Here is a 174,642-nt window from a genome sequence, read left to right on the forward strand (position 1 = left end):
AAACAAGAAAATATCCTTGGAATCTATGATTCCTAAGAATATTTTCTTGAATAACTATTTGTAAAAATTAGTTATTCAACAACCTAATACTATTAGATTGTTAATAACTACTTCATTTTTTTCATTTAGCTATATGTAAATATATTTTTACATCTAATTCTAAACAATATATAAATTCAAATTTTTAAACAATCATATTTTTAAAAAATTTTTTCATAATTTCTATAACTTTTTTTATATCATCGGGATATATTTCTCCAATGTTCGCTATTCTAAATGTATTTTCTAATGATACTTTTCCAGGATAAATTGTATAACCATTCTTATATAATTCATCATGAAGCTTATCAAACTCATATTCTTCATTTTTGGGTTCTATTATAGTTGTTAGTAACATTGAAGAATCTTCTTCTGAAACAAGTTTTTCTAAGCCAATGTCTTTAAGCCCCATCCACAATACTTTGCAGCACTCAACATACCTATTATATCTCTTTTCTATTGTTTCCTTCTTAGTTTCTATTATAGCTTGTTTTAGCGCATATATTACTTGAACAGGTGGCGTAAATCTCATTTGATAATTATCTACAAAGTATGAATATTGATTATATAAATTAAGATACAAATTTCTCGGCTTAATTTCTTTAGTTTTTTCCAATGCTTTTATATTTGCTATTACAAAGCTTATTCCAGCCATGCCTTGTATACACTTATTTGAACTTGATGCTAAATACTTAATGTTCATATCATCCATATTAATAGGAATACCTGCAAAAGAACTCATAGCATCAACTATCATGTCTATTGAATATTTTTTACAAATCGTCCCTATATTTTTAACGTCATTTAATAATCCTGTTGTTGTTTCATGGTGAATTACCGCTAAGTGACTTATTTCACCACTATAATTCTTAATAGCTTTTTCCAGCTCAATTAAATCTATCGCTTTAATCGGCGAACTTTTATACTCTATAAAATTTAAATTATATATTTTTGCGATTTCAACCATTCTGTTTCCATATGCACCATTATTTATTATCAATATAGTTTTTTCGCCGACCACCGAACTAATCATAGCTTCAACTGCTGCTGTTCCTGATCCTCCAAATAATACAGTTGTATAATTCTCATTATCTCCTACAAAATTTGTAAGCTCCTTTGATACAAACTCCATAACCTTTCCAAATTCTGATTCTCTAGGACAAATATCTGGAACAACTTGTGCATATTTTACACTATTCGTAGTAGTAGCTGGTCCCGGATTAAGCAATACGTTTCTTTTAACCTCCACATCTAAACCTTCTTTCAAAATTCATTTTTTTGTACTTCTTTCAAATAAAATACATCTTGAGAAACTCATATATAATAAACTATCTCATATGCAAACTACTAATTTATAGACTAGTTCTCAAAAACTTCTCAAAAGCTTCTTTATTTTCAATTGGTGTATTTTGAGGTCTTCCTAAATCATCCCTAGCACCTGGTTTTACTTTAATCTCTAAAAACGAACTTTCTTTACTATTTATTATTTCATCTAAATACTTTAGTAAGCCTTTTTTAGTGCTACAAGAATTACATATCTTATAACCACATGCCATCGCTAATCCTACTGTATCTAATTTTAATCCAACTGTTTCCTGGCCACCAACTGAATCATGAGCTCCATTATTTATTAGTATATGCTTGAAATTCTTAGGCTCTTGATTTCCTATTATAGCCATTCCTCCAAGATGCATAATCATTGCACCATCTCCATCAATACAATATATATCTTTATCTTTCTTATTTAATGCAATTCCTAATGCTATCTGAGAAGCATGTCCCATAGAACCTACAGTTAAAAAATCCTTACTATGATTTTCTTTTCGTTTTTCTCTTAATTCATATAGTTCCCTTGATGCCATACCAGTTGTTGATACTATTATTGATTCCTCTCCAATCTTTGAAAGTAGAATTTCAATTGCCTCTTCTCTAGTCATATCAAAATCTAATATATTAATATTTTTAAGTGTATAGTCAGCAAAAGTTCCTTTTTTTATAACTAAAGCATACGGTTCTTTATTTTTTTCCATATACTCATTAGCTTTCTTTACTTTTCTTTTCATTTCATTATTATCTACTTTTTCTTCTAGAACTTCATAAGCAATCCCCATAGTGTCTAGCAGTTCAAGCGTAATTAATCCTTGTTTTTTATGCTGAGGTTCATCTTTTTTATCAGGCTCACCTCTCCATCCAATTAATAAAAGCATTGGTATACTATAAACCAACTTATCTGCAAGAGATACAAGTGGATTTAAAGCATTTCCAATTCCTGAATTTTGCATATATACAAGACCACATTTCCCAGTAGCCAAATAATATCCTGCTGCTAATGCTACCGCATTTCCTTCATTTGCTGATACTATATTTTTATTATCAGATACATTATCTTTAATATACGCGCAAAATGATTTTAATAGAGAATCTGGAACACCTGTAAAAAAATCAATTTCATTTGCCGCTAACTCTTCATAAAAACTTTTAACTTCAATCATCTTAGTTACTCCTAGACATATTATTACATACCACCTGGTATCAAAGTAAGTATTTCTTTAATTGGCATACAATTTTCTGATGCCTCTTTAGATCTTTCATTTTCCAAAATGCTTTTTGCAGTGTTTACCATGGCTGGATAAGCACTCCTTATCAAATGATTTGCATAAATCACTACATTAACACCCAATTCAGCCAGTTCATCCTCCTTCATAAAATTATATGATGTTGGAACTACTATAAGCGGAACCTTATTTTCAAATTCATTATATCTTCTGCAGAATTCAATTATTTCATTACCATCTTTTTCTTTGCTATGAATCATTATTCCATCGGTTCCTGCTTCTATGTAAGCTCTTGCTCTTTTTATTGCATCATCCATTCCAGCCTTAGCAATCAAACTCTCAATTCTTGAAATTATCATAAAATCTCCAGTTACCCTTGCTTCTCTCCCTTTTCTTATTTTTTCACTAAAATGTTCAATGCTATCTTGAGTTTGCTCAACATCTGTTCCAAATAAAGAGTTTTTCTTAAGGCCAGTTTTATCCTCTATTATTATAGCTGAAACTCCTAATCTCTCCAAAGTTTTTACTGTATATACAAAATGCTCAATTTGTCCCCCTGTATCTCCATCTACAATTATTGGCTTTGTAGTTACTTCTAAAATATCATTAATAGTATTTAATCTAGATGTTAAATCAACTAATTCTATATCTGGTTTTCCTTTTGCAGTCGAATCACATAATGAACTTATCCACATTCCATCAAACTCTTTAACTTTTCCTTCTTTTTCAATTTTGGTTTTTTCAACAATAAGACCGGTTAATCCGTTATGTGCTTCCAATATCTTAACAATTTTTTTTGAATAAATGAGATTTTTTAATTTCTTCATTCTCATTTGTGGCGTAATGCCTATTCCCATTATAGTTTCTTCAAGTTTAGCTATAGAAACGCCTTGTGTATAAGGAATTTCTATTAGTCTTCCTCCCCAAGCAGTAATTGTTTCTATTACATTTTCTCTCAATTTGCTTTGAAAATCTGTTTTCCAATCATCTCCATGAACTACATAATCCGGTTTAATTTTTAATATATTAGGGACTTGATCTAACGTATTTTGAGGTATAACCTCTACAACTCCCTTAATATTCTCAACAATTTTTTTTCTTTCTTCATAGCTCATTATTGGATGTCTATAATAATCCGAAATAACTTCGTCAGTATGTAGCCCAACTATTACTTCTCCCAACATTCTCGCCTCTTCAATTATATTAAGATGACCATAATGGACTATATCAGCACTCATTGCAACATAAACTCTTTTATTCATAAAATTACCACTTTTCCTCTCCCTTATTTATCAATTGAGGTAATATAATATTTTCTATTCTTTTAAGATGATTTGAATCATCTATTTCTCCCCAAATTAAGTTATCAATTTTAAAATAGCCAATATCTCTTCTTCTTGCCACATCAAAAATAGCATCCTCATAATGATATTGATTAATAGTACTTTTTTTATATTCAGTTATCATTTCATTAAATAATTCATTTGATATCTTGGATACCCCTACTAGTTCTCCATAAACATTACCCAGTTCATTTCTATTCTTTGATATCTTAAATAAATTATCATCCTTTACTTCAATATAGCATTCATCACCAGAATTAGTTGCACCACTAATTAAAATGCAATCCTTTTTTGAAAAATTAATAACAGCTTCTAATGCTCTTTTTTCATATATTATATCACTTTCTAATAAGATAAAATCTTCATGAATCTCATTTTCTAAAACAGCTAAAGAAGACATGCTTCCCTTAATTTTATAGTAATCACTTTTAATGGTTATTATTTCAATATCATTATCCTTAAGCTGATCATAAAACTCATTTAAATGTCCAGTTACTATATATATTTTTTTTATTCCTTGATTTTTCAATTTAAAAATCGTTCTATGAATTAATGTTTTACCATTCACTTCCAGAAAGCCTTTTGGTATTCTATTGTTGGTAATACCTTCTAACCTTGTCCCCATTCCTGCTGCTAATATTACAGCAATTTGTATTTGCATTTTCATTACTTCTCCTATTTGTATTTTGATTCACTAAATTTAATCCCACAATATTTTTCCAGGTTTGTATTTAGGTTCAATCTTAAATTTCACAAACGATTCATTTTTATTTCCCCTAATATAGAAATCAATTAAATCTAAAATATATTTGCAACTATCTCCTGATAATGAAAACAATTCACTTCTATGCTTTTCAATATCAATGGATTTATTTTCACTAAACAAAATGTTAGTTACGTTTTTCAACATATCAATTTTTTTGCACTTATATACATAATCAAAAGGTGCACTTGCATATCTACTAGGAACGCAATCTGGAATTAACCAATCTTCAATAGCTATACTTGGTATTCCAAACATTAATGCTTCTGCCATAACACTAGATTCATCTGATACCACTAAATCACTTATCGCTAATGCAGTGAATATACTTTCTTCAGGTTCAATATAAAATAAATTATCATATTTTCCTTCATGAAGCCTTCTCATTCGTTCTATATTATCTATTACAAATTGATACTCTTTAGGCCATGCATTTTGTTTTATTAATAAATTTACTTCTAATGACCTTAAGCTTTCTATAAACTCATCTTCTTTATTATCATTTTCCCAAGATGGAGCATACAATATAGTTCTATCATATTTAAGATTTAACTTTTCTTTTAATTTATCAGCATTTCTTTTAATATCTTTGTCAACAACATAATCCGATTTAGGGTATCCAAGTTCATAAACCCCATGCCTTGGCCACGCACTAATATCAAATGAAGAATCTTGCCATAATTCCGTCCATACTTTTCCTGGTAAAATACCTATATCAAACTTATTCCACTTTTCTATTTCCCATATATCAGGCCATCTCAGATGTCCTTGACTAAGATCATGTAGTAGTATTAATGAAAATTTAGAATTTTCGGGTTGTAACACGTGGGCATGCTGGCAGTAAACCCCAATCTCAGCTTTCTCATTCAAATTATTTGTCATTTTCACTTTATACCCTCTTTTTTCCGCCTCATTATATAAAGGTATTAAGTTAAAATATTCTCCCCTATCAGAATAAAAAAAACTTATTTCATTATTTATATTATTCATTATTATCACGTCTTTCTGCAAGTAATGCATTTAATATATCATTTTTTATATCTAAGGATTTATTAAATATACCTGTTTTAATATCATGGTATTTATAATTATAATATATTGAATTCAAACATTTTTCTTCCATTTCACATAACAAAGTATATCTTTCTTTACTGAAGTTGGTATATATTTTTTTCATAATACTTATAGCAAATTCCTCCAACGAATATATTGGAATATATGGATTCATATCAATATAAATATTTTTTATAGCTCTAAACATAACAAAGTCTTCACTTATATATCCTTTAAAATTAAATTTCTTGTCAATGTAAATCCATTTATCATCTTTTTCAATAATATTATTAAAGGCAAAATCAAATGCTTCTGCTTTCACAATTCTATAGCCATCTTCATCATTTCTTTCTGTTGAATATTGATTTACTATTTCTTCTTTTAATCTTCTGCATAGTATTTCAAAAGAATGGAGATTATCTCTCTTTAATATAGATTTGTACACATCTATTATTACATTCTTTCCTTTTATAATCTTGCTGTCTTGAAGTTTAAAATCTAAATTATCATCACTATAATAACTTTGTCCTTTTCCAATAACCTTTTTTTCAACATAATATTCATTATCTTTTTTAATAAAATCCGAATAATGATGAAGTTCATTTTTTATACGATTATTTGAATATTTTCTAATTAAATATTTAGTTTCTAAGTCAACATTCTCCTGTTTTGAACAAACTACTAAAAAAGAATTTGACATATCAAATAATAATCCTGCTTGATTTAACGAGTTCAACGTAAGTGGTTCCATCATTAGATATTCTCTTTGACCAGAATACTGAAGAGAATTTCCCCTATTAATAGCCCCAACATCAAAATTTTCAATATCTTTATCTTCCTTTATTACGCATTGAGGTAATTTATAATCTGGAAATGGGAAATAAAATTTAACATTATTAAATCCTGATTCTTTAAGCATATTAGTTAATTCTTTTTTACTGAATGTTATTGGTGATTTTTCTGGATATCCATTTATCCCTGAGAAAAGCCTTCCATTATGATCTTCAGCACAACCTGCGAAATACTTTTCTCCCATTTTATTTTCTATTGCTAGTACAAAAATACCTTTCTCTGATAAATTATTATTTATTTTTTCTAGCATTTTTTTACAAACGTTTTCCGGCTCCTCCTTAGAATAAAACGGTAAATATTCTAATACTCCTAATAATGTTATCATATCATAATTATTTTCCGGGAAATTTTCGTTATTTAAATCATCTACAAACACTTTTACATTTTCATTTTTCTTATTTCTTTCTCTAAGAGCTTTCGCTCTACTTATACTACCTTCTATACAATGAACATTTTCAAATATATCTGCTAACCAATTTGTAGATGCCCCCATGCCTGCACCTAACTCAAGAGCCTTTCCTTTCTCTGTAATTAATTCTTCTATCGAGTGTAACAGATTAGTTCTTACTTGTGTAAGATGATATTCACTTGCCCAATCTTTTATATATTTTCCTAACTCAACTGGATATGACGAAATGCACTCTTCTCTCTTAAATACCTCATAAATATAATTTTCACTACCATCACTATAATCAACATAATTATAATTTCTTCCTACAAATACTTTATAATCAGCATTATATTTATACTTAGAATTATACTTAATTTCTATATTATTATTTTTTAATGCTTTTTCATATTCTTTACAAAACCATTTATATGTATCATCTAAATATGTCCACGGTAAAATTTTCTCAATATTTTCATATATTTTAAGAATGTCTTGTATTATATTGCATTGACATAATTCAATACACAAATTAATATATTCATTTATTTCTTCTTTAAGTAAAGACGGAATAAACTTTTTTCTTTTATTTATTATAAATTCATTTTCTATTACTCCTATATTATTAAAAACAATTGCATTTACAATAAATTTAAATTTATATAATAACTCATATGAATTATTAACTACACTATTTTTATTTAATGCACTTTTTTTAAATAACATAGTTGATAAATTACCAAACAAATTTTCATTTTCATTAACACAAAATTTTAGAAACTCTTTCCCATCAAAAACACAATTACTAGCTTTATTATACTTTTTCAAAATATTATCGCTTAAAACATTATTATTTTCATCTCTTTTTTTTCTTTGACAAAACAAAACATCTATTGAATTATGTTGAATCATATAATTTAACATATACTCTATTTTATTATTTATGCAATAATCGTCGTTTTCTAAAAATGTAATATAATTGCCAGAACAACTATTTATTACATCAATAAGACCAGCATACTTATCTTCTTCATTTCTCCATTTATAATTAATTACATTTGGTATATAACATTCATTTTCATTTATACTAATCATTTCAATCTTACTATAACTTTGGTTATTTATAAATGATTGTATAGTTTCATCTGAACAATCAACTGCAATTACAGATACTTTAGGATAGAATTGTTCTTGATACTCATTTATAAACAACTTTCTTTCCATATCATAATTATTAGTACTAACTATACCACAATCATGTAATACCCAAGGAGTTACTTGTTGTGGTATCGCAATTATGTATCCTCTTTTTTCAAACTCAATACATTGAGACAAATCATAAAAATGCCATCCTTTAAATTTGCTTTCATTCCACGGAATATCATATTGAGTAACCATGATTAATCCGTCAATTGCGTCTACCTCTTCAAATCTTGAATTAACATCTTTAAATTTAAGTTCATTCATAATACTATTGCTATTTTCAAAAACTTTACCATATTTATCATTTGATTCCCACCATATTCCGCTAAGTGGTATGCTCTTTGCTCCTACAACTCCGAGCATACCTACCTTGTCATTTCTTTCAAAAATAACCAATATATCTAATATAAAATTTTTATTTACAATTAATGTATCTTGATGTAAATAAACTTTAATTTTAGCATTACTACTATTCATTGCTTGATTATATCCTGATGTCATGCTTTTAGCATTCCTTACTGCTATTTTTTCTTTAGTAATTCCATCCGGTATGTATAAACTATCAATATATTTAATACATTCCTCATATCTTTCTTCATCATTTACGCATGTTATAAAGGCTATACTATTTTCCATACAACTCTATTCTCCAATCATTTCTTTTAATTCTTCAATGTTATTATTGGTTGTTTCTAATTTATTTAAGTATTCTATCGCTAATTCTTTTTCTCCAATAATATTTAATACATACGCAATATTATAATTAGTATCTAAATCTTGTGGTGAAATTTCGTACGCTTTGGTTAATAATGGAATTACCTTATCTAACAATTCATTTTCAAAGCATTTAATAGCTATTAAATTTAGCATATCTATTTTATTTATTATATCTTTATCTATAACATCCAATATAATATTTTCATCAATTAAATTCGATTTTAAATACTGAATAATATCTTCTATACTTTTTTCCACATCAATTTCAAATTCTATTCTTCTAATTAAAAGTGAACATCTTCTTTTATTTTTTTCATTTTGATCACATTTCTTTTTAACTCTTATCAAATATTGATACGTCTCAAATTCGTCTTTAATAGACATATCACTTAGTTTGCTTATTTCTTCAATAAATTTCCTATCTTCATCATTAATGTATCCTTTCATTGATCCAACAGAAATATTTTCGTATCCACAATCACAAAATATTTTTACTATTTCATTTTTAGTAAACAACTTCATATTAGTTCTATTTAGCAATTCATCTCCTTCATAGCTCGTGCTTCCATTAATTAATCCCTTAATTAATGAATAATTGTTTGCATTTAATATACTTACTAATATATATCCATCAGATTTCAAATATCTTTTCATAACTTTCAAAACATGTTCTAGATTATAACTTTGTTCAAATACATCTGAAAATATTATGTAATCAAAATATTCATCTTCATAATTTATTTTATCTTCTTTTATTTTTTCAGCAGAAATTTGTGCATTTTTTCTTGCTAATATTGAAGCATTTTCGTTAAATTCTATTCCATATAAATTGCTATTAGGATATTTATCCTTAATAGCCAACAATGTAGCTCCTGTTCCACATCCTATTTGAAGTATATTTATAGGCTCATTATATTTTTTATCCATTAGCCCTATTAGATCATAACGTATACTATTATAGTGCTCACTTCTAAATCCCCACTTTTCCATAAATTTATCAGAGTTTATTTTTAATATATCTGTATATTTTTCTGAATTTTCTTTAAAACTGATACTTCCAAAATGATGAATGTAACTATCTTTACATAAAAGTAACTTATAACCTTCCATTATTATTCTCAAACTAATATCATCATCTTCAAAGTTTCCAGGAGTAAATCTCTCATCAAGCAATCCAACTTTATCCAAAACGCATCTCTTAATAAGCAAAGCAAAACCAACTAATTTAATTCTCTCTTCGTAAGAATTTTCGTTTGTTATATTGTTTTTCAATGAAAAATTTATATATCCATCAAAATCGTCATAGCATTCATTAATTTGTTGATAATATGAAACACTGTTACTTATAGATCCAGTTGCTCCTATTTCTTCACTTGAATACAATCCCATTCTTAAATTAAATATCGAATTAGGCATAATAACAGTATCATTATTCAAAAGAAAAATGTCATTATCTCTTTTAGCAACTCCAATCCCCTGATTGCAACCAATCGGAAAACCTTTATTCTCTTCATTCAATATATATTTTATTCCTTCTTGCTCTTTTATCCATTCTGCTGTTCCATCTGTAGAATTATTATCTACTATAATAATTTCACAATTATCATACCCATTATATTTTTTAATACTATTTATACAAACTTTCGTATATTCTAGATTATTATAAGTTAAAATAACAATTGAATAATTTTTTACTGTAATATTTACATTAGCTTTCAAATTATTTATTGCATCTATTATTATTTTTGCATTTTCTTCACTACTTGAACAAGTTAATGCATGTTCATAACACAAATATGCCCTATTATATTCCTTTTTCATTTCATAAATATTACCCATGGTAAAATATAAATCACTATTAAATATATTCACTTCAAGTCCAGATTTAATACAATTAATTGCTTTCCCATAATCGCCACTATACATATTTATTATAGCTTCCATACTTGCTATTTCATCGTCATATCCAATATTATTTTTATACAATTCTATTGCTTCATTTGCATCTTCTACTAGACCCTCTTCTATGTATTTTTGAATTTGAACTTTTATTTCTTCACTATTCATCCCAATTGCTCCTTGCTGATTAATACATCTCATATTTTTTCTTGATTTTCCAATCGGCATTGCTCTAAAAACATTTTCTTATTCTTATAACGTAAATTATGCTGATATACTTTTGCTAATTATATTATTCCATTCTCTTAATAACGGTAAAACTTTTTCATCTAATACCTTATATCCTTCATCTATACTGCCTTCATTAAAAAATATTATCAATTCACTTTTATATTCATCCATTGTTCTTTCATCCATATTTTTCTTTTGAACATCTTTGGTTAATCTAGCAATTTCAATAATCCATTCTATTCCTTCAACTATATGTGAAAGCAAATTATTTGCTTCTTCCTCTCTGTCTTCTTTTATATAATTAAAATACATATCAATACCATTTATTAATTTTAATATATAATTATCCGCTGTTTGTAGTCCTTCAAGTTGTTGTTCAATAAACGTTTTTTCCATTTTAATCCCTCACTATATATTATTTATTAGTTTAATAACTTCATCATCTGGTCCATTTAATACCAATTCTTCTAAACATTCTTTCGCTTCTTTATCTTTATTTAATAATCTTAATAATTTATATTTTAAATTCATTAGATTAAAATCAAATTTCACTAATGCTAACGCCTCCTCAATAGTATCATTTGCTTCATTAAATTTCTTTTCATCTATAAGATAATTTATGTTTCTTATTAATTCTGGTAAAAATTCTTTAAAACTCGTATTAACTTCTATGGTTTTATCTTCTATTATTATTTTTATATAATCAATAAATCTTTTATCTATATGTAATATTTCTTTTAATCTCCTAATATATTGAATAGTATCTATAAATCTATAACTTAATGCGTTCTTTAATTCTATAATAAACCTTTCTTCATCTGTAAGTACCCATAATTTTTTTTCTATGGTTTCTCTATTGTAATTTTTTACAATAGAAAAATACTTTTCATATATAAAACTTAAGAACACATTCTTCTTTTGGTCATTTGGAAGATTTCCTCCAAGCATAAGTGCTTTTAACATTACTGCTTTTAAATTATAATCTAGCATTTCAGAATTATATTTTCTTAATTCTTTTAATAATATTTCATTAAAATCATAGTAAGTGTTGCATAAATTTATCATTATATTTTCCAATGCGTCTTTCCCATATTTGCACAAAAATTTTATTTCACTCATATCATATTTAAGTAAATAATAAACATATATTGAGTATGGCTTTTTATCTTCTTCAATTATTTTTTTTATTTGATTTACTTGATTTTCATTTAAATTATTATTTTCTTTATAATACTTTATCAAGCTCACTATTTTATATATAGTGCCTTGCGTATTTCTAGTCAAAATATCTTCAAGCTCATCCATTGATAATTCTGTTTGAATGTATAATAATATATTTTCATAGTTATACTTATTAAGAAACTCTTCCACGACAAATATTTCATCCCATAGTTTACCTTCTACAATTATTCTAAGAATAAAATGTGCTTTATTCTCTAATAATTCTTTATTACTAACCTTCAGCAAGGTAACTAATGCTTTTTTATAGTTTTTTTCTTTAAAATAACAAACAGCTAAATTATATATAATCGTATCTTTATATTCTCTTGTAAGTATGCTTAATGTGTTGGTTATTTGTATGTTATTTTCACACAATTCTTTATGGCAATACAAATATTTTTTATATGCTTCTATAGCTTCATCATACCTATTTAAATTGAAGCATGCCGTTCCTAAATAAAAATAAAAATCCAAAAAATTATCGCAATGTTTTAAAGCTTCTTTTGCTTTAAGTATGAGTTCCTCGTAATTTTTCATGTTATATAAAAGATGACAATATCTATTTAGAACATATATATACGTTCCAATATCGCTTTTAGCTTTATCATATGCTATTTTTACATATTTCATAGCCTCACTTACATCCTTATGCATTGCATAAGACGTAGAAATTTGAAACAATATATATATATTCATGCTTTCAGAATTTTTTTTATTCTCAAGTTGCTTAAAAAGCAATTCCAAATTTCTTTTAAATTTATATTCCATTAAATCATAATCATTATTATCATATCCGTAATGTACAACTCTTATATTAGTATATAAAATCGGCAACTCATGTTTAGGTTGTTCATGTATAATCCCTTCATATTTAACTGTATTATTTTTAAACAGCCTAATTAATGTTGTTATAAATCCATTATTTATAGAATTCTCTATATCCTTATTAAAATTAGCTATTTGAATGTATGCAGATTTATATCCATTAATTTTATTACTATTAAGCAATTTTCCTAAAGTTTCAACATCATATAGATATTCATCTGCATCAAGTACTAACACCCATTCTCCTGTGCAATACTCAAGCGATATATTTCTCATATCAGCAAAATTATTATTCCATTTATGAAAATAAACTTTATCTGTATATTTTTTAGCTATATCTATGGTTTTATCTTCAGAACCTGTATCTACAATAATTATTTCAGTATTTATATATTTATTTAATTCTTTTAAAGGCTTTAATGTTCTCTCTAAATTCTTCTCTTCATTCTTAACTATCATTGCAATACTAAGCTTCATAATTTTCGCTCCTAAATTAAATTTAATCTTATAGTTTTTTATCGACCTTTATTCAAATTACTTGAGATAAATATGTCAATTAATAGTTTTTAGTGCTATTTAGAGCAAAATAAAAAGAAGTCATAAAATGACTTCTTTTTATTTTCATTAAGTATTATCTTAATAAGTTTAATACACCTTGAGGTGCTTGGTTAGCTTGTGATAACATAGATTGAGCAGCTTGTTGTAAGATGTTATTCTTACTGAAGTTCATCATTTCCTTAGCCATATCTACGTCTCTAACTCTTGATTCTGCAGCTTGTAAGTTTTCAGATGCATTATCTAAGTTAGATATAGTATGTTCTAATCTGTTTTGGTATGCTCCAAGTTTTGATCTTTGAGTTGAAACATCTTTAATAGCTTTGTTAATTCTATCAATAGATGTTCTAGCAAAAGTATTACTTGATACATTTATAGATGCTGCAGAAATTCCTAAAGAAGCAGAATCCATCTTATTAATTTTGATTTCTAATGCTAAATCTGTTGAACTGTTAGAACCTATTTGAAGTACAGCACCTGAAACTCCACCACCACTTAAAGAACCATCTAAAAGATTCTTTTCATTGAATTGAGTTGTTTTAGCAATTCTATCAACTTCAGTTTGTAATGAATTTAATTCATCTTTTATTGCACTTCTATCAACTGTAACGTTAGTATCGTTAGCAGCTTGTACAGCTAATTCTCTCATTCTTTGAAGAATTGAGTGAGTTTCATTTAAAGAACCTTCAGCTGTTTGGATTAATGAGATACCATCTTGAGCATTTCTTGAAGCTTGATCAAGACCTCTGATTTGAGCTCTCATCTTTTCAGAAATTGAAAGACCAGCAGCGTCATCTCCAGCTCTGTTTATTCTTAAACCTGAGCTTAATTTTTCCATTGATTTTGCAGCATTTCCTGTGTTGATTCCCATATTTCTATGAGCATTCATTGCGTTAAGATTGTGATTAATTATCATTTTATATTCCTCCTTGATTTTACGCCTACACTTCCATGTGTACTGGCAGTTTTTTATTTTTAAAAGTCTTTTCAGACTATTAAAGCTAGATTAACTGTTAACATTTAACTTGCTCTACTTCTTTTTTCGATATGTGTACGGAATACTTTATACCTTTTATAAAACTTTTTTTATATTTCTTTACTCAAGTAGACAGATCTTGAATTTATATTATTATACGATTTATTTGCTTCTTTTCTCTTACCAATTCTTGTCATTTCACTTTTCACATCATTCATGCTTTTTTCAAGTTTCAATTTCATGTCTTCATCAATTTTAAATAAATCATATTTTTCATACAATTCCTTTAGAACTACCTTATCTTCGCTTTTTATTGTTATTTCTTCTAATATCACACTACGTTTTTCAAATTCACCGTCTAGCTGCTCCACAAGATCATCGTCTAATATTCGCATAATATTTAGTGAAATTTCCCTATATTCTTGAAATAATTCTTCTAAACTCATAAATAAGCCTCATATTCTTTTATTTTTAGCCCATTTGGGATTGGAATTTAGACATTTGACTATTCATATTATTCATTGCTTTTTCTAATGCAGCAAACTTTTTATAATATCTGTCTTGTGCATCATTTAATTTATCTGTAAGAGTCGTAATAGACCTTACTTTTCCATATATTTGGTCAGGTAATGTATTTTTACTTGAATATCCTGTGATACTAAAATCATATTGTTTATTTGCATATATGTTCAAAATACCTTTAACTGTTGATGTTCCATCTTTACCTACTCCTGGATCTCCTGCATAATTTCTTATTATATTATCCATTCTTGTAAAAATACCATCTTCATAGTACTTTTTAGAGCCAACATATTTATTCTCAACCCCATTTGAATCAGTTCCTAGCTTTGCACCAGATTTCCCAATAAACATTTTTGTAAAATCTTCTATATGGTTAGATATAACATCTTTTAATTTTGCTTCATCTTTTATTTGAATTTTGCCTAAATCTGAAATATCTGAAGAAGTATCTATTCCTATTGAATTAGTAGCCAAACTTCCTACACGTAAAGGATTCTTATTTATATCAGCTTGATCATATACGCTTGTACCATTATCCTCAAACTTAGTAAATACGGTATCACTAAAAGCTGATTTCAAATCGCCTAAAATGTTTTGTAAATTTTCATCATTCTTAAGCAAACCTTGTTTAGCTTTAGTTTCCCAGTTTTTGATATCATCGTCCTTCATATCTTTCTTTTGCTCATCTGTTAATGGCTTAACACTAAATTGCTTCTTTTCTGTAAGTTTTCCTTGAATTTTATCAATTAAATTATTATAATCATCTTTAAATTTTTTAAGATTGTCAACAATTGCATCTACATTGTTTTTTGTTACAGTTACATTAGAAACCCCTGTACTCTTTAGATTATATGCTACACCATTAGCTGTGAACTGATTACTAGTTTGTGAAATAGGTTCTGTTCTTCCATCCGGATAAGTTAGTTTAAATGCTGCATTTTGACCTTTTACTTCTGAATATGATCCGCTTAATCCTAAATCAGTTATAGAACCAGTACCTGTTAAATTACTTGGAGTAATTTCTAATGCCAATGTAGATGTATCACCTGATTTATTTGAAAAAACAAATTTATGTGAAAGATCATCAAATGAAGCTGTTACTCCTTTTGCTTTAATATTGCTATCACTATTAATAGCATTTACAATATCTTGTACTGTTTTGCCAGAAACATCTGAAATATTTACATCTGTTGATGTAGCCGCTTTATCAATTGTAAATTCAAATTTAAGACTTCCACCTGTAATACCCACATCTGACAATTTAGTGTTAGAACTAACTCCTGTTTTTGAGACTCCTTGCAACAATGCTGGCTGTGCTAATGTTGTTACATCTATTTTGTAGTTCCCATCCTGTGCTGTTGAAGAAGCTGTAAATCCAACCGTACTTTCATTACTATTCGTGACTTTTGTGGGATTAAATGTACTACTTCCTAAAATATATTTACTTGAAGTTTGATCAAAATAATCCTGCAACCCTTTGACATCTTTTATGATATCCCTATACATATCTTGTTTCCATTGTGCTATTTGTTGTTCTTGATTTGTCTTATCAATTTTATTTTGAATATTTGCTGTCATAGCTTTTACCATTGAATCTGTATCCATACCACTTGCCATACCAGTTATTCTCATGGTATTAGTTGCTCTTGTGACTGACATATTTAACACCTCTTTCTTTTACATTATTATTTTTCTATATTATTGACCTTTTCTAGCCTTTTTTTCTGCTGCATACCAAATATCTCTAACATCTTCAATAAGTGGCATGACTTCATCCATTATTGCTACGTCTTTCTTCATATTAGCTTCAAACAATTTTTCATTTATAAATCTATATACAGCAAACATATTTTCTGCCCATTTCCCTGCACTTGTATCCAATGTTGCCATAAGTTCTATAAATATATCCTCAGTTTTCACCACATTTTCATGAGCCTTTTTTATATCTTTATCTAGCATAGCTTGTCTTGCTATCTTTGCAAATTTTACTGCTCCGTCTACTAACATTAATAATAACTGCTCTTTAGATGCATAATTAACACTATTGTTTTTATAGACATTGTAACCGTTAGCGTACATAAGTTTCCTCCTATTTTTTTACATCCAATTTTATTCCTCTGTAATTTTCTTCATCTAGAACTTGTTCTTTTTGAACTTCTATTTCCATTACATTTTCTTCGTACTTCACACCATCTATTGTATAGAATCTTTTATCCTCTTGATTTTTAGTATTCTTTTTATTTTCACCTTTATTTTTATTCTCGTCCTCTTTAAGATCTTTCTTTATAGATACTTTTTTATTTTCATGAATTTTATCACTTTTTATTTGTTCTTGCATCCTTTTTCTTATGTCTGTATCTATTTTATTCAATCTATATTCCATACAAATCTGCTCCTTAAAATCAAGCTTTTTTATCTATTAAACCAACTTGCTTACACATACTTGCAATCATATCTAATATTTTTTCTGATGGTATCTCCATTATTACATCTTTAGTATTATCATCTACTATTTTTATCATAACAACCTTTAAATCTTTATGCACACTATATTCTGCATGTACTGGTTCATCTTCTAAAAAGTTATTTAATTTTTTTAAAGCTTTATCTAATTCCTCTTTACTTGCATTTTTCGTTTTACTATTTTTATATTCATCATTGTATTTTGCTTTTTCTAATGTATCACTCTTTTTATTAGTTGTCTCTTGAACATTATCTATTCTATAAGAAATACTATTGTTTGTTTGCAATACTGGATTAACTTCCATTAAATTAACCTCCCTTATATTTACAATCATAAATACTAATATTATTTTTTTATATTTTTGAGATATTCTAAATTCACCTTCATGGCTTCTTTATTTTCATTTTTTATTTCTTCGTAAAGTTCTTTTCTTAATATAGTAACATCTTTCGGTGCATCTATTCCAAGCTTTACACTTCCATCTTCCAATTTTGATATAGTTATTTCTATATCATCTCCAATCATAAAAGATTGACCTTTTTTTCTAGTTATAATGAGCACTTCTTAATCACTCCTTTAGTAAAGGATGTTTTACTTTATATTTTGAATCATCAATTACAATTTGCTCTCCCAAATTCAATTTCGTATTTATTACTATAGGAGCTTTCAAATTTGTAGTTATTCTTTTAGGATCAGAATCTAATGTTACTGTTGTTAACAATAATACATCTATCTCATTATCTATCTTTAATCTTTTTTGTATTTCTTTTGACAAATTCACTTCATACTCATTACAAACTTCAAATGGAGATGTTAATATTAACCCCACTTCATCATCTTCTAATGCTTGAAGCAATTTGAATGGCTGATATTCTTCTAATTCCACAAGTATAAATTTCTCTATATTATCAAATCCTAAAATACCTTTCTTTAAAATGATGATATCTTTTTCGTCATATTCTAGTTTGCCATGTATCTTTGAAATAAATACCATACTTTTATCTCCTATCTTATATAATCCATTAATGTTGTAGGTAATATTTTACCACTCACTTGAAGTGATGCCATATAAACCGTCTGCATTATTGAATAATTCATCATTGTTTCAGTAAAATCAATATCTTCTGTTTTTGATAATATATCTTTCATATTTAGGTTTTCATCTTCATTCTTAGATTGTGCATCTTCCATTCTATTAGTCATGGCACCTACTTCTGATCTTTTTTCAAGTAAGTTTTGAATTATTGAATCTACTTGACCTAAAAGAGGACCTGTCAGCATTTGTTGCCCTGGTGTTCCCGAAAAAGATGTTGGATTAGTTGCTGGATCATCAAGATTTTTTATGATTCCATTTAAAATATCCGAAACATTTTGGGAATTTCCACTTTTATCTTTATACTCCAATATATCTACAGCTGTTTTGTTGTAATCTATCAAAACACCTTGGGATACTTCAACATTTAATGGTGAATTAATCTGATCATAAGCCACCTTACCTGTTCCAGTAGTAGTATCTGCAATTGCCGCTCCATTTTTATCTGCATATTTTATTGTTCCGTCTGTATCAACCACAACTGGTTTAGATGTACTTTTAGTCCCTCCAAATATATAAGCTCCATCAAAATTAGTATTTAATATTTGAGCTAATTGATTAACTTTTTCTTTCATTTCATCCTGAATTGCTTTTCTTTCATTTGGCCCATAACCTCCATCACCTGCAGTTAGTAAAAGTGTTCTTATTCTTCCAAAAACATTTCCTGCTTGATTAAGTGCTGTATCTGTAGTATCAAGCCAGTTAGAAATATCTTTTATATTTTCATTAAATTGTTTATTTGAATCTATTTCTGTATATAATTGCATAGTTCTAGATGCTTTATATGGGTCATCAGAGGGTCTATTTATTGCTTTACCAGATGCCAACTGAGATTGCAATGTTCTCATATTCGTTAAATTTCTATTAGCATTGGTAAGATAATTTCTTGATAACATAGCATTTGTTATTCTTCCCATTAAATTCACTCCTCGCTTTTCTTAATGTATTTTATCTCTTAAGTCCATTAATTACAACATCCAGCAATTCATTAACTGTTGAAATTACCTTTGCACTTGCTTGATATGCATGTTGAAATTGTATTAAATTTGTCATTTCTTCATCTAATGAAACACCAGACTCTGCTTGTCTTTGATCTTCTAAATCTTTCAATATAGAATCTCTTTCACTATTTGTTCTTCTCGTAGCTTCCTGTGATTGAGTACCCAACTTACTAATCATATCCTTATAATATTGATCTATTGTCTTTCCATCATTGCTCTGTGTTATATTTATACCATCTGTTAAGGCAGCTCCACTTTGTGAAAAGAAGTCATCTCTATCTAACATACTAACATCATCCAATACGTTGGATATATTAAACTTTTTACTTATAAGATCTGCAATTGCTTGCGCTCTTTCGCCACTTCTTTCTCCACTTTTAGTGCTATCTGCTTCACAATTCAACAATGAAACATCTTTTATAATATCAGGATTTACTGTTATGTTTTTTGCATTGATTCCATCATCAGTAGATGCTGTACTTGTTGATTTTGATGAATTTATAAACAACATTGAGTACTTCTTTCCGTTTGCTGCTGGCGCCCCTGAAGTAGTACTTCCTGTTTGTATAGCATTTACTGAATAAGCAATGGATGCTGCTATCTTATTTAAATCTTTCATATAATCTTTTATCATATTTTGTGCAGATTGATTTCCAGCAATCTCACCTTTTATATTTTTAGGATCAACACTATTTACTGCTGTAGTCCCATTCTTATTTACTTCATATATTTTAAATAGTTTTTTATTTATATCATCTGCTGATGCTGTAGTGATTGCGTTACCTGACGCATCCGAAACCACACCATCTTTGTCCCCTATCAATATTCTATTTTGCATTAAAGAATCAGCTAAACTTTTTGCATTACTTGAAGTTGTAGTAACTTCAATTTGTTTTGGTGCTAAACTTGTATTTCCTAAAGGATAATATTCTATTGTTATTTTACCAGTAGGCACTGGTGGTGTAGCTGTTGACATTTCAACTTCCGCACTCTTAATATATGATAATCTTGTATACTTATCATCTGCTGGATTGCTATTAACTAAGTTATTTATAACATTCCCTGTTGCTTGGAAACCTTCTGCTTTTAAATTTATCGCTTCTTTATCTGCTCTTTCTACAGTTATTCCAAACATTTTTGATACTTTATCAATCAGATTATCCCTTGTATCCATTAAATCATTAGGACTTTGACCTATTGCAGCTACACCTGTGATTTGCTTATTTAATTCTCTTATCTGTTCTAGATAACTATTAACATTTTTAACATTATCCTGTAACAGTTCCTGAGCATCTGTAACTTTTTTTTCTAATTGAGTATAGGTATGATTTAACACATCTGCAATTGCAGATGCTTTTTGAAGTGCAACTGTTCTAGCTGATGATTTTTCAGGCGTTTTGGCAACTTCATGAAATGCTGAGTAAAACTCACCAAATAATTTTTGTAACCCTGTATCTGAAGGTTCTCCAAAGACACCTTCAACCTCTGTTAAAAAATTACTTTCCACATTGTAATTTCCAAGCTTCCCATTTTCATTTCTAAATTGATAATCAATAAAGTAACTTCTTATTCTTTGTATAGTTGTTACTTGTGCTCCAGTACCAACTTGTCCTGGACCAGATGTATCAAATCTTGACATTCCTCCAAATGGTTTTGTTGTCTCTATTACAGCTCTTTGTCTTGAATAACCTTCTGTATTTGCATTTGCTATATTATGAGATGTAGTATTTATAGCACTTTGATGTACATTTAATCCTCTTTTAGCAACGTTAAACGTGTCAAATAATCCTGACATTTATTTTTCCTGCCTTCCAAAATTCCAACTTCCATGTATTTAAATTTTTACATCCTTGATATAATTCTTTATCTTGATAAATTACCATATGAATTATATGTTTTTATGTCCCTATTAGGGTTAATTATATTTATCATTTTATTATTAAAAATTATTTGTTTTTTCAAAAACAATTCATTGGTTTCTTTTTGAAGTAATACTTCATTTAATGTATTTTGTATTTTCTCATAAGTTTGTTCTAATTTACTATCATTTGTTTTAACAAAAATTTCTTTTATACTTACGTCACCTGTTAATTTTCTTCTTTGTACTTCTTCATTTGCAATTCTTTTCCCACATTCATTAATCTTATCAACTAATCCTTCTAAACCAAAAACATCTTTGCTCATTATCATTTTATATTGAGTTTCTAACAATTCTAAAAGTTGGCTTAAATCCCTTTCTTGGTCCTGCATTAATTTAATAAGTTCATCTTTCATAACTATGCATTACTCTCCTTCATAGCATTCAATAAACTTTGAGCTGTTAATCTCGCATCAACCTTATATGTTCCGCTACTTATTTTATTTTTTATATCTGCAACTTTTTGTGCATTTCCAACTACTTCTCTTGAAGAATAAGATTTAAGACTTTTCCCAATATCTGAGATTTCTATCCTATCTACTTCTTTAGTTTTATCGACTTTACCTATAGCTTTATTCCTACTTGAATTATATGGATTAACGTATTGAGGTCTATTTATTCCATTAATACTCATGCTTCATCTCTCCATTCCTTACTCTACTATTATACTTATCGGACTTTTCCTCTATAAGTTTATAGAAAAAGTCTATAAAAATATAAAACCATTTTTTTGTTTTAAAACTTCTTTTACAAAATTCTAACCTTTTCAAATAAAAAAAATATAATACCTTTCTTAAATCTAATCTAAAAAAACGTTTCCTTCTGCTGAATATAGAAAGATACTTACATAATAATCTTATCGTCTAAAAATAATCAAAAAGTCCACGATGCAATAAGCTTTTCATCTTCACCTAATACGTATTCTCCTTCCTTAAAAGAAACACTTTCCTCTTCTCCCATTTCTTCTTCATCCGTCATTTCAATCACATATTCTTTCTTTGTTGCTGTCCTTTTATTTTTCTTTTTTTCAAAACATATAGGTATGCTATTCTGTAATATATTTTCATTAATTTCTCCATTCAGATTTTTTTCTTTATTATTTTGACTAAGATCATTTTCCAAATCATTTTTATACTCATTTATCATGTGAGTATTTTCATTTCCAACTACACTATTTTCAAATACTTTATCTTTATTTTCCTCTTCTGTTTTTTCCATTTCCTTATTAGGAATTTGCTCAGTAATAATTCCAGCACCTGTTGCTTTTATATTTTTTCCAATCACTTCTCTATCTTCTAATTTCACCTTTTTCTCCACCTTAATATTTTGATGTTTTACAAAACTCTTTACTCTATAAACATTGTCTTCTGAAACCTCAATCATTTTTAATTCTATCAATAAATCTAAAGCTGTTTTAACTAATGCAGTATCTCTATTAAACTCTATCGCTAGAGTTTCTATTGTATATGGAATATCTCTTGCCATATATAAATAACCTTCACAGTCAGCCTTTCCAGCTAATATAATACTTCTAGCAAAAAAATAATGAATAAAATCTCTTTCTGGTCTTTGATCTATTATTTTAGTTTTTGTATCGTCGTAAATGTCTAATTTAAATTTTACATATCTTCTTTCTCTCATACTTCCATCATACTCCTTCAAATAATTATAGTAGATTGCTCTTTATCTAGGTCATAAGTTCCTTATTGCAGCATAGCTGCTTTATTTATAGGTGCATATCTTCTTTCTCTCATACTTCCATCATACCCTTTCATTATTTAATTTTTTATCTATATGGTATATATGGTAAATATATGTTTTTATAAACACTATTACATAAAATAAAGAAATTTTTTTCTATCAAAATACTACATTATTCTATTCTATGTAGATTTTTATGAAAAACATAAAAGCTTAGTGCTAAAAACACTAAGCTAATTCTATAAATTTAATACCGTTATTTCTAAGTATTTCTTCAACATGATCCTGTTGTTTTAAAACCCATCGATTAACATCCGCCAAATTATTTCCATTTGTATTTCTTATATATTCAATATATTTTTGACTAATCTTATCTAAAAATTTTTTATCTAATTTATCATAAAATACAAATTTTACATTTAACCTCTTTAATTCACGCACTATAAATCTTAACTTGCTTTCTAAAGTTTCTCCATACCCTAACGAGCACTCTAAGTCATCTCTATATTTTGATGACGCAAATAGAGATAAACCATTATCATATAATCTATAAAATTGTAAAATTTCATTTGACTTATAAAATGAAAAATTAGTATAGTTACGATCCATTTGTCTTGTAATTACATCAAATAATCCCATTCTTAATACATCGATCTTTGTTTTATTCGGACTAGGAATTTTCACAAAAGCTTTATAGAAATCCTCAAAACTACCTTGCTCTAACCCTATTAATATATTGGCTGGAATTAAATCTTTTGTTTCATCTATAATTGAAAAGCATAATCCATTAGGTAGCATACCCGCTGGTGAACATTCAATCCCCAATCTCATTGCTATTTCATAAGTTAATTCTTCTGCAATATTATCATAGGAATTATTTTGCAATCTTTCTTTAACTACACATAAATTCCCCTTTAGTCTTGCTAAATCTTTATTGCATGCACCATCAATATTTAATTTAGTCTTTGTTGCATTTAATTTTATTGAATCAAAATTATGATTTATTATTTTTCCATCATCAATCATTATTGATGCCCATGGTGAAAATTCTTCATAATCTTCATCTTCACTAAATGCAAGCCATAATTTATCCTTAACATTTACTGCTCTAGTTCTTACAAATATTTCCCAATACAAATCTTCATAATCTTCGGTAAGATCAAGTGATGCTATAAATGAATTAAAACCAACTTGACTCACTGGTCTTATTCTGCTTTTTATCCACTTCTCAACTTCATCTTTATTCATTATATTCTTATTTCTTCTATCGAAAAACAAATCTAAATTTATGATTTCCATAGTTCTATTATCTATATCAATTTCAGATACTATTTTGTCATAATATTTTAAGTAGTAATATCTGCTCATTGCTATCACCTCATTTAATTTTTATTCATATATATTCAAAATATCCTACTATCTTCTAAAACATACATAGGATCAACAGTGTGATATACCTTATAATTTCTGAGTAAATGTTCAATTCCAACTGTTCCAAATATTTTAGCAATTTCTTTTCCTGACAAATTAGCTCTATTGCTCCAAGCTTGAAGACAATATCCTAACCAATACATTCTTTCTTTTTCATATTCTATTTCATCTTCTACATAAACTCTGCTCTTAACTTTATTTTCTTCCATGAATTCTTCAAAATAATAATATTGGCTTTGGGAATACCACTGTGGCTTGAATATTTCTATTCCTTCTTTATATTCACTATTTAAAGCTTTTAATGTAAAATCTATTTCATCCATACTATATTCTACTGCTAATTGAAAGAATTTTGCTAAATGTCTACAAGCCATTGTCTGCTCATTCATCTAAATCTTCTCCCCCTAATTCATCTAGTTCACTTCTCTTTTAGTTTTATTATTTCTAATTATTGCTTTTATTATATATCATATATATAGAAAAACAAAGCACACCATTGTGCCAATGAATTAAATACAATAAAAAAACCCCCTTACGGGAGTTCTTTATTGCATTCTTTTTATTCTTTCGACGCTGCTTACTATATTAGTTATTCTTATTCCAAAGTTTTCATCAACAACAACAACTTCTCCAAGTGCTATTTGTTTTCCATTAACTAATATTTCAACTGGCTCTTCAGCAAGCTTATCTAATTCTATTAATGAACCTGTTCCTAAATTTAAAATATCTTGAATGCTCTTTTTCGTTCTTCCAAGCACTACTGATATGTCTAAAGGAACATCAAGAATTAAATCTATATTCTTGATTGGTGGAACACTGCTTTGAGGCATTAATTGATCAAATGCCGCTGTATGAACCTCCACAGGCTGTTGCATCCTTTGCATTGGCTGTTCATAATAAGCCGGTTGTTGTTGATATTGCATTGGCTGCTGATACTGTGGTTCTGGTTGATATTGCATTGGTTGTTGATATTGTTGTTGTTCCATTCTAGATGGTTCAGGTGTTTGATTTATTTCTTTATTAGAAATTGGCTGCGCTTTTTCACCTTGAGACTGAGCTGGTGCTTCAACCTTATCTTCACCTGTCATTATTGCCACAATATTCTTAGCCGTTTCGATTGGGAATATTTGCATAATATTACTATCCACAATATCTCCAATAGTCATTCTAAACGAAACTCTAACTATAGGTTGATCTTCTGGTATTGCATCCGAAATTGGTATTGCTCCATCTTCTACTATTTTTGATGAAGGTGGTGATATATCTACTTTTCTACCAAACATAGTCGCCATTGATGTTGCAGCAGATCCTATCATTTGGTTCATAGCTTCTGATACTGCACTAATTTCTATTTCAGATATTTCATGAGAATCATTTACATTTCCATCTCCACCCATCATAAGGTTAGAAATAACTAATCCATCTGAAATTTTTATAATTAATATATTTCTGCCTATTATACCAGCAACATATTCAATATCTAAAACAATATTAGGTGTCTCAAAACTTTCTTTTATTTCCCTTAATGTTGTTACCGTAACCACTGGTGTAGTTATGTTAACTTGTTGATTTATAAGCTGATATAATGCTGTTGATGCTGACCCCATTGATATATTTCCAATTTCTCCTAACAGGTCTTTATCAAGATCAGTTATAAGCTCTGCATTGTTATTATCATCAGCTGATGAATTCTGACTTTCACTAGCTGATGCATCTTTACTATCACCAGATGATAAATCTTCACCTGACAATAATGCATTTATCTCTTCTTGTGATAAAAAATTATTGCTCATACCCATTCACTTCCTTATCTGTTATATCCAAAATAACAACACCCATTTTCTTTCCTGCTATACCTGGTTTAGCATAGTAGCATTCTTCATTACCTACATACACTTTTACTGGGGATGAACTCTTAGTGTCAAGTTTAATTACATCACCTACTGTTAATTTTAAGAAATCATCTACTGTCAAGCTAGCCTGTCCGAGTTCAGCTATAACTTCAACATCAACTTTATTAATGCCTTTTTCCAGCTTTTCTCTAGATTCCGCTAGCAAACTTTCATCATCACTTCTAAATGCATACTGTACTACTAATTTATCCAATATCTTTTCAACACTTAAATAAGGAAGACACATATTAATAAATGTACTTTTCTTATTCATTTCTACAGAGAATGTTATCAATGCTACTGGATCATTTGGTGCCATTGTTTGATTTACTGCTGGATTTGTTTCAATTGTTTCAACTTCTGGCTCTACATCTAATATAGAATCCCAAGCCAGCTTTAAATTATTAATCATTCCAGTTGTTACTTGTTTCATTATGTTTTTATCTATATCTGTAAATTCTTTTGTTTCTACTTTTCTATCTCCTTTTCCACCAAGTAACACATCTATTACCTGAAGTGAAAACTGAGGATTTGTCTCAAACAATATTGTACCTGTTAAAGGAGGCATTTTAAATATTGTCATAATCGTAGGGTTTTGCACAGAATGAATAAATTCCTCATAAGTTATCTGCTCTACAGTTTCTATCTTTACTTTAACATTTTGTCTTGTTTGACCAGTTAAATAATTGGAAATGATTCTCGCATAATTATCATGAATCAATTCAAGAGTCCTTATATGCTCTTTAGAGAATTTTTGAGGACTTCTAAAATCATAGAGCTTAACCTTATGTTTTTCCTCATCTTTACCAACTTCCTCTGATTCAATTTCCCCTGTAGATAAAGCAGATAATAAGGCATCTATTTCACTTTGCGATAAGACATCTGCCATTATTATTCCCTCATTTCAATAATTAATTTAACAACTTATCTATATCTATTATCGTAAGAAGCTTCTCATCATAATTTAATATACCTTTAACATATGGCTGAACCTTATTAGATTCTTTATCCACTTTTTGTATAGTTTTTTCATCAATATCCAAAACTTCTTCAACTTCATCTACCGATATTCCTATTTCCTCATCTTCAACCGTTAAAATTATAATATTATTTTGTTCTTTTCCTGAGTTTACATCTAATAATAAATTTATGTCAACAAGAGATTTAATACTACCACGTAAATTTATCAAACCTTTTATATAGCTTGGAGCTTTAGGCACTTTTGTAATTCCCATAGTATCATTTATACTTTGAACTCTATCTGTTTCTACAGCAAAATGTTCTTCTCCCAATTTGAATACTACTATTTGCATCTTCTTAACCTCCCCTTTTTTTCAGTTAACACTTATCAGTTTACAGTCAACAGTTAATGATTAAATTCCTTCGGAATTTATTAAAACGTAACTTTATGTGATTTAATAATTTTTTTCTTAACTTAATATCTTAACAGTTAACTGTTAATTTCAAACTGTTAACTGTTAATTGTTAACTGTTAACTGACTATTATCCTACTACTTTTTTTATAGCTTCTAAAACTCTATCTGCTTGGAATGGTTTTACTATAAAATCCTTAGCACCTGCTCTTATTGCATCCATAACCATTGATTGTTGTCCCATTGCTGAACACATAATCACTTTAGCCTCTGGGTCAAATGCTTTAATTTGTTTAACAGCCTCAATACCATCCATATCAGGCATTGTAATATCCATCGTAACTACATCTGGTTTTTCTTTTTTATACATGTCCACAGCTACTAGTCCATTATTTGCTTCTCCAACTATTTCAAAATCATTTTTTTCCAAAATATCCTTTATCATCATTCTCATAAATGCTGCATCGTCTACGATTAAAACTTTAGCCATATAAATTTACCTCCAAAAATTTAATTTATTCCTATAGATTTCAATATTTTTTCAAGTGAACCAGGCATAGGTATATAATAAAAATGCCCGCCTATGTTTTCTTCTGTATCATCATCTAAAAATACAGTTTCAATATCTAATATATATTCGTCATATTGATTAGATTCTATAAATGTAGTTGTGAGTATTGCGCCTAACATATCATATGAAGTAGCTGGCACTGATGGTAAAATAGCAAGATTAGTTAATTGAGCTATAGAATTCATGTACGCTGCTGATATTATATTACCTATTTCACACAATACAGAACTGCCCATTTCACTTTCAGGAGACTGTTTACTTCCAGCTAATTTTTTTATTATATTCTCAGCTATATCATTTTCAAATACAAGCAGAATATTTCCTGCAATATCTCCAAGTACTCTTACGACAGTTCCTGCAACTTCTGTTTCACCATTTTCTTCTACTATATCTTCTAATCTTACCACATTTACTGCTGGCACTGTCATATCTACTTTTTTTCCAATCATCATGGAAAGAGCAGTTGCTGCATTTCCAGCCCCTATGTTAGAGACTTCTTTAAGTGCATCTAATTGTAAAGCGCTTAAATTAGAATACTCCACTTATAACCCTCCTTAAACTTTGTTCTAAAGCATTTACTTTATAATAATGCTCCAACATCTAATATTAGTGTTACTAATCCATTACCTAAGATAGTTGCACCAATGTATTGATCTAAATTCTTTAATGTCTTTCCTAAAGGCTTGATTACTATTTCTTGTTGTCCAAGTAATGAATCTACTAATAATCCTATTGTTTTGTCCCCTACGTTTACTATTATAACAAATTTCTTATCAGTTACGCTAGCCTCAATGTCTAAAGTTTCATTTAATCTAACTAATGGAATTACTTCATCTCTATATATGATTACTTCTTTTCCATTACTTTTCTTTATCTTTTCCTCTTTATAATCTATTACTCTATCTATAAAGCCTAGGGATATAGCTAGGGTTTCCTCTCCAACTTTTACAAGTAAAGCTTGTATTATTTGTAATGTTAATGGAAGCTTAATTACAAATGTTGAACCTTTTCCTTCTTCACTATATAAATCTACAGTTCCGCCAAGTGCTGCAATTTTTGTTTTAACAACATCCATTCCAACGCCTCTGCCAGAAATATCAGTTACAACTTCATTAGTACTGAAACCTTGTGCAAAAATAAGGTTTCTAATATCATTATCTGACATACCTTCTGTGTTGATACCTTTTTGTTCAGCTTTTGCTTTAACTCTTTCAACATTAATACCGGCACCATCATCAATTACCTTTATTAATGCTTTTGTTCCTTCTTGATATGCAACTAATTTAACTGTTCCAACTGGTGATTTTCCTTGAGCTATTCTCTTTTCTGCTGATTCTATACCATGATCTGCTGCATTTCTTAATAAATGTATTAATGGTTCGCCAATTTCATCTATAACTGTTCTATCAAGTTCTGTATCTGCACCTTCTATTATGAAGTTAATTTCTTTATTTAATTCTACTGATACATCTCTTATCATTCTTGGGAATCTATTAAATACTGTATCTAAAGGAAGCATTCTGATTTTCATAACTAAATCTTGAAGATCAGATGTAGTTCTTCCAACTTGTTCTAAAGTTTCATTCAATTCTTGTGATTTATGAGATACGACTATTTGTTCTAATCTTGTTCTATAAATAACAAGCTCAGAAACCATATTCATTAAATTATCTATTCTTTCTAAATCAACTCTTACTGATTGATGCGCTTTCTTAACTTCTTTCTTTTGAGTTGTTTTCTTTTCAGTAGTTTTTTTGGTATCTACATTTTTTTCTACTGGTTGATCTTGTTTCTCAACTTTTGGTTCTTCCTTAATTTCTACTGTCTTAACTTCTTCGACTTTTTCTTCTTGTGTCTTTGGTGCTATATCAATATTTTCAAATTCTATTAATGAACCTTCAACTTTTGCAACTTCTGAAATACCATTTACTACTGCAATAATTTCATCTAAAGTATTTTTAGTTACCAATATGAACTTTAATTCAAAATCAAATTCTTCATTTTCAATATCTTGAGTTGATGGTTCTGATTTTAAAATTTCACCATGTTCTTCAAGATCCTTAACAATTAAAAAAGCTCTTGCTGATTTTAATAGTGTATTTTCACTTAAAGTTACTTTTAGTTCTAAAGAATTATATCCTTTTTCCTTTGCTTGTTTTATTACTGATGTGTCATATTGATTTAAATCCAAATTTAATATGTCACTAGAAAGCATCTCTGCATCTTTAGCTTCAATATTGGCTTCATTTTGATTCCCACTATTTTTAATATTAGCCAACGCTTTAATAACATCGTCTATATCAATTTTTTCATCTGAGCCTTCTTGTACATTGTCTACCATTCTTTCTAATGTATCAAGACAGTCAAATAGGACAGTTACTACATTTTGAGTTACTTTTAATTCCCCTTCTCTAAACTCAGCTAATACATCCTCCATTTTATGTGTAAGTTCTGCAATATCAGTAAATCCCATTGTTGCTGCCATCCCTTTTATTGTATGAGCAACTCTAAATATTGAATTTACCTTATCTGTATCATCTGGGTTTTGTTCTAATTCTAATAATGACTCATTTAATGTTTGTAAATTATCCAATGATTCCTCTAAAAACATTGACATATATTGAGATGTATCCATCTTAATTCCTCCTTTATATTTTTTTATAAATAAAGGTTGATGCTTTTTCAAAGCCATAATCTCTATAATTATAGATGCTTTCCGTAGCTCCTACAAATAAAAGCCCACCTTTTTTTAATGAATTACTGAATTTTTTATAAATTTCTTGTTTTATGTCATTATTAAAGTAGATGACAACATTTCGGCATACAATTAAATCAAACCCACTATCATAATTATCTAAAATCAAATCATGCTTTTTAAAAGTAACCATACTCTTAATTTTAGAGTCTATATAATATTTATCGTCCTTTACAGAAAAATATTTACTTAAATCTGAATTATTTACACCTTTCATCTCGTTTTGAGTATATTCTCCAACTTTTGCCCTTGAAAGTATAGTGTCATCTATGTCTGTAGCAATTATATTGTGGCGCCCATTCGGTGCTATTCTATCCAATATTATTCCTATTGTATATGGTTCACAACCAATAGAGCAAGCTGCACTCCATATTTTTAAATTAGAATTCTTAGGTAATAATTCTAATTTTATTTGTTTTTCTAAATCAACATATAATTCAGGATTTCTAAAGAATTCTGTAACATTTATTGTTATGAAATCTAAAAACTTTTGTCTTTGCTCTGGATTTATTTTTATTGCCTTTGAATATTCATCTAGTGATTTTATACCAACTCTAGTCATTAAACTATTTATTCTTCTATTAAGTTGTTCAGGTTTATATGCAGATAAATTTATTCCTAATTCCTTATGAACCCATTTATGAAATTCATTAAAATCCATTCTTCCTCCTATGCTCCTTTAACTATTTTTATTATATTTCCTGCTATTTCATTAAGTGGTGATACTAAATCAACTTTTCCTGTCTCAAATGCAGCTTTTGGCATTCCATAAATTGTGCATGTAGATTTATCTTCTGATATTGTAATTCCACCACTATCTTTAATATTAATAGTTCCATCTGCTCCATCTCTCCCCATTCCAGTTAAGATTGCAGATACTAAATTCCCACCATAAATTTTTACAGCTGAGTTAAATAACTTATCAACTGCGGGTCTAACTCCCCATATAGGCGGTTCTTCGTTTAATCTAATCACATTGTTTGTTCCAACAGTCATATGCTTGCCGCCTTTAGCTATATATATTGTGTCCTTGTCTATTTTCATTCCTTCAGCAGCTTCAACAACCTTCATTTCACAAGCTTTATCTAATCTTTCTGAAAATACTTTAGTAAAACCCTCTGGCATATGTTGAACTACAAAAACCGGCACGCCTAAATTTCCTGGTAGTTTAGTTAATACTTCTTGAAGTGCCTTTGGTCCCCCTGTGGAAGCTCCAATAACTACTGCTTCAATTCTTTTATTTCTTGGTATTACTAATGAACTACTCACACTTTTTTCCCTTGCTGTAAATGTATTACTAGTTGTAACGTTACTTTTTACTTTAAAACTACCACTATCAACATTATTCATTTTTCTTTTAGGCTTAATATTACTTGTTATACTTCTAATTTCTTCAATAAGATTTTCTTTTACTTTTAGTATATCTAGCGAAATACTGCCTGATGGTTTAGTAATAAAACTAATTGCGCCATTATCTAAACATTCTAAAGTTAATTCTGAGCCTTCTGTTGTTGAACTACTAACCATTAACACTGGATAGCTTTTATCTAACCTTTTTAATTCTTTAAGCGTTGCAAGTCCATCCAAGTCTTTCATATGTAAGTCCAATGTGATAAGGTCTGGATTGTACTGATCTACTTTTTCAACCAATTCTCTTCCATCTCTAAATTTTGCAATTACTTCAAAATCTTTTTCTGATTCTATCATATCTGATATAGCTTTTCTCATAAAAGCAGAATCATCTACAACTACAATTTTAATTTTATCCATCCATATCACATCCCTCTTTATAATTCGATTATTCCTTGCCCCACTACTTTAAGCACTACACTCCCATCACTAGCTTTAAGAATCATAGTTCTTCCTTTGTTGCCGCCTATTTCTTCAGCAGTAATTCGTATAGATTCATCTTTTAATGCTTTTTTTACTGCATCACTGTTCCTTTTCCCAATATCACTTATTATACTTTTATCTGAGAAATTAAACATTGATGCACCGCCAGCAATTTTTGCCACAAGATTCCTCTTACTACATCCTTGCTTCTCCATTTTTTCGATTAACATCGGAATTGCTAAATCTGCAAATTTCATAGGGTTTGTATTACTTTTAAACTGAGTACTATCAGGAAGCATTATATGCGCTAATCCTGCCACTTTTGTAGTCTTATCATACAAGGCTATTCCTATACAAGACCCTAATCCAATTGTCATAATTGAGCCAGGATCAAGTACAACATTTAGATCAGCTATTCCGACTTTTATTTCAGTACCTACCATTTTTACCCCCTAAAAAATATTTTCTTCATCCTCTGAAGTTAATATCTTTTCTAAGTCTAATAAAATAACTATATTTTTTTCTAACTTTATTAATCCAGCTATATATTTTCTATCTATTGTTGCTGTTATTGGTGGGGCAGTCTCCATTAAATCACTGCTTACATCTCTTACTTCATAAACATTTTCTACAATAATTCCAAATTTATTTTCATTTCTTTTTACAACTATTATCTTTCTATTCTCGTTTTCTTTATCTTCACCTAGGTTAAACTTTTTTGATAAACTTATTATTGGAAGTATACTTTGTTCATAATTTATTACTCCATTAACAAATATAGGTGCATCCGGAAGAACAGTAGGTTCCTGGTATCCCAAAATCCTTTCAACTTCTTTAATATCTGTTGCATAATGTTCACCATTAAGCCCAAATATTAACATCTTATTTTCATTACTTGCCATTATTTAAAACCCTCCTATAGTACAAACTTGTCAATTGTTATTTCACCAGTTTTATCTAAGTATGCTTCTACGTTTTTTGATGAAACCTCTAGCATTACCTGTTTTTCACCAAAGCAGAAGATTGTGTTATTGTATGCTATTTCAGCAGTAATACGCCCTTTTTTAGGAACCTTTAATATAGTACTTACACCTGCGCTGCTTCCTACTGTCTTTAATTTTATTTCATTTCCTGCTGATAGTGTTCCACCTCTGCATACTGCTTTATCTTTTAGAAATTCTATGTTATTCAGTGCCACTATATTAGATGTATACTCTCCCTTACCAGTTATAAAGACACTTCCTGATGCTTCAATTTCAGTGCCTTGGGCATATTCTATATATATATCAGCTGGAATTACTATTAAGTTTTCAATTTCTTCAATTTCTTCTTTAACCATTTCTTGGAAGTCAACTAATTCTTGAACTTCTTTTATTTTTAATGGCCCCATTCCAAGCATTTTGTTAATTATAAATGTAGTTATTTCACTTTGCTGAACGCCTTGGGACATATTATAATTTAAAATATTTCTTGACAATTTAGGTAGTGATTTAAATTTGTTTTCTATCAATATCTTAACAATTTCACCATATTGACGTGGGCCTAGCAAGTTATTTTTCTTCACTTGCTCTGCCGAAGCTCCCAAATCATGTATCATCTCTTTTAAATTTACCAAATTATCATAATATTGTCTTCTTTCTACATTTTCACATCCTGCTGTTACTGTTGAATTCAATACATTCCCACCAATTGTAATCTGTCCTCCTGCTCTTACAACTGCTGATTCTACATTTTTCCCAATGTGAAGTTCATTTCCAGCATTAACTTCCATCCCTTCACCAACAGCACCAACAACTTCTACATTTCCAACAAAATCTATATTTCCACTCTTCAAATCAACTTCTTCTACTTTGTATAATTTGTTCACTACAAATGTATTCGCCTTAAAAGCTGGTTTTCCTTCTGTTGTCGCTATAATAGTATTATTTTCGATTTTACACCCTTCTCCAACTTTAAAAGCAACTCTTTTAGCAGTTTTTCTTTTCAATTGCAATCCAAATATATCTTGTCCATCGCTACCAGGTTTTCCATGTATTATTTTACCTATTACATCCCCTACCTTGGCGTTAGCAATTAAAAATCTATTTCTGTAATCCACCTTTTCTTCTGTATCTACATAATGTAATTCTTCTGATTCTTTAAATAAAAGCTGAATTTCATCAGGTACATCATCTACAACAGGTACACCTTTAGCTATCAACCTATTAATCACTTCATGTTTTTCAGTTATTTCATCAATTTCTTCCTTTAGAATTCCATAACGAATACCCTTTTGAGCCAGAAGATCATTTATTTCCCCTTTAGTGTATTTAGGAGGATATTTATCTCCCACTTTTTTCTTTGTAAGGGTTAAATTTTTTCTATATCCCTGATCAACCAATTCATATATATGTATAGGTGTAGATTTTATATTAATATACGCTTCCATTTTGTCATTTGTAATCGATATATCCATACTTCTAATTGGTTCAATCTCATCGAATTTATATTCAATTTTATCCTTTGATGTCACAGGCGTTACTTCATTTGTCAATTGATCATTAATATATAAACTTACACCTGTACATGTCTTGATTGTAATAATTTCATCTTCATTTTCGGAGTCAGTTACTATTATTTTTCCCGCTTCAACTTTTGCCCCAAAAACATCATTTGTTTCTTCAATTTCTTTTTCTTCAACAAACTCTTTTACAGTTTGACTTTTATTAAGGTTATTTTCATTTTCAATTATTTCTATTTCTACTTTTTTTCTAAAAAATCCTTTATCTTCTTTAGTCACTCTATACTTCAGAGCTTCTTTAGAAATATTCAATTCAGAAGATGCTTTCTCAAGACATTCATCTACTGATGTTGCAGAAAATTTCAAACCCATAACTATCTCCTCCATAAAAAATACTTCTTAATATTAAGTATACCACAGCATAGTTTAATTTTATATCCATTATTTTAATAATTAATATAGTTTTACACAAAATAACAAGTATTATGAATTTTAATGACACTTTATATACTGATTAATTTCATCATCATATGCGTCCATTAATCTTCTGATAATTTCATTATTTATATTTAAATTAATATCATTTACTTGTTTTATTGGCAATACCTTTGGCGATGTTCCGGAAATAAACATTCCATCCAACTTATCTATATCTAAATATTTATATTGAATTTCTTCCACTTCAATTTTTAATTTTTTCGCCAAATCAATAACTTCTCCCCTTGTTATTCCAGGCAAAACTGCATCAACTGGTGATGTAAAAAGTTTATTTCCCTTGACCATAAATATATTTGATTTACTCCCTTCAGTTATAAATCCTTTAGAATCTACCAGTATTGCTTCATAAGCATTTTCGCCTATTATTTCCTTATTAACTTTTTCTCTAAAATCATTGTTTACTATTTTTGCATTTGGATTGTGCCTTTCGCCAAAATATAGTATTGTTTTCACACCATTTTCATACATTTCTTTTGTTGGATATGAGTGTTCTATGAAAAATATCTTCAACTCTTTTCTATGAACATCATAAGTTATCTTTATGTTTCCTAGCAACTTATCTTCATTCTTTATTAGCTTATAAATTTCACTGTTTATTTTATCATATGATAACGAAAACTCTTCGCCTATTAATTTAAAAGAATTCTCCATACGTCTAAAATGATTTTCTAAAAAAATAGCTTTACCTTCTATTACTCGTAATACTTCATATATTATCTTTTCACCCATTTATTTACCCCTTTCTTTTTATTCATTCATCTTAAGCTATATATTAACTCTAAATTTACTACTATATCTCAACACCATCCATCTATTTCCACTTAAGTATTTCTATATGATGATTTTTTTTATAATTAATCAAATAAGGCTTTCCAACTAAATCTAATAACGGTTTATCTGACAAAGAATCTGAAAACATATATGATTCTTTAAAATCAACTTCTATATTTTCATCTTTTAAAACTTCCTTTAATCTTATTACTTTTTCCTCACCTTTACAGTTTTTACCTTCCATTTTTCTTGTAAAAATTTCATTATTAAAACTAAATTTAGTACCTATAATTTTATCCACCTCTTTTATATTATAAAATTCCTTAATATAAAATTCTGGAGATGCAGAAATTAAATAAATATCATATCCTTCTTTTTTTAACTTTTTCATCATATTTAATGCATCTTCATATAATATAGTTTTCAATTTATCGCGATAAAATCCTTTAACAATTTTTTCTAAATCTTTCTCCTTCATTCCATCAATAAACTTCAAAAATTTTTCTTTTACCATTTTTTCATCATATAATTTCAACATATACATGATTCCACAAAATATAGCTCTTGGTAAAAAACGAATATTTTTTTTATCTATTTTTATTGTATATTTAAATAATTCCATTAATGTTTCTCTTTTAGTAATAGTATAGTCTATATCAAATATAGCTAGTTTTTTCACTTTTCAATAACCACCTTTTAATATTCAATTCTAAATTCTTATTATATATTAGCTTATACTACTCTTAATTTAATTAAGTATTTAGAATTAAATACTATTAATAAATAACACAACAATATAGACACCTAACATAAAACATAACAAAAGCAGATACTAAAGAGCTTCCTTTTATCAAGCATTTTAAACATTTTTCTCTTCACTCTCAAAACATACATCTCTTTTAACATTTTCACACTAGGTATCTATACATTTATTTTATTTTATTTAAAAATACTGAAATTCTATCTATTCCAGTTTCTATTATATCAATAGAAGTTGCATAAGATAATCTAATATATTCATCTAATCCAAATCCTGCTCCAGGTATTACTGCAACCTTTTCTTCTTCTAATAATACCTTTGAAAACTCTACTGAATTGTTAATAGTTTGATTTTTAAAAGTAGTATTTAAATACGCAGATATGTTCACCATTACATAAAATGCTCCACTTGGCTTTATAATTGAAATTTGATTTAACTTTTCTAATTTATAAATCATAAAGTTTCGTCTATTTTCAAACTCATTAACCATACTGTTTAACACATCTACAGGCCCAGTTAACGCTTCTATTGCTGCATATTGAGTAATTGAATTTACGTTGGATGTCATATGACTTTGAATACTGGTCATAAGCTTAGTTATTTGCTCACTTGCAGCAACATACCCCAATCTCCAGCCAGTCATCGCATATGTCTTCGAAAGCCCATTTATAACAATAGTTCTTTCATATGCATCATCATTTATTGACGCTATACTTATATGCTTTTCTCCATCATATATTAATTTCTCGTATATTTCGTCTGATATAATTAATAAATCATGCCTTTTAGCAAAATCAGCAATTTCCTCCAATTCCTCTATTGTATAAATTGTACCTGTTGGATTATTAGGGCTATTAATTATTATTGCTTTAGTATTACCTGTTGTAACCTTTTCTAAATCAGCTACTGTATATTTATAATTGTTTTCTTTACACGTTTTAACAACCACCGGTATTCCATCAGCTAACTTAACCAATTCAGGATAACTAACCCAATATGGCACTGGAATTAGCACTTCATCTCCTGGATTTAAAATAGCCATAAAAGCATTGGCCAGACATTGTTTTCCGCCATTTGAAATTGTTATTTGACTCGGTTTATAATCTAAATTATTATCTTTTTTAAACTTTTCACATATAGTTTTCTTTAATTCTAATATACCTCCTGCTGGAGTATATTTAGTTTTACCATCATGCATTGCTTTTATAGCTGCTTGAATTATATTTTCTGGCGTATTAAAATCAGGTTCCCCAGCACCAAAATTAACAACATCAATACCTTGACTTTTTAATTCATTTGCTTTAGCTGTAATAGCCAATGTAATAGATGAACTCATATTGCCCGCTTTTTTAGATAATTGCATTGCTTTATTCCCTCCAGTTAAACATAAAAATAACATATCTGATCAGTTATTTCGTAGATGCCTCAATTCAATTTGTATATTCCTGTCACATAATAAAAATATATCATTAATACATTAAATTGTAAATAACATTAATAAATGAATGATTAATAGTTCATTATAACAAATAAAGGACTTTAGTGTAAACACCAAAGTCCTTTATTTATTATTCTTCGCCCACCAATTCATCTTGATAGTAAGCTGATACTCTGTCAAATTCCTCTTCATCTGGAACTACAAGTTCTTCTCCATCAAGTCTAAAAAGATATACAGAATCTTCTTCTGGATTTTGAGCTAAGTAATATGATTTTTCTTCAAATTCAAATTCGTCGATAATAGGACACGTAACAACATTTCCATTTTCATCTTCTAAATCTATAACGAAGCTTTCGTCTTCATCTCCACATCCACAGCCACATTCATGGTCATGTCCGCCACAACATTCATGTTCATGATCATCATGATCGTGCCCACCACAACCACAAGTTCCTTCTTCACTATTACATCCGCATTTTTCTAAATCTTTTTCCATTCTTCTAACCTCCTTTAGGTTCTAGGCATCTATATGCCTATTTTAATTTTAACCTTTATCTAATAAAATTACAATGTAATTTTATTAGAAGAAAAAAGAAGCCACCGAGGTGACTTCTTTTTTCTTCGCGCAAATTTAGTTAATTATATTTTCTAAATACTATTGTTGATTAGCTAATTTCTTGTATCCTTCTAATCTTTCCATAGCATCTTGTTTAGTCTTTTCAAATAATGCTTCAGCTTGTTCTGGGAATGCTTTAGCTAATGAAGAGTATCTTACTTCTCCCATTAAGAATTCCTTGAAGTCTGCTGTTGGTTCTTTTGAATCTAATGAGAATGGATTCTTGCCAGCTTCTTTTAATTCTGGGTTGAATCTGTACATTTGCCAGTATCCACTAGCAGTAGCTCTCTTAGCTTCTTCTTGGCTATTACCCATACCAATTCTTAATCCGTGATTGATACATGGTGCATAACCGATTATTAATGATGGTCCTTTATAAGCTTCAGCTTCTGCGATTGCTTTAAGAACTTGGTTCTTATCAGCTCCCATATTAACTTGAGCTACATATACATAACCATAAGTCATAGCCATCATTCCAAGGTCTTTCTTCTTAGTCTTCTTACCAGATGCAGCAAATTTAGCTATTGCAGCAGTTGGAGTAGATTTAGAAGATTGTCCACCTGTATTTGAGTAAACTTCTGTATCAAATACAAATATATTTACGTCTTCTCCAGAAGCTAGTACATGGTCAACTCCACCGTATCCGATATCGTATGCCCAACCGTCTCCTCCGAAGATCCATTGTGATCTCTTAACGAAGTAGTCTTTTTCAGCTAACATTTCTTTAGCTAATTCAGTACCTGATTTTTCTAAAGCAGCAACTAATTTAGCAGCTCTATCTCTAGTTCCAGCACCTTCATTTAAGTTATCTAACCAGTCTTGTAATTCAGCTTTTGCTGGATCATTTGCAGCTATAGCAGCTTCAGCTTTTTCAGCTAATCTTTCTCTTATAGCATTAACACCTAAGAACATACCTAAACCATATTCAGCATTATCTTCAAATAATGAGTTAGCCCAAGCTGGTCCATGTCCTTCTTTGTTAGTTGTGTATGGTGTTGAAGGAGCTGATCCACCCCAGATTGATGAACATCCTGTTGCATTAGCAATCATCATTCTGTCACCAAATAATTGAGTTATAAGCTTAGCATATGGAGTTTCTCCACAACCTGCACAAGCTCCTGAGAACTCAAGTAATGGTTGTTCAAATTGGCTTCCTTTAACTGTATTTACACCCATTGGGTTCTTCTTAACTGAAATATCATGTACTAAGTAATCCCAAGCTGGAATATTTACATGTTGACTTTCTTGTGGTTGCATAACTAATGCTTTTCCTGGAGCAGGACATACTTGAGCACAGTTTCCACATCCACTACAATCTAATGGAGAAATTCCCATAGCGTAGAATAATGGTTCTTCTGTCTTTAACGCCTTAGCAGCAACTGCTTTAACTGATTCTGGAGCAGCATTCTTTTCTGCTTCTGTTAATAAGAATGGTCTTATTACAGCATGTGGACATACATATGAACATTGGTTACATTGAATACATTTTTCAGCATCCCATTCTGGAACATTTACAGCAATTCCTCTCTTTTCGAATGCTGCAGTACCTGGTTCAAATGTACCATCTTCCATTCCTACAAATGCAGATACTGGAAGAGCATCTCCTTCTTGTCTGTTCATTGGAATAACTATATCCTTAACAAACTTAGTCATATGTTTAACTTCTTCTTCTTTTTCATCTTGTGCAGTCTTCCAAGCTTCTGGAATATTAATTGCAACAATTGATTCAACACCTCTATCGATAGCTGCGTTGTTCATGTTAACAACTTTTTCACCCTTCTTACCATAAGAAGTTACAACTGACTCTTTTAAGTGTCTAATAGCATCTTCAACTGGAATAACATTAGCTAACTTGAAGAAAGCTGATTGCATTATCATGTTGATTCTTCCACCAAGGCCGATTTCTTGAGCAATACCTACAGCATTTAAAGTGTAGAACTTAATGTTGTTATTTGCTAAGAATCTCTTATATGAAGCAGGTAATTTTTCTTCTAATTCTTCTGGTGACCAGATAGTGTTTAATAAGAAAGTTGCTCCTGGCTTTAATCCATCAAGTACATTGTATTTGTGAACATATGATTGGTTAGAACATGAAACAAAGTCTGCTTTGTTAATTAAGTATGGTGACTTAATTGCTTTCTTACCAAATCTTAAGTGAGATACTGTAATTCCCCCTGATTTCTTTGAATCATAGAAGAAGTATGCTTGAGCGTACATATCAGTGTTATCTCCGATAATCTTGATCGCACTCTTGTTAGCTCCAACAGTACCGTCTGATCCTAATCCCCAGAACTTACAAGCTGTAGTTCCTTCTGGAGTTGCATCTATATCTTCAGTTACTTCTAATGAAGTATTTGTAACGTCATCATTGATTCCAATTGTAAATCCATTCTTTGGAGCATCTTGTGCTAAGTTAGCATAAACTGCTGCAATATGTCCTGGATTTGGATCTTTTGAACCCAAACCGAATCTACCACCAACAATAATTGGTGCATCTTGTGCTCCATAGAATGCATTTCTTACATCTAAGAATAATGGTTCTCCAGTTGATCCTGGTTCCTTAGTTCTATCTAAAACAGCAATTTTCTTAACTGTCTTTGGAATAGCTGCTAATAATCTTTCATTTGAGAAAGGTCTGAATAATCTTACTTTAACAACACCAACTTTTTGTCCGTTAGCATTTAAGTAATCTATAGTTTCTTCACAAACGTCAGTAGCTGAACCCATAGCTATAATAACTCTATCAGCATCTGGTGCTCCATAGTAATCGAAACAGTGATATTCTCTACCAGTTAATTTAGTAATTTCAGCCATGTAGCTTTCTACTGTTTCTGGTAATTCATTGTAGAATTTATTAACTGCTTCTCTTTCTTGGAAGTATACGTCAGCGTTTTGTGCAGTACCTCTAGTTACAGGATGATTTGGATTTAAAGCTCTAGCTCTGAAATCTGTAACTGCATCCCAGTCTAATATTTTAGCTAATTCATCATATTCTAAAACTTCAATTTTTTGTACTTCATGAGAAGTTCTGAATCCATCAAAGAAGTTTAAGAATGGAATTCTTGTTTTAATAGCAGTTAAATGAGCAACTGCTGCTAAATCCATAACTTCTTGAACTGAACCTTCTGCAAGCATTGCAAAACCAGTTTGTCTTGCTGCCATAACGTCTTGGTGATCTCCAAAGATGTTTAAAGCAGAAGTAGCTAATGCTCTAGCTGATACATGGAATACTCCTGGTAACATTTCACCAGCAATTTTGTACATGTTTGGTATCATTAATAATAAACCTTGTGAAGCTGTATAAGTTGTTGTTAAAGCTCCAGCTTGTAAAGATCCGTGAACTGCACCCGCTGCACCAGCTTCTGATTGCATTTCCATTACTTTAACAGGTTGTCCAAATATATTTTTTCTTCCTTGAGCTACCCATTCATCAACATGTTCTGCCATTGGTGATGATGGTGTGATTGGGTATATTGCAGAAACTTCTGTAAAAGCATAAGCTATATGAGCTGCTGCAGTATTACCATCCATAGTTTTCATTTTTCTCATCGCGTTTGACCCCTCTTTCTAATTTAAAACTTAAATTTAGAATAATTTAAATTTTTTATATAAGTAAGTCTAAAAGACCACCTAATAAACACACTTAATGATCAAGATCTAACATTTCTCCAAAATTGCACGCTTAAACAAATGTTATAAATAAAAAAAATACTTAAATATTCATAACATTTCATAAAATCTTATTTAACTAGTTCTTCACCTAATTTTCTAATAAGATCAGTTTGTATTTTTGTTGGAGAATCTTTAACTGCTAAATCTCCAATTACATTAAACCCATAAGATATCATTTCATCTTTCCATACTTTCATAAAAGTATCTTCTATCCATCCATAGGTTGCAAATAAAATGCAATTTTTATTTTCTTGTACTAAATCTTTTAATTGATCTAGAAAAGGTCTCATTTCTTGCTGTTCTATTTTAGTGGAATCTACCGCCGGGCTCCCAAATGCAATAGAATCTGCTTCTAAAACATCTTCAATAGTAGCATCTGCAACATGTTTTACTGTCACTTCTGCACCTTTTTCTCTGGCTCCATCTGCCATAACGTTTGCTAATGCCTCTATATTCCCACCACAGCTCCAATAAATGATTGACACTTTTTTCATTAGAATAGCACCTCATCTTCTCGTTAAATAATTAACTTACTTTTTTCACTAAAATGAACCTACCCTTTTATTATATCTCACATATTTTTTTTTGCAAGATTTGTTATGCAATTTGTATTATTTTAAATAATATTTATATATTGGGGCATTTATTTCTTTATACTGTCTAATATTATTTCTACAATGGATTCCACACCATTTTTTAGTTGACTTTTCGTCATATTGGTAATAAGCTCTTCCTTTTTATCTTTAAGTTCTAAAATTTTATTATACAATGATTCATCAGTTATTTCCTCTTCTTCAAGCATTAATGCATATCCTTCTTTTTTAAAGGATTTAGAATTTAAGATTTGATCTCCTCTGCTTGCTTTTTTAGAAAGTGGTATTAATAAAGTGGGCTTTTTTAAGGCAAGAAACTCAAATATAGAATTAGCCCCAGCCCTAGAAATGATATAATCTGCTGCTTTCATCAAATCTGGTAATTCTTCACTCACATATTCAAATTGTTTATATCCATTTTTATAATTAAGATTTTCATCTACATTTCCTTTACCACAAATGTGAATTATATTAAATAACTTTAAAAGCTTATCTGCATTTTTTCTTATTTCATCATTAATAATTTTTGAACCTAAACTACCACCCATAATAAATAAGATTTCTTTATCATCAATAAAATTACATATTTTTTTACCTTTGCTTTTATCACCTTCAAGTATCTCTTTTCGAATAGGACTTCCAGTAAGTACTCCTTTATTTCCTTTTACAAAATTTAAACTCTCACGAAAAGTTACACATAATTTATTGCAAAATGGCGCAGATAATTTATTGGCAAGTCCAGGTGTCATATCTGATTCATGAGCTACTACTGGTATATTTTTTATAGAAGCGGCTATAACAACTGGTACCGCAACAAATCCACCTTTAGAAAAAATTACATCAGGTTTTTCTTTTGATAATATAACCAGCGCCTCCGCAATTCCTTTTATTATTTTAAAAGGATCAGTAAAATTTTTCACATCAAAATATCTTCTTAATTTTCCACACGATATTCCGAAAAAAGGAATATTATTTTTTGTAATTATTTCTTTTTCAATACCATCATTACTTCCAATATATTTTATTTCAAAACCTTCTTCTTTTAATTTAGGAATTAATGCTAGGTTCGGAGTTACATGCCCTGCCGTTCCTCCACCTGTCATTATTATTTTATATTTAGCCACGAAAAAACACCCCTTTAAATTCTGTTAACACTTGCGAGTTCACAGTTAACAGTTGTGGTTGAAATTCCTTTTAGGAATTTCTTCTATATTTATTTTTTATTTTATTATCTGTAATTTTGAATTACAATTTGAATGCTAGTATTACCATTATATTCATTAATGCTTGGATAAAAGACCAAATCCAGCTTCACATCATTATAAACTCCATCATAAAGCTTTTGTAATTCTTCCTCACCATATTTATCATTTATCGCTTCTTCAAACTCATAAACATCACCAAAATATATCCCATCCAAAAAATTATCTGACTTTGTTTTAATTCTTAATTTTAATACATTATTATTCTTGCCAAGAATTGTTGCTTTTAATAAATTAATATTTTTTTCAGCAAATAGCGGTTTAGAATTTGCCTTTCCAAAAGGTTCTAAACGTTCCAAATCATTTATCAATTCATAATTTATTGAATCCAATGGTAAAACACAGTCAATTGTAACTTTTTTAAGCAAATTCTCTTCATTAAGGGTTGAATTTTCATTTAATCTTTTTCTAAATTCATTAATATTTTCTTCTTTTAATGAAAATCCTGCTGCCATAGGGTGGCCTCCATAATGTTCAAGTAAATCTTTGCATTTCACAAGACCTTCAAACATATTATATTCCTCTATTGATCGCCCTGATCCCTTTGCTCCGCTTTCTGATTTTGTAATTACTAAAGCTGGAACATTATATTTTTCTCTTATTCTTCCTGCAATTATACCAGCCAAACTTTCATGTACGTTAGGAATATATACAACAAATACTTTATCATTTATCATATTATTCTTTTCTATAATTTCTATAGCTTTTTCTAGGCCTTCCATAGTCATATCTTTTCTTTCTTCATTTAGCTTAACTAGTTCCTTTGCAAGTTTGTTAGCTTCATCTTCATCTGTTGAAAGTAAAAGCTCCAAACCTCTTTTAGCCGAATCAAGTCTTCCACAGGCATTAATACATGGTCCTATAATAAATCCCAAATGATATACTGATAAGTTTTTATCAGCCATCTCACATTCTCTTATTAACTCCTGTAGTCCTAAATTAGTAGTTTTGTTGATAAACTCCAAACCCTTTTTAACGAAAATTCTATTTTCATCAACTAAATCAACCACATCACATACTGTTGCAATTGCAAGAAACTCAATAAATTTATAACACTCTTTTTTGTCTCTTCCCATCTTTTCATAAAGAACTTCCACAAGCTTAAAAGCAACTCCTGCTCCACATAACTTTTCAAATTTGTATTCGCAATCCTCCTGTTTAGGATTGACAACCGCATCTGCATCTGGCTTTATAAATTTTCTATTGTTATTTTCATCTTCTATAAATGGTATGTCATGATGGTCTGTTATTATTACAGTGAGCCCCAGTTCCTTAGCATATTTTATTGGTTCAATGGCTGATATTCCATTATCACAGGTTAAAATTGTATCAACATTTTCTTGTTGAGCTTTTTCAATTATATTACTGTTTATCCCATATCCATCTTTTATTCTATCTGGTATTTCATAATCAACATTAGCTTTGCAAACTTTTAATGCAGAGAACAATATATATGTACTTATGACTCCATCAACATCGTAATCGCCAACAATCCTTATTTTTTTATCTGAATTTATCTTATCACAGATTATATCTACTGCTTTTTCTAAATCTTTCATAGCTTTAGGATTATGTAGTTTGTCAAATTCGGGGTTTATGTAGCTTTTTATCATTCCATCATTTAAAATATCTCTATTTACTATAAGTCTACTCATAAATTCAGTAATTCCATATTTTTGAGCCATTTTTTTATAATCAGCTTTTTTGTTTTTTATAAACCATCTTTCTGCCATCATTTCCTCCATTAAATCAGTTAAGAGTTAAAAGCGCAGAGTTAAGAGTTAAAGGAATAAACTCCTATGGAGTTTAAACAAAATAAATATTATTTAGAAAATTCCATGGGAATTTCATCTTTAACTCTTAACTCTTAATTCTTAACTCTTAACTGGATAAAGCATTCCTGATGAAATAGCTTTTGCTTGTTTCTCATATCCAAGCTTCTCTAAAAGCTTATATGAAAATGCCATAGCCGTTGCAGGTCCTCTGCTAGTAATTATATTCCCATCAACAACTACTGGCTCCTCTAAATATTCACAATTTGGAAGTTCATCTTCATATCCTGGATAAGAAGTTATTTTCTTCCCTTCTACTATATCTGCTTTTCCAAGTGTTATTGGTCCTGCACAAATTGCGCCAATTAATTTTCCTTCTCTGTTTTGTCTTTTTATAAGATTTATTACTCTTTCATCATCTCTTAAATTAGTTGCTCCTGGCATACCACCCGGAATAACTACTAAATCATATTCCATATTTTCTTCAAAAATTTTATCCGCTTCAACTGTAACATTGTGGCTTGATTTAACTTTTTTCTCCTTATTCATAGAGACCAAATCACATTCTATATCAGCTCTTCTCATAATATCTGATACCGTTAAAGCTTCTATTTCTTCAAATCCTTCTGCTAATAATACACATACCTTTTTCATAACAAATTCCTCCTTTAATATTCAAATACTTTTATTTATAAAATACCTTATTTAATTGTGATTAACACGTTTCAAGTTATGCTTTTCAATATTTTTACTAGCACTAATTTTTTATATCGTTGATAAGTCTGTACTGTGCTTATCAGCTTATTTTATAGGTCAAAAGTTCTTGGTTGTGCTTATTAAGTTCCTTATTGTGGCATAGCCACTCTTTTTATAGGTGTACATTATTTATTTCATCATCAAGAACTATCATCATTATGTTCGTTCCTCTTCCTGCTCTATTTTGCAATTTAATATCGTTTATTTTAACTACTGCTTTTTCTTTAGATTTAGAAGTTAATATTACCTCTAGATTATCTTCTACTAAAACTATGCTATTTCCTTCACCACTTACATAATTAGTATGATATTTCCCAAAAATCACTTCATCTTCATCCTTCAAGCTTATTCCCGTAACTCCTGATGCAATTTTCCCCATAGAATTAACATTTTCAACTGGAAATCTTATTGCCATACCTTTTTTAGTTATCATTACTAAATATCCAAGCTTCATCAAATTCATTTCTACTGATACTACTTCATCATCATCGAATTTAAATTTATGACATATCTGTTTATTATAATCACCTTCGAATTCTTTTAACTGAGTCTTTTTAACCATTCCCTTTTTAGTGAAGGTATATATTCCATTTTCTTCGTCAAAAACATCAATTGAAATTAAACTTACTATTTTTTCTCCTTTTTCAAGCTTTCCTATGAATACTTCAATTGGTATTTCTTCCTTAAGAACATTTTTCATTAAGAATACAGGTAATTTATATACATATCCTTTATTTGAGAAAATCAACAATTCTTTTAACGAATTAGTTTTTGTCTTTAAAGGATCATCTTTTATTCTTTCATAAGCCTTAAACTTACTCTTATCTGTAATTCCAAGGTTCAATTCAAAATATTCAATTTCCTCTATATCTTCAACTTCAATTATTTGATCTTCCTCAGAAAAGTTAAATAATTGAATAGGTAATATATTTCTAGAAGTATTTTCAAGCTGCGGCACATCAAGAGTAAATTCTAGTCCAAGCTTGCTCTTAACCCTTAAAAATTTATTCTCTTCTTCTACTTCTCTCATTGATACACTAATTAATTCATCATCTTCCTTTAGCTTTAATGCTTGAAGCTTTCCATATGCAGTTTGGAATTTATCAAGTGAGCTTAGCTTAATCCCACCGCGTTTAGTTATAAACCTAAATGCATTACTTGGATTGAAACTATCTATAGATACTGCTCCAACAATATTTTCATCGTCAAGATTTACGGTTTTTATTATTTCATCCAGCCTTTCACCTTTTTCTTTCCATTTCAGTTCTGGTATATTTATTCCCTTTGTTTGGTACATAAACCCTTTATCAGTAAAAATAAGTAGTGTATCTTTAGTATTCGAACTTATTAAATATTTTAAAGAATCCCCTTCTCTATATTCAATATCCTCTGGATTAGAATTGGATCTATTATAATTCTTTAAAGGTATTCTTTTAATGAAACCATCTTTTGATATTGTGATCATTACTTCTTCTACAACAATCAATTCTTCAATATCAATTTTACTTTCATTATCATCATGAATTATTTCAGTCCTTCTTTTGTTTCCATATTTATCACTAACTTCTTGAAGCTCACTTTTAACAACTTTTAAAAGTTCCTTTTCGTTTGATAAAATCTTTTCAAGTTTTTTAATTGTTTTTTCAAGCTGTGCATATTCTTTTTCAAATATTTCTATTTCAAGGCCTGTTAATCTATAAAGCATAAGTTCTAATATAGCTTGTGCTTGGGCTTCTGTAAATTCAAATTTATTTATCAAATTTTCTGATGCATCTTTTTTAGAATTTGAACTTCTAATAACTTTTATAACATCATCTAATATACTTATTGCTTTAATAAAACCTTCAACAATATGATGTCTTTTCTTTGCTACTTCAAGATCTTTTTGGGTTCTTTTGGTTATTATTTCTTTTTGGTGCTCAACATAATATTTAATTATAGCCTTCAAGCTCATAGTTTCTGGCTTTCCATTTGCTAATGCGACCATATTAAAGCTAATATTGCATTGTAAATCTGTTTTCTTAAATAAATATTTTAATATCTTATCTGCTGTATCTTCTTCTACATTCTTTTTTAATTCTATTACTGCTCTTATTCCATTTCTATCAGATTCATCTCTTATATCTGTTATTGCTTCAAGAGCTTTTGCATGTCTTTTATCACCTGTCATTTCGGATATTGTTTGAAGAATTCTAGATTTGTTTCTTCTATACGGAAATTCGGTTATTACTATTCCTAATCTTCCACTTTCTAATTTTTCAATATTAGTTTTAGCTCTATAAGCTACTTTTCCTTCTCCAGTTTCGTATGCTGATAGCATTGACTTCTCACCAATCAGAATTCCTCCTGTAGGCAGATCAGGTCCTTTTATATGCTCCATAAGTTCTGAAGTAGTTATTTCATTATTATCTATGTATGCCAATACTCCACTAGTCACTTCTTCTAAATTATGTGGAGGTATATTAGTTGCAAGACCAACAGCTATACCAAATGTACCATTTACCAATAAGTTTGGATATCTGCTTGGAAGTACTTTGGGCTCCATTTCACTATCAGAGTAATTAGGTACCATCTCTACAGTATCTTTATCAATATCTCTTAACATTTCCATGGAAATAGGTGACAACCTTGCTTCTGTATATCTCATTGCTGCTGCACTATCCCCATCTATTGATCCCCAGTTCCCATGTCCTTCTATTAGAGGCTCTCTTGTTGAAAAATCTTGAGCTAAAATTACCATGGATTCATATACAGATGTATCTCCATGTGGATGAAATTTACCTAAAATATCTCCAACAATTCTAGCTGATTTATAATATGGCCTATCAGGAAATGCTTTAAGGAGATAAGCCCCATATAGAATTCTTCTGTGTACAGGCTTCAAACCATCTCTAACATCAGGAAGAGCTCTATCTTTAGCTACTTCTATCGCATAAGGTAAAAAATTTTCAGGCATTGCTTCTTCCAAAAGAATACCCATTATATTATTATCTCTTGGTATGAGATTATCATTTTTCTTTGCCATAATTGCTCCCTTCGGTTCAGCTAACAATGTACAATTAACGGTAAATTATGAAAAACTACAGGCTTTCAAAAATATATAATCAATAAAAGCCTTTGACTTTTCATCCTTAACTGTTACTTGTTAACTGATTAAAATTCTCCGTATTTATATATATATTTCTTTCTTGGTTCTACAACATCTCCCATAAGTAATGAAACCATTTTTTCAGCTTTTGCAGCATCCTCGATATTTACTTGGAGAAGTGCTCTAGTTTCTGGGTTTAGTGTAGTATCCCATAATTGATCTGGGTTCATTTCTCCAAGTCCTTTATATCGTTGAATCAATGCACCTTTTCCAACTTCTTTTTTTGTCTTTTCTAATTCATCATCACTATAGGCATATTTTACTATGTTTTTTCCTTTTCCCTCTTTATATACTTTATACAAAGGTGGTTGTGCTAAATATAGATGTCCATTAGCAATCAACGGTCTCATATATCTATAAATATAAGTCATCCAAAGAGTTCTTATATGATATCCGTCAACATCAGCATCACTCATTATTATTATTTTATCGTATTTTAAATCTTCTTCTCTATAATTATCTAAAGTTCCAGTTCCAATTGCAGTATTAAAAATTTTCAATTCTTCAGAAGCTAATACATTTTCAAGTTTTTGTTTTTCCGTATTCATTATCTTACCTTTTGAAGGCATTATAGTTTGGAATCTTCTATCTCTAGCCTGTTTTGCAGAACCTCCTGCCGAATCTCCTTCCACTACAATAAATTCATTTACAGTTTTATCTTTTAATGTGCACACTGCAATCTTTCCCGCAAGTGGAGCTGTTCCCTTGCCAACCTTCTTTTTTTCTGCTTCATTTATCTTTTTAATCTTATCTCTTCTTTTAGCCGCTTCCAGCGCATTATTTATTATGCTTGTCGCAAGAGGCTTATTATCTTCAATCCATTCAGAAAACTTAGTATAAACCAAATCATTCATCATAGTATATGCTTCACTATTTCCAAGCTTAGTCTTTGTTTGACCTTCAAAGATAGGATTTGTAATTTTTATTCTTACAATAGCAGTCATACCTTCTCTTAAGTCGTCTCCTTCAAATTCCTTATCTTTTTCTTTTATTAAGCCAAGCTTTTTAGACCATTCTTTAAAAGCTCTTGTCATTCCAGTTTTAAAACCTGTCTCATGAGTTCCTGCTTCAGTTGTTGGAATATTATTCACATAACTTGCGATGTATTCAGTTGTTGAATCAGTAAATTGAATACATACTTCCCCATACATTTGAAGGCTTCCAACTGTTCTCTCACCATCAAAAATTATTGGGGTTTCATGAATTGTTGTTTTACTTTCATTTAAATAATTGATAAAGTCTAAAAGACCATTTTCAGAATAATACTCTTTAGTTATTTCTTGCCCTTTTCTCTTATCTATTAACTCTAAAGTTATACCTTTATTTTGAAAGGCTAATTCTTGTAACCTACTGTCTATTATGTCAAATTTAAAATCGGTTGTTGAAAAAACCTCATCGTCTGGTTTAAATGTAATCTTAGACCCAACCATGTCAGTCTTTCCTATTACCTTTAACGGTCCAATAGCTGTTCCAGGCATATTTCTTTTCAATTCTTTATCAAAACTATATTCAAATCTTTGTCTGTATATCTCTCCATTTTGATATACTTCAACTTCAAGCCATTTTGATAAAGCATTTACAACAGCTGCTCCAACACCATGAAGTCCTCCAGAAGTTTTGTAATTTTTATTATCAAATTTTCCTCCTGTATGCAATTCTGTAAATACCATTTCTACTCCAGATTTCTTTTTAATCGGATGAATCCCAGTTGGAATACCTCTTCCATTATCAATAACTGTAACACTTTTATCTTCATTTAAAATTATTGTTATTCTATTTCCAAATCCATTAGTTATTTCATCTATGGCATTATCAACTATTTCCCATATACAATGATGTAACCCCTTGCTTCCTGTAGACCCTATATACATTCCTGGTCTTATTCTTACAGGTTCTAATTTTTCTAGCGATGTTAAATCAGTTACATCATAAGTATTAGTATTTTTTAATTCCATAAAAAACCTCCATTGAACACCAGTTCTTATTTTTTCATAATTCTTTTACTCTATAAAATATACTTCCTTTCAAAGCTGTTGTCAAAACTAATTATTAATTCCTTATATAAATTACTATTTCCAAATACATAACTCCTTAAAACTAAAACTTTATTTTTTAATATCAAAAGAGTGTATTATCAAAATCAATAATACACTCTTAAAACCAAATTTAAAACTCTTAAATTATCTTATTATACATCGCATATTTCTATTTTTCTAACATGCTTTGTATGGCTCCATTCTTTGTTATTCTTATTTATAATACCTTGAATTGTAATTGGAACCCAAGTTAATGTATAAACTGAATATAACCAAAACCTAAAGAAAAATACTAATTCTTTCTTTCCTAGTAATAATCCAGTTAATAATAAGAAAGCTACATTGTATCCTATTCCTATAAAGAATGCAACGATCCAATTATCAATGTTAGCAGTTATTATAGGAATTGCAAAAACATTACTTGAATACAATACCATCATAATTAAAAATGGTTTTGTAATCTTTTTATCTAAAACCAATATAAATGGAGTAATTAAAAATTGAACAATTGCAAATAATTGATATCCAACTGGCCCAAGACCTAAATTATCAAATAAATAATTTATTATGAATATATTTAATCCACTACTATTTGCTTGTATTAATGTTAATAAAGCTGCAAGAGCTGTTAATAAAGTTACAAATGGTTGCAGCACATATAGAGAACAATCAAACATGAAAAATTTTCTTTTTAATATAGATTGTTTTAATAATTTAAAGAAATATCTTGAAGCAACATCTGCAAAACCTTGCATCCATCTTTTTCTTTGATTCCATGACTGTTTTAAAGTTAATGGTTTTTCATCATATATAATGGCATCATGTGCCCAGCCAACTTTTTCACCATTTAACACAAGCTTACATGTAAACTCTAAATCTTCAGTTAAGCATGTAGCACCCCAGCCTAATTTTTTTAATGTATTAGTTTCAATTACAAATCCAGTACCACCAATTTGACTTGAAAGGCCTAAATTAGACTTAGCTAATTGAAACATTCTATTTTGAGTCCAAAAACCTATAGAATAACTTGCTGCAATCCAAGAATCTCCAGGATTCTTGCTATCTATATACCCCTGTACAACTTTATATCCTTCTTGCATTTTAGAATTCATTTCTTTTAAAAAATCTTTATGTACAAGATTATCAGCATCAAATATTGCAACTCCATCATATTGTTTTTTCATATCAAATAACTTTGCAAACATCCATTCTAATGCATAACCTTTTCCTCTTTTGTCTTCTGCAAATCTTTCACATACATTAACACCATAGCTCTTAGCTATTTTAGCTGTGTCATCTGTGCAATTATCTGCAATGACAAATACGTCATACATGTCTTTTGGATAATCTAGCTTCAGCATACTTTCAATAAGACTTCCTATAACAACTTCCTCATTATGCGCTGCAATTAATAATGCAAACTTATTTTTAGGTTCATAGTTTTTCTTTTCTTTTCTTCTAAAAAGGCCAAAGAAAGCCAAAACCATGTAATAACATATTATTGCAAATACAAAAATTTGAAAGAAAGCTGTTATGGATAATATATAATTTCCCATTACATTCACTCCTAATATCTAATGGGAAACTATTCCCATCAATTATTTTAATATTTTCCTTCATAATATTCCTATCTAATAATATTTCAATAGAAATAAAAAATCAAGCATATATTCTTAAGATAAAATGAATATTTTAAGCTTCTATTTTATTTCGTGAAATTTTATAAATAATATATCCTATTGATATTCCGCCCAAAAGCCCCCCAATATGTCCAAAGTTATCGATATTTTTTATGTTTAATCCTATAAATAAATTTATTATTATTATTTGCAATAAACTAGATAGATATTTCTTTTCTATCCTATGCCGTTCTATAAGTGCAAATGCTAACAAGGCCCCCATCAAACCAAATATTCCACCTGATGCTCCTACTGATATACTGTATGGACTCATAAGGAAACTCATTAATGATGATGTTATGCAAGAAATAATATAAATAATGAAATACTTACCTTTACCATAAATTTGATTAATTTGAGGACCAATTATATATAAAGAATACATATTGCAGCCTATGTGAATAAAACCTGAATGTAAAAAGGCACAAGTTATTAATCTCCACACCTGACCTTGTTCTATAAGAGGATTATATTTAGCACCAAAGTCAACCAATATTTCATTTACTGTATTCCCACTCGTATAAATTTCATATTGGGTTAAAATAAATACTATTATATTTATCCCTATTATTCCCAACGTCAAAGCTTTATCCTTAAAAAAGTTATCATTTATATTAGTTTTTCTATAACTATCCATATTATTCTCAAATATATGTTTCAACGGTATACATCCATTATCACATTGGATAGTTTCATAATCCTCAGCATTTATTACAAGTTTGTTGGTAATTACAGATTCCTCTCCATAAGTATATTTTTTATTAGTCAAAATTATCATATTTAAAGAAAAAGACTTTCCTAAAGTTTTTATATATGAAAAAGCTTCTAGGTAATCTGAATCTTTTCTTTCTTCATTGGTTATTAAAACGCAATATATTCCTTCTCGCAATTCTTTAATTGCAAAAAATACTTCTTCATCATATAAATTACTATGATATTGTTTCATATAAAAATTTTCTCGATTAATTAAAATTTTATAAAAATCTTCTTTAAAATTTTTCATTTTATCTACCTATTAATTCTCTTATGCATTTTCAATCATATCTAACAATTCATTAAATCTTTTTATAGTAGCTTCAATTGGTTCGTTTGTTGTCATGTCAACGCCTGCATTTTTAAGAATGTTTATTGGATAATCACTGCCGCCTGATTTTAAGAAACCTTTATATTTTTCAACTGCATTTTCTTTTCCTTCTAAAATTGATTTTGAAAATGCAGATGCTGCTGCATATCCTGTTGCGTATTGATAAACATAAAAATCAGAATAGAAATGTGGAATTCTTGACCATTCTACATCTATTTCTTTATCTACTATCATTTCACTTCCAAAATATTTAACATTCAAATCATGCCAAACTTTATTGTAATCTTCTGCTGTTAATGGTACCCCTTGCTCTAATGTTTCATGTGTATATAGTTCAAACTCTGCAAACATTAATTGTCTAAATACTGTTGTTCTAATTTGTTCTAATTCTTGATTTATTAAATATAATTTTTTCTTTTCATCTTTTTCTTTTTCAATTAAATAATGAATAAGTAAAGATTCATTTGTTGTTGAAGCTACTTCTGCACAAAACAAAGTATAATTTGCATAATAATATGGCTGTTCTTTTCTTGAATAATATGAGTGAATTGAATGACCCATTTCATGTGCTAATGTAGATACATCATTTAATTCATTATTGTAATTTAAGAGTACATAAGGCATTGTGTCATATGCTCCCCATGAGTAAGCACCGCCTCTTTTCCCTTTGTTTTCATATATATCTATCCAGCCATCTTTTATTCCACTTTTAAAAATATCTAAATATTCTGTCCCAAGTGGCTTTAGTGCATCTAATACTATATTTACCCCTTCCTCAAATTCTATTTTTTCCTTAGGAAGTTCAATCACAGGAACATATAAATCGTACATATGAATTTCATCTAGCCCTAATAATTTTTTCTTTATTTTTACATATCTATGAAGCGAAGCTAAATTATCATTTATAACTTTTACTGCATTTTTATAAACCTCTACCGGAATATTATTAGGATTTAATGATGCTTCTAATGCACTATTATATTTTCTAACTCTACTATTAAAATTAAAAGTTTTAATTGATGCTGTTAAAGATGTTGCCAAAGTGTTTTTAAGCTTTTCATATTCTCCAAATAATTTTTGGAATGCATCTTTTCTAACTACTTTATTTTTACTCTTTATAAACGAAGAATAGTTTCCTTCTGTTAACTCAACTTCTTTTCCTTCTTCATCTTTTATTTTTCCAAATGTCATATCTGCATTAGTTAAGATATTATGAATAGCAGATGGTGCATCTAAACAATCAGAAGCAGCTGCCAACAATTCTTCCATTTCTTTTGATAAAATGTGAGGCTTTTCTTTTAATATATCTTTAATCAAAAATTCAAATTTCTTTAATCCTTCAATTCTATTCATTTCAGCTTCAATAAATTTATCTTCTAAACTTAAAATTTCAGGAACAAAGAAAGCTGTATAGCTTGCAAATTCGGCCATATATATATCGATTTTGCTCATAAGACTTTGATAGGTAGGATTTGAAGTATCTTCATCAGACTTCAAATGTGCATAAACGTATAAATTTTCAGCTTTTCTAGATATATCTTCATTTACTTGAAAATATTCTAAGATTACTTCTCCACTTGTTAATTTTCCTGAGTAATCTTTTAATTTTATAGCTTCATTTTTTAAACCTTCAAAATCTTTTTCCCACGCTTCTATACTTGGGTAGATCTTTTCTACTTTCCACTTAAATTCTTCCTTAATGTCTTCTCTTTTTTTCAATTCACTCATGTTAACACACCCTCTCTAATTCAGTTAACAATTTACAGTTAACAATTTTAGATGGAATCTCAAAGAAATTCCTTAAATTATATTTTCTTTTTTACTTGCCTTTGAATAGTTAAAATCAAAAACTTGTATTTGATTATACTAGCTTTGTTCTTAAACTCTTAACTAGTCTAAGTATTCTGCTTCTTTGCCTTTTATTGCTTCAAAAACTGTATTCATTTCTCTCTCTATTATTGCCACAACTTCTTGAATTTTTTCTTTCATTAAATCATATTCATCCTCATACTTAAATTTTATTATGTAAGTTGGATTATATTCCTCCAAATCTTCTTCTATTTCATAACCCCTTTCTGTAAATGCTTCATTATTGAACAAGTCATATATAGCTGAGTATTCCCATTCTTCTACATTTTTATTTGTATCAAAATACATATATACAATTTCATCTAATACATAAAGCTTTTTTACAAACAAAGCCCCTTCACTAACTTCAAAACTCCCTAATTCTCTTTTTATAAAACCAGTTTCTTTATCTTTTTCTATTAATACTAAACTTGAAAAATCCATAATGACACCATCCTATTTGTTTTTATTTAAATTTAAGCATTTAATTTTTAATCTACTTGAAAATTTATGCCTTATATAAAATTATATCAAAAAAGACATTTTATAACCATACAAATAATGGATAGATATAAAACGCCTTCCCTTATGCTTTATATATTAGAAATCAATCAAATAATAACACTTTTTACTTTACTTTGTCAGACAAATATAATTTAATTTCTTGTAAATATATGGTAATATTTTCTTGTAGTAAACTCAATATAAAAAACTAAAACTATATAATAAATACTGCCGCAACATAAAAATTTATAATGTCTTTTGAAGGAGTCTTAATTATGGTAAATAATATGCGCCTAAAGCCTGAAGCATTTGTATATAAAAAAAGAAGAAGGCTTGAAAGAAATATCTTATTAAAATCTAAAAGAAAAAAAATTCTCGGACTAATAATTTCATTAGGATTAATAACTATAACTTCATTTTTTTTAACTCACAACTTATACGTACGCAACAACTCTAAAGATCTGGGATTTTCCGTAGAATATAATTTAACTACTGGCTTTTCATCTGAAAATAAACTTCTTCGAGTTCAAGAAATGTCTTTAATTTATTTCGACGGTGATACTGCTATTATAGAAGCTTCAGGCCTTGCAAAAAGTCCACCTCATGAAAAAACTTCTATAAAAGCAAGTTTTAAAAAAGATGCTAATAAATGCTGGATATTTAAAACTTTTTTAAATTCTAATTAGAAAAATAAATTAGCAAAAGGCAATTGCTAAAAATAAAGTTCATGTCTCAAAATTTTATTTTTTGAAACATGAACTTTATCTTTTATTTAGTATTATTTAAATAAATATCCTGAGAATATAAGCATACCAAAACAAACAATATTGAAAGTTACAACTATTTGTATACAGTTAAACCACTTCTTCTTTTTATGTTCTTTATAATATTTTGATTTTCTTTGGTATATATCAGTTAAAACTAATGCTGTTCCTTGATATAATCCATATACTATATAATGAAGGGTTAACCCATGCCATAATCCCATAATAAACATAGTAATAATTTGAGCTACATTGGAAGCCATAAATCTACTTCTAAATCTCTTCTTTCTCATGGAATTTAAAACAAATCTAGAAAAAATATAATCACCAAACCATCTTGATAAGGATATATGCCATCTTGTCCAAAATTCCTTCATATCCTTACTTAAAAAAGGCTTATTAAAGTTTTCAGGGACCTTAATTCCAAAAATATAACTTGTCCCAACTGCAAATAAACTGTATCCTGCAAAGTCAAAGAATAAATACATTGTATATGCATACATGTAATTGATACTATTTAATACAGTTATATCTGTAGGTATTTTTAAAAGCCAATATGTATCAATAAAATACGCTAGTATAAATTTATATGCAACTCCCATAAATATTTTTTTTATTCCTAATAGCAAATAATCATTTATATATTCTTTTTGTTCTAATTTCCCATTAAGCTCCTCTTCAAATCTCTTCCATCTATCTATTGGTCCAGAACTTAAGGTTGGAAAAAATATAATAAAATATAGTAAAGCTATAAAATTAATTTTTTCAATTCTTCCATCATAAATTTCAATTATAATTTGAATTATCTTAAAGTTTAAATAAGATAAACCAATAAAACCAATATATGAAGCATAATGGGTTACTCCTGCTATCTTAGTTGAAATAACCGGTATCATAGATAAAAACAAAAACACCCAATATAAATATCTATTATCTGTCTTTTTTCTTATTTCTAAATACAAATACACTATAATAATTTCTAAAGCTAAAAATCCTATGAATAATTTTAGCCCTAATGAATTTCCCATTATTAATATAATCATTGCTAAAGATGATACTATTCCATAATACTTTCCATTAAACCCTTTTAATCTAAGTATTATTGCAGGAATAAATGTTAAAAATAAAATGTATAAATACAAATAGTCACCATATTGTGTCAATTTCATTTTATTGCCTCCAATAAATTTTCTCTTTCAATTTAGCAAACTAATACTTACATGTTTTCTTCAGAACTGATTATATATAAATGGTATTTCACTAAATGGTTCAAATACCAATATAAAAATTGCTGCCACAATAACAATGGTAGCTATTATAGAAAAAGCTATGTCTTTATTTTTCGTTATAATGTTTATAAAGTTCTTCTTCAACTTTAATCCATCCCTTCCATCCTAGATGCATTATGTCATACATAAAATATGGAGTATATTCTTCATCTTTTAAATTTAGTACTTTAAAGCCTTTTTCTTCTGCAATCTTCTGGGCTATATCATAAAAATTATCTCTAGTTTCTTTCGTCATTCCAGTATGATCATACCATCTTCCATTTGTAGGAATTAAAATTATATATGGCTTTACCCCTAAATCAATACATGTATCAAGATATAATTCATAGTCCTCAAATTCCTTAGATTTCATTAAATCAATATTTTTTTTAGAATCTTTATGGGCTTTAAGATTATCTTTTAAATATTTATTGTAAAAATTATCATCAACATAAAAATCATTGTTAGTTTCTTTTGTCTTTGCTTCTTCTTCTGCTTTTTTTTCTTCTTCACCCCAATTTATTTCCTTTAATTCCTCTTCTGGCTTTTTATCATTTAACAATTCCAATCTTCTATATAATAGGCCTTTATCTTTTAACTCCACCATCTTTTCTCTACATATAAAATACGGTGTAAATAACGCTTTGGCAATTTTATATACGAATCCATCATTTATATATAATTTAGAATAAATTTCTTCTGCTGCAAATTGTGTATTTCCCTCTAGCAAATCATTTACTCGTGTAGCATATTTTTTTTTATTTTTATCACTTATCTTTGGATTAGATAAATATTTATAAAACTGTATTGGTGCAAAATTAGCTTGAAAGTTTTTAGGCTCTATCCCACCTTCATCACAAAACCATTGAAGCGAAAGGAACAATGCTACTTTTGAATCTTTATTCCAATTACTTTCACTGCCTAAAAGTTCTGTGTGATTTATGGTTTGGAAGTATGCCCTTCCATTAGTGACAACCTTTTCCATTCCTTTAGCAGGAAATATTTTTGTTGGAAGCTGAGAAACTGGAACCACGAATTCAGAAGAACCTTGTAATGATAAATAATTATTTTTCATAAGATAATTGTTATATACAACTCCTCTATCTTTATACATACTTCCATATGCTATATTTATTTCTTGTAAATCTTTCTTTTCCAGCATTTCTTGCACATTTTTATCTAAAAAGCTATTTAAAAAAATTACTGTTATTATACCAACAATAATAGGAACTAATATACAAACAATTTTTCTTTTCATTTTATCCTCCATTAGTTTTAAGAGATAAATTCTACATAATTCTATTCAATTCTATAATAACTTAATCTGTAATTCAATATGGAGAAAGCTTTAAATTTCTTATTTTTTATATTTTAGAATTCTTTACGAAAGTTATTTTATAGTTTGACACTTGTTTATATTCTCTTATATATCTGATATTAATTTTCTTAATATAAAATTATACATACATTTCATTGCAAATCATTTGCAATAAAGTGTATAATATAATCATGTTTTAAGGAGTTGATTATTTGATTACTATAAAAAATTTATCCTTTTCATATACAAAAGGATCTGAATTATTGAAAAATATAAATTTAAATATTCCAAAAGGAGTATACTTATCTATTCTTGGTGAGAATGGAAGCTGCAAAAGTACATTAATAAAACTTATATTAGGCATATTAAAACCTGATTCTGGATCTATTACTTTAGCTACAAATAAAATCTCTTACGTTTCTCAAAGACTAGATAATTTTAATTCAGAATTTCCAATCACAGTTACTGAAGTATTATCTTGCCACGCTAAAACTATTGGTATAAAAAATTCAAAAAATATTCACGAAGCCTTACATAAAGTAAATATGTGTGAATTTGCTGATAATTTAATTGGCAATTTATCCGGTGGACAACAACAGAGAATTTTTATAGCAAGAGCATTAATAGGAAATCCTGATTTGATAATTTTAGATGAGCCTTCAACCGGAATCGACGAAAAGAGTCAAAATGAAATTTATCCTATACTGCAAAATTTAAATGCAGACTTTGGAAAAACTATTATTTCCGTTGAACACAACACTAAGGTTGCATTAAAATATTCAACACATATTTTAAAAATAGAAAATGGCGACTTAACTTTATATACAAAAGAAGATTTTATGAAGCATTTAGATGATGAAGAATCATTATCTAAAATAATATAGGTATTACAAGGAAGGTATAATATATGTTTGACTTAGGTTTTATGCAAAATGCATTTATTGCAGGTTTTATTGTTTCTATACTTTGTCCTTTTATAGGGCTTTTTATTGTGCTTAGACGTTATTCCATGATTGGAGACACATTATCTCATTCTTCCTTTGCTGGTGTTGCAATTGGACTTCTTATAGGTGTAAACCCTCTATTAACCGCATTTTTATTTACAAGTGTGTGCGCATTAGTTATAGAAGCACTTAGAACTTACTACAAAAAATATGCCGAACTGGTAATGTCAATTGTTTTAACCTTAAGTTTAGGTATAGCAATTATTTTAATAAGCAGTGGAAAAGCGTCAGCTAAGGTTGATTCATTTTTGTTTGGAAGTATTCTTACTGTAACTCAATCAGATATTTGGATGATTGCAATAGTAGGTGGAATCTGTTTATTAATTCTCTTATTTCTTTATAACAAGTTAATTTATGTGACTTTTGATGAAAATAGTGCTAAAACAGCAGGTATTAATGTAAAATTAGTAAATTATATTTTCACTTTACTTGTTGGTGCTACAATTTCTCTTTCAATAAGAGTAATGGGAATCCTTGTAGTTTCTTCTATAATTGTTGTCCCTGTAGCAACAGCTATGCAATTAAAAAAAGGCTTTAATAAAACTTTAATTTTTGCAATCATATTTGGATTCTTAGATGTTATGATTGGTCTTGTATTATCTTATTATATAAATAGTGCTCCAGGCGGAACTATTGCATTAACTTCAGTTATATTTTTATTATTAACTTTAGTCGTTACAAGATTCTTAAATTACGAAAACTAGCACTTATAAAAAGCAAAACCATTCTTAAAGTATAAACATCTATATTTTAAGAATGGTTTTTTACTCTAAATAACTCTGAACTCTGAACCCCGAGATCTTAACTGATCAAAGTATTCTTCTAATAATTCTATAAATTTAATCATATTCTCTGGATAAATTTGTCCAATATTTGCTATTCTAAAAGTGTCTTCAGAAGCTATTTTTCCAGGATAAATTGTAAATCCTCTATTATATAAATAATCATGTAACTCTTCAAATGAATATCCTTCTGCTTTGGGTTCAATGATTGAAGTTAATAGCTTAGAAGATGATTCTTCACAAACTAATTTCTTTAAATTAAGTTTATCTAATCCTTCCCAAAGAATTTTACAGCATTCTTTATATCTTTCATTTCTCTTTTCAATAGTTTCTTCTTTTGCTTCAATTATAGCTTGTTTTAGCCCGTATAATACTTGTACAGGTGGAGTGAATCTCATTTGGTAATTATCTTTAAAATATAAATATTGCTTATATAGGTTTAAATAAAGGTTCCTTGGTTTAATATTTTTAGTTTTCTCTAATGCTTCTTTATTTGCTATTACAAAACTTATTCCTGCCATTCCTTGTATGCATTTATTTGAACTAGAAGCTAAATATTCTATATTCATTTTGTACATATCAATTGGAATTCCTGCAAAAGAACTCATAGCATCAACAATCATTTCTATTTTATATTTTCTACAAAGTTCCCCTATTGCTTGAACATCATTTAGTATTCCTGTAGTTGTTTCATGATGAATTAAAGCTAAATGACTTATCCTTTTACCACCATTGTTTCCGTTTAAATTATAAGTTTTTATAAGTACCTCTAACTCATTTAAATTTATTTCTTCTATCCCTGAACTTTTATATTCTATGTAGTTCAAGCTATATATTTCAGCCATTTCACATATTCTTTTTCCATATGCTCCATTGTTAATTACAAGTAATATGTCTTCACCAACAACTGAACTTATCACTGCTTCAACAGCAGCCGTTCCTGATCCACCAAACAATACAGTTTTATAATTATCATTTGAACCAACAAAATTAGTAAGTTCTTTTGATATAAATTCCATAACATCTCCAAATTCCTTTTCTCTTGGACAGATATCAGGCACCACTTGTGCCATTTTCACTGTATCTGAAGTTGTTGCCGGTCCTGGATTTAGCAATATGTTTCTCTTAATTTCCATTTTCAACCCTCCATTATCAAAGTGACCTGTTTACTTATTTAAAAATTTCATAAAGGCTTCTTTATTTTCTATTGGTGTTGTTTTAGGTCTTCCTAAATCTTTTCTTCCGCCCTTTTTAACTTTAATTTCTAATAATATTGGTCCTTCTACTCCTGTTAATTCTTTTGATAGTTTTACCAACTCCTCTTTGGAAGTGCACGAATAACATTTTTTATATCCACATGCTTTAGCTATAGCTAGTGCATCAATTTTTAACCCTACTGTTTCCTGGCCCCCCACAGAATCATGTGCCCCATTATTTATTAATATATGTCTAAAATTGTTAGGTTTTTGATTTCCTATTATAGCTAATCCCCCAAGATGCATTAACAAAGCACCATCTCCATCTATACAATATACTTCTCTGTCCTTACTACTTAAGGCTATTCCCAAAGCAATTTGCGAAGCATGTCCCATAGATCCAACAGTTAAAAAATCTCTATTATGACCTTCTTCGTATTTATCTCTCAGTTCAAATAACTCTCTTGATGCCATTCCTGTAGTAGATACAATTACTTCTTCTCCACTCATATTATTAATTATTGTTTCTATTGCCTCTTCTCTTGTCATTTCAAAATTATTAACAATATTATTTTTTAATTTGTATTCTTCAAAAGTATCTTTTTTTACCACCAATGCATATGGTTCATTATTTACCTTCATATGCTTATAGGCTTTATTTATCATTGCTTTCATTTCATCATTAGTTGTATTTTGATCCAAAACTTGATACTTGATTTCCAAAAGATCTAAGGTTTCAATAGTAATTAATCCTTGTTTCTTATGTTGAGGTTCATCCTTTTTATCTGGTTCCCCCCTCCATCCAACTACTAAAAGCATAGGTATACTATAAACTAATTTATCTGCTAAAGATGCAAGAGGATTAATTGCATTTCCAATACCAGAGTTCTGCATATATACAAGTCCTATTTTCCCTGTTCCCAAATGATATCCAGCTGCTAAACCTATAGCATTCCCTTCATTGGCTGAAACTATATTCTTATCACAATTAACATTATCTTTAATAAAAGCACAAAATGATTTCAATAAGGAATCCGGCACTCCAGTAAAAAATTCTATATCGTTCTTCTGCAATTCATCATAAAAAGCTTTAACTTTAATCATCTATTTCAACTCCTACAAACTAAATTTCTCAACCCCATTAACCATTTCTCTATTTCTTTCAATATCTTTTTTCCACTTAATCATTACTTATTTAACGAAAATCCCCACAAATGAAAACCAAGCATCCATATTATAGAATTATCTCTGTGAGTTTTCTCCTAAACTATTAACCAATTTACATCCCATCAACTGCTAACTGTAAATTGTTAACTCTTAACTGACTTACATTCCTCCTGGTATTAAAGTAAGTATCTCCTTAATTGGCATACAATTCATAGATGCTTCCTTAGATCTTCCATACTCTAATATACTCTTTGCTGTATTTACCATAGCAGGATAAGCACTTCTTATTAAATGATTTGCATGTATAATTACACTTACACCAAGTTCCACCAGTTGTTCTTCTGTCATAAAGTTATACGAAGTTGGAACAACTACTAATGGAACTTTATTTTCAAATTCATTATATCTCCTGCAGAATTCAGTAATTTCTTTTCCATCCTTTTCTTTACTGTGAATCATTATTCCATCCGAACCTGCTTGAATATATGCTTTAGCCCTATTTATAGCATCTTCCATTCCAGCTCCCGCAATTAAACTTTCAATTCTCGAAATTATCATAAAATCACTTGTTACTCTTGCTTCTCTTCCAGCTCTTATCTTGTCACAGAAATGGTCAACATTATCTTGAGTCTGTTCTACTTCTGTTCCAAATAATGAATTTTTCTTAAGACCAGTTTTATCTTCAATAATAATTGCAGAAACCCCAAGTCTTTCTAAGGTTTTAACTGTATAAACAAAATGTTCAATTTGTCCACCGGTGTCTCCATCGACAATTATTGGTTTTGTTGTTACTTCCAAAATATCATTAATTGTATTTAGTCTTGAAGTTAAGTCAACTAATTCTATATCTGGCTTTCCCTTTGCAGTTGAATCGCATAAAGAACTAATCCACATGCCATCAAATTCTTTTATCTTTCCTTCTCTTTCCACTTTAGTTTTTTCAACGATAAGTCCAGTTAACCCATTATGAGCTTCAAGGATCCTAACTGGTTTTTTTGAATAAATTAATTCTTTAAGACTTTTCATCCTCATTTGAGGAGTAGTACCTATTTGCGCTAATTCTTCATCTAATTTTGAAATAGAAACTCCTTGGGTATAAGGTACCTCAATAAGCTTTCCATCCCATTCCTTTATTACTTCTATAACTTTTTCTCTAAGTTCCTTTTGAGAACCTTCTTTCCAATCATCCCCATGAAGTACATAGTCAGGCTTTAATTTTAGTAAATTTTCTACTTGATCTAAGCTCTCCTGAGGAATTACAGATATTACTCCTTTAATATTGCTTACTACCTCTTTTCTTTCTTCATACTTCATGATAGGATTTCTCCAGTAACCTCTTATAACTTCATCTGTATGTAATCCTACAATTATATCTCCAAACTTTCTTGCTTCATTTAATACATTTAGGTGACCTTGGTGTATTATATCTGCACTCATAGCAACATAAACTTTCTTCATCATTAACATCTCCTAATATAAATATTTTTTATTTAAATAAATTATAATTTTTCAAATTTAGTTCATTTTTTTATTTTTTTACCACTATGCTCATAAATTAAATTTTCTTATTTTATTTATTATTTATAAACTAATCGTTTCTTCTGCCATTCCTTCTAACTTAGGTAATACAATTTTTTTTATTCTTTCAAGATGACTTTTATCATCAATTTCTCCCCACACCAAATTTTCAACCTTTAAATATCCAACTCGTCTCTTCTTAGCAGCATCAAATATTGCATCTTCATAATCATATTTCTTTGCTTTTTTGTTTGAAATCTCAAAAAAATTCTTCTCGCTTCTATAGTCATTAATTCTAGAATTAAATTCTTTATATTGTCTTAGCATCTCTTTGTATAATTCAAGAGATATTTTTGATATTCCAACTAATTCTCCGTATACTTCATCAATTTCCTCTCGCTTCTTAGATATCTTATATAAATTATCTTCTCTAACTTCAACATAACATTCATCCCCTGAATTAGTCTGTCCACTTAATAAAATACAATCTTCTTTTTCATAATTAATAACTTTTATTAATCCATATACTTCATATATAAGATCACTCTCAAGTAATAAGAAATCTTCTTTCAATTCATCTTCTAATATAGACAATGATGTCATACTTCCAGTTGCTTTATATTTTCTATTTTTTCTTGTTTCAATGTAATTATTTTGTTTTGCTAATTCATCATAAAATTCATTCAAATGACCTGTTACTATATAAATTTTTTCAATTCCTAAACTTCTTAATTTTTCAATAGATCTTTCAACTAAACTTTTACCATTTATTTTTATAAGGCCTTTTGGTAATAAATCATTAGTTATATCCTGTAATCTTGATCCCATACCTGCTGCTAAAATCACAGCTGTTTTTATCTTTCCCATTAATTTTCATTCCCCTTTCCACTTACAAGTTAATTCCATGTATCACTAATTACTTATTATCTTTACTGCAATATTAATTTTAGGTTCATTTTTTGAACATAATTATATTACCATCTTTCATTGTTCAAAACAACATGTTCATGGAAAATTTTTTCAAAAAAATACTGTTCATATCATAAAAGATATGAACAGTATTTTTATTTATTTCATAAATAAGTTTACTAATATACCACCATACTGAGCTATTAATGGTGCAAATACTACTGAAACAATTGTCATTAATTTTATCAATATATTCATCGCTGGACCAGATGTATCTTTAAACGGATCTCCTACAGTATCTCCTACAACAGCTGCTTTATGAGGATCACTTCCTTTTCCACCATGGACGCCTGTTTCAATATATTTCTTAGCATTATCCCATGCACCACCTGCATTTGCCATCATTATTGCCATTAATACTCCTGTAACTACTCCACCACCTATTAATCCAGCTAAAGCTTCTGTTCCAAGCAACAATCCTGTAGCTAAAGGAACTACAATTGCTAATATTCCTGGAAAAATCATTTCATGTAATGCTGCATATGTTGAAATTTCAACACATTTTGAATAATCTGGCTTTTCTGTTCCTTGTAATATTCCCTTCTTTTCTCTAAACTGTCTTCTTACTTCCTCTACCATTTGGGTAGCCGCTTTGCCTACTGATTGCATTGTTAAAGCTGCAAAAAGAAATGGCAGCATACCTCCAAGTAATACTCCAACTAGAGTTAATGGATCAAGTAAATTTATTGTTTGTAGCTTTACTGATTGAGAGTAGGATGCAAATAGTGCTAAAGCTGTAAGTGCTGCTGATCCAATAGCAAATCCTTTACCTATAGCCGCTGTTGTATTTCCCACTGAATCAAGCTTATCTGTTATTTCTCTTACACTCTTATCTAGATCACACATTTCCGCAATACCGCCTGCATTATCTGCAATAGGACCATATGCATCAACTGCAACTGTTATAGCTGTTGTTGATAACATTCCTACTGCTGCAAGTGCTATACCATATAATCCAAGATTAGCATCTTTAGCACCTCCAATTGCAAAATAAGATATTATTATCCCAACAATTATTAATAATATTGGAGCAACAGTTGACTTCATTCCAACAGATAATCCAGCTATAATATTGGTAGCTGGTCCAGTCTTTGATTCATTCGAAATAAATTGAACTGATTTATACTCTGCAGAAGTATAAAATTCAGTAATTTTACCAATCAATAAGCCTACAACAAGTCCTGCTATTACTGGATAAAACATTTTTATTTCTCCAAGGAGAACTTGACATAATATAGATCCTGCTATAAGAACTACTCCCCCTGAAATAGCACTTCCACCATTTAAAGCTTTTTGAGGATTGTCCCCTTTATAAGCTCTTACGTATACTATACCCATCAGTGAACCTATAATACCAACTGCAGATAATGCTAAAGGAAATATTATTACATCATTCCCAAAATTTTTAGCAAGTACAGCTCCAAGTGTGATTGCTGAAATTATTGAGCCTACATATGACTCAAATAAATCTGCTCCCATACCTGCAACATCTCCAACATTATCTCCAACATTATCAGCAATAACTGCTGGATTTCTTGGATCATCTTCTGGTATACCAGCTTCAACCTTACCAACCAAATCAGCTCCTACATCGGCTGCTTTAGTGTAGATTCCACCTCCGACCCTTGCAAAAAGTGCAATTGAAGAAGCACCAAGTCCAAAACCTGTAATATATTCTGCATTTAAATCATATAAAATAGAAAAAATACCAAGTCCTATTACCCCTAATCCTGCTACACATAGCCCCATTACTGTCCCACCTGAAAATGCAACTGATAATGCATCTTTTATGCTATGCTTTGCACCTTCTGCTGTCCTTACATTAGCCTTAACAGCTATCCTCATTCCAATATATCCTGATAAAATCGAACATAAGGCTCCTGCTACAAATGCTATTGCTGTTTTAATATTTAAAAATATCATAATAGTCAATGCTACAACCACTATAAATAAAGTTAAATACGAATATTCTTTTTTTAGGAATGCCATTGCTCCTTCTTCAATGTAACCAGAGATTTCTTTCATTCTCTCGTTACCAGCATCCCTATTCAAAATATCCTTAATCAAAAAAGCAACCACACAAATAGCAATAATACCAGTTAGAATTGTAACATATAATAAATTCATACCCTCACCCCTCTTAAAAAATTTATAGGTTATAATATAAAAGATTAGGCTATTGTAAAAGTAGCATATAATTTTATCCTATATTTTTTCTAAACTAGTATAAGTAAAAGCTATCTTAGAATTTTCTACATAAATTTTTCATACTCAATTGTTTAGGATAAGCCTTCACCCTATACATATATTCAATAATTCATTATAAAATTCTTTTAATATATGCACAAAACACTCTAGTTTAAATCCTCTGTCAACAAGTTCAATTCACTTTATTAATCTCAAGAAAACGTTTACTTAAAATTAATAAAATTTCAACAAATTTTATTAATGGGTTTCACTAAAATTAAGATTGCAACTCAAAAGTTATTTTAACTCCATTCAACTTTAAACTTAATATTTATAACTAAACTTTCTTAACCTTTAAATTGTCCATAAGTTAATCTAGAAGCTATATTATAAAAAAGGCTACTTAAAATAAAGTAGCTCAGATTTATTATTTTATTAAATTTAACACAATTGTATTTATTGCAAAAAGTGCCATAAACAGAACTGTTAATCTTATAAGGATAGCTTCTTTTGTTCTTGATTTGTTTTTTGAAAAGAACGTATCATTTGTACTTCCTTGGATTAAACCACTTAATGCATCAGATTTACTAGGTTGCATGTAAATTGTTATAACTACACCTATTCCTAATAATACCTCTAAAACTAATAATATATTTTGCATAGGTAACACCTCCTATAATGATCAATAACATACAATTTAAATAATATCACATTTATTGATTCATTACAACTTTATGTAATATAAAATTCTTCTGAGCTTACTTGTATTATATCAAACTTTTAAAAAAAGTTATAGGGAATTTTCCCTATAACTTAAAATTTTATACATTTATCAATTTATATAGCATAAATTATGTTTATATTTTATTTTTTTATATTGAAGAACGCTTTTTTTCCTCTGTATTCAGCAACTTCATCTAATTGTTCTTCTATTCTTAATAATTGATTATATTTTGCAACCCTTTCAGATCTAGCTGGTGCACCAGTCTTTATTTGACCTGCATTTACAGCTACAACTAAATCAGCTATTGTAGTATCTTCTGTTTCTCCTGATCTATGAGATACAACTGCTGTATAACCTGCTCTATTAGCCATTTCAATTGCATTTAATGTTTCTGTTAGTGTACCTATTTGATTTAACTTAATTAAAATTGAATTTGCAACTCCAAGTTCTATTCCTTTTTCAAGTCTTTCAGTATTAGTAACAAATAAATCATCACCAACTAATTGAACTTTTTTGCCTAATCTTTCAGTTATTAGTTTCCAGCCTTCCCAATCTTCCTCTGCCATACCATCTTCTATTGAAATTATTGGATACCTATTAACCCAATCTTCAAAGAAATCAACCATTTCAGCTGAAGTTAATGTTCTTCCTTCATGTTCTAATACATATTTTCCATCTTTATAATATTCTGATGAAGCTGCATCAATAGCAATAAATATTTCTTCTCCAGCTTTATATCCAGCCTTTTCTACTGCTTCTATTATTACATCAAGCGCCTCTGCATTTGATTTTAAGTTTGGAGCAAATCCACCTTCATCACCAATACCAGTTGAATAGCCCTTATCATTTAATATTTTCTTTAAAGTATGATATACTTCTGCACACATTCTTAATGCTTCACTAAATGTAGGTGCCCCAGCAGGCATAATCATGAATTCTTGTAAATCTACAGAATTATCAGCATGAGATCCTCCATTTAAAATATTCATCATAGGTACTGGCAATACCTTTGCATTTATTCCTCCTATATATCTATATAAAGGCATATTTAGTGCATTTGCAGCCGCATTTGCAACTGCTAAAGATACTCCTAATATTGCATTAGCTCCTAATTTTGCTTTATTTTTAGTTCCATCTAATTCTATTAACATCTTATCTATATAAGTTTGATCAAATACATTTGTTCCTATTAATTCTTCTGCAATAGTGTCGTTAACATTTTGTACTGCTTTTAAAACACTTTTGCCCAAAAAATTATCTTTATCGCCATCCCTTAACTCTACGGCTTCATACATTCCAGTTGAAGCTCCTGATGGTACTGCTGCTCTTCCAACTGTTCCATCTTCTAAATAAACTTCTACCTCTACTGTAGGAAAACATCTTGAGTCTAAAATTTGTCTGGCTACTACGTCTACAATTTCTAAATAATCTTTCATTTAATTTTACCTCCTCATTTTCTTGTTGAGAATTATTATCAATATTATTATAATACATATTTTGCTAGTTGCAAAGCTTTTTTTCACTTACCATAATATTATTAGTAATTTAACAAAAAATATTCATTTTTTTTAATTTTCAGATTATTATATATGTTAAAATTTATAATTTTATAACATATATAATTAAAACATTTGCTTACTGCTCAAAAACGTCTATACATAAATAAAAAATCATGCACTAAAATATACTATTTCATAATGCATGACTCTAAAAACTTGTACTCACCTTATTATTTTTTTATGTTGTACTTATTATATATCTGATAATTTGGCTTTTTCGCAATATCTTTTAAATTTTAATTCCCAAATTACAGCTTTCTTAGAATCAATATTTTTTATTCCAGCAAAAAATCTTTCTAACTCACCTATTTTATTTAACCCCTTCATTAAATGCCTTGGATAATCAACATTTCTTGAATATGATTTTTTAGGGTCTATTACCATCAATTGTCCATTGCTTAATACATAAACGTCTTTGCATCTAATATCTAGTTTTTTGAATTTAAGCCTTTCAAATTCTAATAGCAATTCAAAAATCTTTTCAACTAACTCAAGGCTTAATCCATTATGCTTAACAAATTTGTCCAATCTCTTTCCTTCAACTAAATCTCTTACTACATACATTTTTCCCTTCTTATATAAGCGTGGAAAGTGCTTAGAGCCATTTGTTCTTGAAAGAATACTTCCTTCATCATTACAAACCTTTTTCTTTAAAAATATTTTAATTGCTTTTTTATCAGGCAATTCATAAACTATTCCATTATGCCCTTGACCTAAATAAACAGCCTCCCTAAACAATTTTTCTGTATTTTCATCAAAATCAACAGAATATGCGAAGTTTTTCTTCATATTATCAATCCTATATCTTTTTTATAAATATATTATTTTTCTATCTATTTTATGCAGTTTCATAAAATTCTACATCCAACCTATAATGTTTATTTAATATATTAATAATTTTATCCACTTAATATATCATTTAAACATTAGTTATTAACAAATTAATCTACTTTTTATATTAAATACTTCAACCTCTCGTAACAGATTTAATTACCAATATTTTAAATTAATAAAGTTAAGTAAATAAAAATATACTATTTTTATTTACTTAATAATGCAAAATATAAAACAGCCTGAAAATAATTTAAAATTATTTTCAGGCTGTAAATTTCCTAAGAATATTATTTAATTTAGAATTATTCGCTTACTATTAGATTTTCTCCTGTCATCTCAGCAGGAACTTCAAGTCCTAATTGAGTTAGCATAGTTGGAGCAATATCTGCAAGCTTTCCAGTCTTTAATTTTTTATTGTCAGTATGATTTGATACCCAAGCAAATGGTACCGGATGAGTAGTATGAGCTGTAAATGGATTTCCTGTTGAGAAATCTATCATAGTTTCAGCATTACCGTGGTCTGCAGTAATGAATAGACAACCATCCATTTCTAAAATTTTATCAGCAATCTTTCCTACACATTCATCAACGGCTTCAATTGCTTTAACAGCAGCTTCTACAACTCCTGTATGACCAACCATATCTGGATTAGCAAAATTTAAGATTATCATATCATATTTATCGCTGTCTAATCTACTTAATAACTCATCTGTTACTTCATATGCACTCATTTCTGGTTTTAAATCATAAGTTGCAACCTTTGGTGAAGGAATAACTTTTCTATCTTCGCCTGGATTTTCTTTTTCTACTCCACCATTAAAGAAGAAAGTAACATGCGCATATTTTTCTGTTTCAGCTATTCTTAATTGGTTTAAACCTTTGCTGCTTATATATTCACCAAGTGTATTATTTAAAGTTTGTGGACTATATGCGACATTAACACCTTCTAAAGTCTTATCATATTGAGTCATTGTTACAAAAGTTAAATCTAAAGTTTCTCTCTTAAATCCAGCAAATTCTTTATCATTAATAGCTCTAGTAATTTCCCTAGCTCTATCTGGTCTAAAGTTAAAGAATATAACTGAATCTCCATTTTTAATATTAGTAAGTGCATTACCATCTTTAGTAACTACTGTTGGCAATACAAATTCATCAGTCTTATTATCATGGTATGAGTTTTCAATTGCTTCTACTGCACTATTTGCTGTTTCACCTTTACCTAAAACTAATGCATTATATGCAAGTTCAACTCTTTCCCATCTGTTATCTCTATCCATAGCATAATACCTACCACTTACAGTTGCAATTTTACCTACTCCAACTTCAGCCATCATTGCTTCTGCTTTTTCTATGAATTCTTTTCCTGAAGAAGGTGGTACATCTCTTCCATCCATAAATGCATGAACAAATACATTTTGTACTCCTTCTTTTTTAGCAAATTCTAAAAGGCCTTTTAAATGATCTATGTGTGAGTGAACTCCACCATCAGATAATAATCCCATTAAATGAAGAGCTGCTCCGCTCTTTTTAGCATTATCCATTGCTTTCTTAAGAGCTTCATTCTCAAAAAAGTCTCCATCTGAAATTGCTTTTGTTATTCTTGTTAATTCTTGATATACTATTCTACCAGAACCAATATTTAAATGACCAACTTCTGAGTTACCCATTTGTCCTTCTGGCAATCCAACTGATAAACCACTTGCTTGTAGCTCTGTAGTTGGATATTTTTCAAATAATTTATCTAAATTTGGCTTCTTTGCTAAAGTAACAGCATTTCCTTCTGATTTTGGTGCATTTCCAAAACCATCTAATATCATTAACATAACAGGTTTCTTTGACATTTTTATACCTCCAAATACTTTTGTTAAAAGTTATATCTTTATTAATAATAATTTCTAAATTCCTAAATTAAATTTGTAAATTATATAGATACTTTAATTTAATAAAAATTGTACACATTTGTGACTATTTCTAATATAATTTGGATAATTATTATCTATCTAAATTATATTATTTTTTTTCATTTATTGCAACTTATAAACACTGTCAGATAAAGACATATCAAAAAAGAGGCTGTTGTTTAAAATGATAAAAAAATCATTATTCAACAGTCCCTTTAATATGTTTATTTTCTTAGTAATTAACTATTGCAGAAAAATCAGATGCAACTAAACTTGCTCCACCTACTAATGCTCCATCTATATCAGACATTTCCATTTGAGCTTTAATTGTGTTTGGTTTAACAGATCCACCGTATTGGATTCTAGTTTTTTCAGCTGATTCTGCTCCGTACATTTCAGCAACCATACCTCTTATAGCTTTAATTGTTTCATTAGCTTGTTCATCAGTAGCAGTTTTACCTGTTCCAATTGCCCAGATTGGTTCATAAGCAATAACAAGTTCTTCTACTTGAGCATTAGTTAATCCAGCTATATCAACTTTAATTTGAGCTTCTATAACTTGGTTAGTAGTTCCATTTTCTCTTTGTTCTAAAGATTCTCCACAGCAAAGGATTGGAGTAATATTATGTTCAAAAGCTTTTTTAACTTTCTTGTTTAAAGCTTCATCAGTTTCATTGAAGTATTCTCTTCTTTCACTGTGACCTAAAACAACATATTCAATTCCCATAGCTTCTAACATTGCTGGAGAAACTTCTCCTGTGAAAGCTCCACTTTCTTCAAAATGCATATTTTGTGCAGCTACTTTAATGTTTGATCCAGCTACTGCTTTCTTAACAGCATCTAAACATACAAAAGTAGGACACACAACTACGTCACAAGTAGCATCTTTAACTAATGGTTTTAATTCTTCTACCATTTTAACTGCTTCATCAACAGTTTTGTTCATTTTCCAGTTTCCTGCAATAATTGCTTTTCTCATCATATCCACCTCATAATTAAAATTTTAAGAAGAAGCTTTGGCCAAAAGCTTCTTCATTTTAGTGAAATTATTTTTCTCATACACAAGTAAATAATTTCTTTATTTAACTTTTAGTAATTACTAATTTACTTACATATCTGATCTAAAACTAATTTTATTAATATATGATATAAATTATCCTTATACTTTATATTAAAATTAGTTATTTAAAGCAGCAATTCCTGGTAATACTTTACCTTCTAAGAATTCTAATGATGCTCCACCACCAGTTGAGATGTGAGTCATCTTATCTCCAAATCCTAAAATATTAACAGCTGCAGCTGAATCTCCACCACCTATTATAGTAGTTGCATCTGCATCAGCCATAGCTTTAGCTACTGCTATTGTTCCTTTATTGTAGTTTTCGAATTCGAATACACCCATTGGTCCATTCCAAATTACAGTCTTAGCATCTTTAATAGCTTCAGCATATAAAACATCTGTCTTTGGTCCAATATCTAATCCCATGTTTCCAGCAGGAATATTTTGATCTTCTGTAACTGTTGCTTCAACATCTTTAAATTCAGCAGCAACTCTGTGATCTACTGGTAATAAGAATCTAACACCTTTTTCTTCAGCTTTAGCTATCATTTCTTTAGCATAGTCAAGTCTATCTTCTTCAACTAATGAAGTTCCAATTTCATATCCTTGAGCTTTTAAGAATGTATAAGCCATTCCACCACCAATGATGATAGTGTTAACTTTATCTAAAAGATTGTTAATAACAGCAATCTTATCAGAAACCTTAGCACCACCTAAGATAGCAACAAATGGTCTTTCTGGATTTTCAACAGCATTTCCTAAGAATTTTAATTCTTTTTGAATTAAATATCCGCATACAGCTGTATCTAAATAATCAGTTACACCAACTGTTGAACAGTGAGCCCTGTGAGCTGTTCCAAATGCATCATTAACAAATACATCAGCTAATGAAGCTAATTCTTTAGAGAATTCAGGAATGTTCTTTGATTCTTCTTTTCTACATCTAGTGTTTTCTAATAATACGATGTCTCCATCTTTCATTTCAGAAACAGCCTTTTTAGCGTTTTCACCAACAACTTCTTCATCTCTTGCAAAAACAACTTCTTTACCAAGCATTTCTGTTAATCTTACAGCAACTGGTGCTAATGATTTTGAAGCATCTTTTCCTAAATGTGAGCAAAGAATAACCTTTGCATTGTGTTCTACTAAATATTTTATAGTTGGAAGAGCTCCTACTAATCTGTTTTCATCAGTTATAACACCATCTTTTAATGGTACGTTAAAGTCACATCTAACTAAAACTTTTTTTCCGTTTACATCAATATCTTCAATTGTTTTCTTATTGAAATCCATTAAAATTCACCTCATAATTTATTTTTTCAAATATTTTAAAATAGTCTGGCTTTATAGCCTTATACTACAAAACCAGACTTATTCATTTCAACATAAATTTGCGCGTTATGTTTAAATTAGATCAATTCAAATTACTTTAAGTTAGCGAAGTATCCTAAAGTTCTGATTAATTGGTTAGTGTATGACATTTCGTTATCATACCAAGAAGCAACTTTAACTAATTGTTCTCCATTAACTTCCATAACCTTAGTTTGTGTAGCATCGAATAATGATCCGAAGCTGCTTCCGATAATATCACAAGAAACTATTGGATCTTCAGTGTATCCGAAAGATTCAGTTGCAGCAGCTTTCATAGCAGCATTAATTTCTTCTGCAGTTACTTTCTTGTCTAAAGTACAAACTAATTCAGTTAATGAACCAGTGATTGTTGGAACTCTTTGAGCTCCTCCATCTAATTTACCAGATAATTCTGGGATAACTAAACCGATAGCTTTAGCAGCACCAGTTGAGTTAGGGATGATTGAAGCTGCAGCAGCTCTAGCTCTTCTTAAGTCACCATTTCTGTGTGGAGCATCTAAAGTATTTTGGTCATTAGTGTAAGAGTGGATTGTAGTCATGAAACCTTTTGTTAATCCAAATTTATCACTTAATACTTTAGCAAATGGAGCTAAACAGTTAGTAGTACATGAAGCACCTGAAATAACTGTATCATCTGCCTTTAAGATGTCGTGGTTTACATTGTAAACTACTGTTGGAAGGTCATTTCCAGCTGGAGCTGAAATAACAACTTTCTTAGCACCTGCTTCGATATGAGCTGAAGCTTTTGCCTTTGAAGCAAAGAATCCAGTACATTCTAAAACGATATCTACGTTTAAAGCTCCCCATGGTAAGTTTGCTGGGTTAGAATCAGCAGTAACTTTGATTTCCTTTCCGTTTACTACGAAAGCTCCTTCTTTAACTTCGATTTCTCCATCGAATTTACCTTGAGCTGAATCATATTTGAATAAGTGAGCTAACATTTTAGCATCTGTTAAGTCATTGATTGCAACCACATTAAATTCAGGGTTGTTGATCATTAATCTTAAAGCTAATCTCCCTATTCTTCCAAAACCATTAATTGCTACGTTTACCATTTACAATTACCTCCTAATATGTTTTTCTTTTTTTATAAAAATAAATTTTACAAACAACTTTAATAACCGAATTTACTTTTCTAGTCTTTCTAGCATTCCATGAGCTGTTGCTTCATCTGTAACTAATATTCCATTTATGTCATTAAATTCAGTTGATATTATAGACTCAATTTTATTGTGCCCACCCGCTACTGCAATATGTGTTTTTATTTTTCTTGCTTCGTTAATTTTAATTCCAACAGCAGTAGTTTCAGAGATTATTTCTGAGTCTTTGTTAAAATAACATCCAAATGCTTCTCCAACAGCACCTTTATTAATTAAATTATCAATTTCAGCCTGAGGAACTCCTCTTTTCTTGGCCATTTGAACAGCATTACCTATACCATAAATCAAAATATCTGCTTTATGGATTGTATCAATTACTGCCTTAACAGCTTCTTCCTTAAGTAAAGTATCTAAAATATCTAAACTTAAGTTTTCAGAAATATGAAGCATTTTATATGTACCATTGAGTTTTTGAGCTAGTGTAGCTGCTAAAGTATTGGCCTGAGTTTCTACTTTCTTGCCCATACCACCTCTTGCTGGTACTACTTGGATTTTTGATAAATTTGTTATTTTAGGAAAAGCTTCTACAACCTCTTTTAAAGTACTTCCACCAGTTAAAGCTATAATAGAATTATCTTCTAAAACATCTTTTACATAATTGGCGCATGCTTTACCTAAATCCTTTAATACTAAAGGATTCTCTTCAATATCACCTGGGACTACGATTACCTTTTTCAAGTTAAGAAGAGTTTCTATTTTCTTTTCAACTTCGGAAAGACCTTTTATTTCGTGAATAAAATCATTTAATTTATATATAAGTTCTATTCCCTCACTTGTAACTGTCATTCCAGAAGCATTTATCTCAATCAATCCTTGATCCTTTAAAAAACCTATTTCTGTCCTTACTGTTCTTTCACCAGTATTAAGCATTTCAGCAAGAACTCTTCTCCCTATAGGTTGATTATGACAGATTGTTCTGAGTACGTTATACCTTTTTTCCAACGTATTTACAAGCTCAGGAACTATTTTTTTTTGCAACTCTAATATTTCCTGCAACTTAAACACTCCTTTGGTCACTAAACGTCCCATATCTTTTTATTATGTCCCACAGCTATTATTATAAAACACCTTTTAAAATTTTTAAACCCTTTAGGTAAATTTTTTTTATATTATTTCAAAAAAAACAAAAATAACCTAGTAAAATTAATTATTAGCAAACTTTTTTGTAATTCTATACAATAGATTATAACTCCAAATTTGCCACATAAAATTGATAATGCACAGATTATATTTAAACTTTTATCAGTTTCTTGATTTAATTTTCAAGACCATTTATTAAATTTATACTGCACATCATCAACTTTGTGTATTTATTCATTGTATTACAACCTTTTTCTCATAGAAGAAGACTTAATTCCTAATTCTTCTCTATATTTTGCAACTGTTCTACGAGAAATATTCATATTTTTTTCTGCTAATTTATCACTTATAACCTGATCTGAAAGTGGTTTCCCTTTATTTTCCTCACTTATTATTTTCTTTATCTCATTTTTAATTTTCACAGTTGCCATATCTTCATCACTTGAAGATACTCCACTTGCAAACAAATCTTTAATTTTTATAGTTCCAAAACTTGTTAGTACATATTTATCTTTAACTGCCCTGCTTACAGTAGATTCATGAACTTTGATTATTTCAGCTACCTCTTTTAAAGTTAATGGTTTTATATGCTGCTTTCCAAACTTAAAAAATTCTTTTTGCCTGTCTACTAAACATTCTAAAACCTTATATAAAGTATTTTTTCTCTGTTCTATAGATTTAATTAAAAACATTGCTTGATTAATTTTATCTTTAACATAAGCATTTGTTTCAGAATCATCATTATTTTTTAAAACATCCTTATATGTTTTATTTATCATAAGTTTAGGCAAAACTCCTTCATTCATTATAATAAAGAATTCACCATCTATATTTTTTATTTCAGCATCTGGAATTATATAATTAACTTCCTCACCAGTATAAAATCCTCTTGATGGCTTTGGTTCTAATTTTTTAATTAAATCACCATATCTTTGAGCTTCCCTTGGAGATATTCCAAGTGCTTTACCAACTGCCTCATATTTATTTTCTGCTATATTTTCTAAATGATTTAATATTATATTTTCTATTGTGTCATCTAAAATGTTTAATTTTATACTTTGTATTATTAAGCATTCCTTAATGTTTCTTGCACCTATTCCATAAGGTTCTAATGATTGAACTACTTTCAAAGCGTTTTCTACAACATCTTCTGGTAAATTTAGTTCATCTGATAATTCTTTTATTGAAATTTCTAGATACCCTCTATAATCTAGAGACTCAACTATATACTTACATATGCTTAAAGTATATTGGTCTATATTAATCTCAACTAATTGCTCTTGCAAATAATCTTTTAAAGATATTTTCTTTTCAATAAAATTTAGTGGTGAAGCGGTTTCATCACTTGAATAATTTGATTCTAATTTTTCTTTATAATTATCAGAATATAACTCTTCAATCATATTTTTATAATCATATTTATCACCAGCGCTAATTTCCTCGGTATTAGAAGTATCTTCATATGATTGTATTTCCTCATTTACTTCCAAAACCGGATTTTCCGAATATTCCTTATCAATATATTCTCTTAAATCATGAAGGGACATTTGCAAAAGCTTTATAGATTGTTGCATATTTTGAGTTAGTATGAGCCTTTGTTCCTGCGTCATATTCATGCTATAATCTAACTTCATAACTATCCTCCTGTACTTTTTGTATTTATTCATCGGTTAAACGTATTCATCAGTGTTATTTACCTACATAAATAAAATCGGAATTAATCAATTTTATATAAAATATTTTTTGATATACATAATTTATAAATCTTTATATATTAGTATACTCTGTAATATGTAATTATTGCAAGTCCACAACAAATATAAGCAATAGTTTTTAATATATTATTTCCCACCATAACCTATGCCTTACACCTAACCCAAATTACATATTTGTTCCTATACTTTTTTATTTGTATAAAAATATGCCTTAATATTTATAATAATTAATAAATATTAAAGCATGTCTTTATTTTATATCTTAATCAAAAAATTCCTTATCAATAATTAAAAAATTGTATATAGTTACATATTAACATAATATTATATTAATAATTCCTACTCACATATTATCATGTACTATTTTGTTAAAAATACAAGACCACAACATCCAGGACCTGAATGTATACTTACAGATGATCCAACTGGACATTCTACGTAATTAACATTATTAGTCTCTAGATACTCTTTAAGTGCTTCTTTAACTTCTATGTTGTGTACATTAATTAATATAACTGGAACTTCTTCGTCCAAAGAAACTGCTTCTAAATCACTGATAATTTTTTTAATTGCTTTTTTATTTCCTCTAATTTTATCTTTTACAGCCATAAGGCCATCTTTTATTTCAAGTACCAACTTTATTCCAAGCATGCTTCCAACTATTCCAGCAGTTTTAGAAATTCTACCACCTCTAACAAGATATTCTAATGATTCAAAATAAACTGAAAGCTTTATTTTGTCCTTCACAGTATTTAATACTTCTTCCATTTTCAAAATATCATAACCATCTTCTCTAAGCTTTGCTGCTTTCAAAACTAACATTCCAAGTGCAGCTGTAACATTTTGAGAATCAATTACAACTATATCTTCAGTCTCTAACATTTCTTTTGCAATACATGCTGATTGATATGTTCCACTCATTACCGAAGACATATGAATTGATATGATTTTATATCCTTCACTTAAATATTTTTTATATGCCTCAACAAATCTATTTGGTGTTACCTGAGCTGTAGTTGGCAATATATTTTCCTTTTCTATTCTTTCAAATACTTTATCTGAATTTATTTCAACTCCATCCAAATAGCTCTCTTCACCAAAATTTATTAATAGCGGTAAAACTACTACATCATATTTATCATATATTTCTTTGGATAAATCAGCAGTACTATCCGTTATGATTTTAATCTTTTCCATATATCTTCATTCCTCTTCATTTATTTCATATTAGGAAATCCTATTTGTCTTAAAGCTTCATAAGCGACTATTGCAACTGTATTTGATAAATTTAAACTTCTAGTACTTGTTTTTACCATAGGAACTCTAAGTCCGGTATGTTGATTATGAACTTCCTCTGGAACTCCGCTTGTTTCTCTTCCAAACATTATAAAATCTCCAGATTCAAATGAAATTTCATCAAAGTGTGTTCCACCATGTGTTGTTGCTAAATAGATTTTCTTATCACCATATTTTTTCATAAAATCTTCATAGCTTTCATGTATTTCTAGGTTCAAATCCTTCCAATAATCTAAGCCAGCTCTTTTCACCTGCTTTTCATTTATATCAAAACCCAATGGCTTTATTAAATGCAATTTACTATCTGTAAGAACGCAAGTTCTCGCAATATTCCCAGTATTTTGAGGGATTTCAGGGTTATATAATACTATATTTAAATTCAAAACTCCACCTTCTCCTATTTCATAAAAATTGTCTGCTTACATTCTAAAATTATACTATATGGTTCAGAACAAGTCAAAAATATTGACTCTTGAGTATAGTAAATATTTAATTGATTGGAAATTCAAAGCATATTTTCTTTAATTGATACTATAACCTTCTTAAAGAAAATATGCTTTTATGATATATATAATCATTTAATTTTTAGTTAAATTTATTCTTTATTGAACTGGTGATTGTTTTACTGGTGGCGGAGTAACTGCTGGTTTAGATGCTGCAGTAACTGGTGGCACTATTGTCGGAGTTTGCTCAGGCGTTGTAGTTGATGGTGTAGCAGATTGGGTTCCTTGTCTAACTATAATTCCAACACTTGCATAACTATCTGTTGCTACAATCTCTCTCTTTACTTCCACTCCATTTTCATACGTAATCTGATATGATCTTGCTTTATACCCTGTCATTCCATTCCCATCTTTTTCTTCTTTCCCTACTGGTAAAGTATTATCGGGTACTACTTTAGTTTCTGGAGGTATAGTTTCAAGTATTTCATTTGCCATATCATATGTTTTCCCATTTAATGCAGTAGGATCACCATATATTGTATAAGTAACAACCTTTCCTGCCGTTGTTCCTTTAATGTAAATTGGAAAATCATAAACATTTTTGAACTTATAATCTAAATATCCATATGAAACTGTTGCATCAAGACCTGGCTGTGCATAACCAACTACCATTGAATGGTTTGTTCTTTCTGCAGATCTTAAATTCGCCTTCATTGCTGCTCTATAAAGAGTTGTTGATACCTGACAAATTCCTCCGCCAATACCTGGTTCTACTTTATTTCCTACATATGTTCCTGCTTCTTGGTAACCTCTTTCTACTGTTCTAGGACCTACAACATCATTGAAACTAAAAGTCTCTCCTGGCATAATTATAGTGCCATCTAATGCTTTTGTTGCTATTTCTATGTTATTACATCTTCCTGGTGCTGATGTAGAATAATTTGTTGAAAAAGTACCCATTATTCCTTTAATTTTTGATAAAGCTTCTTTTGTAACTCTTGGCTTAGTTGTTTCTACATCTAATGTTAGTTTATTATCAGAATTAACATCACCATTTATATTTTCTTTAAGTTTTTGATCTAATGTTTCTAAATTTACTGTTTTTCCTTCTATTTCTGGCTTAATTGAAATATTATTTCCATTTATACTAATCGAAGCATCTTTTGCAGCTTGAGCAACCTCTTTTTGCAATTTCACCTCATATTCTTTTAACTTTTCTTCATTATAAGAAAAATCTAAGGGTATTATATTCTTATTATTCTCCCCATTTTTTATAGTCCTATACTTTTTAAAAGTTCCGTCATCTCTTCCAAAACTGTAAGCTTTTTCTACTGTTGTATCTATATCATATTTAGGCATTATATCTGAATAAATAAGTTCGTATTGCTTGTCCCCTATTGATATAGGTAATTTTTTCTTACCGATAGCATCAGTAAAGCTTTCAGCAAGCTTATTTGTAGCTTCTTCTTTAGTCATGCCTCCAAGATTTACATCTTGTACAGTTACCCCTGGATATATTTTATCATCCCACTCTTTAGTTATACCCTTTATTGATACTGAATATGCAATCATAGATGCAATAGTTATTACTATGAACGCTGATACAGCTAAAGTGATTTTCTTTCGTTTGTTAGCAGCTTTTCTAGCTGCTAGTTTTCTTTTTCCAGTACCTTTTTCCACTCGTTCTTCTCCTTTCAAAAAATTTTGTATTTCGGCAATCTAAAATTCTTATATATAGTATAATATTATTCCTTTTAGACACTATATTGATTATAATTTACATTATTCCTAAATTGTCATCAATATTTCCATTATATCATATTCCAACTATTATATGATACTACATTATATTATACAAAGTTGGAATATGATTTGAGTCCTATTTTTATAAATTTACTTTTGCTCGTGTTTTCGAAGTTTCTCCATCGTAATCAAAGGCTTCAATTGAAACTTCCACAGGTACATTCTTTGCTAATTTAATTTTATTTTTAGATATTAGATAATTTGTCGCATTTTCGTCTACTGTACCAACCCATTCTTTATTTAAAAATATATTATATCCTAATAAATCTGCATCTTTGTTTTTATTCCAAGATACATATATACTTCCGTCTTGGAATCTAGCTTCTAATCCAGTTACAACATCTGGTTGAGTAAGTAAATCTATGTTGTTTGGTCCCCAGTTTGCATCTACAGGATTTCCAACACCTTGAACTATTTGATCTTCACTATATTGCCAAATCCTCCACCTTGTCCATCCCCCAACATTAGGCGGAAATTTAGGATTAATAGGAATTTTGGTATACATAGCTATCCATAGCGGCATATCTTTTAGTGGATATCCACGCCCTGCTATATAAAAGTTATCGTATAGTTCTATAAAATTTGTACCTGTATAAATCATTAGCCTTCTTCGTGTTTTTCTTTCAAACCTTTTTCTAAATCTATCAATCCAGTCAATCAATACTCTTGTAGGTATTGATTTATCTAATGGTGCTTCTACATCTATAACTGGAAATAAATCTCCATAATCATTTTTCCCAAAACCTTGCTGCAATGCATCAATAAAATCATCACATTGTCTATCCGCATCAGTTAAATCATAGGATGGTAACGAAAAGTGATATGCTCCTACTGGAATTCCATAATTTCTGCTGGCTGCTGCAAATTCTACAAATTTTCTATCTAATCTAAATCTTCCTGTTGCAGAACCAGAAGCTCTTAAATACAAGAAATCTACTTTCGTTGCTAAAACATCAAATTGAACACTTTGAGTATACTCATTTATATCTACTCCAAAACGACTGTTAGGATTTTTGTCTTGCATATTTCCTCCAAATAAAAATACTTCTCTAATATAAATATTAAATTATATAAAAAAAAGTACCTATAATTAATAAATTAATTATAGGTTTAATTGTACATAAAAGCTTATATTGTCCCCTATTGATTCAGCCCATATCTTACCTTCATGTAATTCAACTATATTTTTAGAAATTGCAAGTCCAAGACCTGAACCACCTGTATTAGTATTTCTTGATTCATCCAATCTATAAAATCTATCAAATAGCTTTTCTGTTTTTTCTTTTGATAAATGATCTCCTTTATTTCTAAATACCACAATAGCAGTATTATCTTTTTCATATAATCCAATTAATATTTCACCTGGTTTATATGAGTATTTTATTGCATTAGTTATTAGATTTTCAAAGACTCTCAACATTTTTAATGTATCTATTACAACAGATATTTTCTCCGATTCGAATTTTTTATAAACCGTCAAATTATTTTCATCAAGCATTGGTGTTAATTCTTCTATTAATTGGGATAAAAATTCTGCTAAATTAATCTTAGTTTTATTTAGAGTAATTCCATTATTATTTAGCTTTGTATATTCAAATAAGTCTTCAATCAGTAGTTTCAATCTTTCTGCTTTACTAAAGGCTATATTTAAATATTCTTTCATTTCCTCTTCATCTTTATATCTATGCTGAATTACAAGCCCCAAATACCCCATTACAGAAGTTAAAGGCGTCCTTAGATCATGAGACACATTAGTTATTAAATCTGTCTTTGTTTTTTCTGCATCTCTTTCAGCATTAATTTTCTGCCCTATTTCTTTAGCCATATAATTTATATTATAAGCAATATTCTTAATTTCATCTGTTCCTTTTTCCTTAATTCTGTAATTTAGATTTCCACTTGCTATTATCTTAAGACCTGTTGCAATTTCATCTAAATATTTCATTTTACTATTAGTTATAACGACAAAGGAAACAATAAAAACTATAACAGTAAGAAGTAATGCTAAAGAAGAATTCGAAGTATTAACAACATTATATGTTATAGTTGCTTCAGGAATCTTGGAATATATTAAATAAATTCTCTCTTCTCCTATCTTTAACGGCATTATATAGTTTTTTTCCTTAGCAACACTAACTTTCTCATAGTCAGCATTTGTCATAGCACTTTTTAGTGCACTATATATATCTATATTTTCTTCAACAACATTTGAAGTCTTATATAATATTTTCCCATCCAAATCAGTTATATAACTTTTTTCACCATTTGATACACTGGATAAAATCTTTTGTATTTTATCTTTATCCTTTATTGACAAGTTTTTTTCTGATTCAATTTGCTTTGCTAAATCACCAGCTACTCTTTCACTTGAATCATAATCATACTTGATTTGTGGTTCATTATATTCTCGTTTTAAAATATTATTGGTAAAACTATAAAAGATAAATGATATCAGAAAGCATATTCCAATAACCATCATAAGTTCAAATCTAATACTCTTTTCAATTTTCTCTTTTACATAACTGACAAAATCCTCAATAAACATTAATATTGGCGAGCTAATTTTTTTACTTAAATTAACCTTATTTTTTCCGTTGTTACTTTTCAATTTTGTATCCTACCCCCCAAACTGTTTTTATAAATCTAGGATTTCTTGGATCCTCCTCTATTTTTTCTCTTATTTTTCTTATATGAACCATTACAGTATTATCTGAAGTCATGAATTCTTGATTCCAAACACTTTCATAAATATTTTCTATAGAAAAAACTTTCCCCCTACTTTTTGCAAGTAGTGATAAAATATCAAATTCAGTAGGTGTTAATTTTAACAAATTATCGCCCAAAGTAACTTCGTGAGTTTCCAAATTTATTGTCAAATCATCTATGTGTATTACATTATTATTTTCTTCTGATACTTCTGCTTTTTTTCCAAACTTATAAAATCTTCTAAGCTGAGATTTTACTCTTGCAACAAGTTCTAATGGATTAAATGGCTTTGTTAAATAATCATCTGCTCCCATATTAAGTCCTAAAATCTTATCAATATCTTCACTTTTAGCAGATAACATTATAATAGGCATTTCCTTCATTTCTCTTATTTTTAAACATGTTTCTATTCCATTTAGATTAGGCATCATTACATCTAAAATTATTAAATCTACTTCATTCTTTTGAATAATTTCAATAGATTCTAATCCATCACAAGCCTTTATAGTATTGTATCCATCACCTTTAAGATATATATCAACTAAATCTCTTATTTCCTTTTCATCATCAACAATTAAAATAGTTCCCTTTTCCAAAAAAGTCATCTCCTCTAAAATTTATTCTGATTAAATTCTACTATAAATTTATTTTAACTGAAATACCTTAATAAATTTACTAACAGTTCTTAATATTTTCTAAATTATATTACCAAGTATGTTTTACCTTATCTCTGAAAACTTAATCCACGTTTTCTTATTATATAAATCTTCAAAAATATAAGATTATAGAATAACCAATTCCATAATCTTATATACAATAAATCTAATTAAAAAATTCTGAAGTAAAAGTGAGAGTTCAAATTTTACGTTAGGAAACATGAACTTTCTATTTGGAATTTCTTCATTCAAATCATAATTTCTAACTTACAAATTATTAACTAATTGAAGCTTCTTCCCATTCTTCATAAAGTTTTTCTATATTTTCTTCAAGAGCTTTTATTTCCTTATTTACTCTTTCACTTTCCGCTGGATTGGAATAAATCTCTTCTCTGCAAAGATCCTCTTGCAATTTTTGAAGCATTTCTTCGCTTTTGCTTATCCTATTTTCTATTTCCTTAATTTCATTTTGTTTCGCTTTAGCTTCTTTATCTAAAGCTTTTTTCTTTTTCTTTTCTTCATTTAACTGAGTTTTAGTTTTTCCTGTTGCCAAACTTTCATAAGTTTCGAATCTTTGCGGATTCTTTTTCTTTTCCATATAATAAGTGTAATTACCTAGATATTCGCTTGCACCATCTTCCTGCAATTCTAATATTCTGTTAATCACTTTATTTAAAAAATATCTATCATGGGAAATTACGATCAAAGTACCATCATAGCTTAATATTGCTTCTTCAAGTGCTTCTCTTGATGGAATATCAAGATGATTTGTAGGTTCGTCTAAAAGAAGGAGATTTGATTGAGATAACATTAATTTCAATAAATTTATTCTGCACTTTTCTCCACCGCTAAGTTTATTTATTTCTTTGAAGACATCATCACCTCTAAATAAAAAAGACCCTAAATATCCTCTTAATTGACTTGTGGTTAATTCCGGAAAATCATCCCATACTTCATCCAATATTGTTTTATCTAAATTAAGATTTGATTGCTCTTGATCATAATATCCAACATTAACATTTACTCCAAGCACCTTTACACCAGAATCACTCTTGATTTTATCCATTATTATATTAAATAATGTTGTTTTACCACGCCCATTTTCACCTATTAATGCTATTTTTTCTCCCCTCTTTAAGTCAAAGGATAAATCAGAAAATAATTTTTTCTCTCCATAACTCTTAGCCAATTTTTCAATATGCAACACATCATATCCACTTTTAACTGATGCTTCAAATTTAATTTTAGATGCACTTTTTTCTTTATCAGGCGCATCTAAAATTTCAATTTTATCAAGTGCTTTCTCTCTACTTTCAGCCGCTTTTATACTTTTTTCTCTATTAAAAGATCTAAATTTTTCTATTATAGCTTCTTGCCTTTTTATCTCTGCTTGTTGAAGATTGTAAGCTTTTAATTTTGCTTCTTGATCTTTTTTCATTAGATCTAAAGCTTTAGTATAAAAAGCATTATAGCAATTCACATGTCCATTTATAACTTGAAAAGTAGCTGTTGTTACTGAATCTAAGAAAAATCTATCATGGGAAATTACTATTACAGTTCCTTTATAAGTTTTTAAATATTCTTCAAGCCATTCTATAGCTTCTAAATCCAAGTGGTTTGTAGGCTCATCAAGTAATAAAATATCAGGATTTAAAAGTAATAACTTACAAAGTGCAACTCTAGTTTTTTGACCTCCGCTTAATGTAGAAATTAATTTATTAAAATCCTCTTCTACAAAGCCAAGACCCTTAATTACACGTGATATTTCACCCTTGTAAGTATATCCGCCTCTGTTTTGATATAAATCCTGGGCTGTACCATAATCTTTTATGATCTTTTCATGATAAGCAGCATTATTTTCATCATAGGGTTCATTCATCTTTACTTCTAGCTCTAAAATCTTCTTTTCCAAATTTATAAGATCTTGAAATACAAGCAACATTTCATCATAAATAGTATTAGTTGATTCTAAGGCTAAGTGCTGAGCAAGATATCCTAAAGATTTATTTCTATCTATAAAAATTTCTCCATCATCTTGGGAAATTTCTTTTGAAAGTATCTTAAACAAGGTTGTTTTTCCTTCACCATTTGAACCAATTATTCCAACTTTGTCTCCCTCATTAATTGAAAATGTTATATCCTTTAAAATAGTATTTATTCCATAACTTTTACATATGTTTTTACAACTTAAGACTATCATTTTTTATCCTCCAGTAGTTTAACTGAAAACCCAAACATCATTTTTCAACATAAAGATATCCTTCTTTCATGTTTAAATAATATTTCTATCCCTTATTAATTTATCATGCACTAAAAAAGTTCAGTCTTACACTTAACAATTTCGTGATTATTTTTAATATACACATTTTTATATGTATGGATTCTCTGAAATTCTAAAATAATTATACTATTTAATATGGTTTATAGCAATTTAACCTTACCTATATAGTTCTGCACCTTTTTATTGCCTTTGAAGCTTTTGATTAAATAATAATTTTATTTAAAGTCACTAGCCTATTAATTATATGCTAATAGATAAAATTTGGATTATTTTTTATTTTGATTTATAATTAAATTATAGTATTATCAGGAGGAAAGAAATGATTTTAAATAATGATAAAATTAGTTTTGCCAAAAAGAAAAAACAACTAAAGGAAAAGGAATTATTTTCATCAGCCTTTGATTTGTTTCTTGAGCAAGGAATAGAAAAAACTTCAATTGACGATATTGCAAAAAATGCTGGTGTTGCAAAAGGCACTTTTTATTTATATTTTAGTGATAAATATGATATTTTAAATAAGTTAATTCTTCAAAAGAGCAATGAAATAATTAAAGAAGGTTTATTCAAGACAAACAGCTTAGGAAGCGAAGATTTTAAAGAAAGAACTTTATTTTTTATAGATTACATAATAAACTATTTAAAGGATAATGTATCACTATTAAAACTTATAAATAAAAATATATCTTGGGGGTTATACAGAAAAGCAATAATGACTCCTGCTGAATATGATGATGTAAAAAGAGTTTTAGATATATTCATAAAAAACTTAACTAATGAAGGTATGAAAAAAGAAGAAGCTGAAATGACTTTATTTATGATTATCGAACTTGTAGGAAGTATTTGTTTTACAACTATAATCTTAAAAGAACCTACTGACATAGACAGTATAAAACCAGTATTATTTAAAAAGATTTTAGCTATGATAACAGTTTAAAATATCTCAAAATATACTTTTTATTATAAATTAGCACCTAAAAGATTTTTATTTACACATTACTTAAAATCTCTTAGGTGCTTTATATTTTCATGTGCTTATTAATTATTATTCCAATATATAATATTATTTTTCTTGTTTCCCCTAAATAATATAAAACATAAATATATAGTACAAGTTTAATTAGGTAAGAATATAATTGCTGACTGATTCACACTAAATATGTTCTTAGAATAATATATATTGGAGGAGATGCATATGAAGATAAAAAATAAAAAGGACATCAAAGATCTATTTATTGGATTAGATGAAAAAGTTTTTACTTCTGATGGACACCGCGTAAATACAATAAACTTTGATAATGCTGCTACTACTCCGCCTATTAAGTCAAGTATTGAATATATAAAAAAATTAAGCAATACTTATGCATCCATAGGAAGGGGTACTGGCCAAAAAGCAGAAATTACAACTAATTTATATAAAGAATCCAAAATTTTTTTGATGAATTTTTTCAATATAAAGGATGTAGAAAAATACGTTGTTATTTATGTCAACAATACTACTGAAGGCATAAATAAATTAGCAAAAACTCTTATTAAAAAACAAGACGATATTGTTTTGACTTCAAGAATGGAGCATCACTCAAATGATTTACCCTGGAGAAACAGGGGAAAAGTAGAATATATTGATGTAGATGAAAATGGTAGACTAATAATAGAAGACTTAGAGAAAAAATTAAAAGAAAATTACGGTAAAATTAAATATGTATCTCTTACTGGAGCCTCTAATGTAACAGGTTATATAAATGACATTCATCTTATAGCAAGAATAGTTCATAAATATAACTGTAAATTAATTATAGATGGTGCACAGCTTGTACCTCACAGAAAAGTAGATATTAGTGGAAAATCAGAGGATGAACAAATAGATTTTTTAGTATTTTCATCTCATAAAATTTATTCTCCTTTTGGGGTTGGTGTAATAATAGGTTTAAAAGAAGATTTTATAGATGTTGATCCAGATTATTTTGGTGGTGGAACTGTTGATTTAGTACTTGATAATGAACTCACCTATCTTCCTCCACCTGAAAAAAATGAAGCTGGAACCCAAAATTTTTTAGGAGTAATGGCTTTGGTTAATTCTTTAAGAGTTATAAATGCTGTTGGATATGATTATATAGAAAAACATGAAAATATTCTTTTAACTCATATAATACAGGGATTAAAAAGCATTCCTAAAATAATTAATTATGGTGACGCTGAAAATTTTGAAGACAGATTAGGAATTACAACTTTCAATATAGAAAATATGTATCATCATGATGTTGCTCAAATTCTAGCAAATAAAAAAGGAATTTCTGTAAGACACGGTTGGTTTTGTGCTCATCCCTATTGCAGAAGACTTATGAATGCTACTGAAGCTGAAGCAAAAGAGTTTCTCACAAACCCTGAAAAAAAGATGTTAGGTATGGTAAGAGTAAGCTTTGCCTTGTATAATTCACTTGATGAGGTGAATATATTCTTAAATATTATAGAAGATATCTGTCTTGGTAAAATGAATTTGTAATTTATATTTCAGGCCTAACAATGGATAGGACAATATTATTTAATCATAATTTTATGGGATGTATATAATTTGAATATTTAATTCTTATTATATACATCCCATATTTTTATTTGAAAACATATTAGGCAATTTATTTATTGATTAATCAAATACTAATTTATACTCTTTAGTTAAATACTTTAAATTTAGGAAGATTTCCTTCAAAATTTAATTTTGGCATATCCTTTATTAATGGTTCGAAATAAGAATGAGCTTTTTCATTGACAAAATTACCTTCTGAATTAATCCATTCTGTAGGAAAATATCTTACATTATTAGCTACCTTATCTGCTTCAATTAAAGAATATTCAGCATCATAAGGCTCATTACATTTTCTAATAATACATACCATTTTCCCTGTTTCACCTTCTGCTGCATATCTTAAGGCCATTTTTCCTGCTTCGTATGCTTCTGTTAAATCTGTATCCGAAGCACAATGCATTGCACAACGTTGAAGAATTCCAAGTTCTAATGCTTTTACTCTAGTTGTAAATCCTTGTTCAAGAATTAGCATCCTTAAATAATTTGAAACCCCTCCTAATTGAGCATGTCCGAATGTATCTTGAGATACGCACTCAAACTCAGAGACAAATTTTCCTTCTTTATCTCTTATTCCTTCAGAGACTATTATGAAAACTTTATTTTGTTCTTCAAATTTTTCTTTAACATCTTTTAAAAACTTATCTTTATCAAATGTTGCTTCTGGAAGATATATAAAGTCAGCAACAGGTTTATTATCTAATTTCGCAATACATGCTGAAGCCGCAAGCCATCCAGTATCTCTTCCCATAGTTTCTAGGATGAATATACCATTATTAATATATACTGATGCATCTAAGTAAGTTTCTAGCGCTGTTGTTCCTATAAACTTTGCTGCACTTCCAAAACCAGGAGTATGATCAGTAAATTTTAAATCATTATCTATAGTTTTAGGAATTCCCATAAATGTTATATCTATATTATTATGTTTTGCATATCTAGAAAGCTTTGCAATAGTATCCATTGAATCATTTCCACCGACATAAAAAAATGTTTTTATATCATATTCTTTAAGAATACTTATTAGTTTTTCATATTCTTCACTACACGAATCTATATCTTTTAATTTATATCTGCAAGACCCTAGTCCTGAAGATGGTGTAAACCTAAAGTTGTTAATTTCTTCATCAGAAACTGATGATAAATCAATTATATTTTTATTTAATATTCCCTCAATCCCATTTAAACCACCATATACTTTTTCAAAAGTTTTTAGTTCTTTATTAGCATGTATTAATCCTACTACACTCGAATTAATAACTGATGTTGGACCACCAGATTGAGCTATTATACAATTAGACATGAAATTCCCTCCTTGTTTGCTACACTAAACTCATTAAATATGATATACTTTTTCTTATTAGTAATACACTATTTAATAATATACACTAAAAAAAGTATTTAATAAAGACTTTTTTTAATTTTTATGTGTATTAATAAAAACTTTTTTAATGTAGTATAACCCTCTTCTAACAGAAATATATTTTTATATACACAAATTTATTGTTTAGAGAGGTACTGAAATGAATATATATGATGTTGTAATAATAGGAATTGCACTAGCTATGGATGCCTTTGGAGTAACCTTGGGAATTGGAATAAATCCAATTCTTAATAAAAAACATAAGATAAAATTTATATTATCTTTTGCATTTTTTCAGTTTTTATTTACATATGCAGGAGGAATTTTAGGATATTTGTTTGATACCTACATTGCAAGTATATCTTCTATTGCTGGTGGAATTATTATTTCAATTGTGGGAATACTTATCATAATAGACAGCTTTAAAGAAAAAGAAAATGAAATTTTAATAAAAAACAGTACTTGTCTTATTCTTGGAATCTCAGTCAGCATAGATGCACTGGTAATTGGTTTTACCGTATTCCATGAAATTTCTTATAAATTATTGCTTTGCATTAATTCTATTTTAGTTGGGCTTATAACTCTATTTATCTGCACCTTAGGTTTTATTCTCTGTAAATATATAAAGAAGATAAAATTTGTAACTGAATACTCAAATTTTTTAGCTGGTTTTATTCTGATTTTTTTTGGTTTAAAAATGATATTTTTTTAATGAGCTTATGGATGTATGATATAATATACTTAATATTTAGTTGTTAGGGGATATAAAAATGGAACCAATAGAAATTCTTAAAGAAAAAAATATTAAAGTTACTAAAGGAAGAATTGAAATTTTAAATATATTAAAAAATTCTGAAACTAGTTTATCTGCCGAAAAAATCCATCAAATTTATAGATGTAATGACATAAATATTAATTTAAGTACTGTATACAGAACATTAGAATTATTTGAAGAAAAAGAGCTCATAGAAAAAATTACTCTTAATGATGGAGTATTTTCATATAAATTAAAAGGAAAAACACATAGACACCATTTAGAGTGTGACATCTGCCATAAGGAAGTTGAAATTCCATGCCCTATGCTTCAAATTCAGGAAATTGTTCAAAATTCAACAGGATTTACTTTGACAGATCATGACTTAGTCATGAAGGGAATATGTAAGGATTGCAAAAAGAAAAAATAGCTTTTTAAGCTAGACGTTAGACAAATATTAGTTCTAACGTTTTTTTCATAAATAAAGAATGACCTCTAATCAAAAATTTGAAAAGAGGTCATTCTTTATAATTAAATTTATTTTATTAATTTTAAATGATCTTGTATATAATATATACTGGAAAATACAGCCATAACTAGCTTAAACTTATCTAGTTAATTTCATAGAATCCTCTATTATCATATCTATCAATTTAGAAAAACTTATATTTAAAGCCGCTGCACTCTTAGGAATCAAACTATTTTTAGTCATTCCCGGAAGTGTATTAACTTCTAAGATATATGGTATTCCTTCCTCTGTAACTATCATATCAACTCTAGAGTAAACTTCACATTTCAAAGCCTTATAAGTTTCTAATGCCATATTCTCAACTTCTTCATGTAAAGTCTTTTCTAATTCTACTACAATTTCCTCTGCTCCCCCATCTTGATATTTTGAAGCAAAATCAAAGAATTCAGATTTAGGTTTTATTGCAATTACAGGTAGCATTTTATCTCCATAAACAGGACATGTTATTTCATCACCTTTTATAAATTTTTCTATCATAACTTCATTATCCCATTTAAAAGCTTCTTTAACACAACCTTCAATATCCTTTTCTTCTTTTACAATAAAAGTAGCAACACTTGATCCACCATGAGTTGGTTTAACTACAACTGGATATCCTAGCTCATTTATTTTGTTAAAATCTAACTTATCATCTTTTCTTAAATTAATCCAAGGAGCTGTCCTAATTCCTGCTGCCCCTAAAATAGATTTAGATACATCTTTGTCCATGCACATAGCACTACTTAGAGGACCACAGCCCGAATATGGTATTCCTAGTGTTTGAAGCACTGATTGAACAGTACCATCTTCACCAAATTGACCATGCAATGCTAAAAGAGCAAAATCTATTCCTTTAGTTTTTGTTATTATGTCTTCTTTTTTATCTATAACTACTGGTATTACCTCATATTTATTCTTATTTATATTTTCAATTATTGAATTTCCACTTTTTAATGATATTTCTCTTTCTGATGATATACCACCCATTATTACTCCAATTTTCATGAATAACCTCCAAATGCTTTATTAATTAATTCTATATTTATTTTAATAAATTTGACAACACATTAAAAGAACCACTAAGTATTCAAATAATCTTACCCGTGGTTCAATTAATTACTATTATTACTTACTATAGTTCTTCAAATTACTATTTCGTCTTATTTTCGTATTTACATAAATCATTTAATGGGCATACCCCACATTTAGGCTTTCTCGCAATACAGCATCTTCTTCCATGAAATATTAAAAGATGATGCATAAGCGTCCACTCTTTTTTAGGTAATTCTTTTTGAAGCTGCATTTCCACTTCTAGAACATTTTCCGAATTTGCAAGTCCTAGCCTGTTAGATACTCTAAATACATGGGTATCAACTGCAATAGAAGGAACATTGAAAGCATTAGATAAAACCACATTGGCTGTTTTTCTGCCTGCACCAGCAAGTGATACTATCCCCTCCATAGTTTGTGGTACTTCTCCATTGAATTTTTCCTTAAGCTGTCTAAACATAAGTATTAAGTTTTTCGATTTATTTCTATATAAACCAATTTGCTTTATTCTTTCCTCAAGTTGTTCATTTGTTATAGTTAAAAATGCATCTAAATCCGGATACTCTTTAAATAAATCTTTTGTAACCTCATTTACCTTTTTATCTGTTGTTTGTGCTGACAATATTGTAGCTATTAGTAATTGAAGAGGTGTTTCAAAATTCAATTCACACTTTGCATCAGGATATGCTTCTTTCAAAAGTTCTACAATTTTCTTTGTCTTAGCTTTCATCTCTTTTATTTGCTCCTTATTTATAAATTCCCCTATACTCTTCTGGCACCAGATTTGCTATTCTTCTCATTAATATGTTCATACACTTATTATCATATTCATGTCTATCTTCATCTTTATCCTTTACAGGAAATTCAATCTTATCTCCTATATTTATAACAATCTCTGCTGGATGCCATTTTTCAGCCCCCATATCTCCTTCCTTGCTTATAGGCAATAATATATCGGTTCCTGACATACCAATGGGGATTATTTCCGCCTTTGCCATTCTAGCAAATAATAATATCCCTTTTTTACCTTCTATCAATCCACCCGTTCTGCTTCTAGTTCCTTCTGGAAATATTAAAATATCCTCTCCACTCTTAAGAGCTTTTACAGCATTTGTAATTGCTTCCTTATCTGCTGAACCAGGTTTAATTGGTATATTTTTAACTATTTGAGTCCCTAGCCTAGTTATTGGATCATCTGATAATTTTACTCCTGCCATAAAAAAGGGATCACTTTTTTCTTTTAAAATTTTTGATAAAACCAATCCATCAGAATTACTCAAATGATTACATACAAATATTCTTGGTCTCTTAACATCATCAATTTTATCTATTCCATAAACTTTTATTTTTGCATACTTCCTCAAATAATTAGCAACTATTTTTTGAGCGATTTTTATAACAAACCCCTCAGGTAATCTTTTTATAATTGCTATTGCAATTGGTGATAACATATGCTTTTCCCAACCTTTCCAATAATAACTTTCTATGTTCTTACTATTCACTATTTCAAATTATATAAATTTCCTATTTTTATATAAAAACAATAAAATTGTATTTTCTTATAATATCAATATACATTATATATTTTTTCATATACCTATGCAAATTCTTCATATGCTTATATGCACTTAATATATAATTATTAATATTTATTCCCTATACATTGAAAAAGTATGAAAATTAACCACTATAGTGAAATTTTCATACTCATTTCTTAATAATTATAATGCATCTTGTAACTTTTCATCTAATAACTGAAATACAAATTTAAAATTTTTTGACTTAATAAAACTTCTATAATCAATACTACTGAACTCATCTTTACAAGCAAATAATAATACCTCATCCTTACAGCTTTAATATAACACTAAATAACCATATCATTGAATATTTTCTTTTTGCGACCTTTTATATCACTTATTTCAATTATAGTCGCTGCTTTTTGTGCCCTTACTATATTTTTAGCTGGACTTCCTACAGCTGTTGCTTTTGCTGGTACATTTTTTACAACTACAGCATTAGCTCCTATCTTAGCTCCTTCTCCCACAGTAATAGGCCCAAGCACCTTTGCTCCTGTTCCTATTAGCACATTATTTTCTATAGTAGGATGTCTTTTTCCTATATCCTTTCCTGTTCCTCCTAATGTTACTCCATGATATAACGTAACATTATCTCCAACTTCAGCAGTTTCTCCAATTACTACTCCCATTCCATGGTCAATAAATAACCCTTTTCCTATTTTAGCTCCTGGATGAATTTCAATTCCAGTGAAAAATCTAGATACTTGAGAAACTAACCTAGCTAAGAATAATCTCTTCTTCAAATAAAGAAAATGAGCTATTCTATATGCTATCATTGCATGTATACATGGGTATAGCAATAACACTTCTATTTTACTTGTAGCTGCTGGATCTTCATTTAAAATTCTTTGTAAATCATAATTTAATCTTTTAAACACAGCTTATTCTCCTTTTTAATAGTTTCAGTAGAATTCTTTTAATTAATTATTAATCATAAAGTCCCATTGATATATATTTTTCTCCTCCATCTGGAGCAACAGCTAATACTTTTTTACCTTTACCGAGTATTTTTGCTAATTGGATAGCGGCATATATTGCTGCTCCTGACGATATTCCAACTAATACTCCTTCAGTTTCACCAAAAGCTTTTGCTGTTTTGAAGGCATCTTCATCTTTTACTTTAATAATTTCATCTACATGTTCTTTTTCAAAAATTCCTGGAACAAACCCTGCTCCAATACCTTGAATTTTATGTCCCCCTGGATTTCCACCACTTAATACAGGTGAATTATATGGTTCAACAGCAACTGCTTTAATATTAGGGTTTTTCTTCTTTAAATTTTTAGATAAACCAATTACTGTCCCACCACTTCCAACTCCTGCAACAAATGCATCTAAATCTGGAATGTCTTTATATATTTCTTCTGCTGTTGTTTCATAATGCTTTTCTGGATTTGCTATATTTTCAAATTGTTGAGGAATAAAATATCCTTCCTGACTTCCTATTTCTGTTGCTTTCTCTATAGCACCTTTCATTCCTTTTGAACCATCTGTAAGAATAAGTTCTGCTCCATAAGCTTTAATTAAATCTCTTCTTTCTTTACTCATTGTTTCAGGCATAATAATAATAACTTTATATCCCTTTAATCTTCCTACAAGTGCAAGCCCTATTCCTGTATTTCCACTAGTTGGTTCTACTATTGTTATTCCAGGCTTTAATACACCTTCTTTTTCTGCTCTTTCTATCATTCCAAGTGCAGCTCTATCTTTAACACTTCCACCTAAATTAAATTTTTCAAGCTTCACATATACATCTGCCATATTTTCATCTTTGATTAAGTTGTTTACCTTTAAAATTGGTGTATTACCTATTAGTTCTAATCCTCCATTATAAATCATAATATTCTCCTCCTCAAAAATTTATACAATATTTTATTATTTTTTATTCTTAGTTTTAGTATTATTTTTATACTCCCTAAATATATCAGTTCTAATAAGCTAAATGATAATTATATACACATATATTTTTAATATTACATAATAGTTTAGAACTTAAAATATAACAAAAAAACTTCATCTTCTATAAAAATATAGAGACGAAGTAAAATTCGCGATCCCACTCTAATTGGACTAAAATATTAATCCCACTCAGTTAAGACACTAAAAATGTCCTATCACTATAACGGGTGAACCCGGAGAATCCTACTCATATTCAGACTTCAACTCCAAAGGGCACTTTACATAAATTACCGTTGAAAAGTTCCCAGCTTCCTTTTCTCTCTGTAAACATCCTTTATGCTACTTTCCTTTTTCACTGTTTTTAATTCCTAGTGTTTTAATAAGGTTTATAAAAATATTATATTCTATGTACATAAAAAAAGTCAACACTTTTTAGGAATTTTCCATAAAAAGTGTCGACTTTTTATCTTATGACTTAATTTTTCTTTTTCCAAAGAGGATATAAGAATTCATCAATTAAATCATGAATTATTACTATTCCAACTAATTTTTCCTCTTCATCTACTACTGGTACAGAATTCAAATCATATTTTGCTGCAACTTCAATAGCTTCATTTATTTTATCTTCATGTCTTACACGAGACACTACTTCATCCATAATTTCTTTTATTTTTACATTGGACTCATTTATCACCAAATCTCTTAATGAAACTAGACCCTTGATCTGTTCTTCTTCATTTGTTATATACACATAATGAATAACCTCTTCATCTGGCTTCATTTCCTTTAGCATATCAATGGTTTCTCCAACAGTAATATCTAAATTTACGGATATAAATTCTTTACTCATTATACTACCAACAGTTTCATCTTCATATTGTAGAAGTTCTTTAACTTCATCAGCATCTTCTTTTTCTAAATTTACTAATATCTTTTCTCTTTCATCTTCGTCTAAATCATCTAATAAGTCGGCAATTTCATCATTAGGCATATTTTCTAATACTTCTACAGCTTTACTGTCAGATAATTCTTTAATTATAGTACCTTTATATTCTGAATCTATTTCTTCTAAAGTATCAGCTGCTAAATCCTCATCTAAAGATTCTAAAACCTGTTTTCTATAAGTTGCATCAAGATTTTCTAATATATCTGCAAGATCAGCTGGATGCAAAGTTGATAACTTTTTATATGGTACAGCTAATTTTAAATTATTATCTACCATTTCTAAAGACTCAACATCATCCCATCTTAAAACTTTATCTTCTAATTCTTTTCTCATTATTTTATAAAAAAATTTCATAATTCCAGCTATTTTTAGTCTTCTATATCTAGCTAATGGGCCTGTTTCAACACCAATAACTCTATATTCTCCTGCTATTCTTGCAATTCTTAAATCATTAACCCTGACTACTTGTTTTCCATTTATATCAACAATTTTTTTATCTAATAAATTTTCAGAAAGTAAATAACTATATCGCATAGGAAGTATTTCTTTACTCCCTCTTGTTTTTATCTTAAACTTTCCTTCTTTATTTGTAAATTCTATATACCTAAATTCATAGTGAAATGTAACACCATCTCTCTTTAGTTTATACCCGATCACTCTAGGATAGCCACCTTCTGTCGTTACATAAACATCTCTTAAATACCCTAAAACATCTCCAAATTCATCATAGACTTTTTTGTCTAAAACGCTTGTGTATAGAAATATAGATAATCCCATCATAGCTACGTCCTCCTAATTTGCACAGAAAGGAAGTCTTTAAATGAAACACCTATTTCTAAAGATAAATAATGCGTTTACTTGAGCCTTTTGAGTTTTATAATTCTAGACAAAAGACTTTCCTTCTGAATATATTTAGTTTTTTCTATATTAAAGTTAATATTCTGAGGTCCATCCTCCATCTTGTACACCACCCTTATATCAATTATCAATTATCAATTAACAGTTAAAAATTAATTACTTTTTATTATATGATGTTGCTAATTTTTCAAAATCTTATAGTACTTAATAATTTGATATAAAATTTCTTTAGTTTTCTTCAATTATTAGTACCCCTACTTATTATATTACATAGTCGCAAAAAGGCAATAAATTTTTCCACATAGATATTGTTTGTAAACTAATTATTGTTATGTTAATATACTTTAAGAATAAACTTTGAACAAATTTAATGAAAGAATTGGAGTTAATAATATATGAAACTTTGCAAGGAATTTTTACCTATTAGTAAAGAGGACTTAAAAAAAAGAAATATAGAACAGTTAGATTTTATTATTGTTTCTGGTGATGCTTATGTAGATCACCCTTCTTTTGGAACTGCTATTATAGGTAGAACGCTTGAAGCTCAAGGCTTTACAGTTGGAATCATTGCTCAGCCAAACTGGCATGATTGCGAGGATTTTAAAAAGCTTGGTAAACCTAAATATGGATTTTTAGTTAATTCAGGAAATATCGATTCTATGGTAAACCATTATACAGCTGCAAAGAAAATACGACGTGAAGATTTATACTCTCCTGGTGGTGAAGCTGGGCACAGACCAGATAGAGCTCTTATAGTTTATTGTAACAGAATAAGAGAAGCATATAAGGATACAGCTATAGCAATTGGTGGAATAGAAGCCAGCCTTAGACGTTTTGCCCACTATGATTATTGGGATAACAAGGTAAGAAGAAGTATCCTTGTTGATTCCAAAGCAGACTTGTTAATGTATGGAATGGGCGAAAAAACTGTAATTCAAATAGCCGAATTATTAAGATATGGAGCAAGTATTAAGAATATTACTACTGTTAGAGGCACTTGTTATTTAACTAAAGATATATCTGATATAAAAAATGCTGTTACTGTTCCTTCATTTGAAGAAGTATCTACTGATAAAAAAGCTTATGGTAAAGCTTATGAATTAGAATATTATGAACAAGATTCTATAAACGGAAGAACAATAATCCAACAATATGGAGATAGATACTTAGTTCAAAACCCACCTCAAGATGATTTAACTCAAGCTGAAATGGATATGACATATGATTTACCTTATACAAGAACTTATCATCCAATATATGAAGCAAAGGGTGGAATACCAGCAATAACAGAAGTTGAATTTTCAATAACAAGCCATAGAGGCTGCTTTGGCTCATGCTCCTTCTGCGCCTTAACCTTCCATCAAGGAAGAGTTATTCAAAACAGAGGACAGGAATCAATTATTGAAGAAGCAAAACTACTAACAACGTTACCTAACTTTAAAGGATATATACACGATATTGGTGGCCCTACTGCAAACTTTAGACATAGAGCCTGCAAAAAACAAATAGAACATGGTACATGCAAAAATAAACAATGTATGTTCCCTGCCCCATGTAAAAATTTAATTATAGATCATACTGAATATCTTTCATTATTAAAGAATGTGAGAAAACTTCCTGGAATAAAAAAGGTATTTGTCCGTTCTGGAATTAGATATGACTATCTTATACATGATAAAAACGACTCTTTCTTTAAGGAATTATGCGAACACCATATTAGCGGTCAATTAAAAGTTGCTCCAGAACATGTTGTTCCAAAAGTATTGAACCAAATGGGTAAACCTACAAGAGATGTATATGATAAATTTGTTAATAAGTATTTTCAAATAAATGAAAAGATTGGGAAGAAACAATTTTTAGTTCCTTATCTAATGTCTTCTCATCCTGGTTCTGACTTAAATGCTGCAATAGAACTTGCTGAGTATATAAAGAAAATGGGATATACTCCAGAGCAGGTACAGGATTTCTACCCTACACCTGGTAGTCTTTCAACTACAATTTATTATACTGGCTTTAATCCTCTAACTGGAGAAGAAGTTTATGTACCAAAAACTCCAGAAGAAAAGGAAATGCAAAGAGCTTTGATTCAATTTGCAGTGCCAAAAAATCATCAAAAAGTAAAAAAAGCTTTAGTTAAAGCTCACAGAGAAGATTTAATAGGTAATGGAAAAGACTGCTTAATAGGGTTTACTCCTGGAAAACTCGGGTATCAAGGAAAGCATAAAAATACAACTAAAACATCTACTGATAATGCTAATAAGAATAGTAATAGAACTCCAAATAAAAAATCAGCATCCGGAAAAAATACTAATTCAAAAAATAATTTTAGCTCTGCTACTGAAAAAAATGCCACTGCTAAAAATAGTCGAAATACAAATAGCAAGAATTCATCTCGTAAGAATAATAATACAAAAAAAAGAGTTCATTAATGGAACAGCTGTCTTATAAACATCATTAATTATAAGACAGCTATTTCTATATAATCGGATTCTAATACGCATTATTGGCGCATATTCTGAAGAATATTTATTCTTTTATTCTGGATATTTTAACTAAGCTTGTTTAAATAATTCAATATCTTTTCTAAATTTTATTTATTGTTCTGCCTCCGCAATTAAAGGCAATATTATTGAAAAACTACTTCCTTCATTTTCTTTTGACTTCACCTTAATAAAACCATTTTGCATAGAAATTATTTCTCTAGATAAGTAAAGGCCTATTCCTACTCCTTCTTCATTATCAGCATTTTTCCCACGATAAAACCTCTTAAATATATTATTAATTTCTGTATCCTTAATTCCTCTTCCATTATCTCTAATTTCTATCATAGTAAACATCCCAAACCGTTTAGTTGTTACGACTATCTTTCCATTAGTATCTGCATATTTAATTCCATTTTCAATAATATTAAAAACTGCTTCAGTGGTCCATTTCTCATCAATAAAAATCTCAATATCTTCCTCCACAATCAATTCAAGCTCAATATTTTTGATCTTTGCCTTCCCATACACTTGTTTTATTGCTCCTAAGCAAATATCATCCAAACTACATTGTTTAGGCTTCAGTGCAATAATACCACTTTCTAGACGTGACATCTTTATCATGCTTTCCATTAGAAAATCTAACTTTTCCAGCTGATTATTTATTATTGAAATAAATTCTTCTCTTTCATCATTAGATATATCCTTACTTTTTAAAAACTCACAATACATTTTTAAATTAGCAAAGGGGGTTTTTAACTGATGGGAGATATCTGAAATCAATGACTGAATTTCACCTTTTTCTTTACTTAATCTATTATTTTGTGACTTTAAGATTCCTGCTAATTTTGTGGTTTGATTTTGAAGCTTAGATAATAAATCATCATTTAAGACTGAAAATACTTCTTCTTCATTTCCATCTATAATTGTATTTATTAACTCTGTAAGTTTTTCTAAAACTGAACTAATATATTTATTTGTGAAAAATATTAATCCATTAAAGATACCAATTACTATTATTGAAAAACCTATACTCAATTTATTAACATTATCATCTCGAATTCCATATGTACAATATAATATGAATGCTAAACAAACAGCATATAATAAAATTGAAAAATAAATTATCTGCTTTTCTAATTTGTTCATCTATCCTCACTCCACATATATCCTATTCCAAAAACAGTGATTACATATTCAGGATTTTTAATATCCTCTTCAATTTTCTGTCTCAGACGCTTAACTGTTACGCTTAAAGAATTGGCATCAATAAATTCTCCATTAATATCCCAAAGTTTTTCTAAAATAGTTTCTCTCTTTAATACTTTTCCACAATTCTTTACAAGTAACTTTAAAAGCTTGTACTCTTTGGGTGTTAATTTAATAATTTCACTTTCCTTGGTTACTTCCATTTTATCAAAATTTATTTTAATAGCTCCACTCTTATATACATTTTCTTCTTTTACTTCACTTCTTCTTAATACTGCACTAATTCTTTGCTTTAAAATTTCAATAGAAAAGGGTTTTGAGATATAATCATCACAGCCTGCTTGAAATCCATTTACTATATCCTGCTCTGTATCATTAGCTGTTAAAAATAAAATAGGTATATCTGAATTTTCACGTATATCTTTACACAAATCCACTCCACTTTTATCTGGCAAATTAATATCTAATATTATTAAATCGATTTTATTTTCCGCCAACACTTCAACAGCTTCTCTATTATTAAAAACTGACCTTACATCATATCCATTTTGCTTCATTGAAAATGTAAGGCCCTTATTTAGTATCTTATCATCTTCAACTATTAGTATTACTGCCATTTTATCACCACCATTTTCCAATAATTATATCATATAATATATGTACCAAAAATAACAAGCCAGCAGATAACCTATATTGTTTAATGCAAACATAGGGATTACATCATTGACTTGTTATTTAATTTCAATAACTATTTGAATTCTATTCTAATTCTCTAAGCCTTTCCACAACACTTTTCTTATTTGCTGACTTATAGGCAATCAAAGGTATGATCAAACCAATCAAAAGTAATATTGGTGCTGCAATTATAAGAGGAAACATTACAAAGTTATATTTACAAAACCACATCTGCTCAGCAATAGCAGAAACAACTCCAAGTGATATTATAGATCCTAAAATAAAACTTACTAAAATTGTAGCTGCTGCATAAAAAGCACCTTCAAAATAAAGCATATTTTTAAGTTGCTTAGTGGTCATTCCAATACTCTGTAGCATTGCAAATTCTCTTTGCCTTGAAATAATACTTGTTAATATTGCATTTATAAAATTAAGTATCCCTATAACTCCAATAACAATTGAAAGCGCTCCACCAACAAGTGTAAACATATTTTTGAACTTACTAAAACTCTCTACATAAACTTGTTTCGATTCATAACTCATATCAGATTCTATATTATCAGTATAATTCTTAATATATTGTTCAGCTTCTTTAAGTCTTTCTTTGTCAACATTATACATATACGCCATAGTTAATGGCTCTTTTATCATTTTACAGAATTCAGTTGATGGCAGAATCATTTGAGGATAAAATTCATTATTTTCACTCCACGAATACCTTACAGTCATTGGGTGTTTCACTCCCACCTTTGCAATTATTTCATACTGTTTAACATTGCCATCTCCAAAATTTAAATTTACTTTTTCCCCAACATCATATTTTGATCTTTCTACATGGAATATTCCACTATCACCTGACTCAACAGCTTCAAAAATATAATTCCCACTTTTAAGCTTTTCTTTATTAATATCTCCCTCTAATACTACCATTTGCGATATAGGAAAATCATCAGCTCCATATAATTGAACATGTCTGTCTTTATTATTATAGTTTATACTTTTTTCACCAAAAGAATAATACATTCTACCGCCATCTTTATAATAATCCAATGCTTTAATATTCTTAATTAAACTTTCTGATACTACTTCATTATTATTATGAAATTTAGCTTTAAAATAATTTGCATGACCAACAAGAAAATCTGAAACTACACATCTAGATACATATTTATTCATATCAAAACTATTAGTAAATGTATATACTGAATTGAGCAGTATGATACTTAAGGACATAGATGCGATTACTATAATAGTCTTTTTCTTATTTCTTAGAATATTGTAAAGTGCCATTTTATAAACTTTAGTTCCATCAATTGATTTTCTAATTTTCTTTCTACTCTTCATTGAAACTTCATTATACTTTGTAGCCTCAACTGGCGAAACCGATGCTGCAATCTTTCCAGGTTTTTTACAGCTTATATAAACTGTGATTAATGAAAAAATGGCTGCTCCTATAAAAATACTTGGATTAAATGAAATATACGCCTTTTTAAAGTTTGTTACACTCATAATTGATGGCATCAATAAATTACCCATTACAAAACCTAATACTAATCCAATTGGTATTCCTATAAAAGAAAGTAAGAAAGCTTGATTTCTAATGATTTTTTTTATCTGCCTTGGTGTTGTACCTATCGTTTTTAAAAGACCAAAGCTGTGAATATCTTTTATTACTGAAATTTGAAAAATGTTATAAATAATAAGATAACCTGTTAAAATTATTAATATACTTACAGCTAATATTGGTAATATTAGCTCGCTGTTAGAATTAGTAGACATATATGCCCAATTTATACCTGTTGCTATATAATTTTGTGCACCTTCTTCATTACTATATCCACTATCTTTTAATACTTTATCCACATTTTCTTCAATACCAATACTATTTTTAAACATTACATCAAGATTCATATGTCCTGAATCTTCTGATATAAACTCTTTATTATTCAAGTTAATATTAGCAAGTTCTTTATCAATAAAAGGTTTTGATACCCATATCATACTAAATTGACTTGCTTTATCACTTTCATAAAATCCCGAAAGCACTAATTCTTTTGAACGTTTCTCACCTTGAACACTATAGTCAAACTTTATAGTTTTCCCTAGTTCATGAGGTATTCCTAAGAGATCAAGTACTTTTGTACTTGTAGCTACTTCATTTTCCATTTGTGGCATTTTGCCTACAGTTGGATAACTAAAATACATTTTCGCCATCTTATCTGTTGCATAACGAACTTCTGTATGATGTTTTAAAAATTCTTTATTTTCTCCGTTGCTTACCATAATAGAGTATCCAAAATCCTTAATAAGTGGATGTACTTTTATCTTATTAAGCTCCTCCTCATTAAGATACTTGAAAGTTGCATGAGCAGAGCCACCACTTTGACGCATTGTTTCCTTTTCTAGTGATTCCTTTATTCCAATTCCTATAGTAAAAAGTGATGTAAAAAGAAGAGTTGTAAGAGCAATGGCAACAACAGCAAATATATTTCGCAATTTATTAGCTTTCATTGTTTTTATTGTTAATTTGCGAATAACAGCACCATTATTATTTTTGAAAAACATCATTACCATTACCTCCTCACAATTTGCCCATCTTCAATATGAATAATTCTATCTGTCATTTGAGCAATTTCTTCATTGTGAGTTATCATAACCATAGTCTGATTAAATTCTTTACTAGTAGTCTTTAAAAGTCCTATTACCTCTAAACTTGTCTTGCTATCTAAATTTCCAGTAGGCTCATCAGCTAAAATAATAGCTGGTTTAGTTGCTAGTGCTCTTGCTATAGCGACTCTTTGCTGTTGTCCTCCTGAAAGATTGCTTGGCATATTATTTAGTTTTTCTGATAGTCCTAAAGTTTTTATAATATTATTAACAAATTTTTCATCTACTTTATTTCCATCTAACTCAATTGGTAATACAATATTTTCATAAACATTTAATACAGGTACTAAATTATAATTTTGAAATACAAAACCAATATTTCTTCTTCTGAAAATCGTAAGCTCATCATCACTCATTGAAAAAATATCTTTATTTCTAACAAGCACCTTTCCACTAGTTGCCCTGTCAAGACCACCAAGCATATGAAGAAGGGTACTCTTACCACTTCCTGATGTTCCAACAATTCCAATAAACTCTCCATCATCTATTTCAAGATTTACATTATCAAGAGCTTTAACAACATTAGGCTCTGTGCCATAATACTTTTTTAGCTCTTTTGTTTCTAATATACTCATTAATAAATTCCTCCATCAAATAAAACTTTCCATAAGAATGCGAATCCCTCATTTTCTATCCACATATCAAACAATTCAAAAAAGACCGTAAATTAATTTACAGTCTTATTTTACCATTCACTTCTTACATTCTAGTGACATCAACTTTATTTATTTAATGAAGATACCTTAAATCCACTTAAAGCCCAGTTCATAAGTACAAGGAATATCAAATCTCCAATCACTGAATAAGGAAAAACTCTTATTCCACCTAATATAATAATTTCTTCAGTCATTACAATTAAAATTGATATTATTATAAACCTTATCCCTTTTTTATTAGCAAACGGCCTGTCTAATAATATTACATTTAAAATCAATAATACTCCAAGTAAAATTAATGAAAATAAAAATAATATCATTTCTTTATCTATGCCTAATATAAAACCATATAAATAGCTTACTTGAACAGTTACTTTAGAAGTTTCCATTATAAAAACATAAATTATTCCTGCTAAAAAAGCTATAATATAACTTCCACTAAATTTTAAAGTTTCTGCCCTTAAATAAACATAAGTCACAGCTAGTATCATTAGTGGAATTGATATATGATCTAAAAATATTATTGGTTTTAAATAATATATTATAGTACTATTTTCTAGTATACATAAAAAGAACAAGGCTATATGCCTTAACAAAAATAATGTAATTACTATAGTTAAGTATATTTTTATTTTTTTAGGTGAAACCTCCAAATTTCTCTTTATAATAAAAATAGACAAAAAAATAATAAGTAACAAAAATAAATAATATGCAAAATTCACAAATTACGCTCCCAAAAACATTTCTGTTACTTATATTTATTATAACTTATTTTATTTTATACCTAAAAGTTTAATTCCACCCTTAATACATTTAATTCTTAAAGGAAAATCAGGACCTCTTTCTCCATCTATATCTGTAACTATATCTTCTGAAGATTCAATCAATACGTCATCTGTTTTAAAATAAACAACCTTATCTGAATCTAAATGTTCTCCCTTAAGAAGTTTTATGAATAGTGGCAATAGCTCTATTATTGCTATGGCTTTGAACATAACTACGTCTAATTTACCATCAGTTACTTCTGCTTCTGTTGCTAAATTAAGGTTTCCTGCTGTCTGTCCATTAAATACTAAAAGTAAATACATTTCCCCTTCGTAATTACATTCTTTAGATGATATCTTTACTTGTAATTTTCTAAAGTTAGGTAATTCTTCAAGTCCCTTTAAGTAATAAGCTAATTTACCCATAGTATTTTTTAAATTTACATCTGTTTTTTGAGAAATATCCGTAAACAGTCCTGTACTTGCTACATTTATAAAATACTTATCATTAATTTTTCCTACATCAACTGCTACTGGTTTTGAATCTAAAATTTGTTTGCAAGCTTCTTCTATATCTGCTGGCATGTTGATAAACTTTCCAAAATCATTTGCAGTTCCAACTGGCAATATTCCTATTGGCAAATTAACATTTCTTTGCTTCATAGCATTTACTAAAGAATCTACGGTGCCATCACCGCCAGCTATTAATATATAACTATATGTTTCATCAATTATATCTAAAGCTTCTGCTAAATCTCTTCCTTTTTGAATTCTATACGGAACAATTGTTAAATTTGCTTCCTGATGTAATCTTATAACATTATCTAATTCATTTACGATATTATTTTCACCTGAGTATGGGTTGTATATGAATCTAACCTTTTTCATAAATTAACCTGCCTCCCCAAATTTAATATTATTTCAATTATACGATTATATCATTTTCCATATTTAATGTCGATAACATAATCTTAATTAAATCTTAAACTTAATTTATCCCTTATATTATTTGCATTTATATGCTATAATAATTCATTGTAAGTATTTTTTATAATTTTAGGAGTGATTTTATGAGGAAAAGCTGTATTCCTAATGTATTTACCTTTATTAATTTATCATGTGGAGTAATGTCCATATTATCGGTAATGAACGGAAAGTTTGCATATGCAGGAGCATTTATATTATTAGCAGGATTAGTAGACAGATATGATGGAAGAATAGCCCGTTATTTAAATGTTTCCAGTGACTTAGGTAAAGAATTAGATTCCTTAGCTGATTTGGTATCTTTTGGCGTAGCGCCATCTATATTAGTATATATATTATTTAAATTTCAATCCTTTGGACCATATGGATTGTTTGGTTTGGCTATTCTATTAACCTTTCCAATTTGTGGTGCATTTAGATTGGCTAGATTTAATACTGCACAATTTGATGGTTCTTTTACTGGTGTTCCAATAACAATAGTTGGATGCTTTATGGCCCTTTTTTCATTACTTACGCTTAATATAAGTGGGACAATGTCACCTTATATTGTTGCCCTTTTAATGATTTTAGGTTCATATTTGATGGTAAGTAAACTTAAATTGAAAAAAATATAAGGTGATAATTATAAAAAGCTCTGTCTATATAATGCTTTAAATGACAGAGCTTTTTTATTTTTAAATCTATAAATATTTGTGAACCCCTATACTTTAACATTCTCTCAACTCAGAATTTTGAAAATTCAACTCATTATCTATTTCTGTGAAAATTTTATCTTTTTCTGTACTTATTGTAATATAATCATTTTTTATCTTACAATATTTTAAATATGAGCCTTCACATTTATCCAATGTAATTATTAATTTATCTATTAATTCACCAAGTTGTTCAACTCTCTCTAAAGCATTTTTAACATCACTTTTCTTGGCAATATCAATATTATATAATTCTGATGCTCCCCCAATAAGCAGTCTATAAGCATCTACATAGTTTTTTAGCAATATACTTAAATTTGCTATATCCTCGTACTGCCTTTTAGCTAAATCATCAAATTTCATAACTAATCCTTTATTAAAATTCTTGTTACATTAAGTTTTAATTTTATAGTTTTAATCATCTTTACTACTAACTTTATATAGCTGATGTTTCACTTATAGCATATTCCTCATCTATATCATTTAATATGGTTTTTGTATGACCGTTATCATCATTTTCATTAGTTATATCATATTTATTATGTCCATATTCTTTGTATTTATTTTTCTCTTTACCATTCATATTTTCTAAATCCATTTTGGTAACATGCCAGTTATTCCCTATTGTTAATATATCCCTTTCATTTTCTGTTTCATTTCTTTCCTGCATCAAATCTTCATCAACAACAATTGGTACTATAAAATCTTCTGGATATTCAAAAATCATATATCTGCCCCCTACTTGCAATACCTGCTATCCAGCTTCTTAAAGTATGATCTTGGATATCTGCATAACGGACATCTCATTGGAGCTTCTTTTCCTTCATAAATATATCCACAGTTTAAGCACAACCATTCTTCTTCTCTATCAGACTTAAACATTTTTCCTTCCTTAAGCCTTTTAGCCATTTCTAAAAATCTCTCTTTATGATGGTCTTCTACTTCTTGAAGTTCTTTGTAAAAATCTGCAATTTCATCAAAACCTTCTTCTCTTGCTATCTCTTCAAATTCTTTATATATAACTTTACTTTCCTCTGACTCTCCTATTGCTGCTTCTATCAAATTATTTTTTGTGCTGCTTATTCTATCTAAAAATCTTCTATATACTTCTCTTGCATGAGCTTTTTCATTTCCAGCTGTTTCATCAAATATCTCCCCAACATACATGAAACCTTCTTCTCTTGCCTTATCAGCATAAAAGGAATATTTATTTCTGGCTCTCGACTCTCCTGCAAATGTTTTAAATAAATTTTTTTCAGTCTTGCTGCCTTTTAAGTTCATCATGATCTCCAAAATATTATTTTCTTACATAAACAAAATATTCATTTTGCTTAATTTTTGTTACCCCTTAACAAATTTATAGATAATGGTGATCATCAAAATTATCTATTATGAAAAATGAGCTTTAAATTTATAATTGCAGCATTGATGCTCTTTTATAAAAATAATATTTAGCTAAATTAAGTCACTGTTATCTTTTTATCTTGATTGCATATTAATATTACGTCCTGTTTATCGTTGGATTTAGTAATCAATTTAACATCATGTCCCCAAAGTTCTTGAACATACTTTAAAGTTTCTTTAGCATAAGAAATATCCAAAGCTCTACCATCAAAAATATTTTCTAATGTCAAAGTATAATTTTTCTTATTTAGATCTATAACCCTAATACATGGTATATTTCCCATACCAGCCGTATAAGAAAGTGTATCCCTTATAACTTTCCAGCCATCTTCATCTGCTATTTCCTCAATAATAGTATCAAAAGTCCTTATATTATATTGAAATAAATTTAATTCATTACATAATTCTTGTGTTAAGTAACGCCTTAAGAATGATGAATCTCTCTCCACTTCTCTAACTTCAAATATTTTTTCTTTTCCATATCTTTTTTCGATATCCTCAAATATTTTGAAACCAATATAATAAGGATTTAAACCACCTATAGCTGGAGCTATAACATCATTATGTCTTTTTAAAAATTCAAAATGAAGTTCCTGTGGCAGTTCTAACTGTTTTAAAATATTATAATGTGTATAACTTGCCCACCCTTCATTCATTATTTTTGTTTCAATTTGAGGAATAAAATATTCTGTTTCTCTTTTAACTATTTTTAATATAGTTTTTTGCCATTCCTCTAACTGCCCATACTCTATAATAAAACCAATAAGATCATCTACAGGTTCTAATGGGGTTTTCTCTAAGTCTGGTAATTTTATTTCTTCATGAAAATCTAAAATACCTCTTTTCTCTTTTTTCTTTTCATATTCTTTTAATATATCTTCTTTAATCTCATTATTTGATAATTCTTTAACTCCAATATTTCTTTTAGATTGAAATCTTATAGCGTGACCAGCATCTAATATTCTTTCTACTTCGCTATATCCTATACTTGGATCATCAATACATTCTCTTATTATTTTTGCATCTAAATTAAACATTTCTAAAGTATATTTGGCATTAGTCCCTTCCTTAAACAGTCTGTTATTTTTAAAAAAATCATTGTGTCCATATACATGAGCCATTGTTAGTATTTGAAGAAGCAAAGTGTTATCCTTCATTAAATATGCTAGACATGGATCTGAATTAATTACCATTTCATAAGGAAGACCTGTTAGATTTAAAGAATATAATGTTTTATTCTTTTCATAAGCTTTTCCAAAACTCCAGTGCGGATATCTTGAGGGCATTCCAACATAAGCTTCATAACCTATCATTTCATTAAAACCTATAATTTCAAATTCCTGAGGATAAAAATCCAATCCATATTCAATAACTTTTTTTTCAACTTTTTCATTCCAACTTTCAATTTCTCTAAGACTATAATTCAATTTTCTAGGCCTCCTTTGCAACAAATTCGAAAGTAAAACTATTCAGGTGGAACTTTACATTCCACCTGAAAATAGCTACTTATCCTTTTGCTAAATACCTGCTAATCTTAAAATAAGCTAGCTTTAAGCAATAAATATTTATGTGCCTAATTCCTTCCTAAGCATTGTTTTAAGAGCTTCCCATAAATCCTTCTTTTCTTTTATGATTACAGGTACAAACTTTTCATTAGTTATTTCTTTTTTAAATTTATGGTACATTGTTGTTGTGTATGTCGATGGTAAAAGCTCTGCGTAACCAAACATATTACTAACTTCGCATATATTTTTAACAGCAATAACAGCTTTTTCATTATCTTCTGACCAATTATCTCCATCGCTAGCATATATACTATATATATTCCATGCTGCTGGCGGATATTTTTCTTCAATTAGATTTAATGCCTCATTAATTCCACTTGATATATAGGTACCGCCTGATTCTGATTTATGAAAAAATTCATATTCATCTACACGTTTCGCCACTGTAGTATGATATATAAATTCGAAAGCAATATTGTTGTATTTCCTCTTTAAAAAACTAGCTAAGACAAAGAAATATGATCTTGCTAAATATTTCTTTGTTATATCCATTGAACCCGAAGCATCCATAATAAATAGCATAACCGCATTACTATCCTTCTTAGGCTTCATCTTAACCCTATAGTATTTTAAATCTTCCTCTCTAAAAGGGAACCTATCTAAATTTTCTTCACTTTCAAGTTCCCTTAAAGCTCTTTTCTTTCCTTGCTTTCTTGCAATCTTAGACATAACTGTTTTTTTCTTTGCAAGTCTTGGCCTTATTCCATAGGACTGATAGCCTCTTTTTTTTCCACTTGTTTCAGTAATTATTTCAGAATATTTCTTTTCATCTAAATTAGGTAAATTCAAATCTTCTGAAATATAATCCATTAATTCTTCAAGAGTGATTTCTGTTTCATAAACGTCATCACCTTCATCATTTCCAGCCCCTTGATTTCCTTTAGCCAGCTTTTTATTTCCATTCCCTAATTTTTCTCCTCTTTTTTCATCTCCAACACCACTTGCAACGCCCTTTGAGTTTTTTCCATAAATAAATTGATATTCCTTTATTCCTTTGATTGGAATCTTAAATTTTTTATTCTTGCTTTCACCTACAATACTTTCTTCTGATAGTATATCTCCCAGGTTTTCTTTAATTGATTTTTCTACAAGCTGCCTATGCCTTCTTCTATCTTCTATGGACCTATCGTGATCTACTTGATTTTTAGTGTAATCCCTAAATATTGCCATAAATTATTCTAATCTCTCCATAAATTATTTGCTGCATATTTCAAGATCACATCACAGCAATGAGAACAGTATCCATTTCTTCTCATCTCTTCTACCATAGAATCATATTTTTCAGCTTGTTCTTTATCTCTAACTTTAGATCTAGTTATAATTCTTGATAAATCTTTAACTGAAACCGTTAATTTCTTTTCTATAGCTTCCTTTAAAGGCTCATAGGAAGTATAGTCTAATTGTCCACCATTTCTAACTATATAAAACATATATGATGTAACATCTGATCTAAATCCCTTAGACGATGCAGCATAAACTCCTATTTGTTCTTCTATACTTCGCATGAAATCTTCATCAGGATTTAATTCTTCTCCTGTAGAGACATCTTTTATCTTACTCTTATTCACATAAGCCTCTGCATTGTCTATATAATTGTTAAACAAACTTTCTGCTTGTTCTCTAAACGAGTGTATAAAGGCTTTTGTGATTTCTCTTTCAAGAATTTTATTATATTCTTTTCTAATATTATCTTGAATAAACGCTAAATACCTCTTCTTATCATCTGCTGCAATATCAAGTTCCTTAACTGATCTAATCATACTTTCCATTATGCTTAATGGATTTATACAATCATATCCTGATTCAGAAAGTGCATTATCAATAGTTTTAATAATAAATCTCGTACTAATTCCCTTCATACCTTCATATTGACCTGCTTCTTCACGAAGTTCTCCAATATCAATCTTCTTTGTTGTTCCCTTCTCAACAATTTCTTCTCCATTGTAAATTTTTAGCTTAGTCATAGCATCTGCCTTTGCTGAAGGTGTAAGTCTTGAAAGTATTGCAAACATTGCTGCAATTTCGATAGTGTGCGGCGCTATATGTGCTTTAAAATTACTCTTCTTCAATATTTTTTCATATATTTTTACTTCTTCATCAAGCTCTAAACAATAAGGAACTTCTACCTTCACTATTCTATCTAATATAGCTTCATTAGTATGATCTGACTTAAATTTATTCCATTCAGCTTCATTTGAATGAGCAGCTATTACTCCATCAAAATAAATCATAGAGCCTTTACCTGGTGATGGTATAGATTTTTCCTGAGTTGCAGTAATTATTGTATGAAGATATTCAACATCATTTTTAAATACTTCTATAAATTCAACAAGTCCACGGTTACCAACATTAAATGCACCATTTAGTGAAAATATTCTTGGATCATCCTCTGAATATAAATCCATCTTAGATATATCAATTGATCCTGTTAAGATTGAAGTATCTTGATTATTGGGATCAACTGGTGGTACAACTCCAATCCCTTTTCTTGATCTAATAGAAAATTCCACTTGTTCAACTGGGAAATCTTCATAAATTCCCTTAAGTTCATGATTGAGTCGATATTTACATACAGGGCATAAATCACCTTCAATCTGAACATCAAGCATTTCTTCAAATTTAGGTCTTAAATGCCTTGGGATAAGATGAAGCGGTTCTTCATGCATTGGGCAGCCCTTTAATGCAAACACTGGTTCACAATCCACTAATGCAGACTTTAAACTTTCAACTATAGAAGATTTACCGGCTCCAACAGGTCCTACAAGATATAATACCTGCCTTGCTTCTTCCCCCTTCATTGCTGCTGATTTAAAGTAACTTACAAGCTTCATAATAACTTTATCAATACCATAAAATTCATCCCTAAAAAATCCATATTTTCTTATTGTGTCATTACCATAAATTTTACGAACCCTTGGATTCTCTTCTGCCTTTAGTTCTTCTACACCTTTACTAATTATCATTTCATATATTCTTTTATGTGCAAGTTTAACAGCCTCTGGATTCTCCTTAACAATATTTAAATAATCTAAGAAGCTTCCTTCAAATTTTTGGGTGTTACACTTTTCTCTATCTGTTTCTATAAATTCTCTAAAGTTCATACTCATAAACACTCCTCCTCCCTTATACCTAAAATATATTCAATTACGCAAAGGCATTATGACTACTTTTTTCAAATAGTTATTATCATTCAATTAAATATTTGAAAATAAAAAAAGATTATAGAATTTTTTATCATCCTATAATCTTCATTATTTTCTCTATTAAAAATTTATACCATCTGCCCACTTTAATGTTTCTAAGTAAATTTCAGGAATACTATTCATATCTACATTTACTTCCTTAGCGTATTCTCCAGCATCTTCCCAATTACCTTTTCCATAGCTTATTGATAATTTTAAAATTAAATTAATTATATTTCCTTCTTTAATCAATCCATCCTTTACTTCCTCTGAAATATATAAATCTTTAATAATTATTTCCATAGGAGAATTTAAAATAGCATCCATAACTGAAAATAATCCTACTATATAAGCAGAAAATGATTTTTCATGATAATTATAAGTATTGCATATTAATTCACAAAAACGAGCTCTTTGTAAAGATATTTTTATCAATTCATTAGCATTTTCTTCTTTTAAATCGTTTAACAACACAACATAAAGCCATTTTACAATTTCTTTTTTCCCTAAAAATGCAATTGCATATTTTATAGAAGTCATATCACTTTTCATGCAGTATGCAGATGACTTTAATATTTTTGTTAACTTATAAGATAATCCTACATCCTTAAGTATTAGTGCTTCTAATTTTGAAAACTCAAAATCCTTTTGATTAATTAATCTAAAAATTTCTAAGGCTGTGTGCTTATTAGAAGGAATACTTTTAGCTGACATAATAACTGGTTTGCTAAAGTAATATCCTTGAAAATATGAATAACCTAAAGTAAGTGCCTCGTTATATTCTTCCATGGTTTCAACTTTCTCAGCTAAAAACTTTATATTCTTATTTATTTTTAATAAATCAAATATCTTCTTACGTTCAATTCCTTTGCTTATTATAAAATCAACTTTAATAATATCTATTAATTTTACTAATTCCGTATATTTTTTATCAAATACGAAATCATCTAAAGCTAAAATAAAACCTCTTGCTTTAAGTTTTTTACAAGCATTTATGACTTCCTTTGTCGGTTCTATGGTCTCTAAAATTTCTATTACTACATCATTATTTGGAAGTATTGTAGCTATCTCTTCTTTTATTAGCTTTTCTGTAAAATTTATAAATACCTTTTTGTCATCGCTAACAGATTTAAAATCAAACTCGTAAAATGAATTTGCTATAACCTTCAGTGTCGCTTTATCCCCATCAACACTATTATAAACATTCTCATGGCCATTTCTAAATAAAAGCTCATAAGCTATGACATTTTTATTCCTATCAAAAATAGGCTGCCTAGCCAAAAAAATATGCATAATGTTTTCCCCTCTCTATAATAACCCTTTATATTAATAAAAATATTTAATACTTCTATTTAATATTATACTTTAATATATGCTAATTCAACATATTTTTTATATTTCGGCACAATTTTCCATCACATTTCTTCAATAATTTTAAAAAATTATATCTAATTTAAAATAATTATTGTTCTCATAAACAAAAAATAAAGTATAGAATTAAACATAATAATTTCTCAAATCTTTTTCACTTTAAAAGTTATATTTAAAATTAATAAAGGATATCCATAAATTATCATATGGATATCCTTTGTTAATTTTAATCAAAAGTTTTTGGTGTAAATTCTGAATCTTTGGCTTTAGGTTCACCGAAGACAGCTTTAACACTTTCAGCTTGTGGATTGTGGTTTAATGTCTTATGTTTATTGGTATGTTTTCTTTTCATACTATTATCCATTAATCTCACCTGCCTATAAATAACTCCTAATTATTATTTGCTTTTTAATATTTTTTATACTTAGCTATCCTTGAAACTAATTTTTTATAATTTCGGATATCTCATCTACTGAAGCACCTATTGTAAATATAATATCTTCATCAATACGAAGCTTACTTTCATTTTCATTTATTTTTATTGGATTTTGCTTTAATTTACTTGATAATACTTCTTTATATCTAGTACTTGATATATCAATATTAAATTTTTTATTTTGAGAACCAGTTAATTTTACTACAAATCCATCTTCATTAGCTTCTGAAGTAACCTTTATATCTATAATATTATCTTTTTTACAGCATCCTCCATTTCCCTTATTAGTTGGTGCTTTTGATACAGTTGCCACCCCTGTAATTGTCATCCAGCCCCCACTTAATTCTGCTTTAATCAATACATTTAATTTATACTTTGCTTCAATTTTTCTTAAAACTTCGCCTAGTTCATAAATATCTAATTCTAATCTCATCTTTCTTCTCCTAAACATATATTTTTTTAAAATTATATACATATTGCAATATAAACTAACATATCTAATAACTAATTTTCAAGAAATTCCGTAGAAATTTTATCATTCATTGCTAACTGCTAATTGCAACATATATAATATGAAGCTTAACAAAATTATTAAATAAATAAAAGAGAATATTAAAAATTGATTAATATTAATCAATTTTAATACCCTCTTCTTTTTTAAAAATGATCCTTTTCTTTATGTGGAGGTGCACCTATTTTCTTGCCATCTATTATTCCTAAGTCTGCATTGTTTTTAGGATCTATTTTTCTGCGCTCTGCATTAGATTTTGGCCTGTCTTTTATTCTATTTTTATTATTATCCATTTATATCACCTCGTTTATTAGAATTTGCATTTTTAAATTAATTTATACTAATTATTATGTTAAACCCTTGTACAAAATTCTATAAAAAAAATTGAAAACAGTGTTTTACTTCATTTACATCAACCTGTTTCCAATTCTAATACTTATAATATTCCTAAAATATCAAATTCCTTAATCTTCCTATATTCTGGTGCAACATCAAAAATCATTTCATACATATATCTTACAGCTGTTTTTAGATCAAAGTCACCCTCTTTAAAAGTCCATGTAACAGCTAAAGAATGAGTTAATTGCTTTAAAAATATAACTAATACTTCTGGATCAGTTTTATTTAAAAATTCCCCATTTGCCTGTCCTTTTTTTATAATTTCACATTGAACCTTAAGCATTTCCCTCTTCTCTTCACTAATTCTAAAGGTTCCCACATCTTCTTTTAAATTTTTTATAAATAATTGTTTTACTATGCTTACTCCAGAGTTTTCAATAAAGTCTAAAAAATTTTTATTCAAAATCCAAATCTGTTCTACACAAGATTCCGCTGTTAAAATAGTGGTAAGATCATATGATGTTAATTTAGTAGGTATCTTATAATAATCTTTTAATAATTCATCCTTTGATTTGAAATAATAGTAAAAAGTATGCTTATTAATGCCACTAGCAGCACAAATTTCATTTAATGTAACTTTTTCAAATGTTTTTTCATTAAATAATTTGAGTGCAACTTCACGTATACGCTTCTTAGTCGAATTTTCATAATTCATCATATTTCACCTCCAATTTCACAAGTGGATTTTCCTAAGTTAATTACGAGTTTATTAATATTTCAAAATATATATGTTGCAATATTAATTCTACATTATTAATTGAAGAAATCCTTTAAGGAAAAGTGAGAATCCAAATTTTATATTTGGTGTCTCGAACTTTCTCTGTGAGCTTCAACAATAATTGTTAATTGCAATATATATATAATATTTTATTTACCTGAAATATCAGTCTTCATTATAGTTTTACTACCTATAATACTTCATGTATATAGTATCAGCAACTTTAGTAACTGTCAACTTTTTATTATATTATGGTAATATTATTTTATATCCTTATTTACAACTTTATGATACCGTGGTATCATAAATATCATATATTAGTTGTGCGAGGTGATTTTATTATATGACACGATTGCTAAAGTACGTTGAACCTTATATGGCAATGATTATTACTGCAATTATTTTACTGTTTGGACAAGCAATTTGTGATCTTTCCTTACCAGATTACATGTCTGATATTGTGAATAAAGGAATAACGAATGGTGATTCAGCATACATAATTAAATTAGGTTTTAAGATGCTCGGTATTTCCTTAATAAGTGCTTTTCTTAGTATAATAGTTGGATTTATTGCATCCAAAGTAGCTGCAGGAATGAGCCAAGCTCTGAGAATTGACTTATTTGAAAAGGTTGAAGATTTCTCCAATGCTGAATTTGATAAATTTTCTACATCCTCTCTTATTACAAGGACAACAAATGATGTTACTCAAATTCAAACTTTAATAGTTATGCTTATACGAATAATATTTTATGCACCTATTATGGGTATTGGTGGTTTTGTTCATGCACTTGCTAACAGTAAATCTATGTCTTGGATTGTAGCCCTTTCAATTATAAGTCTTTTAGGTCTTATATTTACCATGTTTACATTTGTAATGCCAAAATTTAAAGTTGTTCAAGGTTTAATTGATAAGCTTAATCTAGTAGTACGTGAAAATCTTGATGGCATGCTTGTTATTAGAGCTTTTAACACTCAAAAATTTGAAGAAAATAGATTCGACAAAGCAAATAAGGAGCTTACAGATACTAATCTTTATATAAATAGAGCTACATCTGGAATGATGCCTGCAATGATGCTTATAATGAATTTAATTACTGTATTAATTGTATGGGTTGGATCAAATCAAGTTTCTGCTTTTAAGATGGATGTTGGAGAAATGATGGCATATATGCAATATGTTATGCAAATAATAATGGCATTTTTAATGATGGCAATGATGTTTATTATGATTCCAAGAGCTTCTGTTTCCGCTAATCGTATAGCAGATGTACTTGAAACAGAACCTTCTGTTAAGAATACTCCATCTTTAAATAGTAATTTAAAGATTACAAGTGGAGTAATCGAATTTAAAAACGTATATTTCAGTTATCCTGGTGCTGAAGATGATGTGCTTCATAATATAAACTTTATTGCAAAGCCAGCGCAAACAACTGCTTTTATTGGATCAACTGGAAGCGGTAAAACTTCATTGATAAATCTAATTCCAAGATTTTATGATGCAACAAAAGGCGAAGTTTTAATAGATGGAATAAATGTTAATGATTTAGATATTCATGATTTAAGAAACAGCCTTGGTTATGTTCCTCAAAAAGGAATCCTATTTTCTGGAACTATTCAAAGTAATATTGCTTATGGAGGTAATGATTCAACGGAAGATGATATTATAAGATCCGCACGAATTGCACAAGCCATGGAATTTATAGAATCAAAACCCGAAAAATTTGAAACGTCTATCTCTCAAGGTGGAACTAATGTATCTGGAGGACAAAAGCAACGTTTATCTATTGCTCGTGCACTTGTGAAAAAACCTCAAATTTGTATTTTTGATGATAGTTTTTCCGCATTAGATTTTAAAACTGATGCTGCACTTAGAAAAGCACTAAAGGATGAAACAGGTTCTAGCACAGTTTTATTAGTAGCTCAAAGAATAAGCACAATTATGAATGCTGATCAAATAATAGTTTTAGATAAAGGGCATATTGTCGGATGTGGAACCCATGAAGAACTCATGAATAATTGTGAAGTTTATCAAGAAATCGCTCTATCTCAGCTAAGTAAGGAGGAGTTAAAATGAGTGAAAAAAAATCAACTCCTGCTAGAGGTCCTATGGGAATGGGCCCAAGAAATGGTGGTATGGGAAGTGGTGGCGAAAAAGCTAAGAATTTTAAAGCAACAATGTTAACTTTATTTGAGTATATGCATGAATTCAAATTTCAAATATTTATAGTTATAATATTTGCTATATTTTCAGCTACCTTTTCAATCATTGGCCCAAAAATCCTCGGTAAAGCTACTACCAAACTCTTTGAAGGGCTAATTGCTTATATGACAGGCACTAATCTCTTAACAGATTTTAAATATATAAGAAACTGCATTATATTATTGGTTGTTTTGTATATTATTTCAGCTATTTTTTCATATACTCAGGCCTATATAATGTCTGGTATATCAATGAAAATAACATATAGGTTTAGAAAAGATATTTCAGAAAAAATAAATAGAATGCCTTTAAAATATTTTGATACAAGAACCCATGGAGAAGTATTATCACGAATAACTAATGACGTTGATACACTGAGTCAAACTTTAAATCAAAGCTTAACCCAATTAATAACTTCTGCTGTAACTGTTGTTGGTATTCTTATTATGATGCTTAGCATAAGTCCTACTTTAACACTGGTAGCATTTTTAACTCTTCCTCTATCTATGGGACTCATAATTGGAGTTGTTAAAAAATCTCAAGGATATTTCAAAACCCAGCAAAAATATATAGGACATATGAATGGGCATATTGAAGAAATATATTCTGGTCATAATGTTGTTCAAGTATTTAATGGTGAAAAAGAAGCAATTTTAAAATTCAAAGGACTAAATGAAGAATTATATGATTCTGCTTGGAAATCTCAATTCCTTTCTGGAATGATGATGCCTATTATGACTTTTGTAGGAAATATAGGTTATGTTTTGGTTTGTATTCTAGGCGGATATTTAGCTGTAAAAAAAGTTATTGAAGTTGGAGATGTTCAAGCATTTATTCAATATATGCGTTCATTTAATCAGCCTATAGCTCAATTAGCTAACATTTCAAATACTCTTCAATCTACAGCAGCAGCTGCTGAACGTGTATTTGAATTTTTAAATGAAGCTGAAGAAACTCCTGAAAGTAAAAACCCAGTAGTCTTAGACAAAGTAATTGGTAATGTAGAATTCAAAAATGTACACTTTGGTTATACTGAAGATAAAGTAATCATAAATGATTTTTCATGCAAAATTGAATCTGGTCAAAAAGTAGCTATTGTTGGTCCTACTGGTGGCGGAAAGTCTACAATAATAAAACTATTAATGAGATTTTATGATATTAATTCTGGAAGCATTTTAATTGATGGGAATGACATTAATGATTTTACTAGAAATGATTTAAGAAGTATGTTTGGAATGGTACTACAGGATACTTGGCTTTATAATGCTAGTATTTATGACAATATTAAATACGGAAACTTTGATGCAACTCATGAGCAAGTATTAGAAGCCTCAAAAGCAGCTCATTGTGATGAATTTATTCGTGCACTACCAGATGGATATAATTTGCTTTTAAATGAAGAAGCAAGTAATATTTCTCAAGGTCAAAAGCAGCTTTTAACTATTGCACGTACGATTTTATCAAATCCAAAAATACTTATCCTTGATGAAGCCACAAGTTCTGTTGATACAAGAACAGAAGTGCTTATACAAAAAGCTATGGATCACCTTATGTCAAATAGAACTAGCTTTGTAATTGCACATAGATTATCTACTATCAGAGATGCTGATGTAATTCTAGTCCTTAAGGATGGAGATATAATAGAACAAGGTAATCACGAAACTTTACTAAAAGCTAATGGCTTCTATGCTGGTCTTTATAAGAGTCAATTTGAAAACAATAATGAAGATGATATTTAATAAAAGGTTAGGAGATGTGAGTTATGGAAAAGTCAAAAGAAATATCTTCAAAGGAAATAACTTCTGAAGAAGAATCTGTAAAAGATAAAAGAAAAAAGAAATTCAAAAAATTATTCTCAAAGAAAATACTTTATCCTGTACTTATTGTAATTGTAATCTTAGGCTGCAGCATAGGATATTATTTTTATAATACTACTGTTAATTATTTTACTACTGACAATGCTAAAGTAACTGCTAAAATGTATTCAATTACTCCAGTAACAGCTGGGAAAATTTTAGAGTGGAATGTTCACGCTGGTGATTTAGTAAAAAAAGATGAAGTTCTTGGAAGACAAGAAGTACTTCCTTATATTACTTCACCTATTGATGGAACTATTGTTAAAACAGATGTAATAAAAAATCAATCAGTTGCTGTTACCTCTCAACTTGCAGTTATAGCTGATACTTCTAATATGTATATAGGTGTTAATGTAGAAGAAACTGACATAATGAAAATAAAAGTTGGACAAGAAGTCAAAGTTGACATAGATGCCTATCCTGATAAAACCTTTAAAGGTAAGGTTACTGAAATAGATAATGCTACTCAAACTTATTTTTCCAATTCTGCTACTAGTCTTTCAACAAGTGGTACTTACACAAAAGTTACACAGTTAATACCTGTAAAAGTAACTATTGAAAATAAAGACAATCTTCCTATGACACTTGGTATGAATGCTGTTGTAAAAATAAAAGTAAAGTAAATCTATTAAATTACGAAAGGAAATGAAATATATGAAAAAGATAATTTCAGGTACTTTATGTGTTGCATTAGTAAGTACGTTATTAATAAGTTGTAGTAGTAATTCAGATATAGCAAATGTTACAGTTACAAATGTAAAAACCTCAAGCTCAATCAGTGATAATACTTACACTGGAAATGTAATTTCAGCTGAAAAAGCTTCTATAATCCCTAGTGTTTCTGGAAAAGTTCAAACTGTAAATGTTGAAGTTGGGCAAAAGGTAGAAAAAGGTGACACTTTATTTACTATTGATAATACAGAACTAACATATAAATTCAATCAAGCTCAAGCTAACTATGATGCTTCAGCAGCAGCTTATGATAAAATGGCTGGCGGCTCAGCTAAACAAACTCAAAATGATGCTGCAACAGCTTTAGAAAAAGCTAAAAATGAACTTAATGATGCTCAAAGTCAATTTGATAATAATACTGCAATAGCCTCTGCTCAAAACGCTTATAATGATGCAAAAGCAAATTATGACCGTACAAAAGCTTTATATGAAGCTGACGCTGCAACAAAAGTAAATTTAGATGATGCTAAAAGCAAATTAGATACAACTTCTGCTGCGTTGGATATGGCAAAACAAAATGCTCAAACTAGGCTTAATAACGCAAAAGCTAGTTATTCCGCTGCCAGTGAAAATGCATCACTTACTAATTCAATAATAAATCCAGATAATATAGCTTCAGCAAAAGCTCAAATGGACAGTGCTAAAGCAGCTTTAGATATAGCAAAGCATCAGCTTGATAGCTCTATTGTTACTGCTCCTATTACCGGAAAAGTAAGTGCTAAAAATATATCTGTTGGTGAAATAACGCCAGCCCAAACGCCATCAATTATTTTAGAAAATGAAAATTTAATAAATGTATTAATTAAAGTTACTGAAACAAATATAAATGATGTAACTGTAGGAATGTCAGCAAAAGTATCTGTACCATCTACAGGCTTATTTTATGATGGCATGATTTCAACAATATGTCCTTCTGCTGATCAAAAAACAGGTATGTTTGATGTTCAAATTACAATTAATACTCCAGATGATAAATTAAAAACAGGAATGGTTACAAATGTATCCTTAATTAATCAAAATGAAAATAATACTTTATTAATACCAAAAGAATCTGTATTTGAGGAAGATGGTGCTTCTTATATATATGTTATTAACGGTGATAAATTATCCAAACGTGCTGTAACACTTGGACAACCTAAGAATCAATATATAGAAATTAAAGATGGTGCTTCTAAGGATGACCAAATTGTTGTTCAAGGCAGCTCAAATATGAAGGATAATGGAAAATTTAATATTGTGAAAAATAACTAACTTATTTTAAAATTATCAAAAGAAGTCTAACCTTTTAAATTAGACTTCTTTTGTGTTTTTAGCATATAGCAAATTTTGAAACAAGCTCTTTTAAATGTTCAGTGCTTTCTTTTAGACTTTTAGTTTCTATTCTAACTTTTAAAATATAAATGAGACTTTAATTAAATTTAAATAAATAAAATTAAAGTCTCATTTTATATTTCATTTTCATTACAACTTGTTTATAATGCTTGCATTATAAGCTGCACCAAATCCGTTATCAATATTTACTACACTTACTCCACTTGCACAACTGTTAAGCATAGATAATAAAGCTGAAAGTCCTCCAAAGTTTGCACCATATCCAACACTTGTAGGAATTCCTATTACAGGTTTATCAACTAAACCTCCTACAACACTGGCTAAAGCTCCTTCCATACCTGCAGCTACAATTACAACTTTTGCTCCTCTAATAACTTCAAGTTTAGAAAAAAGTCTATGTATTCCTGCCACACCTACATCTGTTATTTTTTCTACTCTATTTCCTAATATTTTTGCAGTTTCATAAGCTTCTTCTACTACAGGTAAATCAGAAGTTCCTGCTGAAACAATTGCAATATAACTTTCTGTAAGATCCTGTTCCTTTTTCTTAATTGTTATAGTTCTTCCAAGCTTATTATATTCTGCTTCTTCACATATTTCTTTCACAGCATTATACATTTCTTCAGTTGCTCTTGTTCCTAAAATATTGTTATCCTTTGTGAGCATGAATTCAACTATTTCCTTAACCTGCTCTACAGTCTTTCCTTCACAATATATAACTTCAGGATATCCAACTCTTAGTTCTCTATGATTATCTATCATTGCAAAACCTAAATCTTTAAATGGGAGATCTTCTAAGTTTTTAAGCGCTTCATCTATATTTACTTTATTATTTTTAACTGCTTCTAATAAGTTTTTAATTTCTTCTCTATTCATTACCTCTAATCACCCCTTTATAATGAATGATGAATAATTATTCATTTTTACTCATTATACTTTCATTAAAGCTACCAACTCTGTAACCTTGTAAATCCATTGTTACATATTTAAAGCCACATTCTTTTATTTTTTCTGCAATAGTATCTAAAAGTTCCTCGTTAAATAATTTATTTCTATCATTTCTATTTACTTCAACTCTTGCCAAATCTCCATGGCATCTTACTCTAACAGCTCTAAAACCTATGCTCATCATAAATCTTTCTGCCTTTTCAATTCTTTCAAAAGCTTCTACCTTTAATTCATCCCCATAAGGAATTCTTGTTAAAAGACATGCATATGGAGGCTTATCCCAAGTATTAAGTCCTAGTTCTTTAGAAAATGTTCTTATTTCTGCCTTAGTTAACTTACATTCAAGCAATGGACTTTTAACTTCTAATTCCTTTAAAGCTCTAAGACCTGGTCTATAATCCTTAATGTCATCAAAATTAGTTCCATCAATTACGCAATCATAGCCTTGTTCCTTAGCTACATTTAGTATCATGGTGAATACTGCTGTTTTACAAAGATAACATCTATCTTCTGGATTATATTTTATTGTTTCAATAATAGGAGCTTCTATAATTTCATGATTAACTCCTAATTCTTTGACTAACTCTTTTGCTTCTGCTATTTCCCATTTAGGAATATATGGTGACATAATAGTTACTGCTTTTACATTATCACCAAGAGCTTCTTTAGCTACTCTAAGTAAAAAAGTGCTGTCTACTCCTCCTGAAAATGCTAGAACTACCTTTCCTAAACCCTTAAGATAACTTATTAATTCGTTATATTTATCATTATTTATCATTATCTAACCCTACCTTTCATATAACTTCCTATTTATCCTCTATACTTGAAATGTTCTTGTAAACTTCTTTATAAATACTATCCAAAGTTATATTTTTTTCTTTTGCTACAGCCTTACATTCTTCATATTCAGGCTTATATTTAACTAATTTTCCTTTATAATAAGATTTCTTAATTGTAATATTCCCGTATTCAGTTTGTACCTTAGAAAATTCTCTATTAAGCATTATTTTCTCTACTTTATACTTTCTAACCCCAATTGAAGTTGTTTCCTTAAAAATCACCTCTAGCACATCTTGTTCAAGCTTTTCAGTTATTAAAATGCTTAATTTAACTCCTGGTCTTCCTTTCTTCATAAATATAGCTGTTTTATATACATCCAAGGCCCCTGCTTCAAAAAGCTTTTCTTCTATATATTCGTAAAACTCTGGATTCATATCATCTATATTAGTTTCTAAAATATATTGATCTTCTACCTTTTCTAATGGGGTTTCTTCACCTAAGTAAACCCTCAAAACATTAGGAATTTCTAAATCTCTATGTCCTATTCCATAAGCTGTTTTATTTATTATAAAGTCAATTTTAGATGTAAACTCCTTAACATTTGCTGCAAGTATAGCTGCTCCTGTAGGTGTGGTTGTTTCAAATTGCACTATTCCAGTATTTATTGGTATATTTTTTAATATTTCAACTGTTGCTGGTGCTGGAACTGGCATAAGCCCATGTGCACATTTAACAAATCCTCCTCCTACTTGAACTGAAGAGGCCTTTATTTTATCAACCTTTAAATAATCTAAACAAATTGCAGCTCCTACCATATCTACAATAGAATCGATAGCTCCTACTTCATGAAAATGTACTTCATATAAAGACTTTCCATGTACCTTTGCTTCTGCCTCTGCTACCTTCATAAACATATGTAAACTCATTTTTTTGACTTTCTCATTTAATTCACTTGAATTTATTATATTTTCAATATCCTTTAAATTCCTATGGTGATGTTCATGATTACTATGGTTTTCTTCATGTGAATGATTATGCTCATGATTATTATGTTCTACCTCTAAATTTACGTGAGCATGATTATGCTGGTGGTTATGATTATCAGAAATGTTATGTACATGGTCATGATTTATGTCACCAGAATTATGGTGAATATGGTCATGTTCATGATTGTGTTTAAGTAACATAACATCCACTCGCGTCCCTGTAATTCCATGCTTTACAGCCTTTTCAATTTTTATTTCATACTCAGAATCCAATTTAAGCTTCGAAATTTCTTCTAATAAATATTCCTTTGGCACTCCTAAATCTAATAATGCCGCCAAATTCATATCACCGCTTATTCCACAAAAACAATCATAATATAATATTTTCAACTCAATCACACTCCTCTTATATTTTTATATGATATTGTATTCTCTTAAAAAACCTTCATCTCTTATAACCTTATCATATGCATCATCTCTTATTATTTTATGATCCTCTGAAAAAACAATAGCTCTATTAAAAACGCCTTCAATGTATTCAAAATCATGAGTAGCACAAATTATAGTTTTCCCGCTATTATTTAAATCAATAAATAAATTTCTCAAGAATCTTTTTCCTTTAGGATCAATTCCATTCATTGGCTCATCTAAAGTTACAATCTCTGGATTCATAGCTATTACACTTGCAATTGCTACCCTTTTTTTCTCCCCTCCACTTAAATTATAAGGGTGCTCATCTTTTAATTTTTCTATATTTAGGAGGCTTAGACAGTCATTAACTCGTTCATTAACCTCATCTTCTGATAGCTCCATCTGCATAAGTCCAAAAGCTATTTCTTCAAATACTGTTGGACAAAAAAGTTGAGCATCTGAATTTTGAAATATAAAACCTAATTTCTTATGAAATAATTTTAGGTTTTTATTATCTTTTAAATATTCTTCATTAACTTCAATGTTATTAAAAGTATATTTTCCTTTGCTAGGGAAAACAATAGCATTTAGAAGCTTTAAAAAAGTTGATTTTCCGCTTCCATTTGGACCTATTATTGCTATTGATTCACCTTGATTTATTTGAACATTTACATTATCAAGTGCTGTTTTATTTTTATAAGTAAATGAAATATTTTCCAATTTTATCATTAGGCTTTCTCCTTAATTTTGCAAACATTACTTTATTTTTTACCTTGGTTATTACTAATTGCTAGTTTAAATATGTCAAAATAAATATACTCACTAGCAATAAATTAACAGTTATATAACCATAATCTATTTTTGCAAGCTTAAAATTTACTTTTGTAGTATATTCTCCTGTAAATCCCCTGCATTCCATAGCTTGAGACATTTCTTCACTCATTTTATAAGACTTTATAAATAAACTTCCAATAATCCCTGTAAGTGAATTATACTTATTTGAAGTTTTACCTACTGACCTAAGTCTTAATGCATATAAAAGATTAATAGAATGTTCACCTAGCAACACAATGTATTTTATAGTTATATCCATAATCCATATAAATATATCTGGTACATATAATAGTTTTAGTGATTTACTAACATCGTTCCATTTAGTGTTATGAGCTAGTAAATTCATCATCATTATAGTTATAAATATTTTTTGGAAAAGCAATAAACTATTATATATATTCCCATAAACCATTGCTGGTATTAACGCTATCAAACTTATAATAGGAAAGATGATACTTTTAATAAAAATCCTTTTTCTTGATTTCTTTTCCATAAGAAAAAGATTTCCTAAAACATAAATGTTCATTATGAGTAAATAAATACAACTTCTTGATATAGATATTAATATTACACTTAATATTGTAATCAACACTTTTAAAGTTGGATTTAATAAGTATATTAATTTATCTTGATTTTTGTTTTGCCTAATAATTGAGATTATCTTTATAAATGAAAAAATACTTTTTTCTATATATAAATTTTTTTCTTCTTTCGGAGTATAATTGTCTTTTTCTGAAAGCCATTTTGGGATCATTTATTCTCCTTTTGTTTGTCTTCTAAAATTTATTTTTGATAAAATTTTAAAAATAATTAATATAATTAATACTCCAAGTGCTGCAGATACAATATATCCAATGTATTCAGTAATATTTCCTAAGCTATAATCTGGAATTAAAGAATTGAATTGAAATCCATTCTCCATTCCTTTAGGTACAAAGCCTATTAATTCTTGAATTTCTTCAGTTCCCCATTCTCCCCAAGCAGTGCCGCTTGCTAATAACCCTAAAGGAGTAGCTAAAATAAGAATTCCTATAATTGCGTATAAAGGCTTCATCTTTTTAGTTTTTCCTTTATATATTATTTCAGGTGATGCCTTTTTTATATAGCTGTATGCTCCTAATGTTATTATTCCTTCTAAAAAACCAACAACTAATAAATGTGGTATTATCATAGCTGGTACTGATATTGCTAAACCATATGGGCTATATAATGGAAGCCCTGATGCATCTTTAAAAAGTAATGGTTGTATTCCAAACTCTATAGCTGCAAATAATGCCGCCGCATTTACAGAAATATAACCACCTATAAATGCTCCCAAATGCTCTCCTATCTTATTAGGAACAAGTTTCTTTAAAAGTTTAAATATATAATAGGCAGTATATGGCATAATAAAGGCCATATTAAAGCAATTTACACCTATTGCTAATATTCCTCCATCTCCAAAAAACAAAGCTTGAATTACAAGTGCTATTGTTACTGCAAAAACAGCTGAATATGGTCCTAAAAGAATTGCTATAAGACTAGCTCCAATAGCATGTCCTGTTGTTCCTCCTGGAAGAGGCACATTAAACATCATAGTTAAAAAAGAAAAAGCTGCTGCTACTCCAAGAAGTGGCATCTTCTGCCTTGTTATTTCCTTTTTGATATTTGTACTGGCCCTTTTCCACACAGGCACCATAACTGCACCAAAAGCAGCACAGGTTGATGGGCTTAAATAATTATCTGGTATATGCATAATAAATATCTCCTTTTGTAATTTTCAGTTATAAAACTTAATTTACTTCTTATTAGTAATATTTATAACCTAATATACATAGGAGTCTCAAAATCAAAATTTCCTACAATTCATTGCTTTTATATATTTAGAGAATTGTAATAAAAATTTCTTTTGAGATCTCCTATTAGAATTTCTTTAATATGAGTTAAGCAAATAATGCTGTAACCTTTTTTAATTCTTCACGTATTTTAATAGCTTGAGGACAATGCTTTTCACATTTACCACATTCTACACATTTATCTGCTTTCTCTTGAGGTGCTAAATTGTATATTCCTTTAAGTTGTTTTTCTGTTTCAGGTGTAACAAATAAACTATATTCATTATAACACGAAAAATTCCTTGGAATATTTACCCCTGCTGGACATGGCATGCAATACTCACATGCAGTACAATTAACCTTTATTCTATCATTAAATACATTTTTTACTTCATTTAATATTTCTAATTCTTTTTCTGTTAAAGAGTTAGGTGCAGCATCACTTGCAGTCTTTAAATTTTCAGTAACATTATCCATTATATTCATACCACTTAGTACTACTGATACTTCTGGATGATTCCATACCCATCTTAAAGCCCATTCAGCAGGAGATTTTTTAATTTCTGCCTTATCAAAAGTATCCATAACTTCTTTTGGAAGATTTCTTACTATCTTTCCTCCTCTAAGAGGTTCCATAATTACAACTCCTAAACCTCTATCTGCTGCATATTTTAAGCCTTCTGTTCCAGCTTGAAAATTTTCATCTAAATAATTATATTGAATTTGGCAGAATGACCAATCATAATAATCCACAATTTCTTTAAATACTTCTAATTTGTCGTGGAAAGAAAAGCCTGCATATTTTATTCTTCCATCTTTTATTGCTGAATCTAAAAATTCATCTATTCCTAATTTCTTTAAATTTGCCCAAGTACCAGCGCCTAGAGCATGTACTAAATAAAAATCTATATGATCTGTTTGAAGACGTTCTAATTGTTCATTTAAATATTTATCCATATCTTCTCTAGTTTTTATTGCCCAGCTTGGAAGCTTTGTAGCTAATTTAACCTTTTCTCTGTATCCATCCTTTAAAGCTCTTCCTACAAATGGCTCGCTTTCTCCACCATTACCCATTCCAGTACCATGATAAGGATATGCAGTGTCTATGTAGTTAACACCTTCATCAATTGCATGACGAATCATTTTTGTAGCCTTTTCTTCATCGATTTTAGTAGTATCTCCATCAATAATTGGCAATCTCATACATCCAAATCCTAAAGCTGAAACCTTTTCATTTGTTTTTCCAAATGTTCTGTATAACAAAATAACTCCCCCTTGATATAATATTTATTTATTTAATATATATAAGATCTAAGAAAATAAAATTTTTAGATCTATTAACTGTTGAAAAAGAAAAGTTCCTTATTGCAGCAAAGCTGCTCTTTATATAAGTGTACATCTTAGAGTGGACTCTAAGTCAATACTTTTTTCCTAAAATAAAAAAGTAAGTTCGTGATTTCACAGTTAAATTAACTATTAACTTAGTATTAAACTGTTCTTTATAAAATAACTTGCAGGTAAATTAAACGTACTTATTAATTTACCTGCAGTTATTTATATTACAATCTATGTAAAATCCACTTTGTTCCTCTGAGTCTATGCAAATATAAAGTTCCCCTAACGAGCCAATCTACATACATACCAATCCATATTCCAAGTATGCCCACTTTAAATACTATTCCTATTATATAACCAAAACCTATTCTAAATATCCACATACCAATAAAAGCTGTCATCATTGTATATCTTGTATCACCTGCTCCTTTAAGTCCAGAAGAAAGCACAAAAGAAATAGCCCATACAAGCAATGCTATACTATTGCTTCTAATTAACAATCCAGTAAGCCTTATTACTTCTGGTACATTAGTATAAAGGCTTGCTACCCACTCTGCAATTGGAACAAATATTATTCCAATTGAAACTAAACAAACTGTTGTAAACTTAACTAAATAGATTAAAGTACTTTTAGCTCCTTTGATATCGTTTCTTCCAACATATTGGCCTACTAAAGCTGTAGCCGCTAAACAAAGGGCATTTCCAGGAACATTAATAATTTGGCATATAGACATCCCAATAGCATTAGCAGCAATTGAAGCAGTTCCCATAGTTACTATAAATATTTGAACTATTAATTTTCCTGAATTAAAAATTACTTGCTCCATTCCTGCTGGAATTCCTATATTAAATATATTTTTTTGAATCCTCATATCAAATTTAAATGGATATAATTTTCTAATTTTTATTATTTTACTTCCTCTAAATAAAATTATCATTATAAGTATGGCACCAATCAATCTTGCTATTGCTATAGCTATTGCTGCCCCCATTATTCCAAAGGATGGTATGTAAAGTGAATTAACTCCATATATTAATATGTATCCTAAGATAATATTTATTACATTCATAATTATTGAAATATACATAGGCGTTTTTGTATCTCCAGCTCCCCTAAGTATACCATTTGCTATTTGCTCAATTGCAACAAATGGATATGTAAGTAAGGTAAATTCTATATATAATTTTGCATTGGATTTAACCAATTCTTCTGCTGATCCATATAAAATGTTAATTAACGGCACCCGAAAAATCCATAAAAATAATGATATTATTACTGAAAGTATAAATCCTGATACTATAGCTTGTTTTGCCGTTTCATTAGCCTGTCTAGGCTGTTCTTTTCCAATTTGTTGAGCAACGACTACAGTTGCACCTACAGACAAAGCTGCAAAAAATGATATAAAGAGCATATTTATTGAATCTACCATTCCAATAGCTGAAACCGCCTGTGCTCCTATATGACCTGCCATCATTGTATTACAAACTCCAAGAAGCATGACAAAAGTCTGCTCCACCATTATTGGTATTGCAAGCTTTAAAACATTTTTTCTTATTAACATCCTATTTCCTTCTTCCTCTAGTTATACTAGATATTAATCTATATTATAATTTAAATATTTATCATTGTTCACGTTAACAAATCATCATACTTGTCCTATTACTATTTTCATCCTAAAGTAAACTCTGAGTCAACAGTTTTTTGCAATTTGTAATATAAATTTACAAATTCCATCACTTAGAGTATACTCTAATATGTAAATCACATTTGTACTTTACAATTATTAAGGAGGATACCCATATGGGATATAGTATTGCTGAAGTAGCTGAAAAAACTAATTTAACTCCACATACTCTAAGATATTATGAGAAAGAAGGGCTTCTTCCCTTCGTAGATAGAAGTGGTACTGGAAACAGAGATTTTAAAGAGAAAGATCTAGAATGGTTAGAGCTTATTTGCTGTCTGAAAAATACAGGTATGTCAATTAAGCAAATCAAAGAAGTTATAACTTTATGTCTTAAAGGCGATGATACTCTCGAAATCCGAAGAGAAATATTTATCCGTCATCGAGAAGAAGTTTTAAATCAAATTTCAGAATTACATAAAAATCTCGATAAGATTAATTGCAAGATTAATTATTATGATTCTATTTGCAGCAAAAATATAAAATAAATCAAATAGAAAAATGTCCAAATATAAGATAACTTCTTATATTTGGACATTTTTATCGTAATCTTTATCCTGTAGTCTTAAATGCATATAAAAATCAAATCACACTTTATTGTATAAATTTATTTTCCATGCAAACTCACACTTTCTATTTTTTCTTTGGTTCTTTGTATTCAACACCTTTAGTATCAACTGTTATTGATGTAATAATAACATCTTTTTTAGGTGCATCATTCGGATCAGTTTCTACACTTTGAATCTTGTCTAATACTTCTAATCCTGAAATAACTTTACCAAATGCTGCGTATTCTCCATCTAAATTTGGAACATCTCCTGCCATTATAAAAAACTGACTTCCCGCACTATTAGGATTTTGAGTTCTAGCCATTGAAATTACTCCCTTTGTATGTTTTAAGCTATTAGCAAAACCATTTGATGTAAATTCACCTTCAATAGAATATCCAGGTCCTCCTGTACCAGTACCTTTAGGATCTCCACCTTGAATCATAAATCCTTTAATTATTCTATGAAATTTCAAGTTATTATAAAAACCTTTATTAGTTAATGAAATAAAATTGTTAACTGTATTGGGCGCAATTTCTGGATATAATTCAACTTCCATAGTACCATATCCTTCTACGTTTATAGTTACTACAGGTAGATTTTTATTTCCGTTTGTTGGATTAGTATTGCTATTTTCTACTTTAGGAGTAGTTTCACTTGTTTTATCCACTTTACCTTTAGCGTTACTACATCCTGTTAATAAAAGCATTCCCATTAACATTGTCATTAAAAATAAACTTAAATATTTTTTTATATGTAAAAAACTTGATTTTTGTATGTATAAAGTTTTTGGTTTTTGTATGTGTAAAGATTCTATTTTTTGTATGTGCATATTTTTCTCCTTAATTTTTATATTTTTGCTTTTATAGTATATCACATTTTCTTATATTAAATTAGTAATATTCATATAAATTTAATATTTAAATACTTACTCAAAAGTATTATTACCGAAATCCTCTTTAATATAACTTAATTTAAGTAATTAGAAATACTTATAATAAAATCAAAATATAGGTTGCACTTTGTTTTATACATTTATAAAATATTTAATATTTTTATAAATTAATATTGTAAAACGTATTCATAAACTGGTATAATTATATATATATTTAAAAATATTTATATTTATATAAAACAAATCATACTATTGTTATTCTCTTATTTTTAAACACCAATTATAATTAAACCTTTTCACTAATGTATTATTTTGTATTTAGGTTTTTATTAAATGTTAACAGAAGGAGTGATTCCATATGTCCAAAAAATTATCACTAAAAATAAAAGAACATGCAAGTGAAAGAAAACCTCTTCACTTAAATAAGGAAAAAATGTCTTTTGAAGAAATTACTTCCAAACTTCAAAGTAACAAAACTTTAAAAAAATTATTTTTGTTTATTGAAAACGAATCAATAGAAAAAAAAATTTCTAATTCTTTTAAATTTATAATAATATTAATGGCTGTAGCAATGATTTGCTCTATGATATCGATTATTTCAATGGCTTCAAGAACTAATAAATTATATGCTTCCCCTTATACTGTTTCAAAAACCATTTCTAATATTAAATACAATTTAAAAGATTTAGACGATAATCTTTATAAAGCTATTGCAACAACAGAAAGCTCAAAAAGAAATTATAGCATAGATGTTTCTAATGCTGCAGCTGAGGACCTTAAAAAGAATATTGAAGCATTAAATAATATCTTTACTGGTGATCCTGCTCTTCTAAAAACACTTTCAGATAATGTTAATGCATTAGAGCCAATAAGACAAGATGCTTGTACCTTCCTTAAAGATGGGAAAAAAGATAGAGCATTAAAACTTCTTGAATCTTCATATGCTTTGACAATGGAACTAAATCAAAAAACAATTCAAGACATATCTAATCAAGCTGAAATAGATGCCGAGAAATTTGTCAGTGGTTCAAATACATATAGAAATTTAAGTGTAACTGCTATCTTTATATTTATATTAATAATATTGCTTATTGCAGCTTTAGTTGGAAAATTATTAAAAGAAAAGCTAATAGAAGGAATTAATAATATAAAAAACATATCAAAAAATTTATTAGAAGGAAATTTAAAGGTAGAATCTACTTATACCAGCACTGATGAAATGGGTGAAATGTGCAATGATTTAATGGATTCTTTAACAATGCTAACTTCTTATATAAATGATATTACTAGCACTCTTGAAAGATTATCAAATTCAGATTTAAATATAGATTTAGATACTTCAATTTGCTATAAAGGAGACTTCTCACCTATTCAAGAATCACTTAATAAAATTGTTACGAGTTTAAATTCTACCTTCCATCAAGTTAGTGAATCAATAGATTTAGTAAAAAACAGCTCAGAACAACTTACTGGAACTACTCAAATGCTATCTGAAGGTTCTACTGAACAAGCAGGTGCTGTAGAAGACTTATTAGGAAGCTTTACAAGAGTATTATCACAGGTTCAAAAAAATACAGAAAATGCATATGAAGCTAACAGCTTTTCTGATAAAACAAAAGATATAGTAAAAGATGGAACAGAAAAAATGGATCATTTAATGAAATCTATGAAAGAAATTACTGCTTCTTCAAGGCAAATTGCTGAAATTGTAAACACAATAGAAGAAATAGCTTCACAAACAAATCTATTAGCCTTAAATGCAGCAATAGAAGCGGCAAGAGCTGGGGACGCTGGAAAGGGGTTTGCAGTGGTTGCTGATGAGGTAAAGAGACTTGCAGCCCAGTCTTCCGAAGCAGTTAAAAATACTACAAAAATAATTGATAGTTCCTTATACGCAGTAATGGAAGGTGAAAATCTAGCTAAAGAAACTGCTCACGCTTTAAATATAATCGTTAAAAATGTAGATGATACTGCTCATCTAGTTAAACAAATAGCTGAAGAGTCAAAGGAGCAGGCTAATGCAATAGAAAAAATGACCTCTAGAGTTCATAAAATATCTGATGTAGTTCAAATTAATTCAGCAACTGCGGAAGAAACAGCTGCCTCAACTCAAGAATTAGCTTCTCAATCACAATTAATACATGACAAGCTTTCAATTTACAACTTAAAAAATTAAATAATTAAATTAGCTTACCCTAAAATATATAAATTTAGAACCAGCTGCATATATGATTAAAATTCATATAAACAGCTGGTTCTCTATTGTTTTAATTTCTATTTTTCTCCATCCATTTAACAGCCCAATCTACTAAATCTCTTTGTCTGATTAATCTTACATCTGCATTTCCAACCTTGTGAACTTTTATGTTTCTTTCTCTCTCATATTCCTCTCCAAGCCTTACAAAATCCTCATCATCTACAGCTTGAGTATTATATGTTACCCATTCTCTTTTACCATTAATCATGATTGCACTACTCTCATTTGTAAACTTTTTGCTTGGAAAATTCGCTCTAACTTCTGCCAAGTGTAGAGATGTATTCTTATCATATCCAACTCCAATAAGTAATACATATCCATCTAATTTATATAATTTATCTACTGGTGAATTTTCTCCAAAAATATTACTTAAATCATGTTCTTTTGTAATATATTCCGCATGTTTTCCAACTGCTGCTATTGACCTTGCAGGATGATTTGACCTTTTTGCTCCTGGCCATTTTCTAAACATTTCTGCAACCTCTCCCATATTAATTGCTGGAGTAATTTCTTTATCATATGCTGGCCAATTTTCACGTATTATAGGTCACCATTCCTCTGGTTCCTCCCAGTGTACGCCTGTTGATGGATCAAGATTCTTCCATGTTTGAGATGGCATCATTAAAGTGCCTTCCTCTCCTACTATTTCAAGAAGTGCTCTTATTAGAATTTCAGCACCTCCTACAACAAAGCCCAAGCTCTTTAAAGAAGTGTGTACAAAAATTGCCTGTCCCTTCGAAACTCCACAACTTTTGAAACCTTCTATTAAGTCTTCCTTAGTTAATATAGCCCTTGATTCTTTTTTCTCTTCCATTCCTTATTCCTCCATGCCCTTATATTTAAATATTTATATATATTTTAAAGAGGTCTTATTTCCTCCTCTCTTTTCCAATAAACTTCCTATTAAAATCTCTTCATCTATTAATTCTTTTCCTTCTCTCTCCTTCAATTTTAATAAATATATATCATGATGAATATGCTCTGATACTATATTGGCAAGAAATTGATTTTCAGTAAAGGTTCCTGTCATTTCTTCGTTTTCACCATTTGCAGAACAAATAAGCGTATAGTTTAAATCTACTACCATCATTAAACGTATTTCATCTTCTTTATTTTCAACTTCATTATTTGCTTCAATTGAATGATAATGCATTTCTATTGGCAAATTATCTACATTCATATGTTTATATGTAAATACTATTATTCTTACACCTTTTTTATCTAACGTATCAAATTCACTTTTAAAAATTTGTAAATCTATGCAAGTATTAATATATACTTCCTTTTCTGCATAAAGTAATAATTCTTTTGCTTTATTTATAAAATTTTGGGTACCGCTTAAGTTATAATAATTTTTTTCTGTATCCCCCTGTTCCAGCTTTAACAGTTCATCTTTAATAGTATTAGCCGATTCTTCAAAGTTTGATTTCATTTTTTCAATTAAAATATCTGGTTTTTCTGCTGTGTACATATTTGTATCTCCGGAAATTAAATATACGCAGCCTCTTTTATATAAATTATCCAGTGCTAAATAAACTGAAGATCTAGATGCATTAATTTTTTTTGCTATTTGAGACCCATTAAGTTCGTTTGACTTTACTAATTCAATATAAACCATTGCTTCAATTTTATTAAAATTTAATGTTTGTAATTTTTTAATTAACTCTTCTTCCACGTTTATCACCTCGTTGTACAAATTGTACTACTCAATATATATCTATGTCAATATTATTATTTTTATGCAAATTATTTACTATTTAACAACTTTCTCATATAGAAACAAAGAAGATAACCTTTTGCTTGAATTTATTTTATTCCAAACAAAAGATTATCCTCTTTATAAATTTTTAGGAAGACATCTATCTAATTCTTCAGCTGGTATATTTAGAAACACCTTTAATATTTCTGCATCTAATTGGCTTCCAGCACATTCTTTCATTATTTCAATTGCCCTTTCATATTTCATTCCCTGTCTGTATGGTCTATTAGTAACCAATGCTGAAAAAGTATCTGCAACAGCCAATATTCTAGATTCTAATGGAATATTTTCCTTTGATACACTATAATAGCCCTTACCATCTATTCTTTCATGATGATATAATATCCATTCTGATATTTCATCCAGTCCTCTAATGTTTCTAATAATCTCTGTACCCTTTTGTGGATGTATCTTTATTACATCATATTCTGAATCACTGAGCTTTCCTGGTTTATTTAGTATGTCTTCTGGTACTCCAATCTTACCTATATCATGTAGAAGGCCGGCATACTCTAACATATCCTCATCACAGCTTTTTGCTAATCTCTGAGATATCATTACTGATAAATTTGCAACATGTTCAGAATGTCCCATAGTATATTTATCTCTAACTTCTATTGCACTTATTAAAGCTCTGATTGTTTGAAGATAGGTTTCATTAACTAAATGAAACATTTTAGATTGAATAAGTATTCCTATAAATACAAATATTGCACCAAAAAAGAATATTAGTCCAACAAAAGTTAATCTAATTTCAATTTGATTAAATAATATTCCTACTGCTACTGATAAATATCCTAATAGAAAAAAACATATGAGCAATAGATGTATTTTGCACTCTATATTTAGAAATTTACGTTTTGCATTATGTATTAATTTAAAATTTCTATACGCCTTACAATATTTTATTATGTTTATACTCATTATAAGTGCTCCCATAATTACTAATACAAAGCTTATCCATGAACTCATATCCATAAATCTTCGACCTTCCTCATATGTTTATTCTCAATTTAAATTTAAAACTCTCTCCTTATACATAAGACAAGTTATTTTATTTAAAACTATTACATTTAATATATCGTTTTCATTTAACTACTTTTCTGGTTCCATTTACACTCAACCCGGATTTTGGTCCGTATTCTAAAGAATATTACCATATGTATTTTTACCACATATATAGTGATACTCATCAAAATAGATACAATCTTACATTTATAACGTTACTATTTATTTAAATAACCTTTTATAAATTCCTGTATCTCAACAAGAATTTCTTACTATTCTCTAAAAATTCAATTATAGATTCAACAGATAGTTGTCCAATTTTATTTCTAATTAATCTTGCCAGCTGAATAAAATCATTATTTTTATCATTTAGATATCCAGCTTCATTATATAATAACATCAGTTATATCATTATTTATAAATAAACTTTTGAATATTAATAATATTTAATATAGCAGCTTTATCATTTGAATAATCTATTTTATCTTACTCAAACATAACACTCCCCCTCTCCTATACAGTGTTAGATTACGTAAAAATTCTTTTTAGTATTTTATTACTACTTTAATATTATAACCCATATTTAAACTTCTTAAAATAATACTATCTAATTTACTATTCTTGCCATTATAATTAGTTTTACTGAACATGACATTACTTATATGTATACAATTAAAGTAAGCCTTTTCTATTTTCTTTTCATATTTTTTTACTTTGCAATCAATATCATCTTATTTTTATTAACTTTATACATAAAAAAACTTTTAATCAATGCTTTATAAATTATAAACACAAATCATTCCCACCATACTTTTGGCTATATAACTAGCCTTTAGTCCAACCATTCATTATTCTTAAAAGAAATTTATATTTCTAAATAAATTCCCCTTTACTTTTTTATAGAAATCGCTTACTATAAAAATATAGAATAAGGAGGAGTTAAATATGTACGATATTAATTTATTAAAAAGCAATTTTACTGAAGTATTTAAAAAAGACTCTGAAAGTGTTTTCTTTTCACCTGGTAGAGTTAATTTAATTGGTGAACATACAGATTATAATGGTGGTAATGTATTTCCTTGTGCATTAACAATTGGAACTTATGCAATAGTTGCAAAAAGAGATGATAAGAAAGTTTTACTTCACTCTTTAAACTTTAAAGATTTAGGAGTTATAGAATTTTCTTTAGATAATATGGTTTATGAAAAAGAACATGATTGGGCAAACTATCCAAAAGGAGTAATTAAAACATTAGAAAACCATGGTTTTAAAGCTGAAAATGGTTTTGAAATTCTTTTCTATGGTAACATTCCTAATGGTTCTGGTTTATCATCTTCTGCTTCATTAGAAGTATTAATGGGAACTATATTAAATGAATCATTTAACTTCAAAATTGATATGGTTGATATAGTTAAGATGTGCCAAGAAGCTGAAAACAAATTTATCGGTGTAAACTGTGGAATAATGGACCAATTTGCTGTTGGTATGGGTAAAGAAAATTGTGCAATCCTTTTAGATTGTAACACTCTAAATTATTCTTACAGCAAGTTAAATCTTGATGGTTATAAGATAGTAATCGGTAATACAAACAAAAAGAGAGGTTTAGCTGATTCTAAGTATAATGAAAGACGTGGAGAATGTGAAGATGCTTTAGCTAAGATCCAAACAGTAAAAAATATCACTGCTTTAGGTGAACTTACTGAAGAAGAATTTGAAGCTGTAAAAGATTGTATCGGTGATCCAATCAAAACAAAGAGAGCAAAACATGCTGTTTACGAAAATCAAAGAACTTTAAAAGCTGTAAAAGCTTTAGAAGATAGTAACTTGGAGTTATTTGGTAAGCTTATGAATGAATCTCATATTTCTTTAAGAGATGATTATGAAGTTACTGGAATAGAATTAGATACCTTAGTTGAATTAGCTTGGGAAGCAGAAGGTGTAGTTGGTTCTCGTATGACTGGAGCCGGTTTCGGTGGATGTACCGTAAGCATAGTAAAAGATGAATGCATAGATAAATTCAAAGAAACTTTAACAGCTAAATATAAAGAAAAAATTGGTTATGAACCAGATTTCTATGTAGTAAGTATTTCTGACGGAACAAGAAAACTTAGTTAATAAAGGAGATGTTAATATGTCAATATTAGTTTGTGGTGGTGCTGGATATATAGGTTCTCATACAGTGTATGAACTTATAAAACAAAATAAGGATGTTGTAATAGTAGATAATTTACAATCTGGTCATTTAAATGCTGTTCATCCAAAGGCAAAATTCTACCAAGGTGATATAAGAGACGCTGAATTTTTAGATAAAGTTTTTACAGAAAATAATATTGAAGCTGTAATACATTTTGCTGCTAACTCACTTGTTGGAGAAAGTATGACAAAACCATTAATGTACTTCAACAATAATGTATATGGTATGCAAGTTTTACTTGAAAGCATGGTAAAGAATAACATAAAACACATAGTATTCTCTTCTACTGCAGCAGTATATGGAGAACCTAAAAAGATTCCTATACTTGAAAATGATGAAACTAATCCAACAAACCCTTATGGTGAAACAAAACTTACTATGGAAAAAATGATGAAATGGGTAAGTCAAGCTAATGGAATAACTTTTGTTTCTTTAAGATATTTCAACGCTGCTGGTGCTATTGAAGATGGAAGCATTGGTGAAGATCACTCTCCAGAAAGTCACTTAATTCCATTAATCCTTCAAGTACCACTAGGAAAAAGAGAGGCTATAACTGTTTTTGGAGAAGATTACGATACTCCAGATGGAACATGTATCAGAGATTACATCCATGTTCTTGATTTAGCAGATGCACATATTAAAGCTGTTGAATATTTACAAGCTGGTAATGAAAGCAATATCTTCAATCTTGGTAATGGAGTTGGCTTCAGCGTTAAGGAAATGATCAATTCAGCTAAGGAAGCTACTCAAGAAGACATTAAAGTTGTTATTGGTGAAAGACGTGCTGGTGACCCTGCAAGATTAATAGCTTCAAATGAAAAAGCTAGAAATATCTTAGGATGGGTACCTAAATTTACAGATGTTAAAGATGTAATAAACACTGCTTGGGGATGGCACAAATCTCATCCAGATGGTTATGGAGACCGTAAATAAGGGGGATTTTAAATGATAAACTATGAAATAAACAGACTTATAAATTTTGCTCTTCAGCAAAACCTTATAACAGAAGAAGATAAAATCTACTCTACTAACCTACTTCTTGGAACACTTAAATTAAATGAATTTTATCCAGAAGAAGTTAATGAGAGATTAGTAACACCTACCCCTATATTAGAAAACATATTAGATTATGCATCTGAGCAAAATTTAATAGAAAATACTGTTACTGAAAGAGATTTATTTGATACTGAAATAATGAATTGTCTTATGCCTAGACCATCAGAAGTTATAAGTAAATTTAATGAATTATATAAGGAAAATCCAGAAAAGGCTACTGAATATTACTATAATTTAAGCATAGCTTCTAACTATATCAGAAAAGACAGAATCGATAAAAATATCGTTTGGAAAGCTAAGACTGAATATGGCGATTTAGACATAACAATAAATCTTTCAAAACCAGAAAAAGATCCAAGGGATATAGCTAAGGCTAAGTTAATTAAATCAAGCTCATATCCAAAATGTTTATTATGTAAGGAAAATGAAGGTTTCTATGGACACATAAATCACCCAGCAAGACAAACTCATAGAATTATACCTTTAGATTTTACTGGAGGGCAAAAATACTTCTTGCAATACTCTCCTTACACTTATTATAATGAACATTGCATAATATTTAATGATGCACATATACCTATGAAAATTAATAAAGATACTTTTAGAAACTTATTAATTTTTACAGATATATTGCCTCATTACTTTGCCGGATCTAATGCAGATTTACCTATAGTTGGTGGTTCTATATTATCTCATGATCATTATCAAGGTGGTCATTATACTTTTGCTATGGCTGAAGCTGAAGCAGAGAAAAAATACACACTATTTGGTTATGAAGATATTGAAGTGAGCAGAGTTAAATGGCCAATGTCTGTTGTAAGACTTTCAGGTAGGACTAAAGATAAATTATTAGATTTAGCTGATCATATTTTAACTTCTTGGAGAACTTATTCTGATGAATCCGTAGGTATACTAAGTCATTCAGGTGATGAACCACATAACACTATAACTCCTATTGCTAGAAAAAGAAATGGTAACTATGAACTTGATTTAGTTCTTAGAAATAATAGAACAAGTGCTGAACATCCTCTAGGTATTTTCCATCCGCATAATGAAGTTCATCATATAAAGAAGGAAAATATAGGACTTATCGAAGTTATGGGACTTGCAGTTCTTCCAGCTAGATTAAAAGAAGAATTAAATATATTAAAAGATTGTTTAATAAATAAAGTACCTGATATTTCAGATAATGAAACTGTTGCAGTACATGCTAATTGGTATAAAAATCTTTTAGAAAAATATTCAAATATAACAGAAGAAAATGCTTATGGTATATTACAAGAAGAAGTTGGATTTAAATTCCTTGAAGTACTATGTCATGCAGGTGTTTACAAGAGAGATGAAGCAGGCCTTGCAGCCTTTGATAAATTTATAAATACATTATAAGGTGGAGTAATTATGAAGTTAACTATAGTAGATGTGGCTAAAAAAGCAAATGTATCAGTTGCAACAGTTTCAAGAGTAATGAATGGAAACTATCCTGTAAAAGCTGAAACAAAACAAAGAGTTCTTCAAGTTATAGAAGAGCTTAACTATATACCTAACATGCAGGCCCGTGAGCTTACACAAAAAAAGTCAGCTACTATAGGCGTTGTAGTTCCTAGTATTAATAATATGTTTTTCCCAGAAGTTATAACTGGAATAGAAACCAGCTTAAAGCTTAATTCATTATCTCTCGTTTTAGCTTGCAGCAACAATGACAGCGAAGAAGAAAAATTATGTGTTAATAACTTGTTATCAAGAAATGTGTCTGGAATAATAATTATTGACCCTAATGCAGAAAATGTAGAATCAAAATTCTATCATGGCATTTCAAAACAAACGCCTGTTGTTTTTGTTAATGGACCTTCTGTTTCTTCAAACATTTCATCAGTTATTAACGATGAAGCCATGGGAGCAAATATGGCGTTAAATCATCTGTTGGAAAATAACCATAAAGATATATTATTTGTAAGAGGAAAAGATAGTTATTCCTATGATGTTAAAGAAAAAGTATATAAATCAACAATGGAGAAGTTAAATAGCTTTAATCCAAAAAATATTATTAACATAGGAAATGGAAATAGCAGCGAAACTGTTGATAACACTGTTAACATATTCCTCGATGTGTTAAAAAAATCTTCAGCAACAGCCATTTTTGCCTGCAATGATCTTATGGCTGTAGGTGTCCTCAACGCCTGCAAAAAGTTAAATTTAGATGTCCCAAAAGATTTATCAATTATTGGCTTTGACAATATTGATTTAAGTAAATTTGTTGAACCTAAGTTAACTACAATAGATCAAAACATGTTCCTTCTTGGAACTAATGCAGCAACCTTACTATTGGAGAAAATAGAATTTGATAATTCCTATAGTAAAAGAATAATTCTTATAAATTCTTTAGTTGAGCGAGATACTATCTCTAAATTAGAGAGCAAATAAAATTACTTACCAGGCACTCCTTGATAAGTATAAACCAAAAGCAGTCCTATTCTTTATTGAATTAAGACTGCTTTTTAATCTTGCTTTATATCTTATTACTTTTGTACATATTCAGCTATCTTAGATACACTCTTTTCTAATTGTTTATCTACTTTTCCAGCTTCTTCAATATGACCAGTGATTTGTTTATTAGTTGTTGTAAGAGTTCCATCAACTTCCTTTATTGTGCTTATAGTTTGAACTACATAATCTTTTTGATTATTTATTGTACTAATTAATTTATTTGCTTCTTGCTCAACACTATTAAAGGAGTTTAAAGCATCTTCTATTTTTTCTAATGCTCCTTTTGAAGATTTAACCCCATCTGAAACTGCTAAAGTACTCTTTTCAACACTGCTTAAAACATTTCTAGTTTGGGTATCAATGTCACTAATCAATTTAGTTATATTGCTACTACTCTCTCCAGTCATTTCAGCTAATTTTCTAACTTCATCAGCAACTACTGAAAATCCTTTACCTTGCTCCCCTGCTCTTGCAGCTTCTATTGCTGCATTAAGCGCAAGAAGGTTTGTTTGAGATGCTATTCCACTGATCAATTGGGCAATTTCACCAATTTGCTTTAGCTTTTCACCTAATGAAGTAATATTTTTATATGTATCTTTTGTCTCAACATCTAGATTTTCAATTACCTTTATCATTCCTTCAACTGATTCTTTACCCTCAACAGATTTACCTAAAGTTGTCTTAGTAATTCCAACTAAATTACCACCTTGATTAAAAAGGGTATCTGTAGATAAACTTGTTTGTTCAGTTAAATTCAACACTTTTTGCATTTGATTTTCAATTTGTTCTGTTAATTCTGCGAGTATTTCATGCTCACCATTAACTTTATTATGTTGCTTTATTATATCTTCAATTTGTACATTAATACCTTTTAAAAATTCTATAGTATCATTGTTTTTACCTTGAACTTGTGGCTTTTCTTCACCAAAATTTGTAGTCTGAACTGCTTCACTAACATTATTTGCTTTTTTAAAAAAATTAACCATCCATTAATCCCCCTGCATTTTATTCTTACTAATAATTATCGTAGAATTCTAGCTAAACTAAAACAAAAAGCTTTAAAAGTTTATTGAAAATCTTTATACAAAAGACTTGGCTGAACTCCATCATTATCTTGATATTTTCCGCTTGCATATTCATCATAATCACCTTCAACAGAGTGATAATATATTTGGCACAATTCAACTCCTGAATAAATCCTTATAGGTTGAACACAGAATATTTCTAAAGTCCAATATCCCTTAAAACCTACATCTCCGAATCCTGCTGTAACATGAATAAATAAACCTAATCTACCTACTGAAGATCTTCCCTCTAACATTGGAACATATTTATTAGTCTCAGTATATTCTAAGGTTCTTCCTAGATACAATTTTCCTGGTTCTAAAACTAAACCTTCTTCTGGGATAATTATTCTCTTAACCTTATTAGGTTTTTTCATGTCAAGAACCTCTTCATCATAAACAAGCAATTCATTATGAAGTCTTAAATTATAACTATTGGGATTAAGTTGTTTTTCATCATATGGTTCAATTTTGATTTCCTTTCCAATTTTATTATTAATTTCTTTTCCTGAAAGTATCATCTTATTCCTCCTTGGCAATTATTACAAAATTCTGTCCAATTATTCTTTAATAATTTTTATACAAATATTTTCATTATTACTTATGTATACTCTTTCATTATGCATTTCATATATTTTTTTTGCAATATATAATCATATTTATAATTTAGAAATATGAGTTGTCACAGAACATATATTCGTATATAATATTATTATCGAATATATGTTCCGGTATTATTTCTATTAAAAGGAAGTGTTAACAAAATGGATTTAATGGAAAAATTAAAGATTTTATCTAATGCAGCAAAATATGATGTATCTTGCTCCTCTTCTGGTTCAAAAAGAAAAAATTCTAATAATGGGATAGGTAATGCCTCTGAGGCTGGTATTTGTCATAGTTTTACTCCTGATGGACGTTGCATTTCTCTTCTTAAAATATTATTTTCAAATGATTGTGTTTTTGATTGTAAATATTGCATAAACGGAGCTTCTAGAGATTTTTTAAGGGTTAGTTTTACTCCTGATGAAGTTTGTGATTTGACTATAAATTTTTATAGGCGTAATTATATTGAAGGACTTTTTTTAAGTTCAGCCATCATCAAAAATCCTAATAACACTATGGAGCTTTTACTTAAAACAGTAAAAAAATTGCGTTTAGAAAAGAATTTTAATGGTTATATTCATCTTAAAGCTATACCTGGAGCTGATGAAAAGTTAATTCATGAAGCTGGCACTTATGTGGATAGAATGAGTGTCAACATTGAACTTCCATCTAGTGATAGCCTTAAACTTTTAGCACCGCAAAAAACTAAAGATAAAATATTAAAACCTATGGGTATCATTAAAAATTCTATCATTAATCATACAGAAATGAAGAAGTCTATAAAAAGCACCCCTCTCTTTGTTCCTGGCGGTCAAAGTACTCAATTAATTGTTGGTGCTACTCCTGAAAATGATGGGAAGATACTTAAACTTTCAGAGGCTCTATATAACAAATTCAGTTTAAAAAGAGTTTATTATTCAGCCTATGTTCCTGTTATTAAAGATAATAAGTTGCTTCCAGACATTACTCATCCACCAATGATTCGTGAACACAGGCTATATCAGGCAGATTGGCTTCTTAGATATTATGGATTTAAAGCTAATGAACTTTTAAAAAATGATGATGATAATTTTGATTTAAACTTTGATCCAAAAACATATTGGGCTTTATCAAATTTAAATGATTTTCCTATTGAAATTAACAAAGCTTCTTATGAAAAATTATTACGTATTCCTGGAATTGGAGTTACTTCTGCAAAAAAAATATTAAAAACTAGACGTGTTCATAGTTTAACCTTTGAAGATTTAAAGAATTTAAGAGTTGTGCTCAAAAGAGCAAAATATTTCATTACCTGCAGTGGAAAATATTATGGTGATGTTTCTTTTGATGACAATAAAATAAGAAATAAACTTTTGGAACAAAATGTTCCTAAAAATAAAGGAATAAACCCTAATCAAATCTCTTTCTTTGATGGGTTATCGCTAGAAGGAGAATCAACCTCCTCAGGAATTATACTTCCTAAGGAAAATATTACTTATCCAAGTTTAATATATCCCTCTAAAAAAGAAGTTACTTCAAATATCATATTACCTGAGACAAATTTACTTAGATTAAATGACAGACTTACTTCTTTACATGGGCAATTTTAATCTTTACAAAATTATCAAAACAAGTATTTACTGCAGAGAATTACTAAATATTATTTTGTATTTCAACTCACTTAGATTGCCATAGTTAACGAAAGGATTGATGTGATATTATGATATTATTTATATATGACAATACTTTTGAAGGTTTATTAACTGCAATTTATGATGGTTTTTATTCAAAAGAGCCCCCTTCTTATATATATGGAATAAATGACTCTAATGCACCACTTATGCTTGGAGATATAAAAGAAATTATTACTGAAAAAGATAAATTTTCAAAAGTGAAAAATGCTATTATACAAAAAATAAATTTACTTGCCTTAAAAAAAATTTATACTGCCTTTTTAAGTAATGAAAAAGATAAAGAAATGCTTATATTTAAATACCTAAAGGTGGCTTTTAAAATTGGCCCTAAGGTTCATAACTTTTTAAATATTTACGAAATACGGTTGATTGATGAGTTAAATAAAAGAGTTACTCATGAAGCCCATAGGTTCACTGGTTTTATTCGATTTAATTGTGTCGATGAAAAATTTTTATATTCTTCTATTGAACCTGACAATGATATCCTTGAACTCCTTGGCGATCATTTTAAAAATAGGTTTTCAAGAGAATACTTTATTATTAATGATATTTCAAGAGAAAAAGCATTAATATATAATAAATTTTCCTACGAAATTATTGATATGGACAAAGAAACTTATGAACAGCTTAAATCTCATGAAGACCAATATTCTAGTCTTTGGAAAACATATTTTAAATCTACAACTATAGAAGAAAGACGAAATCCAAAATTGCAGGCCAGACTTATGCCAAAGAGATATTGGAAGCACATATTAGAAACTTCAAGCTAATTTGATATTCTTTCCTATGTTTTGATTTATTTCAATATATGCTGTATGCATATTTACTTTTGGAAAATTATGTCGTAGCATTTAATGGTAATAATATTTACACAAAAAAATATACAAGTTTAATCTATCCCTTTCATGAATTAAACTTGTATATTTTTCTTTTATAATGTTTTATTATAAATCGCCATTTACAACAACTTCTACTTCCCCTGTTTCTGGACACATAATAAGTCCATGAACTTTTACTTCCTTAGGAAATAGAGGATGTTCTTTTATCATCTTTACACTTTCTTTTATAGATTCTTCTACTGATTCAAAACCATGAAGCCATCTTTCAACATTAATTCCAGCATTTTGTAAGGTTGATAAAGTTTCTTCCTTTATACCTCTATCAATCATTTTATTTATAAGACTTTTTGTATCTAAATTACTCATTCCACATCCATGATGCCCTACTACAAAAACATCTTCTGTTCCAAATTCATAAAACGCAACTAAAATGCTCCTCATTACGCCACCAAATGGATGCATAACTGTTGCCCCTGCATCTTTAATTATTTTAGCATCTCCATTTTTAATATTCATAGCCTTTGGCAATAATTCTGTTAATCTTGTATCCATACATGATAATATTACCATTTTCTTTTTTGGTATTTTAGTTGTGACATATTCTTCATATTCCTTATTGCTTATGAAATTTTTGTTATACGAAATAATTTCTTCTAATTTACTCATTTTTCAGCCCCCCGTAATTCAGTTAAGAGTTAATGCCCTTTAGGTTACCCTGTTGGAAATTAAGCGTTATAAGTTAAGAAAGGATAATGAATTTTTAGTATCACTCTTCTTAACTGTAACTGCTGTAATTGTAACTTTAACTGTAATATTTTTGTTTTTTTGCAATAAATTCAATAATTTTTTCGAAGAAAAGCATGGTATTTTAATACTAAGCTTTTCTTTTTTACTTATTAACTATTACAATTTTATTATATACTATAGTAATTTAACTTTGTAATAATGTAAAGCTAATTATTTTCATTTTATCTAAAATAACTCTTATGGCTTATATTCTTCATAGGGCAGTCGAATTGAAACTCCTGTGTCATCAAATTTATACTTTGTATCGTAAAGAGCATTTCTATTATAAACTAAATTAGTCCCAACTTTATATAATGCATTTGCTAATGCATTTGAATCCTGAAGCACAGACCCTGCCATAATTCCATCCTTGATCAACTTTTGAGCTTCCGGTATTGCATCTACTCCAACCACGGTTATTGTTTGATTTTTATCTCCCTTATTATATCCATATTCCTGCAATGCTTCAATTGCACCTATTGCCATTGAATCGTTGTTAGAAATTATGGCTTCAATTTTGTTTCCAAGCTGAGAAAATAATGCTTTTGTAGCATTTTTAGCTTCTTCCTTGTTCCAATCGCAAACTTTTATAGCAAGTTCTTCAGTTTTTATACCTGAATTGTTAATAGACAAAATAGAATACTTTGTCCTTGTAACAGCTTCAAGATTATCTGTTTCTCCCATTAGCATGATATATTGCAGTATATTATCATTATTTTTATCTATTGCTGATTTATTATTATTCCATATATTTGTAACACCCTTTCCTTGAAGTACTCCAGCTTCAGCTACTTCTGTCCCTATATAACAGGATTTATTATAAGACTTAACAGCATCTATAGAAACTGGTTCCCTGTTAAACAATATTACAGGAATATTTTGTTCTTTAACTTTATTAATTACTTCCCTTGTACTATTAGTTTCTACTAAATTTATTAACAAAATATCATTTTCATTTTTTTCAAGTAAATTTTCAAGTGTTCCATTTTGCACCTGCTGATCATTCTTTCCATCATAAAATGTAAAAATAATTTTATTGGGATTATCATTTTGAATTTTTTCCAAACTTTCTCGTACTAAAGAAATATATGCATCATCAAACCTATATAATAATACACCTGCTTTAATAACTTTATTTTCTCTAGGAAATATATTGGCACTTGCAAAATTTGTATTATGACTTAGTATTACCATAAAAATAATTATGATAATACTACAATATTTCCATATACTTTTAAACATAATATTAATCCTTTCCTGTCTTATTAAATATCTGTACATTTTAAATTCACATTAATATTACTCAATTATTAAAACTACCTTTTATGATATCATTAAATTATCATCTAATTTTAATAAAAAACTATATCATATATAACGTCACTATGCATCTCTCAAAATACAGTTATTGATTAACTATATACTCTTTATAAGGAATACGTATAGCAACTCCTGTTTCATCAAATTTGTATTCTGTACCATCTAGAGGACTTCTATTGTATACTAAATTTATTCCTACATAATAAAGGGCTTCTGCCATAGCAAAAGGATCTTGTAGAACTGAACCTGTCATAATTCCTTCTTTAATTAATTCTTGCGCTTTTGGTATTGCATCTACTCCTATAACCGGTATAATTTTGGTTTTATCTCCATTATTATATCCCTGCTCCTGAAGCGCCTCAATTGCACCTATAGCCATTGAATCATTATTAGAAATTACTGCTTCTATTTTATTTCCCCATTGAGAAAGCAAGGCTCTCATAGCATTTTTTCCTTCCTCTTGGTTCCAATTACATACTTTTGTTCCAAGTTCCTGAGTTTTTATTCCTGCATTATTAATTGTTAAAACCGAATATTTTGAACGTTCAAATGCTTCTATATTTCCCGCTTTACCTATTAGCATAATATATTGCATTATATCATCTTTATTTCTATCTATTTCAGTCTTATTTTGTCTCCATTGATTCACTAAAATATTCCCTTGTATTATCCCTGCTTCTCTTGCATTTGTGCCTACAAAATATGATTTATTATAGGATTTAATTGCTTCTATATCTATAGGTTCTCTATTAAATAAAACTACTGGAATATTATTTTCCTTAATCTTATCAACTGCCTGTTTAGTACTTCTTGTATCAACTAGATTTAATAATATTAAATCTGCTTTTTTTTCGTTTAATATTGTATCAAGTGTTTCATTTTGAATTGTTTGATTATTTTCACCATTATAAAAATCAAACTTTACTTTTCCATGATTATTAACTTCAATCTCCTCCAAACTTTTCTTTACTAAAGAAATGTATGCATCATCAAATCTATATAATAATACACTTACCTTTACCGGCTCTCCTTGAACAATACTATAATTCGTTGAAATAGCATAATTGCTATGACCCATTATTATATAATTAACAAAGTAAATAAATATAATTATTAATAAAATATTTTTTAAATATTTCATCCTAGCCTCCCATTTGAGTTACTATTAATCATATATGTACTAACATATTACTGATAATAAAATTCAACAATATCACTATAATTTTATTATGCTATTTCCTATGTTAATTTATACTAAAATCATATCCTTTTGTTCTTCAAAATTAATTCTTTTAGATCATTCGTTATATATATTTCTACTTAATTTGGGTCATAGTCACATAATCTATGGCGTAATCATTTTAAAATATATTTTTTTGCAAATAAAAAACAAATAAACTGCATTTTGAAATTTATACAGCTTATTTGTTTCAAATAAGATTTATTTATCTTGAATAAAAGAGTCAATATTCTCCTGCGTAACCTTAGTATGAGAAGCTCTTATATACTTACCTCTCTCTAATCCCTTAATTGAAGATACGTTTCCATTCACGGATAATGTATATGCCAAATTAAAAATTGAATCTGCCTGTGCCTTGAAATCATTAATAACCGTTCCGGTCATTGAACCATTTTTTACAGCCTTTAGTGCATCAGGTAATCCATCAATTCCTACAACTAACGGCCTATTTTCTGTTACATTTAAATTATCTAAAGCGCTTAAAGCTCCAAGAGCCATAGCATCGTTATTACTAAAGACAACTTCAATTTTATCTCCGAAAGTTTTTAACCACTGTGTCATTTTTGTAGTTGCTTGAGCTCCCTCCCAATTTGCAGTATCATCAGCTAATTTTTCTAATTCAATTCCATTTTCAGCTATTGTTTTAATGCAATATTCTGTTCTTATGGCTGAATCTTGATGACCTTGTTCCCCTTCAAGCATAACATATTGAATTTTTCCATCACCATTCTTATCAACTTTTCTCTTATCATTTTTATATTCATCTATAATAATATTTGCCTGCATTTTTCCTGATTCTTCTGCCTGTGCTCCAACATAATATAATTTGTTCCAACGTTCCATATCTTCTTCTACTGGTTCCCTGTTAAAGAAAATAACAGGTTTATTAGCTGCCTTTGCTTTATCTATGATAACAGATGCTGAAGTACGATCCACTAAATTCACGCATATTACATCATAATCCTGAGCAATAAATTTATCTACTTGATTATTTTGGTAATTTAAATTTCCTTTTGCATCTAAAACATTAATAGTTATTTTATATTTTCCTTCACTTTCTTTTTCCTTTGCTATTTCTTCTATGCTCTTAGTTATTGCAGCTATAAAGGTATCCTCTTGTTTGTATAAAGTCACTCCTATTTTTATTTCTTTTACTCCATTGGTGATATATTTTTTTGTATTAACAGCACATGCTGATAATAAACTAAAAATTAAAATCACGGTTAAGAATATTGATAATTTCTTAATTGCCTTCACTAAAATTCACCCCTCGTTGTGATTTATCCTATAGCTAGCATCCGTAATGCTCCATTTTAAAACTTTTATCTTATCTAACAAATGGAAACAATAATTTTTGGTTTTCTTCTGAATACATATTTTTTGTGTTTATTACTGTTGATGAAATATTACTATTATCAATATTTTTATTATCAAGTTTGTATATTGCTGTTTTTACTGCTAAATATCCAATATTAAATTCATTTTGAATAGCAGTTGCACTTATTACTTTTTCCTCTAAAAAAGAGATAATCCTGCTTGTGCTTCCCACTCCATAAATTTCAATTGATGCTTTTTCTTTGTTAAAATTAGTTACATCTTTTTTTGCTTGTGCAAATGCTTCTAACATATCTGAATTAAAGGTTACTACAGCATCTGGTTCACTCCATTCCAGCATCTTTCGCGCTTCAGTATAATATTCTGCAGATTTCTCGCCTTTAACATCCCAAAATATACAATTGTTTCTAGTATTATTCATAACACTCATAAATCCGTCATATCTTTCCTTTACACTGCTACATTCTAAATCATTCTTTACAATTGCAATATTAGAATCGCTCTTACCGTTCCTTACCATTTCTTCAGCTAAACTTACCCCTAGCTTATAATTGTCACATGAAATGCTTGGCAATACATACTTTGAATTTACTGTTGAATCAATCAATATTACAGGTATCTTTTTCATGGCAATTTCTATTGGTTCAGCCATTTTTTCGTAATCTACAGGTGAAATTATAATAGCATCCGCCTTATTTTTAATTTCCCGGGCAATTAATTCTGATTGTTCTACATAATTATTGTCTTCTGACAAGGTAACAAAACTTATGTTTACATTCATTTCTGAAGCTGCCTGATCTATTCCCTGTTTCATAATCATTAAACTTTCACTGTTTTTTCCTGTAGTAATTAATGAAATATTATATATTTTTTTGCCTTTTTCACGACCTAAGGTATCACTTAAAAGAAGTAAAAAAGATAGTACCACAAGCAATAGTAAAACAATAACTATTTGTTTTCTTCTTCTTTTCACTATCCTATTTCCTCCTTCTTCCTCATTTCATAAAAATCGACACACGGCATATGGATACTTATAGTAGTTCCTTCATCAGGTTCACTATAAATCTTCAAACCATAATCTTTTCCGAAGTATATTTGAATTCTTTCATGAACATTTTTTAGACCTATGCCAGAACCCTTTTTCTCAACCTTACTTTCGCTTGTTAAAAGCGTATCTGCAACCTCTTGAAGCATCCCAAGTCCATTATCTACAACATCTATATACAAATCATCATCCTTTATATAAGTCTTTACTAAAATCTCTCCATCTCCACCCATAAATTCCATACCATGATAAATAGCATTTTCAATTAATGGCTGAATAATAAGCTTAATACTTGCTAAATTAAGAGTTTTTTCATCGACTTCAATATCATATGTAAACTTATTTTTATAACGTATATTTTGAATAGTTAAATAATTACGAGCATGCTCAATTTCATCCCTTACTGTTATTATATTTTTACCTTTGCTTAAGCTTATTCTAAAAAGCCTTGCAAGTGCTGTTACCATAATAATAGCTCCCTCATAATTTTCATTTTCAATCATCCATACAATAGAATCTAAGGTATTATATAAAAAATGAGGATTAATTTGTGCCTGAAGAGCATTAAGTTCACTTTTCCTCTTTGATTCCTGTTCTTCAACTATATTATCCATTAGTATATGCATTTGATTAACCATGGAACGAATTGCTTTTCCCAAATGCTGAATTTCATAAGATCCACTAATGGAAATATTAACATCCTTCACACCGTTTTCAAGTTTTTTAACACTGTTTTCTAATGCTTTAATAGGATTTGCTATTCTTGAAGAAACAAACATATTTAAAAATACAAGAATAAATATTCCAAAAAACATAATAAATATTGCAAAAAGACTCATTTGCTTATAATCAGATGTAATATCTGACATTGGCGTTACACCAACAATTTTCCATCCAGTATATCCTACTGTTTTTATAGTCACAACTCTATCTTCACCTTGAAAAGTCTCTATGTGATTTCCATCTTCATATTCAGCCTCTTGCTTATTATTTTCTTCTATTAAATTAGAATATATCAACTGCTGCCTTGGATGATATATAATTTCTCCTTCTCTATCAATTAAATAAACATATCCAGATTTTCCTACATTTACACTCTTACAAATCTGCTCAATTCCACTAAAGTTTATGTCAACCAGTAATACTCCTGAAGTTATTTTTTTATTATTAGTTAATTCAACTGCACGGCTTAAGGTTACTACCCATTTATATTTATTACTTGGGTCTGCAAATAAATTTTGAACATGAGGAGTTGAAAAATGAAGGTTTTCTCTTTTTAGTAAAGCCTTAGAAAACCAATCACTTTCTCTAGGATCAACTGAACTTTTTATTTGTCCAACTGGAGAAGCTGATATTACCTCTCCCTTGTCGGAAAATACACAAATACTTATTAGAGAATCCTTATTAGTTTCATATAATAAGTCCATTTCTTTATTTATATTTTCTGTCGCCACATCTTTTTTCTTAATAACACTATAGTATGTAGTATCAGAAACCTTCATCATATTACGCAAATAATTATCTAAATTCAAATTTACCTGTTCAAGCATAGCCTTATTATTTTCCGAAACCATAAATTCAGTAGAATTGACAAATCGAAAATATAAAGCACCTCCTACAACTACCATCCCAATAACTGAAATCACTGTAAAGGAAACAGATATTATATGCTGTATACTTGTATCTCTACATTTTTTTATAAACTTTTGTATATTTAATTTTATTCTTTCTCTCATAGTATATCAGCTCAATTCTTTCTATACTTTGATGGTGATACTCCATATTGTTTCTTAAATACATAGCTAAAATAATTAGCTTCTGGATATCCCACTTTTTCTGCTATTACATATGTTTTATCATCTGTTGTATTTAAAAGTTTTACTGCTTCTTCTAAGCGGACTGAAGTTAAAAAATTTACAAAATTCATTTCTGTTTCGCGTTTAAAAATTGTTGAAAAATATGTTGGACTTACATGAATTTCAGAACAAAGTGTTTCTACTGAAATATCTGGATTACTATAATTTTCTTTTATATATTGTTTTGCCTTTTCAACAAGCAGCATAGAAGAATTAATACGCTCTTTCTTTATAAAACTGTTTACCTTAACGGCTTTTTGTATAAACCACTCTTTTGCATCATGAATTGAATCAAAAGTTTCTAAATAACTATAACCGTTAAAGTTTTCCCCGAATATTTCATCAATATCCAAGTTATATGCTTGCACAAGTTTCAAAATAGCAGTCATAATTTCCATTAAATAGATTCTATACTTATTAAATGGTAAAAGCTGATCTTCAATTTTTTTTAATAACTTGTTTATTATCTCTGTAATTTCTTCTTCTGCAGATATCTTAATTGCATTTAACATTGAACGTTCTTCCTGTTCATCAAATTGGAGCTGAATAGAATTATCTGGTTCAACGTCATCAATATAAATTGCTTTTCCTGTTCCAAGTATAAAGCTGTAATCTAAGGCACTTTGTGCACTCCTGTATGAGAAACGTATATTTAAAGGATTATCACAGACAGATCCCACACCTGCTGATATAGTAAAGCCCATAATACGCTCATATACCTTGCAGATTTCATTAATTCCTTTAATAAAAGCTAATATATCTTCTTTCTCTTCAAAGTTCCCTATTACTACAACCATATCTGAATATGGAAAGCTGATAAACTTACAATACTTATTCATATTTTCATCTACTATTTTCTTTATAGAAATAGATATTAATGCTGTTTCCTTTTGAATTGATAAAACATTATCTTCTGAAGTCAATGTTCCATCAGCATGAATTAATGCTACTGATAGATATCTTTCTTTAAAATCTATATCTAATTTTTCAGCTTGTTCTTCCCATTGACTTTCACTTATTCTTCCTTCAATAGCTCCAACTAAAAACTGTTCCCTAATAACAGGCAGACTTTCAACATAATGCTTATAAAGCGTCTGTAAATTTCTCTTCTCATCATACTCGCGATCTAATTGTTCTTTTAATCTTTTTAAAACTTCTATAAGCTCAATAGAGTTAATCGGTTTCAAAACATACTCAATTACATTTATTTTAATTGCTTGATGAGCATACTCAAAATCATCGCAGCCTGAAAATACTATAATCTTTGTAGACGGCATAGACTCAGCAAGTCTTTTTCCTAGTTCCAACCCATCCATGAAGGGCATTTTAATATCTGTCATTATAACATCTGGCTGAAGCTTTTCTGCCTTTTCTAGTGCTTCCTTCCCATTTTCTGCATCACCAACTACTTCAAAACCATTAGATTCCCAATCAATTTTTCTAATAATCCCCAGTCTTATTTCTTCTTCATCGTCAACAACCATAATTCTATATAAACTCATCCGATACCTCCTAGAGATGAATTATTTAAATTGTAAGTTTCACCAAAAATTCTTTAAAACTTATGTCACTTTTTATAATATTATTTATTATACCTTAACTATTATATTATTACTAGCATGAGTATATTCTATTAACAATCTTACTCCTTAATTATACATATTATCATAAATTTATGAAATACTATTTAAATGTAAAAATACAGAGAAATCCCTCATTTAAATTTAGGATTTTCCTGTATTTGCTTTTAGCTATAAAAAATAATATTATTAAATTTTAAACTTCTGTATCATTTCATTAAGTTTTTGAGCAAGTTCAGCCTGACTTTGGGCTGTTTGAGCTACTTGATCAATTGCATGTGTAGTTTCATTCATATTTTCCTTTATTTTATCTGCTTGACCATTTGATTTTTGTGCAGTCTCTGCCATACTTTGTATAGCCTCACTTACTTTACCTACAGTAGTTGTAATTGTTTCGGATCTTACTGCAATTTCTTCTGACATTTTACTTACCAAATCTGAATCTTTATAATATTTTTCTCCAGTTTCTCCATAGTTATTAAATTGTTCACTTATTGTTGTATTTATAAATTTCAATATGTCACTACCAGTTTCAATGCTGTCATTGAAGGCATTTTGTACCTTTAAAATTGTGCTTTGAATAGAAGCTGCTGCTTGTGCTGATTGTTCTGCCAGAGTTCTCACTTCCTCTGCTACAACTGCAAAACCTTTTCCCTGCTCTCCAGCTCTTGCCGCTTCAATTGCAGCATTTAATGCTAAAAGGTTGGTCTCTTCGGCTATATTTCCTATTGTATCCGCCATAATCTTAATGTTTTCCACTACTTTGCCATTTTCAATAACTAGTAACATATTACTTTCTTTCTCAGCATATAATTTTCTCGTTGCTTCTATAGCTTCTCTACTGTTATTTTTAACTTCAATAGCTCTCTCCTTAGATTTATTAGCATTATTGCTTCCTTCAACTGCTTTTTCTGAAAGTTCATTAATGCTTGAATCTACCTCTTGAACTGCTGCACTTATTTGTTCTGATACTGCACTTGATTTTTCCATATCACTTGCAATGTTATTTACAGCTTCATCTATAAGCACATTCTTAGAAGAAAGTTCTTCAGCTATTGCAGAAAGTTCCTCACTAGATGCACTTATTTCCTGAGAATTGTCTACTATTTCACTTATAAGGTCATTTACATATTTTTGAGCTTTATTTAAAGCAGATGCTGTTTGTCCAAATTCATCTTTACTCTTAATATTAATTGGAACCGAAAAATCATACACTGAAAGTCTTTCTGCAAACTTTTTTATATTACTTAAAGGCATATTAATATTTCTTGACATTAATACTCCAAATAAAATTGCAATAATAAAACCAATAAAAGTTAATATATAAATTGTCATATTTGCATTTTTATATGTGGCATAAATATTTTCATCTGCTGATTTTGCTTGTGATAAATTAATATCTATAACTTTATCAAGGCTGTCCATCATTCTTGTTTGCAAAGGTACCATTTGCACATATTGCATTTGTGCTTCCGCTAAGTTCTCAGCCTTAACAGCTTTTACTACCTTCTCTCTAATTTCTTTATATTTTCCTAAACTATCATTAAAATCTTTCCAAGCGCTTATTTCTTTTTCTGTCATAGGAGATTTTTCATAATCTGCTATATATTTATCAGTATCATTTACTGCTAAATTAATGTTTTTTTCTGATTCTTCTATTTTATATTGTTCCTTTTGATACATTATAATTGCTATATTGCTTTTAATATCTGCCATATTGGCCTTTATAGATAAAATTTCTTTAACGTGTTGAAGACTTATATCATACAATTCCTGTGCCCTATCATCTACATTTTTTAATGATAATGCCCCAATTCCTCCAACAACCCCTATTAATATAGCTACCATTAGAAAAGATGTTATTAATTTAGTTCTCACTTTTAAATTTCTTATTAATTTCATTATACTTCCTCCTTGCCTCTCCTAGTTGGCAATAAAAGTTTATTTTCATGCTTTATAAAAAATATACACAGATAAAAAGAGTGGCTATGCCACAACACGGAACTTCTCACCTATAAAAAGAGTGGGTATGCCACTATACGGAACTTACCTGAAAAGCCTGCGGCTTTTCTTCCTTAACTATTCACTTTTACCTTTTACTTCTTACCTAATTTATAAATTTTAGTTTTATGAACAATGTTTCTTAGCACTTATATATATATTTATTTTTATAATAAAAGTAAATTAAAAATACAGGCAAATCCTATTGCTATATGACAAGCGGATCTACCTGTATTTTTTATAGAAACATATGATTGAGAGCTTATTTTCTTCTGTATTTTGCCATATCAATAGCAACTGCTACTGCAATGATTACACCTTTTATAACTTGTTGCCACATAGGACTTACAGCTATAAATTGTAATCCGTATTGAATAACAGTAAAGATAAGAACACCACTTACGATACCGCCTACTTTACCAACACCACCATTTAGTGAAACTCCACCAACAACGCAGGCTGCGATTGCATCAAGTTCATAACCATTACCATAGTTATTTGTTGCACCAGCTGTTCTTGCTGATTCAAGAATACCACCAACACCATATAATAATGATGCAAAGATGAATATTCCCATGATTGTTGCAAATACATTTACACCAGAAACTACTGCTGCTTCACGGTTACCACCGATAGCATATACATTCTTACCAAATATAGTTTTGTTTAAGATAAACCAAACTAAGATTATGAATAATATAGCAATTGGAACTAAAATAGATATACCTGGGAAACTACCAATTTGTAATAACTTAGTTTGACCAAGAGCTATAAAATCTTCACGAATACCACCAATTGGTTGTGATTTGTTTGGAGGTAAGTCAAAGTATAATGAAGTAACACCATATACTATAACTTGTGTTGCTAATGTTGCAATAAATGGATGCATATCATATTTAGCAACTAAAAATCCATTAAGTACACCAAATATCGCACATGCAGCAATTGCAATTATTATTGGAATAATAACAGCTAATTGTGGCATATTAGGGAAAAATCTATTAGCATAATCAGGGTTTTGAAGCATTGAAGTTGATACAACCGCTGCCAAACCAACCATACGACCTGCTGATAAATCAGTACCTGCAATAAGTAATGTAAAACAAATACCAAGGGCAACAATCATTTTAGTTGATGATTGTGTTAAAATATCTAAAAATACTGCATATTGCATAAAACGTGGTTGAATTATCATAATTACAACTACTAGTAATAACAATGCTAAAATAATTGCATTATCTGTTAAAAAGTTTTTTGCAGTCTTTGCTGAAAAAACAACATCCAAATCTTCATTATTCTTATCAAAGAATTGTTTTGCTCCGTAAACAAGAAATGCTAATCCAACTCCACCTACATATAGATATAAATCATAAACAACTTCTGGATCTAAAATAAAATTAAAAACAATTCCTAAAGCCACAAAAAGAGCACCAACACCTAAAAATATTTTTGCAAAGTCTTTTCGTGAAACTATCTTTTCTCCACTCATTTTATTACCTCACTTTCTTTCTCCTACTAAAAATCATTTGTTCTAAAACTCTTTAAAGGAGACGCTATTATCTCATGAATTCTGTCGCAAGATTCATAACTTTTACTGAATCTGCTTCATCTTGATTTAAAATTCCAGTTACTTTACCTTCACACATAACCATAACTCTATCTGACATACCAAGTAATTCTGGCATTTCAGAAGAAATCATGATGATTGACTTACCTTTTTTAACTAATTCTTGCATGATAGTGTAAATTTCATACTTAGCACCAACATCGATTCCTCTTGTAGGCTCGTCTAATATAAGTATATCTGGATTTGTAAGTAACCAACGGGCAATTAAAACCTTTTGTTGATTTCCTCCAGAAAGATTCTTAATTAATTGCTCCATACTTGGTGTTTTAGTTCTTAATTCTTCATTAGATTTTTTTGCAGCCTTATATCTGCTTGCATCTTGAAGAACACCAGCTTTTGCATAATCTTTTTGACTTGCTATTACAGTGTTATCTAATACCGATAGGATACCAAAAATACCAGTAGCACGTCTTTCTTCTGTTAGAAGTGCAAATTTATTTTCTTTTGCATCTCTTGGCGTTTTAATTTTAATTTCTTTTCCATCCTTTATTATTTCTCCTGATTGTATTTCACGAAGACCAAATAAAGCTTCTACTAATTCTGTACGTTGCGCACCAACAAGTCCACCTATTCCTAATATTTCTCCCTTATATAACTCGAAGTTTACATGTTGGAAGGATTTTTTTAATGGTGAACAAAGATTTTTTACCTTTAAAACTACATCCTTGCTTGGTGTATAATCCTTAGGTGGAAATCTGTTAGTCATATCACGACCAACCATACGATTTATAATTAAGTCTGTTGTAAGATCCTTTGAATCCCATGTTCCTACATACTGACCATCTCTCATAATTGTTACTTCATCAGATATCTTAAGAATTTCTTCCATCTTGTGGGAAATATAAATAATTGCGCATCCCTTATCTTGTAATTGTCTAATAATTTTAAATAAGTGCTTAGTTTCATTTTCTGTTAATGATGAAGTAGGTTCATCCATAATAATAATTTTTGAATTATAGCTAACAGCTTTTGCTATTTCAACTAATTGAAGACTTGATGGTGAAAGTGTTCCCGCCATCACTTCTGGATTAATATTTAAATCAATTTCTTTAAATAAGTCCTTTGTTTTTTTAACCATAGCTTTCCTATCAACAGCTATTCCCTTCATAGGAAATCTACCTAACCAAATGTTTTCCATAACTGGACGGAAACGAATTGGGTGCAATTCTTGATGTATCATTGATACACCTAAATCTAATGCTTGTTTTGAAGTATTTATCTCCACTTTATTTCCATCTAATATAATTTCGCCACCATCTTCATGATAAATACCAAAAAGACATTTCATTAAGGTTGATTTTCCAGCACCATTTTCTCCCATTAGTGCATGAACACTTCCCTTACGGACTTTCAATGATACACCATCTAATGCTTTTACACCTGGAAACACTTTAGTAATGTTATTCATCTCCAGTATATAATCACCCATACAACCATCCTCCTTTTTAAATAATAATTCAGGGATTTGGGTAATAATTCTCTCATCCCTGTTAATGGTTAATAATTTATAGTGAATAATGAATGATTGAATTTACAATCATTCATTTTTCATTGCTAGTTAAATAATTATTTTAAGTAGTTTTTGTAGTTTTCTTGAGTAACTTTTACATAGTTAATCCAAACATATTTTCCATCTGTTACATCATAACCAATGTTTTCTTTATTGATTTCTTTACCTTGAGCAGATGCTAAAGCAATGTTTACAGTTGCTTTACCTTGGTTTTCAGCATCATTTAATACTGTTCCAAGAAGTGATCCTTCCTTCATAGCTTGTAATGCTGGTGCTGTTGCATCAACTCCAACTACTGGGATGTATTTACTTGCATCGCCTTTGTTATATCCTTCAGCTTTTAAAGCTTCAACTGCTCCAAGAGCCATATCATCATTGTTACAAAGAACTGCTTCTATTTTACCAATACCTTGACCTGTTATGAATGCTTTCATAAGGTCTGTAGCTTTTGCTTTATCCCACATAGCTGTATCTGCAGCAAGTTTTTGAGTCTTAAATCCAGCAGCTTCAATAGCTTTTATAGAATATTCTGTACGAAGTGTAGCATCTTGATGTCCTGGTTCACCTTGAAGCATTACATATTGGATTACTCCATCTTTATTTTTATCTGCTTCTGGATGAGCTTTAAAGTAGTCAGCTATAATTTCACCAGATTGAGTTCCTGATTGTTCAGCTTTAGCTCCTACATAGTAAACCTTGTCATAACCAGCCATATCATTCTTTTCAGGTTCACGATTTAGAAATACGATTGGAAGTTTCTTTGCTTTTGCTTTTTCAATAATTGGACCTGCAGCTGTTCTATCAACTGGGTTTATTGCTAAAGCGTTTACACCTTTTGTAATAAAAGTATCAACTTGCTCATTTTGAGTAGGTTGTTTATTTTGTGAATCCACTAACTCAAGAGTTGCTCCCTTTTCTTTAGCTTGTGCATCCATTGCTGTACGAACACCAGTCATGAAAGTATCATCAAATTTATATATTGCTGAACCAATTAGTACATTTGATTTAGCACTCTTTGTATCCCCTGATTTTGTATCGCTTCCTTTATTTGATGAAGCACATCCTCCCATAGTAGCTGCTACCATAACTGCAGCCATAACAATTGGTAATAATTTTTTAAATCTTTTCATTTTTACCCCTCCATATTGTTAAATATTTTTAATTTAAACTTGTTTCTAAGAAGAGTTTTATTTGCTCTTCGTTTACATTCCTAATTATATAGACTTTATTATTCACTCTCCATACGAAATTCTTCACACTTTTATCGAATTTCTTGGATTTTATAGTTTATATTTAAGTTTTTTTATATTTTAATTCATAAATCACCACATCCTCATATACTTTTTACTAGATAAACTTATGTTAATTTTAATGCATTTTCATGATTTATTTTGTTCTATATATATTTTTTTATACAACTATATATATTTTTTAGCATATATTTCAATTAAATTTTCGTAAGTATAATAAAAAATAGAATGGATATTTGTAAATACTTATCAAATATCCATTCTATTAAATTTAACTAAAATCTAAAATCTCGTTTTCCTTCATTTAATCCTTCAAGATTTTCTAAAACAATTCCCTTAACTTTTTCATTTGTTATTCTTGGGATTTCATTTTTGATTACTTCTTCACCTTTTCTTTTAGTATCTTCTGAAGCATAATCCTCCAAATATTCCTTTAAGGTCATAAGAGCATTAGGCTGACAACAGTTAGCTATTTGGCCTGATTTAACAAGGCTCATGAATCTATCACCTGTTCTTCCTTCTCTGTAACATGCAGTACAGAAACTTGGAATGTGTCCCATTTCAAGTAACCAATTTACTATTTCATCTAAAGTTCTATCGTCATTAACATCAAATTGAGCTGAATTTTCTTCTTCTTTTTCCTTTTCTACATACCCACCAACACTTGTTGATGATGCTCCACTTATTTGAGAAACTCCAAGTTTAAGAACTCTTTCTCTAGATTGTTGAGATTCCCTAGTAGAAACAATAAGTCCTGTATATGGAACTGCGATTCTAAGAACTGCTACTATTTTAGCAAATATATCATCAGATATAGCATTAGAGAATTCTTCTGGATTTATATCATCTGCTGGTCTTATTCTTGGAACGCTAATTGTATGGGGACCAACACCCATGGCAGCTTCTAAATGCTCTGCATGCATAAGCAATCCTACAAAATCATATCTATACATATTCAGTCCAAACAATACTCCCATTCCAACATCATCAATTCCACCTTCCATTGCTCTATCCATAGCTTCTGTATGATATGCATAGTCATGTTTTGGCCCTGTTGGATGAAGTTCTTCATATGCCTTCTTATTATAAGTTTCTTGGAATAAGATATAAGTTCCAATTCCAGCTTCTTTTAATTTTGTATAGTTTTCAACAGTTGTAGCTGCAATATTTACGTTAACGCGACGTATGGCACCATTTTTATGCTTTATACTATAAATTGTTTTAATACTTTCAAGTACATACTCAAGCGGACTATTCACAGGATCTTCACCTGTTTCTAATGCAAGTCTTTTATGCCCAAGATCTTGAAGTGCAATTACTTCTCTCTTAATTTCTTCTTGAGTAAGCTTTTTTCTCGCTATATGTTTATTTTTATGATGATATGGACAGTATGTACAACCATTTACACAATAATTAGAAAGATATAATGGTGCAAACATTACTATTCTATTTCCATAAAATTTTTGTTTAATTTCTTGTGCAAGTGAATACATCTTTTCATTTTCTTCTTCCAATTCGCATTCAAGTAAAACCGATGCTTCTCTATGAGAAAGTCCCTTGCAATCTTTAGCTTTTTCTAAAATTTCATTAATTAACTCTTTATTATTTTTATTTGCTTTAGCGTATTCGAGAGTTTCTAAAATTTCACCTTCATCAATGAATTCTGTTGCTATTTTGGATTTCACATTATACATTATTTATCTCTTCCTTCTTTAATTAAATTTTTCCTGGTGGTTGTCTCTAAAGGTTGTTTATAAGATAAATCTGCTTATTGAATTCATTTTACTAGCTTAAATTTTTGAATCTTAATCAATATTTATGGTATTTCATAAGTTTATTTTCCAGTCTTTGAATATACTGTTTTTACATTAATACCTTTAATCATGCCTAACTTTCCTGATAAGGAACTTATGACATCATTACTTGCATCAATAACTACACTTATTACATTAACATTTTTTTGTCTATATGGTATTCCCATTCTGCCAATAATATACTGTCCATATTCATGTAAAATAGTATTTAATCTTTCTATATCATTAGTATCTTCTACTATGATTCCAATTAATGCAATTCTTGTATCATCCATATTAATTATTTCCTTTCAAAAAAATAATCTCTAGGCCAAAAAGGCGCAGAGATAGTGTATTTTAAGCTATCTTATAATACCGCCTTATCACTTGGGACTAACCCTCATAACTTCAGAACGACTTCTTTTTTTGTTAATCTTTCTTCTTAGTTTTAACTTCAAAGTTAGACTTCAATATAATTTTAACATAAATAATTCTTATAGCAAAGTTAAATAATTACGTAAAAAAAGAATTAAGCTTTCTTTGCTTAATTCTTCTTAATTTATATTAATAGCAAACTACAATTCCACCATCGTCTGCATATATTGTACTCAATCCACCTGCATCAAATATAACTATATCTTTAAAATTATATTTGCTTGCAATTTCTTCCTTAAGACATTCAGCTTTTTCTCTACAATTTACATGAGTTATTCCAATAACTTTACTTTCAAGGTTCCTTCCTTCTTCACCAATTATATCTAGTAATCTATTTAATGCTTTTTTTCTACCTCTTACTTGTTCCTTTAAAATAAGTTCACCATTTCCATTAGAGCACATGATAGGAACAACTTGCAGTAAGTTTCCTATAAAAGCTTTTTGGCTACTAATTCTCCCATTCTTAGCTAGGTTGTCCAATCTTTCTGCTAGTAAAAATGTTTTCATTTCATCTATATAAGTATTGATTTCTTCAATTATTTGCTTTTGATTTACTTTATCTTCTATAAGTTTCTTTAATTTTAATACTACTAAACTTGCACCTGCTGTAGCTGTTTTACAATCAAAAACGTGAACAAAGCTTTCTGGACTTTCTTCTTTCAACATTTCTTTTGCAAGCATTGCACTATTATGTGAACCACTTAATTTTTCAGAAATTGTTACAACAAAATTATTTTTACATTCTTTAAAAGCTTCTAAAAAATCATGTGGTGAAGGACAAGAAGTTGCTATTTTATTTTTACTACTTTTCATTTTAGTAATTAATTCGCTTTGGTCTGCATTTAAATCTATAATTTCTTCATTATCAATTATTATTTTAAATGGTACTCTCTTCATTATCCTTTCATTGTCAAATACTTGATTATTAAAATCAATACAAGTATCCATTATTATTTTTGTATCCATTATATTCCTCCAATTTTGGACTATTTTTTACTCATCAGTACAATTTTTTTCACTATGTCAATTTATTATATTATTTTCTAGTAATAGTTTCAACAATAAAATCACTTTGCAGACAAGTATTTTTCTACTTTTTATGAATTCCTACTAAAGTTGATAATAATAGATAAATTTCATTTTATTTTCTCACATAAAAAATCAAAAACAGGCTTTACTATTGCTTTTATAGTAAAACCTGTTTTTATTAAGTCACCAATTATTAAAACTAATTAAATATGTTTTTACTACTAATAATCTTCCTCAATTTATTTAAGATTATCTACAGCTGCTCTTTCAATCGGAAGACCTTTAGTATAACGCTTAATGAACTCATTAAATCCTTCAACATCTTTAGCATCTGGCTCTATTTTTGTTCCGCTTTGACCTGCAAATACTTTATTTGTAAGGTAATCATCTAATGTTTCATTTTCAGCTTTATTTATCATGTATGATGCAAGTACTGCCATTCCCCATGCTCCACCTTCTCCAGCAGTTTCCATAACAGAAACAGGAGCATCTATAGCTGCTGCCATAATTTTTTGACCTACATCTTTAGTCTTAAATAATCCTCCATGACCTAGGATTTCATCTACTTGAACTCCTTCTTCCTTAAGAAGAATATCTAAACCAGTTTTTAATGCACCTAATGATGTAAATAAATGAACACGCATAAAATTAGCTAAATTAAATTTGCTTTCTGGTGTACGAACGAAAAGTGGACGTCCTTCTTCAAAACCTGTAATATGCTCACCTGAGAAGTAATTATAAGCTAATAAGCCACCGCAATCTGCGTCACCTTCAAGAGCTTTATTATATAAAGTTGCAAATAACTTATTCATATCAACTTCAACACCCATTGCTTCTGAGAATTCTTTAAATAATCCAACCCAAGCATTTAAGTCTGAAGTACAGTTATTACAGTGAACCATACCTACTAAGTTACCAGTAGGTGTTGTAACTAAATCAATTTCTTCATATGCTTTTGATAAGTCTTTTTCAAGCACAATCATTGCAAATACAGATGTTCCAGCTGAAACATTACCAGTACGCTTAGCTATACTATTAGTTGCAACCATTCCTGTTCCTGCATCTCCTTCAGGAGGACAAAGTGGAATTCCTGCTTTTAAGTTTCCTGAAACGTCTAAAAGTTTTGCTCCTTCTTCAGTAAGTACTCCAGCTTTTTCACCAGCTACTAAAACTTTTGGAAGTATGTTTTCAAGCTTCCATGAGAAATTTTTAGAACCAACTAACTCATCAAATTTCTTAATCATATCAGCATTATAATTCTTAGTATCAATATCAATTGGGAACATTCCAGATGCTTCACCAACACCTAAAACCTTTTCACCTGTAAGCTTCCAATGAATGTATCCTTCTAAAGTTGTTTGGAAACTAATATCTGATACATGTTCTTCACCATTTAAAATTGCTTGATAAAGATGAGCAATACTCCATCTTTGAGGAATATGATAGTTAAATAACTTTGTTAATTCTTCTGAAGCCTTTTCAGTGATAGTATTACGCCATGTACGGAATGGTACTAAAAGCTCACCAGCTTCATTAAAAACCATATATCCATGCATCATGGCACTAAATCCAATTGCTCCCACAGTTTCAAGAACTATTCCATACTTTTCTTTAACATCTTCAGCCATATTCTTATAACTATCTTGAAGTCCAGTCCAAATATCATCTAAAGTATAAGTCCAAATATTATCAACATATCTATTTTCCCAATCATGACTTCCTGAAGCTATTGGAGTATTATCTTCACCAATTAATACTGCTTTAATTCTTGTTGATCCAAATTCAATACCAAGTACTGTTTTTCCATTTGCAATTGCATTTTTTATATCATTTATTTGTAAGCTCATAAAAACCTCCGCTAATTCATTATTGTTTTAATGAAAGCAAGTTATGCAAATAATTAAGTTAAATGCAGAACTTGCTTCCATTATTTTTTTCTTATTTCACACACTCTTTTTCTTAGTTTATACACTCTTTTATTATTTTACACACTTATTTTTAGTTCATAATACATTTGATACTTATCTTATTATCCGATTTGCTATATTTACTTAGATATTTATTAGGTTATATATTTATATTTATTATTATTATTTGTTAACTACCTTAACTGCTGTTTCTACAACATTTTCAACAGTAAATCCAAATTGTTTAAATAATGCATCTGCATTTCCTGATGCTCCAAAAGTATCTAAAGATACAACTGCTCCATCAATTCCTACATATTTATGCCATCCAAAGCTTGTTAAAGCTTCTACTGCAACTCTTGCTCTAACTGCTTTTGGCATTACTGATTCTTTATAAGCTTCATCTTGAGCATCAAATAATTCGAATGCTGGCATACTTATAACTCTTGCATCTATTCCTTTTGCTGCAAGTTCATCAGCTGCTTTGTAGATTAATTCTACTTCTGAACCTGA

Annotated in this window: 147 protein-coding genes, 1 pseudogene and 1 other annotated feature; of the genes and pseudogenes, 21 read left to right on the forward strand and 127 right to left on the reverse strand. The window is 29.0% G+C overall.

The window, feature by feature from the left end:
- Positions 1-184 precede the first annotated feature (184 nt).
- From GXK56_RS09955 to GXK56_RS10200, 50 genes are all read right to left on the reverse strand, one after another.
- Positions 185-1,288 carry a 2-aminoethylphosphonate aminotransferase gene (locus tag GXK56_RS09955; protein ID WP_160687310.1) on the reverse strand — a complete coding sequence of 368 codons (1,104 nt, stop codon included), beginning with the start codon at positions 1,286-1,288 and terminating at the stop codon, positions 185-187.
- Between the two features lie 103 nt (positions 1,289-1,391).
- The gene (gene aepY, locus GXK56_RS09960) at positions 1,392-2,531 is read right to left on the reverse strand and encodes a phosphonopyruvate decarboxylase (RefSeq protein WP_160687311.1); all 1,140 of its coding nucleotides are present in this window, start codon (positions 2,529-2,531) and stop codon (positions 1,392-1,394) included.
- 23 nt (positions 2,532-2,554) lie between these two features.
- Positions 2,555-3,856: a phosphoenolpyruvate mutase gene (gene aepX, locus GXK56_RS09965; protein ID WP_160687312.1), complete on the reverse strand. Its 1,302-nt coding sequence runs from the start codon at positions 3,854-3,856 to the stop codon at positions 2,555-2,557.
- Between the two features lie 4 nt (positions 3,857-3,860).
- On the reverse strand, positions 3,861-4,598 hold the full coding sequence (locus GXK56_RS09970; protein ID WP_160687313.1) for a phosphocholine cytidylyltransferase family protein: 738 nt from the start codon (positions 4,596-4,598) through the stop codon (positions 3,861-3,863).
- 39 nt (positions 4,599-4,637) lie between these two features.
- Entirely contained in the window at positions 4,638-5,582 is a 945-nt protein-coding gene (locus GXK56_RS09975) for a CDP-glycerol glycerophosphotransferase family protein (protein WP_243156080.1), read from the reverse strand.
- Between the two features lie 100 nt (positions 5,583-5,682).
- Complete coding sequence (locus GXK56_RS09980) at positions 5,683-8,832, reverse strand: glycosyltransferase (RefSeq protein WP_160687315.1); 3,150 nt, start codon at positions 8,830-8,832, stop codon at positions 5,683-5,685.
- Positions 8,833-8,838: 6 nt separating this feature from the next.
- Positions 8,839-11,013, reverse strand: coding sequence for a glycosyltransferase (locus GXK56_RS09985; RefSeq protein ID WP_207710262.1), 2,175 nt, complete (start codon positions 11,011-11,013; stop codon positions 8,839-8,841).
- A gap of 63 nt (positions 11,014-11,076) precedes the next feature.
- Positions 11,077-11,439, reverse strand: coding sequence for a hypothetical protein (locus tag GXK56_RS09990; protein ID WP_160687317.1), 363 nt, complete (start codon positions 11,437-11,439; stop codon positions 11,077-11,079).
- Positions 11,440-11,451: 12 nt separating this feature from the next.
- Positions 11,452-13,566 (reverse strand): glycosyltransferase family 2 protein, encoded by a 2,115-nt coding sequence (locus GXK56_RS09995; protein WP_160687318.1) that lies wholly within the window; start codon positions 13,564-13,566, stop codon positions 11,452-11,454.
- A 154-nt stretch (positions 13,567-13,720) separates the two neighbouring features.
- Positions 13,721-14,560: a flagellin gene (locus tag GXK56_RS10000; RefSeq protein ID WP_160687319.1), complete on the reverse strand. Its 840-nt coding sequence runs from the start codon at positions 14,558-14,560 to the stop codon at positions 13,721-13,723.
- Between the two features lie 170 nt (positions 14,561-14,730).
- The gene (locus tag GXK56_RS10005; protein ID WP_160687320.1) at positions 14,731-15,066 is read right to left on the reverse strand and encodes a hypothetical protein; all 336 of its coding nucleotides are present in this window, start codon (positions 15,064-15,066) and stop codon (positions 14,731-14,733) included.
- A 25-nt stretch (positions 15,067-15,091) separates the two neighbouring features.
- Complete coding sequence (gene fliD, locus GXK56_RS10010) at positions 15,092-16,801, reverse strand: flagellar filament capping protein FliD (protein WP_160687321.1); 1,710 nt, start codon at positions 16,799-16,801, stop codon at positions 15,092-15,094.
- A gap of 39 nt (positions 16,802-16,840) precedes the next feature.
- The gene (gene fliS / locus GXK56_RS10015; protein ID WP_160687322.1) at positions 16,841-17,221 is read right to left on the reverse strand and encodes a flagellar export chaperone FliS; all 381 of its coding nucleotides are present in this window, start codon (positions 17,219-17,221) and stop codon (positions 16,841-16,843) included.
- 10 nt (positions 17,222-17,231) lie between these two features.
- Positions 17,232-17,525 (reverse strand): hypothetical protein, encoded by a 294-nt coding sequence (locus GXK56_RS10020; protein ID WP_160687323.1) that lies wholly within the window; start codon positions 17,523-17,525, stop codon positions 17,232-17,234.
- Positions 17,526-17,544: 19 nt separating this feature from the next.
- Entirely contained in the window at positions 17,545-17,910 is a 366-nt protein-coding gene (locus GXK56_RS10025) for a flagellar protein FlaG (protein ID WP_160687324.1), read from the reverse strand.
- 41 nt (positions 17,911-17,951) lie between these two features.
- Positions 17,952-18,167: a carbon storage regulator CsrA gene (csrA, locus tag GXK56_RS10030; RefSeq protein ID WP_160687325.1), complete on the reverse strand. Its 216-nt coding sequence runs from the start codon at positions 18,165-18,167 to the stop codon at positions 17,952-17,954.
- Positions 18,168-18,174: 7 nt separating this feature from the next.
- Positions 18,175-18,600 (reverse strand): flagellar assembly protein FliW, encoded by a 426-nt coding sequence (gene fliW, locus GXK56_RS10035; RefSeq protein ID WP_160687326.1) that lies wholly within the window; start codon positions 18,598-18,600, stop codon positions 18,175-18,177.
- Positions 18,601-18,611: 11 nt separating this feature from the next.
- Complete coding sequence (flgL, locus tag GXK56_RS10040; RefSeq protein ID WP_160687327.1) at positions 18,612-19,616, reverse strand: flagellar hook-associated protein FlgL; 1,005 nt, start codon at positions 19,614-19,616, stop codon at positions 18,612-18,614.
- A gap of 31 nt (positions 19,617-19,647) precedes the next feature.
- Complete coding sequence (flgK, locus tag GXK56_RS10045; protein ID WP_160687328.1) at positions 19,648-21,495, reverse strand: flagellar hook-associated protein FlgK; 1,848 nt, start codon at positions 21,493-21,495, stop codon at positions 19,648-19,650.
- A 68-nt stretch (positions 21,496-21,563) separates the two neighbouring features.
- Positions 21,564-21,974, reverse strand: coding sequence for a flagellar protein FlgN (locus GXK56_RS10050; RefSeq protein WP_160687329.1), 411 nt, complete (start codon positions 21,972-21,974; stop codon positions 21,564-21,566).
- A gap of 2 nt (positions 21,975-21,976) precedes the next feature.
- On the reverse strand, positions 21,977-22,252 hold the full coding sequence (gene flgM / locus GXK56_RS10055) for a flagellar biosynthesis anti-sigma factor FlgM (protein ID WP_160687330.1): 276 nt from the start codon (positions 22,250-22,252) through the stop codon (positions 21,977-21,979).
- Between the two features lie 239 nt (positions 22,253-22,491).
- Complete coding sequence (locus tag GXK56_RS10060) at positions 22,492-23,259, reverse strand: phage replisome organizer N-terminal domain-containing protein (RefSeq protein ID WP_160687331.1); 768 nt, start codon at positions 23,257-23,259, stop codon at positions 22,492-22,494.
- A gap of 288 nt (positions 23,260-23,547) precedes the next feature.
- Entirely contained in the window at positions 23,548-24,687 is a 1,140-nt protein-coding gene (locus GXK56_RS10065) for a hypothetical protein (protein WP_160687332.1), read from the reverse strand.
- A 35-nt stretch (positions 24,688-24,722) separates the two neighbouring features.
- Positions 24,723-25,139 carry a DUF3791 domain-containing protein gene (locus GXK56_RS10070; RefSeq protein ID WP_160687333.1) on the reverse strand — a complete coding sequence of 139 codons (417 nt, stop codon included), beginning with the start codon at positions 25,137-25,139 and terminating at the stop codon, positions 24,723-24,725.
- 156 nt (positions 25,140-25,295) lie between these two features.
- Positions 25,296-26,549 (reverse strand): flagellar motor switch phosphatase FliY, encoded by a 1,254-nt coding sequence (gene fliY, locus GXK56_RS10075; RefSeq protein WP_202127856.1) that lies wholly within the window; start codon positions 26,547-26,549, stop codon positions 25,296-25,298.
- The gene (gene fliM / locus GXK56_RS10080; protein ID WP_160687335.1) at positions 26,533-27,531 is read right to left on the reverse strand and encodes a flagellar motor switch protein FliM; all 999 of its coding nucleotides are present in this window, start codon (positions 27,529-27,531) and stop codon (positions 26,533-26,535) included. Before fliM ends, fliY begins: the two co-directional genes overlap by 17 nt.
- 22 nt (positions 27,532-27,553) lie before the next feature.
- Positions 27,554-27,955: a chemotaxis protein CheW gene (locus tag GXK56_RS10085; RefSeq protein ID WP_160687336.1), complete on the reverse strand. Its 402-nt coding sequence runs from the start codon at positions 27,953-27,955 to the stop codon at positions 27,554-27,556.
- A 190-nt stretch (positions 27,956-28,145) separates the two neighbouring features.
- Positions 28,146-28,505: a response regulator gene (locus GXK56_RS10090; RefSeq protein WP_160687337.1), complete on the reverse strand. Its 360-nt coding sequence runs from the start codon at positions 28,503-28,505 to the stop codon at positions 28,146-28,148.
- Positions 28,506-28,525: 20 nt separating this feature from the next.
- Positions 28,526-29,128: a chemotaxis protein CheC gene (locus tag GXK56_RS10095; RefSeq protein ID WP_160687338.1), complete on the reverse strand. Its 603-nt coding sequence runs from the start codon at positions 29,126-29,128 to the stop codon at positions 28,526-28,528.
- Positions 29,129-29,166: 38 nt separating this feature from the next.
- Positions 29,167-31,221: a chemotaxis protein CheA gene (locus GXK56_RS10100; protein WP_160687339.1), complete on the reverse strand. Its 2,055-nt coding sequence runs from the start codon at positions 31,219-31,221 to the stop codon at positions 29,167-29,169.
- Positions 31,222-31,234: 13 nt separating this feature from the next.
- Positions 31,235-32,002, reverse strand: coding sequence for a protein-glutamate O-methyltransferase CheR (locus GXK56_RS10105; protein ID WP_160687340.1), 768 nt, complete (start codon positions 32,000-32,002; stop codon positions 31,235-31,237).
- A gap of 8 nt (positions 32,003-32,010) precedes the next feature.
- Positions 32,011-33,111, reverse strand: a complete 1,101-nt coding sequence (locus GXK56_RS10110; RefSeq protein WP_160687341.1) for a chemotaxis response regulator protein-glutamate methylesterase — start codon at positions 33,109-33,111, stop codon at positions 32,011-32,013.
- A 17-nt stretch (positions 33,112-33,128) separates the two neighbouring features.
- Complete coding sequence (locus GXK56_RS10115; protein ID WP_160687342.1) at positions 33,129-33,617, reverse strand: chemotaxis protein CheD; 489 nt, start codon at positions 33,615-33,617, stop codon at positions 33,129-33,131.
- A gap of 9 nt (positions 33,618-33,626) precedes the next feature.
- Positions 33,627-34,076 carry a chemotaxis protein CheW gene (locus GXK56_RS10120; RefSeq protein WP_160687343.1) on the reverse strand — a complete coding sequence of 150 codons (450 nt, stop codon included), beginning with the start codon at positions 34,074-34,076 and terminating at the stop codon, positions 33,627-33,629.
- A gap of 14 nt (positions 34,077-34,090) precedes the next feature.
- Complete coding sequence (locus GXK56_RS10125) at positions 34,091-36,046, reverse strand: flagellar assembly protein A (RefSeq protein WP_160687344.1); 1,956 nt, start codon at positions 36,044-36,046, stop codon at positions 34,091-34,093.
- A gap of 120 nt (positions 36,047-36,166) precedes the next feature.
- Positions 36,167-36,901, reverse strand: a complete 735-nt coding sequence (locus GXK56_RS10130) for an aminotransferase class IV (protein WP_160687345.1) — start codon at positions 36,899-36,901, stop codon at positions 36,167-36,169.
- 82 nt (positions 36,902-36,983) lie between these two features.
- A complete protein-coding gene (locus tag GXK56_RS10135; RefSeq protein ID WP_160687346.1) occupies positions 36,984-37,622 on the reverse strand; it encodes an HAD-IB family hydrolase in 639 nt (212 codons plus the stop codon).
- Positions 37,623-37,872: 250 nt separating this feature from the next.
- On the reverse strand, positions 37,873-39,066 hold the full coding sequence (locus GXK56_RS10140; protein WP_160687347.1) for a pyridoxal phosphate-dependent aminotransferase: 1,194 nt from the start codon (positions 39,064-39,066) through the stop codon (positions 37,873-37,875).
- 205 nt (positions 39,067-39,271) lie between these two features.
- Entirely contained in the window at positions 39,272-39,637 is a 366-nt protein-coding gene (locus GXK56_RS10145; protein WP_160687348.1) for a DUF1292 domain-containing protein, read from the reverse strand.
- A 159-nt stretch (positions 39,638-39,796) separates the two neighbouring features.
- Positions 39,797-43,306 (reverse strand): pyruvate:ferredoxin (flavodoxin) oxidoreductase, encoded by a 3,510-nt coding sequence (gene nifJ / locus GXK56_RS10150; RefSeq protein ID WP_160687349.1) that lies wholly within the window; start codon positions 43,304-43,306, stop codon positions 39,797-39,799.
- A gap of 191 nt (positions 43,307-43,497) precedes the next feature.
- Positions 43,498-43,923 carry a flavodoxin domain-containing protein gene (locus GXK56_RS10155; protein WP_160687350.1) on the reverse strand — a complete coding sequence of 142 codons (426 nt, stop codon included), beginning with the start codon at positions 43,921-43,923 and terminating at the stop codon, positions 43,498-43,500.
- 149 nt (positions 43,924-44,072) lie between these two features.
- Positions 44,073-45,146 carry an undecaprenyldiphospho-muramoylpentapeptide beta-N-acetylglucosaminyltransferase gene (locus GXK56_RS10160; protein WP_160687351.1) on the reverse strand — a complete coding sequence of 358 codons (1,074 nt, stop codon included), beginning with the start codon at positions 45,144-45,146 and terminating at the stop codon, positions 44,073-44,075.
- A 104-nt stretch (positions 45,147-45,250) separates the two neighbouring features.
- Positions 45,251-47,017, reverse strand: coding sequence for a single-stranded-DNA-specific exonuclease RecJ (gene recJ, locus GXK56_RS10165; RefSeq protein ID WP_160687352.1), 1,767 nt, complete (start codon positions 47,015-47,017; stop codon positions 45,251-45,253).
- A gap of 141 nt (positions 47,018-47,158) precedes the next feature.
- Positions 47,159-47,710: a DJ-1 family glyoxalase III gene (locus GXK56_RS10170; RefSeq protein ID WP_160687353.1), complete on the reverse strand. Its 552-nt coding sequence runs from the start codon at positions 47,708-47,710 to the stop codon at positions 47,159-47,161.
- Between the two features lie 214 nt (positions 47,711-47,924).
- Complete coding sequence (locus tag GXK56_RS10175; RefSeq protein WP_160687354.1) at positions 47,925-50,837, reverse strand: DNA topoisomerase IV subunit A; 2,913 nt, start codon at positions 50,835-50,837, stop codon at positions 47,925-47,927.
- Positions 50,838-50,965: 128 nt separating this feature from the next.
- Positions 50,966-52,915 carry a DNA topoisomerase IV subunit B gene (locus tag GXK56_RS10180; protein ID WP_160687355.1) on the reverse strand — a complete coding sequence of 650 codons (1,950 nt, stop codon included), beginning with the start codon at positions 52,913-52,915 and terminating at the stop codon, positions 50,966-50,968.
- 233 nt (positions 52,916-53,148) lie between these two features.
- Complete coding sequence (locus GXK56_RS10185) at positions 53,149-54,552, reverse strand: glycosyltransferase family 2 protein (protein WP_160687356.1); 1,404 nt, start codon at positions 54,550-54,552, stop codon at positions 53,149-53,151.
- A 136-nt stretch (positions 54,553-54,688) separates the two neighbouring features.
- Positions 54,689-55,678, reverse strand: coding sequence for a rhomboid family intramembrane serine protease (locus GXK56_RS10190; protein ID WP_160687357.1), 990 nt, complete (start codon positions 55,676-55,678; stop codon positions 54,689-54,691).
- Between the two features lie 21 nt (positions 55,679-55,699).
- Positions 55,700-57,487, reverse strand: a complete 1,788-nt coding sequence (gene pepF, locus GXK56_RS10195; protein WP_160687358.1) for an oligoendopeptidase F — start codon at positions 57,485-57,487, stop codon at positions 55,700-55,702.
- 162 nt (positions 57,488-57,649) lie between these two features.
- Positions 57,650-58,051 (reverse strand): DUF6762 family protein, encoded by a 402-nt coding sequence (locus GXK56_RS10200; protein ID WP_160687359.1) that lies wholly within the window; start codon positions 58,049-58,051, stop codon positions 57,650-57,652.
- Positions 58,052-58,386: 335 nt separating this feature from the next.
- On the opposite strand from GXK56_RS10200, the gene GXK56_RS10205 reads away from it, so the two are divergent.
- The gene (locus GXK56_RS10205) at positions 58,387-58,797 is read left to right on the forward strand and encodes a hypothetical protein (RefSeq protein ID WP_160687360.1); all 411 of its coding nucleotides are present in this window, start codon (positions 58,387-58,389) and stop codon (positions 58,795-58,797) included.
- 92 nt (positions 58,798-58,889) lie between these two features.
- Here the strand turns inward: GXK56_RS10205 and dltB are convergent, their stop codons facing one another.
- Both dltB and dltD read right to left on the reverse strand, forming a co-directional pair.
- Positions 58,890-60,044, reverse strand: a complete 1,155-nt coding sequence (gene dltB, locus GXK56_RS10210; RefSeq protein WP_160687361.1) for a D-alanyl-lipoteichoic acid biosynthesis protein DltB — start codon at positions 60,042-60,044, stop codon at positions 58,890-58,892.
- Positions 60,045-60,210: 166 nt separating this feature from the next.
- Positions 60,211-61,401 (reverse strand): D-alanyl-lipoteichoic acid biosynthesis protein DltD, encoded by a 1,191-nt coding sequence (gene dltD / locus GXK56_RS10215; protein ID WP_160687362.1) that lies wholly within the window; start codon positions 61,399-61,401, stop codon positions 60,211-60,213.
- 272 nt (positions 61,402-61,673) lie between these two features.
- Between dltD and GXK56_RS10220 the strand changes: the two genes are divergently transcribed.
- Together GXK56_RS10220 and GXK56_RS10225 are read left to right on the forward strand one after the other, a co-directional pair.
- Positions 61,674-62,345 carry a metal ABC transporter ATP-binding protein gene (locus GXK56_RS10220; protein WP_160687363.1) on the forward strand — a complete coding sequence of 224 codons (672 nt, stop codon included), beginning with the start codon at positions 61,674-61,676 and terminating at the stop codon, positions 62,343-62,345.
- A 23-nt stretch (positions 62,346-62,368) separates the two neighbouring features.
- Positions 62,369-63,169, forward strand: coding sequence for a metal ABC transporter permease (locus tag GXK56_RS10225; protein WP_160687364.1), 801 nt, complete (start codon positions 62,369-62,371; stop codon positions 63,167-63,169).
- Positions 63,170-63,234: 65 nt separating this feature from the next.
- On the opposite strand, the gene GXK56_RS10230 is transcribed toward GXK56_RS10225, so the two are convergent.
- From GXK56_RS10230 to GXK56_RS10330, 21 genes are all read right to left on the reverse strand, one after another.
- Complete coding sequence (locus GXK56_RS10230) at positions 63,235-64,383, reverse strand: 2-aminoethylphosphonate aminotransferase (RefSeq protein ID WP_160687365.1); 1,149 nt, start codon at positions 64,381-64,383, stop codon at positions 63,235-63,237.
- Positions 64,384-64,413: 30 nt separating this feature from the next.
- A complete protein-coding gene (gene aepY / locus GXK56_RS10235) occupies positions 64,414-65,547 on the reverse strand; it encodes a phosphonopyruvate decarboxylase (protein WP_160687366.1) in 1,134 nt (377 codons plus the stop codon).
- Positions 65,548-65,769: 222 nt separating this feature from the next.
- Positions 65,770-67,068, reverse strand: coding sequence for a phosphoenolpyruvate mutase (gene aepX / locus GXK56_RS10240; RefSeq protein WP_160687445.1), 1,299 nt, complete (start codon positions 67,066-67,068; stop codon positions 65,770-65,772).
- Between the two features lie 123 nt (positions 67,069-67,191).
- On the reverse strand, positions 67,192-67,995 hold the full coding sequence (locus tag GXK56_RS10245; protein ID WP_160687367.1) for a phosphocholine cytidylyltransferase family protein: 804 nt from the start codon (positions 67,993-67,995) through the stop codon (positions 67,192-67,194).
- A gap of 201 nt (positions 67,996-68,196) precedes the next feature.
- Positions 68,197-70,224: a sodium-translocating pyrophosphatase gene (locus GXK56_RS10250; protein ID WP_160687368.1), complete on the reverse strand. Its 2,028-nt coding sequence runs from the start codon at positions 70,222-70,224 to the stop codon at positions 68,197-68,199.
- Positions 70,225-70,711: 487 nt separating this feature from the next.
- A complete protein-coding gene (gene secG, locus GXK56_RS10255; RefSeq protein ID WP_160687369.1) occupies positions 70,712-70,945 on the reverse strand; it encodes a preprotein translocase subunit SecG in 234 nt (77 codons plus the stop codon).
- 203 nt (positions 70,946-71,148) lie between these two features.
- Positions 71,149-72,444: a phosphopyruvate hydratase gene (eno, locus tag GXK56_RS10260; RefSeq protein ID WP_160687370.1), complete on the reverse strand. Its 1,296-nt coding sequence runs from the start codon at positions 72,442-72,444 to the stop codon at positions 71,149-71,151.
- A gap of 315 nt (positions 72,445-72,759) precedes the next feature.
- Positions 72,760-73,356 carry a protein kinase gene (locus GXK56_RS10265; RefSeq protein ID WP_160687371.1) on the reverse strand — a complete coding sequence of 199 codons (597 nt, stop codon included), beginning with the start codon at positions 73,354-73,356 and terminating at the stop codon, positions 72,760-72,762.
- A gap of 347 nt (positions 73,357-73,703) precedes the next feature.
- Entirely contained in the window at positions 73,704-75,242 is a 1,539-nt protein-coding gene (gpmI, locus tag GXK56_RS10270; protein ID WP_160687372.1) for a 2,3-bisphosphoglycerate-independent phosphoglycerate mutase, read from the reverse strand.
- A gap of 292 nt (positions 75,243-75,534) precedes the next feature.
- Positions 75,535-76,281: a triose-phosphate isomerase gene (gene tpiA, locus GXK56_RS10275; protein ID WP_160687446.1), complete on the reverse strand. Its 747-nt coding sequence runs from the start codon at positions 76,279-76,281 to the stop codon at positions 75,535-75,537.
- A 198-nt stretch (positions 76,282-76,479) separates the two neighbouring features.
- Positions 76,480-77,655, reverse strand: coding sequence for a phosphoglycerate kinase (locus GXK56_RS10280; protein WP_160687373.1), 1,176 nt, complete (start codon positions 77,653-77,655; stop codon positions 76,480-76,482).
- A gap of 131 nt (positions 77,656-77,786) precedes the next feature.
- Positions 77,787-78,788 carry a type I glyceraldehyde-3-phosphate dehydrogenase gene (gene gap, locus GXK56_RS10285; RefSeq protein WP_160687374.1) on the reverse strand — a complete coding sequence of 334 codons (1,002 nt, stop codon included), beginning with the start codon at positions 78,786-78,788 and terminating at the stop codon, positions 77,787-77,789.
- A gap of 72 nt (positions 78,789-78,860) precedes the next feature.
- On the reverse strand, positions 78,861-79,922 hold the full coding sequence (locus GXK56_RS10290) for a sugar-binding domain-containing protein (protein ID WP_160687375.1): 1,062 nt from the start codon (positions 79,920-79,922) through the stop codon (positions 78,861-78,863).
- Positions 79,923-80,215: 293 nt separating this feature from the next.
- Positions 80,216-81,607, reverse strand: coding sequence for an RNA polymerase factor sigma-54 (rpoN, locus tag GXK56_RS10295; RefSeq protein WP_160687376.1), 1,392 nt, complete (start codon positions 81,605-81,607; stop codon positions 80,216-80,218).
- A 441-nt stretch (positions 81,608-82,048) separates the two neighbouring features.
- Positions 82,049-82,885 carry a DegV family protein gene (locus GXK56_RS10300; RefSeq protein WP_160687377.1) on the reverse strand — a complete coding sequence of 279 codons (837 nt, stop codon included), beginning with the start codon at positions 82,883-82,885 and terminating at the stop codon, positions 82,049-82,051.
- A gap of 20 nt (positions 82,886-82,905) precedes the next feature.
- Positions 82,906-83,367: a tRNA (cytidine(34)-2'-O)-methyltransferase gene (locus tag GXK56_RS10305; protein ID WP_160687378.1), complete on the reverse strand. Its 462-nt coding sequence runs from the start codon at positions 83,365-83,367 to the stop codon at positions 82,906-82,908.
- Between the two features lie 219 nt (positions 83,368-83,586).
- A complete protein-coding gene (locus tag GXK56_RS10310; RefSeq protein ID WP_160687379.1) occupies positions 83,587-85,107 on the reverse strand; it encodes a VanW family protein in 1,521 nt (506 codons plus the stop codon).
- A gap of 205 nt (positions 85,108-85,312) precedes the next feature.
- Entirely contained in the window at positions 85,313-86,254 is a 942-nt protein-coding gene (locus GXK56_RS10315; protein WP_160687380.1) for a glycoside hydrolase family 25 protein, read from the reverse strand.
- Between the two features lie 78 nt (positions 86,255-86,332).
- Complete coding sequence (locus GXK56_RS10320; RefSeq protein ID WP_202127857.1) at positions 86,333-87,838, reverse strand: HAMP domain-containing sensor histidine kinase; 1,506 nt, start codon at positions 87,836-87,838, stop codon at positions 86,333-86,335.
- Positions 87,828-88,532, reverse strand: a complete 705-nt coding sequence (locus GXK56_RS10325; protein ID WP_160687381.1) for a response regulator transcription factor — start codon at positions 88,530-88,532, stop codon at positions 87,828-87,830. The genes GXK56_RS10320 and GXK56_RS10325 overlap by 11 nt, the downstream gene beginning before the upstream one ends.
- Before the next feature lie 337 nt (positions 88,533-88,869).
- On the reverse strand, positions 88,870-90,792 hold the full coding sequence (locus GXK56_RS10330; protein WP_160687382.1) for an ABC-F family ATP-binding cassette domain-containing protein: 1,923 nt from the start codon (positions 90,790-90,792) through the stop codon (positions 88,870-88,872).
- 400 nt (positions 90,793-91,192) lie between these two features.
- On the opposite strand from GXK56_RS10330, the gene GXK56_RS10335 reads away from it, so the two are divergent.
- Both GXK56_RS10335 and GXK56_RS10340 read left to right on the forward strand, forming a co-directional pair.
- The gene (locus GXK56_RS10335; protein ID WP_160687383.1) at positions 91,193-91,807 is read left to right on the forward strand and encodes a TetR/AcrR family transcriptional regulator; all 615 of its coding nucleotides are present in this window, start codon (positions 91,193-91,195) and stop codon (positions 91,805-91,807) included.
- A gap of 258 nt (positions 91,808-92,065) precedes the next feature.
- The gene (locus tag GXK56_RS10340) at positions 92,066-93,373 is read left to right on the forward strand and encodes an aminotransferase class V-fold PLP-dependent enzyme (protein WP_160687384.1); all 1,308 of its coding nucleotides are present in this window, start codon (positions 92,066-92,068) and stop codon (positions 93,371-93,373) included.
- A 166-nt stretch (positions 93,374-93,539) separates the two neighbouring features.
- On the opposite strand, the gene GXK56_RS10345 is transcribed toward GXK56_RS10340, so the two are convergent.
- Complete coding sequence (locus GXK56_RS10345; RefSeq protein ID WP_160687385.1) at positions 93,540-94,754, reverse strand: 6-phosphofructokinase; 1,215 nt, start codon at positions 94,752-94,754, stop codon at positions 93,540-93,542.
- Between the two features lie 220 nt (positions 94,755-94,974).
- On the opposite strand from GXK56_RS10345, the gene GXK56_RS10350 reads away from it, so the two are divergent.
- Together GXK56_RS10350 and GXK56_RS10355 are read left to right on the forward strand one after the other, a co-directional pair.
- Complete coding sequence (locus GXK56_RS10350) at positions 94,975-95,526, forward strand: manganese efflux pump (protein ID WP_160687386.1); 552 nt, start codon at positions 94,975-94,977, stop codon at positions 95,524-95,526.
- Positions 95,527-95,584: 58 nt separating this feature from the next.
- Entirely contained in the window at positions 95,585-95,998 is a 414-nt protein-coding gene (locus GXK56_RS10355; protein ID WP_160687387.1) for a Fur family transcriptional regulator, read from the forward strand.
- 177 nt (positions 95,999-96,175) lie between these two features.
- On the opposite strand, the gene GXK56_RS10360 is transcribed toward GXK56_RS10355, so the two are convergent.
- The 6 genes from GXK56_RS10360 to GXK56_RS10385 all read right to left on the reverse strand — a co-directional run bounded on the left by GXK56_RS10360 (position 96,176) and on the right by GXK56_RS10385 (position 102,331).
- Positions 96,176-97,081, reverse strand: coding sequence for a D-alanine--D-alanine ligase (locus GXK56_RS10360; protein ID WP_160687388.1), 906 nt, complete (start codon positions 97,079-97,081; stop codon positions 96,176-96,178).
- A gap of 145 nt (positions 97,082-97,226) precedes the next feature.
- The gene (gene nth, locus GXK56_RS10365; RefSeq protein ID WP_160687389.1) at positions 97,227-97,856 is read right to left on the reverse strand and encodes an endonuclease III; all 630 of its coding nucleotides are present in this window, start codon (positions 97,854-97,856) and stop codon (positions 97,227-97,229) included.
- A 16-nt stretch (positions 97,857-97,872) separates the two neighbouring features.
- Positions 97,873-98,577, reverse strand: a complete 705-nt coding sequence (locus GXK56_RS10370) for a lysophospholipid acyltransferase family protein (protein WP_160687448.1) — start codon at positions 98,575-98,577, stop codon at positions 97,873-97,875.
- Between the two features lie 416 nt (positions 98,578-98,993).
- Positions 98,994-99,584 carry a serine O-acetyltransferase EpsC gene (gene epsC / locus GXK56_RS10375; RefSeq protein WP_160687390.1) on the reverse strand — a complete coding sequence of 197 codons (591 nt, stop codon included), beginning with the start codon at positions 99,582-99,584 and terminating at the stop codon, positions 98,994-98,996.
- A gap of 49 nt (positions 99,585-99,633) precedes the next feature.
- Positions 99,634-100,545, reverse strand: coding sequence for a cysteine synthase A (cysK, locus tag GXK56_RS10380; RefSeq protein ID WP_160687391.1), 912 nt, complete (start codon positions 100,543-100,545; stop codon positions 99,634-99,636).
- Between the two features lie 190 nt (positions 100,546-100,735).
- Positions 100,736-100,970 (reverse strand) — a binding site (T-box leader).
- Between the two features lie 110 nt (positions 100,971-101,080).
- Complete coding sequence (locus tag GXK56_RS10385) at positions 101,081-102,331, reverse strand: CBS domain-containing protein (RefSeq protein WP_202127859.1); 1,251 nt, start codon at positions 102,329-102,331, stop codon at positions 101,081-101,083.
- Positions 102,332-102,804: 473 nt separating this feature from the next.
- Between GXK56_RS10385 and GXK56_RS10390 the strand changes: the two genes are divergently transcribed.
- Complete coding sequence (locus GXK56_RS10390) at positions 102,805-104,838, forward strand: YgiQ family radical SAM protein (protein ID WP_160687392.1); 2,034 nt, start codon at positions 102,805-102,807, stop codon at positions 104,836-104,838.
- 165 nt (positions 104,839-105,003) lie between these two features.
- Here GXK56_RS10390 and GXK56_RS10395 read toward each other — a convergent pair whose 3' ends face one another.
- The 6 genes from GXK56_RS10395 to GXK56_RS10420 all read right to left on the reverse strand — a co-directional run bounded on the left by GXK56_RS10395 (position 105,004) and on the right by GXK56_RS10420 (position 111,748).
- Positions 105,004-106,038: a HAMP domain-containing sensor histidine kinase gene (locus GXK56_RS10395; protein WP_160687393.1), complete on the reverse strand. Its 1,035-nt coding sequence runs from the start codon at positions 106,036-106,038 to the stop codon at positions 105,004-105,006.
- A complete protein-coding gene (locus GXK56_RS10400) occupies positions 106,035-106,715 on the reverse strand; it encodes a response regulator transcription factor (RefSeq protein WP_160687394.1) in 681 nt (226 codons plus the stop codon). The genes GXK56_RS10395 and GXK56_RS10400 overlap by 4 nt, the downstream gene beginning before the upstream one ends.
- 142 nt (positions 106,716-106,857) lie before the next feature.
- A complete protein-coding gene (locus tag GXK56_RS10405; RefSeq protein ID WP_243156077.1) occupies positions 106,858-109,341 on the reverse strand; it encodes an ABC transporter permease in 2,484 nt (827 codons plus the stop codon).
- A 5-nt stretch (positions 109,342-109,346) separates the two neighbouring features.
- Positions 109,347-110,015 (reverse strand): ABC transporter ATP-binding protein, encoded by a 669-nt coding sequence (locus GXK56_RS10410; protein WP_160687395.1) that lies wholly within the window; start codon positions 110,013-110,015, stop codon positions 109,347-109,349.
- Positions 110,016-110,161: 146 nt separating this feature from the next.
- Positions 110,162-110,818 carry a hypothetical protein gene (locus GXK56_RS10415; protein WP_160687396.1) on the reverse strand — a complete coding sequence of 219 codons (657 nt, stop codon included), beginning with the start codon at positions 110,816-110,818 and terminating at the stop codon, positions 110,162-110,164.
- Positions 110,819-110,869: 51 nt separating this feature from the next.
- Positions 110,870-111,748, reverse strand: coding sequence for a YegS/Rv2252/BmrU family lipid kinase (locus GXK56_RS10420; RefSeq protein WP_160687397.1), 879 nt, complete (start codon positions 111,746-111,748; stop codon positions 110,870-110,872).
- Between the two features lie 182 nt (positions 111,749-111,930).
- Here GXK56_RS10420 and pssA point away from each other — a divergent pair, with 182 nt between their 5' ends.
- On the forward strand, positions 111,931-112,458 hold the full coding sequence (pssA, locus tag GXK56_RS10425; RefSeq protein WP_160687398.1) for a CDP-diacylglycerol--serine O-phosphatidyltransferase: 528 nt from the start codon (positions 111,931-111,933) through the stop codon (positions 112,456-112,458).
- A gap of 93 nt (positions 112,459-112,551) precedes the next feature.
- Here the strand turns inward: pssA and GXK56_RS10430 are convergent, their stop codons facing one another.
- The 11 genes from GXK56_RS10430 to GXK56_RS10470 form a co-directional block, all read right to left on the reverse strand.
- Positions 112,552-112,899 carry a hypothetical protein gene (locus GXK56_RS10430; protein ID WP_160687399.1) on the reverse strand — a complete coding sequence of 116 codons (348 nt, stop codon included), beginning with the start codon at positions 112,897-112,899 and terminating at the stop codon, positions 112,552-112,554.
- 73 nt (positions 112,900-112,972) lie between these two features.
- Positions 112,973-113,263, reverse strand: coding sequence for a hypothetical protein (locus tag GXK56_RS10435; protein ID WP_160687400.1), 291 nt, complete (start codon positions 113,261-113,263; stop codon positions 112,973-112,975).
- An 11-nt stretch (positions 113,264-113,274) separates the two neighbouring features.
- The gene (locus tag GXK56_RS10440; protein ID WP_160687451.1) at positions 113,275-113,817 is read right to left on the reverse strand and encodes a rubrerythrin family protein; all 543 of its coding nucleotides are present in this window, start codon (positions 113,815-113,817) and stop codon (positions 113,275-113,277) included.
- A gap of 179 nt (positions 113,818-113,996) precedes the next feature.
- On the reverse strand, positions 113,997-115,367 hold the full coding sequence (locus GXK56_RS10445) for a SpoVR family protein (RefSeq protein ID WP_160687401.1): 1,371 nt from the start codon (positions 115,365-115,367) through the stop codon (positions 113,997-113,999).
- Positions 115,368-115,505: 138 nt separating this feature from the next.
- Positions 115,506-116,675 carry a YeaH/YhbH family protein gene (locus GXK56_RS10450; RefSeq protein ID WP_160687402.1) on the reverse strand — a complete coding sequence of 390 codons (1,170 nt, stop codon included), beginning with the start codon at positions 116,673-116,675 and terminating at the stop codon, positions 115,506-115,508.
- An 8-nt stretch (positions 116,676-116,683) separates the two neighbouring features.
- Entirely contained in the window at positions 116,684-118,606 is a 1,923-nt protein-coding gene (locus tag GXK56_RS10455) for a PrkA family serine protein kinase (RefSeq protein WP_160687452.1), read from the reverse strand.
- Between the two features lie 162 nt (positions 118,607-118,768).
- Positions 118,769-119,980 carry an EAL domain-containing protein gene (locus GXK56_RS10460; RefSeq protein ID WP_160687403.1) on the reverse strand — a complete coding sequence of 404 codons (1,212 nt, stop codon included), beginning with the start codon at positions 119,978-119,980 and terminating at the stop codon, positions 118,769-118,771.
- Positions 119,981-120,284: 304 nt separating this feature from the next.
- Entirely contained in the window at positions 120,285-120,422 is a 138-nt protein-coding gene (locus tag GXK56_RS27755; protein ID WP_202127860.1) for a CPC_1213 family protein, read from the reverse strand.
- Positions 120,423-120,498: 76 nt separating this feature from the next.
- Positions 120,499-120,927: a UDP-N-acetylglucosamine pyrophosphorylase gene (locus GXK56_RS10465; RefSeq protein ID WP_160687404.1), complete on the reverse strand. Its 429-nt coding sequence runs from the start codon at positions 120,925-120,927 to the stop codon at positions 120,499-120,501.
- Positions 120,928-121,151: 224 nt separating this feature from the next.
- On the reverse strand, positions 121,152-121,298 hold the full coding sequence (locus GXK56_RS27760) for a hypothetical protein (RefSeq protein ID WP_202127861.1): 147 nt from the start codon (positions 121,296-121,298) through the stop codon (positions 121,152-121,154).
- A 143-nt stretch (positions 121,299-121,441) separates the two neighbouring features.
- Positions 121,442-122,062 (reverse strand): TetR/AcrR family transcriptional regulator, encoded by a 621-nt coding sequence (locus GXK56_RS10470; RefSeq protein ID WP_243156078.1) that lies wholly within the window; start codon positions 122,060-122,062, stop codon positions 121,442-121,444.
- A 403-nt stretch (positions 122,063-122,465) separates the two neighbouring features.
- Between GXK56_RS10470 and GXK56_RS10475 the strand changes: the two genes are divergently transcribed.
- The 4 genes from GXK56_RS10475 to GXK56_RS10490 are packed head-to-tail and all read left to right on the forward strand — an operon-like array spanning position 122,466 to position 128,161.
- The gene (locus tag GXK56_RS10475; RefSeq protein ID WP_160687405.1) at positions 122,466-124,196 is read left to right on the forward strand and encodes an ABC transporter ATP-binding protein; all 1,731 of its coding nucleotides are present in this window, start codon (positions 122,466-122,468) and stop codon (positions 124,194-124,196) included.
- A complete protein-coding gene (locus tag GXK56_RS10480; RefSeq protein ID WP_160687406.1) occupies positions 124,193-126,061 on the forward strand; it encodes an ABC transporter ATP-binding protein in 1,869 nt (622 codons plus the stop codon). Before GXK56_RS10475 ends, GXK56_RS10480 begins: the two co-directional genes overlap by 4 nt.
- Before the next feature lie 23 nt (positions 126,062-126,084).
- Entirely contained in the window at positions 126,085-126,801 is a 717-nt protein-coding gene (locus GXK56_RS10485; protein ID WP_160687407.1) for an efflux RND transporter periplasmic adaptor subunit, read from the forward strand.
- Positions 126,802-126,832: 31 nt separating this feature from the next.
- On the forward strand, positions 126,833-128,161 hold the full coding sequence (locus GXK56_RS10490; RefSeq protein WP_160687408.1) for an efflux RND transporter periplasmic adaptor subunit: 1,329 nt from the start codon (positions 126,833-126,835) through the stop codon (positions 128,159-128,161).
- Positions 128,162-128,371: 210 nt separating this feature from the next.
- Here the strand turns inward: GXK56_RS10490 and larB are convergent, their stop codons facing one another.
- The 8 genes from larB to GXK56_RS10530 all read right to left on the reverse strand — a co-directional run bounded on the left by larB (position 128,372) and on the right by GXK56_RS10530 (position 136,912).
- Positions 128,372-129,118: a nickel pincer cofactor biosynthesis protein LarB gene (gene larB / locus GXK56_RS10495; RefSeq protein ID WP_160687409.1), complete on the reverse strand. Its 747-nt coding sequence runs from the start codon at positions 129,116-129,118 to the stop codon at positions 128,372-128,374.
- Positions 129,119-129,155: 37 nt separating this feature from the next.
- Entirely contained in the window at positions 129,156-129,968 is an 813-nt protein-coding gene (gene larE, locus GXK56_RS10500) for an ATP-dependent sacrificial sulfur transferase LarE (RefSeq protein ID WP_160687410.1), read from the reverse strand.
- Positions 129,969-129,996: 28 nt separating this feature from the next.
- A complete protein-coding gene (gene larC / locus GXK56_RS10505) occupies positions 129,997-131,346 on the reverse strand; it encodes a nickel pincer cofactor biosynthesis protein LarC (protein ID WP_160687411.1) in 1,350 nt (449 codons plus the stop codon).
- Between the two features lie 24 nt (positions 131,347-131,370).
- A complete protein-coding gene (locus GXK56_RS10510; protein ID WP_160687412.1) occupies positions 131,371-132,096 on the reverse strand; it encodes an ABC transporter ATP-binding protein in 726 nt (241 codons plus the stop codon).
- 61 nt (positions 132,097-132,157) lie between these two features.
- A complete protein-coding gene (locus GXK56_RS10515; protein WP_160687413.1) occupies positions 132,158-132,955 on the reverse strand; it encodes an energy-coupling factor transporter transmembrane component T in 798 nt (265 codons plus the stop codon).
- Complete coding sequence (gene cbiM / locus GXK56_RS10520) at positions 132,956-133,936, reverse strand: cobalt transporter CbiM (protein ID WP_160687414.1); 981 nt, start codon at positions 133,934-133,936, stop codon at positions 132,956-132,958. It abuts the gene before it with no gap.
- A gap of 187 nt (positions 133,937-134,123) precedes the next feature.
- Positions 134,124-135,278 (reverse strand): aldo/keto reductase, encoded by a 1,155-nt coding sequence (locus GXK56_RS10525; RefSeq protein WP_160687415.1) that lies wholly within the window; start codon positions 135,276-135,278, stop codon positions 134,124-134,126.
- A 296-nt stretch (positions 135,279-135,574) separates the two neighbouring features.
- Complete coding sequence (locus GXK56_RS10530) at positions 135,575-136,912, reverse strand: MATE family efflux transporter (RefSeq protein ID WP_160687416.1); 1,338 nt, start codon at positions 136,910-136,912, stop codon at positions 135,575-135,577.
- Between the two features lie 239 nt (positions 136,913-137,151).
- On the opposite strand from GXK56_RS10530, the gene GXK56_RS10535 reads away from it, so the two are divergent.
- Complete coding sequence (locus tag GXK56_RS10535) at positions 137,152-137,523, forward strand: MerR family transcriptional regulator (protein ID WP_160687417.1); 372 nt, start codon at positions 137,152-137,154, stop codon at positions 137,521-137,523.
- A gap of 145 nt (positions 137,524-137,668) precedes the next feature.
- On the opposite strand, the gene GXK56_RS10540 is transcribed toward GXK56_RS10535, so the two are convergent.
- Entirely contained in the window at positions 137,669-138,310 is a 642-nt protein-coding gene (locus GXK56_RS10540) for a peptidylprolyl isomerase (RefSeq protein ID WP_160687454.1), read from the reverse strand.
- Positions 138,311-138,836: 526 nt separating this feature from the next.
- On the opposite strand from GXK56_RS10540, the gene GXK56_RS10545 reads away from it, so the two are divergent.
- Entirely contained in the window at positions 138,837-140,654 is a 1,818-nt protein-coding gene (locus tag GXK56_RS10545; RefSeq protein ID WP_160687418.1) for a methyl-accepting chemotaxis protein, read from the forward strand.
- Positions 140,655-140,745: 91 nt separating this feature from the next.
- Here GXK56_RS10545 and GXK56_RS10550 read toward each other — a convergent pair.
- From GXK56_RS10550 to GXK56_RS10560, 3 genes and pseudogenes are all read right to left on the reverse strand, one after another.
- Positions 140,746-141,549, reverse strand: a pseudogene (locus GXK56_RS10550) (AAC(3) family N-acetyltransferase).
- A gap of 33 nt (positions 141,550-141,582) precedes the next feature.
- Entirely contained in the window at positions 141,583-142,410 is an 828-nt protein-coding gene (locus tag GXK56_RS10555) for a TrmB family transcriptional regulator (protein ID WP_160687419.1), read from the reverse strand.
- 162 nt (positions 142,411-142,572) lie between these two features.
- A complete protein-coding gene (locus tag GXK56_RS10560; protein WP_160687420.1) occupies positions 142,573-143,472 on the reverse strand; it encodes an HD-GYP domain-containing protein in 900 nt (299 codons plus the stop codon).
- 975 nt (positions 143,473-144,447) lie between these two features.
- Between GXK56_RS10560 and GXK56_RS10570 the strand changes: the two genes are divergently transcribed.
- The 4 genes from GXK56_RS10570 to GXK56_RS10585 are packed head-to-tail and all read left to right on the forward strand — an operon-like array spanning position 144,448 to position 149,173.
- The gene (locus GXK56_RS10570; RefSeq protein WP_160687422.1) at positions 144,448-145,617 is read left to right on the forward strand and encodes a galactokinase; all 1,170 of its coding nucleotides are present in this window, start codon (positions 144,448-144,450) and stop codon (positions 145,615-145,617) included.
- Positions 145,618-145,633: 16 nt separating this feature from the next.
- Complete coding sequence (galE, locus tag GXK56_RS10575; RefSeq protein WP_160687423.1) at positions 145,634-146,629, forward strand: UDP-glucose 4-epimerase GalE; 996 nt, start codon at positions 145,634-145,636, stop codon at positions 146,627-146,629.
- A 12-nt stretch (positions 146,630-146,641) separates the two neighbouring features.
- Entirely contained in the window at positions 146,642-148,138 is a 1,497-nt protein-coding gene (gene galT, locus GXK56_RS10580) for a UDP-glucose--hexose-1-phosphate uridylyltransferase (RefSeq protein WP_160687424.1), read from the forward strand.
- A 12-nt stretch (positions 148,139-148,150) separates the two neighbouring features.
- Entirely contained in the window at positions 148,151-149,173 is a 1,023-nt protein-coding gene (locus tag GXK56_RS10585; protein ID WP_160687425.1) for a LacI family DNA-binding transcriptional regulator, read from the forward strand.
- 95 nt (positions 149,174-149,268) lie between these two features.
- Here GXK56_RS10585 and GXK56_RS10590 read toward each other — a convergent pair whose 3' ends face one another.
- Together GXK56_RS10590 and dcd are read right to left on the reverse strand one after the other, a co-directional pair.
- Positions 149,269-150,222: a methyl-accepting chemotaxis protein gene (locus GXK56_RS10590; RefSeq protein ID WP_160687426.1), complete on the reverse strand. Its 954-nt coding sequence runs from the start codon at positions 150,220-150,222 to the stop codon at positions 149,269-149,271.
- Positions 150,223-150,302: 80 nt separating this feature from the next.
- On the reverse strand, positions 150,303-150,821 hold the full coding sequence (dcd, locus tag GXK56_RS10595; protein WP_160687427.1) for a dCTP deaminase: 519 nt from the start codon (positions 150,819-150,821) through the stop codon (positions 150,303-150,305).
- Between the two features lie 243 nt (positions 150,822-151,064).
- Between dcd and GXK56_RS10600 the strand changes: the two genes are divergently transcribed.
- Positions 151,065-152,492 carry a putative DNA modification/repair radical SAM protein gene (locus tag GXK56_RS10600; RefSeq protein ID WP_160687428.1) on the forward strand — a complete coding sequence of 476 codons (1,428 nt, stop codon included), beginning with the start codon at positions 151,065-151,067 and terminating at the stop codon, positions 152,490-152,492.
- Positions 152,493-152,602: 110 nt separating this feature from the next.
- Positions 152,603-153,346: a TIGR03915 family putative DNA repair protein gene (locus tag GXK56_RS10605; protein WP_160687429.1), complete on the forward strand. Its 744-nt coding sequence runs from the start codon at positions 152,603-152,605 to the stop codon at positions 153,344-153,346.
- 174 nt (positions 153,347-153,520) lie between these two features.
- Here the strand turns inward: GXK56_RS10605 and GXK56_RS10610 are convergent, their stop codons facing one another.
- The 16 genes from GXK56_RS10610 to GXK56_RS10685 all read right to left on the reverse strand — a co-directional run.
- The gene (locus GXK56_RS10610) at positions 153,521-154,081 is read right to left on the reverse strand and encodes a carbonic anhydrase (RefSeq protein WP_160687430.1); all 561 of its coding nucleotides are present in this window, start codon (positions 154,079-154,081) and stop codon (positions 153,521-153,523) included.
- Between the two features lie 318 nt (positions 154,082-154,399).
- Positions 154,400-155,395 (reverse strand): galactose ABC transporter substrate-binding protein, encoded by a 996-nt coding sequence (locus GXK56_RS10615; RefSeq protein ID WP_243156079.1) that lies wholly within the window; start codon positions 155,393-155,395, stop codon positions 154,400-154,402.
- Positions 155,396-155,606: 211 nt separating this feature from the next.
- Positions 155,607-156,662: a galactose ABC transporter substrate-binding protein gene (locus tag GXK56_RS10620; protein ID WP_160687432.1), complete on the reverse strand. Its 1,056-nt coding sequence runs from the start codon at positions 156,660-156,662 to the stop codon at positions 155,607-155,609.
- Positions 156,663-156,962: 300 nt separating this feature from the next.
- Complete coding sequence (locus tag GXK56_RS10625; protein ID WP_160687433.1) at positions 156,963-158,018, reverse strand: galactose ABC transporter substrate-binding protein; 1,056 nt, start codon at positions 158,016-158,018, stop codon at positions 156,963-156,965.
- A 70-nt stretch (positions 158,019-158,088) separates the two neighbouring features.
- Positions 158,089-159,069 (reverse strand): substrate-binding domain-containing protein, encoded by a 981-nt coding sequence (locus GXK56_RS10630; RefSeq protein WP_160687434.1) that lies wholly within the window; start codon positions 159,067-159,069, stop codon positions 158,089-158,091.
- Entirely contained in the window at positions 159,069-160,877 is a 1,809-nt protein-coding gene (locus tag GXK56_RS10635; protein ID WP_160687435.1) for a sensor histidine kinase, read from the reverse strand. Before GXK56_RS10635 ends, GXK56_RS10630 begins: the two co-directional genes overlap by 1 nt.
- Before the next feature lie 11 nt (positions 160,878-160,888).
- The gene (locus GXK56_RS10640) at positions 160,889-162,499 is read right to left on the reverse strand and encodes a response regulator (RefSeq protein ID WP_160687436.1); all 1,611 of its coding nucleotides are present in this window, start codon (positions 162,497-162,499) and stop codon (positions 160,889-160,891) included.
- Positions 162,500-162,766: 267 nt separating this feature from the next.
- Positions 162,767-164,479, reverse strand: coding sequence for a methyl-accepting chemotaxis protein (locus tag GXK56_RS10645; RefSeq protein WP_160687437.1), 1,713 nt, complete (start codon positions 164,477-164,479; stop codon positions 162,767-162,769).
- Between the two features lie 361 nt (positions 164,480-164,840).
- Positions 164,841-166,067: a galactose/methyl galactoside ABC transporter permease MglC gene (mglC, locus tag GXK56_RS10650; protein WP_160687438.1), complete on the reverse strand. Its 1,227-nt coding sequence runs from the start codon at positions 166,065-166,067 to the stop codon at positions 164,841-164,843.
- A 67-nt stretch (positions 166,068-166,134) separates the two neighbouring features.
- The gene (locus tag GXK56_RS10655; protein WP_160687439.1) at positions 166,135-167,634 is read right to left on the reverse strand and encodes a sugar ABC transporter ATP-binding protein; all 1,500 of its coding nucleotides are present in this window, start codon (positions 167,632-167,634) and stop codon (positions 166,135-166,137) included.
- Between the two features lie 137 nt (positions 167,635-167,771).
- A complete protein-coding gene (locus GXK56_RS10660; protein WP_160687440.1) occupies positions 167,772-168,845 on the reverse strand; it encodes a galactose ABC transporter substrate-binding protein in 1,074 nt (357 codons plus the stop codon).
- A gap of 395 nt (positions 168,846-169,240) precedes the next feature.
- A complete protein-coding gene (gene hydG, locus GXK56_RS10665; RefSeq protein ID WP_160687441.1) occupies positions 169,241-170,659 on the reverse strand; it encodes a [FeFe] hydrogenase H-cluster radical SAM maturase HydG in 1,419 nt (472 codons plus the stop codon).
- A 140-nt stretch (positions 170,660-170,799) separates the two neighbouring features.
- Complete coding sequence (locus GXK56_RS10670) at positions 170,800-171,054, reverse strand: TM1266 family iron-only hydrogenase system putative regulator (protein WP_160687442.1); 255 nt, start codon at positions 171,052-171,054, stop codon at positions 170,800-170,802.
- A 268-nt stretch (positions 171,055-171,322) separates the two neighbouring features.
- A complete protein-coding gene (locus tag GXK56_RS10675; protein WP_160687443.1) occupies positions 171,323-172,159 on the reverse strand; it encodes a DegV family protein in 837 nt (278 codons plus the stop codon).
- 302 nt (positions 172,160-172,461) lie between these two features.
- Positions 172,462-174,069 carry an FGGY-family carbohydrate kinase gene (locus GXK56_RS10680; protein WP_160687444.1) on the reverse strand — a complete coding sequence of 536 codons (1,608 nt, stop codon included), beginning with the start codon at positions 174,067-174,069 and terminating at the stop codon, positions 172,462-172,464.
- Between the two features lie 243 nt (positions 174,070-174,312).
- Positions 174,313-174,642, reverse strand: a 330-nt coding sequence (locus GXK56_RS10685) for a transketolase C-terminal domain-containing protein (RefSeq protein WP_279283100.1), incomplete at its 5' end; no start/stop codon positions are given.

The sequence above is a fragment of the Clostridium sp. C2-6-12 genome, assembly GCF_009928485.1.
In the GTDB taxonomy this organism is placed as follows: domain Bacteria; phylum Bacillota; class Clostridia; order Clostridiales; family Clostridiaceae; genus Clostridium.

What these genes read in the sequence shown, in the direction of transcription:
- GXK56_RS10190 (WP_160687357.1), bottom strand. Translation starts at nt 55,678, where the DNA reads ATGAAAAATTTTAAAGAAGATTTTTATAAAATTTTAATTAATCGAGAA.
- GXK56_RS10315 (WP_160687380.1), bottom strand. Translation starts at nt 86,254, where the DNA reads ATGCAAGACAAAAATCCTAACAGTCGTTTTGGAGTAGATATAAATGAG.
- GXK56_RS10185 (WP_160687356.1), bottom strand. Translation starts at nt 54,552, where the DNA reads ATGGGAAATTATATATTATCCATAACAGCTTTCTTTCAAATTTTTGTA.
- recJ (WP_160687352.1), bottom strand. Translation starts at nt 47,017, where the DNA reads ATGGCAGAAAGATGGTTTATAAAAAACAAAAAAGCTGATTATAAAAAA.
- GXK56_RS10655 (WP_160687439.1), bottom strand. Translation starts at nt 167,634, where the DNA reads ATGGGTGATTATATACTGGAGATGAATAACATTACTAAAGTGTTTCCA.
- GXK56_RS10400 (WP_160687394.1), bottom strand. Translation starts at nt 106,715, where the DNA reads ATGGCAGTAATACTAATAGTTGAAGATGATAAGATACTAAATAAGGGC.
- GXK56_RS10405 (WP_243156077.1), bottom strand. Translation starts at nt 109,341, where the DNA reads ATGATGTTTTTCAAAAATAATAATGGTGCTGTTATTCGCAAATTAACA.
- GXK56_RS10060 (WP_160687331.1), bottom strand. Translation starts at nt 23,259, where the DNA reads ATGAGAGAAAGAAGATATGTAAAATTTAAATTAGACATTTACGACGAT.
- galE (WP_160687423.1), top strand. Translation starts at nt 145,634, where the DNA reads ATGTCAATATTAGTTTGTGGTGGTGCTGGATATATAGGTTCTCATACA.
- aepX (WP_160687312.1), bottom strand. Translation starts at nt 3,856, where the DNA reads ATGAATAAAAGAGTTTATGTTGCAATGAGTGCTGATATAGTCCATTAT.
- GXK56_RS10485 (WP_160687407.1), top strand. Translation starts at nt 126,085, where the DNA reads ATGGAAAAGTCAAAAGAAATATCTTCAAAGGAAATAACTTCTGAAGAA.
- tpiA (WP_160687446.1), bottom strand. Translation starts at nt 76,281, where the DNA reads ATGAGAAAAGCAATTATTGCAGGAAACTGGAAAATGAACAAAACTGTT.
- GXK56_RS10125 (WP_160687344.1), bottom strand. Translation starts at nt 36,046, where the DNA reads ATGGGTTTGAAATTTTCTGCAACATCAGTAGATGAATGTCTTGAGAAA.
- GXK56_RS10065 (WP_160687332.1), bottom strand. Translation starts at nt 24,687, where the DNA reads ATGAGCAGATATTACTACTTAAAATATTATGACAAAATAGTATCTGAA.
- GXK56_RS10455 (WP_160687452.1), bottom strand. Translation starts at nt 118,606, where the DNA reads ATGAACTTTAGAGAATTTATAGAAACAGATAGAGAAAAGTGTAACACC.
- cysK (WP_160687391.1), bottom strand. Translation starts at nt 100,545, where the DNA reads ATGATTTATAATGGAGGATTAGAACTAATAGGTAATACACCAATTTTA.
- secG (WP_160687369.1), bottom strand. Translation starts at nt 70,945, where the DNA reads ATGCAAAATATATTATTAGTTTTAGAGGTATTATTAGGAATAGGTGTA.
- cbiM (WP_160687414.1), bottom strand. Translation starts at nt 133,936, where the DNA reads ATGCATATACCAGATAATTATTTAAGCCCATCAACCTGTGCTGCTTTT.
- nifJ (WP_160687349.1), bottom strand. Translation starts at nt 43,306, where the DNA reads ATGAGAAAAATGAAAACTATGGATGGTAATACTGCAGCAGCTCATATA.
- GXK56_RS10350 (WP_160687386.1), top strand. Translation starts at nt 94,975, where the DNA reads ATGAATATATATGATGTTGTAATAATAGGAATTGCACTAGCTATGGAT.
- gap (WP_160687374.1), bottom strand. Translation starts at nt 78,788, where the DNA reads ATGGTAAACGTAGCAATTAATGGTTTTGGAAGAATAGGGAGATTAGCT.
- GXK56_RS10600 (WP_160687428.1), top strand. Translation starts at nt 151,065, where the DNA reads ATGGATTTAATGGAAAAATTAAAGATTTTATCTAATGCAGCAAAATAT.
- GXK56_RS10265 (WP_160687371.1), bottom strand. Translation starts at nt 73,356, where the DNA reads ATGAAGAAAAACTTCGCATATTCTGTTGATTTTGATGAAAATACAGAA.
- GXK56_RS10585 (WP_160687425.1), top strand. Translation starts at nt 148,151, where the DNA reads ATGAAGTTAACTATAGTAGATGTGGCTAAAAAAGCAAATGTATCAGTT.
- GXK56_RS10090 (WP_160687337.1), bottom strand. Translation starts at nt 28,505, where the DNA reads ATGGCTAAAGTTTTAATCGTAGACGATGCAGCATTTATGAGAATGATG.
- GXK56_RS10545 (WP_160687418.1), top strand. Translation starts at nt 138,837, where the DNA reads ATGTCCAAAAAATTATCACTAAAAATAAAAGAACATGCAAGTGAAAGA.
- fliM (WP_160687335.1), bottom strand. Translation starts at nt 27,531, where the DNA reads ATGGCAGATGTCTTATCGCAAAGTGAAATAGATGCCTTATTATCTGCT.
- GXK56_RS10130 (WP_160687345.1), bottom strand. Translation starts at nt 36,901, where the DNA reads ATGGGTGAAAAGATAATATATGAAGTATTACGAGTAATAGAAGGTAAA.
- GXK56_RS10360 (WP_160687388.1), bottom strand. Translation starts at nt 97,081, where the DNA reads ATGAAAATTGGAGTAATAATGGGTGGTATATCATCAGAAAGAGAAATA.
- GXK56_RS10610 (WP_160687430.1), bottom strand. Translation starts at nt 154,081, where the DNA reads ATGAGTAAATTAGAAGAAATTATTTCGTATAACAAAAATTTCATAAGC.
- dltD (WP_160687362.1), bottom strand. Translation starts at nt 61,401, where the DNA reads ATGAAAAGAAAAATTGTTTGTATATTAGTTCCTATTATTGTTGGTATA.
- fliS (WP_160687322.1), bottom strand. Translation starts at nt 17,221, where the DNA reads ATGTACGCTAACGGTTACAATGTCTATAAAAACAATAGTGTTAATTAT.
- GXK56_RS10530 (WP_160687416.1), bottom strand. Translation starts at nt 136,912, where the DNA reads ATGTTAATAAGAAAAAATGTTTTAAAGCTTGCAATACCAATAATGGTG.
- galT (WP_160687424.1), top strand. Translation starts at nt 146,642, where the DNA reads ATGATAAACTATGAAATAAACAGACTTATAAATTTTGCTCTTCAGCAA.
- GXK56_RS10345 (WP_160687385.1), bottom strand. Translation starts at nt 94,754, where the DNA reads ATGTCTAATTGTATAATAGCTCAATCTGGTGGTCCAACATCAGTTATT.
- mglC (WP_160687438.1), bottom strand. Translation starts at nt 166,067, where the DNA reads ATGAGTGGAGAAAAGATAGTTTCACGAAAAGACTTTGCAAAAATATTT.
- GXK56_RS10540 (WP_160687454.1), bottom strand. Translation starts at nt 138,310, where the DNA reads ATGACAATGTTAATGGGAATGCTTTTATTAACAGGATGTAGTAACGCT.
- flgK (WP_160687328.1), bottom strand. Translation starts at nt 21,495, where the DNA reads ATGTCAGGATTATTTGACACGTTTAACGTTGCTAAAAGAGGATTAAAT.
- GXK56_RS09995 (WP_160687318.1), bottom strand. Translation starts at nt 13,566, where the DNA reads ATGAAGCTTAGTATTGCAATGATAGTTAAGAATGAAGAGAAGAATTTA.
- GXK56_RS10680 (WP_160687444.1), bottom strand. Translation starts at nt 174,069, where the DNA reads ATGAGCTTACAAATAAATGATATAAAAAATGCAATTGCAAATGGAAAA.
- GXK56_RS10070 (WP_160687333.1), bottom strand. Translation starts at nt 25,139, where the DNA reads ATGAATGAGCAGACAATGGCTTGTAGACATTTAGCAAAATTCTTTCAA.
- GXK56_RS10230 (WP_160687365.1), bottom strand. Translation starts at nt 64,383, where the DNA reads ATGGAAATTAAGAGAAACATATTGCTAAATCCAGGACCGGCAACAACT.
- eno (WP_160687370.1), bottom strand. Translation starts at nt 72,444, where the DNA reads ATGAAAGATTATTTAGAAATTGTAGACGTAGTAGCCAGACAAATTTTA.
- dcd (WP_160687427.1), bottom strand. Translation starts at nt 150,821, where the DNA reads ATGATACTTTCAGGAAAAGAAATTAATAATAAAATTGGAAAGGAAATC.
- hydG (WP_160687441.1), bottom strand. Translation starts at nt 170,659, where the DNA reads ATGTATAATGTGAAATCCAAAATAGCAACAGAATTCATTGATGAAGGT.
- GXK56_RS10385 (WP_202127859.1), bottom strand. Translation starts at nt 102,331, where the DNA reads ATGATGGGATTATCTATATTTCTATACACAAGCGTTTTAGACAAAAAA.
- gpmI (WP_160687372.1), bottom strand. Translation starts at nt 75,242, where the DNA reads ATGTCAAAGAAACCTGTTATGTTAATGATATTAGATGGTTTTGGAAAT.
- fliD (WP_160687321.1), bottom strand. Translation starts at nt 16,801, where the DNA reads ATGTCAGTCACAAGAGCAACTAATACCATGAGAATAACTGGTATGGCA.
- GXK56_RS10330 (WP_160687382.1), bottom strand. Translation starts at nt 90,792, where the DNA reads ATGATAGTCTTAAGTTGTAAAAACATATGTAAAAGTTATGGAATAAAT.
- GXK56_RS10635 (WP_160687435.1), bottom strand. Translation starts at nt 160,877, where the DNA reads ATGAGAGAAAGAATAAAATTAAATATACAAAAGTTTATAAAAAAATGT.
- GXK56_RS10590 (WP_160687426.1), bottom strand. Translation starts at nt 150,222, where the DNA reads ATGGTTAATTTTTTTAAAAAAGCAAATAATGTTAGTGAAGCAGTTCAG.
- GXK56_RS10120 (WP_160687343.1), bottom strand. Translation starts at nt 34,076, where the DNA reads ATGGCAAGTAATGAAAATAAGATGTTAATATTTGGGCTTAATGGTGAA.
- GXK56_RS10660 (WP_160687440.1), bottom strand. Translation starts at nt 168,845, where the DNA reads ATGAAAAGATTTAAAAAATTATTACCAATTGTTATGGCTGCAGTTATG.
- GXK56_RS10675 (WP_160687443.1), bottom strand. Translation starts at nt 172,159, where the DNA reads ATGGATACAAAAATAATAATGGATACTTGTATTGATTTTAATAATCAA.
- GXK56_RS09975 (WP_243156080.1), bottom strand. Translation starts at nt 5,582, where the DNA reads ATGACAAATAATTTGAATGAGAAAGCTGAGATTGGGGTTTACTGCCAG.
- GXK56_RS27760 (WP_202127861.1), bottom strand. Translation starts at nt 121,298, where the DNA reads ATGGATAATAATAAAAATAGAATAAAAGACAGGCCAAAATCTAATGCA.
- aepY (WP_160687366.1), bottom strand. Translation starts at nt 65,547, where the DNA reads ATGATTAAAGTTAAAGCTTTTTATGATGAATTGCAGAAGAACGATATA.
- nth (WP_160687389.1), bottom strand. Translation starts at nt 97,856, where the DNA reads ATGAAAGCTAAGACAAAGAAAATTGTAGAACTTTTGAAAGAAGCATAT.
- GXK56_RS10205 (WP_160687360.1), top strand. Translation starts at nt 58,387, where the DNA reads ATGGTAAATAATATGCGCCTAAAGCCTGAAGCATTTGTATATAAAAAA.
- GXK56_RS10155 (WP_160687350.1), bottom strand. Translation starts at nt 43,923, where the DNA reads ATGAAAAAAGTGTCAATCATTTATTGGAGCTGTGGTGGGAATATAGAG.
- GXK56_RS10395 (WP_160687393.1), bottom strand. Translation starts at nt 106,038, where the DNA reads ATGAACAAATTAGAAAAGCAGATAATTTATTTTTCAATTTTATTATAT.
- GXK56_RS09970 (WP_160687313.1), bottom strand. Translation starts at nt 4,598, where the DNA reads ATGCAAATACAAATTGCTGTAATATTAGCAGCAGGAATGGGGACAAGG.
- GXK56_RS10475 (WP_160687405.1), top strand. Translation starts at nt 122,466, where the DNA reads ATGACACGATTGCTAAAGTACGTTGAACCTTATATGGCAATGATTATT.
- GXK56_RS10620 (WP_160687432.1), bottom strand. Translation starts at nt 156,662, where the DNA reads ATGAAATATTTAAAAAATATTTTATTAATAATTATATTTATTTACTTT.
- GXK56_RS10370 (WP_160687448.1), bottom strand. Translation starts at nt 98,577, where the DNA reads ATGTTATCACCAATTGCAATAGCAATTATAAAAAGATTACCTGAGGGG.
- GXK56_RS10290 (WP_160687375.1), bottom strand. Translation starts at nt 79,922, where the DNA reads ATGGGACGTTTAGTGACCAAAGGAGTGTTTAAGTTGCAGGAAATATTA.
- GXK56_RS10105 (WP_160687340.1), bottom strand. Translation starts at nt 32,002, where the DNA reads ATGGATTTTAATGAATTTCATAAATGGGTTCATAAGGAATTAGGAATA.
- GXK56_RS10670 (WP_160687442.1), bottom strand. Translation starts at nt 171,054, where the DNA reads ATGGATGATACAAGAATTGCATTAATTGGAATCATAGTAGAAGATACT.
- GXK56_RS10245 (WP_160687367.1), bottom strand. Translation starts at nt 67,995, where the DNA reads ATGGGAAAGATAAAAACAGCTGTGATTTTAGCAGCAGGTATGGGATCA.
- GXK56_RS10615 (WP_243156079.1), bottom strand. Translation starts at nt 155,395, where the DNA reads ATGGTAATACTAAGTCATAATACAAATTTTGCAAGTGCCAATATATTT.
- GXK56_RS10300 (WP_160687377.1), bottom strand. Translation starts at nt 82,885, where the DNA reads ATGGAAAAGATTAAAATCATAACGGATAGTACTGCTGATTTATCCAAA.
- GXK56_RS10175 (WP_160687354.1), bottom strand. Translation starts at nt 50,837, where the DNA reads ATGGCAAAGAAAAATGATAATCTCATACCAAGAGATAATAATATAATG.
- GXK56_RS10050 (WP_160687329.1), bottom strand. Translation starts at nt 21,974, where the DNA reads ATGAAAGATGAACTTATTAAATTAATGCAGGACCAAGAAAGGGATTTA.
- larB (WP_160687409.1), bottom strand. Translation starts at nt 129,118, where the DNA reads ATGAATAGAGAAGAAATTAAAAACTTATTAGAAGCAGTTAAAAATAAT.
- GXK56_RS09980 (WP_160687315.1), bottom strand. Translation starts at nt 8,832, where the DNA reads ATGGAAAATAGTATAGCCTTTATAACATGCGTAAATGATGAAGAAAGA.
- GXK56_RS10145 (WP_160687348.1), bottom strand. Translation starts at nt 39,637, where the DNA reads ATGGAAAAAGATTTAGAAAAATGCGGATGTAATAGTGAAGAAGGAACT.
- GXK56_RS10465 (WP_160687404.1), bottom strand. Translation starts at nt 120,927, where the DNA reads ATGAGATTAGAATTAGATATTTATGAACTAGGCGAAGTTTTAAGAAAA.
- aepX (WP_160687445.1), bottom strand. Translation starts at nt 67,068, where the DNA reads ATGAAGAAAGTTTATGTTGCTATGAGTGCAGATATAATACACCAAGGT.
- GXK56_RS09985 (WP_207710262.1), bottom strand. Translation starts at nt 11,013, where the DNA reads ATGAGATGTATTAATCAGCAAGGAGCAATTGGGATGAATAGTGAAGAA.
- GXK56_RS10420 (WP_160687397.1), bottom strand. Translation starts at nt 111,748, where the DNA reads ATGAAAAAGGTTAGATTCATATACAACCCATACTCAGGTGAAAATAAT.
- GXK56_RS10470 (WP_243156078.1), bottom strand. Translation starts at nt 122,062, where the DNA reads ATGATGAATTATGAAAATTCGACTAAGAAGCGTATACGTGAAGTTGCA.
- fliY (WP_202127856.1), bottom strand. Translation starts at nt 26,549, where the DNA reads ATGGGTATGAGCAATAATTTTTTATCACAAGAAGAGATAAATGCATTA.
- rpoN (WP_160687376.1), bottom strand. Translation starts at nt 81,607, where the DNA reads ATGAAGTTAGATTATAGCATGAATATGACGCAGGAACAAAGGCTCATA.
- GXK56_RS10435 (WP_160687400.1), bottom strand. Translation starts at nt 113,263, where the DNA reads ATGATTTTTGAATATCCAGAAGATTTTATAGTACCAATTGTTGTTGAT.
- GXK56_RS10440 (WP_160687451.1), bottom strand. Translation starts at nt 113,817, where the DNA reads ATGAACTTAAAAGGCAGCAAGACTGAAAAAAATTTATTTAAAACATTT.
- GXK56_RS10570 (WP_160687422.1), top strand. Translation starts at nt 144,448, where the DNA reads ATGTACGATATTAATTTATTAAAAAGCAATTTTACTGAAGTATTTAAA.
- larE (WP_160687410.1), bottom strand. Translation starts at nt 129,968, where the DNA reads ATGATAAATAATGATAAATATAACGAATTAATAAGTTATCTTAAGGGT.
- GXK56_RS10250 (WP_160687368.1), bottom strand. Translation starts at nt 70,224, where the DNA reads ATGAATTTATTATATGTTACAATTCTAACTGGTATTATTGCTATTTGT.
- GXK56_RS10100 (WP_160687339.1), bottom strand. Translation starts at nt 31,221, where the DNA reads ATGGATACATCTCAATATATGTCAATGTTTTTAGAGGAATCATTGGAT.
- GXK56_RS10280 (WP_160687373.1), bottom strand. Translation starts at nt 77,655, where the DNA reads ATGGATTTCAATAAGAAAACAATTGAAGATATTGATGTAAACGGAAAA.
- GXK56_RS10020 (WP_160687323.1), bottom strand. Translation starts at nt 17,525, where the DNA reads ATGGAATATAGATTGAATAAAATAGATACAGACATAAGAAAAAGGATG.
- GXK56_RS10450 (WP_160687402.1), bottom strand. Translation starts at nt 116,675, where the DNA reads ATGGCAATATTTAGGGATTACACTAAAAATCAAGTAGATCACGATAGG.
- GXK56_RS10180 (WP_160687355.1), bottom strand. Translation starts at nt 52,915, where the DNA reads ATGGAATTAAAAAATACTAATACTTATGATGTAACTGATTTAACATCG.
- flgM (WP_160687330.1), bottom strand. Translation starts at nt 22,252, where the DNA reads ATGAGTATTAATGGAATAAATAGACCTCAATACGTTAATCCATATAAT.
- pssA (WP_160687398.1), top strand. Translation starts at nt 111,931, where the DNA reads ATGAGGAAAAGCTGTATTCCTAATGTATTTACCTTTATTAATTTATCA.
- GXK56_RS10170 (WP_160687353.1), bottom strand. Translation starts at nt 47,710, where the DNA reads ATGAAAAAGGTATGTGTATTATTAGCAGAAGGATTTGAAGAAATAGAA.
- GXK56_RS10535 (WP_160687417.1), top strand. Translation starts at nt 137,152, where the DNA reads ATGGGATATAGTATTGCTGAAGTAGCTGAAAAAACTAATTTAACTCCA.
- GXK56_RS10140 (WP_160687347.1), bottom strand. Translation starts at nt 39,066, where the DNA reads ATGCAATTATCTAAAAAAGCGGGCAATATGAGTTCATCTATTACATTG.
- aepY (WP_160687311.1), bottom strand. Translation starts at nt 2,531, where the DNA reads ATGATTGAAGTTAAAAGTTTTTATGAAGAGTTAGCGGCAAATGAAATT.
- GXK56_RS10515 (WP_160687413.1), bottom strand. Translation starts at nt 132,955, where the DNA reads ATGATCCCAAAATGGCTTTCAGAAAAAGACAATTATACTCCGAAAGAA.
- GXK56_RS10605 (WP_160687429.1), top strand. Translation starts at nt 152,603, where the DNA reads ATGATATTATTTATATATGACAATACTTTTGAAGGTTTATTAACTGCA.
- GXK56_RS10560 (WP_160687420.1), bottom strand. Translation starts at nt 143,472, where the DNA reads ATGGATATGAGTTCATGGATAAGCTTTGTATTAGTAATTATGGGAGCA.
- GXK56_RS10225 (WP_160687364.1), top strand. Translation starts at nt 62,369, where the DNA reads ATGTTTGACTTAGGTTTTATGCAAAATGCATTTATTGCAGGTTTTATT.
- GXK56_RS10430 (WP_160687399.1), bottom strand. Translation starts at nt 112,899, where the DNA reads ATGAAATTTGATGATTTAGCTAAAAGGCAGTACGAGGATATAGCAAAT.
- GXK56_RS10510 (WP_160687412.1), bottom strand. Translation starts at nt 132,096, where the DNA reads ATGATAAAATTGGAAAATATTTCATTTACTTATAAAAATAAAACAGCA.
- GXK56_RS10480 (WP_160687406.1), top strand. Translation starts at nt 124,193, where the DNA reads ATGAGTGAAAAAAAATCAACTCCTGCTAGAGGTCCTATGGGAATGGGC.
- GXK56_RS10355 (WP_160687387.1), top strand. Translation starts at nt 95,585, where the DNA reads ATGGAACCAATAGAAATTCTTAAAGAAAAAAATATTAAAGTTACTAAA.
- GXK56_RS27755 (WP_202127860.1), bottom strand. Translation starts at nt 120,422, where the DNA reads ATGGATAATAGTATGAAAAGAAAACATACCAATAAACATAAGACATTA.
- GXK56_RS09990 (WP_160687317.1), bottom strand. Translation starts at nt 11,439, where the DNA reads ATGGAAAAAACGTTTATTGAACAACAACTTGAAGGACTACAAACAGCG.
- GXK56_RS10335 (WP_160687383.1), top strand. Translation starts at nt 91,193, where the DNA reads ATGATTTTAAATAATGATAAAATTAGTTTTGCCAAAAAGAAAAAACAA.
- GXK56_RS10390 (WP_160687392.1), top strand. Translation starts at nt 102,805, where the DNA reads ATGAAACTTTGCAAGGAATTTTTACCTATTAGTAAAGAGGACTTAAAA.
- GXK56_RS10490 (WP_160687408.1), top strand. Translation starts at nt 126,833, where the DNA reads ATGAAAAAGATAATTTCAGGTACTTTATGTGTTGCATTAGTAAGTACG.
- GXK56_RS10410 (WP_160687395.1), bottom strand. Translation starts at nt 110,015, where the DNA reads ATGAGTATATTAGAAACAAAAGAGCTAAAAAAGTATTATGGCACAGAG.
- flgL (WP_160687327.1), bottom strand. Translation starts at nt 19,616, where the DNA reads ATGGGAAGAATAACAAATGCTATGTTATCAAGAAATTATCTTACCAAT.
- GXK56_RS10640 (WP_160687436.1), bottom strand. Translation starts at nt 162,499, where the DNA reads ATGAGTTTATATAGAATTATGGTTGTTGACGATGAAGAAGAAATAAGA.
- GXK56_RS10110 (WP_160687341.1), bottom strand. Translation starts at nt 33,111, where the DNA reads ATGGATAAAATTAAAATTGTAGTTGTAGATGATTCTGCTTTTATGAGA.
- pepF (WP_160687358.1), bottom strand. Translation starts at nt 57,487, where the DNA reads ATGAGTGAATTGAAAAAAAGAGAAGACATTAAGGAAGAATTTAAGTGG.
- GXK56_RS10200 (WP_160687359.1), bottom strand. Translation starts at nt 58,051, where the DNA reads ATGGATTTTTCAAGTTTAGTATTAATAGAAAAAGATAAAGAAACTGGT.
- GXK56_RS10085 (WP_160687336.1), bottom strand. Translation starts at nt 27,955, where the DNA reads ATGCAAATAGTAGTATTCAAATTGGGAGAAGAACATTTTGCTGTAGAA.
- GXK56_RS10005 (WP_160687320.1), bottom strand. Translation starts at nt 15,066, where the DNA reads ATGAGTTTAGAAGAATTATTTCAAGAATATAGGGAAATTTCACTAAAT.
- fliW (WP_160687326.1), bottom strand. Translation starts at nt 18,600, where the DNA reads ATGGTATTTATTTCAAAGATACATGGCAAACTAGAATATGACGAAAAA.
- GXK56_RS10115 (WP_160687342.1), bottom strand. Translation starts at nt 33,617, where the DNA reads ATGGTAGGTACTGAAATAAAAGTCGGAATAGCTGATCTAAATGTTGTA.
- GXK56_RS10340 (WP_160687384.1), top strand. Translation starts at nt 92,066, where the DNA reads ATGAAGATAAAAAATAAAAAGGACATCAAAGATCTATTTATTGGATTA.
- GXK56_RS10000 (WP_160687319.1), bottom strand. Translation starts at nt 14,560, where the DNA reads ATGATAATTAATCACAATCTTAACGCAATGAATGCTCATAGAAATATG.
- GXK56_RS10460 (WP_160687403.1), bottom strand. Translation starts at nt 119,980, where the DNA reads ATGCATATTTTTTTGGCTAGGCAGCCTATTTTTGATAGGAATAAAAAT.
- GXK56_RS10645 (WP_160687437.1), bottom strand. Translation starts at nt 164,479, where the DNA reads ATGAAATTAATAAGAAATTTAAAAGTGAGAACTAAATTAATAACATCT.
- dltB (WP_160687361.1), bottom strand. Translation starts at nt 60,044, where the DNA reads ATGAAATTGACACAATATGGTGACTATTTGTATTTATACATTTTATTT.
- GXK56_RS10025 (WP_160687324.1), bottom strand. Translation starts at nt 17,910, where the DNA reads ATGGAAGTTAATCCAGTATTGCAAACAAACAATAGTATTTCTTATAGA.